Genomic DNA, 230686 nt, shown 5'->3' with positions numbered 1-230686 from the left:
CGGCTCCCCGCGTGCTTCGCAGGGCACAGCGCCCCTGCCTCCCGACAGCGACCACTCCACCGCGGTCGGTGCGCATTCCCACACCAGCCCGCACGATTCTGTTGCTCAGCCCAACGGGCCCGCGAGGGGCGTCCCCCCGAAGGTGGCCCAGCCAGAGCCCACCGCTGCGCCGGCGTCGCCGGTCCCCCCAGGCGCCCACGCCTACCCCGAGACCGAGCGTGAGGCCGTCTACCGCGCCATCCGGGAACGCCGCGACGTGCGGGTGGGCTTCAAACCCGATCCCATCCCCCACGAAGTGCTCACCCGCGTCCTTCACGCTGCCCACCAGGCCCCCTCGGTGGGCTTCTCTCAACCGTGGGATTTCGTCGTCGTCGACGACCTTGAGACGCGCCGACGGGTCAAGCGCCTCGCCGAGCAACAGCGCGACGAGTACGCCAACTCCCTGCCCGGGGCGCGGGCCCGGGCGTTCTCGGGACTCAAAGTCGAGGCCATTCTCGACACGCCGCTCAACATCGCCATCACGGTCGACCCCACGCGGGGTGGCCGCCATACGCTGGGCCGCCACGCTCAGCCGCAGACAGCGGGCTACTCCACCTCCCTGGCGGTGCAAAACCTGTGGCTGGCGGCGCGTGCCGAAGGGCTCGGTGTGGGATGGGTGAGTTTCTTCACCGAACGTTCCCTGGCGCGGGAATTGGACCTGCCCGCCCATCTTGAGGTGGTGGCCTACCTGTGCGTGGGCTATGTCGAGGAGTTCCCACCCGAACCTGAGTTGGCGTTGGGGGGATGGGCGCAGCGTCGCCCGCTCTCGTGGGCCGTGCACCATGACCAGTACGGTCACCGTGGCCTGCCCGGAGAGGAGCCCACGAGTCTGCTCAACGAAACCATCGCCGTTATCGGACCGCCCGACGAACAGGCACTGGGCCAGGCCCGGGACCGGCAGCGCCGCATGACCAAGCCCGAGGGAGCGCTGGGGGTGCTGGAAGACATCTCCGTCCAGCTCGCCGGGTTGGCCGGACAGTGTCCACCCCCGCTGCCAGAACCCGCCGCCGTCGCGATCTTCGCCGGTGACCACGGTGTGCACGCCCAAGGGGTCTCCCCCTGGCCCCAGGAGGTCACCGCACAGATGGTGACGAACTTCCTCAATGGTGGGGCCGTCGTCAATGCGTTCGCCAGCCAGGTCGGAGCCGAGGTCAGCGTTGTCGACGTCGGGGTGAGCGCCGATCTGCCGTCGGTGCCCGGGTTGCTGCCCCGCAAGATCGCGCGCGGAACGGCCGACTCCACCCAAGGGGCGGCCATGACCCGCGCCCAGGCCGGGCACGCGCTGGAGGTCGGCATTGAGGTCGCCCGTGACCTCGTCTCCGCGGGCAACCGTTGCCTGGTCACCGGGGATATGGGCATCTCCAACACCACACCCTCGGCCGCGCTCATCGCCGCCTTCACCGGCCGCGACCCCGCTGAGGTCACCGGTCGCGGCACCGGGGTCGACGACGCGGCGCACCAGCACAAGGTCGAAGTGGTGCGCCGGGCGTTGACCGTGAACCGGGTCGACCGTGGCGACCCCGTGGGGGTTCTGGCCGCAGTGGGCGGTCTGGAGCACGCCGCACTGGCCGGTTTCATCTTGGGAGCCGCGGCACTGCGGATTCCGGTCGTGCTCGACGGAGTGATCGCGGGAGCTTCCTGCCTTGCCGCCTTGGCGATCGCTCCCAACGCCCTGCACGCCTGCGTGGCCGGTCACCGTTCCAGCGAGCCCGGCCACAGCGCCGTGCTGGAGCACGTGGGGCTGCGGCCACTGGTGGACCTGGAGCTGCGCCTGGGGGAGGGCTCCGGGGCGCTGCTGGGGTTGCCCCTGCTGCAAGGGTCGGTGCGTGCACTGCGCGATGTCGCCACCTTCGATGACGCCGGCGTGACCGAACGCGACTGAGGCTCCTCTCGTCCAGTTGAGCGGGACCTCGGAGGGTGCGCTGCGCTCGCGCGCTCTTGGAGGGTCCCGCTCCGCCGGCCGGTGACCCGCGTGCAAGCAGTGTGCCAACTTCGCGGTGGCCTCTCCTTCCGCGGGAAGGCTCGGGTGCCGGCCGCGTGGGCCATGTGGAATGGCCCACGACAACGAGACCCGGCTAAGCCTTGGCTGAGTTTGGGGAGCAACGCTCTCGGCGGGCAGGGCGCCCTTGTCGTGTCCTTCCACTGTGCCCGAACGGTCGTCGCTCGACGGGGTGTCGTGACCTGCCCCACTGGGGACGTTGCGGGCACGCTGTATCACCGTGGGGCACGGGATTCCTAACATTGACCAAACGAAAACAGAAATCTTTCGCCTCGTTTTGCCGGCTCCACGTCCTGGTCAGCGGCTTGTGCGCTGCCGCGTCCGCCACGTGGCGCGTCGGCGAGGCCCAACAGGCCGAGCAACAGGGCACACCTTTGACGAGGGGGCGGACTCCACTCCAGGTGAGCCGGTTTTCGGGTTAGCACGGTATTTTGCTTAAAGATGAAGACACTTACCGCCCGCCATTGATCACGCGGTCCCCAACGGGCAGTGTGGATGCGCCCCCTGCGGGCGTCCCGGGTCGAGTCCACGACCGGCAACACCGGCGCGGCGGGGTACCACGGCCCACAGGAATGGGTCACAATCGGGATTCTGGAGGGCTACCTCGGTGACGTATCTTCTCGGTTTGCGCCTGGACGGACGCGATGTGCTGGTAGTGGGGGGTGGTCGTGTCGCCCAGCGGCGGATTCCCGTCCTGCTCGACGCTGGTGCCCGCGTTACCCTCGTCGCTCCCGAGGCCACCGCGTCGCTGGAGGACCTGGCCACCAACGGGCGCATCACGTGGCACCGGCGCTCCTACCGGCCCGGCGACGTGAGTGAGGGTGATCTCGGTCACTTTTGGTTGGTTCATGCGGCCACCGACGTTCCAGACGTTAACGCCGCGGTGGCCGAAGAGGCCGAAGCCATCCGGGTGTGGTGCGTGCGCGCCGACGATCGCCACGCCTCAAGCGCGTGGACCCCGGCCAGCGGCAGCTCTGGCGGTGTCACCGTCGGGGTGGTCGCCGACGGTGATCCACGACGCGCCGCGGGGCTGCGCGACGCCATCACCGACGGACTTGCCGAGGGCACCCTCGACGCCCGTCGCGGCCGGCAGCCGCTCCAGGGTGTGGCCCTTGTCGGCGGTGGTCCCGGCGATCCTGGACTGCTCACCGTGCGGGGCCGCCAACTGCTTTCCCAAGCCGACGTCGTCGTGGTGGACCGCCTTGCCCCCACCTCCCTGCTGGACGAACTGCCCAGCGACGTCGAGATCGTTGACGCCGCGAAGATCCCCTACGGCCGCTCGATGGCCCAAGAGGCCATCAACCGTCTGCTCATCGAGCGGGCCCACGCAGGCAAGTTCGTGGTTCGCCTCAAAGGCGGCGACCCCTTCCTCTTCGGTCGAGGCGCAGAAGAGCTCGCCGCATGCGCCCAAGCCGATGTCCCGGTGACCGTGGTTCCCGGCGTCACTAGCGCCCTGGCTGGCCCCGCAGCGGCCGGTATCCCCACCACACACCGCGGCGTCGCCCAGGACCTGCACGTCGTCTCCGCTCACGTCACCCCCGACGACGAACGCTCCAGCATCGACTGGCCTGGCCTAGCGCGCGCCAACGGCACGATCGTGGCTCTCATGGCCGTCGAGCGCATCGGCCCCATCGCCGACACACTCATGCGCGAGGGCCGAGCCGGTGACACGCCCGTCGCTGTTGTGCAGGACGCCACACTGCCCACGCAACACACCGTCGTCGCCACGCTGGCGACGGTGCAGACAGCCGCGGCCGAGGCCGGGGTCCGACCGCCGGCCATCGTGGTCATCGGAGAAGTGGTGAATGTAGCTCGTGACCTTGACATACTGCACAGGGGCCACCACGCCGCGGCCTCAGCGCCCCTCCACGGCGAGTCGGCCGACGCGGGAGACCACACGACAACGAGCTCGGTCCCCCAGGGGGACCGGGCTATTTGACCATCACAAACACCGATGAGAAGGGCGGAACCGCCATGACCCGGCCGCCTGCTGTGCCGGAAGCGACAGGGCCAGGCGAATCGCAGCCGACCCCGGCTGCCCACGCCGAGCCTGCCTCGGCGACGCACCGGCACGGACATGGCTCGGCCGCGCCCTCAGCGGCCGAAGGAGCATCGCAGGGGCGCGAGCGGGGGCGCCACGGCGCACCTCGGCATCGCGGAGCCGTGGCCGACAACGCCCATCTGGAGCGGCTACTCGAAACGTTGCGCGTGCGCATCCGCGACCTTGAGTTCGCCGAGGGCCTCCCCGGTGCCGAAAAGGGCACCACCGTGCGCGCTGACGTGCTCCACCAGCTCAGCGACTACGTACTGCCACGTGTGCGCAGTTCCGACACCCCGCTGCTCATCGCCATCGCCGGCTCGACCGGGGCCGGCAAGTCCACCCTCGTCAACAGTCTCGTGGGCGAGCAGGTCACCACCACCGGGGTGCGCCGTCCCACCACCAACAGCCCGGTCCTGGCCTGCCACCCCGACGATGTCGGTTGGTTCAGCGAGGCATCCTTCCTGCCCTCCCTACCGCGGGTGCGCCAGCAAGGACTGGCCATGCCCGGTAAAGACGGCATGCTCGTGCTGGCAGCCAGTGAATGCATGCCCCAAGGCGTGGCTCTCCTCGACACACCCGACGTCGACTCGGCGGTGGCCGCCCACCACGAGTTCGCCGCCAAGTTCCTCGACGCCGCCGACCTGTGGGTCTTCGTCACCACCAGTCGTCGCTACGCCGACGCCCGCGTGTGGGAGTTCCTCCAGGTCGCCCGCGATCGCGACACCTCGCTGGCGGTCGTGCTGTCGCGCGTACCCAGGCGGGGCCGCCAGCAACTCCTTGACCACTTCGGCGCGATGCTCGACGCCAACGGGTTGCAGCACGCCGCCCAGTTCACGATCTCTGAGACCGACCAGATCGCCGACGGCCGATTCACCGCCAACACCGTCGACCCGATCCGTTCCTACCTCGCTGACGTCGCCGGGGACCTCGCCCAGCGCGACACCGTGTCCCGGCGGACCTTCATCGGGGTTCTCGACAGTTTCCGCACCCGCGTTCCGGAGTTGGCCAAGCAGGTCGAGACCCAGGTCGAGGCCGGCGCTAAACTCGCAGCCGGGGCCGAGACCGCCTTTTCCACCGCTCTGACCGACATCGAGGAGGACACCCGCGACGGTTCGCTGCTGCGAGGCAACGTCCTCGCCCGCTGGCAAGACGTCACAGCCAGCGGAGAACTCGTGCGGTCCCTACGGCTGCGCTCCAAGCGCAAAGCCAAAGGGGGGACCGAGACCCCGGCGCGGGTACAGGCACTGGAGCAGGCTGTCTGCGATGCGGTCGCCGCCCTCATCGTCTCAGGGGTCGAAAGCGCCGTGGAAGACGCGCTGCACCGCTGGAGCGCGGTCCCCGGCGGGGCCATGCTCGCCGAACGCCACGGCATCAGCGGCGCTTCCGAAGATATCGCGCGCCGCGCTCGCGCCACCGTGGCCGAGTGGCAACAGGAGGTAACCCGTCTCATCGCCTCCGACGGTGTCGCCAAACGCTCCGTGGCCAGGTTCGTCACCTACGACGGAGAGGCTTTCGGGCTCGTCCTCATCCTCGGTCTGCTGGGGTTTCCCACGTCCGGATCGGCGGCCCCGCGCGGCACGCCGCCGCAACGCTTGCTGAAAGCCCTGTTCGGAGCCGAGTCCCTGCGTAACATTGAGGCCAGCGCGCGTCAGGAACTACATGAGCGCATCAGTGCCGTCCTCGCTGCCGAACAGCAGCGCTTCACCGACGCGCTCACCGCCGCCGCTCTGCCCGACGAGGACCACGCCGTCCAGCTCTACCAGGCCACGTACGACCTTGAGATCACGCGATGACGATTCACCGGAATTCCGCTCACGCCGAGGACGACACGGAGGTGACGCGGGCGCCCGACGATGACGCGGCCCCCGGCGGCGACACCCGCGCCACCCCCGGCTCATCGGCGGATGCCGCCATTTGGGCCTGGCCGCCCGAGGAAGGCCCACCGCCCGCAGAAGGCTCGTCACGCCCTGCGGGAGGCGGTGGCTCGGCGGCGGACTCCCGCCCCAGCCCTGACCATTCCGGTGGCACCGCCCCCAACCAGCGCCACTCCGACACCGGAGCCGCAACATCGGGCTCTGGCACCGCTCCCGCCTGGCGCTACCGGATTCCCGGCGTGTCCGAAGACGCCCCGGCCACCAGTGCGCCGCAGCGGCGCCGCGACGACCCGACGCCCGCGCCACGCTTCACCGGGGCGCCCGAACCCGCCCCCGACACCTCCACGGCACAAACCGGGCCGCTGGAGCTGCCCGAGGACAAGGCCGGCCCCACCGCAGCCGAGGAGGCCCCGGGGGCGGCGTCGGCCCACGACCCCAGCGCCGCGGCTGCTCCGGTCAAACCCAGTCATGGCCGCCACGCTGCGCCGCCCGCAGCGAAGACCGGCATCGCCGTGCCGCCTGCCGGTTCCGCCGGCTCCGCGCCTCCCGACGCCTCGGAGGACTCCGAGGGCCACGGCACCGAAACGGCAGATCCGCACCAGTCGCGCCACTCCGGTGGCACCGAGGCTCCCGCCCGTCCCCGCGACCCCAACGACCCCGACGATCCCGACAATCTGGCCGGCTGGGTCACCAATCTGGTTGGTGCCGTAGACGACGGGGACGCTATCGCCGGTCGCCGTACGGGGGCCCAACCCAAGCTCACCGACGCCACCATTGCCGAGGCCGAGGCGCAGCGCAGCGGCGACATCCTCGACGACGCCGCTCCCGCCCCCTCAGGAGCCACCAACCCCGAGGACGACCCGCTGCCCACGCCGGTATGGTTCGGCTCCGACTTCGACGACGACTACGAACCCACCTCACAGGAAGCCTGGAACCCCGCTCCGGCGATCAGTCGAGACGAGTTGGTCGCGCGCCTGGAAGCCCTGGCCACACTCGTCGAGATCGGCCGCGACGACTTCGACTCGGAACTGATCAGCCGGGCACGGCACGTACTCACCCACGCCGGGGCACGGTTGCGGCTGTCCGACCAGCACAGTGTGGTGGCGCTGGCTGGAGGCACCGGCAGCGGCAAGTCCTCGTTGTTCAACGCGCTGTGCGGACTGGAGTTCTCCCGCGTGGGCATCACTCGTCCCACCACCTCCGCGGCCTACGCATGCGTCTGGGGCACCCAAGGAGCCGGCTCACTGTTGGACTGGCTCAGTGTTCCGCCTCGTCACCGTCACTCCCGCGCCAGCGAACTCGACAAGGACGACTCCGACCTGTCCGGGTTGATTCTGCTGGACCTGCCCGACCACGACTCGGTGCAGGAAGGCCACGCGCTGGAGGCCCAACGCCTCATCGGAGCCGTTGACCTGCTGGTGTGGGTCCTCGACCCGCAAAAGTACGCCGACGCAGCCGTGCACCACCGCTACTTCGCGGAGATGGCCGGGCACGGGGCGGTGATGGTGGCCGTGCTCAACCAGGTCGACCGTGTCGATTCCGCCGAAGTCGAGGAGCTCCTCACCGATCTGCGGCGGCTGCTGGAGACCGAATCCGGTGTCCATCCGCGAGTGCTCACCACCTCGGCGTTGACCGGCCAGGGTATCCGTGAGCTGCGCCAACTGCTCAAGGACACGGTCGCGGAGCGGCGGGTCTCGATTGACCGGCTCGTCGCCGACCTCAACCAGGTCGCCCACGACTTCCAGGTCTACCGGGGCTCGGGGGAAGCCGAGACCCACCTTCCCGAGAATGTGCGTGAAGGGTTGGTGGCCGATCTCGCCGAGGCAGCCGGCGTCACCGCGATCGCCGACGCTGTGGAGACCTCCTACGACCTGCGTGGCGGAGACCTCGTCGGCTGGCCCGTGGCCCGCTGGATTCGCAGGCTGCGCCGCGATCCGCTCCGGTCGATCCAGTTGGACTTCTTGCGTGAGGGGTTCCGCAACGGCCCCAGCGGCTCGATCGGCGTGCAGCCGGCCGAGATCAACACGGCTCTCCTCACCGGCGCGGACCGGGTGGGCCAGGAGTTGCCCGAACCCTGGCCCCAGCGCATCCGCTCGGCTGCTCGCAGCGACATCGCGAACCTGCCCAACCGTCTGGGCCAAGCGATCGCCTCGACCGTGCCGGCCGACGACGATCCCCCCTCGTGGTGGAAGTTCATCCGCGCCGCGCAGTTCGCGCTGGTCACCATCTCCGGGGTTGGGCTCGCATGGTTTGTCGCCCTCGCGGTGAGCTGGTTGGGGGGCGGTATGGCCGGGATGTCGCTGCTCGACAACCCCGTGTTCGCCGCCTTCGCCGCGGTGCTGTCCCTGTCGACGCTGCTCGTGGGGTGGCTCATGGGGGTGGGGTGCCGCAATCTGGTCTCGGTGGCGGCTGCACGGCGACGTGAGGAAGTCGAGGAGAAGGCCACAGCCAGTGTGCGATCGATCACGGCCGAGCGCGTCGTGGCTCCACTCGAAGAGGCGCTGGGGCGGTACCACGCCTTCAGCCGATCCGTTGTGAGGGCCTGCGGCGAGGGGGAGTGAGCTCGCTCGCGGCGTTCGCGCCGCTGAGGGCAGGAGTGCCGGCGGTTGTGCCGGGCGTTTCGTGGTCGGGTGCGGTAGCGCTCAGGAAGCGGGCCGCACCACCTCCTCAAAGCCCACGATGCCGCCCCGCCCCGGCGGGCACGGTTGAACGCGATCGGGGTGTGGACCGGGGCCAGCCCGGCCCGCCTGGGCGGTAGCCACGGATGGGAGCGGCCTGCGTCGCCGCTCGGTCGGGCATCGAATGCGGGGGCGGTACGGCTATCGGCGCACGAACACGGCCAGAGCCGTACCGCGAGCCGACAGCCGCCCTTTAATCGTCGAACATGGCGGTCGGTCTAGATCCAGTGGATGCCAGAGGCCATGATCCCTCCCCAATCTCATCATCAGTTGGCGCGGCCCATGGCGATCGCCGGTTTCGGCGTCGACGATGGGGCGTGCGCCTGTCTGCCCCCTCTTTGAAGCTTCCGTCTCGCGGTGGTCTCCTCGCCGGCAGTCGGCGTGGTCCCCCTGCTGTGCCATCCCGAGACGCGGAAGCCTCCCTTTCTGCCGACCCGGTCTGACGGCCTTGAGGCCCTCCCGAGCGCTCAGGCTCTTCCTCACGCTCGTTGGACGCGCGATCCGCGTCCGACGACGGCCGCTGTGCCGGTGTCGACGAGATGCAGCACAACCAAATGTAGCGGTTTTCGCCATCGATTGCACGGTTGGCAATTACTATATTACTGAATGTAATTTACTTCCTGGGGTGGCATATCGCCGTCGACGGAGCGAGAACCTCCGTTGGAGTGGTCATGCCTCCCCGGGGACCGCCAGCGACAGGCGAAATCTTGGAGGGCGGCATGGCGGTAGCGGAGTATTCCGTTACGGATAGTGAAGGATCATGGACTCGCCAGATTTGCCAGATTCGTCACTGGCCGCTATTTACTCAGTCCTCATGTCTGATCGTCTTCATCGCGACCGTCGTCACCTGCGATCTCATCCTATTAGCGATCGCCGTACCCCTTACCCCCATCCTGGTCAGGGACCTGTGGACATTCGCCGCCTTCCTGGGCGGCGCCGCGGTCTGCGTCGAGGCCATGCGGCGACTCGGCTCCCCGGCCGGGGTCTCGCGTGACCTCCTCGGTGCGTGGTGGCTGCCGGCTCTGCTGCTTCTGCCGCCGGTCTATTCCCTGCTCTTTCCGATCCCGATCTACATCCTGCTCCAATTTCGTATCCGCAGAGCCGTCACGTTTCGTCGTGTCTTCAACGCGGCATCGGTCGCTCTCTCGGGATTCGCCTCTTCGTCGGTCTTCCACGCGGTCATGGACAGCGGCCTGCCCTTCGTGGCCAAACACGGCGACGGCTCGACGATTTCGGAAGAGACTGTCCTCACCAGCGGCTCGGGGGTAGCCGTCGCCGTCGTGTGCTGCGCATTGTTCACCTGTATCCACACGGCGGTGATGTCGATCGGTGTGCGGTTGAGCGCGCCAGAGACACCGTGGCGGGGACTGTTGTGGGACGGTGAGGCGGCTCTGACCGATGGGGCCGAACTGTGCGTCGGCATCATGGTGGCCATCCTGTGCGGGCTGTCGCTTCTCCTGCTCGCCGTCGCGCTGCCGCCGGTGCTGCTCCTCCAGCGGGGACTGTTGTTCCAGCAGTTGCAGACCGCAGCCCGGACCGACCCCAAAACCGGACTGCTCAACGCCGCCACATGGGAGGGCGAGGCCGACGCCGAACTATCACGGGCCTTGCAGTCGGGGCGCCCTATGGCGGTGCTCATCATCGACATCGACCATTTCAAAAAGGTCAACGACACCCACGGCCACCTTTTCGGAGACCAGGTGTTGCTCGGCGTCGCCAACACCCTCACCCACCAACTCGACGAGTCCGACATCATCGGCCGTTTCGGTGGTGAGGAGTTTGTCGTCCTGCTGCCCGGAGCCGACACGGCCAAAGCCCATCAGGTGGCCGAACGGCTACGCGCGCGCGTAGGGCGTATGGCGCTGCCCACCGAGGACGCCACTGTGACCATCACGATCTCCATCGGGGTGGCGCTGCTGCTCGTGCATGGGCGGGACCTGCTCGAACTGCTCACCGCGGCCGATCTCGCGCTTTACCACGCCAAGGACACCGGCCGCGACCGTGTCTGTCTCCCCAATTCCCCCGGTGACGGCGACGCGCCCCTCTCCGAGGACCCCTCGTCGTGACTCTGGTCAACTCTTGCCGGGGATGGTCACCGCTCGACTCGCCGGGGGGCGGTGAAGCCGTGCACCGCAACGGTTTTTCCACAACCATGCGACTGTAATTGTTCGACCGCGGGTTCGTGGCGCATGGTGATCGTATGGTCACTAACGGCGAATTCGATTCGGTCCCTTCCCTCTCCCTACAGAACCCGGTGGATGTCATCGCCGCCATCCCCTACCTGGTCGGCTTCCACCCCAGCGACAGCCTCGTTGTCCTCGGCATCGTGCGCGACTCCACGCGGGTAGGGTTCGCCGCCCAGTGTGAGCTGCCGGAGCCCAGCGACGACCCTGACCCGACCGCCGGGCCCTCAGCCGACGATGTCGGTTCCGACACTGCCGCCACAGTGGCCCGACAGGGGTGCGATCGTGCACTCCTGGTGGCCTACGGCTCAGCGGATCGTGTCACCCCCCGCCTTGAGGCGGCGGAGCGAGCCCTAACTGCGGCCGGCGTCGAGGTCTGCGAGATGCTGCGCGTCGCCGAGGGCCGCTACTGGTCCTACCTGTGCTCGCAGGAGTGCTGTCCCTCCGAAGGCCGACCCTACGACGTCGGCTCCTCCACGATCCCCGCGACAGCGGTAGTGGCGGGGATGTCAGCGTTGCCCGGGCGGGAGGATGTCGCGGCCTCGATCGCCCCTGTCAACGGCGAGCGCCGCGAGCTGATGCACCGCGCCACACTCGCGGCCGAGGCCCGCTGCGCCCGCATGTGGGGCAGCACCGATTCAGGCGGCCACACGGATTTCGCTACGGCATTGCGCATCGAGGGCGTGCGCACGGTGCGTGCGGTCGTGGCTGATGCGCTGGCGGGCCGGATGCCCGAGGACCCCGATCACCTCGCCTGGCTGGGCGTCGTCTTGGTAGCCCCCCGCGTCCGAGATGAGGCATGGGCCCATATCCGGGCCGACCAGGCGGCCACCCATGTCGCACTGTGGCGCTACGTACTGCGCCACGTCGACGAGGGGCCCTACGCCGCCGCACCGGGCGGTCTGCTCGCGTTCAGCGCCTGGCTGGCCAACGAGCCCGCCCTCGCCGACGCCGCGCTCGACCGCGTCCACGCCGTCGATCCCGGCTATTCCATGGCGGCGTTGATCCGCTATGCGCTGCGGCAGGGCGTCTCGCCCCGGCAGTGGCGCCATTTGACCCCCGAATGGTTGGAGGAGCACGCCCCGATCATCCGACCAAGACCGGAGCGATGATCATCTGGATGTGGCTGGCCTGTGCACCGGTGCCGACGTCCTAGTCTTGGAGACATGCCGGAGTACATCTACACGATGCGCAACGTGCGCAAAGCGCACGGAGACAAAGTCGTCTTGGACAACGTCTCGGGTTCCTTCCTGCCCGGGGCCAAGATCGGTGTCGTGGGACCCAACGGCGCGGGTAAGTCAACGCTGTTGAAACTGATGGCCGGCGTTGAGCAGCCATCCAACGGCGAGGCTCGACTCATGCCAGGTTTCTCGGTGGGCCTCCTGGCTCAGGAGCCTCACCTTGACCCCGACAAGACCGTGCAGCAAAACGTCGAGGACGGGGTGGCCGAGACCAAGGCGATGCTCGACCGCTTCAACGAGGTCGCCGAGAAGATGGCAACCGACTACTCCGACGAGCTGATGGAGGAGATGGGCAAACTCCAAGAGCAGCTCGACCATCGCGACGCTTGGAACCTCGACAGCCAGCTCGCCCAAGCCATGGATGCCCTGCGTTGCCCGCCACCCGACGCCGAAATTTCGGTCCTCTCCGGCGGGGAGAAGCGCCGTGTCGCGCTGTGCAGGCTGTTGCTGGAGCAGCCCGATCTGCTGCTGCTCGACGAGCCCACCAACCACCTCGACGCCGAGAGTGTGCAGTGGCTTGAGCAGCACTTGGAGAAATACCCAGGCACCATCGTGGCCATCACCCACGATCGCTACTTCCTCGACAACGTGGCCACCTGGATTCTGGAACTCGACCGCGGCAGCCTCTACCCCTACGAAGGTAACTACACGACCTACCTCGACACCAAGGCCACCCGCCTCAAAGTCGAGGGCCAAAAAGACGTCAAGCGCCAGAAGCGCATCCAAGATGAACTGGAGTGGGTGCGTTCCAACGCCAAGGCTCGCCAGACCAAGAGCAAGGCGCGGCTGCAACGCTATGAGGAGATGGCAGCCGAGGCGGCCAAGACCCGCAAGCTCGACTTCGAGGAGATCCAGATCCCGCCGGGGCCGCGCCTAGGCAACAGCGTGGTCGAGGTCAAGGACCTTACCAAGGGCTTCGACGACCGGCTCCTCATTGAGAACCTCAGTTTCTCGCTGCCTCCCAACGGCATCGTCGGTGTCATCGGCCCCAACGGCGTCGGTAAGACCACGCTGTTCAAGATGCTTGTCGGCCAGGAGCAGCCCGACGCCGGCTCGATCTCGGTCGGCAACACGGTCGAGATCTCCTACGTCGACCAGACGCGCAGCCGTATCGCCAGCGAGAAGAACGTCTGGGAGGCCATCTCCGACGGTGAGGCCTTCATCCAGGTCGGTAACGTCGAAATCCCCAGCCGCGCCTATGTCGCCGCGTTCGGTTTCAAAGGCTCCGACCAGCAGAAGCCGGCCGGCGTCCTCTCCGGCGGCGAGCGCAACCGCGTCAACCTCGCGCTCACCCTCAAGCAGGGCGGCAACCTGCTGCTGCTCGACGAGCCCACCAACGACCTCGACGTCGACACCCTCGGCTCGTTGGAGAACGCGCTGCTGGAGTTTCCCGGCTGTGCCGTCATCACCAGTCACGACCGCTGGTTCCTCGACCGGGTCGCCACCCACATCCTCGCGTGGGAGGGCGACGCCGACTGGTTCTGGTTCGAGGGCAACTACGAATCCTACGAGCAGAACAAGATCGAGCGGCTCGGCGCCGAGGCGGCCCGGCCGCACGCTGTCACCCACCGCAAGCTCACCCGCGACTAGTTCAACGGCTCGTCCCGCCGCCGCGTCTTGCGGTCGTGCTCCTCATCCTCCTCATCGCTCGGATGCACGACCGCGGGATTCGGTCGTCCTTGACCATGTTTGCACCACGTAAGCTGGCAGGCAGCTATGAGTTCTACTTCTTCTGCCCGCGACGACAGCGCGGCACCCACGAGCTTCTACGAGGCCGTCGGTGGTGAGGAGACGTTTGTCCGCCTCGTTCGCCGCTTCTACGAGGGGGTCGCCGCCGATCCGCTGTTGCGTCCGCTCTACCCCGAGGAGGATCTCGGTCCCGCCGAGGAGCGGTTGCGCCTGTTCCTCATGCAGTACTGGGGCGGGCCACGAACCTACAGTGAGAACCGCGGCCATCCTCGACTGCGGATGCGCCACTTCCCGTTCCGGATCGGCACCGCCGAGCGTGACCGGTGGCTGGCACACATGCGGGCCGCTGTCGATGAACTGGAGTTGGCACCCCATCTCGACCAACAGTTGTGGCAGTACCTCGTCTACGCGGCCCACAGTATGGTCAACACGGCTGACGAGGCGCCGTCGAGTGAGGCGGCGACGACACTGCCGGTTGCCGAGGAGCGCTCCCGCCCCGGCCGCGACGACGACGGAGGGGGCGAGACGATCCACGTTTCGCTCTAGTTCTGCGCCGCCCTGTGCCGCAGCGGAACGACAGCGGCTGCCAGGCCGCAAAACGCCGCCGCGGTACCAAAAGCAATGGCGAACCCCGCTACCTGGATCACGACCCCCATCAACATCGGCGTCAGCGTCGAACTGACCGCCTGTAGTGAGTTCTGTATGGCCATGGCGCGTCCCGCCCAGACCATCCCGGCCGTTTCGGCTACAGCGGTGAACATGAGTCCGTTGTGGGCCATTCCCAGTACCAGACAGCTCAGCAACAGCACCACCGCGGCCACGGGAAAGACCAGCGCGGCGATCGTCAGCGCCAGCAGGGCGCTACCGGAGGTCACGGCGATCAGGCGCACCGGCCCCAGCCGGCTGCCCGCCCGATCCGACCACGCGCCCGCTCCCATCCGCGCCAGCGCTCCCACCACCTGGCCCACGGCGATGAGCGCTCCCGCCGCCGGTTCCGCCCACCCGTGCTCTTCGACCAGGTAGACGAGAGAGTAGGTCGTGACCGTGAACTGCGGTACGGCCAGTAGCATGCTGACGCTGTGCACCCGCCAGATCCGCAACCGTCGGTACGGGGAACCCTGACTGTCTCGGGACCGCAGAGGCTGCTGTTCCGGGGCCTCGTCTGGCGTCGGCGCCTTGGCCAGCACCACCACCAACGGTAGAACCACGAGAGCCAGTGCCGCCGGGACTGTCATGGCTGCGACGAACCCGTGATCTTGGGCTACCGCGGGCAGCACGGCCGCCGCCATCCCCAGCCCTAAAGGGAGCGCCGCCTGCCGTAGCCCCATCGCCAGCCCGCGTTCCTGCCATGCGAACAAGCCGAGTACCAGACGTCCGCTCGCGGCGTTGACCGGCCCGCCGGCGGCCCCCACCAGAGCCAGGACCACCCCCACCCCCACCGGACCGTCGACCAGGTGCAGCGACAGCAGCAGCGAAGCGGTCAGGAACAGGCTCAGACTCATCGTGACCCGCTCACCGTAGCGGTCGATGATCACTCCCCACCCCACCAGGGTGGACAGCAGGCCAAGCCCTGGCAGGCCCGCCAACGTTCCCGCCTGGGCGATGTTCAACCCGTAGGTGTCGCGCAGCGCGGGGAGCACGAACGGTACGCCGAACATCGCGCTGGCCGTCGCGATCTGCGCGATGATCGCGATACATAGGATGATCCACCGATTGGCTGTGGGCACCGTCTCAGCGTATTTCCTAGCGCCGGCAGCACCAGCGCAGGCAGATGTGGGAGCCCTCACGTGCGCTGCCCGCCGCTGTCTTAAAGGGACCTCCCGGGGGTGTTTCTATGGGGTTGTCACGTCGGGAGTGGGGGGTGTCCGGGGCGGGAGTGTTCTCCGTCCGCTGGTGCCTCGATCGCTGCGCGATCTCGGCCGCCTCAACGGGGGCGCTGTGTCCCCGAACATCGTCCCCGAACATCGCTGTTGTGCAGGGTGCTGCTGGTCTGGGGATACGCCGGTGGGGTGGTGGCTGAGGGCGCGCCGGAAGGCGTCGAGCCGCCCCACCCCCGTCCACCCGGTCACGGCATTCGCCCCACGCCGGCCCCAAGCCCCGTCGTGGCACCCGTTCCACCTCAGGCACAGCCCGCCCCGGGCTGCTGAGATCGCGCAGCGCTCGAGGCACGAGCGACGGGAAACCCCGCACGCTCTCCGCAAACCAAAACCACACCCCACCGCACCCCCAGGGGCGGATCGTGCTTCTATCAGCGGTCTGGCGGTGCCTTCGGTCCCGGTGACACCACCCCCCAGGTCATGTCTTCGACAGGGGGACACAGTCATGCCGGCACCGGAGGCCGGCGGCCCCATTGCAGGACCATAAAAAACATAACGGGGGCGGGGAGCCCTCTCGGTGAGGCCGAGGGGGACTATGACGACGCGACCCTGCCGGTGGTATTGGTACTCGCCGTTTTGTCCTCCCGACGGCCTCGCCGCCGTTCGTTATCGCTGTCACCTCCGGCACAGCACCGACTTTTCAGAGGACTGCCTGGGCGCGGTGGCTGGGGCACGAGGGAGGTGCCTGGCCGGAGGAGGCCGGAAGCCGTTTCCCTTCGCTCGTGCCTCGACCGTTGCGCGATCTCGGCAGCTCCAGGGGGAGCCGTTGCTCCCGGGCGGCTGCGCCGACCTGTCGCCACGCCCAGGGAGGCCGCCCTCTGTCACGGTGCTCTGATCCATGGGCGATCTAGGTGGCGAGGAACCGCGCAAGGTATTTGCGCTCGCCTTCGTTCAATCGCCGCACCCCTTGGGTCGTGGGGTCGAATCCGACCATGACCGAGGACGCTCGCAGGTAGACGTGGGTGTCGTCGACGATCTCGTAGGCCAGCGTGAAGCTGGCGTTGCGCACCTGGCGCACCCATGTCTCCACGCGCACCGGCTCGGGCCGCAACAGCAGTTGGTGCACGTAGTCGACTTCATGGCGGGCCACGACCAGCGCTCCCATCCCTTCCCCCTCGATGTCGCTGTCCCAACGCAGGAAGGCGATGCGCGCATCCTCCAGGTAAGTCAACATCTGCACGTTGTTGACGTGGTTAAGCGGGTCGAGATCAGCGAATCGAATGTGGGCGAGATGGACATGCCGGGGACCGGCTCCGTCCCGCGCCATGCATGCCGCACCTTCTCGCACAGACGTCTCCCCGCCGACCTCCGGCACCCTGCCACCTCTCTTAACGGCTCGCCAGTTGACTTTTCGTCGATTCTGTCAAGGCTGTGTCGTGGCTGTGCACACGGGCCGGCACTGTCCCCATGAGACGGTTGGCCTGGTGCCGACTGCTCAGGTCGGTACACGCAGCCCCGTGTGATGGGCGACGAAGGCGAGCTGGTCGGCGGCTAGCGCCACACTGCGGCTCACCGAACGGGAACTGTGGCCCACCGCGTCCTCGCGCCGCAAGAGGATCGGGCGCTTCTCCGGTGCGGCCGATGTCGCGTGCTGCAACGCCGCGCACATCTTGCGGGCGTGCATCGGGTCCACCCGGGTGTCATTGCCAAACACCGTGAACAGTGTGGCGGGATACTCGGTGCCTGCGACCACATTGTGGTACGGGGAGTACGCCAGGAGCCAGGCCAGAGCCTCGGGATCGTCGGCGCTCCCGTACTCCACACTCCACAGTTGGCCCAGACCGAACGACTCGTAGCGCACCATGTCCAGCAGCGGTGCTGAGGACACCGCAGCCGCGTACAGCTCCGGGCGTTGCGTGATGGCGGCCCCCACCAGCAGGCCACCGTTACTGCCTCCCATAACAGCCAATCGGTCGGCCGTGGTGACGCCGGTGGCGATGAGGTGCTCGGCCGCAGCGTGGCAGTCGTCGAACACGTTCTGCTTGTTTTGCAACATGCCCGCGCGGTGCCACACCTCGCCCTCCTCCAGGCCGCCACGCAGGTTCGCGACCGCGTAGACGCCGCCGGCGCGCACCCACGCCAGCGTTGATGCCGAGTAGCTCGGGGCGAGTGAGATCGCGAAGCCGCCGTAGCCGTAGAGGATCGTGGGCCGCGGCCCGGCGGGCGCGTCGGCAGGCGAGACCACCAGCATCCGCACCTGAGTGCCGTCGCGCGACGGATAGCTCACCTGTTCCACACGCACCTGTGGCGGATGCGCAGCGCCGGGAGCGCTCTCCCACAGCTCCATCGTGCCGCTGCGGCCGTCATAGCGGTAGACCGTCACGGGACGGGTGTGGTCGGTGTAGGCCACCCACGCCTCGGCGCCTCCTTCGGGGCGCTCCACGATCCCGCCCACTGACCCCAGGCCGGGCAGGGGCAACTGGTCACGCCGTTCGCCTGTGGCCAGGTCGTGCACACTGATCTCGCTGACGGCGTGCCGGCGCCAACTCGCCAGAAGCAGTGGCGTTTCCAGTTCCGGCCCGTCGAGAATGGCGTAGTCGGTGAGCACCGCGTCGGGATCGGTGGCGATGAGGGTGCGCCACGTCTCGTACTCGGGTTTGCTGGGGTCGGTGACGCACAGTCTGCCCCGGGCGGCGTCGCGATCGGTGAACAGGTAGAGCCGGCCGTCGCGCCCGACCTCGGGCGAGACTTCGGCGTCGACGTTTTCCTGAATGGGACGCAGCCGAGGCTGCTGTGGTCCGTGCTCGGCGAGGTCGGCGATCCAGGCGTCGTTGCGCGCGGCGGTCCCTCGGGTGGCGGTCAGCGACAGCCATCTGCCGTCGCGGCTGACCGCGAGACCGTAGTACTCCGTCATGTCCCGGCCAGCGCCGAAGATCAGCACATCGTCGTCGGTGGGAGTACCGACGCGGTGGAGATACACCCGACGGTGGTACTGCTCCTCACCATCGGGCACGTGCTCGGGCGGTAGCCGTCGCACGTAGTAGAAGGCCTCACCCCCGGGCAGCCAAGCGATGGGACTGTAGCGGCAACGGTCGATCGGGCCGTCCACCAGGGAACCGGTGGCGATATCCATGACGCGCAGCAGCGACTCTTCATCGCCGCCCGCGGAGAGCTGGTAGGCCAGCAGCCGCCCCTCCCGATCGGGGGACCACGAGTCGAGGGTGGTCGTGCCTTCGGGATCGATCGCCATCGGGTCGATGAGGACCCGCTCGCCGGAGTCGTCGGCGGTGTAGAGCACCCCGTGTTCCTGATCGGGGCCCCGGCGTACGAAGAACCTGCACTGCCCCCGCCATCTCGGTGGACCCACGAACCCCGCCCCTAGCAGCGCCTCGACTTCGCCGGCGAACCAGGCGCGGCCGGTCAGGGCCGTGGCTGTTTCCGTGAACAGCCCATCTTGGGCCGCCGTCCATTCGCGCGTCGCGGGCGCCTCGGCGTCTTCGAGCCAGCGGTACGGATCGGCCACGCGCATGCCGTGGCGGTCTTCGGTGAGATCGAGCCGATGGGCCGCGGGGTAGTGGGGTGTGGACATGTCCCGCACTTTATTCGACCGCTGATCCCTCGCCGCTGTGGGGCCTTCCCCGGCCACAATGATCATTCGTTTGCTTGTCGTTTTCCTGACACCCGAGATAAATGGGGTGGCGACAACCTGGTTCGACCAAGCAAACTGAAGGCGGGACGTGACTCGGCGGGAACCACCACGGGAGGTCCGTGTGGCAACGCGAATACTGCTGGCCATTCGGCCAGTCCACAGGGAGGTCCCCTGGCTGACCAGCGCGTCGGCCGGGGCTGATAAACGTTTGCCCGACGCTTCGACTCCACAGGAGCTGGTATGAGCGCCGGGCGCAGTGCGGAGGGTGGCACAGTCAGCCGTCACGTACTGCTGCTCAATGCCAGCTATGAACCACTGACAACTCTTCCCATGCGCCGTGCGGTGCTGCTGGTGCTGCGCGAGAAGGCCGAGATCGTGCATGGCGATTCGACCGGGCGCATGCTCCACTCAGCCACCACGGCCCTCTCGGTGCCTTCTGTCATCCGGTTGCGACGCTACATCCGGGTCCCCTACCGGCGTCGCGTTCCGTTGACACGGGTGGCGCTCATGCGCAGGGACGGCTACCACTGCGCCTACTGCGGCAAGCGCGCCGAGACCATCGACCACGTGATCCCGCGCAGCCGAGGCGGCGCGCACGTATGGGAGAACGTCGTGGCCTCCTGCAAAATGTGCAACCATCGTAAAGCCGACCGACTGCTCGACGAGCTGGGTTGGAAACTCAACGTTACCCCTATGGTCCCGCGTGGGCTGCACTGGCGGCTCATCAACGGCGAACAGCACGGTGATCCGCTGTGGGCACCGTATATGAGGAATTCGGTGAGAGCCGCCTGACCAGCGTTCCGGGGCCGGGCCCGAGTCCCACCCGGCTCCGGGGGATGCTCCCTCGCAGCCCTCACCCCAGTCGTCGGTCCGGTGGTGACCGAGTCGGCGTTCGTCGGCAGAGGCGACGAACGCCGGCCAAGTGGCGCTTTGACCGGACCGCTGCGCTTGCTCCGCGGGGCCGCAGCCCGCCGGCTGCGCCTCTCACGTCCCCCGCTTCGGGGGTGTCGGCGTTGTGTCGCCCGCCACTCCCATCGACTCGCACTACCACCCCCTCACACGGGGGACCATAGTGCTATGCCTCGTTACGAATTCCGCTGCAAAGCTTGCGGCGACACCTTTGAACTCTCCCGCCCCATGGATCGTGCCAACGACCCCGCCCGCTGTCCGCATGGCCACGATGACACCGTCAAGCTACTCTCCACGGTGGCCGTGGGCGGCACTGCCGCCGACCCGGCCCCGGGAGGCGGCTGCTGCGGCGGCGGCTGCTGCGCTGGAGGTTGAGGCGCGCTGGCGGCACCGCGTGTGCGGCGCCGCCAGTGCCTGCCGGCTAGGTTGTTGTTTTTGGACGGGCGGCGAGGGCGGGCGGTGGGCGCGAGCGGGTGAGCGCCTCCGCGGGCTGGTGAGTGAGATCGCGCAGCGATCGATGCACGAGCGGACGAGGAACACCCTAGGCCCCCGCACCCCAGCCGTCCGAAAAACAGAACCTCATGCACCAGCCCACAGTCAGGTGAGCCGCTCCACTTGGGTGACGTCACGGGCGGCGCCGGTGGACGCCGAGGTGGCCATAGCGGCGTAGGCGCGCAAGGCCGCGGTCACCGGCCGCTCCCGATCCCGCGGCCGGTAGGAGCCGAGGTCGCTGAGCAGGGCCTCGCGGCGCCGCTCCAGCTCATCGGGGGCGACCTCCAGATGCAGCGAGCGGTTGGGGATGTCGATGCTGATGGTGTCGCCGTCGCGCACCAGCGCGATGTCGCCGCCTGCCGCGGCTTCGGGGGAGGCGTGTCCGATCGACAGACCAGAGGTGCCGCCGGAAAACCGGCCATCGGTGATCAGCGCGCACGCCTTGCCCAAGCCGCGCCCCTTGAGGAAGCTCGTGGGGTACAGCATTTCCTGCATGCCGGGGCCGCCCTTGGGGCCCTCGTAGCGGATGACGACCACGTCGCCGGGTTCGATCCTCTTGTTGAGGATGCCGTCGACGGCTTCTTCCTGGCTCTCGAAGACCTTGGCCGGGCCGCTGAACGTCCACAGTTCCTCTTCGACACCGGCGGTCTTGACGACCGCCCCGTCGGCGGCGAGGTTGCCGTAGAGCACGGATAGGCCACCGTCAACGGTGTAGGCGTGCTCGTAGTCGCGGATACAGCCGGTCTCGCGGTCGGTGTCCAGGCTCTCCCAACGGGTGTCCTGGGAGTAGGCGCGGGTGGTGCGCCGGCCTCCCGGAGCGGCGTGGAACAGTTCGCGCGCCTCGTCGGTGACGCTCTCCGAACACAGGTCCCAGTCGGCCAGGTACTCTCCGACGTTCTTGCCGTGCACTGTGGGCAGGGACGTGTCGATGAGCCCCGCGCGCGCCAGCTCGCCCATGATGGCGGGGATACCACCGGCTCGGTGCACGTCCTCGATGTGGTATTTCTCCGAGTTCGGCGCGACCTTGCACAGGCACGGGACGTTACGCGAGACTTCGTCGATCTCGGGCAGCCCGAACTTGACGCCTGCCTCGGTGGCCGCTGCCAGCAGATGCAGGATCGTGTTCGTCGAGCCGCCCATGGCCACGTCCAGCGCCATAGCGTTGCCGAATGCCGCGGGCGAGGCGATCGACAGCGGCAGCACCGACTCGTCGTCATCCTGGTAGTAGCGGCGGGCCACGTCGACCACGAGGCGTCCGGCGTCCTCGTAGAGCTGCTTGCGGGCCACGTGGGTGGCCAGCACTGTGCCGTTGCCGGGCAGGGCCAGACCGATGGCTTCGGTGAGGCAGTTCATCGAGTTGGCCGTGAACATGCCCGAGCACGAACCGCAGGTGGGGCAGGCCGACTCCTCCAGCTCGTTGAGTTCGCTGTCGGAGACGCTCTCATCGGCCGAGGCGATCATCGGGTTGATGAGGTCGAGTTTGCGTTCCCTGGTGGCGGTGCCGTCGACCACGGTGACCTTGCCGGCCTCCATCGGCCCGCCCGAGACGAAGACCGTGGGGACGTTGAGCCGCATGGCCGCCAGCAGCATGCCCGGGGTGATCTTGTCGCAGTTGGAGACACACACCAGCGCGTCGGCACAGTGAGCGTTGACCATGTATTCCACCGCGTCGGCGATGACCTCGCGGCTGGGCAGCGAGTAGAGCATCCCGCCGTGGCCCATGGCGATGCCGTCGTCCACGGCGATGGTGTTGAACTCGCGAGGGATGCCGCCGGCCTCGCGCACGGCTCCCGAAACCACGTCAGCCACCTCACGCAGGTGTACGTGACCGGGCACAAACTGAGTGAAGCTGTTGGCCACGGCGACGATCGGCTTGCCGAAATCCTCGCGTTCCACGCCGGTGGCGCGCATGAGTGCGCGCGCGCCGGCCATGTTCCTGCCATGGGTGACCGTGCGTGAGCGAAGCGCGGGCATGGGGTTGGCTCCCGTCGGTGCGAACTGTTGTCTGATGCCCGGACCAGGGCAGAGTGCGCGACCGTTGCGCCCGCACCACAGCGGGGGCGGCCGGCCGGCGCCTTCTCGCCTTGGGCCGGGTGGTATAGGTCTTTCACCGATGGTAGCCCCGCCCGGCAACCCGTTGCGTCTCGGACACGAAGATCCCACGTCCGTATCGTGAGAAAAGCCGGTGAAAACGGGTTGGCCCGGGGCTTTGATGGTGTCGAGCCACACCGGGCGCGGCTGGCCGCGACCGGTGTGCGCCGGTGGGCGCCTCTACCAGCCGCTAGACGCTTTGCACGCGCTCCAACAAGTGCCGGACCAGCCTAGGCCACGTCCTCCCCGACGGGAGCCTTCCCTCACCACCCAGCTTTCAGCCCGCAGGAGCGGACACAGCCCGGCCGGGGATGACCATGCGCCAGCGCATCGAGGGAGGGAGCACCTTTCCAGATGCGCGCGGGGCAGTGCGCTTGTCGGTGCCGTGGTTGGCCAGTCGGCGGATGCCTTTCAGGTGCGCGGGGGCAGCGCCCGTTGGGCGGCCTGGAAGATCTCCTCGATCTCTTCCTCGCTGAGCCGCGCGTTGACCTGACGCAGCCATTTGCGCACCCGGGTACCGGTGAGGATGTGGACCCCACGCAGGATGTGGTGGTCCCATTGCAGCTTGGGTCCGTAAAGGGCGAGGGCAGGATGCACGGTGATCTCGCGCCCCAACTCCTCGCTGACCGCTTCTTGGGCCGCTTTCGCTTCCTCCAGCGCCTCGTCGATGCGCTCGTTCTTGGAGTAGCGGCCGTGGAAGAGGTTTTCGAGCTTGTTGCGTACGGGCAGGCGTTTGTCCCACGCTTCGGAGTCGATGGCGAACGCGCCGCGGCGGCCGACGACGAAGTGGTCGATCTGGCCGTTGCCGCCCTTGACGCTGCGGGCGTGCAGCGTGCGGTACCCCATCCGTTTCATAAGGCGGAGTTGCGCCTCGGTGCGGCGTTGGGCCGCAGAGGGGCGGCGCCAGTGCGGAACCTCGGAGTAACGTCGCGCGGAGCGTACAACCAGTAGGATCACCGCCGCCACGCCAAACGTGGCACCGATACGCCAGTTCCCGGTGAGCAGGCCGGCGGCCAGACCGACTCCAAGCCCCGTGGCGCCTCTGATAGCCCATGCGCGCGTCAGGCCGCGCTTGAGCAGGGCCTGGTAGGTCTGCCGAGCGGTCTCGCCGACACCGCCGCGCCCGCGTGGGCCCCCCTCGCTTTGGGCTGCGGCGGCCTGGTCCTGTGCCACGGGCCGCTCGCTCTCATGCTCAGCACGAGCGGGAGCGCTGGCATCGGTGTGCTGCGAGGACGCTTCCTCGTGGCTGTTTACGGTGTCGGTGCTGGAGCTAGTCGCCGAATCCACGGTGGAAAGGTTAGCCTTAGTTCCTCCGTGGTCCTATCCCGAGAAAACTCACACTTTTATTCCCTGGCGTATGGCGAGTATTACGTGTTCGTAGGGCGCTCGCTGGGAATGATGATATTTCTTGTTTCGGCAACCGCGGAGCTGCGCGGTGTTCTAACCTCGCGAGAGTGACGCACATCCACGAGTTGAGCGCAGAACGCCAGCTAGCAGCGGTCCGCCGGCGTGAGCTCTCTCCTGGCGAGATCACCAGCCATTACCTCGACCGTATCAGCAGGCTTGACAATCACGTGGGAGCTTTCATTACGGTCACTGCTGAATTGGCCGAAAGGCAGGCCCAAAAGGCGGAGGAACGGCTCGTTTCCGACACGCCAGCGGAACTTCCGCCGCTGCTTGGACTCCCCCTTCCCGTCAAAGATCTCGACATGGTCGCAGGCGTCCGCTGCACCTCGGGGTCGTCGGCCTGCGCCGAACAGTTCGCCTCCACCGACTCTGCCTTCGTCGCCGAACTGCGTCACGCCGGCGCCGTTTTCCTCGGTAAGACCAACACCCCCGAATTCGGGCTGTCCTGCTACACCGAGAACGACATCGCCCCAGCGGCGCGCACCCCTTGGGATCTCACCCGCTCGGCCGGCGGCTCCAGCGGCGGGGCAGCCGCGGCTGTGGCCGCGGGGCTGGCGCCGGTGGCCCAAGGTAGCGACGGCGGCGGCTCCATCCGGATTCCCGCCAGCGTCTGCGGACTGGTCGGCCTGAAACCGACCCGCGGCCGGGTCACCGCCGCCCCCGACGGCTTCGACCTGCTCGGCCTGGCGGTCGCGGGGCCCATCGCCCGAACTGTGGCCGACGCCGCGCTCGTGCTCGACACCATGGCCGGCAACCGTCCCGGCGACTACTACGTCCCGCCGCCGCTGCCGGCGGGGGAGACGTTTCGTTCCTACGCCGCCCGCGAGCCGGGGCAACTGCGTGTGGCCCGGTTCTGCCGGACGCACGTGCCTGGGGTCGAGCTCCACCCCGATGTGGTGGCCGCCTACGATGACGCCACCGGGGCGTTGACCGCATTGGGCCACCACGTCGAGGAGATCACTCTCCCCTTCGATCCCTCCCTGGCCGAACGGTTCACCGTGGTCTGGGCGGCGATGGCTGCCACTGCCCCCGTTCCTGAGCAAGGGGAGGACCTGCTGCGTCCCCTCACCCGCTGGTTGCGCGAGCGCGCCACGCGCACCTCGGCCGCCGACTACGTTCACGCCGCTATGGGAGTGCAGCAGGCGGTCCGCTCGGCGATGTCGGTACTACAGGACTACGACGCTGTGCTCACGCCGACGCTGGCCGCCCCACCGGTACCGGTGGGCTACTTCACCGCGGGCGGCGACGTGGCCGAGGAGTTCCAGCGGATGATGGCGTTCACCCCGTTCACCGCTATGTACAACCTCACGGGTCAGCCCGCCGTGAGCCTCCCGCTGTACTGGAACGCTGCCGGGTTGCCGATCGGGGTGATGCTCGCCTGCCGCCCCAACGACGAGGCCACCCTGCTCTCGTTGTCGGCCCAGCTTGAAGCGGCACGGCCGTGGAGTGGGCGGATCCCGCCCCTGTGGTCGGTCTAGCCCGCGGGCGAGGCGAGCCCAGCAGCCAGCCCTCAGCGGTGGCGCCGCGGTACCGCACGTGCGCACTAATCGCGATTGTCGGGTATGGCGGACTGCCCAGAGGGTGAGCTGGTAAGGCATCATCGGTGCTGTGAGTGATGCCGAGCTGACGCGCCTCGCCGAAGAGCACGGCGTGGCCACGACCTATGTGGATTGGAGGGGCGACCGAGTCACGGTCCCCACCGACACATTGCGCCACGTCCTGGCATCACTCGGGGTCGACGCGAGCGACCCGCGTGCGGCGTTGGAAGCCCACTGGAACCGTCAGGCCGCCCGGTTACTGCCGCCGGCGGTCGTGGCCCGCTCGGGCCGGACACCACGGACCCCGCTGCCCGAGGACGCCCGAGCGTGGGTGGAGCTTGCCGACGGCTCACCGGCACGGCTGTCGCCGACCCTGCCGCTGGGGGTGCACCTCGTCCACGCCCAGCGCGGTGATGTCCACCAGAGCGCCCCGTTGCTGGTGGTCCCCGAACGCATCGCCGTTCCCGGCACGCCCCCCGAGGCGCGGCTATGGGGACTGATGGCCCAGCTCTACTCCGTTCGCTCCCGCGTCTCCTGGGGCATGGGCGACCTGCGTGACCTGGCTGAGCTCTGCGACTGGAGCGCGCGCGACCTCGGAGCCTCCTTCGCTCTCGTCAACCCCATCCACGCCACCGAACCCTCCCCACCCATCGAGCCCTCGCCCTACCTGCCTACGAGCCGCCGCTACGTCAGCCCTCTCTACATCCGGATCGAGGACATCCCCGAGTACGCCAACCTCGACCCGTTACAGCGCGAGGAGATCCAACGGCTCGCCCGTCCGCTGCGCGAGCGCGGGCGCACCGCCGACCTCTTGGACCGCGACGCCATATGGCTGGCTAAGCGCGAAGCGCTGTCGAAGCTGTACCACGTTCCCCGCGGCCCCTCCCGAGAGAGGGCGTTCCAGTCCTACCTGGCCCGTGAGGGCTCGGCGCTCGTGGAGTACGCCACCTGGTGCGCCATAGCCGAGGAGCGCGGCGCGGACTTTCGCGCGTGGCCCCGGCGACTGCACGGTGTCGCCGAGCTCGACGTCGCCAAGGAGGCGATGCGACTCTGGTCGCACGTGGAGTTCCACCGGTGGATGCAGTGGATCATCGACGAGCAGCTCGCCGCGGCCCAGGCCAGTGCCCGCGCTGCCGGCATGGGCGTGGGCATCGTGCACGATCTCGCCGTTGGATTCCAAGCTGGTGGCGCTGATGCCTGGATGTACGCCGACGTTTTGGCGCCCGGTGTCAGCGTGGGCGCGCCGCCCGATGAATTCAACCAACAGGGGCAGGACTGGTCCCAGCCGCCGTGGCACCCCTGTCGTCTCGCCGAGCAGGGCTACCGTCCCTTCCTACAGCAGATGCGGCAAGCGATGCGCCACGCCGGCGGTATCCGGGTCGATCACATCATGGGACTGTTCCGGCTGTGGTGGATTCCCGAAGGGGCCTCTCCCGCCGAGGGCACGTACGTGCGCTATGACCACGAGGGGATGGTGGGGGCGCTCCTGCTGGCCGCTCACGAGTTCAGTACCACGGTCGTGGGAGAGGACTTGGGAACGGTGGAGCCGTGGGTGCGTGACCATCTCGCCACGCGAGGGATATTGGGCACGTCGGTGTTGTGGTTCGAGCGCGAGCCCGACGGCAGCCCGCGCCGCCCCGAGCGCTGGCGCGCCAACTGTTTGGCCACTGTGGCCACCCACGACCTGCCGCCGGTCGCCTCGTTTCTGTCGGGGGAGCACGTCGAGTTGCGCGACCGTCTTGGTCTGTTGACGCGCCCGGTTCAGCGTGAGCGTGCCGATGCCGAGGCGCAGGTAGCCGCATGGCGCGATCTGCTTGTCGAACTCCGGTTGCTCGATCCCGCCGTCGACCCGATGTCCGAGCCCGCAGTGGTGACCGCTGCCCTGCACACCTACTTGGCGCGCACCCCGGCCCGCATGCTCGGCATCGCACTGGCCGATCTCGTGGGGGACCGGCGCATGCAAAACCAGCCCGGTACCAACGACGAGTACCCCAACTGGCGCATCCCCCTCACTGATGGCCAAGGCGAGCCCGTGCTGCTCGACGAGCTTATGGCCGACCCCCGTAGGGTCGAGGTCGTCGTGCGCGCGCTGGGTCCGCTCCCCAGGGGTTCCCTGCCGAACAGGAGCAAAGACTCCTCGCAGAATTCCCGCTGAGGGGTCTTCGCACCGCGGCCTCTCCGGCCGCACCCGGCGGATGCCGCCGCGGTCAACCGCATGCGTGGCTCGCGCACCTGCGGGCGCATCCGGCCGGTGGGGCCGGACGGCTGTCCCGTCCTCGCCCCACCACCGTGAGCCATGACGCTGGTATCCCCGGGCGCGTGAGTGTGGCGGCGCTCGCCTGGGCTGGGTCTCTGTTTTTTGGGTAGGGCGGCGAGAGCGGGCGGTGGGCGCAAGCGGGCGCGCGCGTCCGCTCTCACCTCGCGGGGGGCCGAGATCGCGCAGCGATCGAAGCACGAGCCAACGAAGAACGTCCCATGGCCCCCCATCCCAGCCGTCCGAAAAACAGAACCTAACCGGTTGCCTTGGCCGCGTCTTTCTCTTGGGCACGTAGCGCCCGTTCGACGTCGGCGCGGCCTTCCAGCAGCAGCCGCCGCAGCGCCGGCGCCGGCTGCTCAGCCTCGATGTAGGCGTCGGTGCGCCGCACCGTGGCCTCCTCTGTGAGGTAGCGCGGGTAGGCGAGCTCGGCGAAGCCTTGCGCGAACTCGCTGGTCCACTTGTTCCACGCTTCGCCCAACAGCCCGAAGTACTTGTCCACGTAGGGGCGCAGCAGTTCGCTGTGGGCGGGCTCGGTGAACCCCAGCAGGGTCGCGCGGAACTCGGCGTTGGCCATGTCCGCCGAGGCGAGCCGGTCCCAGGTGCGCGCCTTGGCCTCAGGCGTGGGCAGGGCCGCCCGGCACCCTGCCGCGAAGCGCTCCCCGGTCGCCGTGGGGTCTGCTTCCAGTTCCGCGGTGATCTCGGCTTCGCCGGCTTCGCCGTGCACCACCAGCCGCCGCAGCAGCCGCCAGCGCAGGTCAGTGTCGATCGTCAGCCCCTCCACGGCCAGCGCGCCGTCGAGGAGGCCGCGTAGCAGCGACAGATGCTCCGTTGAGACGGCGGCGTCGGCGAAGCCCTGGGCATAGGCGAGTTGGAGGTCGCTGCCGGGCTCGGCGCTGGTGAGCAGCTCGCGCAGCCGGCTGGCCAGCAGGTCGTAGCCGACCGGGCGCCACTGCGGGTCGGCGTACTTGTCCAGCGTGGTCACCGCTTGCCGCAGCAGCATCTGTACCACCGAGACGTCGCTGACGCCCCCGATACCGGAGAGCAGCAACTGGATGTAGTCGCGTGCGGCCATCTCGGCGTCGCGTGTCATGTCCCAGGCTGCGGAGAAGCACAGCGCCCGCGGCAGCGACGCGCGGATCTCACCGATGCCCTCGATCAGGGTGTGCAGCGACCGGTCGTCCAGCCGAATCTTGGTGAAGGTGAGGTCGTCGTCGTTGAGCAGCACCAGGTCGGGGCGGCGCTCGCCCACCAGGTCCGCAACCTCGGTGCGGTCGCCGGAAACGTCGAGTTCGAGGCGCCGCCGTCGCACGATCCCGGTCTCGGTGCGGTCGTAGAGGCCGATGGCCAGCCGGTGCGACCGCAGCGTGGGGTAGTCCGGGGCGGCCTCCTGTAGCACGGCGAAGGAGGTGAAGGCTCCCTGCTCGTTCACCTCGAACTCGGGGCGCATCGTGTTCACCCCCGCGGTTTCCAGCCATTCCCGCGACCACAGCGACAGGTCGCGCCCCGAGGCGCGCTCTAGCTCGCGCAGCAGGTCGGCCAGTTCGGTGTTGCCCCAGGCGTGTTTGGCGAAGTAGGCACGCACTCCGGCGAAGAAGGCGTCGACCCCTACGTAGGCGACCAGTTGCTTGAGCACCGAGGCGCCCTTGGCGTAGGTAATGCCGTCGAAGTTCACCTCGACCGCCTGCATGTCGGGGATGTCGGCGGCGATGGGGTGCGTGGAGGGCAGTTGGTCCTGGCGCAGCGCCCACGCCTTCTCCACGTTGGCGAAGGTGGTCCAGGCATCCTGCCAGCGAGTCGCCTCGGCCTGGCAGTACACACTGGCGAAGGTCGCGAAGGACTCGTTCAGCCACAGGTCGTCCCACCAGCGCATGGTGACCAAGTCACCGAACCACATGTGGGCCATTTCGTGCAGGATCGTCTCGGCCCGGCGCTCGTAGCGGGCGTCGGTGACCCGAGAACGGAAGATGTAGTCCTCCAGGAAGGTCACGGCGCCGGCGTTTTCCATCGCTCCCGCGTTGAACTCGGGGACGAACAACTGGTCGTACTTGTCGAACGGGTACCGCAGCTCGAACACGCGGTGGTAGAAGTCAAACCCCCGCTTGGTGACGTCGAGGATGGCGTCGGCGTCGAGGTGCTCCGCCAACGAGGCGCGACAGTACACCCCTAGCGGGATGCCGTCGTGGCTGTCGCGCACTACGTGGTAGGGCCCGGCGATGAGGGCGGTGATGTAGGTCGAGATCGGCTTGGTGGCGGGGAAATGCCATCGGACCTTCGCCGCGCCCTCCTGCGGCTCCACCGGCTCGCGTTCGACGTCGGGAGCGCTGTTGGACACCACCTCGTAGTCGGCTGGGGCCAGCACACTCAGCTCGAAGCTCGCCTTGAGGTCGGGCTGGTCGAAGCAGGCGTACATCCGCTGAGCGTCGGAGGTTTCGAACTGGGAGTACAGATAAGTTTTGCCGTCGACGGGGTCCACGAAACGGTGCAGCCCTTCGCCGGTGCGCATGAACGCGGCGTCGGCCACCACCCGCAGTTCGTTGTCCGCGCTCAGCTCGGCGAGCCGAATCCGTTCCCCGTCGAAGACCTTGGCTGTGTCAAGCCCGCGCCCGTTGAGCTCGACACTATGCACCTTCGGGGCCACAAAGTCGATGAATGTGGCCGCTCCCGGCTCTGAGCAGCTAAACCGGACCACGGTGGTCGACGCGAAGGTCTGGTCGCTGCGGGTGAGATCGAGTTCGACCTCGTATGAGGCGACGCTGAGGATTCGCGCCCGCTCCCTCGCCTCGTCGCGTGTTAGGTTGCCCGCCACGGTCGCTCCCTTCACGGCCGCCGTCTCGCCGGCCCTCGTTTATGGGTCACTACCGCGCCGCCGCACGTGGAGCGCGGTGACCCCCCGTGATGTCATTTGTCGAGTTCGATACTGCCACGCATCCTCCAGGAATGCGGAACCTAGCGCGGCGGTTAGCTCCAGCGGGATTCCCCCGCCCCGGCTGTTAGCTGTTGCTCTACCCCCGGGGACACGAGACATCGGGATTCCCCAGCCCCGAATCTGAGGATGAGGAGATCAGCGTGAGCGAGCAGCCCGCCAATGTCGACTTCTGGTTTGATCCCCTGTGCCCGTGGGCCTGGCTGACCTCCCGGTGGATGCTGGAGGTCGAGAAGGTGCGCCCGGTTCGTACCCGTTGGCACGTCATGAGCTTGGCGGTGCTCAACGAGGACAAGGACGTCTCCGAGGAGTATCGCACCTTGCTGCGGGAGGCGTGGGGACCGGCGCGGGTGGCCATCGCCGCTGAGCAGCGCCTGGGCAACGATGTCCTCGGCCCTCTCTACACGGCCCTCGGCAACCGGTACCACCTCGCCAAGGAGCCGCGCACCGCCGAGACGCTCACCGCAGCGCTGACCGAGGCCGGGCTACCGGCCGACCTGGCCGAAGCCGCTGACGTCACCGACTACGATGATGCCTTGCGCAGGTCGCACCACGATGGCATGGACCGGGTCGGGTACGAGGTCGGTACCCCCGTGATTTCGGTCAACGGCGTCTCGTTCTTCGGACCCGTCGTCTCTCCGACCCCCAGGGCGGACGAAGCTGCCAAACTGTGGGACGGCGTCCTGCTCGTGGCGGGTACCGACGGCTTTTTTGAACTCAAGCGCAGCCGGACCCGCGACCCCATCTTCGACTGACAACGTGTACTCGCGATCCCGGGGGAAGGCATGAGCGCACCTGACGACGAGCGGCCGGTCGAGCTGTTCGACGACGACATCGAGATCCTGCCCGACACCGCCGTTGAGGAACGGGCGGCAGGGTGGGGCGACACGTTCGCTGACGGCGACGACGTCGCCCGTTTGCTAGAGGAACGCCCTCCCCACTGGGACTGAGAGCTTTTCCACCTGGCGGGCGCTTCCGGTTCGTCACCGGCGGCCGAAGCGCCCGTCGCGCTAGAGGGGTGGCGGGGGCACATAACAGAATTCGGTTCTGGGAAAGTGGGGTCTATGCGATCCCTTTACCTCAATGGAGCCTGGGCCGATTCCGCTTCGGCCGAGACGCTGGATGTGGTCAACCCCGCCACCGAGGAGACCATCGACCAGGTGCCAGCCGGCGATCCCAAGGACGTCGAGCGCGCCGTCGCCGCTGCCAGGGCCGCGTTTCCCACCTGGTCAGCTCTTTCGGTGAGTGAGCGCCACGCCCACCTGGCCCGGGTCCACGAACTCTTCTCCCAGCGCGCCGACGAGGTCGCGCGCACCATCGCCACCGACATCGGGGCTCCCCTGACCTTCGCCTCCCAGGTGCAGACGGGACTGCCGCTGACTATGTGGTCAACCAACCTCGACCTGATCAACGGTGAGGTGGGTGAGCGGTTCTTCAACGGGGAGCGGGTGGGCAGCTCGCTTGTCTTCCGCGAGCCCTACGGTGTCGTGGGCGCCATCACGCCGTGGAACTACCCGTTGCACCAGATCGTGCTCAAAGTGATCCCCGCTATGGCCGCGGGGAACACGGTCGTACTCAAGCCCACCGAGATCGCTCCGCTGGGCGCTTACGCGCTCGCCCAGGCCTGCCATGACGCCGGCCTGCCCGCGGGCGTGTTCAATCTCGTCTCGGGGACGGGGCCGGTGGTGGGAGAAGCCATCGCGGCCCACCCCGACATCGACATGGTGTCGTTCACCGGCTCGGTGCGCGCCGGCCAGCGGGTGGCCGAGGTAGGTGCCGCCACTGTCAAGAAGGTCGCTCTCGAACTCGGCGGGAAGTCGCCCAACGTGATCCTGCCCGACGCGGATCTGACCCGCGCCGTCAAGCGTGGGGTGGCCGACGTCATGCGCAACACCGGCCAGAGCTGTAACGCCCTCACCCGCATGCTGGTGCACCGCGACTCCTACGAGGAGGCCGTCGAACTCGCCGCGGCGGCAGCGGCCAAGGTCACCGTGGGCGACCCGTTCGACTCCACCGTTCGAATGGGACCGCTGATCTCAGCGGAGCAGCGCGAGCGAGTCCGCGGCTACATCGAGCTGGGCATCTCCGAGGGCGCGCGGCTGGTAACCGGTGGCACCGAGCCCCCTGAGGGAGTCGGCCGGGGCTACTTCGTGCGGCCCACCGTCTTCGCCGACGTGCGCAACGACATGCGCATCGCCCAAGAGGAGATCTTCGGGCCGGTCTTGGCGATCATCAGCTACGACACCGAGGAGGAGGCCGTGTCGATCGCCAACGACACCGTCTATGGCCTCAACGCCGCTGTCTGGGCCGGCAGCCAGGAGCGCGCCCTGCCGGTGGCTCGGCGACTGCGGGCCGGTCAGGTCGACATCAACGGAGCCAACTTCAACCCGCTCGCCCCCTTCGGTGGATATCGCCAATCCGGTGTTGGCCGCGAATGGGGTGCCTTTGGCCTGGAGGAGTTCTGCGAGGTCAAGTCCGTCCAGCTCTGAAGCCCTGTCCCGGCTCGCCGGCAGTGCTGTCGGTGAGCCGGGCGGGCGCGCCCCAGCGCGGCGGCCCCGCAGAGACGACGATCACATCAGCGTGGGGAATCGCTCGGGGGGCTTGCCCGTCTTGTCAACTGAGGCAGAATTTGAGGCCGCCGCTATCGGCGGTTCTGTGTGTCCGCCCCTATCGACCGACGACGAACCGAGGTGTGCGTTGCGCAAGGCTCCCGTCTCCAAGGCCGCTCCCCTGGGCAGCGACCTGAAAGCCATCGTGCTGGTCAATCTCCTGGCGCTGGCCTCCCTCGCCCTCTTCGCCCTTCTGGGGATGGGGATCGCCACAGCGGCCACCGGCCTGCCGCTAGGCTAGTGCCCGTCTTCGGCAGATGCCGCCGTTGGCGGGCGCGCGTGTCGCGCCCGCCGGCGCCCCTGCCAAACTAGGCGTGTGCGTGTTTACCTTGGATCCGATCATGCGGGCTACGAGCTCAAAGAACACCTCATCTCCTGGTTGAAGGAGCAGGGCCACGAGGCCATCGACGCCGGACCCTTCCACTACGATCCGGCCGACCACTATCCGCCGTTCGTCTTGCGCGCTGCCGAGGGCGTCGCGGGGGAGCCCGGCTCCCTGGGGGTGGTGATCGGTGGCTCCGGCAACGGAGAGCAGATCGCCGCCAACAAGGTCGCCGGCGTGCGCGCCGCGCTGGCCTGGAGCACCGAGACCGCCGCGCTGGCACGCCAGCACAACGACGCCAACGTCGTCGCCATAGGTGCGCGGATGCACACCACGGCCGAGGCCGTCGGCTTTGTCGAGACTTTCCTCACCACCGCTTACAGCGGTGAGGAGCGTCACACGTGCCGTATCGACATGCTTGACCGCTATGAGCGCAGTGGGGAGTTGCCGCCGCTGCCATAGCGGCCTGGGCCACGCCCTGTGACCGACTCACCTGCGGCGCCGCCCGCCGCGGCGCCGCCCTCGCCCGCGTCCCTTGGGCACCGGCGCAGGGGGCACCACCAACGGCTCGGGACTTTCGGTGGACGGCTGCGCCGGTGGCGAGCCGGCGCTGCCACGCTCGTCTCGGCTCGCCGGAGCCGTGGTGCCGTCTGCTCGCGTCTCCGTGGTGACCGGGGCGCTCTCGGCCGGTTCCTCAGTGGCGCTTGGGGCGGGAGCGTCGTCGGTGCCGCGCGGCCGTGAGACATCCCGTGCCCGCATGGCCGCCGACAGTGTGATGTGGGTGCGGGCCATGTCGTGTTCACCCCTCTCCCGCGATCGTGTGCGCTTTGCCGTGACGCTAGTACCGCGCTGGTGGCCCTGCAACGCCCCGCACTCGTGGCGCGGACAGTCGGTAGGCGCGTCGTTGACCTGCCTGCGCTGGCCATTCCCGCTTTGGCCACGGGACTCGCCGGCGTGGGGCATGCCCTGCCGATCCCCCGCCGATGATGGGGACATGTCGGATCGGCCTATCAGCCGTGTCCGTTGCGGGCACCGATCCGTCGCGCGGCCTGCTGGAGTGGTGGCTCACCTGTCTCGCGAGGGGCCTCACACCCCGCGCCCGCAATGATGAATGTCCCAAACTCGGGTTTCATGATTGTCCGGCTGGGGGTTTCTCGTGGATTACCTCACCGGAGACGGCTGGACGCCTGACGGCCGGGGCTCTCTCTGCTCATACTGGACTATGGGTAGTTGTGCGGAGTTTTCGGCGTGCACGCTGGAGAGGTATTGGCCGGTTCTTTACAGCGGGGCCGGGGCGCGCCGCTGCGATACATACCCGCCGTCTGATACCTCCAGATTTCGGGTGATCCGTGCCGTTGTGGTCGTTCAAAGCGTGCTTGGGATGGTTTTGCACGCTACAGTGCGGCAACGATGATCGGCTCGCGTGCTCCGAAACTCGTTCGCCAGGTGAGGCACCTGTGGCAACGAGCGGTCGCGCTACTCCGCCGCAAGGTGCTCTTCCGCTACCGCCTGGTCCTCATCACGCTGGTGATGCTGGCGCTTGGCATCGGTATCGGCGCGGTCTGGGGGCCGCACGGCTGGTTCCCGCCGAGTGCCGTCATCCTCACGGTCCTGGCCGGCGGTCTGCTGCTCAAACGCAAGAGCTTGGCATTCCTGCTCGTGGTCGTGGCCGTGGTGCTGCTGTTCACCGCCTTCGCCCTCGACTTCGGGCAAGTGGGTCCCGGCCTGCTCGTCACCATTGGTGTCACCGCCGTACTGGCCTATCTGCTCTCGGGCGTGCGCGAACGGTTGGGTGTGCAGGGCCTCAGCGGGGAGAAGATGCTGCTGGAGCTGCGCGACCGGCTGCGCGCTCAAGGGCAGTTGCCCAACCTCGGCTCAGGGTGGGGAACCAAGGCGGTCCTGCGCCAAGCCGGTGGCTCCTCCTTCGGCGGTGACTTCGTCGTCTCCATCCGCCGCGGCAACCGGCTCGAGGTGGCCGTCGTGGACGTCTCCGGCAAAGGCGTCGACGCCGGTACCCGCGCTCTGCTGCTGTCGGGGGCCTTTGGTGGGCTGATCAGCGCCGTCCCCAGCACCGAATTCCTCTCTCACTGCAACGACTACCTCATGCGCACCGCTGTCGGAGAGGGGTTTGTCACCGCGGTCCACCTCAGTATCGATCTCACCACCGGCGACTACCTCATCGCCTCAGCCGGCCACCCACCCGCCGTGCAGTTCGACAGCGGCAAGGGCTGCTGGGGCACCACCGACGCCAAAGGCGTCGTTCTCGGTGTCATCCCCGAGATGAGCTACACCCCCGTCAAAGGGCGGCTGCGCCCCGGCGACGCCATCATGCTCTACACCGACGGCCTCATCGAAACGCCCGGCGAGGACCTCGATTCCGGGGTCGACCGGCTGCTCTCCGTCTCCGAGCACCTGGTGACCAGGGGGTTCTCCCAAGGTGCCGTCGGGGTCGTCGATACCCTCAGCCGCGACAAGAACGATGACTGCGCGCTCGTGATCGTCTGGCGCTCCTGACGGTGCTCCGACAAGGGGAGTGACGGCGGGCCAACGTCGGGCTGAACGCCGCCCACCGCGTGACCGACAGTCTGCCCCCTGTGGTCGGGGACATGCCGTCGAGCGCCACGACACGGGTAAAGTCGAGGTGTTCCTTGGGTGGGGGAGTGACGCATCGCCCCGCATCCCCTGCGCCCCATCCGCGGTCCTGGACTCCGGGACGGACGAGGCCGCGGCGCCGGTACGCCGACCCGCGCAGCGGAGCACGTGTCACACCCGACAGCCCAACACCGGCCGGTTCGCGGATATCCCGGCATCGCACGTTCCCACGTGGGCTCAGCGTCCATCACGGCATGCACCGGCTACACCCGCGCGTGACGACAAGGGGGTGCTCAGCATGGCTGACGGCGAGCGACAGCTCGAACCCAGCGGCTTGGCCGACCTGGTGGAGAGCAACGATCTCACCGACATGCGGCTGTGGCTGGCTGAACATCCCCCTTACGAGATCGCCGACGAACTCGCGCGCATGGACAGCCACCTGGCCATCATCCCGTTCCGGCTGTTGGACAAGGACCGCGAACTTGAGGTGTTCGAGGAGCTGGACCCGGTCCACCAGCAGGAGATCCTCATGGGGCTGCGCGATGGCGCCTTTCGCGAACTCCTGGAGGAGATGGACCCCGATGACCGTGCCCGCCTGATCGGGGAGGCTCCGGCCAAGATCGCCACCCGTGCCCTGGCCGGTCTCAGCCCGGCCGAACGCAAGATGACCGCGGCGCTGCTGGGCTACCCGGAGGGCTCTGTCGGCCGCTACATGACCCCCGAGACGGTCATCTTGCACCGTGACCTCACGATCGCGCGGGCGCTGGAGGTCGTGCGCGCCAAAGGCGCCGACGCCGAGAACATCTACACATTGCCGGTCGTCGACGACGGGCGGCGCCTCGCCGGCACCGTCCAACTCGGTGACCTCGTCGTCAGCGAGCCTGACACGCTGATCAAAGACGTGGTCGACGTTTTCGTGCCCCGGGTGCAAGCCAGCGAGCCCGCCGAGGACGCCGCCCGACTCATGCAGCAGGCCAACTTGGTCGCGTTGCCGGTCGTCGACTCCGAAGAGCGCTTCGTTGGCATCCTCACCTTCGATGACGCCATCGAACTGATCGAGGCAGCCGACTCCGAGGACATCGCCCGCCAGTCCGGCGCCAGCCCGGTGGCCGGCCACTATGTTGCGGCCTCGGTGCTACGGCTGGCCCGCGCGCGCTCGGTGTGGCTGCTGCTGCTCATCGTGGCCTCAACCCTCACGGTCAACGTCATGCAGGGCTTCGAGGCCACCTTGGAGGAAGTCACCGCCCTCGCCCTCTTCGTGCCCATGCTGACCGGGACCGGGGGCAATGTGGGCTCCCAGTCGGCGACCGCGATCGTGCGTGCCCTGGCTGTGGGCGAGGTGCGCCTGCGCGACCTGCCCAAAGTCGCGTGGAAAGAGTCGCGGGTGGGCGTCGTTTTGGGGATAATGCTCGCCGCGATCGCGCTGCTCATCGGGTCGTTTCTCGTCGGCGTCGATATCGCGGTCGCGGTGGCGATGTCAGTCATCGCGATCTGCATCTGGGCCGCGGTCATCGGCAGTACCATGCCGCTGCTGGCACGGCGGGTCGGCGTCGATCCCGCCGTGGTTTCCGCCCCCTTGGTGTCGACTCTGGTCGACGCCACAGGCCTGCTCATCTACTTCACGATCGCTCGCGCGGTTTTGGGGATCTGACCGCGTTAGCGCCGACACGCTCGCATGACCGCGCGGCCGGTGGGTAGCGGCGCGGCGAAAGACCACCGCCGTCAGTACAACTGTGAGGGGATCGTCATGGCCGGGCTCGGCGAGGCTTTCGACAAGGCCAAGAAGACCGCCAGTGAGCACAGCGAGCAGGTCTCCCAAGGCGCCGAAAAGGTGGGGGAGTTCGTCAAAGAGAAGACGGGCGGCAAGTACGACGAGCAGATCGACAAGGCCACGGAGAAAGCCACCGACTACCTCACCGATGACCAGCAAGACCAACAGGACGAGTCCGACGAGCCGCGCGAGCAGCAGGGAGAGGCCGCTGAGCGCGAGCAGAACAAGTAACCCCGCCGCAACACCGCCGTCAGCGTTCTTTACGTCGGAACTACGCGCAGGGCCGTATCGTCGTATCTGTGACGGCCGGTTAGCCCCGGCCGGGAGGGGAGATGATGATGGCCAGTATGAAGCGCCTCTTGTGGCAAGTGCTGAAGTACGCGCGGAAAAATCCTGACCAGGTCAACCGCAGCGTCCGCTCGGCGAGCGACTACGTCAAGCGGCGCACCGGCGGTAAGTACAACCGCCACCTCGATAAGGTCACCCGCACGGCTGAGCAGTACCTCGGCCATAGCAACCGGCATTCGGGCCATGACACCCGGATGGACCGCCGACGCCGCCCCTACTGACCGCTCGCCCTGCCCTTAGGTGCCCAAAGGCAACCGCGTCGCGGTTGCCCCGGGGCCTTCTCACCACCCGTGGTGGGGTATCGCCTACCCACGCGGCCGGCCCTGTTCTCTTGTCGCTGGCCGGTTGCACTGGCAGCATCAGTGCATGCAACGACCTCCCGCGACGCTCGAATCCGCGGATATCCGGCTGCGCCGCTGGCGCCAGGACGAGGCCGAGGTTGTCTACCGGTTGGTGCGGGAGTCCTACGACCACCTACTGCCCTGGATGGCGTGGGTGCGCGACTACACCCGCAACGACGCCCGCTCGTTCATCGCTGCCACCGTTGTGAAGTGGCAAACGGGCGAGGAGTTCGATTTCGCGGTCTGCGTCGGAGCCGGGCCGGTGGGTTCGATCGGGGTGATGATGAAGGGGCCCGACGCTGACCACTGTCCCCCACCGGGGGGACCTCGCTCCGGGGCCGAGATCGGCTACTGGCTCCACCCGGCCCATACCGGCCACGGCATCATGACTCATGCTGTGGCCATGCTGCTGGAACCGACCTTTGCCCTGCCCGGGGTCGAATGGGTACAGATCATCCACGATCGGGCCAATGCCGCCAGCGAGGGTGTGCCGCGACGGCTCGGCTTCACCCAGCTCACTCGCCACGCTCCTCCGCAAAGCCCGGTGACCTCGGGGGAGGTGGGGGAGGACGTGGTGTGGCGGATAACACCGGCCGAACTCAGGGCCGGTTCGCCGCCCGGTACGTCCACCGGAGGCTAAGAGCCGAGTGCCGTGGCGCTCCAGTGGCCTCCCGTCCCCGGGGCCGTGCCCGCCCACGACCTGCCTGAACTGGGTCGATACCGTTGAGTACGGTGCGCTCCTCAGGTGTGCTCAGGTATGGAAGGTGAAGGCGGAGTTGAGTGAAAGACCGTGTCGGCTCGTGGTGTGCCGTGGCTGCTGCTGTGGCACCAAAAAGAAACGTCCCGGGGTTGACCACAAGGGGCAGTGGCGCCGGCTGAAATCGTTGCGCGACGACGAGGGGCGAGACGTGCCGGCGCGGACCAGCGACTGCCTCGGGATTTGTTTTCAGGCCAACGTCGTGGTGGTCCACCCTTCGTCTCGCGGACGGGAAGCGGGGGCGCGGCCGGTCTGGCTCGGCGATGTGACCTCCGACAGTCTCGTCGACGCCATCGACGGCTGGGTGGCAGCCGGTGGCCCCGGCGTGTCCGAGGTGCCGACTGCGCTCACCGATCATGTCACCTCCAAGGACGCCAAGAAGCCTAAAAAGGACAAGAAGTCCAAAAAGGGCAAAAAAGAAAAAAAGGGTAAGGGTAAGAAGTAGTCTCCGCTGTGCTCGGCGTGACATGCCCGTTGTGACTGGTGTCACGGAATGCAGGGCGATCGGTTGTGGTTTTGCATGTTGTGCAAATTTGCTCGACATGTAACGATGTTGTCATGGGGGAAGGACGGGAACTCGGCCTGCGCGAGCGCAAAAAGATCGCCACCCGCCGAGCGTTGCAGCAGCATACGATCCGGCTCGTGATCGAACGCGGTCTCGACAACGTCACCGTTGAAGAGATCACCGCTGCTGCCGAGGTCTCGCCGCGGACCTTCTTCAACTACTTTCCGTCCAAGGAAGAGGCACTCGTCGGTCACCACCCCAGCGTTCCCGACGAGGACGCGCGCCAGCTCTTCGTCTCGGGCGGCCCCACAGGGAAGCTCGTCGATGACCTCAAGCACTACCTCTCCCAGCAGGCAGAGGAGGGCACCCCCTCACCAGAGGATCTGCGCCTACGCCACCGCCTGCTCGAACAGGAGCCGCAGCTCACACCACTGTTCCTGTCGCGCTTCGCCAAGGTGGAGCAAGCAGTGGCCGAAGCCGTCGCCGAACGCATCGGTGACGCTCCTGGAAACGTGCGTCCACAGTTGATCGCGGCCGTGGGGGCCGCGGCGCTGCGCTTGGCCATCCGGCGATGGAAAGGCGAAGACAGCGCCGGCAGCCTCAGCGACGCCATCGACGAATCCTTCGGCGCTCTCAACGAAGTTTTCTGAAACTTCCGAGGTCGGGCCACCACCCCGCGCCGCCCGCGTCCCATCTCCACCCCCACCAGTTCACCATTGCGGAACCACACGGGTCTCCCGCTTCGATCACTCTGGTCGCGCTCGCTCGCGGCCGTGCAGCACACCAGAAGTTTCGAGGGCAGATGACAACCGCAAGAGCGCAAGAACCGCCTCCGCCACCGGAGACCGGTGCACCACTGAACCAGCGTCAGATCATCTGGGTCTTCATCGGCGTGATGTTGACGATGCTCTTAGCCGCCCTAGACCAAACCATCGTCTCCACAGCGCTTCCCACCATCGTCGGTGAGCTCAACGGGCTGGAACACCTGTCATGGGTGGTGACCGCCTACATTCTGGCCGCCACGATCGGCATGCCCATCTACGGCAAGGCCGGCGACCTCTTCGGTCGCAAGAAGGTCTTCCAATTCGCCATCGTCGTCTTCCTCATCGGCTCGATCCTGTGCGGAATCGCCCAGGACATGACCCAACTCATCCTCTTCCGGGCGTTGCAGGGGATCGGCGGCGGTGGGCTGATGATCGGCGCGCAGTCCATCATCGCCGAAGTCGTCGCCCCCCGCGAGCGCGGCAAGTACATGGGCTTCATGGGGGGAGTCTTCGGCATCGCCTCGGTGGCCGGCCCGCTGCTGGGCGGCGTATTCACCGACCACCTCGACTGGCGCTGGATCTTCTACATCAACCTGCCGCTGGGCGCCGTCGCCCTCATCGTCACCGCGATCGTGCTCAAGCTGCCCAGGAAGTCCGGCCCCAAGCCCAAGCTCGACTACCTCGGCACTTTGCTGCTGGCCATCGCCAGCGCCTCCATCGTGCTCTTCACGAGCTGGGGCGGCAGCCAGTACGAGTGGGATGACCCCATCATCATCGCCCTCGCTGTAGCCGCTGTTGTGGCGGCTGTACTGTTCGTCGTCGCCGAGCGCTTCGCCGACGAGCCGATCATTCCGCTACGGCTGTTCCGCGACCGCAACTTCAACCTCACCGCCCTCGTCGGTGTGACCGTCGGGGTAGCGATGTTTTCCACCATCGCCTATCTGCCCACCTTCATGCAGATGGTCAAGGGCGCCTCGGCGACCGCATCGGGGCTGCTCATGCTGCCCGTGGTCGTCGGAATGCTCGGGGCCACCATCACCACCGGCCGGATCATTTCCGCTACCGGCAGATACAAGGCCTGGCCGATAGCGGGCACGGCGACGATCATGCTCGGGTTGACGCTGCTGTCACAGATGAACGCCGACACTCCCTACTTCTACAACGCCACTGCTATGTTCACGTTGGGCCTGGGAGTGGGCATGGTCATGCAAAACCTGGTGCTGATCGTGCAGAACACCGCCGAGCGGCGCGACCTGGGCGCGGCGACTTCGGCCAACAACTACTTCCGCCAGATCGGCGCCTCGTTTGGTATCTCGGTGTTCGGGGCGATCTTCGTCACCCGGCTACAGGACCAGATGGCCGCAGCGCCCCAGCGTGTCGCTGAGGGGCTGCGGGTGCAAGGCGGCGAAGCCGGCCTCAGCTCACTGACCCCGGACATGTTGGCGGCTTTCCCCGCCCCGGTCCGCGAGATCATCGTCAACGCTTTCGCCGAGGCGCTGCCGCCGATCTTCCTCTACGCGGTGCCCATCGCCTTCGTCGGTTTCGTGCTCAGCTTCTTCATCATTGAAAAGCCGCTGTCGAAGACCGTGGGAACCTCCCCGTCCAGCCAGTCGCGCCCCGAACCGGAGTCGACACCTTAAGGGCAGAGCCACTCATGACCCCACGGGCTCACTCGGGCTTGGGCGCCCCTGACCGGCGTCCTTGCCCGGGATCGCCCTCACATCCACGCCTTGCCTTCTGGCCCGGCTGGCCCAGTCGTGGCTACAACTGTTGGGAGAGTTGGTTCAGCACCGTGGTCGTGGAGCGTCCCTGCGTCAGGGGGAGTTCCCACGACTGCGCCCCGAGCGCCTCGGCGCCGCGCCGTTTGGCGTCGGTGTGCGGGTCGCCTTGGGTGTGGGCCAGCGCCGCCGGGCGTAGCGGTCGCAGCAATTCAGCGTAGTCCTGCCAGGAGACGCGCGTGGGCGGCCCGGAGATGATGAAGACGCCGTCGACACACCTCAGCGCTGCCAGCATCTCGGCGCGCTCGTTCTCGGGGGTGATGGGCCGCTCAGGCCCTTTCCAGGCGCGTACACGCTCGTCGCCCTCCACGCCTACCACCAGCGGCAGGCCGCGCTCGCGCAGTGCCGTCAGAAAGCGCACGTGACCGACGTGCAACACGTCGAATGCCCCGGTCACGATCACCGGCGCGGTAGCCGGCGGAGCGGCGAACCACGCCAGCGACAGCGGGGAAGTGCCGTTTGGTGAGCGATCCATACTCCCCATCATTCACCCAGCTCTGATGCGATGTCCCGGCCTTGGTGGCGCCTCTCGCGGCGCCAACGACCGAGAGGGTGACACCCCCGGCGCACAAGATACCCCGCCAGCCGTTCCCGCTCGCACGCCGGGGCACGCGAGTTCCCCGGTCTTTCACGATCGTTAACCAAGAGCCGTTAAGGCAAGGCCGACACACGACCATGCGAGCAGCCGCAAGGGGAGGCACGTAACGGCGGGGTGATCCCCGCACGTACCTGGTACCGGCTCTATGCGGAGCATTACGGGACCTGCAAGGTCGACGGCGCGTCGGCAGGGGAGCTTTCCCGCGTGGGTGGTGTCCGGCACCTAACCGGCGTACCTGCGGTACAGAAGGTCGCCGAGTGAGGCATACCGGCGCGGAATAGCCAACTTAGACCATTTCACCGGCACCACGGGGGAGGAAACACGGCGGGGGAGCGGGCCGCGCGCGAAACTCGACGAGGCTCGGCGTAACAAGAACGTGACCAACGCCACCGATGACGGGGATGACGACGATCCGCCGCTTGCCGGGGCTCGGGTCTGAGCATCGGGCACGTAGCGGGCACGCGGGATTCTCCGGTGCCCGACACGGATAGGGGCCAGGTGACCGGGATTTCCGTGGCTACCTGGCCCTTCGTCGTCAAGAGCGGGCGACGGGAATCGAACCCGCACGACCAGCTTGGAAGGTCGGTGCGCCGTTTCCCGCGCTGCCGCACCTCGTTCGTGACCTGCCCCCAAGCGGCACGCTGCCCGCTGAGTCCCCGTCGTTTACCGCCGTTGTCCGCCCTGTGTGGCACATGCGTGGCACGTGCCGGGGGAAGTCGCGGCCTGTTCTCCGGCAAGCCTGAGGGCTGCTGAGAGCGGTGTGTGCGGCTCTCCGGCCAGGACTGCCTCCACCGTCATGGGCTCGCTGGGGCCTGGGGCTCTCATGTGGTGCCCGATGTTCGGCTTCCCAGAGGTTCCAACAGGCAGGTGAAGGAAGCTCCAGCACTGGGAGCGGGAGAGTAGCGTCGTAATTTCCCCTACTCGGCGCCGCTCGGCCGTGGCACGATGGAGTGTGTTTGGTGCTGTGTACAGCCTCGCGCGGTCGGGGGCGAGAACCCATGATCGCGTGCAGCGGGTTTTCGCAGCTCAGATACGGCGACCGGTCGGTTTGTGAGGTGGGTCTCCGCCATTTTGGTGGGTGCGGGGATGATCGCGTGCAATCGGACATCGTCCGTGCAGGTCAGACCACCTAAAAAACCGGAAGGGTTCCGAAGGACGTCCAAGCCCGAAGGGCATAGAAACTCCAGTGATTCTGTGCTTCCTTCAGTGTCGATGACGACAGTCTTGTTCCGAAGGGCGTCCAAGCCCGAAGGGCGTGAACGTTTTACGTTTTCGGATGGGGCGTTTCTTCAGCAACCCCAGCGGTGAGTAACCGCGGTTTCCGGTCCGTGGTGCTCGATCGCGCCGGGGCCAGTGCCATAGACAGGCAGGGTCGCGCGATCGTGTGCCACGGGTCTCAGAACGTCAGCAACCATGGGGCCTGTAGCCGAGCGAACGGGCGTGGCGCTTCCGGGACCTATCCGCCGCTGTGGCGCGTCTCTGCGTCCTGGGGGCGGCGCTGGTGACTGGGGCCGTGGGGTTGGTCTGCTCTGTCCGTTGCTCGGCCGACGGGGCGCGGTCGGGACCGGGCGGCAGCCCGCAGCCCGGGCGCGCCCCGTCGGGCGGGTGCGTCGGCGCGAAGCGCCGGCGCCTTGATCCCACATAGCCCAATTCGGCAATGCTGTGGCTAGAGGTTGTGTGGTGCTGGACTGTGGCAGTGGAGGGTGGCCCAGGTTTTGCGGCCGGTGGTGTCGGTGTGGGTGCCCCAGTGGTCGGCGATGGTGTCGACGAGGTAGAGGCCGCGGCCGTGTTCGGTGTCGGGGCCGGGTTGGGTCAGGTGGGGGGTGTTGTTCCAGCTTCCGGCGTCGTGGACGGTGACGCGGGCGTGCTGGGTTGGGGTGTGTTCGATGGTGACGTGGAACCCGGTGGTCCAGTTGCTCGAGAGGGTGTGGTGGAGGGCGTTGGTGGCCAGTTCGCTGGCGAGTAGGGCGGCGGCGTCGCTGCGGGGGCAGCCGTTGAGGTGGGTGGTGATGAAGCGGCGGACGTCGCGGATGGAGGTGGCATCTCCGGGGAACCATCGGCACGCGGCGATCTCGGGGTGGTGTGCTTGGTCGTGGGAGATGGGCATTGCGGTCTCACCTCGCGTTTTGGGCAACTCGGGAGACAATGAGCTGCATAGCTAGTACTATTAGTACGGCTACCGTACTTCAAGTTCCTGTTACTTGCACTACGTTTGGCGCACTATTAGTACGGTCAGCAAAGTGTCGATGCGAGATGAGGAGTCCTCATGTTCGGACTGGTAGTCAGGTTCACGCTTGCCGATGAGCAGAGCGCGGCGGGCTTTGACGCCCTGGTGGGCGAGACGTTGCCCAAGATCCGCGAGAGTGAGCCGGGCACGCTGATCTATGCCGTGCACCATGTGGAGGGCAAGCCGCTGGAACGCATCTTCTATGAGCTTTACCGCGACCGGGACGCCTTCCAAGCCCATGAGGAACAGCCCCATGTGAAGCGCTTCCTCGAGGAGCGGGGGGCGTTTTTGGCCTCCACCGAGGTGGACTTCCTCGACGTGGCAGACCAGAAGGGCGTCTCGGGGTGACCTCGGAGTATCAGAAGGCGCTGGGGCGCAAGATCGCCCAGTATCGACGGCGCCGGGGGCTGTCGCAGCGCGACTTCGCCGGTCTGATCGAACGTTCCGAAGCCTGGGTGTCCCAGGTGGAACGCGGGGTGCGCAAGGTCGATCGCATGTCGGTGCTGGAAAAGGTCGCCGATGTGCTCGAAGTCCCGATTGCGGACTTGGCCGCTGAGTCGCCGATCGTGGCGGCGGCCAGTGAGGAGACGCCGGGCAGTACCCGACTGCGGCTGGTGCTCAGCGCCGCGCATGCGCTCAACGCGGTGTTGGGCGAACACGCCCCCGCCGACGTCGACACTTTGGCGCGGCGTGCTGATCAGGCGTGGGAGTTGACCCATGAAGGTCGGTATCTGGAGCTGACCGAAGCGCTTGAAGCCCTGGTGCCCGAACTGGAGGCCGCCGCGCGTGCGGTGGACAACGGGCAGCGGGCACCGTTCTTTCGGGTGCTGGCGGTGACCTATCAGGCGTGCTCGGCGGCGTTGACCAAGCTGGGCGAGTTCGAAGCGGCCTGGATCGCGGCCGATCGGGCGATCGTGGCGGCCGAACGCGCCGGGGATGCGTTGCTGATGGCCGCTGGTGAGTTCCGGCTGTGTCTGACGTTTCTGGGTGCGGGCCACCTCGATCAGGTCGAGACGACCGGGCGCACGGCGGGTGAGGCGCTGGCGCCGTTGGTCGATCAGGGCCGAATCGAGGCGATGTCGCTGGTGGGGGCGTTGACGCTGCAACGGGCGGTGGCCGCTGCGCGGGGCAACGATGCCACGGCGGCCTATCGCCACATCGCGGCCGCGCGCTCGATCGCCGACGAGATCGGGGGTGAGCGCAACGACTACAACACCGAGTTCGGTGTGACCAATGTCGGGCTGCATGAGGTGGCGGTGGCCGTCGACCTCGGCGATGCCGGGGTGGCGTTGCGGGCCGCTGAGGCGGTGGATGCCTCCCAACTCTCGGCTGAGCGGCGGGGGCGCTTCCTCATCGACGTGGCGCGTGCCCAGTTACAGCGGCGCAACGCTGAGGCGGCCGTGGCCGCGCTGCTGGAAGCCGAGACCATCACCCCTGAGCAGGTCCGTAGCCATCCCCTGGTGCGCCAAGCCCTGGGGGATCTGTTGACCATCCAAGACCCTCCCGGTGAAGAGTTGCGCGGGCTCGCCCGGCGTGCGGGCGCACTCTAAGTATCAACTAGTACTTCAACTACTAGACAAAATAAAAAGTACGGGTTAGCGTGTGGGGTATTGCCGCTGACCTTCCGTGTTCGGAAGGGGCGATATCCCACACGCTTTCGTATGCCATCCCTGGCATTAGGCCAGGGCAAGGAGGTCCAACCATGGCAATCCAGGGCGCGCTACCCGTCGCCTTCGCCACCGTCTTCCCCCACGGCGCCTACGCGCTGGGTGTGGAGGCGATCACCGATTTCGAGACCAAGCGGCCCCAGACGGATAAGGAGTCGGGCCTGCCGCTGTGGGCGGTCGATGTCATCGACGCTGACCCGAATGCGCGGGGCAAAGCCAAGTCGGTCAAGGTCAAGGTGGCCGCTGAGCATTGCCCGACGTTGCCCGATGAGGTCTCGGGCCTGCCGTTTCGGCCCGTCGAATTCGACGGCATGGCGGTCATGCCCTACGTCGACGAAACCGGGCGTCGTCCCCGGGTGGCCTACTCGCTGCGCGCCAGCGGGGTGAAAACCCCCGGCGCGGGGCGCAAGAACGCTACGGCGGCCTCGGCGGCCAAGGATGCCGCCTGACTCGATCCCTGCGGGGCGGCCGTGAGGTGTTGGCGCACCTGGGCCGCCCCTGACTCTCCCGCTCGTCTGCGAAAACTCGTGGAAGAGGTGTATCTAACCCTATGTCGACCTCGGATCGTTCTTCGACGATCGCCGACATCAGCGCATTGTCGGAACTACTCAGCGAACGCGCACGCCAACCCGTGGGCACGGTCGATCCCGGCGAGGATGCCGCCCTGTTCGACATCAAAGCCGAGGTGATGGAAGCCCTCGCTGATCAGCGGGGCGATGCCGAGTCCCGCGAAGTGGCCGACAACGCCCGCGCCGTGGCCAACGCTAAGCGGGCTCGGATCGGGGGTAAGCGCTGATGCTACGCAACCCCCGTCCCGGTGAGCAGCAACCCCAACCCACCGCCCCGGTTCCCGCCCACGCGGTGCGGTTTGCGACCCCGGTGGTCACCACGCCGGGGATTGTCATCATCGCGGCCTGGCTGGGCCGCCTGCTGGCCACGCTCGCCTTGCTGCCCATCCGGTTCCCGGTCGCCTCCGTGGCCGTGGTGGCCTCGGTGGCCATCTGGTGGGCCTTGGGCTGGCCAGCCGTGGCCGTGGCCGTCTCGGTGGTCGATGTCGCCCTGTTGGTGTGGTGGCGGCGTTGGCCGGACTCGTTTCGCCGCTTCGTCGCGCTTAGGGCGTTGGCGGCGTGGCGCTGGGTGTGGGTGTATCGGCGCCACTGGCAGCCGGTGTTGGTGGTGGCCGGGCTGGCCGAGTCCTACCAGGAACGCCGCTACCTCCCGCGTATTCGCCGTGTCACCTGTACGGCGTGGTCGGATCGGGTGCGCGTCACGCTGGTGGCCGGAACCGCCCCGGCCGATGTGGAACAGCGGGTGGCCGAGCTGGCCCACGGCTTCGGCGCCCCCTCCTGTCGGGTCACCGTGCGCGGGCCGCGCGATGTGGTGTTGGAGTTTCCGCGCCGTGACCTGTTGGCCACACCCCTGGCCGCCCTGGATGTGGCTGAGTCGGCCGGTGAGGTGGATCTGTCGGCGCTGCCGGTAGGCCAACAGGAAGACGGCCAACCCTGGCACCTGCGCTTGCACGGCACCCACGTGCTGACCATCGGGGTGACCGGCTCCGGCAAGGGGGCGGTGATCTGGTCGGCCATCCGCGCCATGCTCCCGGCCCTCACCGACGGCACCGCACAAGTCTGGGCCATCGACCCCAAACGCATGGAACTGTCCTACGGACGGCCGCTGTTCGCGGCCTACGCCGACACCGGCGAAACCGCGTTGGAGCTGCTCGAATCCGCGGTGGCCGTGATGCATGAGCGGGCCGCGCGCTACGCCGGCACCCGGCGGGGCCACACCCCCAGCGTCGATGACCCCTTCATCGTGGTCGTCGTCGACGAGGTCGCCTTCCTGACCGCCTACCACCCCGACCGCGACGTGCGCCGCCGCGCCGAAAACGCCCTGGCCACGCTGACCAGCCAGGGCCGGTCGGTTGGCCTGGCCGTGCTGGCGGCCTTGCAGGACCCGCGTAAGGAGGTGTTGAACCTGCGCAACCTGTTCCCCGACAAGATCGCCCTCCGGTTGGATGAGGCCTCCCAAGTCGACATGGTCTTGGGCGAGGGCGCACGCGACCGCGGCGCCAACGCCCACCTGATCGACCCCGACCTACCCGGGGTGGCCTTCGTCCGCATGGAAGGCACCCCCGCCCCCGTACGGGTGCGTGCGGCCTATGTCTCCGATGGCGACATCGACCACATGACGGCCACCCACACCTCGGCCATCTCGGCCACGCCGGATGGTTCGGCCACCGACTCGGCCACGCCGGGCGGCTCGGCGGATGCGGGGGATGCGTGATGCCGACTCCGACGGGCAAGTCCACGCGGGTTGAGCGGATGGCCCAGCCGTTGGCACGCGAGGTGGCCGAACAGGTCGCCGCCGACAAGGGGGTCTGTATCCGGCCGGTGAGCCTGCGGCGCACCAACCTCGACACCGGCGCCTCGGAAATCGTCGACGTGCCCTGTGGGGCCACGCTGGAATCGCGGTGTCCGGCCTGTGCCAAGCGCAAGCGCTCGATCCGGCGCAGCCAGTGTGAAGAGGGCTGGCACCTCACCGAAGAACCGACCATTACCCCGGATGAGCCCAGCGAGCATCAGCGGGCCTGGGTCGAACAACGCGCACGTGTGACGGCTGAGCGCGACCACTTGGCGGCCTCCGGCGCGGTCGATCCCGACCACCTGGCCGAGCTGGACGGGGCCATCGCCGAGCTGGACAGCCAGATCGCGGCCTCGGGGCTGCGGGGCTCACTCACCCCATCCTCCTCGGCGGGTTCGTCGGGGCGGTCGCGGCGGGTGCGCTCCACCCGGCGGCGCCAGGACGCCCCCGAGTTGCCCAAGCGGCCGATGAACCGGCGCACCCTCGGGCGCACCTTCGAAGACCCCGCCTCGGGCGCGACGTTTCGGCCCTCGCTGTTCGTCACGCTGACCTGTGACTCCTACGGGCGGGTGCGCTCCGATGGCACCCCGGTCGATCCGGGCTCCTATGACTATCGGCGTGCGGCCCGGGATGCGCTGCACTTCTCCAAGCTCATCGACCGGTTCGTGCAGAACCTGCGGCGGGTGGCCGGCTTCGATGTGCAGTACTTCGCCACCGTCGAACCCCAAAAACGCCTGGCGCCGCATCTGCACATGGCCATCCGCGGCACCCTGCCCCGCGCCGAGCTGCGCCAGATCGCCGCGGCCACCTATCACCAGGTGTGGTGGCCCAAGGCTGATGAGGTCATCTACAGCGGGGATCATCTGCCCCTCTTCGATGAGGCCACCGGGCACTATGTCGACCCGGTCACGGGGGAGGTGCTGCCCACCTGGGATGAGGCGCTGGACGCCTTGGATGCCGACCCGCAGGCCGAACCGATGCACGTGTGCCGTTTGGGCCGCCAGGTCGATGCTAAAGGCGTGGTGGCCGGTTCCCCGGATGCTGACCGGTGTGTGCGCTACCTGGCCAAATACCTCACCAAAGACGTCGCCGACTGCCACACCGTCGACACCGAAGCACAGGAACGCCATGTGGATCGGTTGGTTGAGGCGCTGCGCTTCGAACCCTGCTCGCCCACGTGTGCGAACTGGCTGCGCTACGGGATTCAGCCGGCCAACGCCAAAGCCGGCATGCGCCCCGGGTTCTGCCGCTCCAAGGCTCACAAGCGCGAACACCTGGGCTATGCGGGGCGGCGGGTGCTGGTCTCGCGCAAATGGTCCAACAAGACCCTCGCGGATCATCGGGCCGACCGGCTGGCCTGGGTCCTCCGACAGCTCGGCGTCAACCCCACCGAAGAACCCGACGACTCGGACTCGGCCTCGGGGCCGTCCTCGGCGTCCTCCGGGGCCTCGGGCGGTGCTGGGGTGCCGCTGCACCTGTCCGGCAACCGCGAGGTGTGGGAACTCGCCCGCCCCACCGATCCCGACGTCCCTCCGCGCGAACACCGGCTCTTACGCGCCGTGGGCGACACCCTCAACCGGCGCGCCCAACTGGAAGCGGCACGACAGAGCAGAGAGAGCGAACTTTCGGCAACCGGGAAGGCGGCATAGATGGCGGCTACGAGTAGGCGGGCCTCGGGGCGGCTGTTGACCGTCGATGAGGCGGCCGACCGGCTCAACACCTCGGTGCGCTATCCGCGTCGGCTTATCGAGGAACGGCGCATCACCTTCGTCAAGCTGGGGCGGCATGTGCGTATCCCCGAAACCGCGCTGGATGAGTTCATCGCCTCTGGCGTGGTCGAACCGGTCACCCTGCGCATGAGGAGGGCCGCCTGATGCCGGGCAAGAAGAACCGCAGTTTCGGCAACGTCCGCCAACTGGCCTCCGGTCGCTTCCAAGCGCGCTACCGGGGGCCGGACGGGCGGCTGCGCGGTGCGCCGACCACCTTCGACACCAAGAAAGCCGCTGAACGCTGGCTGACGCTCAAGGAAGCCGAGATCGCCCAAGGCGACTGGTTTGACCCGGACGCCGGCAAGGCCCTGTTCAGCGACTACGCTCGGCAGTGGATCGATGATCGGGTGCTCAAGCCGCGAACCGAAGAGCTGTACCTCGGGCTGCTCCGGCGGCACCTGGCACCGACGTTCGGCGAGTACGCGCTCGCGGACATCACTCAAGCCGACGTTCGGCGCTGGCGTAAGGCGCTGCTCACCTCTGGCGTGGGATCAGTCACGGTGGCCAAGGCGTACCGGCTGCTGCGGGCCATCATGAACACGGCTCTGCGGGAGAAGCGCGTTCGCGAGAACCCGTGCCAGATCGAGGGGGCGGGCAAGGAGGACTCGCCCGAACGCGAGGTGGTTTCGGTCGCCAAGGTCGTCGAGCTGGTCACGCTGATGCATGATCGCTACCGGGCGCTGGTGTTGCTGGCCACCTTCGCGGGGCTGCGGTGGGGTGAACTGGTGGGGCTGCGGCGCTGTGATGTCGATCTCGACGCCTGCACGGTGCGCGTTCACCGTCCCACGGGACAGCTCGACAACGGCCGACTGAGCGAGGACGACCCCAAGTCGCGGGCGGGGCGTCGGCTCGTCGCCTTCCCCGTTGAGATCGTGCCCCGGCTGCGGTGGCACATGGACACCTACGCCCAAGCCGGGCCGAACGGCCGGGTGTTCATCGGTCCAAAGGGCGGGCGTCCGCGACGGGGCAACTTCCATCGCATCTGGAAGCGTACGCGCGAGAAGGCGGGGGTGCCCGAGTTGCACCTGCACGACCTGCGCCATACCGGCAACACGATGGCGGCTGCCACGGGGGCGAGTCTGCGGGAACTGATGGCGCGCATGGGCCACTCCAGCACGCGGGCAGCGATGATCTACCAGCACGCCACGCCCGACCGGGATCGGGCCATCGCCGCCGCGCTGGGGCGGTCGCTCGGGTCGGTCTCCGGGCTCGGCGGCGCGCCAACGGCGGAGAAAAAAGACGGACAGTCGGCCGACTGAGTCCTTGTGGCACGTGTGTGGCACGCGCCATGCCACGATCAAGGCCCGGGCCACCTGGATTTTGTCCATGGCCTGGGCCTCGTTCGTGAGAGCGGGCGACGGGAATCGAACCCGCACGACCAGCTTGGAAGGCTGGGGTTCTACCATTGAACTACGCCCGCGTGGCTCCAGAAGACCAGAGTTTCCTCTAGACTCGTGGCGCCGACGGAGACCAGACTACAGTCTCCACAGCGTTGGTCTGTACATATTTGATGTGCGACCGTCGTCATCTGAACGGGGAGTAGCGCAGCTTGGTTAGCGCGCATGCTTTGGGAGCATGAGGCCGCGGGTTCGAATCCCGCCTCCCCGACGCAACGGCTCGTCGGCCGTAGCCGCTCGGTATGGGCAGCGGCCACGGGCCTAAGCCCGCTTGTCCTGGACGTGGTGCGATCGGTTCTCTGGCGGTGCAAAGCCCCGGCTTCGGTCGTGGATTAGCCGCTCCCGACTAGAACGCGCGTGCGATCCGCCGTAGACCCGGTAGAGTAGCCGTGAGGTTGTCTTCATTTGTGTGTCCTCAGCGCCGCAGGGCATGTGGTGCCAGCCTGTGGAGACCTCGCCGTTGGGCGGTCTGTGAAGCAGGAACCACCGGGAACCCGCGAGGTAGTACCGGATAATCAGCGATTTCGCTGGTTAGAATCCCCTTGGCTCCAGCCATGGGGAGGAAGCCAAAGCAAGAATCCGTCAGTCACGCCGGAGATGCCCATATCTCCCATGACGCCCCACAGTCGGCGCGCCGCTGGTCGTCGTCCAGTGTCGCGTTCGTGTTCCCTGTGCCGGGTTGCGCCGGAAAAAGCCGGAGATCCTAGGAGTACCGCCCCGTGAAGACCGATGTCGAGGAGCTCAGCCCGACCCGGGTGAAGCTGACCGTCGAGGTTCCCTTCCAGGAACTCGATCACGCCTTCGACGTGACCTACAAGTCGCTTGCTAAGCAGGTCCGCATCAAGGGCTTCCGCCCGGGTAAGGCGCCGGCTAAGCTGATCGATCGCTATGTGGGCCGTGGCGCGGTCATCTCCGAAGCCGTGAACCACGCGGTTCCCGAGCTCTACAACGAGGCAGTCCAGCAGCAGGATGTGCTCGCTCTCGGCCAGCCCGACGTCGAGATCACCAAGCTCGAAGACGGTGAAGAGCTCGCGTTCACCGCAGAGGTCGACGTCCGTCCCAAGTTCGAGGTGACCGACTACGAGGGCATCGAGGTCACGGTCGACGACGTCGAGGTCACCGACGAGCAGGTCACCGACCAGTTGAACAACCTGCGCGAGCGCTTCTCCGCTCTCACGGGTGTCGACCGTCCGGCGACCAGTGGTGACCACGTCTCCATCGACCTCTCTGCCGCTGTCGACGGCGAGAAGCTCGACGACGTCCAGGCCAGCGGCGTCTCCTACGAGATCGGCACCAACACCATGCTTGAGGGGCTCGACGACACCCTCGAAGGCATGTCGGCCGGAGAGTCGGCGACCTTTGCCACCAAGCTCGTCGGTGGCGAGCACGAAGGTCAAGACGCCGACGTCACCGTCACGCTGCACAGCGTCAAGGTCAAGGAGCTGCCCGAGCTTGACGACGAGTTCGCCCAGCTCGCCAGCGAGTTCGACACCATCGAGGAGCTGCGCTCCGACATCGCTTCGCGCATGGAGCAGTCGCGCCGCTACCAGCAGCTTTCCCAGGCCCGTGACCGCGCGATGGAGAAGCTGGTCGACTCCTACGACATTCCGCTGCCCGACAGCGTCGTCGACGAGGAGATCAACCGTCGCCGGCAAAGCCTGGAACAGCAGCTTTCCCAGAGTGGCCTGACCAAGGAGTCCTACCTGGAGTCCCAGGGCCAAAGCGAGGAGGAGTTCGAGGCCGAGCTGTCCTCGGGCGCCCGCTCCGCAGTCAAGGCCGGCTTCATCCTCGACCAGCTCGCCATCCAGGAGGAGGTCTCGGCGGGCAACGAGGAGCTGACCCAGTACGTCGTGGAGCAGGCCCAGCGCATGGGGGTCTCGCCCGACCAGCTCGCTAACCACCTCGTCGAGTCCAACCAGATCCAGGTGGCCTACACCGAGGTGGTCCGCTCCAAGGCGATGGACCTCGTCATGGAGAAGGCCCACATCACCGACGAGTCAGGCAACGTCATCGAGCAAGACCGGGCTGAGGACACCACTGGGACCGTCGAGGCCGCCGAAGAGACGGCCGAGGACGCGGCAGAGGACACAGCCGAGACCGAAAGCGGCTCGGACGCCGAAACCAAGTAGCGCGCCTCGCACGGCGCGCCCCAGGATCGCTGATAGGCCCCGTGCCCGGCCCGAACCGGCCGGGAGCGGGGCCTACGCGTTCGCCTGTCGCTGAACGCCGGGATGCGTCGCTCTAGACCTGCGCTCAAAGCGAACAGCGGCGTCATCGGTGCGAGCAGGGCTCCTGAGGGCGTTAGTGTCGCAAGCGTCGCAACCGTTTCGATTCCGGAGCAGGTGACGAGAGTGCCGCCGACCTTTGATGAGTCCATGCGAACCGACGCCCGTACGAGTGAGCCACAGATGCCCTCGTTTTACGAGCAGACGTCCCACCGCCTGCTGCGCGAACGCATCGTTTTCCTCGGCCAGCAGGTCGATGACGATATCGCTAACCGCATCGTCGGTGAGCTGTTGCTGCTGTCCGCTGAGGACAGGAGCCGTGACATCACGCTTTACATCAACTCGCCGGGGGGTTCGGTCACGGCGGGTATGGCCATCTACGACGTCATGCAGTACATCCCCAACGACGTTCGTACGGTGGGCATCGGCCTCGCCGCCTCGATGGGCCAGCTCCTACTGTGCGCAGGGGCGGCCGGTAAGCGCTACGCCCTGCCCCACACCCGCATCATGATGCACCAGCCCTCCGGTGGCATCGGGGGCACCGCCTCCGACATCCGCATCCTGGCCGACCAGCTCATGTACGTGAAGCGGATGTTCTTCGACCGCGTGTCGATCCACACAGGCCAGGACACCGACCAGCTTGAGCGCGACGCCGACCGGGACCGCTGGTTTACAGCCCAGGAGGCCAAGGACTACGGCTTCATCGACGAGGTGCTGTCCGACACCCTCGACGTGACGACCACCGCTTGACCCGGCTGGCCAGCAACGAGCCAGCGTGGACAGCCGCAGTGTGGAAGGCCAGAACATGACCGAGTACAACCCCAACAGCCCGATCGCCCTCAGCCCGTACGGTGGCGGAATGGCACCGTCGACTCCGCAGAGCCGCTACATCCTGCCCTCCTACGTCGAGCGCACCACATACGGCGTTAAGGAGATGAACCCCTACAACAAGCTCTTTGAAGAGCGCATTGTCTTTGTCGGGGTGCAGATCGACGACGTCTCCGCCAACGACATCATGGCCCAGCTCATCACGCTGGAGCACCTTGACGGCGACCGCGATATCACGATGTACATCAACTCCCCTGGCGGATCGTTCACAGCGCTGATGGCGATCTACGACACCATGCAGTTCGTCCGCCCTGACATTTCGACGGTGTGCATCGGTCAGGCCGCCTCAGCCGCCGCTGTGCTGCTCGCCGGCGGGGCACCGGGCAAGCGCGCCTGCCTGCCCAACGCGCGAGTGCTGATCCACCAGCCGGCCACCGAGGGCAGCTATGGTCAGGCCAGCGACATCGAAATCCAGGCCAACGAGATCACGCGAATCCGCAGGCAACTGGAGGAGACGCTGGCGCGCCACACCGATAAGACCGCCGAAGAGATCTCGCAAGACATCGAACGTGACAAGATCCTCACCGCTGAGGAAGCCAAGGAGTACGGGATGGTCGACGACGTCCTCCCCTACCGCAAGGGATCTGTCAAGTAGGGTCTTTTTGGGCACGGGACCACGGATATGGAGGTGGGCCGGTCATTCCCGCACAGGCTCGGGCGCGTGTGCTGAAGCCGGTCCTTCTCTTCCCGTAGTCTCGTGGCAACGACGCACAGTTCATCCTGTTAGCCGCCACGCGGAGAGCGCATATTCTGAGAATCGGTGACGGGGCTGTACTGGCCGCGCGCCGGCTCCGAATCGGGGGCTTTGGCCATGGGTGGCCGTGGCTGTCCCCGGCCGCACTTGGTGGCCCGCTGGCGGGTGGCCTACGTTCTAAGGAGTAGCTGGGTGGCACGCATCGGCGACGGCGGAGACCTGCTGAAGTGCTCGTTTTGCGGCAAGAGCCAAAAGCAGGTGAAGAAGCTCATTGCGGGCCCCGGCGTGTACATCTGCGACGAGTGCATCGACCTGTGTAACGAGATCATAGAGGAAGAGCTCGCCGACTCCACTGAGCTGAAATGGGACAGTCTCCCCAAGCCGCGTGAGATCTACGAGTTCCTTGACTCTTATGTCATCGGTCAGGAACAGGCCAAGAAGGCGCTGTCAGTCGCGGTCTACAACCATTACAAGCGCGTCCAGTCCGAAGGCGACCGCCCGCGCGACGAGGACGTCGAGATCGCCAAGTCCAACATCTTGCTGCTCGGCCCCACCGGTTCGGGAAAGACGCTGCTGGCCCAGACGTTGGCGAAGATCCTTAACGTGCCGTTCGCCATCGCCGACGCCACAGCGCTCACGGAAGCCGGCTATGTGGGGGAGGATGTCGAGAACATCCTGTTGAAGCTCATCCAGGCCGCCGACTACGACGTCAAGAAGGCCGAGACGGGCATCATCTACATCGACGAGGTCGACAAGGTCGCTCGCAAGAGCGAGAACCCCTCCATCACGCGGGACGTCTCCGGCGAAGGGGTGCAGCAGGCCCTGCTGAAGATACTGGAGGGCACCACGGCCAGCGTGCCACCTCAGGGGGGGCGTAAGCACCCGCATCAGGAGTTCATCCAGATCGACACCACCAACGTGCTGTTCATCTGCGGCGGCGCGTTCGCCGGGCTGGACAAGATCATCGAGGCGCGCGTGGGCAAGCAGGGCATGGGATTCAACGCCGTGCTGCGCACTAACGACGGTATCGACGCCACCGACCAGTTCGCCGACGTTATGCCTGAGGACATGCTCAAATTCGGGATGATCCCGGAGTTCGTGGGGCGGTTGCCGGTCATGACCAGTGTCCACAACCTCAACCGTGCCGCTCTCATCCGCATCCTCACCGAGCCGCGCAACGCGTTGGTCAAGCAGTACCAGCGGCTGTTCGAGCTCGACAACGTCGAGTTGGAGTTTAGCGACGACGCCCTGGATGCCATAGCGGAACAGGCCATCATCCGCGGCACTGGAGCTCGGGGACTGCGCGCCATCATCGAAGAGGTGCTGCTGTCGGTGATGTATGAGGTCCCCAGCCGTGAGGATGTCGGGCAGGTGATCATCACGCGGGAAGCGGTCCTGGAACACGTCAACCCTACGATCGTGCCCCGAGCCAAGATCGCTACCGAGCGCCAGGAGAAGAGCGCCTGACCTAGACCGGCAGGGAGTTTTTGGGCCCACGAGAAGCCAGTGGGCCCACCATTGGACAGCCATGGGTAGCCAGGGGCGCGTGTGACGGTGCGTCTAGACTCGGAAACGCACCCGCAGCCAACTCTGACCTCGTGAAGAGACCGTGACCTCAAACTTCACCTACCGTGACGCTGAAGCCGCCATCCTCGGCCGCCTCGGCGAATCCTCCATCGACCCCACGCTGGAGCGCATCCGCGCGCTCATGGATCTGCTCGGTGAGCCGCAGCGTAATTTCCGCGTCGTCCACATCACCGGCACCAACGGCAAGACCTCAACGGCGCGCATGATCGACAGTCTGCTGCGGGAGCGGCATCTGCGGGTCGGCCGCTACACCAGCCCGCACCTGACCACCATGCGCGAGCGCATCGTCATCGACGGGGAGCCCATCTCCGAGCGTGCCTTCGCCGAGACCTACGCCGACATCGCCCCCTATCTTGAGATGGTCGACTCCCAAGCCGGGGACGAGCCACTGTCGTTCTTCGAGGTGATGACGGCTATGGCTTATGCGGCCTTCGCCGACGCCCCCGTCGACGTGGCGGTGATCGAGGTCGGCATGGGGGGGTTCTGGGACGCCACGAACGTCGCGGACGCCGATGTGGCCGTCGTCACCCCCATCTCCATCGACCACACCCGCTACCTTCCGCCCAACGTCGAAGGCGTCGCTGAGGAGAAGGCCGGCATCATCAAGCCGGGCTCTGTGGCCGTGATCGCCCAGCAGCGGGTCGCTGCCGCTGAGGTGCTGCTGCGCCGGGCCGCCGAAGTGGGGGCGCGCGTGGCCCGCGAGGGGCTGGAGTTCGGTGTCGCCCACCGCGATATCGCGGTCGGGGGGCAGCAGCTTGCGCTCAAGGGGCTGCGCGGTGGCTACGAAGGCATCTTCCTGCCCTTGTTCGGGGCCCACCAGGCGGGCAACGCCGCGGTCGCGGTCGCTGCCACCGAGGCGTTCGCATCCCCCGTCGAAGGCGACGAGCAACTCGACCCCGAGTTGGTGCGCGGCGGCCTGGCCAACGCCACCTCTCCGGGGCGCATGGAGGTGGTGCGCCGCAGCCCCACGGTCATCGTCGACGCCGCGCACAATCCCACGGCCATGCAGGTCACGGTTGAGACCGTGCGTGAGGCGTTCACGTTCACCCGGCTGGTGGGGGTCGTGGCCATGCTCGCCGACAAGGACGTTCACGGCATGCTCGAACAGCTCGAACCGCTGCTCAGCGAGGTCGTGGTGACCCGCAACTCCTCCACCCGCAGCCTCGACGCCGACGGGATGTACGAGGCCGCCGAGGGCATGTTCGGTGCCGAGCGGGTCCACCTGGCCCCCCGTATGGATGACGCCATCGACCAGGCGGTCACGCTGGCTGAGGACACCGGTGAGTTCGGCGGTTCCGGTGTGCTGATCACCGGTTCGGTCATTACGGCCGGGGACGCCAGTTACCTGCTCAAGGGGGAGTGAGCGTGCGTACGCTCTGCGCCGTGGTGCTGGTCTTTGAGGCCATAGTGATCGGCTTGGCCGTGCCGGTGGCGATCCAGGTCAGTGGTTACTCGCCGGCTCTGGCGGGGGGCCTGTGGGGTGGCCAAGCGGTCGCCGCCTTCGTGTTGTCGTTGCTACAGCGTTTCCGGTGGGCCTACTACGCCGGATGGGCGCTGCAATTCGTCTTCCTGGTCAGTTCCGCACTTATGCCTAGCCTGCTCGCGCTGGCCGTCGTGTTCGCGGCCTTGTGGGTGACCGGGATCATCCTGGCGCACCGTAGCCAGGCGGCGCGGCCGGCTGAGGAAGGGCGGCACGACCACGGCGACAGCGGCGCCGCCGCGGACGGCTCCGGCGGTAGCGCGGAAGCCTAGCACGCCCGCTAGCCGGCGGTGACCGGGCTGGCCTGGGGCGGATTCGCGTGTGGGTTCGGTGCGCACGCGGGCACGGTATGGTTGCGCATGCCCGGACGGTAGGCCGTCCCCGCGAGTGGCCGCACCGAAACCACCGGATTCAACCAACGATTCCCATGCGCGAGGGGAGAACTGTCGTGGAGCGCACCCTGGTTCTGATTAAGCCCGATGGCGTGCGGCGCAGCATCATCGGTGAGGTGATCTCTCGGATCGAGCGCAAGGGCCTGCGTATTGCCGCCATGGATATGCGCACGCTCAGCACCGAGGTCGCCGAGGCCCACTATGAGGAGCACGCCAACCGGCCGTTCTTCGCGTCGCTGGTGGAGTTCATCACCGGTGGCCCGCTCGTGGCCATGGTCGTTGAGGGAGAGCGGGCTATCGAGGCGTTCCGTTCGCTGGCCGGCGCCACCGACCCGGTCTCTGCCGTCCCCGGCACGATCCGCGGCGACTTCGCGCTAGAGGTCCAGGAAAACATCGTGCACGGTTCCGACTCCACCTATTCGGCCGATCGGGAGATCAAGCTCTTCTTCCCCGAACTCGCCTGATATGGCCTGATCTGGCCACCCTATATACGCGGTCCGAAATCGACTGTATGCCAGGTGCTCGGGTGCTCCCGGGCACCTGTCGCGTCTTCTGTGGGCGAGACCAGGACCGGTGTGTTTTCGTAGTTGGCGAGATGCACAGCGTTACGATACGAGTAGCTCGGTCCGCATCCATGGCGTAACGCCTGAGTATCACCCCACCCTGCGAATCACATCCAATCGGTGTCGTTGAGGACGCTTCATGACCAATAATCTCGCTTTTCTCGGTCGCGATATGGCAGTCGACCTCGGAACCGCCAACACGCTCGTCTACGTGCGTGGCCGGGGAATCGTCCTCAATGAGCCGTCCGTCGTCGCGCTGAACACCTCCACCAGCAAAATCGTGTCGGTTGGGATCGAGGCCAAGCAGATGATCGGTCGCACTCCCGGCAACATCACCGCGGTCCGTCCTCTCAAAGACGGCGTCATCGCCGATTTCGACATCACCGAGCGCATGCTGCGCTACTTCATCCAGAAGGTGCACCGGCGCCGCCACTTCGCTAAACCCCGGATCATCATCGCCGTGCCCAGCGGTATCACGTCCGTGGAGCACCGCGCGGTCAGAGAGGCCGGTTACCAGGCGGGGGCTCGTAGGGTCTTCATCATCGAGGAACCCATGGCTGCGGCGCTTGGCGCCGGCCTGCCGGTGCACGAACCCACCGGCAACATGATCGTCGACATCGGCGGCGGTACCACCGAGGTCGCCGTGATCTCCATGGGCGGGGTTGTCACCTCCCAGTCCATCCGTATCGGTGGCGACAAGCTCGACCAAGCTCTCACGATCTTCATCAAAAAGGAGTACTCCCTGATGGTTGGGGAGCGCACCTCCGAGGAGATCAAGCTTTCCATCGGCTCGGCGTGTCCCACCGGCACTGAGGAGTTGCAGGCCGAGGTCCGTGGGCGCGACCTCGTCACCGGGCTGCCGAAGACGATCGTCATGTCGGCCGCCGACGTTCGCTTGGCGATCGAGGAGCCGGTCAACGCGATTATCGACGCGGTCCGTACCACGCTCGACAAGTGCCCGCCAGAGCTGTCCGGCGACATCATGGATCGCGGGATCGCGCTCACCGGTGGCGGTGCACTGTTGCAGGGGATCGACGAGCGGTTGCGCTATGAGACGGGCATGCCCGTTCACGTCGCCGAGAACGCACTGGACTCGGTCGTCGTGGGCTCGGGAACGTGCGCGGAGAACTACGATCGGCTCAACCTGGTCCTCGTTTCGGAGCCGCGGCGATGAGCGCGGCGACAAAACCCACAGGAGGCTCGCGACGAGGGGGCGGCGCCCGGAATGCTGCGTGACACCTCCCGTTCGCGCCTGCTACTGGGCGTACTGATCGTGCTTTCCATCGCGCTGATCGTTTTGGATTCGCGCGAGGGCGGCCACCCCGTGACCGCGGCTGCCCGCTCGGCGGGAAGCGCTGTGTTCATGCCCGCGGCGAAGAGCGTCTCGACTGTGGCCGAGCCCGTCACCGGTTTCTACGAAACGCTCGCCGCCGCTCCTGACGCCCGTAGGCGCATCGCCGAGCTGCGGGAACGCAACACCGAGCTTTCCCGCCAATTGGCGGCCCGTGACAACGACGAGGGCCGGATGCGTCAACTGCGCACGCTGCTGAACCTTTCGGGCCGCGGGGGCTACACCATCGTGCCGGCCCACGCTGTCACTCGGCTTACGGTGCAGGGCTACGGCGATACCGTCACCCTCGACGTCGGCCACGCCGACGGGGTGCGTTCCAACATGACGGTGGTCAACGGCCAGGGGTTGGTGGGCCGTGTCGTCAAGGTCAGCCAGCACACCTCCACGCTGCTGCTCATCACCGACACGGGCTCGTCGGTGGGAGCGCGGTTGGAGGGCTCAAAGGAGATCGGGATGATCACCGGCCGGTCGCACACGGTCGGTAAGGAATCGATGCTGGGCTTTGAACTGATGGACGCCACGGCCAGCGTCAGCAAGGGAGAGCGGATCGTCACGCTCGGCTCGTATCGGCAGGTGCCCTTCGTGCCGGGGGTGCCGGTGGGCACGGTCGACCACGTCGAGGACACGCCCGGCGCGTTGACCCGCACCGCCAAGGTCATCCCGGCGGTCGACTTCAGCCGCCTCGACATTGTCGGGGTCGTCGTGGAAGGGCCCGCGACCGATCCGCGTGACTCCCTGCTGCCACCCAAGCCCGAAGAGCCCACCCGCCCCACCTCCGAGCCTAGTGCTGAGCCCGGTGTCCAGGCGAGCGCGAGCCCAGAAGCCGACTCTGCGGAGCGTTCGCCCCGCCAGACCGAATCAGAGCAGGACCCCAGCGCGTCACCGTCCGAACCCGCCAGGAGGCAAGACTGATGGGGCGTACCGCCAGTGCCGTCATCGCCATCGTGTTCGCTGTCCTCCTCCAGTCGGCCCTTGTCAACCGATTGCCCCTTCCCTGGGGGGTGGGCCCCGACCTCGTCGTGCTCGTCGTTACGGCTCTGGCACTGCGCGCCACGCCCAGTGCCGGCGCACTCGCCGGGTTCACCGCGGGGCTGGCCATGGATGTCATGCCGCCCGCCGAGCATGAGATCGGTCGCTACGCCCTCGTGCTGGGCGTGGCCGGCTACATGGTGGGCTCGCTGCGCGACACCTCATGGCGCTCGGGCCTGTGGCCCTATGGCGTGGCCGCGATGGCTGTTTTCGGCGTCGCGCTGGGGTATGCCTTTGTCGGCGCGATCCTGGCCGATCCGCGCGTCTCACTGAGTTCGACCCTGACCCTTGGCGGGCTCAGCGTGGTCATGACGATGCTGGTCAGTCCCCTTGTGCTCACCCCGATGCTCAAGGTGATGCGCCGGCTCAACCGTGATCGGTTCGGCCCGATCGGTGAGGCCCCCTGGATCGAGGGGGTCCTACGTTGATGAGACTGAAGGTGAGGTTTCCCGAGGCCACACATCCGCGCCACAAGCGTCCCAGTCAGACGGGACCGCTCGTGGCGCAGATCTTGGTTGTGCTGCTGTTGGCGGTGCTGGTCGCACGGCTGGGCTACCTCCAGGGGCCAAGGAGCGAGCACTACGCCCAACTAGCCGCGGCCAACCACACCCAAGGGCTGGTCGTCCCCGCCACGCGAGGGTTGATCCTCGACGGGGTGGGGCGTCCCCTGGTGCGCAACCACACTCAACTGGTGGTCTCGGCCAACTACCACAAGCTGGCCGACCAGCCCGACGGCGGCGCTGCACTGCTGGAGCGCGTGGCCGAAGTGATCGATGAGCCCGCCGAAGAGCTGCGCAAGCGCGCGCGGCTGTGCGGCCCCGAGGTCAGCCGCCCCTGCTGGCCCGGCTCGCCCTACCAGCCCATCACCCTCGCTGAGGACGTCGATCCGCGGGCAGCGTTGCAGATCATGGAGCGCAAGGAAGACTTCCCCGGGATCTCTGCCCAGCAGCGCGCCGTGCGCGAGTACCCCTACGGTGACAACGCCGCGCAGTTGTTGGGGTACCTGCAACCGGCCACCCAGCAGGAGCTGGAGGAGCGCGAGGACTTGCACACCAGCTTCAGCGGGGTGGAACTGGTGGGCCGCGACGGGCTTGAGGCCGTCTACGACGACCGGTTGCGCGGCTCTTCAGGGGCGCGCAGGTTCACCGTCGACAGCCGGGGCAACGTCAACGACGTGCTCACCCACGAGCCGCCCGAACCCGGACAACACCTTGTGACCAGCATCGACGCTAGGGTGCAGCAGGCTACGCAGGACGCGCTCAAGGCGGGGATCGCCAGGAGCCGTGACGCCGGCTACCCGGCCGACTCCGGCGCCGCCGTCGTCATGGACGTGCGCACTGGCCGGGTCGTGGCCGTGGCTAGCCTTCCCACCTACGACCCCACGATCTGGCACGGCGGTATCGATCAGCGCACCTATGACGAACTGCTTTCGGAAGAGGCCGGAGACCCGCTCGTCTCCCGCGTGGTCCAGGCCCAGTACCCGGCGGCCTCCACGTTTAAAGTGGCCTCGGCCGCTGCCGCGCTGGAAAACGGCACCGACATGGACGGCTCCTACAAGTGCCCGAGTTCGGTCACGATCGGGGATCGGGAATTCCACAACTACGAGAGCAGCGCCCACGGCAGCATCAGCCTGCACAAGGCCATCGTGGTTTCCTGCAATACCGTCTTCTACCAGTTCGGCTACGACATGTGGAAGGCCGACGGCGGCACCGACCCCGTCGCCAACCCCAAGAACCCGATGCAGACCATGGCCCGCGGTTTCGGCTTCGGTGAGCCCACCGGAGTGGATTTGCCCTATGAGGCCGACGGGCGCGTGCCCGGACGGGAGTGGAAGCGCCAGTACTGGGAGGAGACCAAAGAGGGGGCGTGTAAGCGTGCGGATACGGGCTACCCCGAGATCGCCGAGGAGGACCCTGAACGCGCCGAGTACCTTGAGCAGGTCGCTGAGGAGCACTGTTCCGAGGGGTATGTGTGGCGCGCCGGTGACGCTGCGAACTTCTCCATCGGCCAGGGGGATGTCCTGGTCACGCCGATGCAGATGGTGCGCGCCTACGCCGCTGTGGCCAACGGCGGCACCCTGTGGGAGCCCCGTGTGGGCAAGGCGTTCCTCTCCGCCGACGGTCTCCAGGTCGAACGGATCGAGCCCGTCAAGGTCGGTGAGTTGCCCGTCAGCGACGAGCACCTTGACTACATCCGCGCCGCGCTGACCGACGTTCCCAAGAAGGGCACCGCCGCGAGAGCATTCCGCGGCTTCCCCCAGGACGAGATCTCGGTGGCCGGCAAGACCGGGTCAGCCACCATCGTGGGCAAACGCGAGTCGGCGTGGTTCGCCTCGTATGCGCCCGCCGACGATCCCCGTTTCGCTGTGGCCGTGTTCATCTCCCAAGGCGGCACGGGAGGCGCCGCCGCGGCGCCCGTGGCTCGCCGTGTCTACGAGGCCATCTACGGTTTCGGAGCAGCCGGGGACCGAGACGAGGACGACGCCCAAGCAAAGCCCGCCCTGCCGGGGGGCAAGCCGCCCGAGGAACTGCCCAACGTGCGCCCCGACGGCACCATCGTGGCTCCCGAGGGATACGAGAAGTAGGCCGGAGCCGGCTCGCGGACCCCGCGCACCAGCCCCGGCAGCGACGTCAAGGATGGACCCATGCCGCTGTTCACGAATACGCAGGTCGACAGTGGTGCGCCGTGGGTCGTGCGGACCGCGCTGCTGATCGCCGGGACGGTGCCACGGCGGCTCGACTGGGCCCTCGTGGCAGCAGTGGCCGTGCTTTCGATCGTGAGCACCCTCTTGGTGTGGTCCGCCACGGCGGGGGGCGCCGATCCGAGCACGGCCACGGAGTTTCTCCGCCGCCACCTGCTCCACCTGTGTATCGGCGCCGTGGCGTGTCTGACGGTGGCCGCCATCGACTACCGCGCGCCGCGTGCCTACGCCCCGATCCTCTACACCGCGGGGATGGTCGGGTTGGCGCTGGTGCTGACCCCGTTGGGATCGGTCGTCAACGGCTCCCGCTCCTGGCTGGAGATCGGGGTCTTCCAAGCCCAGCCCGGCGAGGTCGCCAAGATCGCCCTCATCTTGGCTGTGGCCATGCTGCTGGGGGAGCCCAACGACGGCGAGCACGCGCCCACGAGCCGCGATGTGCTGTTCAGCTTGGCCGCACTCGCGGTACCCATGGGGCTCATCCTCGCCCAGCCCGATCTGGGGACGGCGATGGTCTTCGCCGTCGTCTACCTCGGCATGCTCACCCTCTCGGGCGCGCCGCTGCGCTGGGGTGTGGGGGTGGTGCTGTCGGGAGTGGCCGCGATCGCCGCAGTGCTTTGGCTCGGCCTGCTGGAGGACTACCAGATCCAGCGCTTCACCTCTTTCGCCGACCCTTCGGCCGACCCGCGCGGCGCCGGCTACAACGCCAACCAGGCGCTCATCGCGATCGGGTCGGGTGGTTTCAACGGCACGGGGCTCTTCCAAGGGGAACAGACCAGCGGTGAGTTCGTCCCCGAGCAGCACACCGACTTCATCTTCACCGTTGCCGGCGAGGAGTTGGGGTTCCTCGGCAGCGCCGCCATCATCGCGCTCATCGGTTTCGTGATCTGGCGCATCCTGCGGGTGGCCGCCTCATGCCCGCACCCCTATGGCCGGCTGGTTTGCGCCGGGGTGGCCGCCTGGTTCGCTTTCCAATCCTTTGTCAACATCGGGATGACGCTTGGACTGATGCCCATCACGGGCCTGCCGTTACCCTTGTTGTCCTATGGCGGGACCGCCACGATCGCCCAGCTCACGGCGATCGGTCTGGTACTGGCCATCCAGGGCCGCGCGCACAGCTTCGACTAGATTTTGTTTTGGGAAGGTCGGAGAGGGTAAGCGGTGGGCGAAAAGCGGGTGGGCGCGCCCGCTGTCGCCCCGTGGGCTGCCGAGATAGCGAAGTGATCGAGGCACGAGCGAACGAAGAACGCCCTCACGGCTGCGCACCTCAGCCGTTCGAAAAGAACCCAGTGCGCGTTCCCGGCGGCGACCCAGCGGTTAGCCTGGAAGTTTCAAGGAGCCCATCTAGCCATCTTCGCGAAAGGCCCGTTGCCATGCCCGTCGAATCCGTCTTCCCGCGCCTTGAGGAGCTGCTGCCCAGCGTGCAGAAGCCGATTCAGTACGTGGGGGGCGAGCTCAACTCCGTCGTCAAGGACTGGGACGAAGCCGAGGTGCGCTGGGCCCTGATGTATCCCGATGCCTACGAGGTCGGCGTGCCCAACCAGGGAGTCCAGATCCTCTACGAGGTCCTCAACGAGCGGCAGGGCGTGCTCGCCGAACGTAGCTACGCGGTGTGGTCCGACATGGAGCAGCTCATGCGTGAGCACCACATCCCGCAGTTCACCGTCGACGCGCACCGCCCCGTGGCCGCCTTCGACGTCTTCGGCCTCAGCTTCGCCAGCGAGATGGGCTACACTAATCTGCTCACCGCCTTGGATCTGGCGGGGATTCCGCTCCACGCGGCCGAACGTGGCGATGATCACCCCATTGTGCTGGCCGGTGGGCACGCCATGTTCAACCCCGAACCCGTCGCCGACTTCCTCGACGCCGTGGTCCTGGGCGACGGCGAGCAGATCGCCCTGGCCATCACTGAGGTCATCCGCGAGTGGAAGCGCGAGGGGCGGCCCGGCGGGCGCGACGAATTGCTGCTGCGGCTGGCCGGCAGTGGTGGGGTTTACGTTCCCCGCTTCTACGACGTCACCTACCTGCCCGACGGTCGCATCGAGCGCTACGCGCCCAACCGGCCGGGCGTGCCATGGCAGGTGCAAAAGCATACCGTCATGGACCTCGACGACTGGCCCTACCCGAAGAACCCCATCGTGCCTATGGCCGAGTCGGTGCACGAGCGCTACAGCGTGGAGATCTTCCGGGGCTGTACGCGCGGCTGCCGCTTCTGCCAGGCCGGCATGATCACCCGTCCGGTGCGTGAGCGCAGCAAGGAGACCGTTACCCAGATGGTCGACAACGGGGTTCGCTCCTCGGGTTTCCAGGAGGTGGGCCTGCTGTCGCTGTCCAGCGCCGACCACAGCGAGATCGGTGACATGGCCAAGGGGTTGGCCGACCGCTATGAGGGCACCAACACCGGACTCTCGCTGCCCTCCACCCGTGTCGACGCCTTCAACATCGATCTGGCCAACGAACTCACCCGCAACGGCCGCCGCTCCGGGCTGACCTTCGCCCCCGAGGGCGGCAGTGAGCGGATGCGCCGCGTCATCAACAAGATGGTCACCGAGGCCGACCTCATCCGCACGGTCACCGCGGCCTATGCCGCCGGCTGGCGGCAGGTCAAGCTCTACTTCATGTGCGGGTTGCCCACCGAGACCGACGAGGACGTGCTCGCCATCGCTGATCTCGCCCGTGAGGTCATCAAGACCGGACGCGAGGTCACCGGGCGCAAGGACATCCGCTGCACGGTCTCCATCGGCGGTTTCGTGCCCAAGCCCCAAACCCCGTTCCAGTGGAACGGCCAGACCTCGTTCGAGACCGTCGACGCTCGGCTGCACAAGCTCAAGGACGCGCTGCGCTCTGACCGTCGTTATGGCAAGTCGGTGGGGCTGCGCTACCACGACGGCCAGCCTTCCATCATCGAGGGCCTGCTCTCGCGCGGCGACCGTCGGGTGGGCCGCGTCATCGAGGAAGTCTGGCGCGAGGGCGGCCGGTTCGACGGCTGGAGCGAGCACTTCTCCTTCAAGCGCTGGGTCGCCTGTGCCGAGCGGGCGCTGGCTGAGGAGCCCGTGGATCTCGACTGGTACACCGTGCGCGAGCGTGAACGCGACGAGGTGCTGCCCTGGGATCACCTCGACGCCGGGCTTGACCGCGACTGGCTATGGCAGGACTGGCAGGACGCGTTGCACGGTTCAGATTCGATGGAGGTCGACGACTGCCGCTGGAGCCCCTGCTACGACTGCGGAGTGTGCCCGAGCATGGGCACTGACATCCAGATCGGCCCCTCCGATCCCAGCAAGCTGTTGCCCGTGACACCGGTGTGACGGCTGCGCCCGCCGCTCACGCCGCACGTGTCTGGCCGCTGCGCACGTGTATGGCCCGGCGCCCCGCTCGCGCCGGGCCATACGTCTAGTAAGACGGGTAGGTGCGTCAGGGGGTTGGCATGTCGGGAAGGATTTCTGAAGATTTTTTTCCTCGTTCGTGTCTTGGCAGGTCAGTGCGTTACATGGTGGCAGGGGGAGAGAGTGACGGAAGTTGGCCAGAGTGCCACGGATGAGGATTTGTGGTGGAGTCAATCCTGGAACGGGCTTTTCAACCTCCGCGGCGCGGGGAACAGCACATATGTGTGTGATCCGTCACGGAATGCCGCCTCGCCCAAGGGCTGCTCCCTTCCGCCCCTGTTTCGGCGGCATCGAGCCAATCATCCTCGGGTGATGGCGCAAGGTTCCCGAGACGCACCGTAGGCTGAAAAGGACGTGCTCTCCCGACCGGGTGCGCACCGCGCCGCGCGCAGGAGCCCCAGCGCCGGGAGGAACCAAGGGAAAGGAGTAGCACTGCCCCCCGCAGCAGAGGGCATCACCTCGCCCTCCACCGGCAGCCAGGGACGGCGATTGCGCATGCGCTACGCCAAGCGCGACCGCATGCGTTTCGCCAGCCACCGCGACATCGCCCGCGCGTTGGAACGGGCGGTGCGCAGGGCGCAGGTTCCCATCGCTTTCTCTGGGGGGTTTTCGCCTCACCCCAAGATTTCCTACACGGGGGCGGCCCCTACGGGGGTCGCCAGTGAAGCCGAGTACATGGAACTCACCCTGGCTGAGCCATGTGACGCTGAGCAGGTGCGTACCCGGCTCAACGATGCGATGCCCACCGGCGTCGACATCGTCGAGGTGGTACCGGCTGCTCAGGACGGCCTCGCCGACCGTCTAGAAGCGTCGGAGTGGGAGGTACGGCTGTCCGGCGTCGCCCCTGCTGACGCCGAGGCGGCAGTAGCCGCGTTTTACGCGGCAGATTTCGTCGAAGTGGAGCGTTCCACTAAGAAGGGCCGCCGCCGCTTCGACACGCGCGCGGCCGTTGTACACCTAAAAGTGGACGGACGTGCTAAAACGGAACGACATGAGGGACATGTCATACTCCGCATGGTCGTTCGGCACACCACACCCGCCGTGCGACCTGACGACGTGGTAACCGGTCTGCGCCATGTGGCCGGCTTCGCGCCGCCGTCACCGCCACTGGTGACGCGGCTGGCGCAAGGGCCGCTCGACGAGACCACCGGCGAAATTGCCGATCCGTTCGCCGCGGAGACCGCGGCTCCCCGGCGTGCGGAAAACGGCCGGGCCGAGTCTACGGCACCGGCGGAACCCACCGCCCCTGCCGAGCCCGCGGAGCGGCCACCACGATCGTCGGCGCCCACACGGAGTACACCAGATGTGTGATCTCAACCGGGGAACGTGGGCGACTCTTAAGGACTTTCACCCGGTAGCGCTCACCGCGCTGCCGGCGCCGACATAGTGACGACGGTTCTCGCGTGCAGCGGCACGGCCCACCGGCCGGCGCCGCGCCAGAGAACTTTTGACGGGAGACCGCCCGGATGCTCGAAAACGAGCCCAACAGCGGTGCCGATGGCACCTTGGGGCATACAACAGAAACCACCCACCCCGAAACGTCGCGGACCGAGTCCGCGGAAGGAGGAAGTACGGCCGAGACCGCCGAGACCACCGCGCGCCGTGGCCGCAGCCCGGTCACTCGACCGGCCGGCCCACCGCCTGAGCCCACGGAACAGCCCACGGCGGGGGTGAGCACGCCGTCTGCGGCGGCCACTACCGTCGCCGCCGATACTCCGGTCGAATCGGTGCCCGACGAGACCACGCCGGACACCGCCGCCGCAGCCGAGAGCTCCGCCGAAGCCGCTGCCGAGAGTCCCGCCGAGGCCCCCGACGCCACCCAGCGCCGCTCCAGCCGCACTACGCGCACGCGCACCCGCCGCAGCAGGGCTACCGCCGAGCCCGCGGCGCAGGAGGCCGCTGCCGCGGACACCGCTACCGCCCCGTCCGACAGCGCGGCACGCGCCGAGCAGGACGCCGGCCCCAGCGACGAGTCGGAGGACGCGGCAGGATCGCCCCCTGAGACCACCGTCACGACCGATGCCGAGACCGCCGAGGACGATCAGCCGCAACCGGTGGTGGGCGAGATCTCGGGCGCCTCCGGTGTGACATTCCAGCCGCCGATGGTGGTGTTCCAGCCGCCGGTGGCCCCGGTGTTCAACGGCGCGCCCGTGAGCGAACCGATCACCACCGAGAGCCAGCAGCAGGACACCGAGGCCCCCGACACCGACTCCTCGTCCTCGGCCGCCGAAGTCACCGAGGAGGACCAAGATCGCCCCTCGCGCCGCCGCCGTCGCCGCGGTGGGCGCGGCCGTGGCAAGTCCCGTAGTGGCGAGGAGGCCGCCGAGCAGGACGACGAGGCTGCCGCGACGACCCCCCAGGACCCGGCTGCCCAGCAAGCCGAACCCCAGCCTTCCGCCGCCGGTGAAACCGAGCAAAGCGGCGACGAGGAGACGGAGACCCAGAGCAGCCGCCGGCGTCGCCGCCGGCGCCGGCGTGCCGGAGCCGAGAGCGCTGAGGAGGCCGCGCACACCGACGATCCGCCGAACACGGTCGTGCGGGTGCGCGAACCACGCGACTCCGAGCCCTCGCGGGGCTCCGAGAGCGCGGAGGAATCCAACGGCCAACCCGCCGAGGAGGAAGTGCGCGCCGTCAAGGGCTCCACACGGTTGGAGGCCAAGAAGCAGCGCCGCCGTGAGGGACGCGAGCATGGCCGCCGCCGCGCCCCGATCGTCACCGAGTCGGAGTTCCTGGCCCGGCGCGAGTCGGTCAAGCGCGACCTCATCATCCGCCGCACCGGCGAGCGCACCCAGATCGCCGTGCTTGAAGACGATGTGCTCGTCGAGCACTACGTCGACCGGGTGACCCACAAGTCCTACGTCGGCAACGTCTACCTCGGCCGGGTGCAGAACGTGTTGCCCTCGATGGAGGCGGCCTTTGTCGACATCGGTAAGGGGCGCAACGCCGTGCTCTACGCCGGTGAGGTCAACTGGGACGCCACGGGGCTGGAGGGCCAACCCAAGCGCATCGAGTCGGCGCTGAAGTCGGGCCAGTCGGTGCTCGTGCAGGTCACCAAGGACCCTCTCGGGCACAAGGGTGCGCGGTTGACCAGCCAGATCAGCCTGCCTGGCCGCTACCTGGTCTACGTGCCCGACGGCTCCATGACCGGCATCAGCCGCAAGCTGCCCGACAAGGAGCGCGCGCGGTTGAAGCAGATTCTCAAGCGGGTCATGCCCGAAGACGCCGGTGTGATCGTGCGCACCGCGGCCGAGGGCGCCAGCGAGGAGGAGTTGGAGCGCGACATCCAGCGGTTGGCCGCACAGTGGGCCTCCATCAAGCGCAAGGCCAAGTCGGCCACGGCCCCCTCCCTGCTCTACAGCGAGCCCGACCTGACGATCCGCGTCGTGCGCGACGTGTTCAACGAGGATTTCGCCAGCATGGTGGTCTCGGGGGACGAGGCGTGGGGCACGGTTGAAGAGTACGTCGACTACGTCGCCCCACACCTGGCTGAGCGGTTGACCCGCTGGTCGCAGGAGCGCGACGTCTTCGAGGCTTACCGGGTCGACGAGCAGATCGCCAAGGCGCTGGAGCGCAAGGTGTGGCTGCCCAGCGGCGGTTCGCTCATCGTCGACCGCACCGAAGCGATGACCGTCATCGACGTCAACACCGGCAAGTTCACCGGCCAGGGGGGCAACCTGGAGGAGACGGTCACCAAGAACAACCTGGAGGCGGCCGAGGAGATCGTCCGACAACTACGGTTGCGCGACATCGGCGGCATCATCGTCATCGACTTCATCGACATGGTGTTGGAGAGCAACCGTGACCTGGTGCTGCGGCGCATGCTGGAGTGCCTGGCCCGCGACCGCACCAAGCACCAGGTCGCCGAGGTCACCTCCCTGGGGCTGGTGCAGATGACCCGCAAGCGGGTCGGGCAGGGGCTGCTGGAGGCCTTCTCCACGACCTGCGAGCACTGCAACGGCCGCGGGCTGCACCTGGCAACCGAGCCGATCGAGACCAAGAGCGGCGGCGGTGGCGGCAGCGCCGGCAACGGCCGCAAGAAAAAGGGCAAGGGCGGATCGGGCGCCGAGGACAAGGCGGCCAAGGCCGACACCAAGTCCGACAAGACCGACCGGGGCGAGGCGCAGCGCCAGGAGGACTCCGCCGAGGAGGAGACCGTGGCGCCGGCCGCTGCCGAGGCCGCTGGCGCCGACCAGTCGGAGGAGCCGGCTACCGGTTCGGGTAAGTCCCGCAGTACCGCCAAGAGCAAGCGCTCCGGCAAGACCGCCAAGAGCGGTAAGGCTGCCAAGTCCGAGGACTCCGAGCAGCCCCAGCAGGCCGAGGCGCCGCAGACCGCGGAGTCCGCCGACACCGCCGAGGCGGCTGAGGAGACCGAGAAGGCGGAGAAGAAGTCCTCACGGCGCAGGTCCACCCGCGCCAAGACGGAAGCCGCGGCCCAAGCGCAGCCCCCGGGGGCGGTGGGCACTGCCGCCGACATGGCGGCCACCACCGCTATGTCGACCGATGCCGAGGCCGCGGGCGAGGAAGCCACCGCCGAAACGGCCGAAGCCGGAGAGGAGACCCCGGAGGCTACCGAGACCACGACCGAGCGTCCCCGCCGGCGCCGTACCAGGCGAAGCAGAACCACCTCTACCTCCACCTCCACTGAGTCGGCGGTGGCCGAGGCCGGATGACCGCGCGTGCGGCGGCTCAGGCCGCCGCACGCGGCGTGCTCGCCGGTCGCGGGCAGATGGTAATCTGAATGTCGGTGCGTCGGCGCGCCCCAATCGTTCGCGCGCCCGAGACCTCCGTTCGGAACCCACGCCCGCGCCTGGAGACGCGCGTGGGACGAGACCGCGGTCGATGAAGAGCGCATTTTTCAAGCGAGCAGGAAGAGAGTTTCCCGGTGTACGCGATCGTGCGAGCGGGCGGCCGACAGGAGAAAGTGTCCGTCGATGACGTTTTGAACATCGACCGCATCTCCGAGGAGGCCGGTTCAACGGTGACATGGCAACCGCTGCTTGTCGTCGACAACGGCAAGGTCATCAGCGAGGCCGACCAGCTTGGTGGCTACACCGTCACCGCCGAGGTCCTCGGTGAGGCCAAGGGCCCCAAGATTGACATCATGAAGTACAAGAACAAGACCGGTTACAAGCGGCGTATGGGGCACCGGCAGAAGTACACCCGCGTCCGCGTCACCGGCATCGCCGCGAAGTAGCACGAGGAGTTCGACATGGCACACAAGAAGGGCGCATCGTCCACTCGTAACGGTCGTGACTCCAACGCTAAGCGGCTCGGTGTCAAGCGTTTCGGTGGCCAGCAGGTCAAGGCCGGCGAGATCCTGATCCGCCAGCGCGGTACCCGTTTCCACCCCGGCGACAATGTCGGCCGTGGCGGCGACGACACCCTGTTCGCGCTCGTCGCCGGTGAGGTCGAGTTCGGCCGGTACCGCGGCCGGAAGGCCGTCAACATCGTTCCGGCCCCCGCTGAGTAGGGCCGCGACGCGCACCACACGGATTTACCAAGCGTAGGGCGGGCCAGCCGGACTGGCCCGCCCTACGCGCGTTCGGCCCGCGCAGCGACACCCCCGGGGCGGCCACGCCACCGCTGGCCCCGACAGCACAGAGGAGGTTCCATGCCCGACTTCGTCGACGAAGCGGTCTTGCACATCAAGGCCGGGGACGGCGGGCACGGCTGTGCCTCCGTGCACCGCGAGAAGTTCAAACCCCTGGGTGGGCCCGACGGCGCCAACGGCGGTGACGGCGGCGACGTGATCTTGGAAGTCGACCCGGGCACCGTCACCCTGCTGGAGTACCAGCGCCGCCCGCACCGCAAGGCCAGTAACGGCCGGCCCGGCCAGGGCGGGCACCGTTCCGGCGCCGCCGGCGAGGACCTGGTTCTTGCCGTGCCCGACGGCACGGTGGTCACCACCGCTGATGGGGAGCCCATCGCCGACCTCGTGGGAAACGGCACCCGGCTGGTCATCGCCCGCGGCGGCAAGGGGGGGCTGGGCAACGCCGCCCTGGCCTCGCCCAAGCGCAAGGCCCCCGGGTTCGCGCTCAAGGGCGAGCCGGGCGAACAGCTCGATGTCCGCCTGGAGATCAAGACCATCGCCGACGTCGGCCTGGTGGGTTTTCCCAGCGCCGGCAAGTCGTCGCTGATCGCGGCGCTGTCGGCGGCCCGGCCCAAGATCGCCGACTACCCCTTTACCACGCTCATCCCCAACCTGGGGGTGGTCGAGGCTGAGGCCACCCACTTCGTCGTCGCCGATGTGCCCGGCCTCATCCCCGGCGCCAGCGAGGGCAAGGGGCTCGGTTTGGCTTTCCTACGCCACGTGGAGCGGTGCTCCACTCTCGTGCACGTCCTCGACTGCGCCACCTACGAGCCGGGCCGCGACCCCATCACCGACCTCGACGTTCTTGAGGACGAGCTGGCGACCTACGCCGAGCAGACCGAGATCGATCTCTCCGACCGTCCCCGCATCGCCGTCCTCAACAAGGTCGACGTGCCCGAGGCGCGCGAACTCGCCGACCTCGTCGCCCCCATGCTGCGCGAGCGCGGCATGCGCGTCCTCTCGGTGTCGGCGGCCAGCCGCGAGGGCCTGCGCGAGCTGGCCTTCGCCATGGGCGAGCAGGTCGCGGCGGCCCGCGCCGCCCGCCCCACCCCCGAGCCCACGCGCGTGGTCCTGCACCCCCGCGAGTTGGGGGAGACGCCCTTCCACGTGGTCGCGCTGGGCGACAACACCTTCCGTATCCGCGGCGACAAACCCGAACGGTGGGTGCGCCAGACCGACTTCTCCAACGACGAGGCCGTGGGCTTCCTCGCCGACCGGCTCAACCGGTTGGGGGTCGAGACCGAACTGGCCAAGGCGGGCGCCACCGAGGGGGCGGAGGTCCACATCGGCAGCGACGACGACGCCGTTGTCTTCGACTGGGACAACACCATAGACGCGGACGAGGCCCCGCTCGGCCCGCGCGGCAGCGACTCCCGGCTGGGGTGACGCCGCGCGGGAGGGTTCTCGCAGCCAGCCACCCGGAAACCGGTGCAGCAACCCGACGAGGATGGGGACGTGGACGCGCGCAGCGCACACTCTGACGGGGAAATCGACGACACCAGCAGCGACGAAGCCGCCGCTCAGCCGCCGCGCGTCGAGATGATCGACGCCCAGCGCGTGGTCGTCAAAGTCGGCTCGTCGTCGTTGACCACACCTGACGGCCATATCGACCGGCAGCGCATCCGGGAACTGGTCGACGTGCTCTCCGCCCGCCGGTCGGCCGGCGTGGAGGTCGTGCTGGTGTCCTCCGGCGCGGTCGCCGCCGGCCTGACCCCGCTCGGCCTGGCCACCCGCCCCCGCGACCTGGCGACCCAGCAGGCCGCGGCCAGCGTCGGGCAGGGCCAGCTCGTCGCTCACTACACCGCCGGTTTCGCCCACCACGGGCTCACCGCCGCCCAGGTGCTGCTCACCGTAGAGGACCTGATGCGGCGGGTACAGTACCGTAACGCCCAGCGCACCCTCACGCGGCTGTTGGAGATCGGGGCGGTGCCCATCGTCAACGAGAACGACACGGTCGCTACCCACGAGATCCGTTTCGGCGACAACGACCGGCTGGCCGCGCTCGTGGCTCACCTGCTGCGCGCCGACGCGCTGCTGTTGCTCTCCGACGTTGACGCGCTCTACGACGGCAACCCGAGCCGTCCGGGGACCCGCCGCATCGCCCGCGTCGACGACCCCGCCGACCTCGCCGAGGTCGACATCGGCGGCGCCGGGAAACGCCGCGTGGGCACCGGCGGCATGGTCACCAAGGTCGAGTCGGCGCGCATCGCCACCGAGGCGGGGGTGCCCACGATCCTGACCTCGGCGGCCAACGCCCGCGCGGCGCTGGAAGGCGAGCCGGTGGGCACCTTCTTCACCCCGTCACGGCGCCGCCGGCCCTCGACACGGCAACTGTGGCTGGCCCACGCCACCGCCGGGCGCGGCAGCATCGTGCTCGACCCGGGCGCGGTGCGCGCCGTGGTCGACAAGGGCGCCTCGCTGCTGCCGGCCGGCATCAGCAAGGTCGAGGGCGAGTTCTCCGCCGGCGATCCGGTCGATCTGCGCGACGAGAACGACACCACCGTGGCGCGGGGCCTGGTCACCTACGACTCCGCCGAGATCCCCGACCTGATGGGCCGCTCCACCCGCTGGCTGGCCCGCGAACTCGGCCCCGCCTACGAACGCGAGATCGTCCACCGCGACGACCTGGTGATCCTGGCCCGCAACCGCCGCCGGTAGATGCGGGGTCCGCGCCCGTCACCGCCATGATCACGACGAGTGTTGCCGCTCGGCAACATTGGACCGCCAGAACGACGAGCCACAACACTCGCGATGATCGAACTTCTAGCCGCGCAGGCCCCTGACTTCGGTCGTGGGGTTAGCCGCTTCCGAGATTTTTTCGAACCTGTGTTCGCTGGACTCGGAGCGTCGCGATAACCAAGCGGCATACGCGGCAGGGCATGCCGTGTCAGCCGGACCCCCGCTGCGCGCCCCTGGCGAAGCCCGCGCAGTAGGGGCGGGAGACTTCGCCGTCGGGCGGCCTGGGAAGCAGGAACCGGCGCACCCGCGAGGGCGAGCGCACCAACCAACCTTGCCGTCGGTTGGAATCCCCCGGCTTTAGCCGTGGGGAGGAAGTCAACATGCCCCGATCACCGATGCCCGAAAGCTGCGGGAGAGCAGGCGGGGTGCATGTAATTCGGCGGTCTACCGGCGCAGGGGGGAGTCACGCCCGTCGGTGCTCCCGGGCGCGCTCCGCCGGGGGAGTGAGCAGGGAGAGGTCGACCGCTTCGGCGATGGCGCGGGTGCCGGCGTCGTTGGGGTGGAGGTGGTCGCCGCAGTCGTAGGCAGGGGCCAGCCGCAGCGGATCGTCTTCGGCGGCGGTGGCCGCCGCGAAGTCGATCACCCCGTCGAAGCCGTCGCCGGCGCGCAGCCAGGCGTTGACCTCTTCCCAGATCCGCCGTCGCCGCCCGTCCCACAGAGCCGAACCCTTGAACGGCAGGACCGTGCCGCCCAGCACCCGCAGGCCCGCAGCGTGGCAGCGGCCGGCGATCTCGCGGTAGCCGGCGATGAGGTCGGCGGCGGAGGCGCCGTAGCCGATGTCGTTGACGCCTTCCAGCACGATCACCGTGCGCACACCCGGTTGGGCGAGCACGTCGCGCTCCAGCCGCGCACGTGCGGCGATTCCGTGCTGGTGGCGGCCTTCGCGCGGCTGGAGCAGCCGGTTGCCGCTCAGGCCCGCGTTGGCTACCGACAGGGCGGGCTCGCCGGTCGCGTTCAGCCGCCGGGCCAGGTGGTCGGGCCAGCGGCGGTTGGCATCGCCGCTGCTCATCCCGGTGTCGGTGATGGAATCCCCGAGTGTGACCACCGTGCCGCGCACGTGGGGTGGTGCGAGGACGTCCACGCCGCTGAGCAGCATCCAGCACCAGATCACCGCGTAGCCCGTCCCCGAGACACTGAGCGCCCGATCACCTTGGCTCAGGTAGTTGGTCTGGGCAGTGAAGGGGTGGTTGGTCACCGGTCCGGCCGTGTCGACCACGTGCACGCTCACCAGCAGCTCTGTCAGCGCTTCGGTCGTCAGCGGCGCGGGGTCGCTGCACACGTCCGCGCCCGGCGGGATGGTCGCACCGGGGCGGCCGTCGAAGGTGAGACGGCGCATGCTCTCGGCCACGGTGTTCGCCCCTGAGGCGCGCAGGGCCACCGAGGCGGCGCCGACCTGCACCGCTTCGCTGCCGAAGGCGTTGCTTAGCCGTATCCGCACTTCGGTGCCGCCGACGCTGAGGAAGACGGGGTTGCGCACCGTCTGGTCGCCCAGCCCGTCACCGGCGGGGCACTTCGACTCGGGAATCGTGCAGCCGGCCGTGGGGCTGGCGGCCCAGCTCGCCACCCAGCGCCGCTGGTGCGCCTCCTCCGGGGCGGTGGCGGGATGCTCAGTCGTTACGGGCGTGACCTGCGCCGTTGTCGTGGCTGCCACAGACGTTACGCTGTTCGTCGCATATCGGACTCAATGGGTGACACGATCCCTACTCTAGGGAATCTTCGCCGTTCAGGGGGTGTTTTGTAGTGACTGGGTTGTGCGGGGGGAGTGGGGTGGAAGCGGTGAAGCCCGCCCGCGTGTCCTCCCGCGGCACGTCCCCCGATTTCGAGCCGCGGGAGGGGCGGGGACGGCCGATTGCGGTGCCGGTGTGGCCGTAGAGGGCTTTTCCGGGGGTGTTCGGCCGTGCCGTGAACCGCGTGCCGCTCGCCGTGGCCGGCCATTGGCTTAACTGGTTCAGTGGCGGCTACCCTACATCGCTTTCTCCCTGGTTAGAAGGGTGAGGCCGGTGGTCGTTGCGGGAACTTCACCGACCAAAGTGAACCGGTTCACTCGTTCTGTTTCGGTTGTGTTGTTTCCGCAGGTCGCGGCGAGTGGGACGGTGCGCCTGCGATGAGTCGTGGTGAGTGAGAGCACACGCCGGGATTCCGGCGGGGGCTCCCGCGCACGTCGTGGCGGCCCCGGCCTGCGTCGACGGGGCCGCCACGAAGGGCGCGGAGAGCGGTGAAGCTATGTGATCGCCAGTGTCACGGTGCGCCGGTTGACCACACGCGCGCCGGGCGGCAGCGGCTCGTCCTCGTCCGGCGCGAGGGTGCGCAGCCAGATGGTGGTGTCGCGGGAGTACAGGTCGTGCTTTTCGAGGTGCTCCCACAGTTCGTAGAAGATACCGAGACTGGCACAGGGGCACTGCGGGCCACAGTACGACAGCCGGTGCGGCGGCCTCATGCCGCTCAGCGAGACCCCGTACTCGTCGGGCTCACCGCCCTCGATGACCTCGACCACCGTCGTCGTGAACGCGCTCGGAGGGGGGTGGGTAACGGAAGGAGGCATAGGAAGCTCCAAGGATTAGCAGTGGACACTACGTAGAGTGTCTGTCTAGCTTCACAATATAATTTGAGTCGACTCCCTCTGCAAGACTTACTATTGAGTTGACTTAAATTTCTTGGGGGTGGGGTCTCAGACTACGATCGAACCACTCGCGAGAGACAGAGGAAGAGAGGAACCCGTGGCAGACAGGCACTCGCCAGGGGTACGTCGACGCCGCCTCTCAGCGGCGTTACGACGGCTGCGTGCGGATTCCGGGCTGACTGCCGCTGAAGCGGCCAAGCGACTGGGGTGGGCGTCACCCGCGAAGGTCACCCGCATCGAACGCAACGAGTGGAAGCTGCCCAGACGGAGAGAAGTAGAGGCGATGCTCGACCTCTACGAAGTCACCGGCGAGGAGCGCGAGCACCTGCTCAGTCTCGTAGAGGAGTCCCGCGAGCGCAGCGAATGGCAGAAGTACCAGGACCTCTTCGTGGGGCCGCTGCCCGAGTTCGAGGCGGAAGCGGTGAGGATCAGGACATACGAAGCACTGCTGATTCCCGGCTTGCTACAGACTCCCGACTACGCGGCGGCTGTCTTCCGTGGTGGGCAGGTTGTTGCTTCCAGTGAAATCGACCGTAAGGTCGAAGCTCGTATGGCGCGGCGTCAAGTGTTGGACGCGCCTAAGGGGCCACATCTCACAGCCGTTATCGACGAGGCTGCCCTACGTAAGGTGGCAGGCTCTCGGGTGGTCATGCAGGAACAACTTCAGTTCCTGGCCGGAATGGCCTCACATTACAAAGTTACGGTTATCGTCATCCCTAATCAAGCAGGTACACATGCGGCAATCGATGGCCCCTTCTCACTGATCGATTTCCCTCGCCCCGAGCCAAGCGTTGTCTGTCTCTCCACAGCAGTCGAACCGCTCTACGTTGAAGAGCAGACATATGTCGATCGCTATAGCCTGGTATTCGACCACGCACAGGGGACAGCGCTCAGCGCTGAGCAATCTTTAGAACTGATCAATACCATCGCTGACGAGTTGATCGGGTGAATCCCCATGACCCTGCACTTTTATAAGTCGTCCTACTCGAACTCCTTCGACAACTGTGTGGAGGTCGCCGACATCCTCCCTGCCTTCCGTAAGTCTTCCTACTCCACCTCGCACGACAACTGTGTCGAGGTCGCCGATCTGTCGGCCGGGGCGGCGGTGCGTGACTCCAAGAACCCGGAGTTCGGGCATCTGGCGTTCGCGGCCGAGGAGTGGGCGGCGTTCGTGCGCGCGCTCCGGCGCGACGCCTTCGGCACCTGGTAAACCTGGATGTAATACCCGCACCCTGAGAGCGAAGAGACCACCATGACCGACACCGAGCGGGAGTTCCGCGAGGTCGCGGGGTTGGCGCGGGAGGCTGCGGCCGAACTCGCGCCGCTCAGCCGCGCCGCCAAGGACACCGCGCTGATCGCCATCGCCGAGGCCCTGGTCAAGAACACCGAGGCTATCGTCGAGGCCAACGCCGAGGACGTCACCCGCGCCCGCGAGGCCGGCCAGCCCGAGGCGATGATCGACCGGCTGACCCTCACCCCGCAGCGCATCGAATCCATCGCCGACGCCGTCCGCGAGATCGCCGAACTGCCCGACCCGGTGGGCGAGGTCGTGCGCGGCAGCAGCCTGCCCAACGGTCTGGAGCTGCGCCAGGTCCGGGTCCCGCTCGGTGTCATCGGCATCATCTACGAGGGCCGCCCCAACGTCACGGTCGACGCCGCCGCACTGTGCCTCAAGAGTGGCAACGCGGCGCTGTTGCGCGGCTCCTCCTCGGCCTACTCCTCCAACACCTGCCTGGTGGGGGTCATGGGCAAAGCCCTGGCTCAGGTCTGGGAGGACACGCACGTGCCCGCCGACGCGATCCAGCTCGTGCCCGGCACCGGCCGCGAGTCGGCGCAGCAGTTGATGCGGGCGCGCGACTTCGTCGACGTGCTGATCCCGCGCGGTGGTGCTTCGCTCATCCAGACCGTGGTGCGCGAGTCCACCGTTCCGGTGATCGAGACCGGCGAGGGCAACTGCCACGTCTATGTCGACGCCGCCGCCGATGTGGACAAGGCCGTGGCCATCACGGTCAACTCCAAGGCCCAGCGGGTGTCGGTGTGCAACGCCGCCGAGACGCTGCTAGTCCACTCCGCCGTCGCGCAGCGCTTCCTGCCGCGGGTGCTGCGCGAACTGCGCGACCTCGGCGTCACCCTGCACGGCGACGACCGGGTGCACGCCATCGACGACACCGTCGTCCCGGCCACCGAGGCCGACTGGGCCACCGAGTACCTGTCGATGGACCTCGCGGTGCGCGTCGTCGACTCCCTGGATGAGGCGGTCAACCACATCCGGCAGTACTCCACCTCCCACACCGAGGCCATCGTCACCGACTCCCAGTCGGCGGCGCGGCGCTTCGTGTCGCTGGTGGACTCCGCCGCGGTGATGGTCAACGCCTCCACCCGCTTCACCGACGGCGGCCAGTTCGGCTTCGGTGCCGAGATCGGCATCTCCAACCAGAAGCTGCACGCCCGCGGCCCGATGGGGCTGCCGGAGATGACCTCCACCAAGTATGTCGTCACCGGCGACGGCCACGTGCGCGACTAGGTTGTTGTTTTTCGCACGGCTGGGGTGTGGGGCTGTGGGGGTGTTCTTCGTTCGCTCGTGCCTCGATCGCTGCGCGATCTCGGCAGCCTGGAGGCGACAGCGGACGCGCTCACCCGCGTGCGCCCACCGCAGGCCCTCGCCGCTCTTTTCAAAAACAGAACCTAGCCCGGCCGTTCCGCCGCCCCCCGGCGGCCACCCCGCCGCCAAGGGCGGCGCCCGCGAGCCTCGACGGTGGTGAAAACCGTCGAGGCTCGCGGGCGAAAACCGACGAAACCGTGCTCTCGTCCCGACGCGCCCGGCCATCTACCGGCACCTCGCCCGGCTGCCCCGAGGTCTGCCACGTCGTGCGGCCCGGTGGCTCCGCCGAGGCGGTGCCGCCGTGACCGAAGCCGTACGGCCGGTCGCGCCACGGAATCCTTATCGTCACCGCCGGGCGCGACACTGGTGAAGAAGACACTGTCCTCCCGAGCGAAAGGCGGTCCTGTTTCATGACCACATCGGCCTCCTCCGACAGCACCGCCGAGGAGATCCTGCGCACCGGCGGGGAACTGCGCGGCGCCGACTTCACCGGGTGTGACCTGCGGACACTGCTGCGCGACGAGCCCGCGCTGCCGCCGCGCGTCCTGCGCGAGTGCGTGTTCGCCGGGGCCGACCTCTCCCGCACCCACCTCGCCGGCGTGGTCTTCGCCGATTGCGACCTCAGCGAGGCCCGCTTCGACGGCGCCCTGCTCGACGGCGCCTCGATCGAACGGGGGAGGGCCGCCAATGCCCGCTTCCTCGAGGCCGAGTGCGCCGACGCGGTCTTCTCCGGTGTGGATCTGGCCGGAACCCGGTGGACGGGGGCGCTGCTCGCCGACGCTTCCTTCACCGGCTGCCGGCTCACCGGCGCCGATCTTCGCTCCTGTCGGGGCGTGGGCTACCGTTTCGCCGACTCCAACCTCACGCTCGCCCGCCTCGACGGCATCGACCTGCACGGCCAGACGCTCACCGGGCTGCGCATGGACGAGGCGGTGCTGGCCGAGGCCAACCTCAGCGCCACGGTGTGGGTGCGTTCCCGCCTCCGCGGCGCGTTGTTACAAGACACCGACCTCACCGGCGCCGACCTGCGCGATGCTGACCTGGGGGAGATCGCCCTGGAACGCGCCCACGAGCTGCGCGGCGCCACGATCTCGCCGGATCAGGCGACCACCCTGCTGGCCGCTATCGGGGTCCGGGTGAGCGCCTAGCTTCTGTTTTGGCAAGGACGGCGAGAGCGGGCGGTGGGCGCAAGCGGGAAAGCATCTCCGCTGCCGCCTTCAGGCTGCCGAGATCGCGCAGCGATCGAGGCACGAGCGGACGACGAACACCCCACGGCCCTAGACCCCAGCCGTCCGAAAACCAGAACCCAGCGCCCCGGAGCCGATGGCTCCCCTGCTGTCCGCTGGTACGGCGGTGCCAAGGGTGGCCGCATGTGGCCGCCCGGCGGCCCTCGTCTCGCCGCGGGCCGCATGCGGCCACTCCCACCGCCTAGGAGCGACGCTAGCGGTCGCCGTTGCCGTTGCGGCGGCCGGCGTTCTTCCAGCGTTCGGCCACGCTGTCGAAGAGCTTGCCGCCGGTGTCGGCCGCGCTGCCGGCCACGTCGCGCAGCGTTCCCAGGAACGGGTCCTCGGTGCGGTTCCAGGACTCCTTGTAGGAGTTGGCGGCGTTGCGGGCCTCCTCGCCGATGGAGGCGCCGGCGTCGCTGTCGCGGCGCGGGTAATCGCCGTCGAGGATGCGCTGGTAGGAGCCGTCCTTGACCCAGTGGTCGAGTTCGGAGAGCCGGATCACCGCGAACGGGTGGCTCTGCCCCACGAGGTTAAGCAGCTTGAGGACACCGTCGCGAGCGTCGCCGCCGCGGTCGTACTCTTGAGCCTGCTCCAGGAAAGCGTCGGAGTTCATCTCGGCCAGCCGCGAGCCGCCGGCCAGCTTCATCAGGGCCCGTTTGGCGGCGTCGGTGTCCTGTGAGGCCAGCAGCCCGGCCCGGTCGCAGGACAGTTCGGACTTGCGGAACCACTCCTCCAGAGCGGCCACGATCGCGCGCAGGCCGATGTAGCCCAGCGGAATCCAGGCCACGCGCAGCGCGAGCCGCAGCAGCGCCAGCAGCATCGTGCGGTAGACGGCGTGGCCCGACAGGATGTGGCCCACCTCGTGGCCGACGACGAAGCGCTGTTCCTGCGGGTCGAGCAGGTCGAACAGCCCGGTGGTCATAACGATGAACGGCCGGCTGCTGCCGATGGCCATCGCGTTGGGCTTGGAGTTTTGCTGGATGTAGAGTTCGGGCACCTCGTCCAGGTCGAGGACGTAGGCGGCGTCGCGGACGTAGTCGTAGACGTCGGGAAACTGGCGTTCGCTCACCCTCACCGAGCTGGCCAGGAACATCAGCCGCAGTGCCCGTTCGTTGAACAGCCCCGAGAGGCGTTTGAAGACCTCGTCGAAGCCGCGCAGCGACCGCAGGGCGACCAGCGCGCCACGATCAGCCGGGTGCTCGTAGGCTCGGGATGAGATGTTCTCCAGTCGGACGCGGGTGCGGTCGGGAATTGTGGCCATATCGGCATGCTATGCCTCCCTGGTGTCACGCGCCACGATCCACCACGACGAGATATGACGTGGCTTTCCGCGGGAAGCTGGCCGGCAGGGGCTGGTGAGCCGTAGGGGGCGCCTGGTGGGTAAGTGAGGGAATAGCCATACGGTGGAAGAAGGTTGATTCGGGCATTAGGCCCAATATCCACCAGTCCCGACACCGTGCCTGAAATGGAGCTTTAAGGGTGCCGAACGCAGCGAGGAGTGCCGCCGAGAATCCCGGGGAAGGCCGGCCACGCCCGCGCAGAGTGGGCATCATGGGCGGTACCTTCGACCCTATTCACCACGGGCACCTCGTAGCCGGTAGTGAGGTCGCACACCTCTTCCACCTGGACGAGGTGGTATTCGTCCCCACCGGCCAACCCTGGCAAAAGGACACCAGCGCCGTCACCTCGGCCGAGCACCGCTACCTCATGACCGTCATCGCCACCGCCGAGAATCCCCAGTTTCGGGTCAGCCGCATGGAGATCGACCGTCCCGGCCCCACCTACACCATTGACACGCTTCGGGAAATGCGGGAGTTTCACGGGTCCGACGTAGAGCTGTTCTTCATCACCGGAGCCGACGCACTGGGCGCTATTCTGAGCTGGCGCAACGTGGACGAGCTGTTCGAGCTCGCCCACTTCGTCGGCTGCAATCGCACTGGGCACCGCCTTACCGACACCGGGCTCCCTGACGGCAAGGTCAGTCTCGTCGAGATTCCGGCGCTGGCGATCTCCTCGACCGAGTGCCGGGAACGGGTCCGCAAGGGCGAACCCATCTGGTATCTGGTGCCTGACGGCATCGTTCGCTACATCAACAAGACCGGGCTTTACCGTGACGATCCGATGACCGAAGACTTCGCCGAGGCGTCGGCACAGCGGCCCGAAGCCGGGTGAGAGAAAAGGGGAGGAATCCGCAAAACCGTGACCGCTACTGACAGGACCGTCGAGCTGGTGAACATCGCCGCGGAGGCGGCGGCCGAAAAACTCGCACAGCAGATCGTCGCCTACGATGTCAGCGACCAGCTCATCATCACCGATGCGTTCGTCCTATGCTCAGCCCCCAACGACCGGCAGGTGCGTTCCATCGTCGACGAAGTCCAGGACCGCTTGCGCGACGCTGGCGCCAAGCCGGTACGCCGCGAGGGAGAACGCGACGGTCGCTGGGTCCTGCTCGATTACGCCGAGATCGTCGTTCACATCCAGCATGAGGAGGAGCGCGGCTACTACAGCCTGGAACGGCTGTGGAAGGACTGCCCCGAGATTGAGCTGCCTGTCACAGGGCTGGCCCGAACCGGCGACGGCACCGCAGACCAGTGAACGGGTAACCTTCGAGCTGTAGCAGCGGCCCACCGCTGCGTCTTCGGGGCCTGCCGCGGATGCCTCCGGCGCGCCCGGGCCAGGCCCCGAGGACACCGGAGCGGCTCCCGCTCGGACTCACCCGCCCCACGGCGTCCCCGCCGATGAACCGCCCTGGTCAGGAGGCCACCTGTGATCGAGACGCGCCGTGTTGTCTGTTGGCGTCATGGCCGGACGGCCTGGAATCTGGAGAACCGTTTCCAGGGCCAGACCGACATCCCCCTGGACGCTACGGGCGTGGCTCAGGCCGAACGTGCCGCGCACCTGCTCGCGGCCCTGCACCCCAGCGCCATCATCGCCTCCGACCTCAGCCGGGCCGCCGAGACGGCGGGCATGCTGGCCCGCCAGACGGGGTTGAGCCCCCACTACGACAAGGGGCTGCGGGAACGCCACGGCGGCGAGTGGGAGGGGCTGACCTCCACCGAGATCCGGCAGCGCTGGCCCGACGAGGACACCCGGATGGAGATCCCCGGCGGGGAGGAACTCGCTTCAGTGGGCGAGCGCGTGGTCGAGGCGATCGACCGCGGTCTGGCCACCGTGCCCGAGAACGGCATCCTCGTGGTCGTCAGCCACGGAGCCGCGCTGCGCTCGGGTATCACCCGCATGCTGGGGCTGTCCCCCGAGAAGCGCGGGATTCTGGGACCGCTGGACAACTGCTCGTGGTCGGTGCTGGGCCCCGTCACTCTCGGAGAAGGGTGGCGGCTGCTGGAGCACAACGCCGGCACCCTGCCTGGCGAGCGCGTCCTCAGCGACGACCGCTGACGGCCGGCCCCGCGGCAGGGCGTCTCGGGAGCAAACCGCGACGCCGAGCGCTCCCGGCTTCGCCACGCGCCGCCCCGCCGGCGCCCACTTCGACGAACGGCGCAGACTCCGCTATCGTACGGGGAGTCGGCGGGCACACCACCCGCCCGATCTCCACCAGGGGCTATAGCTCAGTCGGTAGAGCGCTTGCATGGCATGCAAGAGGTCTGGGGTTCGAATCCCCATAGCTCCACTCGCCTCCGAGACGACCCTGCTCGCGCGTGACCGCGCTCACCGGGTCGTCTCGTCGTTTCTTCTGGGGCGCCCCACCCCCCCCGAGACGGGATGTCGCCACCTAGGGGTGGGCGCAACTGCCGTCCTCCCAGACCCACCGTTAAGCACCATCAAGACCGCGTTACCCGAAGACGGTCGAGTGACGTCCCGTCATCCTCGATCCGGGGCGTTGTCGCCTCTCGGTGCGGCTCGTAGCCCGGCGTACAGTTCGGGTCTTGTACTTTCGGCCGATACTGAACAGGCCGGCCCTTCGTACCATGAGTGCGTGCACGCCCCTTTTCGCTCCGTGTGGGACGAGCCCCGCCCTTCCGACCCGCCGCCGCGGAGTTGGCGGGACTGGGCGCTCGTGGGCACACTCGTGCCGCTCGCGATGCTCGAAGGGGTGCTCCGCTCCGACCTGGCGTGGCCCCTGCTGTCGGTGGCCGTCACCGTCGGGCTGACGGCCACGCTGTTGTGGCGTCGCACCAAGCCGCTGCTGATGGTGGCGATCGCCTTCGCCACCACGGCCGCCCTTGCCCTGCTCAGCGACGGTGCCCTCACCGAGACGCACACGATCGCCTACCTGCTACTCCTGCCGTACTCGTTGTTTCGGTGGGGCTCGGGCCCCGAGATCGTGGCCGGAGCGGCGATCCTGCTCGCCAATATCGGATTCTCGGTGCTCTCGGGCTACAACAGTCTGGCCGACGGGCTCGGTGGGGTCGCCGTCGTGTTCCTGGCCGGCGCCCTGGGCGGGGCGTTCCGGTTCCGGGCGGGGGCAAGGACACGCGAACTGGACCAGGTCAAGCTGCTCGAACGTGAACGGCTCGCCCGCGATCTGCACGACACCGTCGCCCACCACGTCTCAGCCATGGCGATCCGCGCCCAGGCAGGACTGGCGATATCGGCCTCGCAGCCCGACGCCGCGGCCGAGGCATTGCGCGTGATCGAGGCCGAGGCGTCGCGTACCCTCACCGAGATGCGCACCATGGTCCGCGTCCTGCGCCGCAACCAACCGGCCGACCTGGCGCCCGGCCGTGGTGTCGCCGATCTCCACGACCTTGCCAGACCCGCCAGCGGCGGCCCGGCCGTCGACGTGGCGGTCGTCGGCGAACTCGACGACCTCACCCCACCCGTGGGGGCCGCCGTCTACCGCCTCGCCCAGGAGGCGGTCACCAATGCTCGACGCCACGCCCGACACGCCACCCGTGTCGAAGTTCGCGCCGTCGTGGACGACACCTCGGTCCACCTGCACGTCAGCGACGACGGCGACACCAGCGCCATGCGTTCGACCGTGGCGCCGGGCTACGGGCTGCTCGGCATGGTTGAACGCGCCCACCTGCTCGGCGGCACCTGCCAAGTCGGCCCCAACCCCGACCGGGGCTGGACCGTGACCGCCGTACTGCCTCGAAGCGCAGAGCCGGGGGTGACGACATGAGTATTCGGGTGATCGTCGCCGACGATCAGGAGATCGTGCGTACCGGCCTGGCGATGATTCTCGACGCTCAACCCGACATCGAGGTCATCGGCCAAGCCGCCGACGGCCGGCGCGCCGTCGAGCTAGCGCGGCACCTCCGCCCGGACGTGTGCCTGTTCGACATCCGCATGCCCGACCTCGACGGTATCGAAGCCACCCGCCGCCTTGCCGGGCCCACCCTCGACGACCCGCTCGCCGTCGTTGTCATCACCACCTTCGACCTCGACGACTACGTCTACACCGCCCTCAGGGCCGGCGCCCGCGGCTTTTTGCTCAAAGACGCCGGCCCCGAGCTGCTCGCCCAGGCCGTGCACGCCGCAGCCGACGGGGACGCGCTCATCGCCCCCAGCATCACCGCCCGCCTGCTCGCCGCCTTCGCCAAGACCGGACCGGCCACACCGCCGGCCCAACCCGTCGAGGCGCTCACCGAGCGCGAGGAGCAGATCCTCGTCACAGTGGCACGGGGACGCACCAACAGCGAGATCGCCGACGAGCTCTACATCTCCCTGAGCACGGTCAAGGCCCACATCACCAACCTGATGACCAAACTGGGCGCCCGCAACCGCGTCGAGATCGCCATGTGGGCCTACGAGACCAACCGCGTCGGAAGCTGACCCGGCCCCGATCGCCGCTGTTTCGCCCGCCGCGCCGCAGTGAGGAGAATCGGCGCTCGCGGGGCGCTCAGGTTCGCTGCCCGCCGAGGCCCGCGGGGCCCGACCTCTCCCGGCCCACCGAACCGGGTCGACAAGCCCGCACGGCGGCTTCTCGGCCAAAAGTACACCCCGCTCATCGGAGGATCGGCCAGGGCAGGTCGCGCTCTTTGACCGATGATCCGCAGCCACCGCGGTCGGCATGCTCGTCTTGTGACCGAAGAGAACATGACCACGGGACCCTCCCCATCCCCGCAGCCGCCGCACCACCACCAGCCAGGAAAACGTCGCAACGACAACCGATCCCGCGCCTTCGCCACTCGGGCGGACTGGCTCATACCCGCCGCGCTGATCCTGCTCACCGTCGTACCGGTGGCCGCCGGCGCCTTCCGGCTCACCGAACTGGCCGGAGGCGCCGAGGTCACCCCGGAAAACGCCCGGTTTTTCGCCTCCCCCCTGCCCGTCGTGCTGCACATCCTCAGCGTCACCCCGTACTGCATTCTGGGGGCCTTCCAGTTCGCCCCCGGGCTGCGCCGCCGAAGGCCCGGCTGGCACCGTGCCGCCGGGCGGCTCCTGGTCCCCTGCGGGCTCGTCGCCGCGCTTTCGGGGTTGTGGATGACCGTGTTCTACGACCTTCCCGCCACCGACGGCGAACTGCTCGCCGCTTTCCGGCTCGTGTTCGGCACGGTCATGGTCGTGGCTATCGTCGTGGCCTTCCTCGCGGTTCGGCGCCGCGACATCTCCACGCACAGCGCCTGGATGGTTCGGGGGTATGCGATCGGTCAGGGGGCGGGCACGCAGGTGTTCACCCACCTGCCCTGGATACTGTTCGTCGGTCCACCGGGCGAACTCAGCAGAGCGCTGCTCATGGCCGCCGGCTGGGTGATCAACCTCGTCGTGGCCGAATGGGTCATCCGCACCTACCTGGCCCGCCCGGCGCGCGGCTCTAAACGGTTGTCGCCAAGCCGCAGATGAAGGCCACCGTCGCCGGTCGCGGCCGTGCGTGACGACGAATCCGCACCGCAACAGGGACCGTAGCGAATGAGGAGAATGTGATGAAGGCGTTTGTTCTGGGGTCCTATGGCCCACCTGACCTGTTGCGACTCACTGACATCGCCACACCCACGCCTGGACACGACGAGGTGCTGGTTCGGATGCGCGCCACCTCCGTCAACCCCTACGACTGGCACCTCATGCGAGGCGAGCCCCGCGTCGCGCGCCTGATGGGGGGAATGGGACTGCGCAGGCCCAAGCTCAGCGTCCTGGGCGCCGACCTGGCGGGGGAGGTCGAGGCGGTCGGTCGGGGCGTCACGCGGTTTCGCCCCGGTGACGAGGTGGTCGCGATGCTTCAACAGGGCGGCTTCGCCGAGTACGTGTGCGTGCGCGAGAGCGAACTGGTGCCTAAACCCCAGAACCTGTCGGCCGAGCAGGCGGCGGCGGTACCGTTGGCGGCCAACACCGCGTTGCTGGCCCTACGCGACAAGGGCGGGGTCCAGCCGGGCCACCGGGTCCTCATCAACGGGGCCTCAGGCGGGGTGGGTACGTTCGCCGTGCAGCTCGCCCGAGCATTCGGCGCGCGGGTCACCGGTGTCTGTAGTACGCGCAACGTGGAGCTGGTCCGCTCACTCGGCGCCGACGAGGTCATCGACTACACCACAACGGATTTCACCCGCCCTGGCCGGCGCTACGACGTGCTGATTGACATCGCGGGCAGCCGCTCGGTGCTGGCGTGTCGGCGGGTGATGGCTCGCGGGGGGACCCACGTTGGGGTCGGCGGACCGGCGGGGCGGTGGCTGCAACCGGTGAGGCACGTGTTTTCCGCGTTGGCGGTCGCGCCGTTGCTCTCGCAGCGGGTGGTGCTGGCGGAGGTGACGCGCTGCACGGAGAACCCGCAGAACCTGATGACGGTGACCGAGTTCATCGAGGCTGGCAAGGTCGCCCCCGTCATTGACCGCAGCTACCCCTTCCCGGAGATCCCGGCGGCCGTCAGCTACCACGAGAAGGGGCACGTGCGCGGCAAGGTCGTCGTCGTGGCTTGAATCTCCAAAGCCATGGGCCGGCGCGCTCGGCAGGCCAAGATGAGAAACGCAGAGCCGGCTCTGCGGTGTTTTCCGCACGGCACGTCGCCGGGGCCGGGGTGCGGTGCGCTTGCGCTGGATCGTCGCAGAGGCGAGACGAAGCGGCGCTTTATATACGACGAGGGCGGGACCGCTCGTCGGACTCGCCCTCGCCCGGGACGTGCCCGGCCCAGCGCTGGCTCAGGACTGGCTCAGGCGCTGACCGGCCGCTCGTCCTTGAGCTCTGTGCGGATCTGTTCGCGCAGCTCGGCAGTGTCCTCGTGACCGTGCACCGAGGCCATGTGCTCTGCGGCGGCCCGCACGACCTCGTCCGCCTCTCCGGCGATCGTCAGCGTGCAGTTCATTTCACTGGGGTGATCCCGGCAGTCCACGACTTTGCGCATGGCGGCCTCCCTCTATTTCCCGCTCTGGGGCTCTGCTGCCCGCGCGGGCGACTAATGGTTCGACGGAGCCTGCTTCAACCGCTCCGTGCCACCCCGCAGCGCGCCGAACGCCGCAGCCAGCAGCGCTACATCCCGTGATCGTGTCGATACTTTTGGGTGTCGCATCGGCTGGGGCGTGCTCCGCCTTTGTAGTCATCGTGCGTAAGGCGAGCGTGCAGAGGCAACACCTGACCAGGCAAAACCGGGCTTTGCTTCCTCGGCGGGTGGCCGCGGCCCCTCTCAGCCGGCCGCCGCGCCGCCCCGCAGCAGCGCCCCACCATGGTCAGAGCACCCCTCACTTTCCGGTAGAGTTGGATGCGTCTTCAGGGGCTATAGCTCAGTCGGTAGAGCGCTTGCATGGCATGCAAGAGGTCTGGGGTTCGAATCCCCATAGCTCCACTCGACTCTGGGCGGCCCGGGGAACAACGGTGTTTGTTTCCCGGGCCGCCTTGTTACTTTTCAAGTCCCTTCCCGCCCCGACGGTGGCCCTTCCTGCGACCGGGCGGAGTACGATCCTTTGGCGGGGGCACCCATGCGGCTCACTGGAGTCGGTGGCCGAACCGGGCCGGTGCCGGCACGTATGCCGCGATTGGGGTTAGCCGCGCGCGTTGCCCGGTCCGACCACTGTCCCTTCCGAGTGCCCGCCCGGATGTTAGCGGTTGGCGGCAGAAGCGGTCGGTGTCTGCTCCCGGTAGAAGATGTCGACGTCGACCTCTTCGCCGCCCATCGTCAACGTGTCCCAGGGACCGCTTGCCACTAGGGTCCGCAGTGTCTCGTCTCCCAAGGTGTCCAAATGGTCCTTGAGGGCCGCGTCGTCGGGCATGTCGGGGATACGCGCGGCCAGGCGGTCCCGGATACGCGCCAGTTGTTCCATGAGCGCCTCGATGTCGCTCTCCCGGTCCGACTCACCCGAGGCCGCCGCTTCGATACTCCGGGCGATCCTGTCCTTGATCGAGCAGACGGCCCCCTGTTCGTCGGTGGTAACCATCGCCTTCCACGCCCGGCTCTTGTGCCGGTACTGCAACATCGACATCGCCGCCTCGTGGCGGGTGAAGTCGGCGTCACGGAAGCCCCTGCCGTTCCAGGCGCTGTCGAGGGACCTGGCCAGCGAGAGAGCCGACGCCAGTCCGCTGTTGAGTCCGCGGCCCGGCCAGAAGTGGATCGAGTTGGCGGCGTCTCCGAGTAGGAATCCGTAGGTTCCCGGCGTGGTCGCCGTGGCTGGATAAAGCTGTGCGGTGAACCGTGGCCGCTGCACCATGTCCAGCCGGAAAGCAGTGACGGCGCGCAGGTTCTCCTCGGTGACGCCAAACAGCGCCAGCCCCTCCCGTGCCCGTTTCCACAGTGCCGAGCTCTTGATCAGGGCGGGCAGAAACAGTGTGCTGTGGGTCGAGCAGTGGAAGTCTCCCTGGGTGTCGCGTTCCATCACGCATGGGCGCGAGGCGATGCACTGCTCGAACACCTGCCGGACGGGGTCGAGCCCGATGACCTCCTTGGCCTCATCCTCGGTGAGGCGCATGTTCAAAAACCCCTCGCCGCGCAGCGAGTTCAACAGGAAACGGTTCTGGGCCACGGTCAGCAGGACAATCATCGGGTCCGGGAGGTCGGACTTCACCCGCAGCCCCAACACGACATCTTGGACGTGTTCCCCGTTCAGGGAATAGATCGTCTTGTCGGCGGTACCGAACATGGCGGTGAAGTGTTCGCGCGTGCGCGATCGCGCGCCCTCGCAGATGGCGAGGACGTGGTCTTCGGCCGCGCTCGCCTCATGCTCGACCGGGTCGAACCTCTCGGGCACCAGCCGGATACTGCCGGGCTTGGCATTGGCCATTTCGAGCAGCTTGTCCTCGATGTAGGCGATCCGGATGTTGCGTGGAGCGTAACCGCGAACCGAGTCGGGACCGGGCGGCCACATCTCGCTGTACAGCCCCTCGCCGAACAACTGCTCCTGGACCTCCTCCGGCAGGCTGAGGTACTGGCGGCTCTGGACGGTCACGACCTGCTGGCGCCGGACATTGCCGTGCCCTTCGCCCTTCCACACGATTCGCGAACCGTCCTGGGTCCAGCGCTCGTCGTAGATCGTGACGGCCACTCGCCGGCCCATGGAGTGTTCCAGCAGGAGAGCGAACGCCAGTCCGACGGGACCGCCGCCCGAAATCGTGACCCGCATGATCGGCCCGCGGGGCACCGTGGAGTCGACGAAGGTCTGGGTCACGGCGAGGTCAGTGGTCGTCGCTATCGAATCGGCACTTTCAAAACAGAACGTCTCATCGCCGATCGTGATCACATCGCCGGCGTGGAGCACACGCGATGTCACGGGTTCCTCGTTGACGAGTGTCCCGTTGCTGCTTCCTCGGTCACGCAGCACATAGTCGCCGGCTTCGTAGAGCACCTCCGCGTGAAAACGCGAGGCCTGCCTGCTGGCGACCACCACGATATTGTCGCTGTTGCGACCGAACGTGATCGGCGCGTCGCTGACCGGAAAGCGCCGTCCGGCGAGGGGGCCTTCGCGTCCAACGATTTCAAATGGCACAGGTCGCTTCTTTCCATGAGGGGGATCGTGGGGGACTACCGCCCGATCGTTCGCTAAAGCCCGCTCATCTGCGGAAACGCGGGACCGAGTCGCCGGATCTGGCTGTTTCGGGGGTCGTTGTCGCGGAGTGTGTCAGGGCTGTCGCAGCGCTCGTCCGCGCCTCGTTTGCGGAATCGATCGCCGTCGCGCCGCCGACGCCCGCACACCGAGATATCTTCCACCCGATATGGAATGGTTTGACGGAATCGATGTTTCGGAGTGTTTCTTCAGTGCCGGCGCGTTGCTCTTCTCCGGCTCTCATGGGCGCAGTATAACCAAAGCTCGTCCTGCTATGCCACACTATCTCTTGCTGTGTCAGCTATTCCGCTAATTTATAAAAAAGCAGTGAACCAAGGTGGCCGTAGATCCGTTTCTATATCTGCGGACTCTTGTGATCGATGCCATCCGATGATCCCACGAAAAGGTTTCCGGCGGGTGGTTCGATGTTTCTGGAAAGTATCGAAGTCACACCGGTGCGGCGTGTGTGGAAAGTGACAGCCGCTCACATGCCCGTCGGGGGGCGACGACCGGTTCGAGGAGCCGACGAGGTTCCTGCACACAGTGTGTCGAAAGCGGGGCGATGTGCGAGTACCGCTGTCTGGCCGGCCGAGGGTGGTGAGGGCGGGCGCCCCCGTGGCGCGGGATGCGGTGGAGCGGAGCGGGGCCCGTTTTCGGTGGAACGGGTTTTTCGTTTCCAGGTAATTATGGAGAGAGAAACAGCTATTCTGTGTTGGTGCTGTGCTTGCCGCTCCAAGGTTCGATATTCATCGTCTTGTGAGTATCTACGGCAACCCGTTGCGCCATATTATTCGTGGTGGATTCCGGAAGGTGCGATTGGGTGCTGATATGTGGCTCAGGGGGCTGTGGGAAGTAGGTTGAAAGAGTAGCGGCCAACACCGTGCGGAAACAGGAAAAATTCTGCTTGGTGGCCAACGCCCCTATGCCGGTAGCTCCACACTGACTGGTTTTCACCCGGCTGACGTCATGGTCGTCCGTGACGGGCTACCTCTCCGCCCCTCTCGCTCCAAGCTACGTCCGCATCGCCATCGAGCCAGTTCCGATCTTCTTGCCGCTTCCAGCCAGTGGTCCTCTCCAGGGAAAAGCACCGGGCGCGTATATGTGCGGCACAATCCCCGACGATCGCGGGGCCGCTGCATTCTTAGGGCGGCGCGCTTTTCGCCGCCCTCGCCCGATCGGGAGACCGTGGCCCGCCTCGGCGCTCGGTATGGCCGGCCCGTCGTGATCTCCGGCGAGGCAGCGGCGACGTACGACGGGGGCCAAACGCCCTCCCGCGGCGCCACCGGCGTCTGACCGCGGACGCCGGTGGCGCCGCGCTCGCCGCACGTGCCGTCCCGACACGACAACGGGCGGGGCACCCCCTGTGGAGGTCCCCCGCCCGAGGCCGCCTGAGCGCGGAGGTGGCCGTTACTGGCTGACCAGCCGGTAGATGTAGTCGGAGCCGTTGGGCGAGCAGCTATATGAGCTGTTGACGTGGTCGTAGGTGTAGCCGGAGGGGATCTCGCAGGCCCACAGCCCGTCCGCGGGCTCCCGCAGGCGGTAGACGTGGTCGGAGCCGTTGGGCGAGCAGGCGCTGGAGTCGTTGACGTGGTCGTAGGTGAAGCCGGAGGGGATCTCGCAGGCCCACAGCCCGTCTTCGGGCACCTGTAGCCGGTAGAGGGAGGCGGAACCGGTCGGCGAGCAGGCGCTGGAGTCGTTGACGTGGTCGTAGGTGAAGTCAGATCCGTACGGGACATCGCAAGCCCACAGGCCGTCCGTGGGCTTGACCACGTGGTACTCATAACCCCAACCGTTGGGGTTGCAGTCGTACAGAACCCGGTTGACGTGGTCGTAGGTGTAGCCGGCGGGGACATCGCAGGCCCACCCGGGCGTGGGGTTCTTCAGGGACGGGTTGGACAGAGAGGGGAAGGGGTTGTCGCCGGGTTGTGGCTGTGACAGCGCTTGGGCGCTACCGGTGGCGACTGTGAGGCTGAGGAGCAGGCCCAGCACGCTCACCAGAGCTGCCCGGCCTGCCGTGAAATGGGATCTAACCATCCTTGCGTGCACTCCTTCAGTAAGGAAGTGAAGTACGGAAACTGGTGGTATATCCCTTACAGCGCGCACGTGCGGCACGCGCCACGTGGGGGACGGGCTAATTGTCACAACACGGTGCATTTCCGCCAATTTTGGTAGTGTCAACCGTGACAATCGATAACTCAGCGTGGTGGTGGAGTCCACTCCCCTAACCCCCCAGCGTGCCCTCCGCATCGGGGATACCGAGGTCACGGCCCGCAGGCCGCCTGTGCGCATCGGCGACGTCGGGCCTTTGCGGGCTGTGGGCGACAGCGCTCACCGGGGTGTGAAGGCCAGGCGAGCCGCGAGCCCCGACAGCACCGTCCCGGTGATCGCTTCGAGCCGGCGCCGGCTCACGGGGCGTTGGAACCACGCTTTGGCCCGAGCAACACCGGCCGCCAGACCGAAGTGCGCAGGCGCTCACCCCCGTGCACCCACCGCCGACCCTCGCCGCCCTTCCAAAAACAGAACTAGGCAGCCACGGCCTCCTCGGCCGGGGCGCCGATTCTCCGGGGAAAGTTCGCTGGTCTTGGTGGGCTCCCGCTGCGAAAGCGAGACGGCTCGTCGTGGCGAGTGCCGCCGGGGCGGGAACTGCGGCCTAACCTGCCCTTGGTCCCGTTTCGGGCAACGGGCGCCGCAGGCTTTCCAGGTAGTCCCGCCACTGCTGGGCCTGTGGAGCGGGGCCCGGCCTGACCTCCGAGCCCCTCCACTCGCTCACCACCCGGATACCGGCCAGCGCGTTGACCAGCCACGTCTCACGACCATCGAGGTGGTCAAGCGGGTAGTAGCACGTGTTGACGCGCACTCCGCGCTCCCGCGCCTGTTCGGTGAGCAGCCCCGCTGTGACACTGGGCAGGACATCCAGGTGCGGGGAGGGCACGCACAACTCGCCGTTGTCCCACCACAGCAGCGCGCTCGCCGTTGAGTCGGTGACGAGCCCAGAAGGACTCAACAGCAGTGCCTCCTCGGCGCCGACCCGGGAGGCCTGCTCGCGCACCTCGGCCAATGCCGCAAGGTCCGGCCCTTTGACCCGGGGGCGACGGCGCGGGTCGGCGCCGCGCCAGGGGTGGACGCGCACCAGCGGGCCGCGCTGCGGAGCCGGCCGGATGAGCAGGCTCAGCGGGAACCGCTCGCCGTCGAGCAGTTCGACGCGCGGAAACCACGCGCCACTGCGGGGCAGGGCCCCCACTGCGGCTTCCCAGAAAGCGCAGACGGTGTCCTCGTCGGCTCCGGCGTCGGCGCAGGAGCGGCTGAACCGGTCGCGGTGCCGCTCCAGGGCCCTGACCTTGCCCTCGCTCACCAGCCAGGAGTCGGCGACGAGGATGGGGGAGCGGGGGTGGGCGCCAGTGCGCAGCCCCGCTCCCGGTACCCAGTAGAGACGCCGAGCGGCAGCGGACTCCACCCGCGGTGTTTCCGACGACACGGCTAGTACCGCCCGTTCGGGTTGGCGCCGGAGCCGGTGCGCGGCCCGTAGGGCGCGTGCTCCAGCCAGGAACCGCAGGCGGGGATCAGGGGAGACAGCCGTGCCGCTGCTGCCTGGGTGAGGCGCAGTCGGCGGCTCTTGGGGCGCAGGTGGGCCAGTGCGGTTCCGGCGGCCCGGCTGTTGAAGACCGCGGCCTCGCGGCGCCGGTGCGCAAAGTCGTCGATGGCCCGCACACGCTCCTCGTGGGGGTGGTGGCGTGCCCGCGCGATCGCCGCCGCGGCGGTGGCCGCGTCGGCGATCCCGCTGTTGAGCCCGCGGGCGCCAAAGGGCGGGAACAGGTGGCAGGCTTCACCGACCAGCAGCGCACGCCGGTTCTCGTCGGTGAAGTCGGTAGCCACCACTTGCAGGAATCGGTACCGCGACACCCACAGCAGGCGGTCGGTGTACTTCTCTGGAACGACGCGGCGCACCCAGGAGCGGGCGGCCTCTTCCGTGGCGTAGGCGTCCGGGTCGTCGCCGTCCTTGCACTGGAGGTCGAGTTGGAAGCCGCCAGCGAAGGGTACGCGCATCACGCTGCGTCCCCCCAGCGCCGGGTGCTCGTAGTGGAAGACCCGTTCCAGCGGAAGCGGGTCCGTTTCGTCCTCGCTGACGTCGACCACCACGTGGAAAGCCTCCGAGCGTTCCCCTTCCAAGGCGATGTCGAGCGCATTGCGCACCCCTGAGCGCGCCCCGTCGGCGGCCACCACGTAGTCGGCCGCCCACTCGTGGCCCGCCGCGGTGCGCAGCCGGACCTCCGCAGGCGAGGTCGTCACCTGGGTGACCTCGGCGTTCCAGGCGAACTCGACTCCTGCGTCCACGCACGCGCCCATGAGATGGCGCTCCGTTTCCACTTGGCGCAGGCTGGTGAACGGGGGCGTGTCTCCGGCCGCCGGCGGCGGGTATTCGCGGTGGAAGACTTGCCGCCCCCGGTACAGGGTGCGTTTGGTCGACCAGACCACTCCGTGTTTGGTGAGCTGGTCGGCCAGTCCCGGACGGATGCGCTCCAGCGTTCGTAGCGACTCACGGTGCAGGAACAGTGCTCTGCTGCCGGGACGCACCCGATCCTGCGGCTCTGCCTCCAGCACGGTGACCGGGAGCCCGCTGTCGCGCAGCGCCAGCGCCGCGGCCAGCCCTACCGGCCCCGCTCCCACGACGAGGACCGGATGGCGCTCCTCGCCCTCGGACCTACTGTCCATCTTCACCCCTTCTCGCGCTGTCGGCCAGTGTCGACGGGAGCCGGGAAGGGCGCACCACCCTTCCCGGCTCCCGGAACCTCATCTGGCCGCCGATTCCGTGTTGAGTGTGCGGAGGGTGTTCTCCTGGAGCATCCTGCGGATCTGGACCCGCTGGACCTTCCAGGTCGAGGTGCGCGGCAAATCGGCGAACGCGATGTGCAGCGGTTCGGTCAAGCTGGGCATGTCCCGCGTCGCCTCGCTCCACCGTTCGGTGTCCAGCGGCGCGTCCCCGCGGGTCGACACCAGGGGGACCGCAGCCCCCGAGGAGTCGGGAACGATCACGACCTCCAGGAGTTCGTCCAAGCGCGACATCAAGACGTCCTCAAGTTCGAGGTTGCTGTCGACGCTGTCGATCTGGTCGATGTCGCGGTCGATTAGGAACAGCAACCCCCACCGGTTCAGATATCCCATGTCCCCCAGCCGCCACCACGAGCCGTTGAGCTGGGCCCGGTAGCGTTCGTCTTCACCGAGGTAGGTGAGAACCCGCCCGCGGCTGCGCACTTCCAGGTGCCCGTGCTGGCCGCGAGGCACGGGCCGGCCGTCCTCCCCGACAGCCCGCACCTTGATGAAGCCCGGTAGCGGGAGCCCCACGCAGCGGCCGTCGGTCTTGTGGGCACTCTTGGGCGTGTACCACCAACCCGAGATCGGCCCGGTCTCGCTTTGGCCGTACAGTTGCACCATCAGCGGCCGTTTGCGGCGAGAGGCGCCCAGCAGCCGCTGGATCGTGCGCGGGTGGATCGCGTCGAAGGTCGTGCTGTAGTAGCGCACGCTGGCCAGCGGCGATCCCGGCGCGTCGACCAGGTCCTCCCACTGGATGAAGTTGTTGGGGTGGGTCTCCACCAGGCCAGGGCGGGTGCGCTGGAAGATCGGTCCGACAACCTCGGGGTCGGGGTCAACCAGGATGTCCAACGGGTTGCCGTAATTGAGGAAAACCCCCAGAGAGTGGAAGAAACGCGAGTGCACGAAGGACATGCACAGCGCGACCCGCTCTCGTCCCCGCACCGGCCAGGCGATCGCCTGCTGCGGCAGCAGCCGGTGGAACAGGGCCTGCGCGGTGTGCACCATGAGCTTGGAGATACCGGTGGTACCTGAGGTGTGGGTGATGAGGGCCGGCTGAGTCGGGTGCAGTCGTACCGCGGAGCGTCGAGGCGCACCGGACAGATCGGCCAGAGTCGGGCCGGCCGGATGCGGCTGCGTCCCCGCGACGATCACCTTTCTGGTCAGCTCGGGAAGTTCCACGTCCTTGAGGTCGATGTCGAGCTTGGCGCCGTCGGTGAGCAGCCACGGCTGCTCCAGCCGTTGCAGGAGCTCCGCGATGATCCCACCGTTCAACGCCGGCGACAGCGGCACCGGAACCGCCCCGATGCGGGCAGCGGCGCACGCCAGCAGCGCGATATCGAAGTTCGCGCTCTTGTAGAGGGCGATGCGCTCCGTGGGGCGCACCCCCGCCGCCCACAGCCGTGCCGCGAAATCGTCGACGATGTCAGCGAGCTCGCTGTAGGTCAGGTCCACCCCGCGTTCGGGCGCGCTGTCGAGTGGTTGGTCCAGATTCACCGGGGTCGTGCCATGGCGCGCCGCGGCCTTTTCAAACAGCAGGCCAAGGTAGAACGCCCGCTCGGGAAGAAGCTGCTGAAGCATGTGTGTCCTTAGGTCTTGTCCGGCAGTCTCGTCTGGCGCGGGAAAGGGTCACCACTTGCCTTGGCGGACCAGGAAGCGCTGGATCTTCCCGGTCGTGGTGCGGGGAAGCGCGCTCACCGTCTCGACACTGCGCGGCACCTTGAAGGCGGCGAGTCGGCTGCGGGCCGCGGCGATCAACTCCGTCTCCAGCGCCGCGGCGTCGGCCATCCCCGGAGAGGGGACGACGAAAGCGCGCAATTGGCTCGCCCCACGGCTGTTGGACACGCAAGCGACCGCGATGTCGCTGACGCCGGGGTGTTCCCGAAGGACGCGCTCGATCTCCAAGGGCGAGACCGTGATCCCGCCCACCATCTCCAGGTCGTCGGTGCGCCCCAGATGGACGTAGGTCCCATCGGGGTTGCGCATCGCCCGATCCCGAGTGGCCAGCCACCCGTCGATCAGGGTTTGCCCGGTCTCCTCGGGACGGTTCAGATACCCGGTCATCACGCTGGGGCCGCGCGCCCACAGCTCTCCCTCGCTGCCGTCGTGGATCTCCGCCCCGCTCTCATCGCGGATCTGGAGTTCAAAACCCGGCACGGGGGTACCGATCGTCCCCGGTGTGTTGGCTCCCACCCCGTTGGTGCACATCGCGTGGCCGGCCTCGGTCGATCCAAGTTGGTCGAGCACAGGCGCGCCGAGGAAGTCGGCGCACCGCTCACCGAGGTCAGGGCTGAGCTTCTCCCCGGCCGAAACGGCGGCCCGCAGGGTGGTGAAGGCCGCCGGGTCGCTTTCGGCGCACAGGTTGGCGTAGGCCGATGGCACCGCGTACAGCAGCGAGACCCGGTGGCGCTGCGCCAGCTCAGCGATCCGGGCCGGCCCGGGACGCTCGCTGGTCAGCACCGCGGCTCCCCCGGAGAACAGGGGGAGAACCAGGCTGTTGCCGAACCCGTAAGCGAAGAAGAGCTTGGACACCGACAGCGTGACGTCCGCAGGCCCCAAGCCCAGCCGTGCCTGCCCGACGGCGGCGTGGTAGAAGGACGGGTCATTGTGACGGTGCACCGCCCCCTTGGGGCGGCCTGTGGTCCCCGACGTGTACTGGATGTAGAGCGGCCAGTCCCCGTCGACGCGCCGCGCCGGACTGGGGCTGCTGCGCAGCGCTTCCTCGACCAGTTCGCTGCCCAACAGCCGAGTGACGTCGGTCAGGTGCTCGACGGTGCCCTCTTCGGCGACCGCGCAGTGCACCCGAGCGTCTTCCGCGATGAAGGCGTGGTCGCTCTCGGGCAGCGCCGGGTTGGTCAACACCGCGGTCGCCCCGAGCCGGGCAACGGCCAGGAATGTCGCGACCCAGGCGATACCGTCAGTCAACGCCACCAGCACCCGGGACTCGGTGGTCACACCCCGAGCCGCGAGTACGGTGGCCGCCCGCGCGGCGAGCTCGTGGACCTCCCCGTGACTCCAGACGCGCTCACCCTCGTAGAAGGCCGGGCGGGAGGCCCACTGGCGCGCTCGGGCCGCAAGATCGGCGGAGATGTTCATGTGTGTGTGCCCTCCGGTTTGGTCCCGGCGGGGGCTACGGCCGGGACGGGAGTACTGAGCTGATGGGGGAGCGCACGGCGACCCCGGCGCCGCAAGGCCCGTGTCCTCATTGCGCCCCCTCGACGGCGAGGTAGGCCCGCAGGGGCGCGGCTGCCTTCAGCAGCATCTCGTCGTACTCCGCGACAGGATCGGAGTCCAAGACGATGGCTCCGCCCGCGCCGATCCGCCAGTGCTGACCCATGCGCACGGCGGTACGGATGACAATGTTGAGGTCGGCGGCGCCATCGCAGGAGAGGAACCCCACCGAGCCCGAATACACACCTCGGGCCTCGGGTTCGAGGTCGTCGATGATCTCCATGGTCCGCAGCTTGGGCGCCCCCGTCATCGATCCACCCGGGAAGCAGGCGCGCACGCAGTCCACGGCGTCCAGGTCGGAACGGAGTTGGCCGCGGATCGTCGACACGAGCTGGTGCACCGTCGCGTAGGTCTCGGTGGCCATGAGCCGCGGGACGTGCACGCTGCCCACCTCGCACACGCGCCCCAAGTCGTTGCGCAGCAGGTCCACGATCATCAGGTTCTCCGCCCGCGTCTTGGCGCTGGCGGTCAGCGAGTCCCGCAGGTGGGCGTCCTCCTCCGGCGTGGCGCCCCTGGGGGTGGTCCCCTTGATGGGTTTGGTCTCTACCCCGCCGTCACGGGTGATGGAGAGGAAACGCTCCGGTGAGGAGCCCGCGATCTCCAGTTCCCCGCCCAACCGCAGGTAGGCCCCGTAGGGGGCCGGGTTCGCGCGGCGCAGCCGGGTGTAGAACCGATAGCCGTCCTCAGTGACGGGGCGCCACACCGAGTTGGTCAGGCAGATCTCGTAGCTTTCCCCCTCCAGCAACTTGCGCCGGCAGGCGTCGATGCTGGCCAGGTAGTGTTCCCGGTCGGTGGTCAGTTCGGGTTCGAGCTGCGAGGGTTTGTCGGGGAGGAGGCCAAGCGGCGCCCTGTCGGAGCTCACCCCCAGCAGGGACTGCACCATGGCGGCCGTTGTCTCCAGCCATGCGGCAGCCTGGCTGACGCTTTCGGCCGAGCCGTCGCTCATGGCGACCAGGTAGGTCATGTCCTCCTGGTGGTCGACCGCGACGAACCGATCCGCGAAGATCCACGTGGCGTCTGGGGCCGGCGAGCGGTGTCTGTTGGGCGAACCGCAGTCCGCCTTTACCTCATAGCCGAAATATCCGACGTATCCGCAGGTGAAGCTGAACGGCAAGCCGGGGTTGTCCACCCGGCGTCGCGCTAGCTCGCGCTTGAGGTAGTCGAAAACGGTGCCGGTGACCGTACGGGAGTCCCCGGCCGCTGTGGTGACCTCTACCGCTGCCTCCTCGACGCGGTAGCGGGCCGTCTCTGCCAGCGGCCCCGAGGCGTCACCGAGGAAGGAGAACCGGGACAGGCCGGGTTCGACGTGGGCACTGTCCAGCCAGAAGGCCGGTTCCTCCGAATCGGCGAACGCTTCGTCGAACAGCGCCTGCGTGTCCACGGCCGACTCGACCACCCGTAGGTGCAACTGGTACTGCTGCCGCTGCGCGGTCGCGGCGGCGCCGTGAGCGCGCGAGTCATGCCCGGTGCCGCGCTCACCTACGTCGGCGTGGTGGGCGAGCGTGAGGGCGCGGAAGTTTTCCAGCAGTTCGCGGCCGTGGGAGGTCTCGATGGACTCCGGGTGGAACTGCACGCCCCACAGCGGCCGGCTGCGGTGGCGGATGGCCATGAGCGTGCCGTCCTCAGCCCAGGCGATGGCCTCCAGTGACTCCGGCAACGACGGGTGGACCGCGAGCGAGTGGTAGCGCACCGCCGTGAAAACCTGCGGAATCCCTTGGAACAAGCCCTCGCCAGTGTGGGTGACCTTGGCGAGGTAGCCGTGTTGGGCCGTGGCCGCGGGCCCCACCTCGGCGCCTTCGCCGAGCGCGATGCCCTGATGCCCCAGACACACCCCCAACACTGGGACCGTGGACTCCGCCAGGACCTGCGAGGACAGACCGAAGTCACGGAAGCGCCCCGGGTGGCCCGGTCCCGGTGAGATGACGATGTTGTCGAAGGCCTCCAGGTCCCAGCGGTCGGCGGTCGGCTCGTCGTTGGTGATGACCAGCGGCTCCACGCCGTTGACCTCGGCGATGAGCTGGAAGAGGTTGTAGGTGTAGGAGTCGTAGTTATCGATCAGCAGGGTTCTCATCACGAACCTCCTGGGATGTAGCGGCGGGGCGCCGGAGCGTCTCCGGCGCGCCCCGTGCCGGCCGCTGGCTCAACCCTTGGCGACCAGGCGGCTCACGGCGTCGGCGAGCAGCATCGACTGCTCCTCGTTCAGCCGTGGGTCGCATAGGGTCTGGTAGTTGCGCTCCAGCGCGATCGCGTTGTCCGGGCCGCCCGTTCCGATGCACTCGGTTATGGCGCCCTCCGCCGCCTCCAGGTGCAGCCCGCCGGGCCATTCCCCGGCTGCGCGCAGTGTCTCGAAGAAGCCCTCGATCTCGGCCATAATCTGCTCTGTCCTGCGGGTCTTGCGCCCGCCGGGCAACACTTCGGTGTTGCCGTGCATCGGGTCACAGACCCACACGGGGTGGTGGCCGGCGTTGCGGACCGCACGCACCAGTTCGGGCATCCGGTCGCGTACCGTGTCGGCCCCCATGCGGCAGATCAAGGTGAGTCGTCCCGCTCGCCGGTTGGGATCGAGGAGCCGGCATAGTTCGACGACCTCGGCTGGGTTCGTCTCTGGCCCGATCTTGCAGGCCACGGGGTTGGCGATGCTGGCGTGGAAGGCCACGTGCGCACCGTTGGGCTGTGCGGTGCGTTTGCCGATCCAGGGCAGGTGAGTGGAGAGCAGGAACCATTCCCCCGTCTGGCGGTCGCGGCGTACCAGCGCTTCCTCATAGTCGAGGATGAGACTCTCGTGGCTGGTCCACAGCCCCGTACGGCTCCACCCGCCCGCCTCGTCCCGGCGGGTCTCGCCATAGCCCTCCAGGACCGAGCGCAGCGAACCGTCCCAGGGACGGGCCAGCCCGGAAACCTCACCCCCGGCTTCGCCCAGGACAGTCAGATCCGAAGCAGGTAGCCCCCGCGTCGCCGTCTCGTGGGCGATGATGTGCAGCTCGCTCAGGACAGCCTTAGCTGCCCGGTAGGCCGCGAGCAGCCGGTGGGGATCGGGAACGCGCAGCCGCGGGTCCGGACGGTGGTCGTTGACGATGGGGCCGCGAAAGACTGTTACCTCACGGCCGGCCACGGTCTCGGTCGGCTGTGATCGGGGTTTGGCGAACTGGCCGCCAAGGCGGCCTATGGTCACCGTGGGTGCATCGATACGGTCGCTGAACGTCTCGGCCATCGAGCCGATCAGCTCGTGTTTGCAGCGCAGCGCGGGTATCGCCGAAGCGTCCATAGGCTCGACACAGTCCCCGGCTTGCAGCAGGAAGGACTGGCCGGCCGCGACTTTGGCCAGCGATGCCTCCAACCGGCGGATATCGGCGATCGCTGTCAGCGGCGGTACGACCGTGAGCCGGTCCCGCACGCTGCTGAGGGCTGCCAGGTCGCGCCATGGGGGTTGTTGGGCGATCGGGCGCCGGCGCCAGTCGCCATTGCGCCAGACAGAGCCGGCCAAGGCACGCGCAGAGAGCGGCTGGCCGGGCTGCGGTACTGCCGTATGCATGGGTCGGTGCTCCTATCAGGAGGGTGAGTCGTTGGCTCCCTGTCGCGCCCTTTTGGGGCGGAAAAGCCATGTCTGCGTCCCCGGCCCGCGCGCTGTCCGCTGTGCTCGGCCGGGGTGGCATGACAGCCGATTAGGCGGAAACCTCGCTCACCACAGCCTTGGGCTCCATCAAAAAGCCCGCGAGGCTGCCGTCGTGGGGCAGTTCGGGGCGCGAGGCCCAGGGCAGGAGTTGACCGGAGACGACCTTGCGCACGCTTGGCTCCCGAACCAGCCGCTCGACAAGGTCATCCCGGGATGTGAGGACGTTGACCACCAGCGAACCGCCGAGGGGAGCGCTACCGTGCTCCTCACGCCACGGCGCCACCATCACGAACGGGAACGGCAGTTCAGTTCCCAGTCGTTGATCTGTGGGGTCGTCGGTGGAGAGCACGAGTGGACGCAGCACGGTGGTGCCGCTCGCTGTCTGGCTCACGACCCCGTCGGGGTAGCGGGGGCTTGAGTGGTCAACGGCACCCTCGCTCAATGTCGCCAGGTAGGCGCGCATCGCCTCGGCGTCCTCGGTGCGGATCGCCGGCAGCACGGCCGTAGGGTCGGTGGCGGCAGTCGTTGGCAGTGCGGCCAGGCGCTCTGCCAGCCGGTCGGCCAGCTCCCGGTGGTCTTGGCTCGTCAGCACTGCCGAAATGTTGTTGCACCGCACACCGCCGTCGCCGGCGACCCAGGACGCCAGATCGCCGATGAGCTCCTCGGTTACGGGCACGTCGATCAGGGCCTTGCTATGGCCGGGGCCGCGCACCAGGATCTCGTTGTTGGTGCGCCAGCGCTTCACCGCGTCGGGGCCGCCGTAGAACAGGCTGAGGTCAGCTTGGGCGAGGAGGTGCTCGCCGATCTCGTGGCCCCCCGGCAGCAAGCTCACCTTCTCGGGGGGCAAGCCGGCGTCGAGGAGCGAGCGGATCAGGCGCCGCGGCGTGAACGGATCACGGCTTCCCGGTTTGACCGCGACGCTGTAGCCCAAGGACAGCGAGCGCACCCACGAAACGTTGGGTTCGGGGTGGTTGTTGGGCACGATCGCGGCCAGGAGGGCGCCCCGTGGAACCCAGCGTGTCTCGAAACCGGGGACCGCGAAGGGAGCGGGCAACTCCGAGCTGTTCAGCAGGTCAGTTTGCCCCAGTTCCGTGGCGATCCCCGCGCTCGCCCGGTCGATAACGCCGATGGGAGCCCCGGTAGCGGCGCTGACCCGCTGCCGGTACTCCTGGGGGCTCTCCCCGCCGACCTCGGCGGTGGCGAAGAGTTGGCCGGCCGTTGCGAAAATCTCGGCGCTGGGCACGCTTGGGTCCAAGGCGCTGCGCATTTTGGTGACGGCGGCTTGGGCCAAGAGTCGGGGAGCGGTGCCGATATCGGCCAGTGGCTGCCCGTCGACCCCGTCCAGTTGCACCCGGTCCCTGCTGGGAGCCGTCTCACCGCAAATGATGGGCTGGATCTGGGTGAGCGTCAGGGTGTCGCTCATCAGTACACTCCCTCGATGATCTTCGGTCCGGACCCGTCGTGGAAGGGGGCGATATCGGCGAGGCCGTCAACGGTGCCGCCTTGGGGTGGTGCCATGCGGATGGCCGTGTCGCGTTCGAGGACGTTGGGCAAGAACATGTCGCGGCTGAGCAGGTGCATCAGCACCCGTCCGCGCTCTCCGTAGTCGACCTGCTGCCCGTGCTCAGGGTCGATGACCTCGACGACCGACTGTGGGAAGAACGGGTCGAACACGCAGGAGTCCTGGTCACCAGCGGCACGGGGGCGCTGGGGTGCGATTCCCATGAGGGTGTTGCCGTAGATGGCCGCGACAGCGGCGTTGGGGAAGAAGACGTTCTCGATCTGCCAGAGCGTTTCGGCGCTGACGCTCGTGCCCGCCCACAGCAAGCCACGCAGCCGCTCCGCGAGGAGGTCGTACAGGGTGCTGCGGGAGCACAGCGCTTCCAATACGGGAGGCGTGATGAACAGGGTTCGGATGTCTTGGGAGCGCGCTATCAGTTCAACCTGATCGAGGAGGTACTCGCGGTACTCGTTGGCGAGTTCGGTGCGTCCTTGGGAGAGCAGCTTCTTGACCCAACGGGGGTCGAAGTCGACGGTGAAGCACAGGGAGCCGCGTTTGGCCGCCAGATGCTTGATCGTGCGTCCGACCACGTGGGGACCGCTAGGGCCGATGTGTAGCCAGTGCCCGCTGTCGGGAAAACCGTGCTCACCTAGCACATCGCTGACCCACTCGACGTTTCTGCCGCGCGATGCGCTGTCGACGACGCGCTTGGGAGCCCCCGTGCTGCCGCCCGATTCGAACACCTCGAAGGGCTCACCCTGCGCACCGGCGGGGATGAGTTCCTCGGCCGGGACGGTGCACAGTTCGTCGCTGAGATCGGCGAAGCGACGCAGGTCGCTCAACTGTTTGATGTCGTCGATCGGGTCGAAATCCAGTTCGGCCGCCCGTTTGACCCAGAAAGGGGAACCGGTCTCGGGGGAGAAGTGCCATCGCAGGACCTCACGCATATAACTGTCTGGATCTTGCGTGGCCTGCTCTGCCGAAATGTCGTGCAAGATGTCTGTCATACATGCCTCTGGGGTCAACAGGGCGTTATGCCCTCATGGGTGGGTGAGGATGGGGGTGATTGATATGGGCTGCCAAGAGAGGGGGAGGTGGATTCTCGGGATTCCCTTGCGCGCCCGAATTTTTCGGCGCTCGACTCTCTGGCACCGCGGCCTACTTTTTTCAAGTAATTTGGTGTGGCGGAAGAATCTGGGGCCGCCCGCCGCGTCTCAGCCGAGCAGGAGGAACGGTTCAGCGATCTGAACAGGTTCGTACGTCCAGCGAGCACCGTCGGGGGCTTCGGGGAGCCTGAGTTGGAATCGAGGGGTGGCCTCGTTTCTTGACTCTCTGGAAGCTTTTTCTGCTGCGCTGGGCAGGTAGCGTTTGGGGGAGTTGCGCGAGCTGAGGTGAGTTGGAGGTGCGCTTTTGTGGCGGAATTTACTTTTTGATGGATAGGGGTGTTGCTTCATCCTGTTCCATTTGCAGGTGTCCCTTGTTTCTGCGGCAAAGTGCACCTTCCCGCGTTGTTCTCCTTTGAGAACAAAACACCAAAATCGTATGTCGATCTACATCGACGGGAAATAGCAATCCTATGACCAGTCATTGCCATAGGGAGGTTTTGCTATAAATTGCTAGCTGGGGGCTGTGAGGTTGCTACGCGCCGCTGCGGTAGCAGCCGCCTCGAGGGTCACACTGGTGCGACGTGGTCCAAGCCGCTGGTGCCGACCCGCACGATTGTCGTGGTGTGTGTCGTGGTGTGGCGGCGGACGCGCGTTCTTGCGGCGGGGGACCCATCTGACAGTTAATTGCTATAGCCGCGCTTCGCACACAGGGGCTAAGGTCTCTTTCTCGGGCCTCTCTGTGATGAGGCCCGAGGTTTTGATGCGGAGGATCTCCTTTTATGAGCCACAACCGGGTTCAAGCCGGCAGGCAGCTTCCCGAGGCGTACCAAAAGCTCGCCGAACTCGGCGAGATTGTTGACTCAGTCATTGACCGTGAGGTTCACGAGCTCGTCAAGCTTCGCGCGTCCTACCTGAACGGCTGCGCGTTCTGCGTCGACATGCACTCTAATGACGCTCTCAAGGGCGGGGAGTCCCAGCAGCGGCTCTTCCTCGTCGCGACATGGCGGGAGGCCGGCGACCACTTCACCGAGTCTGAACGTGCGGTCCTGGCTCTCGTCGACGAGGTGACCAAGCTCGGTGAGCACGGGGTCGCTGACGCGACTTACGACGAGGTGGCCCGCCACTTCTCTGAGCGCGAGATCGCCACGCTGCTTATGGCGATCGGGCTGATCAACGTCTACAACCGGCTCGCTGTCAGCACCAGGATGACGCCCCCCAAACGCTGAGGGTCCCGGCTGTTGGCCGGTGGGCGTTACGCGGGCCAGGTGACAGTCGTCGCTCGGGGCTCACTGCGACCGCAGGGGGCCGGCCTCTTTCGGCCCGCTTTTGTGGTTGCGCGGCTCGGCGCCCCTTCGGTGCAACCGACCTTGCCCCGTCGGTACCGAAGGGGCGTTCTCATGAGGCCATGAGCGCTCCCGGTTTACAGGGCCGTCGTTTCCGGGCTCTCCCGTTTTCCCGAGACCCAGTTGGCGATTTGGACCCGAGACGAGAGTTGTAACTTGCGCATGACCTCGCGCACATGGTTGACCGCCGTCCACTCGGCGATCCCGAGTCTTTTGGAAATCTCCCGGTTCGTCATCCCGTTGGCCACGAGCCCCGCGACCTGACGCTGTCGCGGGGTCAGCACCGATTTGTCGGTGTCTTCGACGTGTTGCGGTGGGGGATAGGAGCGCATGCCCGCGCCGGCGGGGATTTCCCCGGTCTTTTCCTGCACAAAGGTCCGCACGAGGTTGAGGTGGGTGATGAGCGGCTGGACCATGTTCTTGTTGGTCACCCGTAGCAGGTGCTCCTCGATCAAGAGGCGAAGGGTTTGGTCCACGCTCTCGGGGGGATCGGACAGTAAACTGTGTACGCTGTCGAAGGTGAACTCGTCATAGCGGCTGAGCTGCACGAGCATATCTTGCGCCGAAGGTGGCAGCACGCGGAAATGTCGTTCCAACGCCTCGCGCATACTGTCATGGCGCAGCGACACGGCTCCCCAATTGACGCTGAGAATCCCGATCCCTTCCGCGAGGCGTCTTCGAAGGGACAGCGGGTCCAGGACTCTCAGCCATGGCGCCGCGAGCTCGATGGCCAGCGGGAGACCGTCGAGATCGTTGACGAGCCCTAGCAGGGCTAGCTTGTGCTCCTCGGTGAGAGACGTGTAGGCAGGCAGGTAACCGGAGCGGCGTATGAGCAGTTTCGTCGCCGCGGCCGACAGGACGTCTTCAAGGGAGGTCTCCGGGGAGGCCGGAGGGACGGGGAGCGGGTCGAGTTCAAATATCTGGCCGCCGTATATGCGCACGGACTCGTTGCTCGTCACCAGCACACTGAGGTTGGCAGAGCGCGACACGAGCGTGAGCACCCCCCAAGCCACCCCTTCATGGCCGGGGGCGTAGTTATCGACGATAATGAGCTGGCCCCCATGGTTTTCCGGGCCGTCCCCAATCTCGCCACTGTACTCCACCAGTTCCCGCGTAAGTTGTTCAAGACTTTCGGCGGCGGAGCAATCCAGAATGTGAATTCCTCTCGGAAACAGATGTCTCAAGGCGTTGGCGACTTCCAGAGCGAGCCGGCTCTTGCCCGAGCCGATCGGGCCCGCGATGACCACCGGCCCGGTCGTGGACCGCAGCATCCGAGAGAGCGTCTCCACCTCTTTTTCGCGGCCGACGAGCTCAGGCAGGGACGCTATCTGTTTCTGATGCACCTCTGACATCCGTGATTGCAGCATGGTGTCATTCCGCTCTATCGACGGGTTCCGATCGCGACTGGTCAGCTCGTTGGTCTCCCATCGGTTCCGCCGCGCAAGCGGGGACGGTCGCCGATCACTCTGTCGACCTGGCTCGCCCCGATCGCGGCCTCCTAGGACCGCAAAGGTGGTCTCCGCCGCCCCGCGTCTCTCGCCGCAACGCGCATCGCCAGAGGACCGCCGTGGCCGCGCTCCGCTTGAGAGGGCACCGGCAGGGCGCGGTCCGCGTCGATGAGGCAGCACTTAGTAGCGCCCTGGGTGTCTCCAGCCCCCATGTGTTCTTGTGGTACGTAAGCGAGGGGAGACCTGTCACTTATCCCGGGTCGGCCGCACCCCGAACGTGTGTACGCGTGTACGCATGTACCCACGAGACATGGACATGGCACCTGGTCCCAGGCATGATGATTCCTCGAATCGGTGGAGGCACGGGGGGAGATACGCACATAATGACTAATTGCGTAATCCCTATGCAATAAAACTATACACTTTCCCTGGCTGGGGTGATTCCAGTCGTCTCCTGGGTGAAGTGCGAAATCGTCATCATATATACCTGTGGCCGTATGTGGCCATCCAAGCCCTGGCTGGTCCTGGATTTTCTTGGGTCCTCATACTAGAATATGTCCTCTTCGTGAGGCCCTGTTGTGGATCATGGTATCCAATAACAGGGATTCCCGAATGGGAATAGGGATTCCCAGGTGATGTTAGGGAATCCCGAGCGAGGGGGCGTGTCACCGGCCACTACGGGTGCGACCAGGCCCCTCTCCCGCCCACATGCTCCTCGCGTCGGTTTGCCTCACGGCCCGTCGGAGGGCGGCTCGGCCACCCGTGTGGCCACGAAACCGGTCAGGGCGGCGATGGACTCCAGCGCGTCCAGGTTGAGGTCTTCAGCAGCCACATCCACGCCGAAGCGCCGGTGCACCGCCGCCAGCAGCCGCATGCCCGACAGGGACTCCAAACCGATCTCGGGAGCAAACAGCGAGGTCTCGGCGGGCAGGTGGTCGAGCTCGCCCGGCTCGGTCAGGACCGCCTCGGCCAGGAGTTCCCGGATCGTCTGCTCGACGTATGGATAGGTCTCCGTTGCCGCGTTCACGCGCGCCCCTCCTCGTCTCGACTCAGCCAGGGCGAATAGGCCGGCAGCGGTTCGACCAACTCTCGCCGCAGGACCGCGCGCCCCTCCTCGTCCCACGCGCCGCCGGCCTGCAAGCCACACTGGCGCAGCAGGATACGTAGTTCGGTATTGGTGTCGGTGGGCCGCAGCACCAACCGCACCCTGGCCGCCCCCGCCTGGCGCGCCGTGTCCATGATCCAGCGCACAAAGTCTCGGGCGACCCCGCGCCCTGCCACCCGACACGACAGGGCGAGCAGTCGAATCTCCCAGGCGTCGGGCTCCGCAGCCACCTCCCGTTGCACCAAGGCCGCGCCGATCAGACCGTAGGCGCCGAAACGGTCGCTCAACTCGGCCACCGGTACGTGCCACCGCTGCGGCTGCGCCAGTGCCGCCGCGACCTCCTCGGCTTCGGGGGCGAGTTGGCTGGAGTTGAGCCGATGCGTGCGCGCCGCAAGCTCGGCCACCCGGGCCACGTCGCCGGCCTCGGCTGTGCGCAGCCGCAGCCGCATCCGGCACCACGCCAGGAACTCCTCGCGGGAACCGGTGAAGGCCGACTCCGCCTGCTTGCGCTGTTCCTCCTCGCGGTAGCGCCGCACACGGGCGCGAGCCTCAGGGGTCAGCGTGTCGGGGTCGGCGGGCAGCGAGTCGAGAAGACCGGCGACCTGCTCGGGAGCTAACACCAGCGCCTCAGGCAGCGCAGCGCGCACCTCGGCGCGCTCGTAGGCATCGTCATCGACCAGCGCCAGTGCGTCGGTGCCGATCCCCAGTTCCTCGCTGATCCGGCGTAGCGAAACGCTCTTGTCCTGCCAGGCCAACTGGGGGGCGACGAAACGCGACGCCAGGTCGTCTCGCTGCTGTAGCGCTGTCAGCAGCGTCGGGTCGGTACGGCTGGCCACGCTGCTGACCACACCGCGTTCGGCCAGTCGGTCGATTGCCCGCAGCACCTCGGCGGTGGGTTGGGGCAGCGCGCTATCGGTTCGCTCGATCGCCACCTCATCCCACAGCGTGCCGTCGAGATCCCAGGCCACGCATTTGATCGTGGAGCCGCTCGCCATTTACTCGGCTCGTTCCCGCCGGTCGAGTTTCATGGTCAGGTGTGTCGCGGTGAAACCGAACTTGCGGTACAGCGTGCGCATCGCTGTGTTACTGGCGTGCACCTTGCCCACGACCTCGGTTACCCCGTGCAAATCGACGAAGTCCAGGCCAGTGGCCAACAGCAACTCGCCCACCTCCGAACGTTCAGGGATGGGCGCTACGGCCAAAGAGCGGAAGTTGGCGTAGCGCTGCCCCGACATCGGGTTGGTGTTCACGGTAATCCACAGCCACCCGCTGGCGGGCTCCCCACCTCGACAGGCCACGAACATGCCATCGGGGGATTTGGCCATCGCCTTAGCCAGCTTCTTCTGCTGGACCTCAAGGTCGTCGATGGCGTCCTCGGCGAAGGAGATCCGCGCGATCTCCGCCTCGAACTCGGCTAGCCGCGGCAGGTCGTGCTCTTCGGCCGGCCGTACGGTGAAGTCCGCAGCCTCGTTGTGTGTATCCACCTTCGTCACAATCAATCGTGTTGCCGGGCGTCGCGGTCAGCACCGGCGTCCTCACTGCCGCTCGCGGCCGGCTCGACCAGCCGGCCCGGTCGAAACGGCCCCTTCCCGCAGTTAGGGCAACCGGCCTGCTGTAGCTCGGCGACCGCGTTCCAGCGCGCTCCCGCCCCGACGGGGATCAGCGCCTCGCACGACACGCAGATGTACTGGCGCTGCCGGCCACGCTTGTCCCTCGTGTAGAGCGGGCCCTGGTAGCCCTCGAAAAACAGCGGCGCCGTCGCGTCGGTAGTGAGGAGGTGCTGTAGGAAACCGGTCCCGCCCAGGATGCCGCTGCCCTCGTACTCGTTGAAATTGCGGATCAGGCCGTGAGTCACCAGCCCCAGGTCGGTGATAGCGCGCTGCACGTCGAGCATCTCCGTGGGCGCTTTGGCGCCAAAGGAGAGGAAGACGTTGTGGGCGGGGCCGGGGCGCAGCCCTTCGATCACCCGCGACAGGAACAGCTTGGCCCCTTCGGCCGTGTAGGGCGGATCGGTCATGGCTGCGTCAAAGCTGTGGCGCAGTCGGACCGGCAACGGCTCGCGCAGGTCGTGCTCAGCCACCTCTACTGGTACCCCCAGGGAGGTGGCGCGCTCGGAGATGAACTCCAGGATCTCCGGGGAGATGTCGGCGACCGCGAGCCGCTCGGTAAGCCGAACCCCCAGTACCTCGCCCACGACCCCTACCGCCAGCGAGATCAGGTCGTCGTCGCCGACCAGCAGCAGCGAATTTCCCGGCAGCACGCCCGCCCGCAGCAGCGCCAGGACCCGCCGCACCTTTGTCTCAGGGGTGCAGTGGGACTGATCGAGCGCGAGATCGGCTCCGGGGCCCTCGGCTGCGATATCCGCCAGCCGGCTGACCGCCTCCCGCAGCTTCGCGGGGATCGTGATCTCTGTGCCCGCACAGGCCGCGCAGGCCACCTCAACCTTGGGCGGCGCTCCCCGTTCCCCCAGCAGCGCTGTGCCGGCCTCGGTCAGCCGCGAAGGACGCTCCCGCCCTAGCAGGCCACGCCGGCGCAACTCGTTGCCGATCGCGGCGGCGATCGGCACCGGCAGGCCAGTACGCCGGCTCACCTCGCGGGTAGAGGCCGCTCCGACCTGGTGAAACGCCCAAACCACAGCACGAACTCCCGCCGCGCCTTCCTGAAGGCCGATGGCCTCGGAGATCTCGGCGAGTACGGCCGCCGGCTGCTGCGGCAGGTTTTCCTGCGCAGTGCTCACAGCAGGACTTCACTCAGGCTGATCCACATGATGCAAGGAAGTATACAGAGACCCCCGGTGGGGCTTTGGCGCCGACGATTCCGGCTCCGGTAGCGGCCCGTGGGCTCTCGGTGGAGCAGATCCGGCCGGTCGGTGCTGCCCTGCCCGGCAACCGTCAGGGGGCGGCGCGCGACAGCCGGGTGATGCTCACGCGCGCCGGCGACAGGCAGCGCCGGATCTCGGCCAGCATCGCCTCGGCGCTGCGCCGGCCATAGGTCAAGAAGTCGATGTTGGCCAGGGAGAACTCCGGCCACGTGTGGATGCTCAGGTGCGACTTGGACAGCACCAGCGCGATCGTCACCGCGCCGTTGGCGAAGATGTGCGACGACTCGCCGAGGATTCTCGCCTCTCCCGCGCGGGCAGCGCGGCGCAGCGCATCCCGCAGACTCGCCTCGTCGGTGAGCACGCCCCTGTTGGTCACGGAGATGTCGACCGCATAGGAGCACAGTTCGTCCACCCCGATGACGTTGCCCGCCGCAGTTGTCTCTGTCTCGGTCACCACGTCTCCCGGTTCTCCTCGCGGCAGCGCCCCCACGACAGCGTCTCGGGTCGGCCCATCCTCTGCCGACGGTGCCCAGCCTCGCCCGGTCCAGATGCCCCTACCCCACCCCGCCCCCACGTTTTCAGCCTATTGCCCGGCCGCGCCCGTCGGCCGGGCGCGTACTGGTCCGGACCCAACCGGCCGCGATCGACGGGCACGAAATCGTCGCCAGCGGGAAGGGAAAGGACAAGGGCTCACACGCGCCCCACCGACACCACCCACCACCTCGGAGAGGAGATCGGGCCATGTCCCTGACACGTGGCGGCGGCCCCCTGGCCCCTGACGCGTCCACGAGGGTCAATTACCACATTGACTCCCCCGAACGCTGCCTCTACCTACACCAGTTCCCCCGCCGGGTCCGCGCGGAGTTCGGCGGCCGGACCGTCGTGGACTCCCGGCAGGGGTTCTTGCTGCACGAGTCGAACCTGCTCCCCGTGTTCTACTTCCCGTGGGACGACATCGCGGAATCGCTGCTCGTGGCCACCGAGCACACCACCCACTGTCCCTTCAAAGGCGAGGCGTCCTACTGGACGCTGCGCGTGGGGGACGCCGTGGCCCACAACGCGGTCTGGAGCTACCTGGACCCGGTCCCGGCCGCGCGGTGGTTGCGCGGGCTGGCGGCCATGTACTGGAGCGCCGCCCATGCCTGGTACGACGAGGAGGAGAAGGTGCACGCGCACCTGCGCGACCCCTTCCACCGGGTCGACGTCCGGCAATCCAGCGACATCGTACGAGTCTCACTGGGAGAGGAGGTCGTCGCCGTCAGCAGTTACCCGAAGGTGCTCTCGGAGACGGGGCTGCCCAACCGCTACTACTTGCCGCCGGAGGGAATCCACAGCGACCTGCTCGTCCCCAGCCGCACCCGCACCCGGTGTCCTTACAAGGGTGAGGCATCTTATTGGAACGTGCGCGTGGGGGAGCGCGAGCTGGCCGACGCCGCGTGGTCCTACAACCACCCGCTCAAAGACGCCCACGACGTCCGCGAGTACGTCTGCTTCAACCATGACGAACTCACCATCGCTCGGGAAGAGCAACCCTGACCGTTTGACCAGGGGTGCCGCCTCGCGTCGGGAGACGGCTTGTGCGTATCCGCACCGGGCGTCACCGCGGACCGGTACTGTCTCCCTCGTGGCTGCTGATCTCCCCGACGTCGACGAACTCCTCACCGCCGCGGTCGATTCACTGGGCGGGCAACGCCGCGAGGGCCAGGTGACGATGGCCGAAGCCGTGGCCCAGGCCATCGAAGCCGAGGAGCACCTTGTCGTTCAAGCCGGAACCGGAACCGGAAAGTCGCTGGCCTATCTGGTGCCGGCACTGCGCCACGCCCTGGCCTCCGGTTCGCCGGTCGTCGTCTCCACGGCCACCATCGCGCTCCAGCGCCAACTCATCGAACGCGACCTGCCCCGCCTGGCCGGCGCACTCACCCCGATGCTGGGGCGCGAACCCACTTTCGCCATCCTCAAAGGGCGGCGCAACTACCTGTGTCGCCACCGCCTGCAAACCGCCTCCGAAACCGATCCCGACGAGGCGGAACTGTTCGACCCGCGCGCCCTGTCTTCGCTGGGCCGCCAGATCAAACGGCTGCACGAGTGGTCCGAGGAGACCATCAGCGGCGACCGCGACGAACTGGTCCCCGGGGTCAGCGACCTCGCCTGGCGGCAGGTCTCGGTCACCGCCAACGAGTGCCTGGGCGCCGGCGCCTGCCCGTTCGGCCAGGAGTGCTTCGCCGAGCAGGCACGGGCCGAGGCCGGGGAGGTCGACGTCGTCGTCACCAACCACGCGCTGCTGGCCATCGACGCCACCCAGAACCACAACATCTTGCCCGAGCACCACGTGCTGGTGATCGACGAGGCCCACGAGCTCGTCGACCGCGTCACCTCCATGGCCACCGGCCTGCTCACCGAGAAGGCTGTGGCCACGGCCGCCAAGCGCGCCTCGCGGCTGTGCGAGCCCGAGCTCACCGAGCGGCTGACCGAGTCCGGCGACGGGCTGGCCATGGTCTTCACCGACGCCGAGCCGGGACGCATCGACCACCTGCCCGAGGCTTTGGCCGGGGCCGTGGCCGGTGTGCGCGACGCCGCCCACGGCTGTGTCTCTGCCATCGGCACCGATAACAACGGCGGCACCACGACCGAGGACCCGGAAGTCAACTCGGCGCGCAAGCTCGCGCTGTCGGCGCTGGAAGAGGTCCACGACACTGCCGTACGCGTCCTGGAGTCCTTCGAGCCGCCGCTGCGCGACCGCACCGACATCGTGTGGTTGACGAAGAGCGGCGCACGCTCCCCGAGCCTGCACGTGGCTCCCCTGAGTGTTGGTGGACTGCTGCGCGAGAAGCTGTTCGGCGAGCGCACCACCGTCCTCACCTCCGCCACGCTCGCTTTGGGGGGATCGTTCACCGCGCTGGCCAGCCAATGGGGGCTGGGGGCTGAGGGCGCTGACGCCCAGCCGAGTACCGGCGAGGCCGAGGAAGCGCACGCCGGGGGCGCGGCGGCCACCGGTGAGGAGGACGTCGCCTCCGACGATACGGCCGAGGCCCGCCCCCTCCCGCGCTGGCGCGGTATCGACGTGGGCTCTCCCTTCGACCACGCCCGCAGCGGCATCCTCTACGTCGCCACCCACCTGCCCCCGCCTGGACGCGACGGCCTCGACTCCCGCTACCTTGACGAGATCGCCGAGCTCATCGGGGCCGCCGGCGGGCGCACCCTGGGGCTGTTCTCCTCGATGCGCGCGGCCACCCAGGCCACCGAGGAGCTACGGGAACGGCTCGATCATCCGATCCTGTGTCAAGGCGAGGACTCCACAGGCCAGTTGGTGCGCGAGTTCGCCGAGGATGAGCGCGCTTGCCTGTTCGGCACGCTCTCGCTGTGGCAGGGGGTCGACGTTCCCGGGCCCGCTCTGCAACTGGTGATCGTCGACCGGTTGCCCTTTCCGCGTCCCGACGATCCGCTGGCCTCGGCGCGCCAGCGCGCTGTGGGGGCGCGCGGGGGCAACGGATTCATGGCGGTGGCCGCCACCCACGCGGCGCTGCTGCTGGCGCAGGGAACGGGGCGGCTACTGCGGTCGGTCACCGACAAGGGAGTGGTCGCGGTGCTCGATCCTCGCCTAGCGACCGCACGCTACAGCGGATTCCTGCGTTCCTCGCTCCCCCCGTACTGGGCCACTACTGACGCCCAGGTGGCCCGAGCCGCCCTGAAACGCCTCGATGAGGCGGCAGCCGCCGCCGCGCGCCACTGACGGGCCTCGACAGCGCTTCCCGCTCCGGCGGGAGGCGGCGGGGCGGGCGTGGCGCGCCGGTGGCCCGGTCGGCGGTGGGAATGGGGAAGTGGCCCCCGCGGTGGGCGGGGGGCCGTGGTGGCCCGTGGAGTGGGGCCGCAGGGCGGGGTGGGGCGGCTCAGTCGCGACCGCGGTAGCCGAACAGCCGCACGGCGTAGCCGGGGGAGTCGTCGTCGGAGGGCTGGATGTACCAACGATCCGCGTGCCCCCCGATCGAGAGCTCGTTCCACATCATGTCGATGAGCTTGAGCCGGGCCACCACTGAGGCCCCCGGGTCGAGCACGATGGCATACGACCGGTCGGTGAGCCGCTGGGTCACCATACCTACCGGCTGCCCGTCGACGATGGCGGGCACGGGGGCGTGACCGATCTCCACCCCGCACAGCCGCAGTTGTTCGATCTCTTCTTCAAGCGCTTCGGTCGCCAGCGCGTCGTCGAGTTTCAACGCATCCTCAAGTTCGTCGCGCTCGGCGTCGTCGCGCAGGTAGGCGTGGTAGGTATAGCGCTCACAGGGGCGACACTTGCGCCACACCACGCACCGGGCCAACCCGTAGGCCGATTGCGCCTCACCGATGCCTCGATATGAGCTGACCTTGCGGATGGCTCCGCACTCGCAGCAAAGAGCGGTGAGCTCCTGTCTCATAGTCGACGTCCCCCCTCCCTCCGCGAGTATGCGTGCCCGACCCCTCGTGAGGGAACCGGTTCGTGCAAGGAGTTCATACAAACTGTTGTCATCAAAACCAAAACCCGACCGATCTCCGGCGGCTTCCCGTCGTGTGTCCGAAAGCACGTTACCCCCGCGGGGTTCGCTTTCTGTCGCGGGTGAGCCGGGCGATCCGGTTCCTCTCTCGGGCGAGCCAGGCCGTCCAGATGGCTTTACCATTTTTGGTAATGGCCGAAACGGGGCTGCGGTGCCCGTCCTGCTCCTCGGCCGGCTCGTCGGGCTCCTCGGCGGTGTCGCCTCCCCCCGGCGCTTCGGGCGTGTCGGCGGCTGCGCCGCCTGCGCCGCCTGCGCCGGTGTCGGCCGAGGCTGCCGCCGACCGGGGCTCGGTTGTGCGCTCGGCAGCTTCCGCAGCATCCTCGCCCTCGGCGGGCGCGTCGAGCAGCGGGTGCTCCTCGACCTTGTAGCGCCGGATGTAGATGCTCAAGAACGCCTGCATACTGGCTCCGGCCGGCAGTGCCAGCAGCGCTCCCGGCGCGCCGAGGATGGCCGCGCCCGCGATCACCGACGCGAAGGCCACGGCCGGGTGCATATCCAAGGTCTTGGCGGTGATGCGCGGCTGGAGCAGGTAGTTCTCGAACTGTTGGTAAAGGGTGATGAACGCCAGGACCCACACTGCTTGCCATGGTCCTTCCAGCAGGGCGACCAGCACCGGAACCGCCCCGCCGATGTAGGTCCCCACAGTCGGGATGAACTGCGAGAACACCCCGACCCACAGTGCCAGCGCGAACGCGAACTCCACCCCGAGCACAACGAACACGAAATAGTGAGCGACGCCACACACCAAGGCCAGCAGTGCGCGCGAGTAGATGTAGCCGCCGGTCTTGCTGATGGCGATCTCCCACGCGCGCAGCACCTCGCGCTGCGTACGCGGTGGCAGCACCGAGCAGATGGTGCGCCGGAAGCGCGGCCCGTCAGCGCACAGGTAGAAGGTGAACAGCGCGATCGTCAGCCCGTTGAACAACAGGGTCAAAACGGTGGTCCCCGCGCCCAACACGTTGCCGGCCACCCCTGAGGCGTACTGCTCCACCAGCCCGGTGGCGCTGGAGATCTCACTGAGCAGGGTGGTGGGGGAGAAGTCGGTCTGAAACGTCGCGTTGACCCAGCGCAGCACGGCCCGCGTCATAGCGGGGACTTCGTCGACGAAGGCCAGCACCTGCCCAAGCAGCATCGAGCTGAGCACGGTCAGGAACGCCCCCACCAGCAAGACGCCGATCGTCATCACCACGCCGGTGGCCAGGCCGCGTGGCCACCGGTGCCGGTGCAGCCAGTTCACCGCGGGCTCCAGCGCCAAGGCGAGGAAAAGCGAGATCAACAGCAGGATGAGCAGGCCCTTGAGCCGGGTGAATAGCCACCACGCGGCTCCGAAGACGGCGATAGTGCCCACCGCGAGGATCAAGGCTCGCGGCAGCCAGGGCGGCATACCGTTCCCGTTCTTCAGCGGCGGCTGGTCGACCGCCCGCGCGTTCTTAGGGGCGCTCATAGGGCGCTAAGACTTCTTTCCATGGTTTCGCGTCAGTTGGCGCGGACGGTCGCTGTGGGCACGGCGGCCCGCCGCTACTCCTCCAGCGACAGGCCGCGCTTGTTGCGCGCCGTCCACTCCCGCATCCGCCGGGGGTAGCCAACGATTTGCACATCGTATGCCGGGGCGGCCAGCGAGCGGGCAACCTTGCGGATAACGTCAGGTGACCCCACCCGCCGGCGAATCCACTCGCCATCGGTGGCCACGGCCACCGCTGTGGTGTTGGTCGCGAACGTTTCGGGCTCGACGTAGAACTCCACGCCGGTGCGGCTCTTGGCGAACTCGATCAATGCGGAGACGTCGGCATCGTCGGCCGAGCGGTCGAACCGGGTCCCGCTGCGCTTGCGTGCCCTGCGCAGCCCGAAGCGGTCTCGCCATCCCATATATCGCAGCGCTCCCATCCTGGTGTGTCGGCGCGGTTGTGCGGGCCACCGCCGGGGCCGACGCGCCACGGTCACGCGAGAGGGCGAGAGGCTCCAGAGGCGGCCGGGCAGGGACGACGGTGTCCCAGGCATTTCCGTTATCCCCCGGTTGCCGTCAGTCTATCGAGGGCCGTAAACCGGCGCCGGGTGCGCGCGCGGGGTCTGCGCGAGAAACGCGCCGGCGGGATAGGTCAGGGCGGGCGCGGGCAGTTCACCGGGGTGGCCGCTGCTGAGCACGGTGAGCCGTCCCGTGGGGGAGGCGTCGGGGCGGCGCTGGACCTGGAGGCGTCGGAGCGTCTGCGCGGCCACGGCAGTGGCGGCGGTGAACAGTTCGACCCCTTCGCCCAACGCGGCGGTAATCGGCTCGCTCACCAAGTCGTAGTGGGTGCACCCCAAAACGACCGCGGCCACATCGGGCGGGGTGCGTTCGGCCGCGGTCGCGATCGCCGCAGCCACCGCCGCCGTATCGCCGCTTTCCACCGCGCCGGCCAGCCCCTCGCAGGCTACCGGTGCCACCTGGGCGCCGCGCGCGAAACGGGCGATCAGGTCACGCTGGTAGGGGCTGTCAGTGGTGGCCGGGGTCGCCCAGATCGCCACGGGTCCGCCACCGTCGGCGGCGGGTTTGATGGCAGGTACGGTTCCGACGACCGGCACGGTCGGTTCCAGGTGCGCGCGCAGCGTCGGCAGCGCGTGGACCGAGGCGGAGTTACAGGCCACGACGAGTGCGTCCACGCCGTGGCTGCCCTGCTCCGTCGCTAAAGCGGCCCGCGCCCCGGCCAGCGCGCGCCGGGTGATCTCCTCGGGGCTGCGCGGCCCCCACGGCATGTGCTGGGGGTCCATCGACAGGATCAGATCGGCGTCGGGCCGGGCAGCCCGCAGCGCGGCGGCGGTGGAGAGCAGGCCAAGGCCGGAATCGATGAGAGCGATGCGCACGCCAGTCGAGCATATTCTCTTGTACCGCGCTGGTGGGCGCGCACCGGTACGGCGGTCCGGGCGGGCCTTTCTCCCGTCTGCCGGCCACGTGGGAATAGGGTGGTTCGCGCCGGATCGGCCCGGGCATGGCGCCGGTGCGGTCGACACGATCGCGGATGAACGACGAAGCGGAGAACAGTGAGCCGGCAACCCGATCAGCGAACCCCCCACGACCTGGCGGACCACGCCGCGGCCACAAGTCGGCTGCGCGAGGAGTTCGCGCTGCTTCCCCCCGACGCGCCGGTGCGGCTGGCCAAACCCACCTCCAACCTGTTCCGGTTCCGGGAACCCGCGCGTACGCCCCGGCTCGATGTGAGCGGCTTCACCTCGGTACTGCGGGTCGACCCCACCGAGCGCGTCGCCGAGGTGGGGGGGATGACCACCTACGAGGACCTTGTCGCGGCGACGCTGCCGCATGGGCTCATGCCCACCGTGGTGCCGCAGTTGCGCACCATCACCGTCGGGGGAGCCGTCACCGGACTGGGGATCGAGTCGTCCTCGTTTCGCAATGGTCTGCCGCACGAGGCTGTCGAGGAGATCGAGATCCTCACCGGCAGCGGCGACATCGTGGTGGCGCGCCGCGACAACGAGCACCGCGACCTGTTCTACGGTTTCCCCAACTCGTACGGCACGCTGGGCTACAGCCTGCGGCTACGGATGCGTTTGGAGCCGGTCAAGCCCTATGTCCACCTGCGTCACCTGCGTTTCTCCAGCGCGACGGCAGCCATGGACGCCTTTGCCCGCATCTGCGCCGACGCCGAGCACAACGGTCAGCGCGTCGATTTCATCGACGGTGTGGTCTTCTCCGCCGACGAGCTGTACATCACTTTGGCGACCTTCGTCGACCGGGCGCCCTGGACCAGCGACTACACCGGCTCCCAGGTCTACTACCAATCGATTCCACGCTATGCGGGCCCTGGGCCGGGCGACTATCTGACCGTCCACGACTACCTGTGGCGTTGGGATACCGACTGGTTCTGGTGCTCCCGGGCCTTCGGTCTGGGCAACCCGGTGGTACGGCGGATGTGGCCGCGCGCGCTCAAGCGTTCCGACGTCTATCGCAAACTCGTAGCGCTGGACCGGCGCACCGACTTCAGTCGGCTGCTGGCCTACTACCGGGGGCAGCCCCAGTCGGAGCCGGTCATCCAAGACGTCGAGATCCCGGTCGACCGTGGGGCGGATTTCCTCGACTTCTTCCACGACGAGATCGGCATGTCGCCGATCTGGATGTGTCCGCTGCGATTGAGCGAGAACCCTCCCGCGAGGGACGAGGACGGGCACGTGTGGCCGTTGTACCCCCTCGAACGGGAACGACTTTATGTGAACTTCGGATTTTGGGGCATGGTTGCCATGCGTCCCGGACAGCGCAGGGCCCACCACAACCGGCGCGTCGAGGAGGAGGTGACGAACCTGGGAGGACACAAGTCGCTGTACTCCGACGCCTACTACTCCGAAGAGCAGTTCTGGCGGCTCTACAACGGGACGGCTTACCGGCGGCTCAAGCACGCCTACGACCCCGGTGACCGGCTCCTTGACCTCTACGCCAAGTGTGTGGGCAACAGGTGACACGCCGGACCGGCACGGCCGGCGTGCGGTGAGAAGGGAAGGCTATGCGCCTGGCGGAGATATTTGAACGTGTCGTTGGCCCTGAGGCGCCGATCCGGTTCCGGGCCTACGACGGTAGCGCGGCCGGTGACCCGAACAGCGACATCACGCTGGTCATTCGGACCCCGGTCGCGTTGAACTACCTGGCCCAGTCGCCGGGAGCCCTCGGGTTGACCCGGGCCTACGTCTCGGGGCACCTCGACCTTGAGGGCGATATGTACACTGCGCTGCGGCGCATGTCGGATTTCGTGTTCAGTGAGGGGATTCGGCTCTCCCCCCTCCAGCTTGCCGGGATCGCCAAGGACATTGGCTGGGTCAAGTTCGTCAACCGGGTGTCCCCGCCGCCGCAGGAGATGCGCGGCTCTCGGCTGCTCGGGCGGGGGACGCGCCACTCCAAGAAGCGCGACGCCGAGGTCATCCAGCACCACTACGACGTCTCCAACGCTTTCTACGAGCTGGTGCTGGGTCCGTCCATGGCCTACACCTGCGCCGTCTACCCCACCGCGGAGGCGACGCTGGAGCAGGCACAGTTCCACAAGCACGACCTCGTGGCGCGCAAACTGGGGCTGAGTGAGGGCATGCACCTGCTGGACGTGGGGTGCGGATGGGGCGGTATGGTGCTGCACGCCGCCCGCGAGTACGGCGTCAAGGCCCTGGGGGTCACCCTCTCCAAGGAGCAGGCCGAATGGGCGCGCAAGCGTATCGCCGAGGAGGGGATGGGTGACCTTGCCGAGGTGCGCCATATGGACTATCGCGACGTGCCCGACGGCAGCTACGACCGCGTCAGCTCCATCGGCCTGACCGAGCACATCGGCAAGAAGAACGTGCCCGCTTACTTCGCCTCGCTCTACCACAAGCTCAAGCCGGGCGGTCGGCTACTCAACCACTGCATCACTCGCCCACGCAACGATCTGCCGCCGTTTAAGTCCAACGGGGTGATCAACCGCTACGTCTTCCCCGACGGGGAGCTTGAGGGGCCGGGGTTCTTGCAGACGGTCATGAACGACACCGGTTTCGAGATCCGCCATCAGGAGAACCTGCGCGAGCACTATGCGCTGACGCTCCGTGACTGGTGCGCCAACCTCGACCGTAACTGGGACGCGGCGGTGGCCGAAGTCGGCCAGGCGACCGCGCGGGTGTGGCGACTCTACATGGCCGGCTGTGTGCTCGGCTTTGAAAACGATGTCGTCCAACTCCACCAAATCCTGGGCGTCAAACCCGACGGCACCGATTCAGGGATGCCGCTGCGTCCGGCTTTCGAACCTCCCGTGGCCTAGCCTTTCCCGGAAATCACGGTGACGCCGCGGTTGTTGTACCACGGCAGCGTTTCCGGCCAGACGTATCAGCACGATTGACCCAAGGAAGGGCCGGCATGTCCACTCCAGGTGGCACCGACGACGCCAAGCGGATCGCCATCGACCTCATCGATGCCTATGCGGGCCGAGAACGGCAGTCCCTTGACACGGCTATCGCTGTCATCGTCGAGGGCGGCCACACCGAGGCGGTGACTTCGGAGCTGAAGGTTTTCGCTTCCTTCCTCACTCGCCGCGTGCAGGAAACCGGCGTGGTGTGGAAACCAGCGGACTCGCGCGAGGCGGTCGCTCGGGCCGTCGCCGATCTGTTGGAGCCCGAGGTGGAGTTCGCGGTGGTCACCGCGTGGGAAGCCTACTCGCTGGGCGAGCACGAGATCGCCGAGCGCTTCTCCCAGGGCGACCCGCTGATCTTCGTCCACATGCTCGCCGCGTTCGCGGCAGCTATCGGCCGCGCCATCTACAGTCGGGCCGAACTCGTCTCGACTCTGCGCATCGCCTCGGGCATCTCCGAATAGAGCACCATGGGTGGGCGCTTCGCCGCAGCGAGGCGCCCACCCATGGGCCGGTCTTTCGCCCGCTACGCCGGCGAAAATATGGTGGATACGCTGCAAACTCTTCCGTTTTGTAGTTTTCTGGTTACTATAGGTGTGTCCGGGATATTTACCCGTTGTCATGGTGTACTCACGCAATGGTGATGGTTGTTGCCGTATTCCTGACATAAACCGCATCGCCCGTGCCGCCCATCGCAGGGGGAGCCGGCAGGCTTGGCACACCAAAAGGGACGGGGGAGAGCATGAGCCCAGCACGTGTCCTGTCCGCGGCCGCGGTGAGCACAGCCCTCACCGTGAGCGCGAGCGCCTGCGCCACCGGGGATTTCTCCGAGGCCACCGCCCTCGACGTGTGGATCATGGAGGGCACCAGCCCCGGTGCCGAAGCCTTCTTCTCCGAAGTCTCCGCCGAGTTCGAGCAGCAGACCGGTGCCACGGTCAACGTCCAGTTCGTTCCCTGGGCCGACGCGCACAACAAGTTCGTCACCGCTATCGCCGGGGGCACCATGCCCGACGTGGCCGAAGTGGGCACCACGTGGACGCCGGAGTTCGCTCAGGCCGGGGCCCTCGCCGACCTCACTGACCGCGTCGGCGACACCAGCGGCTACGTTCCCGGACTGCTGGAGGCCGGCACCTTCGAAGACCGCCGTTACGGAGTGCCGTGGTACGTCGGCGTCCGCGCGATCCTCTACCGCACCGACGTGTTCGCCGACCTCGGCCTCGACCAGCCCCGCGACTGGGACGAACTGCGCGAGACCGCCACCACCATCGCCGAGGAGACCGACGATATGGTCGCCTTCCCCGTCCCCGGCAACGCCGAGTACAGTCTGCTGCCGTTCGTTTGGGGAGCCGGGGGCCACATCGCCAGCCAAAGCGACCGCGGCGTGTGGACATCGGGGATCGACAGTTCGGAGTCGCGCGCGGGCATCACCTACTTCACCGACCTGGCCCTTGCGGACAAGGTTTCCACCACTGGCGCCACCACCTGGCAAGAGACCGACATCCAAGACAACTTCGCAGACGGCAACGTGGCTATGGCCATCATGGGAAGTTGGAGCCCCAAAGCGATCCTGGCCGACAACCCCGACCTCGAAGGCAAACTCGGCTCCTTTGCCATTCCCGGTCCCGAAGGCGGCTACAGCCCCTCCTTCCTCGGCGGCGCCCATCTATCGGTGTTCAACGACAGCGACGCCCCCGATCTGTCCTGGCAGTTCGTGGAGCTGCTCACCCGCGACGACTACGCCCTGCGCTGGGCGGAAGAGACCACCTACTTTCCCGGCAAACAGCAGCAGATCGACACCTTCACCGAAACGGCCGACCCGGTGCTGCGCCCCTTCGCCACGCAGATGACCGAGGCGGGGCGCGGCGTTCCCGTCACCCCGGCCTACGGCAAGCTGCAAGGCGAGAAGGTGCTCCAGACCATGGTGCAGTCGATCCTGGCCGGCGATGCGTCGGTCGAAGCCGCCGCCATCGCCGCGGCCGACGACATCGAACAGACCCTCAACGAGGACCCCTGAGCATGAGCCGGCGCCTACTCACCCGGCCGGTCGCCACGGCACCCGACCGGCGCCGCCCCGTGCTCGTGTTGCCCGCTCGGCTTCGGCAGCGAGCGCGGCCATGGCTGCTCCTGGCGCCCGCACTCGCTGTCATCGGCGGGCTGCTGTGCTATCCCTTGGGGCGCGTGGTCTGGCTGTCCTTCCAGGACTACGGGTTGGACAACATCGTTTCCGGCCGGCCCGACTACAACGGCGGCGCCAACTACCTCCGGCTGCTCTCCGACCCCTACCTGTGGTCGGTGGCGTTGCCCAACACCATCGTGTTCGCCGTGGTCGCCGTATGCGCAACGGTCGCCTTCGGCACGCTGGTCGCCCTGCTGTTGCGCAGCCTGCGGCCACTCTGGCGCACCTGGGTCATCGGCTGTGTGATGGTGGCTTGGGCGATGCCGGCCGTCACCGGCACCTACGTCTGGATCTGGATCTTCGACGTCGATCGCGGCATCGTGCGCCAACTGCTCCACGCGCTGGGCCTCATCGGTCCCGAAGGCGTTAACTGGTTCACCGAACGGCTGAGCTTCTACGCGATCGTCACCCTCAACATCATCCACCACGGTTTCCCGTTCGTGGCGGTGACCGTACTGGCCGGGCTCCTCACCATCCCCCGGGAGTTGGGCGAGGCCGCGCTCCTCGACGGCGCCACCGCCTGGCAGCGCTTCTGGCACGTCACGGTGCCCACCATCCGCCCCGTGTTCGCCGTGGTGACCATCCTGTCGACGATCTGGGACTTCAAGGTGTTCGCCCAGGTCTATCTGATGCCGGGCGGCTCCGGTTCCAACGCCGAGGTCCTCAACTTCGGAGTGTGGTCCTACGTGCGTTCCTTCGCCCAACAGAACTATGGGATGGGCTCGGCGATCGCCGTGCTCCTCACCCTCATGCTGCTCGCCATCACCGTCGTCTACCTGCGCGCGCTGTTCCGCGAGGAGGAGTTGCGATGATCTCGACGGCCCACAGGAAGGTGCGTGGCGCCACCTGGGCCACTCCCTCGCGCGCCCGACGCCGAGTGGCCAGGGCTCTCGGCAAGGGCGTGGCGGTGGCCGCGGTCGTGGCGTTCACGCTGTTTCCCGCCTACTTTATGGTGACCAGCGCCTTCGCCGGCCGAGTCACCTCTGGGGTCGACGCCTTAGCACCCGATTCGATCACGCTGGCACATTTCAGTTACGTGCTGGCTGAAGGCGGTTTCCTGGGCTATCTGCGCAACTCTCTCGTTGTCGCGCTCGTGACCGTCGTGGGCTCCGGCCTGCTGGCACTGCTGGCGGCCGTGGCCGTGGCACGCTTCCGGTTCCGACTGCGCACCTCGATTCTGGTTATGGTGCTCATCATCCAGATGGTGCCGCTGGAGGCCCTGGTCATCTCGCTGTTTTTGCTGGTCCGCGATGTGGGGATGCTCAACTCCCTGTTGGGCCTGGCCACCGTCTACGTGGCTCTGTCGTTGCCCTTCGCGATCTGGATGCTGCGTGGCTTCGTCGCCGCCGTGCCCGTCGAGGTGGAGGAGGCCGCCTACATCGACGGCGCCTCATGGGGCCGGATGTTTCGCTCGGTGCTGTTCCCCCTGGTGGCCCCCGGGCTCGTAGCCACCGCGGTCTTTTCCTTCATCACGGCTTGGAACGAGTTCATCCTCGCGCTGACCTTCATGAACCGTGGCGACAAATACACCGTCGCCGTGGGGCTGCGCCAGTTCTTCGGCCAGCACACCACCGACTGGGGCGCGATGATGGCCGCATCGACCGTCATCACCGTGCCGGTCATGGTGTTCTTCCTGTGTGTGCAGCGCGGCTTGGCCTCCGGCCTCGTCGCGGGGGCGGTGAAAGGGTGAGCGTGCCGCACGCCGAGCGCGATTCCGCGCTGCGCCGAATGACCCACACCGTGCTCATGCCCGGCTTCGTCGGCACGCGCGTCCCCGAATGGCTGGCGCGGGCCGCACGTCTGGGCTTGGGCGCGGCCACCTGCTTCGCCGCCAACCTCACCGTCGACGCCGCCGCGCTGACCACCTCGCTGCGCCAGCGCCACAGCGGGCTCATCGTGGCCGCCGACGAGGAGGGCGGAGCGGTGACCCGGTTGGACGCGGCTACCGGCTCGCCCTACCCTAGCCACCGCGAACTCGGCCTGATCGACGATCCCGCGCGCACCCGCGCGGTGGCCCACGCTATAGGCCAACGGCTGCGTGCGGCCGGTATCGACACTGGGCTGGCGCCGGTGGCCGACATCGACTCCGCGGCCCACAACCCCGTGATCGGTACCCGCTCGTTCGGCGCAGACCCGCAGGTGGTGGCCCGCCACGTTACGGCGTTCATCGCCGGCTGCCGCTCTTCAGGAGTGGCAGCCGCGGTGAAGCACTTCCCCGGACACGGCGCCACGAGCACCGACTCCCACCTGGCGCTACCGGTGATCGATATCGACACCCAGACGCTGCACCGTCGAGAGTTGGTGCCCTTTGCCGCGGCTGTCGACGCCGACGTGGAGATGGTCATGGTGGGCCATATCCTCATCCCCGCGCTCGATCCCGCGGCCCCCGCCAGCGTCTGCCCACGCGCCTACACCCTGCTGCGCGAAGAGCTCTCCTTCAATGGGGTGGCCGTGACCGATGCGTTGGACATGCAGGGACTCACGCTGCATATGGGGGGCGCCACATTGGCTGAGAGCGTTGCCAGAGGTGCCGTGGCCGCGCTGCGCGCCGGAGCTGACCTGGTGTGTCTGGGGAACCCCCACGATGCGCCGGGACAGGACGAGACGATCTTTCGCGCCACCTTGCGGGCGGTGCTGGGTGCGGTCGCCGACGGCACGCTCCCGGTCGAGCGGCTGGCCGGCGCAGCCGGACGAGTGCACACTCTGGCTGCGTCGTTACCCCTGGACAGCCAAGCCGAAAACAGGACACGTGGGGCACTTTCTTGACCGAAAGGCCGCGACTCGTAGATGGTTAGCGGTGATGAGGCGCCGCGTCAAGGACATTATGGCCGTCTCAGCCAGATCCGCTCGCACGGAGGCGACAGGGGGAAGACGTGCGTGTCGAACTCGATGATCACCCGATCGAACCTGACTATCCTTGGCCCAAAAGCCCCACCACCGTCCTCATCCGCTGCAACGTTTGCAGGGGGCTGCGCTACTTTGCCGACCGTCACGCCGAGCACCTCGGTGACTACAGCCCCGGCCCGCACTGCAAAACCTGCGGCGAGCGCATCGAGTTCCGCTGCACCGAGTGTGACTCTGCCTGGAGCCCCCTGTCTTAGGAGCACTGATGGCCACGTGCAGAACCTGCAACGGCACAGGTGAGATCGACATTCTCACCACCGACGACGACGGTGAGCGCGTGACCCGGCACCAGCCGTGCCACACCTGCGGCGGCTCCGGGGAGCGCGACGACTGGCCGCCGCCGGGCAGCCGGTGAGGGCGAGGCACCGGGGAGCCGGGACACGCGCCATAGTCATTTCAGCGCAGCTCGCGCTTGAGGATCTTGCCGGTAGCGGTCATCGGTAGCTCCTCGCGGAACTCCACGAGCCGCGGGTACTTGTAGGCGGCTAGACGTTCCTTGGACCAGGCGATGAGCTCCTCCTCGGTGAGCTGGGCGCCCTCCTCGCGCACGATGAACGCCTTGATCTCCTCGCCGTGGGTCTCGTGGGCGACCCCCACGACGGCCACGAGGCTCACAGCGGGGTGCTCCAGCAGCACCTCCTCCAGCTCACGCGGGTAGACGTTGTAGCCACCGCGGATGATCATGTCCTTGGAACGGTCGACGATGAAGTAGAAGCCATCCTCGTCGCGGCGCGCGATGTCGCCGGTGCGGAACCATCCGTTCTTGAAGACCTGCTCGTTGACCTCTGGCCGGTTGTGGTAGCCCTTCATCACGCAGTGGCCGCGCACCGCGATCTCGCCGGGACCCTCGCCCTCCACGTCGTCGAAGTTCTCGTCGACGAGCTTCATCTCCACGCCCCAGATGGGCTTGCCGATCGATCCGGGCTTGGCGCCGCTGCGCGGGTCGTTGAAGGAGACCACCGGGGAGGTCTCCGAGAGGCCGTAGCCTTCGGCGACCCCGAGGTCGAACTTGTCCTTGACCCGACGGCTCAAGTCGGCGGGCAGGGCCGAGCCACCGGAGACCACGCTCTTGAGCCGTGCGGCGATGGCCTCGATGTCGTGGCCGCCCTTGGCCCCCACCAGACCCCAATACATCGTGGGTACACCGGCGAACACCGTGACCTTTTCCCGCTCCATCAGCGACAGGGACTCCTCGGCGTCGAAACGCGACTGTAGCACCAGCGTGGCGTGCCGGTAGAAGGCCACGTTCATCATCGCCGTCTGTCCGAAGATGTGGAACAGCGGCAGCACCGCCAGGTAGACGTCGGGGTCGTCAGGGTCGCGTTCAAACAGCCCGTCGGAGGCCACGACGTTGAACGCCAGGTTGTTGTGGGTCAACTCGGCACCCTTGGGCCGGCCCGTCGTGCCGCTGGTGTAGATGAGGACTGCGGTGTCGTCGGCCTCGGTGCGCACCGTCTCGAAGGTGGTGGGCATGCCCTCCAGCGCCGCCCACAGGGTCTGCGCGCCGTCGATGGTCGACTCGGTGGCGCCGGGAGTGGCGGGGAGGTCGATGTAGGTCTCACAGGCAGCGACCTCGTTGAAAGCCTTCCACGCGCGCTCGCCCAGCGGAAGGTCAGGCGTACCGGCGAAGGCGAACAGTGCTTTGGCGCCGGAGTCTTCCAGGTGGTAGGCGATCTCTGGAGCGGTCAGTAGCACGTTGAGGGGCACGACGACCGCGCCGGCTTTGAGCGCTCCGAAGTAGACGAAGGGGAAGTAGGGCGTGTTGGGGGAAACCAGCGCGACCCGGTCCCCAGGCTCCACCCCGCGAGCCACCAGCAGCGCAGCGACCTGGTTGGCGATCGCGTCGACGAACCCGTAGTTCAGCCGAAGATCACCGAAGACCACTGCGTCCCGCTCCGGAACCTTCCTGGCCCCGTCCTCCAGAAGTGCAGATAGGTTGAGCATCCCGCCTCCTTGGTGTCAGTGGTGTCGATCACCCCTTTCTACCGCAGAGTAACTTCATTAGTGGCGGGTGCCACCCGCTTTTTACGGTCTTTCTGCTATGCCGGCTTCGTTCGCTTCTGACCGGGGCATCCGTGCGCTTTCCCCTACCGCTCAAGTTTTGCGAGTTAACCCGGGAACCGCCGGCGCGCTAACCTTGGTCTTCAGTAACGTTGAGACCCGGCAGAGGACAGTAGTAGGCGATGACAGCGGTTGACGCAGACCAGGTCGCGGGCGACACCTACGACGCCCGCGCGCTGCAAGACAAGTGGCAGGCGCGATGGGCCAAGGACACCCCCTTCGTAGCCAGCGAAGATCCGGCCGACGACCGTCCGCGCCGCTACGTGCTCGACATGTTCCCCTACCCGTCGGGCGACCTCCACATGGGCCACGCAGAGGCGTTTGCCATCGGCGACGTCATCGCCCGTTACCGGTTCCAGCTCGGCGAGAACGTGCTCCACCCCATCGGTTGGGACTCCTTTGGCCTACCCGCCGAGAACGCCGCCATCAAGCACGACTCCCACCCGGCGGAGTGGACCTACGCCAACATCGAGACCCAGGTCCAGTCGTTCCAGCGCTACGGCATCTCCTTTGACTGGTCGCGCCGGCTGCACACCTCCGACCCGGAGTACTACCGCTGGAACCAGTGGCTGTTCCTGCGCTTCTTCGAGCGCGGCCTCGCCTACCGCCGCGACGGCCTGGTCAACTGGTGCCCCCAGGACCAGACGGTGCTCGCCAACGAGCAGGTCGTTCAGGGGCACTGTGAACGCTGCGGTACCGAGGTGGTGCGCCGCAGCCTAAACCAGTGGTACTTCAAGATCACTGAATACGCCGACCGGCTGCTCGACGACATGAGCCAGTTGGAGGGCCACTGGCCTGAGCGCGTACTGCTGATGCAGCGCAACTGGATCGGTCGCTCCCACGGCGCCGACGTGCGCTTCGTGATCGAGGGACGCGACGAGCCCGTCACCGTCTTCACCACCCGTCCTGACACCCTCTACGGCGCCACGTTCTTCGTCGTCGCCGCCGACGCCGAATTGGCCGACGAGCTGTGCGCTCCCGAGCAGCGCGCCGAATTCGAGGCTTACCGCGAGCAGGTGAGCAAGCTCAGCGACATCGAGCGCCAGGCCACCGAGCGCGAGAAGACCGGCGTTTTCCTGGGCCGCTACGCCGTCAACCCGGTCAACGGTGAGCGTATCCCCGTCTGGGCCGCCGACTACGTCCTGGCCGACTACGGCCATGGCGCCATCATGGCGGTCCCCGCCCACGACCAGCGCGACCTCGACTTCGCACGCACCTTCGACCTACCGGTGCGGGTGGTTGTCGAGACCGGAGAAGCCGATCCGGCCGAGACCGGCATCGCCGCCCCTGGTGAGGGCACCCTGATCAACTCCGGGCCGATCGACGGACTCGACAAGACCGAGGCCATCGCGCGCATCACCGAGATCCTGGCCGAGCGCGGCACCGGCCAAGCGGCGGTCAACTACCGGCTGCGCGACTGGCTGCTGTCGCGGCAGCGCTTCTGGGGCACCCCCATCCCGATCATCCACTGCCCCGCCTGTGGCGAGGTTCCGGTGCCCGACGACCAGTTGCCGGTGCGTCTGCCCGACAACATGCGCGGCGCCGATCTGGCCCCCAAGGGGATCTCCCCCCTGGCCGCCGCCACCGACTGGGTCAACGTCGACTGTCCCTCCTGCGGCGGTGCCGCCAAGCGCGACACCGACACCATGGACACCTTCGTCGACTCCTCGTGGTACTACCTGCGCTACTGCTCGCCCCAGAACGAACAGCTCCCCTTCGAGACCGACAAAGTCAACAAGTGGGGGCCGATCGACCAGTACGTAGGGGGAGTGGAACACGCCATTCTCCACCTGCTCTACAGCCGGTTCGTCACCAAGGTCCTCTACGACATGGGCATGGTCGGCTTTACCGAGCCCTTCACGCGGCTGCTCAACCAGGGCCAGGTCATCAACCAGGGCAAGGCCATGTCGAAGTCCCTGGGCAACGGGGTCGATCTGGGGGCGGAGATCGACACCTACGGGGTCGACGCCGTACGGTTGACCGTGGTCTTCGCCGGCCCGCCTGAGGACGACATCGACTGGGCCGATGTTTCTCCCGCGGCCTCGCTGCGGTTCCTCAACCGCGCCCTGAAGGTCATGACCCAAGTGGGGGCCGCCTCGGCACCGGGAACCGACCCCACCGACGGGGACCGGGCGCTGCGCAAGGTGACCCACCAGACCTTGGACAAGATCACCGCGGCCATCGAGGCGCAGCGTTTCAACGTCGCCATCGCCCGTGTCATGGAATTGGTCACCGCCGCGCGCAAGGCCATCGACTCCGGTCCCGGCGCCGGCGACCCCGCCACCCGCGAGGCAGCCGAGGTCATCGCGACGACGCTGTCGCTCGTCGCACCCTACGTGGCTGAGGAAGGCTGGGAACGCCTCGGGTACACCGGCTCGGTCGCCATCGGCAACTGGCGCACTCCCGATCCCGAACTGCTGGTTCAGGACTCGGTCACCTGTGTGGTCCAGGTGTCGAGCAAGGTGCGTGACAAGCTGGAGGTTTCCCCCGATATTGACGAGGATGAGTTGGAACGCCTCGCGCTGGCGTCCGAGCGGGTGCAAAGCTTCATCGGGGAGCGTCAGATCCGCAAGGTCGTGGTGCGGGCGCCTAAGCTCGTCAACATCGTGGTGGGCTGAAAGTCCCGTCGCAACGCACGCCAACGGGCGGTTGGCCGCCCGTTGGCCAGGGGGCCTACGACAGCGAGGAGCCCATGGCCGACACCAGCCGGCGCACGTCACGCCTGCCCATACGACCGATCGTGGCGACGGTGGGCGTCGTGGTCGTCAGCGCCGTCACCATCGTCGGCGGGCAGATGTTGGCCCGACAGGCCCCGGCCGTGCAGGCCGCTCCCGCCGACACCTTCGCCAGCCCGCCCGGCTGTGCGGTGATCAGCGCGGAACTCGTGGAGTCCGTGGCGCCCGCGGCCACCCCGCGCCCCTCTCAGCCGGGGCCGCTGCACGAGGGGGGCGGCAACACGTGCGTATGGAGTTCGGTGGGGACCGGTGAGGCTCCTCCGCGCTCGCTGCGGGCCAGTTTCCGGGTCCACTTCACCGACAAATCGGGGGAGACCAGCGGGGCTCGCGCGGCCACGAACCGGCTCCGCGCCGTCACCCCCGCCGAGTGGGGCAGTGGCGTCGCATCGGTGCCGCAGGTGGGTGAAGACGCGCTGGTGTGGCCCGGCGCTGGCGGCGAGGGTGCTGCCGAACTCGCCTTCCGCAGGGACAACCTCGTGGTGCGGCTTTGGTTCGGCGGTGCCGCCGACAGCGGGGGTGCCGCCCTCTCCTATGGGCAGGCCAGGGACAGTGTGGTCGGGGTGGCCCGACAGCTCGCCGAAGCGTTGTAGGCAGCAGTGCCGCCCACAGCACCTGGGCTCTCCTCCCCTTTGTTAAGGTGCCGGCCGCATGGTCGCATGGCCGTGAGATTGGACGCTGGATGCCCCCTTCCCAGGCACGGTCCACTCGCCGCACCAGCGAGTTCGGATACGGGTGTACCTGCTGCCTGCTGTTTCTGGTGATCGGGCTCGTCTTCTTCGCCGCGGCCGGATACATCCTCCTTTTCCACTCGGTGGAGGTGGGTCGGCTCCTGGGGGAGCTGTTCGGTCGAGGGTGAGGCTCGTCCGTGGCCACGGTGTCGGTGGCCGCTTTTAGGTTGGACGCGAGCCACCCCCACATGCCAACGAGAGAAAGGTGCTGATGGCCCAGCCACCCCCCGCCGGACCGCCAGCGGACCCTCCCGGGCAACCACCCCCGCCTCCCGGGGACACGCCTGCCGGTGGCCCGCCCCCCTCATTTCCTCCTCCTGCCTCCCAGGGAGCTGCCTTCCCCATCCCCGCGGCCACCCCCTCCATTGGTTCGGCACCCAAGAAGAGCAACCGTGGTTGCACGATCGTGATGATCGTGGCCGTTGCTGTAGCGGGAGTGATCCTGATCGCCTTCGTCGTGGGCGTGGGGTTGCTGATCGAGAGCGGACGCAGTTCCGGTCACGTCTACAGCGCGCTGCCGGAGTGCTCAGTTGTCGAGGGCGAGGCCCTGGGCCGACTGGTTCCCCGGCACGACCGGGTGATCGATGAGAAACTGACGGCCTCGACCGACCCGCAGGCCCCGCAGTCGTGGGAGGCGCGCCAGTGCCAGTGGAGCACCCCCAAGGACAGCCGCCGGGTCCCCTCCGACGCCCTCGTCCTGCTCTCCCGCTACGAGGATCAGTTCGGGATCTCGGGGCAAGATGCCGCTTCCCAAGATCTAGCGCAGCGATCCGAGCAGTTCGACACTTCGGCGCTGGATGACCTGGGAGATGAAGCTCTCACCTGGTATGACTCGCAAAACGAGGCTGGGTGTGTGGGCACACGGCTATCCAACCTGGTGTTCTCGATCTGCTACACCTCGGCTACCAACTACTACTACACCGAGACTCTGCCCCCCGATGAGGCCATCGCTGAGGCGGAGAAGCTGACCCGCGAGGTCGTTGCCACGGTGCGCGACAGCGGCTCTTGAGCGCCGATGTGACCCGGCCTCTCGCGCGCCGGGTCACATCACAGGCTCTCGTTGAGGAACCGCCTGACCGCGGGGGCGACGTCGGGGGAGAAGGGACGGTCCTCATCGAGCACAGCGGCGCCGGGGGAGTCGTCGTACATGCGCAGGATGTGGTCGGCGCCTTCGAGATCGACTCGCCGCGCGTTGGACAACCCTGTCATGAGCCGGTCAACTTCGGATTCGGTGACCTGGGAGTCGGCTGTTCCCCACAGCACGAGAGAGTTCACCTCCGAGGGCACCTGCTGCGCTAGGCGTACGGGGTCCATGGCGTCGATCTGGCGCAGGAACGGTGCGACGCTGGGGTTGAACAGCGGCTCGATCTGCGGAGGAAGGTCCTCGGGCAGCGACTCTCCGGCGCGGAGGCGCGCAACCGAGTACCGGGTGTCAGAGAGCCACTTCGTCGCCGTGGGGGCGTCCAGTGCTCCCTGGCTTTCGGCGGTGCGGATTCGTTCGGTCAGTTGGCGATCGATGAGGTCGAGGTAGCGGTCGCCGACCGGTGCGACGAGGATGAGCCCGGTGGGCGGGTGCTCGTCGATGACGTGGGTAGAGCGCAGCGCGAAGATGCTGCCCTCGCTGTGTCCGACCACCAGCAGCCGGGAGGTGTCGATTTCGGGTTGGGAGGCGAGGCGGGCGTAGGCGTGGATCATCTCGCTCTCGAACACGTCGTAGCCGACCGGCTCGTCGGGGGAGCGAGAGGCGTGGCCGGTTTCGCCGGAGCCGAGTTTGTCGTAGCGCAGTGAGGCCACGCCCGCCTGCGCCAGGACCCGCGCGAGGTTGGCGTTGGTGTCGGCGTTGGGGCGGGCCTCGCTGTTGCCGTCGCGGTCGGTGGGGCCACTGCCGGAGATGATCAGCGCGCCGGGAAGCGGGCCGTCGGCGTTGTCGGGAACGGCGAAGGTTCCGTGCAGCGTGTCCGGGCCGCTGGTGAAAGTGATGTCGTGTTCGGTTACCGCGGGCGCCGGAGCGGGGGAGGTGGTCTGGGACGGCGGGTCTCCCTGTGGCGCGCAGCCGGTCACGAACAGAGCGAGACAGCCCAGAGCCAGGACGAGGCAGCGGCGTATTACGGCCAGAGAGCGCGACATGTCCCCTACCGTAGTCCGCGCTGGAGCCACCCGTTGCGGCGCCACTGTCTCGGGCTGATTCGCCCTGAGGTCACGGGAGTGTGCCGAATTGAAGCGAAGGCGTTACACCTTGCGCAGTACCGCGACGACCTTGCCGAGAATGGTCGCCTGGTCGCCGCTGATGGGCTGGTACTCCTCGTTGCGTGGCAGCAGCCAGACATGGTCGCCGTCGCGTTTGAACGCCTTGACCGTGGCCTCGTCATCGATGAGGGCGGCCACGATGTCGCCGTTGTTGGCCTCGGGCTGTTGACGGACAACGACCAGGTCACCGTCGTTGATGGCGGCTTCGACCATGGAGTCGCCGACCACGTTGAGCATGAACAGCCGGCCCTCGCCCACAAGCTGCTTGGGCAGCGTGAAGACGTCCTCGACGGACTCCTCGGCCAGCACCGGCCCGCCGGCGGCGATGCGCCCCAGCACGGGAACGTCGGTCGAGCGCTCGGCATCGGCGGCGTGATCGAAGTGCAACTCGTCCCATGAGCGCACGGGGGGCTGGCCCGGAATGCGAATTTCCACCGCACGTGGGCGGTTCTGATCGCGGTGCAGGTAGCCCTTACGTTGCAACACCTTCAATTGGTGCGCGACACTAGAAGGGCTCGACAGCCCCACCGCGTCACCGATCTCCCGGATGGACGGCGGGTAGCCACGTTGCTGCACGTAACGATGGATGACGTTCAGGACACTCTGCTGACGATCCGTGAGTTTCGGAGTGGCGTCCGACTGTGTCGTTGAGGTCTGCTCGGCGTCGGTCCCCCCCGCGCCGATATCAGTGGCAGTGGGCCGGAGTGCGGTGACGGCCTTTCCACCCGTGTGAGGTTCCTGCGTCACGTGGTTCTCCTCCGGCACGTCCGGCCTCCTCGGCGGGTCGGTGTGGGGTGTCAGGCGTCCACCGCCATCGGCGGTGTGACAGCGGTATCTCGATGCGATGTCGTGCGCGCGACGAGGTCGGTGTATCGCAAGTACAGCGTGTCCAAGGTTAGTGCCCTAACAGAGCGATATCAAACAAACGTTCGAGATGGTGCTGAAAAATTCGTCAGGATACGGTAGTAATCGAACGTCAGTTCTATTGGGTTCGCGTTCAAAGGTGAAGACAGTGTGTACAGTCGGATCTGCGTCCGCGGCTGCCGCCGTGCCCGAGGCACCGTTGCCCCCAAAAAACCTAGGCCCCGGTCATGATCCCGCTGGGGCGGATCGTCGCTCGCCGTCACACGCCCAGCGTTCCGTGCTGCGGGTGGTTCACTCCGCGCCCGAGACCGAGGTTTACGACTGGTCCGTTGACGTCCCCGAGTGGGCGGGAGGAGCCGTGAGCACCCCCAGCGGCGGTTCGTCCGCCACAATCCTGCCCTCCGTCGAAGGGCTGCCCGATCTCTCCGCGCCTCCTTCCCCTCCCCGCGGTCCGCGGTTGACCCGTCGCGGTCGTCTCGTGCTCGTCAGCGCGCTGGCTACCGCGCTCACGGCGGGCTTCGCGCTCACGGTGGTGCTGACCATGGCGCTTGGGACCTCCGCGGCCGGAGCCTCCACCGAGTCAGATGAGCTCGACACCTCATCGTCGACGATCGTGGTCGAAGACGGTGACACGTTGTGGGAGATCGCGCAGCGAATACGCCCCAACCACGACCCCCGCAGCACGGTTTACGAGCTCGTCGAGATCAACGACCTCAGCGACACCAGAATCGACCCGGGCCAAGTGCTGCTACTGCCCTCCTCCTGACCTCAGCCCCGGCGGCATCGCATCGGTGTGGCGCCGCGCGATGGCCGGCACCCATGCGACATGGGACAGCAGAGGTTGCCCTCCCACCCCCCTCGCGCTCGTGGGAAGTTTCACCTGGGCGGCCTAAGCCGACACGCTCAGGCGCGCCGCCTCGCCAAACCTGCCTGACTCCGCCATGATGACCTGCACTTCAACCGCGACGACCGGTGGTTTCCGGCGGCCGACGGCTCGACAGTGAAGGTAATTTCCCCACAATATCTAGTGGGCTACTGGAACAACCCACCCAGAAATTGTGCTTTAGTGGGTGGCAGATCAAACGTTCGCCATTGCCGCCACGGCGGAGGGCCGGCGCGCCCGCCGGCCGCCTCCGCCGTTGGGGCCAGCGACGGGGAAGCCAGCCATGCGCACACGGGGGGAGGCGTGCCAGCGTGCACTGTCCGTTCTGCCGCCACCCTGACACGCGGGTGATCGACAGCCGCTCCACCGACGACGGCGCGGCCATCCGGCGCCGACGCTCCTGTGCGGAGTGCGGGCGGCGTTTCACCACCCAAGAGACTGTGCTGCTTATGGTCGCCAAACGGTCTGGCGTGACCGAGCCGTTCTCGCGCGCCAAGATCATCGCCGGCGTGCGCCGCGCCTGTCAGGGACGTCCCGTCTCTGAGGATGCGCTCGCTCTCTTGGGCCAGCGGGTCGAAGAGTCGATTCGAGGCCGGGGGAGCGCCGAGGTACCCGCCCACGAGGTCGGACTGGCCATCCTCGGGCCGCTGCGCGACCTCGACGAGGTGGCCTACCTGCGCTTCGCCTCGGTGTATCGCAACTTCGCGTCGCTGGAGGACTTCGAACGCGAGATCGCCGGCCTGCGGGCCGAGCGTGACGGGCCGGCCTAGCCGGTCTCCATCGGCGCATGGTGCCGCCGTGGGCGCCGGGCTGGCGAGCGCCCGAACAGCACCACCGCGCGAACGCGCGTATGGGGCACTCACAAAGTGCCTTGTGAGATGGCGTTAACCGGGTATGGGCAAACCACAAGGGGAACGAGATGACCGAGACGACCAGCGGAGCATCGGCGCGCAAAGGCAAGCAGTCCCAGCGCAAAGGCTTGAAGATGCAGCGTATTTTCACCACACCCGGCGTCCATCCCTACGACGAGATCGAGTGGGAACGCCGCGACGTCGTGATGACCAACTGGCGTGACGGTTCGGTCAACTTTGAACAGCACGGCGTGGAGTTTCCCGCTGCCTGGTCCATGAACGCCACACAGATCGTCGCGAGCAAGTACTTCCGCGGCGCGCTGGGCACTCCCGAGCGGGAGTGGAGCCTCAAACAGCTCGTCGACCGGGTCGCCGGCACCTACACCCAGACCGGCCTCCGTTACGGCTACTTCGCGACCGATGACGACGCCGAGGTCTTCGACCACGAGCTGAAGTACGCCCTGGTACACCAGCTTTTCAGCTTCAACTCCCCGGTGTGGTTCAACGTCGGCACCGCTTCCCAACAGCAGGTCTCGGCCTGCTTCATCCTGTCGGTCGACGACACCATGGAGTCGATCCTCGACTGGTACAAGGAAGAGGGCATCATTTTCAAGGGCGGCTCCGGCGCCGGAGTCAACCTGTCGCGCATCCGCTCCAGCAGCGAGCTGCTGTCCTCGGGCGGCACCGCCTCGGGTCCGGTCTCCTTCATGCGCGGCGCCGACGCCTCGGCGGGCACCATCAAGTCCGGCGGCGCCACCCGCCGCGCGGCCAAGATGGTCGTCCTCGACGTCGACCACCCCGACGTCGAGGAATTCATCGAGACCAAGGCACGCGAGGAACACAAGATCCGTGCCCTGCGCGACGCCGGGTTCGACGTTGACCTCGGAGGCTCCGACATCGTCAGCGTCCAGTACCAAAACGCCAACAACTCGGTGCGGGTCTCCGACGCCTTCATGCGCGCCGTGGAATCGGGGTCGGAGTTCCACCTCACCTCGCGCACCACCGGCGAGTCCGTCGTTACCGTCGACGCCCCCACCCTGTTCCGCAAGATGGCCACCGCCGCCTGGGAGTGTGCCGACCCCGGGCTGCAATACGACGACACGATCAACGACTGGCACACCGCCCCCGAGAGTGGCCGCATCTCCGCCAGCAACCCCTGCTCGGAGTATGTCCACCTGGACAACTCCTCGTGCAACCTGGCATCGATCAACCTGCTGAAGTTCCTACGCCCCGACGACACCTTCGACGTCGAGCGGTTCGTCAAGCTCACCGAGTTGGTCATCACGGCGATGGACATCTCCATCACCTTCGCCGACTTCCCCACCGACAAGATCGCCGAGACCACCCGCGCCTTCCGCCAGCTCGGCATCGGCTACGCCAACCTCGGCGCACTGCTCATGGCTACCGGTCACGCCTACGACTCCGACGGGGGCCGGGCCCTCGCGGCGGCCATCACCTCCCTGATGACCGGTACCGCCTACAAGCGCAGCGCCGAACTGGCCGGCATCGTCGGCCCCTACGAGGGCTACGCCAAGAACGCCGAGCCGCACAAGCGGGTCATGCGCAAGCACGCCGCGGCCAACGACGACCTGCGCACGATCCACGAGATGGACCGCGACATCGTGGCCGCGGCCACCCGCGAGTGGGAGGGCTGCCTCAAGACCGGCGAGCGCAACGGGTGGCGCAACGCCCAGGCCAGCCTGCTCGCCCCCACCGGCACCATCGGCTTCATGATGGACTGCGACACCACCGGTATCGAGCCCGACTTCTCGCTGGTCAAATACAAGAAGCTGGTCGGCGGCGGTTCCATGCAGATCGTCAACCAGGCCATCCCGCGGGCATTGAAGAACCTGGGCTACCCCCAGGAGCAGATCGAGGCGATCGTCGAGTACATCTCCGAGAACGGTCATGTGGTCGACGCCCCCGGCCTGCGTCCCGAGCACTACGAGGTCTTCGACTGCGCCATGGGTACGCGCTACATCGAGCCCATGGGTCACGTGAAGATGATGGCCGCCGTGCAGCCGTTCCTGTCCGGTGCCATATCCAAGACGGTCAACGTGCCCGAGGAAGCCACCGTCGAGGATTTCGAGCGCATCTACTTCGAGGGCTGGAAGCTCGGCCTCAAAGCGCTGGCCGTCTACCGCGACAACTGCAAGGTGGGCCAGCCGTTGTCCACCGCCAAGTCCGAGGAAGCCGAGCAGACCAAGCCCGAGCCCCAAGTTGTCGAGGTGCATCGGCCGATCCGGCGCCGGCTGCCCAAGAAGCGCCCCAGCGAGACCATCTCCTTCTCGGTGGGTGGCGCTGAAGGCTACATCACCGCAGGCTCCTACCCCGACGACGGGCTCGGCGAGGTATTCATGAAGCTCGGCAAGCAGGGGTCGACCCTGGCCGGTGTCATGGACGCCTTCTCCATCGCGATCTCCATCGCGTTGCAGTACGGCGTCCCGCTGGAGACCTACGTCGAGAAGTTCACCAACATGCGCTTCGACCCGGCGGGTATGACCGACGACCCCGACATCCGCATGGCGCAGTCGGTCGTCGACTACATCTTCCGCCGGCTGGCCTTGGACTACCTGTCCTACGAGGAGCGCGCCGCCCTGGGGGTGCTCTCGGCTGAGGAGCGCGCCGCCCAAGCCGCCGGCGAGGACCCCGCCCAGGTGGCGGCCCAAGTCGAGTCCTACGCCCAGTCGGCCCCGCTGGCCGGCCGTGACGACACCGAGCACGAGCCCGACGAGCCGGCTCTCGAGGACGTGGGCGCCCACGACACTACCGAGCTGGCCGAGACCAAGGGCGGCTTCACTGCCGACGCCCCGCTGTGCGTCACCTGCGGTACCAAGATGCGCCCCTCCGGCAGTTGCTACGTCTGCGAGGGCTGCGGCTCCACCAGCGGTTGCAGCTAGCACTGGCCGCTTTCCGTTAGGAGCGCTGGTGGCGGTCGGGGGAGTCGGGCAGGTGCCGGCTCCCCCGTGCCTTATCTGGCCGATCGGTTCTCGGCCAGCAGCGTGAGCGATCTGAGGACCCCCTGGGAGCCCTGTGCGTGGTGCTTGACGTAGTGCTTGGCCTGCTCGCCGGTCAGAGCTGGACCTGCTGGCTGACCCCGCAGTACTGCTTGAGCACGAGCACGGCCCGGTCTCTGAAGAACTCCTGGCGGAAGCGGAGGCCGCATGGACCGGGGAACGTCGACACCCCTAAGTCAGCCTTGCCGGTCGACCTCGTTCACCTGCTGGGCACCGAAGTCGGCGGCTTTGATGAGGCTGAGGTCAAGATGATGAGCAAGGAGGCGGCAGTCGCCAGGGTGCAGCGGTATTGGATCGACGGCGACTGATCGAGGTTTTGCGGCCGGGTGGCTCCGGGATGGGACGTTCTGCCGGTTCCAGGGATCACTTTGTGAGCTGGGATATTGTGCGGCGAATCTGGCGATTATGGATCTTGGCGGCAGGGTAACCCATGGGCACCGATCGAAAGGTGGCCGCCATGTTGATCGCTGAGATTCTGCGGACCAAAGGTGCCGCCGTGGTGACCGTCGACACCGACACGACCGTCGCCCAACTCCTGACCGAACTGTCCCGACACAACATCGGCGCGGTGGTGGTGACCCACAACGGCACGCTCGCCGGGATCGCCTCCGAGCGCGATGTCGTCCGCCGCTTGGACGAGTACGGCGCTGACCTGCTCAGCGCCCCAGTCGCTGACATCATGACCGCCGTCGTGATCACCTGTGCTCCCAGCGACACCGTCGACACGCTGACCATGCTCATGACCGAGAACCGTGTCCGCCACGTGCCCGTCCTCTCTGAGGGCAACCTCATGGGCATCGTCAGCATCGGCGACGTGGTCAAGAGCCATATCAGCCAACTCGAGCAGCATCGCCGCCAGCTTGAGGCCTATATTACGCAGGGCTAGGTTGTTGTTTTTGAACGGCCGGGGGTGTGGGCCGTAGGCAGTGTTCTCCGTTCGCTCGTGCCTCGATCGCTGCGCGATCTCGGCAGCCTGCGGGGTGCCCGTTCTCGCCGCCCTTTCCAAAAAACAGAACCTAGCCCGACGATCGCTCCACCAGCGTCGTAGGGGCGAGCGGCGGGGGTGCCAGAGCCGCCACCCACCCGCCGTGCCCACGTTGCTCGCCGCGCTACGCATCCGCTTAAGGCGGGCGTTTCCGACATGCCTTTTCCGTCGCTGTTTCTTCGTATATGCCGAGGTATCCGTTAGGGTCCGCTTATACCCGATCCACCACCGTAGGGTCGGCCCCTGGCGAGCGGCTCCCTTTTTTCTACGGTGACCACTGCCGCCCTGCCACCTCCACAGCGGCTCATCAGCCACGACGGAACCGGATCGCGCACGATCGCGTCTGAGTCATGTCCCTCATATGCAAGGAGCAACACCAATGTCCTTCGCGCAGACGGTGCGCGGGGCCGCCGACCAGCTCGCCCAAGGGGGCGATCCGCGAGAGGCGGCTTCCGACGCGCTGGGCCAGGCGGCGGAGGGGGTCGGGCTTGATCCGGGCGACTTCCTCGCCGCCCGTGAGCAGGGTGCCTCCACCGGCACCCGCATCGAACAGAAGACCACCTCTTTGGGCAACGCCGGCGAGGCCCTCAACAGCAGTAGCTACGAGTCCGGACCCGAAGGCCCGGTCCACGTCATCACTCCCATGGTGATCCCACGCGGACGCACCCTGACCGCCATGCTCCCGGTGATCCTGCTCGCCGTGGTCGGCCTGTTGGGCACGGCGGTCACCGTTCCCATCCCCGGCGCGACGCTGCTCTTCTTCGGCTTGCACTTCTGGCTGATCGTCGTGGCTATCGCCGCGTTCATGTGGTGGCGCCAGGGCATGGTCATGGTGCCTGACGGCTGCCATGCTCTCATCACCAAGTTCGGCAAGCTCGAAAACATCGCGCCGCCGGGCAAGGTCACGCTGCTCAACCCGTGGAAGCGGGTCTCCTACCTCGTCAACACCACGCGGGAGTACCCGTTCAACGCCCCCATCCGCGAGGCGCCCACCAAGAGCGGGGTCAAGGCTTCGGTCGACCTGTTCCTACAGTTCCGCATCGAGGACCCTGAGCAGTTCATCTACACGCTCGGCGCGGTCCAGGGGTTCCAGGACAAGCTGACCAACGCCACCAGCGAGACCACCCGCAGCCTCATCTACGACCAAGAGGCATCGGCGATCTACGACCTGGTCGGTGAGAGCACCGCAGGGCTGCTGGAACAGCTCAACCAGCAGTTCCTGCCGGCAGTGCGCTTGACCAACGCCAATATCACCCACGCCGAGCCCTCCAGCCAGGAGTATCGGATGGACTTGGCCGCCACCGAGATGGTGCGCGTGGCCAAGGAGGCCTACACCTACGAATACGAGCTCCAGTTGCGCAAGGAGCAAAACGAGGGGGACCTCAACAAGGAGTTGGCCTCGCTAAACGAAACGCTGTCGGCCATTCAGGCCGAGATCGCGCAGTACCAGGCCCAGATGGACACCGCCCTGGAACGCGAGACCAACCGGGCGCGCTCCCTGGCCCGCCAGCGCTTCGTCGAGGCTGAGAGCACCGCCCAAGCCAACGCGGCGCTTCTGGAAGCCCAGGCACTCGACATCCGGGCGGTCAGCGCCGCTGAGGCTCCCGAGATCCTCAACTACACCTACCAGCAAGACTTGCTCGACAAGCTGGAGTCGGTGGCCGACAGCCTCCCGCAGATAGTGCGCATCGGCGCCGTCGACTCCGCCGCCGTCAACTTCTTGCAGGTGGCTCAGGAGATCGTCGGCGGGGCCGACAGCGAGCTGTTCTCCGATTCCGACATGGCCGCCATCCGCGCCCGCGTCGAGGAGATCTCCGAACGCATCGCCTCCCGCGAGGCCGAGATCAACGAGCTGTTGGAGCACGAAGAGCGCACCGTCGACACGCCCGACCCTGCGGACACCGAGGACGTGCCCGGCGCCGACCGGGTGGAACAGATCCGCGAGTCCGTCTCCGACGGCGCGATCGACGACCGGCTCGACTCCATCGTCGACGGTGACGCCGGTTCCACGGCCGCCGAGCCCGGCCGGCAAGGAGGTGACGTCTGATGAGTCAGGCGGCAACAACGATGGGGCGCGGCTCCTCCAGTATCAAGGAGTCGCTGGCTTCTTGGAGTGACATCGCCGGCCTGCTGCGTGGCGGTGACCAGGGTGCGTTGGTGCCCGTGGTCATTCCCCGCGACAGCCGCGGGCTGAAGTGGATGGTGCTCGTCTGGATTGGCCTCTACCTGCTGTGTTTGGGCGGCGTCGCGCTGCTCGCCCAACCTCTGCTGCTGGGGTGGCTGGCCATTCCCGCGTTCGTGCTCGGTGTGGCGTCGCTGCTGCTGGCCCTGCTGTGGTGGTGGCGTTCCTCCATCGTCGAAATCGAGCAGGGCACGGTCGGTATTCTCACCAAGTTCGGCAAGATCGAACCCGAGGGCAGGCTCGCCCCCGGGCGGCACTACCTGTGGAATCCCTGGTCACGGGTTGACTTTGTCGTCGACATCACCACGGAGATCCCCTACACCGCCCCTGTTTTGGCGTGCCCCACCCACGAGAACGTGCCGCTGAAGTCCATCGAGTTCTTCTTGAAGTTCCGCATCAACGACGCGGTGGCTTTCGTGCGCACCATCGGGGCCAGCAACTTCGACCTGGTGCTGTCCAACGCCGTACAGGACGCCATTCGCCAGCGCAGTCGGCGGGTGCAGACCGAAAGCGCTTATGACCTGCGCGGTTCCGACGTGGCTGACATGCAAGATCTGCTCAACCGCCAGCTCAGTCGCTACGGGGTGCAGATCATGGGGTGCAACATCCCCGACGTGCAGCTTCCCAACCAGTATCAGCAGAACCTGGCCACCCGCGAGCGGGTCGCCAAGGAGTTGGTGGCCTACGAGCAGGAGTGGGAACTCACGCGCAAGCGCCGCATCGACACGTTGCTGATGGACATCGAACGCTCCAAGAAGACCCGCGACGCCAAGATCGTCGAGGTCAACGCTGCCCTCAACCAGGCACGCAAGGACGTCGCCCAGATGCTGGAGGAGCAGGAGACCGAGGCACAGCGGGTCCGCTACGAGATCGAGACCCGGGGGCGCGGCGACCTCGTCGCGGCCCAGAACGAGGCCAAGGCCAAGCGACGGTTGGCCACCTCCTACCGGGACAATCGGGCGTTCCTGGAGTACGAGTTGGCGCGGCGCCGCCTCGACGTTGGCGCCACGCTCGCCGAGCGCGCCCCACAGCCGGTGATCGTGCACACCGAGTCGGGCTCGGGGGACACCTCGGCACTGTCAACTCTGCTCATGGCGCAGTTGCTGCCGCAGATGGGCCAGCAGCGCCCCGACCGGCAGGCGGACAGCCACGCCTCCGCCGCCCAGTCGGCCGAGGCCACCGCTGACGCTCTACAGCAGGCCCAGGGCTCCCTGGCTGCGGCGGCCCAGCACCATCACCAGCCCCAAGAGCAGCAGGGCACGCAACAGCGCGGCCAGCGCGAAGGGCGCTCCAACCGTCGCTAGCTGGGCCTTGCACCGCCATACACCACCGCCGCCCCACGAAAACGCGGGACGGCGGTGTTTTTGTTTTCCTGATGCTGGCAGACCGTTGTATGCACGATTACCTAAACTTGGATTTTTCTCCAGTTATATTTTTTGTTCTCGGGGTAATAGCTACTGCTTCCCCGGCGTGACGGCCCCAATTTTCTCGCGGAAGATCTGGCCGCGGGGCCGCGGCCGGCCCGCTGCGTTGCGGTGACCGGCGGGCGGGACGTGCCCGGCCTGCCGCTCAGGCCGCATCGGCCAGCTCACGGTAGGCGCAGGAGAGATCCACTCCATGCCGTCCTGCGATCTCCACGAGGTCCTCGATCTCGCCGGCTTGGGTGACCGCGAGATCCTCGTCCCCTCGCGCGCGGGCCCGGCGCAACGACTCCAGCGCGTCGTGGATACGCAGATGGAGTGTTGTCATGAATTCCGTCATCGCCTCTCCCCATGGTTGGCCTGACGCCGTTTCGCGCTGCTCTTAAATGTGTACCCGCTCTAGGTTAAGAACAAAGTGAAAGGCACACTACAACCCTTCCGGGAAACAGTGATTCGTGGAACACCACCGGCTCGATCCGCCATTACCGGGCCGGTCGAGCCGACCGGCTCTCGCGCAAGACGGCCCCGTGGCGCCCCCCCTGAGCGGACTCGCTCGCGCGATACTAGGGAGAGCCACCGGTCAACGGAAGAGACGGAAGAGGACACGCGGGGGCGGGGCCTCGTTGGGGCGAGCCCGGCGTCCGGCCGCGGAGCGCCCGCCGAGCTATGGCCGTCCGGGCAGGCAAGCTCCGCGCACCAGAGGCGGACCCGCCGTTGGGCAGGCGGTGCACCACCACTCACCCGGCGGGCTGGGAGCCACCCCGGTCAGCGGTCCCGAGGAAGCGCGGCGACGCGCCGTTGTCCACGCGCGACACCGCCCTCACCTCATCCCCGAGCCCGAGGCGAGCCAAGGAGACCAGCGCTTCAGTACTCGGTCCAGGAGTACCAGGGGCCGCTGATGTGCTCGTAGACGACGCTGCCATGGCCGGGCAGGAAGATCTCGGTGGCCAGCGGTTCCCGGCTGTAGGCCAGACCTGAAGTGTGCAACAGTCCCGCCCCCTCGACCGTGAAGCGCGTGACCCCCTCCTCGGCTTCGGCGGCTCGTAGCGGGTACAGCCCGAACCAGGCGCCGTTCAGCGGGACCGTGGTGGAGGAGCTTACGGTCTCGCGAACCCCGGCCAGGTCACTCGTTGAGGCCTCCACCCGTGCTTTGAGAGCGACGTCGCTCAGCGATAGCGCGATCGCCACGGCCGCGATGAGTGGCGCGGTGATCCAGCGCAGCCAGTAGAAGCGGATCATCGGGCGCGCCACCGTCAGGGCGATCCCCAGCCGCAACGCGCCCATCGCCGCCAGCAGCGCTCCGCCGCCCAGCCCGATCAGTGCGCTGGGCAGGTGTCCTCCGGGCATGCTGTCCTCGTACAGCAGGACCACAGCGGCCAGCGCACAAGCGGGAAGGTAGAGCCGCCCGGGAGGTCGCGAAGCCCAAGAGATGATCCGCTGACCAAAGGTGGGACGGCGCGCGATCTCGATGAGCTTGGCCACGGAGGCGTCGCTCATCCCCGATTCCTCTCCACGGGATTGCGATCCACCTGTTGGTTCAGTGGCGGCGGACATACCGGTGGCCCCCAAGACGGTTCCGTACGGGCTGGATGCGGGCGAATGCCGGAGGCCGACAGCGTGCGACTCGCCGTGCCCCCGGGCAGCACAAACTGGGCCGTCTCCTCCTCAATAGCGGCCCAGGACCTTCAGCATAGAGGAGAAACCCGCTGTGCTCAGGAATTGTGCGAAAGCCTTCTCCGGCCAGCGACCCGCCCACAGGGCGGCTTCCGGCCCCGGGCGTCCGGTTCGATGCCCGCGGCCCCTACCGCTACGCTTGGCCCCGTGTCAGCCCACTCCACAACCGACGCCGACGCGCCCGGCTACGCCCTGGAACGTGAACTCGCCGCCGACGGCGCCACACTCGTCGCTGGTGTTGACGAAGTGGGGCGCGGGGCCTGGGCCGGTCCGGTCGTCGTGTGTGCGACTGTCACCGACGGAACGGAGCCGCCCCCCGGGTTGACCGATTCCAAGAAGCTCACGCCGGCGCGCCGCGAGGCCATGAGCGAACTCCTGCGCGACTGGGTACGCGATCACGCGTTCGGTCGGGCCGAACCGGAGGAAATCGACGAGGTCGGCATGACCGCCGCGCTGCGGCTGGCCGCCTCGCGGGCGCTGGCGCACCTGCGCCCGGGCCCCGACGCCGTCATCCTCGACGGCAAGCACGACTATCTCGGCCGGCCCTGGCGGGTGCGCACCCAGGTCAAGGGCGACCTGTCGTGCGTGTCGGTCGCCGCGGCCTCAATCCTGGCGAAGGTGCACCGTGACGCCTACATGGTCGGACTCGACGCCGAGTACCCTGCTTACGGCTTCGCCACTGGAGTCGGCTACCCCACGCCCGCCCATCGGGCCGCGTTGGCCGAGTTCGGCCCCACCCCGCACCATCGGATGAGCTGGGCCTACCTCGATGACTTGCCGCAGTGGAAGCACCTGCGCAAACCGCCGCCCGCAGCCGGTCGCCAGACCTCACTCCTTTGACGGCGCCTCGCGTGACCGTGACGCGGTTTCGCTGCGACACGCCGAGTCTTTCCGGGCGTGAACTTCTTCTGACTCAGGCCGATCGCGGGCAGTATGGAACCGCCAGCGACCGGTGGCCGTTGCACGGGGCCGCAGGCGCCGTGCGCGCATGGGCACGCACTGGAGGTGGCACAACGGCACGCTCGGGCAGCGGCAGCGGGCACGCTGGACGACGACGGTTAGGCGGGCGTGCGGGCGGCACGCGGCGAAGGGGGCAACGACATGCCACGCGGTGAGCGACCCCAGTCGAGGCGGCAATCTGGGGCGGCGTCACTGGTGGCGCGGCTGCGGGATCTCTACTATCGCCGACCGCCGCGCGTGCGCCTCTTCGCCGGTCTTGCCGTGGTGACCGCTGTGGCGCTGCTCGCCTTCGTGTTGAGTCTGCCGGTGCTGCCCGCGGTGGTCATCGCCGCCATGGCCCTAGCGGTGTTCGCGGCCCTCATGCGTTCCACGGAGGCGGTGGCGACGACCGCCGTTTGCCTGGGGTGGATCGTGCTCGCCTACCCCCTCTTTCAGGTGCCGCTGGCCGGCGCTTCGATCGTGCTCGCCCTGGCGTTGCTGCCACCGCTGGTGGCCTTGGCGGCCTCACGCATCCGCGCCTTCCCGGTGTGGCACACCACCCTGATCGCGCTGCTCGTCGGTCTCATCGTGGGCATGGGCGTGTCACTGACGAGCATGCTCACCGACGCCGTCCCGCCGGCCGTTGGCGTGGCCGCCACCGCCGCGGCGGCAGGGCTGGCGCTGCTATGGCGGCTCGCCGCCGGCTACCGGATGGAACGCGACGTGCGTACGCGCGTCGCCGACGCCGCCGCGCCCTCCACTGGCGCGCCTCCGGCCGCAAGCCACCAGCGCCATCGCGCTCGCGACAGCGCCTCGCGCGGCGCCGCTCCCGCCACAAGCGTCGCCGAGACGGCACCCGCCCCCGTGCCGGTCGACGAGGCCCTGGCGGAGTTGGAGAACATGATCGGTTTGGAACCGGTCAAGCAGCAAGTGCGCTCGATCGCGGCCTCTATCGAGGCGGCGCGGCTGCGCGCCGACGCCGGCTACACCGTGGACAAGCCGCTGCGCCACCTGGTCTTCTCCGGCCCTCCCGGGACCGGAAAGACCAGTGTCGCGCGCACGCTGGCGACGATCTTCCACTCTTTTGGCCTGCTGTCCTCGCCCACCGTCATCGAGGCGCAGCGCGCCGATCTCGTCGGCGAGTATCTCGGCGCCACGGCGATCAAGACCAACGAGCTCGTCGACCGTGCCCTGGGGGGCGTTCTCTTCATTGACGAGGCATATGCCCTGGTCAATGAAGGTGACGGCCAACCCGACCGGTTCGGTAATGAGGCCGTGCAGACGCTGCTCAAGCGCGCCGAGGACGACCGTGACCACCTTGTCATCATCCTGGCCGGCTACGAGCGCGAGATGGAGCGCTTCCTCACCTCCAACCCCGGTCTGGCATCCCGGTTCGCCACGCGGATCACCTTCCCCCGCTACACCCCCGAGGAGCTCCAGCACATCGCCGAGTCGCTGTTCGCCCAGCGCGGCGACATCCTCGACGAGGGGGCGGCACCGGCGCTGCGCACCCGCTTCGAGCAGGCCGAGCAGCGCGACGTGGTCGACGAGTTGGGGAACGGCCGGTTCGCGCGCTCCCTGGTGGAAAAGGCGGGCCAAGCCCGCGATGTTCGCGTGGTCACCAGCGGCGACGGCGCGCACCAGCCCGAACCTCAAGAGTTGGTCACCGTTCGCTCTGTGGACATCGCTACGGCCTACGACCAGCTCACGGAGCGCCTCCCCGGTTTCACCCCTATCCCCGACGTCTCTGAGACCCTGGCGGAGTTGGACGCCATGATCGGCCTCGACCCGGTCAAACGCCAGGTGCGTTCCATCGCGGCCCAGCTCCAGGTCGGCAAGTTGCGTCAGGGACAAGGGCTGCGCACCCAGCCGCCGATGCGCCACTTCGTTTTCGTCGGACCTCCGGGAACGGGCAAGACCACCGTGGCCCGCATACTCGGGCGGGTCTTCGCCGCGCTCGGGCTGCTCAACCGGCCCGACGTCATCGAGGCCAGCCGGGCCGACCTGGTCGGCGAGCACTTGGGTGCCACCGCGGTGAAGACCAACAAGCTCATCGACCGCGCTCTGGGTGGGGTGCTCTTCATCGACGAGGCCTATGCGCTGGCTAACCCGGGCTACAGTGGCGGCGACGCCTTCGGGGCCGAGGCCATCCAGACCCTGCTCAAGCGCGCTGAGGACGACCGGTCGCGTCTGGTCATCGTTCTCGCCGGCTACCCCGCCGAAATGGAGCGGTTCCTGGCGAGCAACTCCGGGCTGTCCTCGCGTTTCAACGTCCAGGTGGCCTTCCCCAGCTACACGCCTACCGAGTTGACCGAGATCGCTGAGAGCGTCGCCGCCCACACGGGCGACACCTTCGACGAGCAGGCCCGCGCGGATCTTCACACGATCTTCGCCCACGTGTGCCAGACCGGCTGGATCGACGAACTGGGCAACGGGCGCTTTGCCCGCTCCCTGTTTGAGAAAGCCTGTTCCTGCCGTGACCTGCGTGTCAACGACCACCTGGGCGAGGCGGCCACCGCCGCTGACCTCACCTTGTTGACCAGTGCCGATCTTCGTGAAGCCTACGGTGAGCTCACCCAGCGCTGACCGACTGTTCCTGCGCAGCCCCCGTGGCGACTCCGGAGGGTCCGTTATGCAACATGTGCTGTGTCCGAAGTGGGCTGACCTGGCGTGCCCGGTCCCCTTAGGGGAGACGCCAGGGTGAATGGCGATGGAAACCCACGATCGAACCCCCCAATACGGGACACCGCACTGCTAGTGTCCGCCCCATGAGTCCTTCCACAGCCCGTATTACCCAGGCTGTCATTCTGGCGGGCGGGCAGGCTACGCGCCTGCGCCCCTATACCGACACCCGCCCGAAGGCAATGGTGGAGATCGCCGATCGGCCCATCATCGATTACCAGCTCGAATGGCTCGCGAGTCATGGTGTCGAGCACGTCGTCGTCTCGTGCGGTTACAAGGCCGACGTGTTGCGCCAGCACCTCGCCGCGCGCACGGAGGGGCCCGAGATCACCCTCAGGGTGGAGGAGGAGCCCCTGGGCCGGGGCGGAGCACTGCGGTTCGCCGCCACTGGCCTGACCGACCAGAGCGCCCCCTATTTCGCCCTCAACGGCGATGTCCTCACCTGGTTTCCCCTGGACGAGTTCACCCAATTCCACCGCGATCACGGCGGGCTGGTGACGTTGGCTCTGGCGCAATACCGCACGAACTGGGGCATTGTCGAGGTCACGGAAGACGGCAGCATCGAGGGTTTCACGCAGAGCCCGCTACTGCCGTTTTGGATCAATGCCGGCGTCTACGTGTTCGAGGCCGAGGCCACGCCGCTGTTGCCGGAGAAGGGTGACCACGAGTCCACCACCTTCCCTGAGCTGGCCGCGCAGTCACGGCTCTTCGGCTACCGCATCAACGGCTTCTGGCGCGGTGTCGACACCGTCAAGGACGTCAAAGAGGCCGGTGAGCAAGTTCCCGAGCTGCTGCGCAGCTTCCGAGAGTCCGGTAGCGCCCACCCTGCGCTCACCCACTGAGACGCCTGCCGGGCCGGTGTCCCGCCGGCAGGTGGGCCATCGCCACCCACCGTGGCGCGGGCGGGGTCACAGTTCGTCCAGCCGCTTAGCCAACACGTCGTCGTTTTCGGCTTCCTCCAGCACGTCCAGTAGTGTCTCGACAACGGCCGGGCGGGTGTGCCCGCGGTCGAGCAGCCGTTGCGCCGCCGCCCACAGGCTGGGCGGGTTGCCGTCCCACAACCGTTCGGCGAGCCGTTCGTGTGCGTCAAGGGCGTCGTCGATGTCGGGGGCGGAGGCCTCCCGGCGCTCCTCGGCCGGTGTCTCGGTGGAGGCTGCGCAGTGGCGGCCACGGCTTTGGGGATCGACGTCGTATTCGCCGAAGTGGTCGAGTTTCAGCAGCGCGCGCCGGCCCGCGGAGGTCGTGGGGTCGAACTCTCCGACATCGTCGGAGAGAAGGTCGCTGGCGAGCAGCGGGAAGGCGAACATGCGGCGCGGCAGCGCGGAGAGGTCGCCATCGGGCAGCAGTCGGCGGATCACCTCGCGGCGCAACCCGAACGAGGCGGTGGGGTCACGGTAGGAGGTCATGAACGCCGCGGTTGACTCCCAAACGGCGTCGAGCGTGGCCAGCATCGCTTCTTCGGGGAGCCCGGCGCGGGGGCCCGCCCAGCGCACCCACGCTGCCAGCACGTGCGGCATCGCCTCTTGCTCTTCGGGCAGCAGCACCACCCGCCGCGGCAGCCAACTGAGCAAGAACGTCTCGACCTTGCGGGGGCTGACCCGCAGTGGGCGCCCGAAGTCGACGTCGCAGCCGTAGTCGATGATGTGGTCGACACAGCGGCTGGCGGCGTAGCTGTCGGACAGGTCAGCGGCGGCCTCCGACGACAGAAACCGTGCGGCCAGGAATGACCGCCGGTCGCGCCGCCACACAGGCGTACGCCCAGAACGGGGCTCGTCGGCCAGCGCTCTGGCTCGGGCACGCACGAGCACGTGGTGCTTGGGTAGCGGCTCGCTGCCGGCGCCGTTACTGCTACGGCCGGTAACCTCACCCGCACCCCCGGCTGTGGCGGCGGAATCCAGGTGCGCCTCGGAGCGCTGGAGTGCGCTTTCGAGGAGCGAGCGCGCACGTTCGGGGCTCAGTTCGGAGAACGTGGCCATGGTGTCGACCTCGGCCTGCTTACGGCAGCGGGCGAGCAGCTCGGTGACCTTGGTCGTCACCCAGGCGTCGCGGAGTACACCCCCTGAGTTGTGGTCGATGACTGCGATCACCGCGTGTTCGCTGGCCGTACTCGCTCCTGTTCCCGCCGAGGGCTCACTCGGGTCGTCGCCGTCCTCGCCCTCCTCATAGCGGAAGACACAGACGATGTCGTCGGCGTCGCCGAATCGGGAGCCGGACATGTAGGCGGCTACGGGGCGCACCGCGCCGATGCGGCCTGCCCATTGCGGGCGGCGGGTGCCCTGCCGGACCATGCCCAGCACCGCCTTCTTGGCGAGGATTCGTTGCCGTTGGGAGGGACCGAGCGAGGCCACGCCGGCTAGCAGCGCCAGTGCGGCGGGGCTGCCGTCGGCGGTGGCATAGGACACGAGCTCCTCGCCCAGGAGCCGTTCGAGATCGAGACCGGGGATGTTTTGTGCCCACCATGCGCCGAGCAGTTCACTGATGACCACCTCGGCGTCGAGTGGATCGCGTAGCGCCAGGAGGGTACGCGCGACTCGCAGCATTTCGGCGAAGACGTCGTCAGGCGGAGGCACAGAGTGGGTTTTGCGGGAAGGGGGCGGTGAGGACACTTTTCGAGCCTAGGGCACGGAAACAGTGAGCGAAGAGATGACGGACAGTGTTTTCGGTAGGCGTCCCGACGCTGCGGGGAAGCCCGGCGCCGCGGTGACCAGCTTTCCCATCTCTTGGGTTCGGGATTCTCATGAAATTGTGGCTGCGCCGGTGAGTGAGCAGTCTCAACCCACCTCACCACTACTGGCCCGCGGGTCTTCACTGGCATGGGTTGGGCCCGGCTCGACCGAGCCGGGCCCAACCGGCGGGGCGGGCACACGGCAAAGTGGTGTCCAAAGAGGCGCCGGACACTTGGAGTGGCGCGTGAGGCCCGCGAGAATCAACTGAGCCGGTCGTGGCCGGCCGTACGGGGGTGCAGCGCCGAGCCGAGGCCCGAGGGTGGCTCAGACTTGACCATAGCTTGCAAATGCTCTCTGGCGACCCGTTCAACAAGTCCAGGGGTGGCCTCGAACCCGAGGTGCTCGGCACATCTCCACGTGTCGGACACACATCTCTCGACGCGGCTGTGCGAAACGGCGCTGAATTCGCTGACTAGCCGCGCGGTGACCTGCTGTAGGCCACCCGCGTGGTACGTCTTGAGCATCCTCGCTCACGCCCCCCTTTGCCACGGTGGTCTAGACGGTGACCACACTCCATTTCACAACGCGCTTTTCGCCTGTCAAGCCCTGTCAGGGCCACCCTTACCCACCCTTTGTGCGACCCTTGAGCTATGACGGTCCCGCTCCACCTGGCCCAGGACGCCGAAGCCGATGAACTACTCGCGCGTAGTCCACTGGCACTGCTGACGGGGATGCTCCTTGACCAACAGATACCCATGGAACGGGCGTTCGCCGGCCCACTACTGATCGCGCGCCGACTCGGTCGTGACGACCTCGACGCTCACGAGATCGCCGATCAAGATCCCGCGGTATTCGCGGAGTTGCTATCGAGAAAGCCCGCTGTCCATCGCTACCCTGGCGCTATGGCGAAGCGCATCCAGACGCTATGTGCCTATATCGTCCGATATTACGGCGGTGACCCCGGGGCCGTCTGGCGCGACGCACCGTCTGGCCAGGAATTGTTCCGTCGCCTGCGGGCGCTTCCCGGATTTGGCAACCAGAAGAGTCAGATCTTTGTAGCGCTTTTGGGAAAGCAACTCGACGTACGGCCGCAGGGGTGGCGCGCGGCGGCCGGCGACTACGGAGCCGAAGACTCGCTACGCTCTGTCGCTGACGTGCGTGACCCACAAACCCTGGCACAGGTGCGCGCGTTCAAGCAGGGGCAGAAGGCCAAGACCAAAGCGAGCCTGGCAGACTCCCCAGGGTTGGCCGACACAGGGGCGAGTGGCTGAGCCCGCGCTGTGGCTCTCGTCGTTGGCCGTGGTGCCACAGATACCGTTGATTTCGGTAGGTGTAAAACTAGTAACTCTGGGTAGCAAGACGATGTGGCGGTGAGTGGGGCATGATCCACGGATTAGGGAAGTCCAGAAACGAATCGATCGCGGCGCCATGGCCGATCGCCTCGTATTATTTACTTTCCGCTATGTCCGATAACTTTCCGATGGGCTGAGGTTCAGGCTGCCTTGGGCGCGTGTCTTATGCTGAGGCGATGTCGGCACCTCGACTTCGGCCCCAACCGCCTCTTTCGCTGGTAACCGACCGCGTCGCCCGGAGTCATTGGGTGAGGGAAACGATTCCGGAGGGCGCGGGCGGCAGCCCGCGAAAGACACAGGGCCGTGACGGCTCCGTGGAGTGAAGCGATATTCGTTATGCTGCTGACGCTCGCGTGAGTGGCCCCGCGCACAGGGATCAAGGACCCCGGAGGTGTGAACGGTGAGCACCGAGACGTCCATTTCGTTCCCGCGCGTGTCCAGACTCGACCCCACTGACACCGCTCTGCTGGAGACACTGTTCAAAGAGGCTCCCATCGGGTTGGCGTTCTTCAGCACCGATGGTCGGTTCCGGCGGGTCAACAGCACCTTGCAGGCGATCTACGCCAAGACGGAGGAGGAGTGTGCGGGGCGAACACCCGGAGATATCCTGCCGGCTGACGACGCGGCGGCACACGACAGCGCGATCTCTGCGGTCCTGGCCGGCCGTCCGGTGGTCACCAGCGACCGCCAACTCGTCGGTGGCCCCTCAGCCGAGGGGCACAGCCAAGCGCAGTGGTCCATGTCGTGGTTTCCCACCTATGGTCCCGAGGACGAGATCGCGGGAGTCGCGTTGATTGCGGTCGACCTCAGCGACCAGCACAAGGTCGAAACTGCGCTGCGGCGCAGCGAGGAGCGCTACCGTTCACTGTTGCGCGCCAGCAACCAGGTGGTCTGGGCCGCCGGACCCGATGGCCTCCTCTACGAGGACTGTGCCGAGTGGCGGGCGATCACCGGCCAGTCGCTCGAGGAGTACCTGGGAACTGGCTGGCTCGACGCACTCCACCCCGACGACCGCGAGCGCGTGGAACGTGACTGGAACGAATCAGTCACCGAATGTGTTCCCTTCGACACCACATTCCGTATCCGTACTCGCTCGGGAGACTTCCGCTACTACCAGTCACGTGCCGTGCCGATCAAACGCGGCAGCGAATTGGTGGAGTGGGTCGGCACCAACACCGATGTCACCACCCAGCGTGAAGCCGACGAGATGCGCCACCGTCTCACCCAGCAATTGGGAGAGGCGGCGCTACGCACCGTGCGGTTACAGAAAGCCACCTCCGACCTCGCCGAAGCCCTGACCGTCGACGAGGTCGTGCGCGCCATGGCTGAGATCGGCCGCTCGGCGGTAGGAGTCGACCGCACGGGTGTGGCCATGCTGGACCGCGAACGGTTGCGGCTGCGGCTGGTCAACGCCGACGACTCCTTGGGCACGGTCTCGACCGGCGAACCCGAGACCAGCTTGGACCAACCAACCCCTATGACGATGGCCGTGCGGGATCGCACGACTTTCATCGCCGGTAGTCCGCCCGAACTACGGGCCCTGCTCGACGACGATCCTCAGGTCGTGTCCTTCCTGCGCGACACCGATGAACGCGCCTGGGTGGCACTGCCGCTGCTCAGCGCCGGCCTTCCCATCGGCGCGCTACGGTTCGCCTTCAACGAGCCGCGCAACATTTCCGACGAGGAGAAGGTCTTCCTCGAAGCCCTCGCCGGGCAGTGCGCGCTCGCCTTGGAGCGAGCCACGCTCTTCGAGCGCGAACACGGCGTGGCCGAGTCGCTGCAAAACAGTTTCCTCCCTGAGGACCTGCCCGAGGTCAAGGGCATCCGCATGAAGGCGTTCTACCGTTCCGGCTCACAGCACGTGCAGGTCGGCGGTGACTGGTACGACGCCTTCCCGCTGCCTGATGGCCGGGTGGCCGGTGTGCTCGGGGATGTCATGGGCAAGGGCATCAAGGCGGCCACCGGCATGAGCCGTGTCCGTAACGCCCTGCGCGCGTTGGCTTTCAGCATGCCTGAGCCGGCCGACGTGCTCACCGGGTTGGATCGCATGTTCGACGCCACCGAGAGCGCCGACCAGATCACCACCCTGGCCTATTTCGTTCTCGACCCGGCCACCGGGCACGGTCGACTCGCCAACGCTGGTCATCTCCCGCCCCTGCTCGTCTCGCCGCAGAGCGGGCCGGTGCTCGTCGAGACGGAGCCAGCGACCCCGCTGGGTGTGTCGTCGGAGCGAGTCGACCACAAATTTTTCGTCCCACCCGGTAACACCGTCGTCCTCTACTCCGATGGACTTGTAGAGAACCGGAGACGAGCCGTCGCCTCCGGCATCGAGGAACTTGTCACCGTCGCGTCGAAAGCACCTGCGGAGGTGGTGGGGGACCCAGAAAAGATACTCGGATACCTTGTGGAGGGCATGCTCGCAGGGTATGAGCAAGACGACGACGTCACATTGCTCGCCGTCCACATCCCGGCCGTCGAGAGCCGAGACGACAACTAGACCGTACGAAGAACTCTCGCGCCTTACCTAAGGTGGAGAGGAAGCACAGTGGTGTTCCCGTTAACGCGGGAATGTATCTGATGAGGACCCGACGATGGGGTCTCGGTCGCCTAACCGCGGGCAAGATCCTACTGGGCGCACGTGTCAGAACGCTAGAGATGGCACGTACGCTCTAGTGAAAACGATGCCCCGTTCACGCGGGGACGACCCCGGGCTTGAGCGAGGAATGAGTGACACTCTCCCTCCTGACTCTTCGGGCCGCCGGGTCCAGCAATCTCGCCACACGTCCGTTCGAGAGGTGTTTGTGTCACCTGCCAGTTCGACCCGCTCGAAGCAGTCGGAGTCGCTGCACGAGCCCGTCATCCAGCAGTTGATCGAGCGTGGGCGGTCCCAGGGGTACCTTGAGCCCGAGGACGTGCGCCGTGCCTTTGAAGAGGCCGACATTCCGATGTCGCGGGCCCAGGCCGTGCTCCGCAGCTTGACCAAAGAAGGCGTCACTCTGGTTGTGGGGGCCGAAGAGTCCGCACCGGCGCGCCGCAAGTCCACGCGCCGCAAGACGGCCGCCGCAAAGAACGGTGGGGCCCAGGCCAAGCGGGCGGCGGCTGCCCAAGAGCAGTCTGACACCGTGACCGCCGTGGTCGACACGGCCGATGCGGCGACCACCACCGCTTCGAAGAAGCACGAGGCCACGTCTTCGGACAGTGGCGAGGGGACCACCAAACGTTCGACTAGTTCGGCCAAGACCAAGAGGTCGTCGAAGTCGACGAAGAAGTCCTCGGCCAAGAGCAACTCCTCGAAGAGCTCGGCCGCCACCAAGGAGTCCTCCGCTACAACGACGTCCGAGACGGCCGAGACTGAGACCGAGGAATCGGCCAAGGCGACCACCGACGAGGCCGTCACCGCTGACGCGCCCGCCGCCGAGGCCAACGACGGCGCGACCAAGGCCAAGGACACCAAGGACGAGGTCGTCCTCGAATCCACGGAGGACGAGGAGACCCTTGAGCTGGAGGCCACCGACGACCTTGAGGACGCCGGTGCTGAACTGGAGCTCGTCGACGACAGCGACGACAGCCCCGAGAGCGTTGATGGTCCTGTCGCGGGCTCCGGACTCAAACCCGAAACCGCCGGTATCCCGGAGAAGGCCGCCGCCAACACCTCCGATGACGAGTCGTTTGTCCTTTACGAGGATGACGACGACGCGCCCGCCGCTCAGGTCATCGCCGCCGGTGCCACCGCCGACCCTGTCAAGGACTATCTGAAACAGATAGGGAAGGTGCCGCTGCTCAATGCCGAGCAGGAGGTGGAACTGGCCAAACGTATCGAGGCGGGGCTGTTCGCCGAGGAGAAGCTCGCCGAGGACGGCCACGAACTCAGCAGGGACTTCCGCGACGAGCTCGAATGGATCGCCGACGACGGCGGCCGGGCGAAGAAGCACCTGCTGGAGGCCAACCTTCGGCTGGTGGTCTCGCTCGCCAAGCGCTACACCGGGCGCGGCATGCTCTTCCTCGATCTCATCCAGGAGGGCAACCTCGGGCTGATCCGTGCGGTGGAGAAGTTCGACTACACCAAGGGCTACAAGTTCTCCACCTACGCCACGTGGTGGATTCGCCAGGCCATCACCCGCGCCATGGCCGACCAGGCGCGCACCATCCGCATCCCGGTGCACATGGTCGAGGTCATCAACAAGCTGGCCCGGGTACAGCGCCAGATGCTGCAAGACCTCGGGCGCGAGCCCACTCCGGAAGAGTTGGCCAAGGAACTCGACATGACTCCGGAGAAGGTCGTCGAGGTGCAGAAGTACGGGCGCGAGCCCATCTCGCTGCACACTCCGTTGGGTGAGGACGGCGACAGCGAGTTCGGTGACCTCATCGAGGACTCCGAGGCGATCCAGCCCGGCGAGGCGGTCAGCTTCACCCTCCTCCAGGAACAGCTCCACTCCGTACTCGACACGCTGTCTGAGCGCGAAGCCGGCGTGGTCTCCATGCGCTTCGGGCTTACTGACGGCCAACCCAAGACCCTCGACGAGATAGGGAAGGTCTACGGGGTCACTCGGGAACGAATCCGCCAGATAGAGAGTAAGACGATGTCGAAGCTGCGCCATCCGTCTCGCTCTCAGGTGCTCCGCGACTACCTGGATTGAGGTACGAGATAGTCGCTTGGCCATGACTACCGTGTGTGGCTGGCTCGCCTGCTCTGTCCGGTGTGCCGGGCCGGTCGCACCGGCCGGCCCGGCATGCCCGGCGTCTTCCGCCGCCGGGGCGCCCGTGGTGTGGCGAAGCCCGGACGCTCCTGCGGCGGAAACGCGGTGATCCCCGTCATCCGACACTCACGATGCTGCCTTACAGCGTGTATGGACGGGATAAAGCACCGAGATCTATTCGTTACGCTGCACAAACGCTCCGCCGCTCGGTGCTGTGGCGGTGGCGCTGCGGTCTGGCCGGAGCCGGTGCGCTTGGCGTGGCGGGGGAGGCGCCCGAATCTCTCCCGCCCGCCACGGCCCATCACGTGAAGCCGGGCCGCCGGCCGGCGTGACTACGGCCCCTTCTTGTGACCGCCACCCGAGGTCTCGGCCACGATCACGTCCATGGTGCGGGTCGTGCCGTGGCGCGGCGGTGGGCCGAGTTCGACCCGGTAGCCCAGGTCGTGCAGTGCCGCGCTCAGTTCCTGCGGCGTCTCCGCGTCGACACGGGCAGCCAGAAGATCGTGGGCGACCGCGCCGCGCGTGGCCTTGGCCATGTGGCTCACCACCGACCGGTGGGTCTCGCCGTTGACCACTCGCTCGCTGCACACGCGCACGCTCACCGAGTGGCCGGCCGTGTCGGGGTCGGGCTTGAACGCGGCGGCGTAGGCCGCGGAGCGGCAGTCGACGATCAGTTGTCCCGTGGCCTGCTTTGTCAGCGGCTCGCTCAGGTGGCCGCGCCAGAACGCGCCCAGCCCTCCCAGTCGGGGCAGTTTCACGCCCATCGAGAGGCGGTAGGGCGGTAAGTGGTCCTCCGGGGTAACCACACCCCACAACCCCGAGAAGATCACCACCGAGGCGCGGGTTACAGCGGCGGAGTCTCCCGCCAAGAGTTCGGGGAGGCGCAGCGCGTCGTAGAGCACGCCCGTGTACAGCCGGCAGGCCGGCAGCGTGGCCGCTGTGCGCACTGAGCGGTCGCGCTCCACCTCGCCCATCTGGCGTGCGGAGAGCCCCAGGACTGTGCGGGCCCGCTCAGCGGGGCCGGCGCACAGTTCTTCCAGCTCCTCCAGGACCTGCGCGCGTGCCCCGTTGATTTCCGGAAGACTCAGCGTCGCCAGGTCCAGCGGCGGGCCGTCTCCAGCGGCGGCCTTGCCCTCCGAAGGCGGTAGCAGGATGAGCATGGGCTGGCTTTTTGGTCTTTCTTGGTCGGTGGGCTCGCTGTTTCCCGGCCCAGGCAGGCGAGGCTGTGGGCCGCCCGTCGAGTCTAGGTATGCGTGACGGGCGCGTACGGCAGAAACCGGCGGGTGCTTGTAGGGCCACGACCGGGCCGTCACGGGCACAGCGGCGGTTTCGGGAGCATGGTGAGCCTGCGGCGCCTTAGGGCACGACGGGGCGCGACCATGGCGCGTGGGGCGCTGGTGCGTAGCCCCGGTGTTAGCAATGCGATCGCCCGAGGTGGTGCTACGGCGACGGTGCGCGGCTATCGGTGGGCCGCCTCGGGAGCACGGCGTGGGAAACCTCTCCGGCGGCCAGAGCTTTGCACAGTCGGCGAGGGCTGGGCGGGAAGGTCACGGCATACGAATCAGCGGCGGCCCCGTTCTCACAGGGCCACCGCTGCAAGTCTTTTTTCGAGCCCTAACGCTCTTCATCGGGGGCAACGGCTGGCGTCGAGGCGTGCAGCCGGTCGGTCTCGTCCTGGATCTCCGAGGCCATCTTGCGGATCGAGTCGTCGTGCTGGCGCATGTGGTGAGCGCAGAACAGCAGTTCGCCACCAGAGTTGAGAACCACTCGGACATACGCTTGCGCGTTGCAACGATCGCAGCGGTCGGCTGCCGTCAACTGTTGCGTGGGGGCAAGGGTTCCAGTCACTTCGCCTTCCTCAATACTCGGCGTTAGTCACTCGGGACAACATCTAACCGGATCAAGAACTTCCCAACCAGGCCTTCTGTACGCCGACAGCGGAATCGGCCAGGTTTGTGATGTAGCTCTCTAAGCCGTTCTGGGTCGTTGAGATCGTTGCTCCTCCTCCTACCCGGTACTGTGCCGCACTACGCGGATGGTCGTATGTGCCGCTACCCTGCAATTCGAACTACTGTGCCTATGGCGTATTCAAGTAAGCGCGCACGCTCGACCGACAACGAGTGGGAAGCGCTCGCTGTGTGCCCGATCAGCCCCCGATAAGCAGGAGAGTCCACGTGACCGCCCTCCCAGCAGCCCTCCACGACCCCGAGGATTACTCCGCGCGACACCTTTCGGTCCTGGAAGGCCTTGAGGCGGTTCGCAAGCGGCCAGGTATGTATATCGGGTCCACCGACAGCCGTGGTCTTACTCACTGTATGTGGGAGATCATCGACAATGCGGTCGACGAAGCGCTCGGTGGCCACTGCACCCGCATCGACGTCGTGTTGCACCGTGACGGCTCCGTTGAGGTCCGTGACAACGGTCGGGGCATCCCCGTCGACGTCGAACCCAAGTCTGGGCTGTCGGGTGTGGAACTTGTCATGACCAAGCTGCACGCTGGAGGCAAGTTCGGTTCTGGCTCCTACATGGCCTCAGGTGGCCTGCACGGGGTGGGCGCCTCGGTCGTCAACGCGCTCTCGGGGCGGTTGGACGTCGAGGTGGACCGGCAGGGCCACACCCACGCCATCAGCTTCCGGCGCGGCATCCCCGGCCAGTTCGCCGACGCCGGCCCCGACGCCGACTTCACCCCCGGCACCGGCTTGAGGGAGGTGCGCCGCGTCGCCAAGAAGGTCACCGGAACGCGGGTCCGTTTCTGGGCCGACCGGCAGATCTTCCTCAAGGAAGCCGAGATCTCCCGCGACTCGCTGCTCGACCGGGCCCGCCAGACCGCTTTCCTCATCCCGGGACTGACGATCGCGGTTCGAGACGAGCGCGTCGAAGAGGAGACTCCCTACGAGGAGGAGTTCCGTTTCGAGGGTGGCATCGGCGAGTTCTGCACCTATCTCGCCCCTGACGAGGGGATCTGCGACGTGCTGCGCATCCAGGGCAGCGGGCAGTTCACCGAGACGGTCCCGGTGCTCGACGACGAGGGCCACATGACCCCGACCGAGGTCGAACGCAGACTTGAAGTCGACATCGCGCTGCGGTGGGGCACCGGCTACGACACAACGGTTCGCTCCTTCGTCAACATCATCGCCACCCCCAAGGGGGGCACCCACCTCGCCGGTTTTGAGCGTGCCCTGGTGCGGGTGATCAACGACCAACTGCGCAGCAGCAAACTCCTCAAGACCAACGACGACCCGGTGGTCAAGGAGGACGTGCTCGAAGGGCTGACCGCCGTGGTGACGGTGCGACTGCCCGAGCCGCAGTTCGAGGGCCAGACCAAGGAGATTTTGGGCACGTCAGCGGCGAGCCGGATCGTCTCCCAAGTGGTGGGCAAGGATCTGCGGCACTTCCTCACCTCAACCAAGCGCACCGAGAAGCAGCAGGCGCGTGCGGTGCTGGACAAGGTCGTCAACGCCGCCAAGGCGCGCATGGCTGCCCGGCAGCAGCGGGAGAACCAGCGGCGCAAGAACGCACTGGAAAACTCGGCGCTGCCGGCCAAGCTGGTCGACTGCCGCAGCGAGGGTCTTGACCGCAGCGAACTGTTCATCGTGGAGGGCGACTCCGCGCTCGGCACGGCCAAGCTGGCCCGCGACTCCGAGTTCCAGGCGCTGCTGCCGATCCGGGGCAAGATCCTCAACGTGCAGAAGTCGTCAGTAGCCGACATGCTCAAAAACGCCGAATGCGCGGCCATTCTCCAGGTCATCGGGGCCGGTTCCGGCCGCACCTTCGACGTCGACGCCGCTCGCTACGGTCGCGTCATCCTTATGGCCGACGCCGATGTCGACGGCGCGCACATTCGCTGTCTGCTGCTGACGCTGGTCTACCGCTACATGCGCCCCATGCTGGAAAGCGGGCGCGTCTACGCGGCCGTGCCGCCGCTGCACCGGGTTGAGCTCACCAACATCGGCAAGAAGAAGCGCGGCGCCAAGCAGCGCGACAAGTACATCTACACCTACTCCGACGCCGAGCTGCACGCCAAGCTGTTGGAGCTGGAGCAGAAGGGCTTCACCTGGAAGGAGCCGGTGCAGCGCTACAAGGGGCTGGGGGAGATGGACGCCGACCAGCTCGCCGAGACCACGATGGACCCGCGTTACCGCACGTTGCGCCGTATCCGTGTGGAGGACGCCGAGGAGGCCACGCGGGTCTTCAGCCTGCTCATGGGCAACGAGGTCGCTCCCCGGCGGGAGTTTCTGGCCAAGAGCGCCCAGGATCTGGACCTGTCGCGCATCGACGCATGAGCCACGGCGCCGTAGCGCCGCACGGGTGCTACCGGAGCGGCCGAGGCGCTCGTGGCATTGCGGTGCTCAGGCAAGGGCCTTCTCTGCACAGCGGCCGGTCGCGCGCAGCCGAGGGCACCTTCGGCGCAGTGGGTGCGCCCCTATAGTGGCGGCGCGCTGCCGCCGGTTCGCTGGCCGGCCCCGCCCCGCGCACGGCACGGGGGCCGTCTTCATGGCACCTCAGGAGCCTTGAGCGTCACGCCAGGCTTTGGAACGCAGCAGCCGCAGCCCGTTGAGGGCCACGAGCACGGTAGAGCCCTCGTGGCCGGCCACGCCGAGCGGGAGCGGCAGCGTCCCCACGAGATCCCATGTCACCAGCCCCACGATCACCGTTCCCGCGATCACCAGGTTGGCGATGACGAGCCGGCGGGCGCGTCGCGCGAGCGCGATGACGGTCGGGATCGCGTGCAGCTCGTCACGCACCACGACGGCGTCGGCGGTCTCCAAAGCGACGTCGGTGCCCGCTTGCCCCATGGCGATACCGGTGTGGGCGGTGGCCATCGCCGGCGCGTCGTTCACCCCGTCGCCCACCAGCGCGACCCGTTCACCGCGCTGGCTCAGTTCGTTCACTGCGGCTACCTTGTCCTCGGGGAGCAGCCCAGCCCGCACATCAGTGATCCCCACCGACGCGGCCACCCGCGCCGCTGCGGCGGCGTTGTCGCCGGTGAGCAGCAGCGGCGGGGTGCGGGTGAGGGTGGTGCAGCGGTGCAGTGCGTCGGCAGCCTCGGGGCGCGCCACGTCGCGCACGCCAAGGACGGCGACGGGAACCCCGTCGCGCGCCACCACCACGGCAGTGTGTCCGGCGTCGGTCATGGTGTGCGCGACCGTCCTTGCCCGCTGTGCCGCCGGGCCGCTGATCGCGAGCCGGTCGGCGGTGCCGACCTCGACTCGGTGTCCGTCCACGGTGGCCGTGACCCCGCGCCCGGGCAGGGAGACGAAGTCGCTCGCGCCGGTCACGGTCACTTTCGCCTGCCGGCTGGCGGTGACGATGGCAGTGGCTAGGGGATGCTCGCTGGGGTACTCGGCCGCGCCAGCCAGCCGCAGCACCTGTTCGTGTTCCAGGGGAGCCTCGCCGAGGAGGCGGACCTCCTCCAACACCGGCCGGCCCGCTGTGACGGTCCCGGTCTTGTCCAGGGCCACCACGCTGGTGTCGGCGAGGCGTTCCAGCACCACGGCGTTTTTGACGAGCACGCCGTGACGTCCGGCGGTGGACATGGCCGCCAACAGTGGCGGCATGGTGGCCAGCACGATCGCGCAGGGTGAGGCGACGATCATGAAGGTCATGGCGCGCAGCAGTGCCGACTCCACGTCGGAGCCCAGCAAGAGGGGGACGCAGAACAGCGCCACGGTGGCGACGACCACGCCGACGGAGTAGCGCTGCTCGAAGCGTTCGATGAACAGTTGCACGCGCGCCTTGGTGGCCGAAGCCTGGCGCACCATCGCCACGATGCGCGCCACGACCGTGTCGTGGGCCGGCCGGATGACCCGTGCCCGCAGCGTGCCGGTGCCGTTGATCGTTCCGGCGAAGATCTCGCGCCCGGCTTCCTTGGCCGCGGGCAGCGCCTCGCCGGTGATGCCGGCCTGGTCGACCTCGCTGGCGCCCTCGATCACCACCGCGTCGGCGGCGATCCGTTCACCGGGGCGCACGAGGATTTCCTCACCCACAGCCAGGTCTTCGGCTGCTACGAGTTCCTCGCTGCCGTCGGAGCGCAGCCGGGAACCACGGGGAGGGGCGAGGTCCAGCAGGCCGCGGACGGAGTCCTCAGTGCGGCGGGTGGCCAGGGCCTCCAGCGCGCCGGAGGTGGCGAAGACCACGATCAGCAGGGCGCCGTCGAAGACTTGGCCGATCGCGGCGGCGCCGGCTGCCGCGATCACCATCAGCAAATCCACGTCCAGGGTCTTGTCCCGCAGCGCGCGTAGTCCCGCCCAGGCCGGCTCCCAGCCTCCGGCGAGGTAGCAGCCGGCGTACAGCGGCAGGTGCAGCCATGGCGGTGCGCCGAGGAAATCGGCAGTGGCGGCCAGTGCGAACAGGGCAAGGGCTACAGTCGCCCAGCGCGCCTCGGCCACGGCGAATATCGGGGTGCGGGACGTGGCCGGCGCGCCGCGTGGGCAGGAGTGGGGCTGGTGCTCCTGTGCGGTGGCGACGGTCGGGGGCATCGGTGGCCCTTCCGGATCGGCGGTACGACCCGACCAACCATACACGTACATATGAAGACGTCTTCATTTGATGATTGGTTTGGGGGTGGCGGTGATGTGGCCCCTGCGTGGGATGTGGTGCCGTGGCGTGCCCCGTACCATTGCGGACATGGGGCACAAGGCGAGTGATATGTCCGCGACGGTTTCGGCGGGCCCGGCGCGGTTGGACGCCGCTGGAGCCGCGGCGGTCGCCGAGACGCTACAGGCGCTCGCTACGCCCAGCCGACTGCTGATCCTGACCGCGCTGCGCGCCGAGCCGCAAACGGTGGGCCAACTCGTCGAGACGGTTGGCATGACCCAGTCGGCGGTCTCACACCAGTTGCGGCTGCTGCGCAACCTCGGTCTGGTCATCGGAACGCGCGATGGCCGCAGCATCAGCTACGCGCTCTACGACCACCATGTCGCCGAACTGCTCGACCAGGCGGTCTACCACATCGAGCACCTGCGGCTAGGGGTCTCGGACCGCTGAGGCCACCCGCGGCCCACTTTGCCCGCAGTTCTCGGCGGCCCAAGCGTGGGCGGTTCCCAGCCGGCCGGCAACAGTACCCCGCTGCGGCAGCGGTCGGGGCGGTTCCTGGGGTGGGGTGGGTGGCGTCGTTAGCTTGAGGGGGATGGTGGCTGAGGTGGCCGCAAACGAGGTGGGGACCATCGGGGTGAGAGGTTGCCATTACCGCCCCGGGACGCGACAGGCGAGTGCCCCGGGAATGGCGTCAGGGCGTGGTGTCCGCCCCCAGGAAGACCCGCCCCATTGGGCTGCCGAGATCGCGGAGCGATCGAGGCACGAGCGGTGGGAGACGCCCTGCGCCCTCCTCCGTACCGCTCCACACCACGCCCCAGGTCCCGCGTGGGCTTGAGTTCCAGAGGTCGTTGCAACACCCTCGCCTCTAGAGGGGTGTGACGGACGGCTTCGAGATCCGCAAGAGCCGGAACCACAGCGGCGCTCTCCCGCCCGCCCCGCGGCACTGCGAGGCGAGTTCGGTAGGGATCGACGACGGTCTGAGTACAACCGCCGAAAACCGGAGGAGAGCGCGGGTGAGTTCGCCGCTCTCGTGGGCCTCGATACTTCGATTGTGTGCGAATGGATTCACGTCGGTAGGCTCCTCGATCGAGATCGCTGGCGGGTAGAGATCTGTTTCGAGGAAACTGTTGAGGCCGTCCTGATGGGATAGATACCGCATGTGGCGATAAGCCATGATCGAATTCGCTGGTGAGGTCGGTGGGCGTAGATCCCTCCTCTCGCGTCCCCCGTATGGTGCCGCGTGGCCGTGCTTGTCATGACCGTGGCGGGCGGGATATATGTGGCCTTTGACCTGCGACTTCCGGTTGGTTAAACCGTTTCCTCGGTGGATATTTTTTCTAGAAAACCTTTTTTGTCGGTCTGTATATTTTTCACTGTATTTCTAATAGGAATTTTGTGGGGCGAAATGTGGTGGGTGTTGCTTGGGGGTGGCGAGAGGGTGCGTTAAGTGTGAAGAGTTCATATTTGCCCGCGTTGTGCAGTGTCCATAATTTTGTTTATGGAAGGCGGGGGGCTTGTTTCTGTTGTTTTTCTTTGGTCATCTTGGTTCAAGGAATCGAATTCTCGATGGATTGGAGGAACACTATGGCAGCGAACACGTCCCTGCCGGGCCTCGACGGCGAGGTGACAGCTATGGACCGCGCCGCGGTGGCCGAGCTGGTGAGCAGCACCGAGACGGCCCAGATGCCGGCCCACGCGGCCCCCCGCGGGGCCGCCCTGCTCGCTCTGGCCGCCGCCGCATTGCTGTCGGCCGATCCCGACGACGGCGAGCCGATCGAGGACGCCTACGAGGGCATTATCCAGAACCTCGCCTGCGCGCAGGTCTTCTAACGACCGATGTCTATGTCGACCTCAGCGTCACCGACCAGGTTCGAGGCCGCCACCCGGGCGCTGGCCGCCGACGTGACCCGTGCGCTGCGGGATCACGAGCACCCCTTCCCGCTGGAGCGGCGGGTTGCCGCGCTCGACGAGCAGGGCAGCGGCCCGGGAGCGGTCCGTGTCCTCGGCACGGATGTGCTGGCCCCCTTCGTTCTCTCAGGCCGGCTCCCTGATCCCGGCGACGTCGCTGTGGTGAGAGCGGCGGTGCGGGCCTTCCCCGCACCGCCGGCCACACCGGCGCCCGATCCGCTGTGGGCGGCGCGGGACTGGGCGCTGTACCGCGTCCTGCGCCGATTCGGGGTAGACGCCTCCGAATGGGAGGGCCTATGCCTCACCGCCGTCGGCGGCTCCGACACCGGTCCCGGCCTGTCCGAGGTCGCCAAGAGCCAGCGATGGCCTGCGTGGTGCGCGAGCCTGGCACAGCTCACCGCACTGGCGCTTCCCGGCCTCGACAGCGCCGTCCGCGCCGAAACCCTGGCCGCTCGGGTGGACCTCACCCGCGGCCTGGCCCGCTCGATGCTGCGCCGCGACCACCTCACCGCCGCTCGCCTGGCGCGTTGGCTCGCCCTCGACACCCACGCCGCAGCCGAGCCGCTGCTCGATCCCGCGCTGAAGCACCTGGAACTGCTCAGCGCCGACCAGCCACGCGTGCTGCTGGAGCTGGCGTTGGCCCGCCGCATCACGGAAACGGAGCACTGATGGAGACCGTCGCCATCGGACTGGCCCACCGGGTAGGCGACCGGGCGCTGGACTGGCTCGGAGCCGTCCGCTCCTGTTTCGCGCTGCCGTCCGAGACCCCCGCCCACGAGATCGACGGCGACGCGCTGAAGTCGCTGAGCGAACTGGCGCTGGCCATGTGGATCGTCAGACGGGAGGCCGTGTCGGGGCCGCGCACCGCGGCCACCGCCGAAGCCCTGCTGGAGTTCGCCTGGCGGGAGTTGCACAACGGGGACCTGCTGCACCAGCTCCAGCAGCACACCCCGGCCGCCACCCACCCGCTGGAGATCTACTCCTTCTTCGCCGCCACCGGCTACCGTCATCCGGCCTTGGAAGAGCTCACCACCCACCTTGCGGGGCTGCGCGCCTCGCGGGTGCCCGAGCAGGTGCCGAACCGCCGTCTGGCGGTCCTGGCCGCCGCCCGCCGGATCGGCATTCCGATCCACGACGACCCCGCCACGCTCACCGCCCTCACCTGGCTGGGCGGTACACCGGAGCCGTGGATGCTCGACGCCAACAACGCCTATGGCCTCACCCACACCGTCTTCCACCTCACCGACTGGGGCGCCACCCCGGAAGGGCTGCCGTGGGAGTTGGAGGACTACCTGCACCACTGGCTGCCGGTGTGGGTCGAGACGTTCGACGAGGCCGGGTTCTGGGACCTGCTCGCCGAACTCCTCATCGTCGGTGTTTGCCTGCGCCGTCCCCATTTCTATCCGCACGTGTGGGAGCACATCGCCCAGGCCCAGCGCGACGACGGGATGGTGCCCAACGGGGTCACCCGACCCCATGAAGAGCCCGAGCGGGCGTTTCGCAACCACCATCACCCCACCGTGGTCGCCGTCGTGGCCACCACCCTGACCGTGTCGCGTGCCCTCAGTCCCCTCGCGCCCGCGCAGCGGGAGCCGGGGTGAGCGCCAGCTTTGCTCTGGCCGGCAAGCACCTGTGTGCCCTGCTCACCGAGGCAGGCGTGCCCGGCGTGGCCGCGGCGGCCATCCACGGCCCCGGTGCGGCCGACGAGACCCTGTTCACCGCCGGCCACCTCAAGCGTGGCTCGCCCGAGTCCGTCGATACCCGCACCGCCTTTGAGACGGGGTCGGTCACCAAGCCCCTCACGGCCCTGCTGCTCGCCGAGATGGCCGTCCGCGGCGAGGTCAACCTCACCGACCCGGTCACCCGCCACCTGCCACCCCACGCCCGGCCGCGCCGCGACGATCCGCCCATCACCTTGGGCGAGCTGGCCACCCACACCGGCGGCACGCCTCGCCTGCCCCGCGAGATCTACTGCCGCATGGCCATGCGCCGGTCCGCCGGTCCCTACGCCGGCTACACCCGCGCCGACCTCTACCGGGCCACGGCCAGAATCCGGCGTCGCCGCGCCGCCGGCCCGCCGCGCTACTCCACGTTCGGGTTCGCCCTGCTCGGCGAGGTCCTCGCCGAGGTCGCGGGCACCGGTTACCCGCAGCTCCTCGCCGAGCGGGTCCTGCGCCCGCTGGGCATGGCCGACTCCGGTGTGCCCCCGGCAGGGGACCCCGCCACGCGAGCGGCCACCGGCCACCGGCGGGGCCGACCCGTGCCCCCATGGCGCTTCGACGCGATCGCCGGCGCCGGTGGCCTCCGCGCCAGCGCCGCCGACCTGCTGAGCTACCTGCGCGCCCAGGTGCGCCCCGAGGAGGCCGGCTGGCCGCTGGCCGAGGCCGTACTCGCAACACACGTGCCGCGCTATTCGATGGCCGCCTCCGCCGAAGGACCAGCTATGGCCCTGGCATGGGGGCACCGCGTCACACGCGGGCACACGCTGCTGTGGCACACCGGCGGCACCGGGGGGTTCACCGCCTTCGTCGGGTTCAGCCCCACGGCCCAAGCGGGGGTGGCCGTGCTCGCCAACGTCACCCCCACTCGGGGGCAGCCCGTGCTGCGCGCGGCCCGCCGGCTACTGCGCGAGGTGGTGGGGTGAGCACCGGCGTGTGGGGGTGGCGCTTCAGCCGTCGTGGGTGGGGGAGTGGGGCGGCTTCCAGGCGCCGGTGGCCAGGAAGTGCTCGATCGCGCTGGTGTAGGGGGCCAGGTCCAGGCCACGCCGGGCCACCCAGTCGTCGTTGTAGTAGCTGTGGCCGTAGCGTTCGCCGCTGTCGCAGATCAGCGTGACGACGCTGCCGCGGATGTCCGACTCCAGCATGCGCGCGACGAGGTGCCACACCCCCCATAGGTTCGTGCCGGTGGAGCCGCCGCCCGACAGTCCGGTGACCCGATGCAGGTGGCGCATGGCCGCGATGCTGGCGGCGTCGGGAACGGGGACCATCAGGTCGATGATCGAGGGGATGAAGCTGGGCTCGACCCGGGGTCGGCCGATGCCCTCGATCCGGGAGGGCGTCCCGGTGCTGTAGTCGGGCGTGTTGTGGACCCAACTGGGAAAGAACGCCGAGTTCTCCGGGTCGACCACCGCCAGCCGGGTGTGGTGGCGCCGGTAGCGCAGGTAGCGGCCGATGGTGGCCGACGTGCCGCCGGTGCCTGCCCCCACCACGATCCACTCCGGCACCGGGTGGCGCTCCAGGGCCATCTGCTCGAATATCGACATCGCGATGTTGTTGTTGCCGCGCCAGTCGGTGGCCCGCTCGGCGTAGGTGAACTGGTCCATGTAGTGGCCGTGGGTCTCAGCGGCCAGCCGCTCGGCCTCGGGGTACATCTCGGCGGGGATGTCGACGAAGTGACACCGGCCGCCGTAGCGTTCGATCAGTTCGATCTTTTCCGGGCTGGTCTTGCGAGGGACGACGGTGACGAAGTCCAGCCCGAGCAGTTGCGCGAAGTAGGCTTCCGAGACCGCCGTCGAGCCGGAGCTGGCCTCGACGATGGTGGTGTCACCGTCGATCCAGCCGTTGGCCAGCCCGTAGAGGAACAGCGACCGGGCCAGCCGGTGCTTGAGGCTGCCGGTGGGGTGCACCGACTCGTCTTTGAGGTAGAGGTCGATGCCCCACTCCGGCGGCAGAGGGAACACGTGCAGGTGGGTGTCGGCCGAACGGTTGGCGTCAGCGATCACCTTGCGGATCGCCTCGTCCACCCACGCACGTGTGTGCGCCTGCGAGTGCTCCACCCAGTCGGGGCCGGGGAGGTCAGCGGGTGAGGACATGGGGAACAGGCTATCCGGCGGACGGGCCGCACCCCGGTGGGATGCGGCCCCGAGGTCCGCGTGGCCGCCCAGAGCGTCTTTTCCGATACCGCCGGTGAAGCTCCTCCCAAATTAATAACATCAGCGTTATGATGTGGGGAGAAGTGGAACTCGAACCCGAGGTGGAGCAGTGGTTCGACACGCTCGACCAATCCAGTCAGGAGACCGCGGCGTTCTATATCGACCTGTTGGCTGAGCGTGGCGCACTGCTCGGTGAGCCTTACACGAAACAGCTTCACGGCAAGCTAAGAGAGTTGCGCTTCCATCTTGAACGGCAACAGGTACGTGTCACCTACTGGATCGCGCCAGGGAGACGAATCATCTTGCTGACCGTGTTCCGCAAGCAGCGGAGGCGCGAGTCGGTTGAGATCGAACGCGCCTGGCGTGCCATGCGACGCTGTATGGTCGAGGCGCACACCGCCGATGAGGAGTGAGCGGATGCCGGAGCGCAAGAGTTGGGCTGACAAACGCGCTGAGATTATGAGCCGTCCGGGAGCGGGCGCGGCCTATGAAGCCGCGCGGCTCCGTTTTGAGCTGGGAGAGGCGGTGCGAAACCAGCGTGAGGAGCTCGGGATCACCCAGCAAGAGCTCGCGCGGCGCAGCGGCCTCAAACAGCCCGCTGTGGCCCGCCTAGAGGCGGGGGGAACGATGCCTACCATCCCGGTGCTGGAACGTGTGGCTGTGGCACTGGGTATGCGGCTCAACGTTTGGCTCGAACAGGTGCGCCAAGCGAGCTGAGCGGTCCGTGGCCACCCCCGTTTCTGGGGCCACGGACCAGAAACGCCCACTTTCGTGTCGTGCGCCTGCGAGTGCTCCACCCAGTCGGGGCCGGGGAGGTCAGCGGGTGAGGACATGGGGAACAGGCTATCCGGCGGACGGGCCGCACCCCGGTGGGATGCGGCCCCGAGGTCCGCGTGGCCGCTCGGGGTGGTCCTGGCGGCCAATAGGTGTCGGCCATGGGCTCAGTCGCGGGAACCGCCGGCCATAGCCGAGTGCATGCGCCGGTACGGTCCGGCTTCCGCCTCGCGATTCTGCCGCTCCAGGGAACGGGCCAGCGCAAGGTGGGCCCATGCGTCACCGGGGTCGAGTTCGATGATCTTGCGGAATGTTGCCTCAGCCTTGGCTAGCTGGGCCGAATGGAAGTAGGAGCGACCCAACAGTTCCAGGACCGAACGGTTACCGGGTTCGGCCTCGGCAAGTGGGGCCAGGATGCGGGCCGCACTGATGGGGTCACCAAGGTCGAAGCGCTGACGGCCACGGGCGAAAGTCTCGTATGTCGTCTCCGCCATGCGGTCTCCCTTCTTCGGGCATGACAACAGACTGACCGAAAACGGCATTCCCCGTCATCCCCTCGCGGAAGCTCCGAACACTCGTGACCCCTTCTGGTCAGTCGTCGGTCAGCGTGACCTGGCCGGTTTCGACGTCGTAGATGGCGCCGGCCACCGCCAGGTCGGCCGGCAGCATCGGGTGGTGCCGGATACGTTCCAGGTCGTGGCGGAGTGCGGCCCGCTGGTCGGCGATGGTGTTGAACTCCAGACTGCGGGTGTCGACCCCGCTCGCCTGCCTGATCGCTTCGTGCACCTCGTCGTCGCTGGAGACGGACGCCATCTTGCACCGGGTGTGCGGCATAACCAGCACCCGGTCCACCTCCAGCAGGTAGGCGGCCAGCACCAGCGCGGTCAGCGTGTCGTCGGTGACGCGCCCTCCGGCGTTGCGCAGGATCTTGGCGTCGCCGGTGGTCAGCCCAAGCGCGCCCAGCGGGTCGATCCGCGAATCCATGCACGTCACCAAGGCGAGTCCGCGCGCGGCCTTGGCCTGCAACCCCGAAAGGTCGAACTTCTCGGCGTAGGCGGCGTTAGCGGTCACCACATCGTCGAAGGGGGTGCTCACAGGTAACTCCATTGTCGGTGTCGAAGGGCCTGAAGGTCAGCTTCCCGTGGCCAGCGCTGCCATCCCGGTGTCGGTCTTTGCGGTGCCCACCGCCGCGATCGCGCGGGGCAGCGCCTCTCCGGAGCCGTCGCGGCGCTCGTCGGTCTCGGGCAGTCGCACCGGCCCGCCGTCAGCGCGCGACGCGCGCGCCGGAGTCCGACCGACCCAGGCGAACAGCAGCGTGTCCTCGCCTTTGAGGAACCGGTGGCAGCGTATCCCGCCGGTGGCCCGGCCCTTGACGGGGAAGGCGTCGACCGGGGTCACCTTGGCCGAACCGGCCTGGGTGCCCGGTAGTGCTTCGGAGTTGCCGGCGATCGTCACCACAACGGAGTCCTCGGGCATAGGGACGGCGCCGAACCACACGGCGTGGGCGTTCTCGCCCAGCCGGACCCCGCTCACGCCGCCCGCCGCGCGGCCCTGCGCGCGCACGGCGGTGCTGGAGAAGCGCAGCAGTTGGGCTTCGGAGGTGACGAAGATGAGGTCTTCCTCGCCGGTGACCAATTGTGTGGCCCCCACGAGCCGGTCGTCGTCGCGTAGCGCGATGATCTCGAACTCGTCTTTGTTTTGCGGGTAGTCGGCGCTGAGCCGTTTGACCACACCGGCACGGGTGCCCACGACGATTCCGGGGGTGTCGCTGGCCAGCGACACCAGCGAGATGACGTGTTCGTCCTCGCCCAGATCCACAAAGTCCGAGACTGGTAACCCCGAACTGATCGGGGGCGCGTCATCGTTGGCGTCGGGGATCTCGGGCACCTCTAAGGTCGGTAGCCGGATCAGTCGCCCGTGGTCGGTGACGAGCGCGACCTCGCCGCGCGTCGTCGTCGGCAGCGAGACCGCGATCGCGTCGTGGCGGGTACGCAGCCCCTCGTACATGCGCGGCACCTCGGCCCCCTTGCTGCGGCCCAGCAGGCCGCTGCTGCTGAGCAGCACGTGACAGGGGTCGTCGCCCATCTCCAACGGCACGGCGGCGCTGCGGGTGACCCCGGAGTCCTCCATGAGCACGGTGCGCCGCGGCGTCGCGTACTCCTTGGCGACAGCGGCCAGTTCCTTGGAGACGACCTTGCGCAGCTTGCTGTCGGACTCCAGGATCGCGGTCAGCTCGGCGATCTCCTTGTTGAGCCGATCGCGTTCGGTTTCCAACTCCAGGCGGTCGTATTTGGTGAGCCGGCGCAGCGGGGTGTCGAGGATGTAGCGTGCCTGGGTGTCGGACAGTTCAAAGGTGTCCATCAGTCGCTGGCGCGCTTGGGCGGAGTCCTCGGACTCGCGGATCAGCGCGATGACCTCGTCGATGTTGAGCAGTGCGATGAGCAAGCCCGCGACCAGGTGCAGCCGTTCCTCGCGTTTGCCGCGCCGGTAGTGGCAGCGCCGACGCACCACGTCGAGCCGGTGGTCGACATAGACCTGGAGCAGATCACGCAGTCCCAGGGTCTGGGGCTGGCCGTCGACGAGCGCGACGTTGTTGATGCCGAACGTCTCCTCCATGGGCGTGAGCCGGTACAGCTCCTCCAGCACGGCCTCGGGGTTGAAGCCGTTCTTGAGTTCGATGACCAGCCGCAGCCCTTGGGAGCGGTCGGTGAGGTCCTTCAGGTCGGAGATGCCTTGAAGCTTCTTGGCCTGCACCAGTTCCTTGATGCGGCTGACGACCTTCTCGGGGCCGACGTTGTAGGGCAGTTCGGTGACCACCAACCCGGTGCGCCGCGGCGACACCTTCTCGATGGAGACCGTGGCGCGGGTCCGGAACGTGCCGCGGCCACGCGCGTAGGCGTCGCGGATGCCGTCGAGGCCGACGATGGTGCCCCCGGTGGGAAGGTCGGGGCCGGGCACGTACTCCATCAGCTCTTCCAGGCTGGCGCCCGGATGGGTGATGAGGTGGCGTGCGGCGGCGATCACCTCGCCCAGGTTGTGCGGCGCCATGTTGGTGGCCATGCCCACGGCGATACCGGAGGCTCCGTTGACCAGCAGATTGGGGAAAGCCGCCGGCAGCACGCCGGGCTCGGTTTCCTGGCCGTCGTAGTTGGGCTGGAAGTCGACGACGTCCTCGTCGATGGAGGCGGCCATGAGTTGGGCCGCCGAGGTCAGTCGCGACTCGGTGTAGCGCATGGCCGCGGGCGCGTCGTCGCCACCCAGGGACCCGAAGTTGCCGTGCCCGTCGATCAGCGGCACCCGCATGGCAAAGGACTGGCTCATCCGCACCAGCGCATCGTAGATGGCGCTGTCGCCGTGGGGGTGCAGCTTACCCATGACCTCGCCGACCACCCGGGCGCACTTGACGTGCGCCCGGTCGGGGCGGAGCGCCATCTCGCTCATCTGGTAGATGATGCGCCGCTGGACGGGCTTGAGCCCATCGCGCGCGTCGGGAAGCGCACGCTGATAGATCACGGAATAGGCGTACTCCAGGAAGCTGCCGCGCATCTCCTCGGAGACGTCGATGTCGACGATCTTCTCAGCGAGTTCCTCGGGAGGTTGGGACGTCGTAGGGGCCATGCCGTCATTATGTCCGCTCATACGACACGCCCGGCACAGCACGCCGGGATGAATCGTTCGACCACCCCGCCGATGCGCCGTCGGTGAGGCGGCGAAACGCCCGTTCACGGCCGAACTGAACGCCGGTGGGCGCGGGTCGCTCCCGGCGCACAACGGCAAAGACGGCCCCGCCATACCACCGCTGTCCCCGAGGGGATCAGCCCGGGCGGGCACTGTAACCGGGATCACGTGTTTCAGTTTCAGGTGGCTGGGTGGCAGGACCGAGGGCTCGCCCGCTACCGGCGGGAAAAGACACGCCCACCGGCGCCCTCGTCCCCGGCAGCGCTGACATTGTGGCGAGCACCTGCGCCGATCCTGGGGGCTCCTATGCGGGTCTGGCGGCCCAAGAGCATCATGCGGCGTCAGCGGGAGGCCCGCACTGATTTTCACGCCCGCAAGGCGTCACTGGCAGGTCAACGATGGAGTTCTATGGGGCTATCAAGCCGGGGGCGGGTTGTGCATGGAGGGTTTGCCGTTCGATCGCTTCGCGATCTCGGCAGCCCGCCGGTGGCCACGCTGAGAGGAGTTGCCGCCCGCCCGCACCGAGGAAGCTTGCTGTTTGCTCGTGCCTCGATCGCTTCGCGATCTCGGCAGCCTGTGCGGGTGCTTTGGCTGGAGGCGGTCGGAAACGAGGCGGGCAGCCACCGGCTTGAGGCAGCGCCGCTCCAGCGCGGGGGTGTCACTTGTCGCGCGGGATGCTGCTGTACCCCAAGACATCGCTGTCGTGCGGAGTGTCGCTGTCGTGGGGATACCTTTGGCGGGGCGGTGGTAGCGGGCGCCTCAGGAGGCGTTGAGTAGCGGCACCCGACCCAGCCTCAGTCCGCCCGTTGTGGTGCTCGTCCCACCTTGGCCCAAGCCCACCCCAGGCTGCCAAGGTCGCGAAGCGATTGAGGCACGAGCGGCGGGAAACCCCACATACTTTCCTCAGGCCAGAGCCACACCCCGCCGTACCGCCGTACGCCCACCCGGGGCGCTCCTGCCGCGACGTTGGGTGACGCACCGTAGGCACATCCGGCCAAGCCGGGCGCCACGACAACCTTTCGGAAACCGCGGCGCGAGCGGTCACGTGGGGCGCAGCGGGGCAGCGTTGCCGCTCGTTCGCCGGTGTCCCCGACACCAGCCAGGAGATGAGCCACGCCGGATGCGGGAATATGATGTGCGGATATACGTCCTGCGCCCCGTTGCCTCCGCGCTCAACAGGGGAAACACAAAACGTTACCGGGTGATCCGTCCGACAGTGGCGCGGCGAATAGTACACCTGATGCGGGTCAGCGCAAATCGAGAAATGTGACTGCGGCTAACCTTTGGGGTGTTCGGTTCGTTCATCCGTTCTGGTCCCGTCCTTGGCCGGTAAGCACCTGAACCGCCGGTCCAACCGCCGATAGCCTCGCTCATGCTGCTGCCTTACCTGATCGTGTCCCACGCTGTCGTGGCCGTGCTCGTTCCGTGGCTGGTTCGAGCCATCGGAGCGCGCGCGTTCCTCGTCGCGAGTCTTCCCTTGGCAGCCTCGGCTGTGTGGGCGCTCACCCAGTCGTCCGATCTGCTGGCCGGTAACGAGGTGACCGCCTCGGTGGCGTGGATTCCCGCTTTGGGGATCACGCTGGACTTTCGCCTCGACGCCCTGGCACTGACCATGGTGCTGCTGGTGTCGGGAGTCGGCACGGTCATCTTCTGTTACGGCGCCGCCTACTTCCCCGCGCGCGAACGCGCCCTGGGGCGGTTGGTCGCCTCGATGGCCGTTTTCGCCGGTGCCATGCTCGGTGTGGTCACCACCGACAACCTCTTCGCGCTGTATGTGTTCTGGGAACTGACGTCGGTCTCGTCGTTCCTGCTGATCGCCCACAACGACCGCAAGGAGCACGCCCGCCGCTCCGCCATCCAGGCGCTCATCGTCACCGCGGGCTTTGGCCTGCTCATGCTCATCGGGTTCGTGCTGCTCGGCCACATCGGCGGCACCTACCGCATCTCCGCACTGCTCGCCGCCCCGCCCGTGGACAGCCCATGGTTGCCGGTGGCGCTGGTGCTCGTGCTGGCCGGGGCCTTCGCCAAGTCCGCCCAGGCGCCGCTGCATTTTTGGCTGCCCGCGGCGATGGTGGCCCCCACGCCGGTCAGCGCCTATCTGCACGCCGCGGCGATGGTCAAAGGCGGTGTCTACCTCGTCGCGCGCCTGGCCCCCGGCTTCGCCGACGTCGACCCCTGGCGCGCGCTCGTGCTCACCGCCGGGCTGGCCACCATGGTCATCGGCGGCTGGCGCGCCCTGCGCCAAGACGACCTGAAACTGCTGCTGGCCTACGGCACGGTCAGCCAACTCGGGTTCCTGACGCTGCTGGCCGGAACCGGAACCCACGTGGCAGCCCTCGCCACCGAGGGTGTGCTGCTGGCCCACGGCCTGTTCAAGTCCACCCTGTTCCTCGTCGTCGGCATCATCGACCACAAGGCGGGCACCCGCAGTATCAGCGGCCTCTCCGGGCTGTGGCGGCGCACACCGGTGCTGGCGCTCGCCTCGCTCGCGGCTGCGGCGTCGATGGCCGGCCTGCCACCGCTGTTGGGGTTCGTGGCCAAGGAGGCGGCGCTAGCGGCCTACCTGCCCGGCCACCTCGGCTCGTTGCCGCGGTCGGCGGCCACGCTCGTGCTGATCGGGGTGGTTGTGGCCTCGATCCTGACCTTCGCCTACAGCGCCCGGTTCCTGTGGGGCGCCTTCGCCGACAAGGAGACCGTCGCCGAGCGCCGCTTCCCCGCCCCCAGCGCCGCCTTCCTGGCCGCGCCGGTGGTGCTCTCAGCGGCAGGGCTGCTGTTGGGCGTACTGCCGTTCCTGGTCGATCCGATCGCCCAGCGCTACGCCGACGCCTACACCGGCGCGTCCTACCACTTGGAGTTGTGGCACGGCCTCACTCCGGCGTTGGGGGTCTCGACGCTCATCGTGGCCGCCGGCGTGGTCATGTTCATCCAGCGTGACCGGGTGGCGCGCGCGCAGAAGGCGCTGCCGCGCTGGCCCGAGGCCGAAGCGGTCTACAACCTGGCCATCCACGGCATCTTCACCGTGGGGCTGCGGGTGACCCGGCGCGCCCAGAGCGGGTCGCTGCCGGTCTATCTGGGCATCATCCTGGCGACGATGCTCGCCCTGCCCGGCGTGCGCCTGCTCATGGCCATCATCGGCCAAGAGGTGGACTATCCCCAGCCCAGCGAGGGGCTACGGCTGTGGGATAACCCGCTGGAGCTGGTGGTGGCGCTCATCCTCATCGTGACCGCCGTGGCCACGGTTCGCGAGCACCGCCGTTTCCCGGCCCTCATCCTCATCAGCGCCATGGGCTTTGGCATCGCCGGCCTGTTCGTCCTCCACGGCGCCCCCGACCTCGCCCTGACCGTGGTCCTGGTGGAGACGCTGGCCACGATCATCCTCGTCTTCGTGCTGCGTCGCCTGCCCGCGGTGTTTCCCACCCGCCCCGACGGGTGGGGCAAGCGGTTGACCGCGCTACTGTGCGCGGCTGCCGGCACCTTCGTCGCCGTCTCGCTGTGGCTGATGACCCACGCCCGCACCGACGCCCCCGTCTCCCGGGGCTTCGCCGAGCGCGCCGAAGAGGCCGGCGGCCAAAACCTGGTCAACATGATCCTGGCCGACTTCCGTGCCCTCGACACTTTTGGCGAGATCGTCGTGCTCGTCACCGCGGCTATCGCGGTCGCCTCGCTGGTGCTGCTCAACCGCCGTGACCGTGTCGTCGAGGCTCCCGACGCCGATCTCGACACCACCGAGGAGGAAGCCGCCCCGCCCGGCGCCCCAGCGGCCGGTGCCGCGACCGCCTCCTCAACTACCCAGGAGGCGAGTGCGGCCGGCAGCGGCTCCGCCGACACCGCCCCACCCGACCAGGAAAGCAGGTGAGTGCCGTGCTCGGAAAGCCCGTGGACCCCGGCTCGCCCCGCTCCGAGGACACCGCCGGCCCCCCGGAAGGCTGGGAGGCGCCCCGCGAGCAGTGGCTAAGCACCGCCGCCCGTCCCGCCTTCGGCCCCCGGTCGGTGCTCCTGGAAGTCGTCGTGCGGCTGCTGGTCCCGGCGATCCTGCTGCTATCGATCTTCATGCTGGTCGCCGGACACGACCGTCCCGGCGGCGGCTTCGCCGGCGGGCTCGTGGCCAGCATGGCCTACGTGCTGCGCTACGTCGCCGGCGGCCGCCGCGAGCTCGCCGCCGGCATACCGATGCCTCCCAACGCGCTGCTGGCGCTGGGACTGCTGGTGGCGTGCTGCACCGCCGGGCTCCCGCTCGTCTTCGACCACCCCATCCTGGACACCACCAAAGTCACACTCACCCTGCCGCTTTTCGGCGAGGTCAAGATCCTCAGCGCGCTGGCGTTTGAAGCCGGCGTCTACCTGATCGTGGTGGGGCTGGTGCTGTCGGTGGTGGCCGCCCTGGGAGCCCGCATGGAAGCCGAGGAAGAAGAGGCGCGAGCCGAGCGGCGACGCCGCGAACGGCGCCGGCGCCGTAACACGGGAGGGCAGCTTTGATAACGACTCCCAGCCTGCTGCTGATCATCGCCGTGGCCGTGCTGTACTCGTCAGGCTTCTACCTGCTGTTGCAGCGCTCGCTCATGCGAGTCGTGCTGGGCATCGTCATACTCGGCCACGCCGCCAACCTGTCCCTGATGCTCACCGACCACTCCATCACGCTGCCGCCGCTCCTCGACGGCCCCGCCGGCGAAATCTCCGATCCGCTGCCGCAAGCCCTGGTGTTGACGGCCATCGTCATCACCTTCGGGGTGACGACGTTCCTGCTGGCGCTGGCCTACCGGGTGTGGCTGGGCGACAACACCGACGAGGTCCCCGATGACCTGGAGGACCGCCGTATCCGCCGGCTGCGCGAACCGGAGGACTCCTCGTGAACGTCCTCCTCGCCGTCCCCCTGGTCGTCCCGCTGCTGGGGGCTGCGCTCACGCTGCTGCTGCGCCGCCTGCCCACGGCCCAGCAGATCGCCAGTTCCCTCGTACTGCTCGTCGTCGTGGCAGACGCCGCCGTGCTGCTCGCCCACACCGCCGACGGCACCGTGGTGGTCAGCCAAGCCGGCGGCTGGCCCGCCCCGCTGGGGATCACCCTCGTGGCCGACCCGCTGGCGGCGCTGCTGGTGCTGGTCTCCTCGGTCGTGCTGCTGATCGTCTTGCTGTATGCGATCGGGCAAGACATCGGCGGGCTCAGCCGCGCCACCCCGCAGGTGTTCCACCCGATCTATTTGGTGCTGACCGCGGGGGTGTGCCTCAGCTTCGTCTCCGGCGACCTGTTCAACCTCTTCGTCGGCTTCGAGATGATGCTGACCGCCAGCTACGCGCTCATCACCCAGGCGCCCACCCGCTCGCGGGTACGCGCCAGCATGATCTACACGCTCGTCAGCCTCACCTCCTCCATCCTCTTCCTGACCGGCATCGCGCTGGTCTACGCGCTGACCGGTACGATCAACCTCGCCGACATCGCGGGCAAGCTCGGCGCCGCCACGCCGGCGCTGCGCATGGTGCTGGCGTTGCTCTTCCTCGTCGTCTTCGGCATCAAGGCGGCGATCGTGCCCATGCACTTCTGGCTGCCCGACAGCTACCCTGTGGCGCTGACCCGCATCTCGGCCATCTTCGCGGCCCTGCTCACCAAGGTCGCCGTGTACGCGGTCATCCGCACCCAAACCCTGCTCTTCGCCCGCGACGACATCTCCACCGTGCTGCTGTGGGTGGCCGTGGCGACCATGATCGTGGGCATCCTCGGCGCGCTGGTCCAAGACGACGTCAACCGGGTCGCCTCCTTCGCCTTGGTGAGCCACATCGGGTTCATGATCTTCGGGCTGGCGTTGGGGACCGTGGCGGCGCTGGCCGGTGTGCTCCTCTACCTCGTCCACCACATCGTCGCCCAGGCCAGCCTGTTCCTCGTCAACGGGCTCATACGCCAGTTCGTCGGCCACACCTCACTGCGGGCGATCCGCGGACTGACCACTGTGTCGCCGGTGCTGGCGGCACTGTTCTTTGTGCCGGCCATGAGCCTGGCCGGCTTGCCCCCCACCTCGGGGTTTGTCGCCAAGGTCGCCCTTTTTCAGGCCGGGGTCGCCCTCGGCACCTGGCAGGCCTACGTCGGCATCGCGGCCGGCGTGCTCACCAGCGCCCTCACCCTGATCGCGCTGTTTCGGATCTGGACCCGCGCGTTCTGGGGGACGCCGCTGCCCGACATGGTCGAGGCCAAACAGCGGCTCCGCAACGCCAGCAACCGGGGCGGGCTGCGCATGATGACCGCCATGACCGCCGTGATGGTGACCGCCGGGCTCGTCGTGGCCCTCGTCGCCGGGCCGCTCAGCGAACTCGGCTTCACCGCCGCCCACGATCTCGTCGACGGCGAAGCCTACATCCACGCCGTCCTCGGGGAGGAGGCGCCGACACCGTGAGCCAGTCCCACGCCGAGCCCGGCGACCCTCGCAGCACCAGCGCCGTGCCCGCCGACCGCTCCCGGCTGCGGCGGATCTTGACCCGGCTGCCCACAATCGTCCTGCTCACCACCATGTGGGTCATCCTGTGGGGCAAGCCCGAGCCGGGTACGATCGTCGCCGGCGCCATCGTCGCCACGCTGTGCTACTGGGCGGCCAAGCTGCCGCACATCCCCGTGCGTCTCAGCTTCCGCCCGCTCGCGGCGCTGCGGCTGGTCGCCTACATCGGCTACGACCTCGTCGCCTCCAGCGTGCGCGTGGCCATCCACTCGCTGTGGCGGCCCAACCGCACCAGCGGCGCCATCGTCGCCGAACCGTTACGCACCGACTCCGACTTCCTGCTCGCCATGATCACCGGCGGGCTGTCACTGGTCACCGGAAGCCTGGTGATCGAACTCAACCGCGAGGAGGGGGTCGTCTACATGCACGGCATCCCCATGAACTCGCCCCGGTCGGTGGAACAGTTGCGCCGCCAGATCCGCCGCACCGAGGAACTATTCGTGCGGGCGTTCGGCACCAACCACGATCTGGCCGAGTTCCAACGCCGCGCCAACGGTGGGAGTACGAATTGACCATCCTGGACTACGTCTACATCGCGACCTTCGTCATGTTGGGCCTCGGCGCGCTGTGCGCCCTGCTGCGCCTGGTGCGCGGCCCCTCCGTCCTCGACCGGCTCGTCTGCCTCAACGCCCTGTCGGTGCTGCTGGTCAGCTCCATCGCGGTCGAGGCCGCCGTGCGCGCCGACACCGCCTATGTGGGGCTGATGGTCACCGTCGCACTCATCGGCTTCGTCGCCACCCTCACCGCCGCCCGATTCGCCGAAAGGCGCGCCCATGACCGCGGCTGACTGGATCACCGCCGTCCTCATCCCGCTGGGAGCCCTGTTCTCCCTTATCGGTATGATCGGATTGGTGCGCTTCCCCACGCTCCTGGGCCGCATGCACGCCGCCGCCAAGCCTGACACGGTAGGGCTCATCCTTATCCTGCTGGGCACGGCGTTTCAGTTGCCCGGTCTCGGCGCCGCGCTCCCACTGGTACTCGTGGCGCTGTTCCAGTGCGTCACCATCCCCGTGCTCGCCCAGACGTTGGGGCGGGTGGCCTACAGCCGTGGCCAGATCGACGCCGAACGCTTGGTCGTCGACGAACTCGCCGATGCGCTGCCCGAGGCCAAGGCCCGCCAAAGCGAGTGAGTGAGGCCAGCCGGCGCGCCCCGCCTGTGGACAACCGGCCGCATGTGCGCGCCGGCTCTGGTAGCAAGGACAGCATGGTCGCACCAGGGCGTGACACCGAATCCCCCGAGATGCGCGAAGAGGCCGAAGGGTGGCTGCGTGCCCTCGCCGGCCGGCAGGCTCGGCTGCGCGAGGATCAGTGGCGGGCCATACACGCCCTGGTGGCCCAGCGGCGCCGCGCGCTGGTCGTGCAGCGCACCGGCTGGGGCAAGTCCGCGGTGTACTTTGTGGCCACCGCCCTGTGCCGCGCGCGAAAAGCCGGCCCCACCGTCATCATCTCGCCGCTGCTGGCCCTGATGCGCAACCAGATCGAGGCCGCCCAGCGCGCCGGCATCCGCGCCCACACCGTCAACAGCGCCAACATCGACGCCTGGGAGCGCGTCTACGCCGAGGTCGAAGCCGGCGACGTCGACGTGCTGCTGATCAGCCCGGAACGCCTCAACAACCCCGAGTTCCGCGACCGTGTCCTACCCGAGCTGGCCGCCGGCGCCGGGCTCGTCGTCATCGACGAAGCGCACTGCGTCTCCGACTGGGGCCACGACTTCCGCCCCGACTACCGCCGTATCCGCACCCTTCTGGCCGGGCTCGGCCACGACGTGCCCGTGCTGGCCACCACCGCCACCGCCAACGAGCGCGTCACCCGCGACGTCGCCGAGCAACTGGCCGGAGCCGACGCCGCCGACGCCGCCGCGCCCCTGGTGCTGCGCGGCGAACTCGACCGCGAAAGCCTGCGCCTGGCCGTCGTCTCGCTATCCGACAGCACAGCCCGGCTGAGCTGGCTCGCCCAACACCTCGACGAACTGCCCGGCTCCGGCATCATCTATGCGCTCACCGTGGCCGCCGCTACCGAGACCGCGGCCTTCCTCAGCGAACGCGGCCACACGGTCGCCTCCTACACCGGCCAGACCGACCCCGAGGAACGCACCCGCGTCGAGCGCGACCTGCTCGACAACCGTGTCAAGGCGGTCGTGGCCACCAGCGCCCTGGGGATGGGTTTCGACAAACCCGACCTGGGATTCGTGATCCACCTGGGTGCCCCACCGTCGCCGATCGCCTACTACCAGCAGATCGGCCGGGCCGGGCGCGGCGTGGCGCGCGCCGAGGCGATCCTGCTGCCCGGGCGCGAAGACCGCGAGATCTGGGCCTACTTCGCGAGCATGGCCTTCCCCGACGAGGAGACCGTGCGCCACACGCTCGACGTCCTCGCTGAGGCGGGCGGCCCCATGTCGCTGCCGCGGCTGGAGACGCGCGTCGACCTCGGCCGCGCCCGGCTGGAGCAGATGCTCAAGGTGCTCGACGTCGACGGCGCCGTGCGCCGGGTGCGCGGCGGCTGGGAGGCCACCGGCCAGCCGTGGCACTACGACGCCCAGCGTTACGCGGCCGTGGCTGCGGCGCGCGAGGCTGAGCGCACGGCGATGCTCGACTACATCGCCACCACCGAATGCCGCATGCTTTTCTTGCGCCGGCAACTCGACGACCCCGCCGCGCGGCCCTGCGGGCGCTGCGACACCTGCGCCGGCACGGTCTGGAGCGACGAGGTCGCCCCCGAGCAGCGCCGCGCCGCGGCCCAGCACATCGACCGGCCGGGCGTGGTGGTCGCCCCGCGCAAGCAGTGGCCCTCGGGCATGGCCGAACTCGGCGTTGACTTCTCCGGCACCATCCGCCCCGAGCGCCGCGCCGCCGAGGGGCGGGCGCTGGCCCGCCTCACCGACATCGGCTGGGGGACGGTGCTGCGCCGCCTCCTGGCTGAGGAGAGTCCGGACGAGGCGATCCCGGATCAGATGTTCGACCGCGTCGTCACCGTGCTCGCCGCCTGGCCGTGGCAGCGGCGCCCTGCCGGCGTGGTCACGATGCCCTCCCGCACCCGGCCCCACATGATCACCGACCTCGCCGCGCGCGTGGCACGCACCGGCCGACTGGACCATCTGGGTGGGCTCGCCTACACCGGCCCCGACGGCGCCGGAGTCCGGCGCCACAACAGCGCGCAGCGGCTCGCCGCCCTGCACCAGGCTCTCGCCGTGCCCGACGAACTCCGCGCCGGCCTCGCCGGGTGCACGGGTCCCGTGCTGTTGGTCGACGACTACACCGACACCGGCTGGACCCTCACCCTCGCCGCCCACCTACTGCGCGAGGCCGGAGCCGAAGAGGTCCTGCCGTTGGTTCTGGCTACCCGAGCCTGAGGCTGGCTGCCTCTGCCCCCATCCCTGAGGGTGGGGTGGTCCGGTCATCGGTGCTGCTTGTTGGGGCGGGGGTGGCGACGGGAGGCGGCAAGGGGAGTGGTGGGTGGGGAGGTGGTGGTCATCGGTGGTGTGGGTTGGGGTTGCTGGTGGTGAGGGTGGTCGGGTTGGGGTGGGGTTCGCTCGTGCCTCGATCGCTTCGCGATCTCGGCAGCCTGAGGGGTGTGGTGGGTGGGGTGGTTTTAAACGATGAGGGCGACTCCTGGGCGTGGGAGATGAGGGGGGCGATGTTGCTATAGCTCGATTCTTGGCATGGGGGTGGTTCTTTCCTGGGGTGGTGTCGGTCTGTGGCGGCTGTCTTAGGTAGGGCCCGTCCTGCGAGGTGAAAAGGGGCGGTTTTTTGGGGCTGGGGGGTTGTCTTAGGTAGGGCCCGTCGTTGGGGTGGTGGAGACGGGGGTTTGGGGTGGTGCCGGCCCTTGGGCACAGCGCCTCCTTAGGCTGCTGAGATCGCGAAGCGATCGAGGCACGAGCGGGGGTGAAACACTATGTGCCTCCCTCGGATTCGGGCGCACATCGCGCCTCAAGCCCCGGGGCGGGCGGGGGACGTGAGGCGGTCTCCGGTGTTGGTGGTGCCGGGGGGCCGGGGTGGCTTCGGCGGTCTGAGTGCGGCGAGTCGGGGCCGCTGGGCGGTGGGAGGGCGTGGGGGTCGCCGTGCGGTATCACTTGTCGGGTGGGGGCGACACTGGGCGCAGGCACCGCCCCCTTCTGTGTCCGGTTTAGCCGGTTATGCCGCTTTCCTGATGGGGGAGAATGTTGATTCTCGAACAAGTGTCTCGCATGCTGGGCGCTCGGGCTGCGGCCGCGGGGGGCCATGGGGGCTTTGTCGCTTTTGCGGGCGCGGTTCTCGCGACTTCCCGCGTTCAGTGTTGCGCTCCCCCCCGACACTGGACGCATTCCCCGACTCCGCCGTCTCACCAAGCGAGACCCCCGGGGGCTCCTATGCTCCTTGCGTACCGGCGCCGCCACCGCCCGCGCTAGCGGCACTCACCCCTGCGACCGGCCACTCAACCGGCGCCTCCCCGCCCCTGCCGGCCCTCGCTGCCCGACGTCACGGACCCTCGCCCCTAGCGTGGCCGAACCGGCCCGGTGCCCACCCCGCCCACCGCTCGTCCTCGCCGCCCGCTCGCGGCCGACGCCTGACTCAGCACAAAAAGGGAGGGTGCGACCAGGGCCGCACCGGCCAGGCGAGGGGGTGAGGGGGAGCGGCAGCCCTGGGAAGTAGGAGGGAGGTTAGAGGGCGTCGTGTTCGATGCCGCGTAGGAAGGCTGACCATTCGGTGGTGCTGAAGGAGAGAAAGCCGAGGTCGCGTTGGGTGGAGTCACGAACAGCGAACCGCGCGGAGCCGTCCAGGAGGGGGCCGGCTTCCACACACTTCGCATTGCCGTTGGCGCTGTAGCTGCTGATGTGCCAGCCGACCTCGACGCACTTCGGGTTGCCGTTGACGCTGTAGCTGCTGGTGCGCCACCCCACTACGGAAGCCGCATCCAGGTTCATGACAACTCCTTCTCGACAGCAGCGATGAACGCGATCGATTCTTCGATGCTCAGACTGTTCTCCTGCAAGCGATCGTACACATCAGCCAACCGATCGACGTCCTCCCGTTCGAGATAGAGCGCCCCTCCCGGGCTTTCTGCGTGAGCAACTTCAGAGAACGGCTCTTCCAGGTCAATGAGGGTGAAGCTTCCCCCGGGGCTGGCGTGAGCTTCGCTGGCGAAGGGGATCACATGAACATCTACGTGTGGGCTTTTCGCCGCCTCGCGCAGATGGCGTAGTTGTTCCGCCATGACCTTCGCGCCACCAACCGGCCGTCGTAACGCCGCCTCATCGAGGATCACAGCCAGAGCTGCCGGATTTTCACGTGTCAGGATGCGTTGCCGTTGGATGCGCAGCTCCACTCCGCGTTCAATCTGGCGCTGGGGGATCTCTGGACTCGTGGCTTGGAAGAGACTGAGGGCGTAGTTGCGAGTCTGAAGAAGCCCTGGAAGTACGAGGCCCGCGAAGCTTCGGATCTTAAGTGCCCGGTTCTCCAGCCATGCCATATCGATGGTGGAACTCCAGGCGTCTTTGGAGTAACTCTCCCACCAGCCGGTTTGCCAGAGTTCCCCGGCTAGTTGGAGCAATGTGTCTCGGCGACCGGCATCCTCGACCCCGTAAAGATCCAGGAGCGCTGCGGTGTCGACACGACGGATCGGATAGAGCCCCGTCTCGAAACGGCTGATCGTCGCGCCGGTGCGTTGTAGGTACTCGCCTGCCTCTCTGAGTGTGAGTCCTCTGTCCTCGCGTAGGTCACGCAAGATCTGGCCAAGCCATTGCGCGCGTAGAGTGACCCCTCGGACGTTGCCCACGGCACCCCCAAGCCTCTTGTGTAAATTTACATTTTCTCTTGCTTTCGTCTTCTGTGAATGTCACTCTAGCAGCATGTGACCTGTTGCTCACTCAGAGAAGTCAAAACAGGTGGCTTTTGCCGTACAGACCACCGCCCGGGGCGCGGACGAACTGACCCTCCGACACGTCCCGGGCGGTGCCCTACAGGAGAGGGGAACTATCGATGCCCGATGTCCACGCACTCCCGGACTCGATTGTCCACCACGGGTGGGACGAGATCGACACCTCCATCGACGACGAGCACCCCCGCCTGCTCTCTGACGAGCAGTTCGACCGCTACACCCAGACCGTGACCGCGCTACTGACCGCCCTGGGCCTGGACGTCCACGTTCCCCACTCCGGCGACCCGGGCTCACTGGAGATCCGCAACCCCCGCACCGGGCAAACCCTCGAACTCGACATGCGCGACGACCGCAGCGCCGAATGGAACCTCGAAGCCGGCGACGAAATCCCCGAAGGCACCAGCGCCACCGGAATCGCCACCCAGATCTCACGCATCCTCGGCGCCACACCACCCGGCGACAACTGAACGGAATCGCCCCAAGCGGCCCCTGCCGATTCCGACCCGATCGCGGGCAGGGGTCCCCGCCCTCACTTCCGCACGTGGCGGCAAGCGGGCGCTTACAAGGCTCTACAGGCCCTACAGGTCGGGGCGGGCGCCGGGTTGGTGCAGGGCGCGGGCGGCCAACTGGTGGCCCGCTGCGAGCGCGTCCTTGGGTGTCTTGCCGTCGAGCCAGGGCGGCAGGAAACCGGCGATGAAGGCGTCACCCGCGCCGATCGATCCGGGGGAGGGTTCGACGGGTTCAGCCGGGAGCGTCACCGTGTCGTCGCGGGACTTGGCGGCCCACATCGCCCCCTCGTCGCCCAGCTTGAGCACCACGTTGGGGTACCAGGCGCACAGCACCTTCGCCGCCGCCTCGGCCTCCTCGCGCCCAGTCAGGACCTTGGCCTGCTCCTTGTTGGCGAACAGCAGGCTAGCGCCGTTGGTCCACTCCAGGAAGTTCTCGGCGCCCGCGCGCTCCAGGGGCGCGTGCGAGCCGCCGTCGACCGAGATCGACATCCGGGCCTCGCGCGCCATGCGCAGCGCCACCCGGCCGGCGCGGCGCGAGCCTTCGTTGATCAACGTGAACCCCGAGACGTGCAGGTGGGCGCCGGGGGTGAACGCTTCGCGCGGCAGGTCCTCGGGTTGCAGTGCGGCGTTGGCACCCGGGTCGCTGAGCATGGTGCGGTCGCCGCGGTGGGTAATCATCACCACGCAGGTTCCCGTGGGCCGCTCGGGGTCCATCACCATGCGGGCGTCCACCCCGTAGCCCATCAACTCCATCTCGCGGGTGCGGCCCGTGATGTCGGAGCCGCGTCGGCCCACAAGGGTGGTGTCGGTGCCCTCAAGAGCCAGCCACGACGCCACGTTGGCTCCTGAACCGCCCCCGTAGGTGGTCACTGAGGCAGGGGTGTCGCTGCCGCGAGCCAGTGCGTAGAAAGCTCGTGCGACAGCGTCGGTCATGAGGTCCCCGATCACGACCACGCGCGTCATTTCGTCACCACCTTGCCAGCCACTGCGGCGCGCCTATCCGCTGTGCATCCCGTAAGCGTTCCCTGACGTTAACAGGTTCAAGGGTGAACGCGGGTAACGAACTGAATGCGGTGCGACTGCCGGAAGGTTAGATCGCTCTGGCCTCGTGCGCCACGCCCGGCCACGATTAACGATCTTTTCCTCCCTAAAGCGATCATCTCGTCTACCCTCAAAAACGTGCAGTCATACCCGAACCACTGGGAAGCCGACGTTGTTCTCACCGATGGCGGTACCGCACACTTGCGCCCCATCGTCCCCGACGACGGCCAACTGTTGCAGGAGTTCCACGCGAAGCTGTCGGCCGAGACGATCTACTACCGTTTCTTCGCTCCCTACCCGCGACTGTCCCAACGCGACGTCAAACGATTCACCCACGTCGACTACGAGGATCGGGTCGCGCTCATCGCCACCATCAGCGGAGTCATGGTCGCGGTCGTGCGTTACGACAAGGTCAGCGAAGACGAGGCCGAGGTCGCCTTCGTGGTCGCTGACGAGCACCAGGGCCGCGGGCTCGCCTCGGTGCTGCTGGAACACATCGGTGCCGCGGCCCGCGAACGCGGGGTGCGGCGTTTCATCGCCGACGTGTTGCCAGAGAACCGGCGCATGATCAACGTGTTCCGGGAAGCCGGCTATACCGCCGAGCAGACCTTCGACGAAGGAGTCATCCGGCTCACGCTCGACCTTGAGCCCACCGACTACTCCCAGGAGGTCATGCGCGCACGCGAGCAGCGCGCGGAGGCCCGCTCGATCTCCCGGCTGCTGTTCCCGGAGTCGGTGGCGGTCATCGGCGCCAGCCGCACCGCCCACACCATCGGCCAGACAGCGCTGCGCAACCTGCTCGCCGGTGACTTCCAAGGGCCGGTGTTTCCCGTTCACCCCGAGGCCAAAGCCGTCGCCGGGGTGCGCGCCTACCCCAGTGTCCTCGACATCCCCGACCCTGTTGATCTGGCTGTGGTGGCGGTACGCGCCGACATGGTGGCCGACGTCGTCGCCCAGTGCGCCCAGAAAGGGGTGCACGGGCTGGTCGTGGTCAGCTCCGGATTCGGCGAGGTAGGCCCGGAAGGGCGCGCCCGCCAAGACCAGCTCGTTCTCACCGCCCGCGCTGAGGGGCTGCGCGTGATCGGCCCCAACTGTCTCGGCATCGCCAACACCGACCCGAAGGTCTCCCTCAACGCCACCCTGGCACCGGAGATCCCCGCGCGGGGCACCATCGGTTTCTTCTCCCAGTCCGGCGCGCTCGGCCGCGCGATCCTACAGCGTGTCGCCCAGCGCGGAATAGGGCTGTCCACCTTCGTCTCCGCCGGCAACCGCGCCGACGTCTCCGGCAACGACCTGATGCAGTACTGGGAGGAGGACCCCGCCACCGAGGTTGTCCTCCAATACCTGGAGTCGTTGGGGAACCCCCGCAAGTTCTCCCGCCTGTCGCGCCGTCTCGCCCAGCACAAGCCGGTGGTGGCGGTGCGCACCGGCGGCTCCTCGCAGGGAGTGCCCACGGGGCACGCCGCCAACGCCTTGGAACTGCCCGACTATGCGGTGACGTCGCTGTTCCAGCAGGCCGGGGTGGTGCGGGTGGAAGACATCACCCAGATGTTCGACGTGGCCCAACTCCTGGCCTACCAGCCGCTGCCCGCCGGGCCGCGCGTGGGCATCATCGGCAACTCCGATTCTCTGGGGCTCATGGTCAAAGACGCCTGCACCCGCATGGGACTCAAACCCCACGACCCCGTCGACCTGGGACCCAACGCCACCGCGGCCGACTTCGAGCAGGCGCTCAGCGCGGCCTTGGACGACGACGAGGTGCACTCTCTCGTCGTCGTCTTCATCCCCGCCCTCACGCCGATCTCCGGGGACGTCGCCGAGGTCATGCGCCGCACAGCAGCCACCTCCGCCAAACCGATCATCACCACCTACCTGGGCTACCAGGGGCTCCCCGAGGAGCTGCGCCGTCTCGGCCCCAACGGCGAGACCGTGCGCGGCTCGGTACCCTCCTACCCCGCCCCCGAGGACGCTGTGCGCGCGCTCTCCCACGCCACCCGCTACGCGGTCTGGCGTGGCCGCGACCCCGGGCGTCACCCCGAGTTGGCCGACATCGACCGGGCCGGCGCCCGCGCCATCATCGACGCCACGCTGAGCGACCCCCAAGCCCGTGGCAGCTCCCCCCACTCGGTGTGGTTCACCAGTGAGCCGCTGCACGCCGAAGAGGAAGAGTCCGCGGTCGCCCCAGAGGAAGCGCGCCAGCTCTTGGCCTGCTACGGGGTGCCGGTCTGGCGCGACATCCCCGTCTCCTCCGCTGACGAGGCCGTCGCGGCGGCCGAAGAGATCGGCTATCCGGTCGTCATCAAAGCCAACGCTCCCGACCTGCGGCTGCGCGCCGGCGGCAGCGGAATCCGCTCCGACCTGCGCGGAACCGACGCGGTCCGGGGCGCATTCGAGGCTCTCCACGGCAGGTTGGGCGATGACGCCATGCTCGTCGTGCAGGCCATGGCCGTGCCCGGGGTGCCCGCGGTGATCCGCGCGGGGGAGAACCCCTCCTTCGGCTCCGTTGTGGCCTTCGGGCTCGCCGACGTCACCGCCGAGCTGCTGGACGACCGGGCCTACCGCCTCGCGCCCCTCACCGACACCGACGCCGCCGATCTCGTGCGGGCCGTGCGCTCCTCGCCCCTGCTGTTCGGGCTGCCCGCCGGAGCGTCGTCGCTGGCCGACCAGCCTGACGTCGACGCGCTGGAGGAACTGCTGGTGCGCGTGTCCCGGCTGGTCGACGCGCTGCCCGAAGTGGCCCACGTCGACTTGGACCCGATCATCGTCAACGCCACCGGTGCTCACGTGCTCGGCGCCCGCGTGTGGCTACGCGAAACCCCCGATGTGCGGTTGGACTACGGGCCGCGCCGGCTGCGGGTACCGTTCTGAGGGCCGGCATCTGGCCATGCCGTGAGAGGACTCTGCCGTGAGAGGCGCGGGTCGCGCCGGCCAGTCCGACCCCGCCCTCGGCCGGGGCGGGGCGCCGACAGCAGCGGGGCAAGCTCGGCTGCGGTTCCTGTCTGCCCCGGCTGGTGCCTGTCGTCTCCGGCTTTCGTAGCCGGTGTTCGGCCGCGGCAACGGAAGCCGCACTGCTGCCCGCAACCTGCCCGCGCTACTGGCGCGTGGTCACGGGTGCCGGAGATGGCGCCGCCTCCCCGGCACCCGAACGTTCGCTTTACGCGCAGCCCCGACTTAGGTTCTGTTGTGCGAACGGCTGGGGGTGTGGGCCGTGGAGTGTGCCTCGTTCGCTACGCGATCTCGCCAACCCGTGGGGCGGCAGCCGGACACGCTCACCCGCGTGTGCCCACCGCCGCTCCCCGCCGCCCTTTTCAAAAACAGACTCTAGGCAGGCTCGGGCTGCGGCTCAGGCTCTGGAGGCATCGGCCCGGGCCCGGGCACCGGGGGCTCGGGTTCCGGCTCGGGTGGTACCGGCTCCGGTTCTGGCATCGGGCCGGGGGGTTCCGGCGGTGTTGGCGGTACGGTCGCATACATATCGGGCCACTACCCGTGTCGAGTGAGCTTATCCATCACGTCGGGAGCAGCCGACTCTCAGGTGCGCGCGGGTGTCCGGAGAAGGCAGGATGGGACTATGAGGAAAACGCGGGCTGTGTCCACCGACTGGCGCTTGGAGATCGAGCGCAGCGGCTATTATCCGGTGCTTGTGGCCGACGCCGTCGCCGCCGCGCTCGGCGACGAGAACGCGGAAGCGTTCGTGGTCCACCACGAGGCGACCTTCGACCCAGCTATGGAAGTGCGCCGCCACATCACCGTTCTACTGCTCACAGCAACCCGGCTGCTGGTCTGCCACACCGACGAGCACCCACCGGCCGGCCCCGGCGAGCGTCCCCACGCCTCCACAACCACAGATTCGATCAAACTGTCCAGTGTGCAGTCCGTCGCTTTGACGCGGCTGGTCCCTGACCCTGAGCAGTACGCGCCTGACACGCTTCCCAGCGAAGTCGTGCTCAGCATCAGTCTGGCCGTGAACTGGGGATCACTCGCCCAGGTCGATCTTGAGCCGGCCACCTGCACCGACGAGTCCTGCGAAGCCGATCACGGCTATACGGGCTCCATCACCGCAGAGCCATTGACCCTGCGGGTCAGCCAGGCCGCTGACGGCGCCGACGCCGTCGCCAACATGCTCGACTTCACTCAGGCGTTGTCGGAAGCCACCGCCAAATGAGCTGACCCGCGCACCGCTCCACACCACCCCACGGTCACCACGCGGGCAGGCCCCGCCCAGGAGGCATAGCCCCGCCTAGGTGCTAAGAAGCAGCCTATGAGTACCGACGTCACCGACTTCGAGCAACCACGCTACGGCTCAGCCTCCGTGGCGGACCTGGCCCCCTCGGCGCTTGCCGCGCTGGGAGTGCCCGGAGAGCCCAACACCCTCGCACTCCCTCCAGCGCGCCACATCTGCGTGCTGCTGGTGGACGGCATGGGGTGGGAACTGCTGCACGCCAACCGCGACCGGGCACCGTTCCTGGCCAGCCTGATCGACACCGGTGGCCCCGAACAAGCCATCACCACCGGGTTTCCCACCACGACCGCGACCAGCCTCACCTCCCTGGGGACCGGTCTGGCACCCGGCCATCACGGCATCCTCGGCTACCAAGTGGCGGTACCCGGCGCGGACCGCATCATGAATTCCCTGCGCTGGGACCACGACATCGACCCGGAGCAGTGGCAGCCACACTCCACCGTCTACCAGCGCGCGCAGGCCGCCGGGGTCAGCACGGCCTACGTCGCCGCCGCCGCATTCGAGGGCAGCGGGTTCTCCCGTGCCTCGGCGCGGGGGAGCCGTTACCTCGCCGCCAACGGCGCCACCGAACTCGTGGTGCAAGCCGAAACGGCGCTGCGTTCGCCGACCCCCTCCTACGTCTTCGTCTACCACTCCGACCTCGATACCTACGGTCACATGTTCGGAGCGGACTCCGCCCACTGGCGCCACCACCTCGGCCACGTCGACCGGCTCGCCGAACAGCTCGCCGCGATCCTGCCCGCCGGCGGTGCGCTCTACATCACCGCTGACCACGGCATGGTCGACACCACGCCGGCCAGCCGGATCGACGTGGGCTCCGAGCCCGCGCTGGCCGACGGTGTTCGGCTGCTCGGCGGTGAGGCGCGCGTCCGCCACGTCTACACCGAACCAGGTGCCGCCGCCGACGTGCTAGCCGCATGGCGGGAGCGGTTGGGCGAACGAGCGGTTGTCCTCAGCCGAGAGCAAGCCATCGACGAGGGCTGGTTCGGCGCGGTCGCGGCCGAGTTCCTGCCCCGCCTCGGTGACGTGCTCGCGCTCGCTCGCGGCGACACCGCCTTGATCGCACCCCACCAGGAGGAGGTCGAATCCCAGCTCGTGGGCCACCACGGCTCCCTGACCTCCCAAGAGTTGCGTGTACCCCTGCTGCGGGCCACCTCCGAGTCGTAGCCGGCAGGCGGCCCGACATCCCCCACCGCCCCCTCAGCGGTCAGGCGTCCCGCAGCGGCGCGTACCCCAGGCGGTTGATCCCACCCCGCCCCGCTCGTCGAGCACCCACAGCATAGGCTTTCCTCACGAAGCGTTCGCACCACAGCACCTTCGGCGGCCCCGGCCGTTTCGGGGCATCTTCCCGCTCGGGGCGGCGCGGCCACCGCCGTCTCCATACTCCGCCGTCCCGTCAGGTCCCAGCGCCAACACGCCAGGAGAAGCCGCATGAAGACCGGTGACCAGGTTCCCGATTTCGAACTCGACGACCAGGACGGGGTGAAGCGTAAGTTGAGCGACCTGCTGGCCGAAGGGCCGGTGGTGCTGTTCTTCTACCCCGCGGCCATGACGAAGGGGTGCACGGCTGAGAGTTGCCATTTCCGTGACCTCGCCGCCGAGTTCGCCGAACTCGGCGCCACCCGCGTGGGCATCAGCGCCGACCCCGTCAGCAAACAGCGCGAGTTCGCCACCGCCAACAACTTCGACTATCCACTCCTGTCCGACCCCGACGGCTCAGTGGCTGACATGTTCGGAGTCCGCCGCGGCGGTCTGATGTCGGGACTATCGCCCACCCGCCGCCGCACGTTCGTGATCGACACCGACCGGCGCGTACTCGACGTCATCTCCGACGAAGTCCGCATGCAGGTCCACGCCGACAAAGCACTGAGCGCTCTGCGCAACCGGTAAACACCGTCCAAGGTCTCGCCCCGCTGCTTTCGCCGCCCCTCCCGCCCCAGTCTCCAGGCGCGGGGCGGCAGCGGCCAAGGGCAGAGACGGGAAAGCTCGCGCCCAAGCGCTCCTGCTGTCGCCGCAGCCGATGCCGTCCTGCCCACGCGCACAAACGCCGCTGCGGCGACGAGCCGACCAGCAGCCAATCGGGCGCTCCCGCCACGCCCAACCCTTGCAGGTCGCCGCAGCGCGACCCCCGTCCCAACCGGGTTTTTGCTTCTAAGGCGCGTGGCGCGGCCTGAGCCTCACGCAGCACAATAGGAAACGTGAGTTACTCCGGAGATACCAGGGTCGGCGGACCCGCCGACCTACGTGACCTGTCCGAGCTGACCATCAGCAAACTTGCAGTGGGTCCGATGGACAACAACGCTTACCTGCTGCGCTGCAAACGCACAGGCGAAGCCGTCCTCATCGACGCCGCGAACGAGGCTGACCGGCTGCTGGAACTCATCGATGGGAACGGACTGGATCGCGTCATCACCACCCATCAGCACCAAGACCACTGGCAAGCCCTCGCCGAGGTCGTCGGCGCCACGAGCGCCCGCACCGTGGCCCACCCCATCGACGGCGAAGTCCTCCCCGTGTCGGTCGACGAGCCAGTCGAGCACGGCGACCGCATCCCCGTAGGTGCATGCGAGTTGCAGGTCATCCACCTGCGCGGCCACACCCCCGGATCTATCGCCCTGCGCTACGACGACCCCGAGGGCCGGACCCACCTGTTCACCGGCGACAGCCTCTTCCCCGGCGGGGTCGGCAAAACCTGGGGCGACGCCGACTTCCGACAGTTGCTCTCCGACGTGGAAGAGCGGATCTTCGCCGAGATGGACGACGACACCTGGGTCTACCCGGGACACGGCAAGGACACCACCCTCGGAGCCGAGCGCGGCCAGTTGCCGCAGTGGCGGGAACGCGGCTGGTAACCCCCGGACTGTCGGGCTGTGGCAGTTCGGCTGCCGGCCACGGCCCACTCCCAAAAACGGTGGGTTGTCGACCGATGATAGGCAGCAGCGGCCCACCTAACGCTCACCCCCTCCCCGCGGCCACCCCTGGGCCGCGGGGACACCTCCCGTGGGCGCCTCCGGTGACCCCGTTATCGGGACAGGAGCCGGAATATCCCCGCACGCGCGGGGAGCATCATTCGGTCGGTCCCACCACGTGGGGTGTGGTGGGGCCATCCCTGCGGGCGGGGGAGCGTTTCGGCGAGCTGGCCGCGTTGGTGTGACAGTGGGGAGCAGCCTTACTCCAGTGGGGTCTTCGGCGCTGTGTGGGTTTGGGTTGGGGGAGACGTGTGGTGTTTCCCGTCGCTCGTGCCTCGATCGCTTCGCGATCTCAGCAGCCAGGGGTGGGGTGTGTTTGGGGTGGGTGTTCTAGTGCCGCGTCTTCATAGGGATCCGCCGGGCTGTTGAGGGTGGGGTGTGTTTGGGGTGGGTGTTCTAGTGCCGCGTCTTCATAGGGATCCGCCGGGCTGCTGAGGGTGGGGTGTGTTTGGGGTGGGTGTTCTAGCGCCGCGTCTCCATAGGAATCCGCCGGGCTGCTGAGGGTGGGGTGTGTTTGGGGTGGGTGTTCTAGCGCCGCGTCTCCATAGGAATCCGCCGGGCTGCTGAGGGTGGGGTGTGCTTGGGGTGGGTGTTCTAGCGCCGCGTCTCCACAGGAATCCGCCGGGCTGCTGAGGGTGGGGTGTGCTTGGGGTGGGTGTTCTAGCGCCGCGTCTCCACAGGAATCCGCCCGGTTGCTGAGGGTGGGGTGTGCTTGGGGCGGGTGCCCTAGCGCCACGTCTCCACAGGAATCCGCCCGGTTGCTGAGGGTGGGGTGTGCTTGGGGCGGGTGCCCTAGCGCCACGTCCCCACAGGAATCCGCCCGGTTGCTGAGGGTGGGGTGTGCCTGGGGTGGGTGCCTTAGCCTTGCGTCGTCCTTCGGGGTATCTGCCGCAGGGGTTGTGCCTGGGGCCTAGCTTGGTGTCGCTTCTCGGAGTGTCGGGCGCAGGGGGGTATGCCGAGGGGCTCGCCTGCCACTTTTCGGGGGTGCCGCCTGCCCTTGGGCGGGTGTGCTCGCGCCTTGGCCACCGGGTGGGCCATGGCGCGGTCATGGCGCCGCCTGCCCTTGGGCGGCTGCGCTCACCGGGCCCCGTATCCGGGGAGGTTGTCGCCTGCTTGTTGTGTGTCGACCTAGCGCAGTGTTCCTTCGCCCGGGCGGCCACCGGCCTCGTTTCATGCCCCTTCGACTCCGGGGTGCCCGTATCGTCTCGCGCCACCTCAACCACCGCCCCCCTTCAGGGCGCCTCAACTACCGCGCCCCCACACTCACACTTCTCGTGTCACCCCAGCCACCGTGCCCCCACACTTCTCATGTCACCTCAACCACCGCGCCTCCTTCAGGCTGCTGAGATCGCGCAGCGATCGAGGCACGAGCGGACGACGCACTCTCCCACCCCGCCGAACACAACCACCCCTCGCGCGGGGAGCACGTCGCGGTGCCGTGTCCCTGGGGCGAGCCCGAAGGTCCATCCCCGCGTGCGCGGGGCTCACTGCGCGAACTCAGCGCGCAGGTGCGCGACGCGCGGTCCATCCCCGCGTGCGCGGGGCTCACTGCGCGAACTCAGCGCGCAGGTGCGCGACGCGCGGTCCATCCCCGCGTGCGCGGGGCTCACAGGAAATGACCTGGGGATTTGTTGCGGGTTATCTTTTTGTTATTTATGGGGCGGAGTCTAGAGGCGGCCGGGCCGGGGTGGTTGTGCTGGCCGCCGGGGTGGCTCGCTTGGGCGGCTGGGCTTTCCGCTGAATACTCGCCCGCTAGTGTCCCACGGCAACGGTTCGGCGTGGTCGCCTCAGATGCTTTCGGGCTCTTCTTCGGTGTGGACGGCTTCTTCCTCGGCGCTCATCGCTGCCTGGTCGGTGCCGGCTTCCTCGGCCACCAGGCTGGCCTCTCGGTCCTCGCGGGCGCCCTCGTCCTCCTCCACCAGCCGTAGTCCGGGCTCCGTTACGGTCTCGCCCTCTTCCTCGCTCTCCTGGAAGGCAGCGGTGACGTCGGGAACTTCCCGCGACACCGCTGTGTCGAGAGATTCTCCGGCCTCGTCATCGGTGCCGGTGGGGCCGAACTCGCTCATCGCCACCGGTTCGTCCCCAGGCAGTATCTGGTCTTCGGTGTCGTCCTCTTGGGCGGGCAGCCCAGCCGCTTCCCAGTCTGTGGCTTCGGCGTTGATCGGGTCGGAGCCGCGTTCAGGGTCGTGCTCAGGGTCGTAGGCAGTCATATTCGCCGCCTACCACAGTGGGACACCTTCATGCAGGACGGTGGGCTGCCCAGTCGTGCTGCTTCAGCTCGGTCAGCTCAATCGTGGGCCGCGGCCGTCGGCGGCAGCCGACGCCTGGCGATGAATCCGAGGTCGGTGCGGTGGTACCAGCCAAGTTCGTGCTCGCCCTCCAGCCAGCACAGCCGTACCGATACTCCGCTCAGGACGGCGGGAAAGTCCAGCAGCACCGGCGCCAGCCCTTTGACCTCGATGCCCTGTTCGGGGAACCACGCCTGCAATTCGCTCAGCCGTGCCTCCAATGCTTTGAGTTCGGGCATGCCTCCCAGCGACGAACCGTCGGTGGCGCGCAAATCAGCCGCGAGTTCGGCCAGATCGGCCCGTACCTCCACCAGTTCGGCCACCTGGGCGCGTACTTGGGGCATCAGCGCGTGGGCCTCCTCGATCTCGAAGGTTCGCCGCTCGTCCTCTGCCGCGCTGCCCCACGGGTCCGGCATGTTATAGGTCTCGCCCATGTACCGTACGTTACCGGCCTCGGTTCAGGCGGCTACGGCCGGCTCGGCTCGTCTGCGCCTGAGGCCGTTCCTCGTGTCCGTGGGCTTACCCGGCGCCCAAGCACACGAACCCCGCGTGGGCCAGATGCCTGGCCACGACCTTCGCCGGGGAAACACCCCTGCTCAAATCGGTGTGGGCTCGGGTCATGGCGTCGGTTATCGCGTCGTCGCGCACCGGCAGTATCCCGGCGACGACCGTGGTTGCGCCCATCGCCAGCAGCGTTGCGGCCAGCCCCAGCGGCACCCCTGTGGGGGAGGCCACCGAGCGTCCCACCGCGCAGGAGGACAGCACCGTCACTCGCGGTACACGGTGGGCGCGTTCGAGATCGTAGGCCAGCAGCGGCCCATCGGCCAACAGCAGCCCCGACAGCATCGGGCTCCGGGGTGGGAACACCCCGTGCGCGCTCAGGTGAGCGAGGTCAGCTCGTCCCAGCTCAGCCAGTACCCGCGCCGTGGTGGGGCGGGCCGCCCCCTCGCCGGCCAGCAGCGTAGCGCCGGGATAGATCCGGCGCAGCCGGCGGGTTTCCCCGCCCGCCCCGGGCAGGTCGGGGCCGGCAACCAGCACGGTTCGTTCGGCCGCGAGCTGGTGGCGTACGCGCCGCCGGCGGCAAAGCCACGCGCGGGCCGAGGAAGCTACCACGAGCGGGCGCCCGGTCAGGCCGGGGAGTAGCCCCCATGGCAGGCCGGGAAGCCCCGGTTCGGGGGCGAGAACGACGGGACGCTCCGCCAGGAGGTCGGCCACGGGCGCGACGAGCAGGTCGGCCAGGTGTGATGCACGGTCGGCGGTGACCGCGTCCTGTCCCACCTCGGGCGCGACGGCGTTGAGCCGCGCGGCGTGCAGCAGCTTCGCCGCCGCGTCGGCGATCGCGCCCGCCTCGCCCAACGGGCGGAGGGTGACCTCGCCGTCGACCATCACCACGGCGTTGACCTGCCCGGCCAGTTCGACATAGCGCAGGAACACGCGGCGTCCCAAGGCGCTGGCCAACGTCGGCCCCGCCGCGCCCGTCGCCGGGACCTCCGGGGCGCAGCGGCGCACGCATCCTGCGTGCCACTGGGCCAGGCCGAGTTCGGTCTCGATCCGCTCCACCTCGTCGAGAGGGGTGTGACCGTGCGCCCACGGCTCGTCTTGGTCGCCGTGGGTCCACGCGCGGGCGCACGCGGCGCGGTAGCGGTCAAGGAGGCGCCGCCAACTCGTGTCGCGGCAACGCCGCTTGGGGCGCGGGGCGGTGGGGACCCGCTCGATCCATTCCAGCGCCGGCCACGCCTGTCCGGCCTCCAGCGCCAGGTGCGCGCCCGCCCGCGCGATCGTGGTGGCCGCGGTGGGCACGTGCGCCAGGGGTTCGAGGTGTCCCGCCACGGTCAGGCGCCCCGGCCGCGCCGTATCGTCGGGGCGTTCCAGGTGGGCGCGGGCGGCGGTGTGGTCTCCCTGAGCAAGGGCGCGCAACGCCCGCAGCCGCGAAGGTGGGGGAGCCGCGAGGGCGGGCGCGCCCAGGGGAGCGGTGGCGACGCTGGAGGCTAGGGTCGCTGCCGCCGCCGTCGCGCTGACCCCAGCGTGCCTACTCGCCGCTTCCCGCGGCGCCCGCGCAAGCGGGGCGCAGGTGCGCCGGGGCTGTGCCTGCCCGAGTTTGGTGGTCGGGGCCGGGGGCACGTGGCGCGCCGCCCATTCGATCTGGCGCGCCAGCCGGCTCCACACCGAGGCCGGGCCGAAGGCGGTGTTTACGCGCCGGGCGAGGGTCGCCGCGCCGTCCCGGTCGCCGATGCCCAGCAGCAGTTTGGCCCGCAGCAGCAGGTGGGTGGCGTAGCCCGCGCCGGCGTCTGTGGCCATGGCTGGTGCCACCGAGCGCAGCAGGGTTTCCGCGTCCCGGAACTGTCCGGCTGCCAGCAGCGCGCCGGCGCGATCCATGAGGAGCGTCTCGCGAGGCCCGGGGGGCAGGAATCCGGCGGCGGTGGCGAACAGCAGCATGGCCCGGGCGATGTCTCCCTGCCCCGCCGCCGCGCATCCCAGGTTCTGTAGCGCCAGTCCGCGCAGGTGGTGCAGATGGTGGCGTTGGGCCAGTTCCGCCGCCCGTTCCAGGACCGCTGTCGATTCGTGGGGGTTGCCGGTGTAGAGCAGGGCGAGCCCGCGGTTGCTGAGCAGCCCTGGCAGTAGGAGCCTGTCGTCTCCACCGCCGCGCAGGCGCTGCTCGGCTGCGTCGAAGTCGCTGAGTGCGGCGTCGAACCGTCCTTGCTGGGAGGCTGCGACTCCCCGGTTGAGCAGGGCCAGCGCGCGTGTGGCGGGCTCGCGACGCACCGCGTGCTCCAGTAGCGCTGCCGCGCCTGCGCCGCGGCGTGCCAGCAGGCCCAGGCGGGAGGCTCGGGCCTGGGCGGCCAGGTGGGGGAGGTGCGCGCGCTGGGCCACCTCGGCGGCACGGGCCAGGGAGTGGTGGGCTGCTGCCGTGTCGCCGAGCTCGTGGAGCGCCAGCCCGCGGGCCCGCAGCGCCACTGACCGCGTCGCGGGGTCGCGCGCTTCGGCGAGGACACGTTCGGCGTGGTGGCGCGCGTGTCCAGGGTCACGTCCTACCAAGGCCACGGGGTGAGGGGCACGCTCGTCGGTCCCGGGTCGCTGACTCGTCATATCTTTTGTCGCCTTCGGTCGGTGACGATCGTGCGCCAGACATGGGAGCCATCGGTCCGGGCGTTGGCGAGGCCGGCGGTGGCCGGTGTCGTCTGGCACACCTCGCCGTGGGGAACCTGTGGCTGGGGGAGTGGGCTTAGACGGTCACCCAGCGGGTGGCGAGGGGGCTTTGACCGGTGCGGTGGAACACGATGCTCATGGGGCCGGGCGGGATGTTGTGGACGACGAAGGCCCCCGCCGTGTCCACGGTTGCTGTCGTGGCCCCGTCATCCCAGCGCACTTCGACCGTGCCGGCCCCGCCCGGGGTGAGCTGCCCCACGATGTCGCACAACCGGTCCCGTGAGGTGATCTCCAGTCGCACGTGGACATCGGGGGTTGCGAAGGTCAGCAGACGTGTGCCTTCGCCGAACGCCGAGAGCTCGCGTACGCCCCGCGGTGGGTCCGTGGCCGAGTCGTCGACCAGGTCCGCGACGTCGGCTTCTGGGCGGCGCGCCCGGTAGCCGACGCGGGCCTTGGCGGGAAGCTCTGCGGGCATCGGATCCACCGGCGCGGAGCCCCCCAGAGCGCGGATCACGAACCACTCGTCGTCAGTGGGGTCGTCGAGGGGCATGTAGGTGTCCTTCCCAGCGTTACGGCCCGACCGGGGCGGTTGGCGGGCCCGGGGCGGCAGCCACGGTGTGGTTGATCTCGTGTCTTTCGATGATGCATGGTCACGGAGTTCTCTAGCCGGCCAGACCGGCCGCTGTCGCGGTGGGGGCGCTTCAGGTGTCCGGGGAGCCTTCCGTGAGCCGAGGCTCCAGGTGGCTGCGTAGTTTGCGAAACGCGCGTCGGCGGATGTTGCGCACCTCATGGGCCGGCACGCCGGCGATCTCGGCGATGTCGGCAACGGTCAGTTCCGGGGCGTCCATACGCAGCACGGCCACGATCCGTTCGGTCACCGGAAGCAGCCGCAGCGCTTCGCGGACCAGTCGTGCGCGTTCGCCGGCCACGTGCTGTTGGGCAGGGTCGTGGTCGGTGGGGATGTCGAGGAGGTCGGTGGGGTCGCATGGCCGGGCACGGTGTCGCGCGCGCAGGTGCCGAAACGACTCGCGTTGGGCGGTGACGGCCAGCCAGGTGCGTAAGCTCTCGGGGTGCCGGAGCCGGGGGAGGTGTTCGGCCAGGGTGCGCCATACGGTTTGCGCGACGTCCTGGGCATCATGGGTGGAGAGGCCGTAAGATCGGGCAACGGCCCACAGCAGCTTCGAGTAGCGTGATACCAGAAGTTCCCACGCTTCGGCGCTGTCCTGCGCGGCGCGCCACACGAGTTCCGCGTCCGGGATATCGCCATCGGGTTGGTCTGGCACCCGTTCCCCCCAAGTGGGTTCATATATCTGTCACATACGGAGAAGAACGGTAACTGTTCGTGGCGGTGAATGTTGTGGGTTCCGTCGCATTCGGTCCCTGGGGGCTCCGGCTGTCAAAGAGCCCTGGTGTCGCTGGGGCGCATGGGGCACAATAGTTCGCGGAGAGAACTCATCACGGACATCTTCATCTTCGCTGCGGGTTCGAGGGCGTCGGGGAAGCGCACTCGTTCGTATCAGGAGGTTCGGTGTCCGCACGTGGCGTCCTGTACGTCCACTCCGCGCCCGCGGCGCTGTGCCCACACGTCGAGTGGGCGGTCGCGGGTGTGGTTGGCGTGCCTGTGAAACTCGACTGGCAGCCCCAGCCGGCGGCTCCCGGTACTTACCGCGCTGAGCTCAACTGGCAGGGAGCCCCCGGCACATCCGGCGGTATCGCGTCGGCTCTGAACAATTGGCAGCGCCTCCGCTTTGAGATCACCGAAGATGCCTCACCCGGATGTGACGGCGTGCGCTACAGCTATACCCCCACGCTGGGCGTCTACACCGCTGTGACGGGGGCCAGCGGCGAGGTTCTCGTCCCCGAGGCGCGGATTCGTGCCGCTATGGACCGCGCAGCCGGCGATGACGGTGAACTCGTCGGACAGCTCGAACGTCTTATGGGCCGCGCCTGGGACGAGGAGTTGGAGCCGTTCCGCTACGCCGGTGACGGTGCCCCGGTGCGCTGGCTGCACGCCGCCGGCTAGATTCTGGTTTTCTAACGGGTGGGGCCGTGGGGGCGTTCTTCGTCGGCTCGTGCCTTGATCGCCGCGCGATCTCGACAGCCCGCGGGGCGCCGGCGGACGCGCTCGCCCGTTTCCACCCACCGCTCGCTCTCGCCGCCCTTCCAAACAACAGGACCTAAGCCAGGGCGCCACCGGCGGCATGGCGCGGGGATCTATGGGTTTGTCAAGCCGGGAGTGGGTAGATGGTGTCGTTTGTTCGTGTCTCGATCACTGCGCGGTCGCGGCAGCTTGAGAGGGCACGGCCACCTGGGAACTGGGGTGGCTGCGGTCGCTTCTCTCCAACGATTCGCGGTCTCGGCGGGCTGGGAGGGTGCGACAGCTTGGGGCGGGATCGCTGGGGCGATTTTTCTCGATCGTTTCGGAGGATCGGTGCTCTGAGAGGGCATGGTGGCTTGAGGGCTGGGCGCAGCGACGTGGGTGGTCCTGGGGTGGGGGAAGGCCGCTAGAGGCCGGGAGGCGACGACGGGGACCCCTCTCTCTGGAGAGGAGGCCCCGGGGTGGCGTGACTGTTCGCGGAACAGCGAAACAGGCGCCTTGTTGTGGCACAGGGGAGGTGGTGACACCCGCCCTGGATACCGTCCCCCTCTGGCTGCCCGAGATCGCGCAGCGGTCGAGGCGCGAGCTGGGAGCCCCCTGTCGGTGTTGTCGGCCGGGGGGCTGGTGCCGCCGTGGCGACGGGCGTGCCCCACGCCCGGTCGAGGCCGGTCAGATCGGCAAGATCGGCGATGCCGTGGTGTTAGCGTTTTCTGTTTCCGCTGACCTGCGAAGCGATGGTGAAGATGAGCATGAAGCCCAGGGGCCACACGGGCCAGAATGCCAGCATCTGCCCGGCGACCACGCTCGTGACGACCCAGATCCCCACCAGGATCACTGCCAAGCCGCCCAGGCCTCGCCATTGGTCGATGTGGTCGTGCCAGCGTCGCTGGGGTGTGTTGGCCTCGCCGACAGCGGCGAGGTCCAGTGGCTCGGAGCTGTCGTGGCTCGTAGTGGTCTCCGACAGCGACACGGGCAGGTCCTTGGTCAGTGGGGCAAGGTCTGCGAAGGTCTTGGCGGCCATGGCCGTTTCCAACCGCTCGTTGTACTCGGCGAGGTCCAGTCTGCCTTCCGACAGTGCGGTGCCCAGCCGTTCCGCGACGGCGTCGCGGTCGGCGTCGGACACGCGCAACTGTTCTTGACCTTCTTCGTCCATACCGACTCCTGGGTAAGCCGGGCGTCTGGCTCCCGGAAAATCCGTGTCATCCCCTTTACAGTCTATGTTCCGCTGTCGTCAAGGCGCCAAGATCAATCACGGCGATTGGTGCTGTCATCGGGCCAGATCGCCGCGGCGATAAGGATCGCCGCCCAGATCCCGAGTGGGACGAGTGGCCAAAATGGCAGGAGCGCCCCGCCAACAATGCTGGTCACTCCCCAGATGCCGGTCATGATGACGGCGCCGCCCAGCCACCAACGCCATTCGTCGACCCATTCCCGCCATCCAGAGGCCGTGGGAAACCCGGGGGCCTCCGAGGTGACGAGGCCCTTCCCTTCGTCGCTTTCCGCGGGCTGAGTTTCGACGGGCGTTGGGAGATCGGCCGTCAGCGGCGTCAGATCTCCCATGACCACAGCGTTCATCGCCAGGTCCAGGCGTCGCTCGTACTCGTTGAGATCAAGTCGTCCTTCGGACAGGGCGATGGCGAGACGTTCGGCGACAGCGTCCCGGTCGGCGTCCGAGGCCCGCATCCGGCTCTCGGGGACACGTTCGTCATCCACCGCACACCCCCTCCGCGCGATGATGGGTTGATTTACGATACGTCGACTACCCCGGAGTGGAAACCTGACCCCATGGTGAAACTTCGCAAATCTCCCCGAAACGTACTTCCCTCGCAGTCAATTCCCTGCTAAGGGAAGAATCCGCGGTAGGACTGGCGCGCGAGTGTCACCGTGCGGGGCTCGCGGCGGGCTCACCCCCGCTGTACCAAGCGGCAACGGCCGCGCATGTGGCCGCGTCCGCGGCGGCGATGAGGCCGGTGTGTGCGAAGTCACCGCGATAACTGAAGCGGGTGCCGTCCAGCCGTCGTAGCCACCCGCCCACCTCGGCCAGGATCAACCCCGGAGCCGCTACGTCCCAGTCGCGTACGGTGACATCCTTCACGAACAGGTGGGCCGCCCCTTCGGCGATCCGGCACAGTTTCAGCGCGATACTGCCGCACTCCAGGTAGCCGGTGTAGCCGAGGTAATCCCGCACCGCCCGGGCGATCCCCCGCGGTTCGGGAGTGTTGTCGGTGACGATCCCACCTTCTAGCGGGGCCGCCACAGCGGGCAGTGCCACTCCGTTGGCGGTGGCGCCGCCCCGGTGCATGGCCGCGTAGACGATGTCGAACTCCGGCGCGTAGATCGCGGCTACCACCGCAGTGTCGTCGACGATTAGCGCGGCTTGGGTGACATAGCCCGCGAACCCGTGGGCATAGCTGGCCGTGCCGTCGATCGGGTCGATCAGCCAGTAACCGGCCGGACGGGGGCCGTACAGCGACTCGGGATCTTCCTCGCTGATCACGGGCAGTCCCGGCGTGATCGCGTGCAATCGCAGGGTCAGCGCCTCATGGGCCATTCCATCGGCGTGGGCCTTGAACTGCTGTCCCTGCCACCCCCCGTCGGTGGCCGCTGGATCGGCGCGCCATTCGCGCAGCAGCGCCCCCACCTGCCGCACCGCCGTACTCAGCGGATCGATCAGATCGGCGGGTGGGGGCACAACGCTGTCATCAGTGCCGTAGTCGCTCATTCAGCAACGTCTGCCACAGGGCCGGCGTTGTCCGTGGGAGTTGTGTGGCTGGCCAGCAGACCGTGAGCAGCGAACCGCTCCTCGTCCAGGAACTCGTCGGCGCAGCGACGAACCATCGCCAGGCCGGTGCGCCACTCGTCTTGGAGCCGCGAGCCGCCCCGCAGTTCCTGGTCGAGGAGACCGGCGACCTCGTCGACCCCGGCCGCCGAGGTCAGTGCGGTCGTTGACGAGAAACGTGGGTTGATCTCGAAGATATAGGGCTCCCCGGCGTCGTCCAGCGCCAGTTGGACGTTGAACGGGCCGTCGGCGCGCAGCCGCTGCTGCACCTGGCGGCACATGCGCGTGATGCGTTCGTTGCGGCGGGTCACCGCGAACTGCGTGACTCCCCGTTTGAGGATGACCTCCTTCGGTACGACCGCCTGCACCACCCCGTCGCGCCAGACCACCACCGAGACCGTGAATTCGGTACCGGGAACCCTCGTTTGGCAGATCAACTCGTCGGCCGCGTAAGGGCTGTCCTTGAGCAACTGCCGCAACTCAGTGGGCGAGGTGCAGGTGGAGACCCCACGGCTGCCCCGGCCGCGCCGCGGCTTGACCACGAGGGGAAACTCCACATCGCCCGACCATTCCGTGGCCAGGCGTGTCCGCGGCACCGGTAGCCCCATCGCCTCCAGACGCCGCATCAACACGTACTTGTCCAGACACAGTGAGACGAACTCGCGGCGAGGCAGCAGGACGACGACCCCGGCATCCTCCAGTTCCGTGGCGGCGACGAGTTCCTCGTCGACCAGTGGGACGAGCGCTTGTGCCTCCTCTTTGACGCAAATGGCACGGATATCGGCGAGGAAGTCGTCGGTATCGCCGGGCGCCACGATGTAGCTGCGATCGGCTAGGTACAGCCCGGGCGCAGTGGCGTCGATATCGGTGGCGACGACGCGATAGCCGTTGCGGCGCAGCCGCAGGATCGTTCCTGCCGTTGGGGCCGAGCCGGCGGTGGTCACTACGATGGTCTGCGGCTCGAAGGGTTGCTCAGCGGACACCGATCATCCTTTCCACTCGATGTGAACGTTTGGATCGGGATCGGTACGGGGCGCAAACAGGCCCGGATCAAGATCGGCGATCTTGTGTACGAGAGTAGGCCGACAATCGCCGCCATCGTCTCTTTTGACCACTTCCGGTTGTTATGTCAACCGATTGGCTCTTATGCGCGTGCTGTTGCCCCTGTAGCCGGTTTGATCATACCCCGGCCCGCCCCCAATACCCCCTTCGTACCGCCGCTGCTCAGCTCGTTTTCACAGGAAACGCCGGTTCACCGTCAACCGAGGCGGTCACTCAGAAACGACTCCAGCTCCGCTGCGTCCGTGTAGTGGTGGGCGTCGATGCCCAGTTCCTTGGCGGTCACGATGTTGTCCTCCCGGTCGTCGACGAAGATCGTCTCGCTGGGAGAGCTCGCCAGTTCGCTAAGCACATGGCGGTAGATCGCGGGATCGGGCTTGGACAGCCCGATGTCGCAGCTAAAGAACAGCGCGCTGAAGGGACGCACTATGGGGGAACGGCGCAGTGCACCAGCGATGTCGGCGGGCGCGTTCGACAGCAGCGCCAGCTCGACACCGCGCGTGGCAAGCCGGTCGATGAGGGCCACACTCGTCGGGGCGACATGGAGCCAGGAGGCCACGTCGGCAGCCCAGATCTCCTGGAGTTGGGTGGTGCTCCACGTGGTCTGGCACCGCTGGGCCACACGTCGCCAGTACTCCGGTGCGGCCAGGCCGCGGTCGTAGTCGCCTCGTTCTGCCCAGTAGGCCGGCCACAAGACCTCGGCCGGCACGCCACTGATGCGTTCTATCGCCGCGCGAGCAGTGGAATCCGGCGCGAGCGAGATGACCTCGCCATAGTCGAAGATCACCGTCGCCTGGCGGTCAACCCCCATAGGAAGAACCCCTTAAAAACTTTTTACCTGACTTCCCGGAGGATGCTCCGGCCTTCAGGCCGGGAGGAATCCGGGGCGGCGTTCCTGCGTTTTTCGCGTTGTGCTCACTCACAGTCTCTTGGTGCATACTGTGTTGTGTGCGCACAGCGTACAAGGTTCGGGTCTCCTTGGGCTCCGAGCGGGCGACCCAGTGGGGCCCACGTTCGGGGTGTGCGGCTGGTGGAGTCGCAGCCCGCCATGCGAGCGAGGCCTGTGGAGCCGATGTCAGACGGCACGGGCCCCGTCCGCAATCGGCGACGAAGCAGGAAACCCACCTCGCGAGGGGCAGACCCCCTCCCAGTAAGGGAGCGGAGGAAGTCAAATGTTTTTCGCGTCCACTCTAGGTTCGCTCGCACATGCGGCAGGAGCCGCCCTCACCCGTGAAGACGGCTCCTGCGCAGTGATGCCCTACAGCTCGTAGACGGGCGTGACCATCGCTCGCCCAAGCGTGTGGAAGAACAGGTTGAACCCGAGGAAGGCAGGGGAGGCGCTGTCGTCGATGCCCAGGGACGGCACGTCCACCGCGTGCACGACGAAGAAGTAACGGTGCGGCCCGTGCCCCTCCGGCGGGGCCGCCCCGATGTAGCGCTTACTTCCGGCGTCGTTGCGGATCGTCACAGCCCCGGCCGGCAGCCCCGACCCGCTCTCGTCACCGGCGCCGGAAGCGAGTTCGGTGACGTCGGCCGGGATGTCGAAAACCCCCCAGTGCCAAAAGCCGCTCGCCGTGGGCGCGTCGGGGTCAAAGCAGGTGACCGCGAAACTCTGCGTGCCCGCTGGGAAGCCACTCCAGCTCAGGTGCGGCGAGACGTCCTCGCCTCCCGCTCCCAGGATTCCGCTGACCTGGGCCTTGGGCAGGGTCTGCCCGTCGGTGACGTCGTCGCTGACCACGGTGAAGCTCGCGACCTCGGGCAGGAAGTCGTACGGAGATGGCGGCTGAGCCACGGGTACCTCCTGTTAGCGGTGCCAATGTGTTCGCTCCCGGTCTACCGCACCCCGCCGCCGCGATTCTCCAGCCTCGCCGGCGTTTCCGCTTCCTCGGTCCCAGTCGCGCCCCGCTGCGCGGCGGTTGCCCGACGGTAGCCCCACCGAGTTCGCCGTTGCGCCGGCAATTCGGTCCGAAAAAGTTGGCGTCGAGACGTCGATCCGGCTGTTAGCCGTTCGACGTGGAGGCAGCGAGGAGGTATCGCCTGGCGCTGCCGTTGCCCTACAGCACACGCAGGAAAGGACAACGACGATGCGGTTCATGGCGTTGATGAAAGCCGACGAGAACAGCGAGGCCGGCGTGATGCCCAGTGAAGAGATCATCACCGCGATGACCAGCTACAACGAGGAGCTGGTCAAGGCCGGTGTGCTTCTGGCCGGCGAAGGGCTCCACCCAGTTCCAAGGGGGCTCGGGCCAAGTTCTCCGGCAAGCAGCGCACCGTGATCGACGGCGTCTTCACCGAGGCCAAGGAGTTGATCGCCGGGTGCTGGCTGCTCCAGGCCGCCTCGTGGGACGAGGTGTTGGAGTGGATCAAGTGCTGCCCCGCCGAGGGCGCCGAGATCGAGGGTCGGCAGGTGTTCGAAGCGGAGGGTTTCGGAGCGGAGTTCACCCCCGAGCTAAGGGAGCCGGGAAGACCGCGTCGCTGGCCTCCAATGAACGGGAACGTACCCTGCTGCGCGAGCGCGCTGCCGCCTGCGTGCGCGGGGCGAGTGCTTCGTGATCGCTTCCCCTCCGAAACACGTTCAGTCCATCACCCAAAGTGTCCGGTGTGCGAGACCGTGCCGTTGACTGTCGGTGCAGGAGCGTTTCCCCGCAGTTCTGCATTGCCAACGCCGATCGTTTGTTCGGCGGTTCCTTTGGGGAGCTCACAGCCGCCCTAAGGCCACTGTGATGTGCAGTGAGTCTTGTAGCGTATGCCATGGGTGATCGGTTTCGCTTCGTCATCACAGCCAAACACATGGCATCAACAGGGGGTACGGACAAAAAAATCAATGCATTTTTATTTTGTGATCATGCCAGCGCAAAACATGTGATGACTCGGGTGGAAGTATCGAGCATGCGTTAGAGAATTCTTATTCCTCTGCCGTCTCCGGTTGCCGTCCTTTGCGTTTTCCGTGTCATTGGATTGGCTGCGGATTTTAGGCAGCCGCCATCGCCTTAGCGTTATCAAAAAATGTGTGGACTCGCCAAGGCGATAGCGGCAGGGGCGTGCGCGTGGCGGGAACTATAGGGGAGGGGCGTCATTTTGCCGCCGGCGGAGCGCCCTCGCACCGCGCTGCCGTAGGCCGGTCTCGCCCCTAGCCGGGCAGACCCGAGCCGGCCGCGGTGGCGATCTGATGGGCCAGCTTCCGTGTAGGGGCGGTAGCGCGCTTGTACAGCAGTTCACCGTAGGTCACGCGGGTCGCCCCCAGCTCGCCCAGTCGGCTCGGCGTCGGGCCTTCGGGCAGGTAGAGGGCGTTGAGCGCCACGTCGACCGCCTGCGCGATCTCTGGCAGCGACTCCGGCGGCGCCAGGATCGGGTAGACGCAGTCCACTCCGGCGCGGGCGTAGTGGCGGCCCCGCTCAGCGGCCGAGGCCGGGGTGCGGTCCCCGAAGAGGAAGCTGTCGATGCGGGCATTGATCACCAGCTCGCTCCCGGACGCCGCGCGTACCTCGGCCAGTCGATCCCCCTGCTCGGCGGGCTCGCGGAGCTCTCGCGGACGCGGACCGGGCACCGAGTCCTCCAGGTTGCACCCGGCCGCTCCGGCTTCCAGCAGCCGCTCGGCGATCTCCTTGGGGGCCAGCCGGTATCCGGCCTCGATATCGGCGGTGACGGGGATATCGACGGCGCGGACGATCCGGGCGATGGCGGCGAACATCTCGTCGGCCGGAGTGTGCTCGCCGTCGGCATAGCCCAATGTGGCGGCGACCGCTCCGCTGGAGGTCGCCAGGGCGGGAAAGCCCGCGTCGGCGAAGACCCGGGCACTGTCGGCGTCCCAGATGTTGGGCAAGACCAGCGGGTCGCCTGAGGGTCGGCCATGGTGCAGGGCGCGCAGGGTGGCGCAACGTGTGGTCACCGGCGACTGTCCTTCCGTTGCTGTGGCAGTGCGGGGGCGGTTTCCGATCGGCGGTCGCGTCACCGTTGCTCGGTGGCCGCAGCCGCGGGGTGCCCGTTCTAGGCGTGGCCGCGCCGGCGGTTGAGCGCCTCGGCAGCCGGCACGGCCGGCCCAAGCTTACGGTTACTCGACCGGGGTGCGGTTCCAGCCCACGTCTCGGTAGCCGCTTTTGTTGCCCTCGGCGCAGCTCAATGCTGCGGTATGGCGGTTCGGGCGGGCACGGGTGTGTCGGGCCCGCGCCCCGCCACTCGTTCCTTTATTCATGAGTTTTCACTCTCTGCGACATTCCTGGTGAGATCAGTTAACTGTCGGGTGAGTAAAGGGTTTATGGCCTTGTCCCTGGCTGGCGTGAATTTTCTACAAAGGCAGGAACGGGAAATTTTGCCACTTTTCCCCCGGGGAGTACTCTGCCCGTTTGGGGGATGCCGATAAAGCTTTTCGATGGTTCAGGTAAGCGCACTGCTACGAAGCGAGGGGTAACTAAACAATGACCGTCAACCACGGCGAGGCGGGCATGCCCGGATCTGGTGCGGCCGTCGTGCATCAACCATTTACGTTGCAGGAGCTGTCCCGCTCGGCCCCGTTGCACTCCCCAGAGACCCGTGACCTACTCCAGAACATGGCCTCCAGGCTCGAAGCGCTCTCGCGGCGCGTTGACGAGCACCTGACCTGTGACGCGGCGCCCGCCGAGCTCAGCGAGAGTCGTGCTCCGGGGGGCGCCGCCGGTATCCGCTACCTACATGGATTGACCGCCACCAATGAGGCCATCGCCAGCGAACTCGACAGGGCCAGAGAGGAGATCCTCACCGCCCAGCCCGACGGCCCACGCCCCAAAGCCGTGCTTGAACAGGCACTGGCCTCGGTGCAGGACAAGCTCGCTCACGGTGTCAGAATGCGCACGCTTTATCAACACACCACGAGGTTCCATGAACCCACCAAACAGTATGTAAGAAGTGTGGCACGTTATGGAGTCGAGATACGCACCCTCGACGAGTTCTTCAACCGACTCATCATCGTCGATCGCTGCGTTGCCTTCGTTCCAGCCAACGCCGACAAAACATCGGCGGTGCGGGTGTCAGACGCCGCCCTGGTCAGGTTCTTGACCGACATCTTCGAGCGGGCATGGGATCGTGCCGAGACCTACCCCTTCGTGCCCACCCGTGCCGCCAACGCCGCCTCGCAGGTCATCCCCTCCATCCGTGATTCCATCCGCCGCTTGCTCGTGCAGGGACGCTCAGATAGGCAGATCGCCCGCCGGATGGGGATCAGCCAGCGTTCGCTGCAAAGCCATGTGGCCTGCCTCAAGGAGGAGTTCGGCGCTCAGCACCGTCTCCAGTTGGGCTACCTGATCGGGCTCAGCGAGGCCGGCGCCACACCCGCCAACCAGTCCTCCACCCCCAGCGAACCCCAGGCTGACCTGGACAGCCCGGCCTGACTGGCCGCGTCGGCGGCGGTAGTTCGGTTAGCCCTACACCGTGGAACCAAAATCCGCCGCCGCGCGTAGCAGCGCGTCGTTGGCCGGAGGGTCACCGACCGTGATCCGCACTCCCTCGCCGTCGAAGGCGCGCACCGCCACACCGGCTTCCCGGCAGGCTTGGGCGAACGCCCGACTCCGTTCGCCCAAGCGCAGCCAGTAGAAGTTCGCCTCAGCCGGCGGCACCGTCCACCCCATGGCCCGCAGTTCCCCGACGACCCGGTCCCGCTCCTTGGCCAAGCGGGCGACCCGTTCGCGCAGCTCGGGCTCGGCGCGCAGCGACGCCAACGCTGCCTGCTGAGCCAGATCGGTCACGCCGAAGGCGATCGCGCAGTCGCGCACCGCCGTCGCCAGTGGCTCCCGGGCTACGGCGTAGCCCACCCGGAGCCCCGCCAGCCCGTAGGCCTTGGAGAACGTGCGCAGCACCACCACGTTGGGGCGGTCCAGGTGAAGGGCGAGGCCGTCGGGTACGTCGTCGTCGGAGACGAATTCCCGGTAGGCCTCGTCGAGGACCACCGGCACCTGCGGCGGTATCCGGTCCAGGAACCGCTCCAGTGCGGCACGGCGCACCACGGTGCTGGTGGGGTTGTTCGGGTTGCACACGATCACCAGCCGAGTGCGTTCCCCCACGGCAGCCGCCATCGCGTCGAGGTCGTGCGTCTCCTCGTGCAGCGGGACCGGGACCGACTGCGCGCCGTTGACCCGGACCAGGTGAGGATAGGCCTCGAACGACTGCCAGGCGTAGACGACCTCGTCGCCGCGGTCGGCGGTGGCCTGCACCAGTTGCTGGGTCAGTGCCACGGAGCCCACGCCCACCGCGACGTGTTCAAAGGGCACCCCCAACCGCTGGGCCAGCGCCGCCCGCAGGTCGTCGCAGAACCAGTCCGGGTAGCGGTTCACCCGCTGCGCGGCCTCGCCGCGCAGCGTCTCCACCACCGAGGGAAGCGGCGGGTAGGGGTTCTCGTTGGCCGCCAGCCGGTAGGGCGGTTGAGTGCTCGTCATCGTCGGCACCTTTCTCCTGTCCAGTTCAGCGCTACTAGGTTCTGTTTTTTGGACGGGCGGCGAGGGCCGGCGGTGGGCGCAAGCGGGTGAGCGCCTCCGCTGTCACCCCGGAGGCTGCCGAGGTCGCAGCGATCGAAGAACACTCTCACAGCCCCCACCTCCAGCCGTTCGCAAAACCTAGAGCTGCTCGACGGTCACACGCAGCCGCTGCCGGACGAACGCCACCGCCTCTTCGCGTTCCTCGGCCGAAGCCGCGTTGACCAGCACATGTCCGAGTCGTTCGTCTGAGGAGGTCAGTGCACCGGCGACGTGCCCGGGGCCGTAGCGCAGTCGGATACGCGCCACATCGGGGTGGGCGGCGACCTCCTCCTCACCCGAGATCTGCGTGACCCTTCCGGGATCGCAGGTGAGGAACACGGTGGCCGCATACGACCGGGGACGGTGCGCCATCTCCGGTACCGGCATCCCCAGCGCCAGCCGCACGACGGCCTCGTACAGGTCGGTCCCGTAGGCCAGGTTGACGGCGTCGACGAGGTAGTCGCCAGGGGTGCGCACCGCCACCTCCATCAGCACCGGCCCCTGCGGCCCCACCCGGAATTCCAGGTGCATCAGGCCGGTGCGCATCCCGATTGCCCGCAGCACTGACCGGGTCAGGTGGTTGACCTGCTCGGCCAGAGGCGACTCGAAGGCGTGGCCGGTGCGGTGGCACAGCTCCACGAAGTAGGGCGGCGGCGTGGTCTCCTTGGCGGTGATGTTCTCGAACAGCACCTCGCCGTCGCCGACCAGCGCCTCCCAGCTATATTCCGGCCCCTGCACCGCCGTCTCGACCAGCAGCTTGCCCTCGCCGCCGCGGCGGGCCACGACCTCGTCCACCGCGTCCTTGTCGGCGATCAACTCGACGCCGTGACTGCCCGAGCCGTCCAGCGGCTTGACGACCACCGGTAGCCGCTCCAGCAGCCACGGCCGGGCCTGCTCCAGCTCCTCGGTGACCAGGTACTCCGGCTGGGCGACCCCGCAGGCTCCGAACTGGGAGCGCTGCATCGCCTTGTTGCGTGAGATGGTTGCGGCGTGCAGCGACGGCCCGGGCAGCTCCAGCCGCTCCTGAGCCAGCGCAGCCGCGACCACGTGGGGTTCGGCGAAGGCGACGATCCCGCCGGGCGGGCCCGCGGCCAGCGCCCGCGTCACCCCGCCCACCCACGACTCCTCCACACTGTTGTCGACCGGATGGTGCTCGACCCCGTCGCGTTCGGGGTCGCTGACATCGACGGCTCGCACCCGCAGCCCCAGCCGCGCGGCGGCGTCGAGGTAGGGCCGGCCCATCACGCCGACCCCGACAAGCAGCAGATCCTTCAAGACGACACTTCCTCCGATGAGTCCGGTGCGGGCGACTCCTCCGCTTTCCCCCGCGTCGAGAGCTGCATGCGCGCCACCGGGGTGACCAGCGCCGCCACGAGGACGAAACCCACGGCCAGCACCACCCAGCCGGCCGAGCCGGCCGCGATCACCGCGCTGGTGAGCAACACCGGTCCCACGATGCGCTGGCCGGTGTTGCCCAGGCTGAACACCGACAGGTAGACGGCCCTGCGCTCCGCGGGAGCCAAGGTGTAGGACAGTTCCCACGCGCCCACGGCGTGCCACAGCTCTCCCAGTGTCAGCAGCACGCACCCGACGACGAGCACCCCGCCCGCCACGAGCGTGGGCATCGGGGCGGCAGCAACGGCCAGCGCTATCGCGCAGCCGGCCAACGCGACGCCGCTCAGCCGCAGCGCGCGTTGCGCGCGCCCGGCCTGCTCCACCCCGCGCGACAGCGGTACCTGTAGCAGGACCGCCAGGACGGTGTTGACCAGCACCAGCAGCGACACGAAGCTGGGAGACAGGTCGGTGGCCTGCAACGCCCACAGCGGGAGTCCCACGGTCAGGATCGTCTGGTGCAGGTCCAACGCTCCGCCCAGTCCGCCCAGCAGCGCATAGCGCCAGTCCCGGAAGCCCTTGACGGCTTGCAGCGGCCCCATCTTGCGCTCCACGGTGCTGGGTTGGACCAGCGTGAGCCGAACCAACAGCAGCGCCGACACCAGGAAGGCTACGGCGGTGCCCAAGATGAGCCCCCGGTAGGCCCATGGGCTGTCCGCGGCCAGCAGCGGCGCCGCGGCCAGCGCCCCCAGCGAGAAGCCGATGTTGCGCACCGTGCGCAGGATCGCCATCGTGCGGGTGCGGTCAGCGGGGGCAGCGGTGGCGGCTGCCACCGCGTGCGTCATCGGCATGGTCGCGGCCTCGGCCACAGCCAGGCAGCAGGCCACCACCACGAAACTCGCCATCCCCGTCGTGAAGGCCAGGGCCACGAACCACACGCCCCGCCACAGCAGCAGCCCCACCAGGGTGGGTTTGGCGCCGTACCGGTCGCCGATCCCCCCGATGGGCACGGTGGCCAGGAACCCCACCGCACTGGCCACGGCCAGGCCCAGCCCGACCTGACCGGAGCTGAGCCCGACTTGGCGCACGAAGAAGATCGTGGAGCCGGTCAGGAACAGCCCCGTGCCGATGGCGTTCAGCAGCGAGATCAGTACGAAGGTACGGCCGGCCGCGGTGGCGGGCACGTAGTCCCGTACCGAGATCCCCTTCACCGCTCACCCCCGCTGTCGTGCTCGCGGGTGGTCACGGTGATGGCGGTGGCGGCCCGGTCAGCGTTGCGCGCCGCCTCCTCGGCGTCGGCACCGGCGGCGATCACGAATCCGGCGCGCTCCCAACTGCTGGTGGCGGCGTGGACCTCACCACCGGGCTCGACGTTGAGATGCACCTCGTGCACGCCGTCACGGTCGCGCGCCGTATCGGCACCTTCCACCGCTGTCACAGTGCCCGGAGTGGCGATGAGGAAGCGGACGGCGGCGCCGCGCACCGCCTCGGCGCGCACGTCCGGCGCCCGACCTTCCAGCACCCCCAACAGTTGGTGCAAGACGTCGGTGTCGTAGGCGAGGTCGACCAGCACGGTGATCCCGTCCCCAGGCAGCCGCCCCGCGCACTCCACCAACTGCGGGCGGCCCTCGTCCAGCATCCATTCGGCGTGCAACACCCCGTAGTCGAAACCGGTGGCCGCCACCAGGGTGGCCATCGCCTCGCGCAGCGCCGCGGCCGTGCCCTCGTCCACGTCGGCCGGCAGCGCGTGGCCGGTCTCCACTGGGTGGCGTGACTCCAGCACGCTCTTGGCGGTGATGGTGCTGAACGCGACGGCGCCGTTGTGAACCAGCGCCTCAACGCTGACCTCGCGGCCCGCCATCCGTTGCTCCACCAGCACCCGCTCGGTGGTGGCGTAACGGGCACGGAGCCAGGGCTCGTCGGCCGCAGTGGTGACCTGCCATGCCTGCGTGGTGTCGTCGTCGGCCGTCAAGAGTTGCACGCCCAGGCTGGCTTGGCGGTTGGTCGGCTTGAGTACGCACGCGCCGCCGTGGCGGGAGCGAAACCGCGCCACATCCTCGGGGCCGTGCGCCACCGTCCACTGCGGCTGGGCGATGTCGGTGTGGTCGATGGTCTCGCGCAGCAGTGCCTTGTCGCGCAAGATCCGGGCCGCCTTCGGCCCGGCGCCGGGCAGCCCCCACGCTTCGGCCAGCGTGGCCGCGGTTACGACGCCGTACTCCACGACCGGCACCACGACCCGCGCCTGGGGCGGGCGGGGGACCGTATCGGTGATCCGCTCCGGGTGTTTTTCGTCCTGGCTGGGCCCGGGAAGCAGCGCGGCGACACAGGCGTGGCGCTGGGCCAGGTCAGCGAGGCCCCGCGCCTCGATCACGTCGGGCTCCTCCACGACCAGCACCGCACCCTCGGGCAGGTGGGAGTCGAGCTTGCCCAACATCACCGGGCTGTAGCCCACCAGAACGTGGGTGACGCTTTCCAGGGGGGGGTCGGTGGGAGCGGGGTCGGTGTGCACGGCCACGGCCTCCCGGACCCGCCGCTCCAGCGCGTCCACCTGCGCAACAGTGGGGGCGTCGATGAACACCGAGGCCACGCGGTCGTCGGAGGAGCGCAGCGCCCCCAGTTCCGTACCGTGCTCCCGGTGCACCAGCACGGCCCGCAGGCTAGCGGGGTCCTCCGGGGCGGCGGGGCCGATGCGGGGCCACAGGTCGCCCGAGCCGACCCACTGGGGTTGCACGCCTTCCCAGTCCACGGTGACGTCGCGCAGCAGCCCCGGCTGGTGCTCCAGGTAGATCTGGCGTGCCTGCCGCGAGAAGCGCGGCGCCGCCACCGGCTCTCCCAGGGCCACCCGGATGATTTCGGGCTCCAGCGAACGCCCCGTCGCCAGCCGGAACAACTCGCAGATCCCGTCGCCCGGCGGTCGGGCGGCCACCTCCATGAGCACGGGGCGGCCCTCGGGGTCGATGCGCCACTCCGCGTGGCTGACACCGTCCTCGAAGGCCAGCGCCCGCAGCATCCGCCGGTTCGCGTCGAGCAGCGTGGCGTCCAGCGCCGTGTGGTCGTTGGGCACGGTGTGTGACAGTTCCACGAAGGTCGTGGCGGTCCCGGTGTCGGTGGTCTCCTTACGGGTGACTGAGGCGAAGACCACTTCGCCGCCCTGAACCAGGCTTTCCACCGAGAACTCCTGGCCGCGGACCCTCTCCTCGACCAGCACTGTCTCGTGGTCGGGGTACTCGGCCAGCCGTGCCCGCAACTCGTCGGCGTCGTTCACCGTCTGCACGCCCGAACTGGAGTGGCCCCCGGAGGGTTTGATCACGGCCGGCAGGCCGGCGTGGGTCAGGTCGACCCGCTCGCGTTCACCGGGCGGGATGACCAGCGCGGCCGGGCTGAATTCGGGCAGATACCAGCGCTGTAGGTACTTGCTGCGGCAGGCGCGGGTGGCTCGCAGGCCCGGCGATGGCAGGCCGAGGCCGTCGGCGAGCAGCCCGGTGGGCTCGACTTGGGTCTCCCCGACCGCGCAGGCGCCGACGATGCGGTACCGCTCCCGCCACCGGCGCGCGGCGGCGACCGCGTCGGCCACGTAAGAGCTCTCGCGCCCGGCCTCGCCTTCGACGAAGGCGACCTCGTGCACGGCCGCCGCCGGGTGTTCGGTGTCGTGCATGGCCGTCAACGCCGCGTCCCGCCAACGGGAAGGGGTGATGAGCAGGACCCGCAGGCCCCGTCGGGTCAGCTCTTCCAGGTAGAGCGGCGCTCGGGCCACGGCCAGGAACGAGCCGCTGAGAATGAAGGCATCCGGACGCGAGGACGGTGCCCCGGAGGGAGCGTCCTGCCTACCGGCGAGCTGTGGCATGTTCGTTTCCTCACAAAGAGCAGGGGTGGAGCGCCACCCGGCAGGGGGCAGCGCTCCACCGGTGGCCATGACGGGGGCTCAGTCGAACCTCAGCTTCCCGGTCCGGGCACGCTTCATCTCGAAGAAGTCCGGGTAGCCGGCGAGGGCCCGGGCACCGTCGAAGATGCGGACCGCTTCCTCGCCGCGGGGGATCGAGTTCAGCACCGGCCCGAAGAACGCCACCCCGTCGATGTGGACGGCGGGGGTTCCCAGGTCCTCACCGACCGGGGCCAGTCCCTCGTGATGGCTTTTGCGCAGGGCCTCGTCGTAGTCCTCGCTCTCGCCCGCCGCCAGCAGCGCCGCGGGCAGCCCTGTCTCGGCCAGCGCGTCGCGCGCGACGGCGTGGAAATCTTTCTCGCCGCCGTTGTGGATGCGGGTGCCCATAGCCGTGTAGAGGCCGTCCAGCACCTCCTCGCCGTGCTGCTGCGCGGCAGCGGTGGCGATGCGCACCAGCGCCAGTGACTTGTCGACGAGCTCGCGGTACCAGTCCGGCAGCTCGCGCTCCTCGTTGAGCACGTAGAGGCTCATCACGCGGAAGTGCAGCTCCAGTTCCCGGTACCGGCTCACCTCCAGCATCCAGCGGGAGGTGATCCAGGCGAACGGGCAGGCGGGATCGAAGTAGAAGTCGACTCGGGGCAACGGGGTCCCCTCCCGGCCGGTGTCCCGACGGTCGTCGACGGTGGCGCCAGGGGAGTCGTGGGGGGTCATGGAAGTGCCTCCGTGGGGCTCAGAATGTGACTGCCAGCGACTTACCGTCACCATTGTGGAGGTAGGAATCCACAGCGTCGTACTTCTCCCGAAGCTGACGCTTGAGGACTTTTCCGGTCACGCCGACCGGGAAGTCCGCCTCGGTGTGGGCGATCTCCAGCAGTGCCAGCCGGGGCTGGTTCGCCCCCTGGAGGACCTCGTTGGCTTTGGCGAGCAGCTTCTCCGGCTCCGCGCGAGCGTCGCCGGTGGTCACCACCGCCACCGGAACCTGCTGTCCCTGCCGGTGGCCGGCGACCACGGCGGCGTCGACGATCTCGGGGACCTCGTTGAGCAGCAGCTCCTCCATCAGCACCGAGTACCCGGGACCTTCGGCGGTCTCGAGGGTGTCGACGGCACGGTCCACCAGATAGTGGTCGTCGTTGTCGTCTCGGTAGGCCATGTCACCGGTGAGCCAGTAGCCGGCCAGCCGGTGCCGGTAGGTCAGGTCGGAGGCGTTCCAGTAGCCGGCCGTGATCGCGGGGCCCCTCGCACCCAGCAGACCGACCTCGCCCGGCTGAGTGGGTGTGCCGTCCTTGCGTAGCACGGCGACGTCGGCGACCCCCACCGGCTTGCCGGCGCAACGGTCGTTGCGCTCGGTCTCCAAAGTGCGGATCTTCAGCAGCACCCCCCAGCCCAGCTCGGTGGTGCCGAGCCGGTCGAAGAACGCCGCCGGCGCCCGCTGCGGGTCGCGTTGGGAGAGGATTCGGGTCATGTGGGACTGGTGCACGGCGTCGCCGATGGAGACCCACACGTCCACCGAGTCCAGCGTTCCCGGCTCCAGGTCCAGCGCCGCCAATTCGGCATAGCCGTGCGCGAACGACATCACCGAGGTCGGCCGGTGCCGCCGCACGGCCTCGGCCAGCTCGGCGCCGGGGCAGTCCCGCAACGCCACGATGGGGGTTCCGCCCAGCACGGCGTAGACGGTGTAGGCGATGCAGCCCAGGTGCGACTGCGGCAGCGCCGTCATCATCAGCGCGCCCGGGCTCTCCTTGTGATCCACCAGCCGAAACGCCGGGCCGGAGACGATCGAGCGGTGGGTGTGGATGGTCGGCTTGGGGCGGCCGGTGGTCCCCGAGGAGTGCAGGATGACCACCGGGTCCTCCGCGACGTGGCCGAAGCGGGCGCTGTCGGGCAGTTGCGCCGGAGCGGGAGCGGGAAGCTCCTCTTCCGTCTGGACCCAGCTCAGCTCCTCGGGAGTGCCCGCCCCCTCCCGCAGGATCGCCGCGCGGGCCCGGTCGGTGTACAGCCCCACCGGCCCGGTCTGTTCGATCAGCGAGCGCGCGATGGCTTCCGGCGCCTTGCTGTTGATCAGCACCGCGATGGCGCCGATCTGGGCCAGCGCGTAGAAGTGCAGCGAGTAGGCGAAGGAGTCTTCCAGCCACACCGCGACGCGGTCGCGCGGAGCCACGCCCTGCTCCAGGTACCAGGCCGACCAGCTTTGGGTTAGCTGATCCAGTTGCAGCAGGCTGAAGTCGTGCTTGCGCTCGCCGTCGGTTGTGGTCAGCGGACGGGCACTGTGGATGAAGGGGGTGGCGGGAGCGGGGTTGGTAGCGATAGCCGAGGCCAGCAGGTTGCCACCCCCCACTGTGGTGTCCTCCGACATTTTCTCGCGCTGCCCTGGCGAGAGGACAGTTGCCGCGAACTCGGACATGAATCCACCTTCCTTAGGAGAATGGATCGACAGGGATTCGGGGCGGTCGCAGGGGTGATCGGCTCGACCGCGCCCGAGGGGGGTTAGATCAGGGCGAACAGCCGCGCGCAGCGTTCGCCGTGGGCGGGCAGGTCATCGCCGAGGAAGGACCGCACAGCGGCTAAGGCGTTGGTGAAGTCGGCTTCGCCGCCGTCTTGCACGGCTGTGTCGATCCGGCGCGCGCCCTCGGCCAGCGCCTCGCGCGCCCGTGCTGCCTCCGGGTTGGCCGACTGCACGTCCCAGTACACTTCCGGAGCCCCGGAGACGATCCGAGCCAGCAGCGCCAGCAGAGTGGCGTGCGGGGGCGGGGCGACCGCGCGCAGCTCCTCGGCATCGACGCCCAACTCGGTCAGAGCGGTGCCAAACGCCAGCACCGTCGCGTGCGTCAACGCTTGGGTTGCGCTGCTCAGCCGGTCGTGCTGCTCGGCGCTCATCCGCACCACGCCTCCGCCCCACGACTCGATCAGCCCCAGCATCTCCTGGGACCGTGGCCCTTCCCGTAGGGCCACTGCCGCCACCGGCCGGTTCTCGAACCCCAGCGCCGGGGCGAACATCGGGTTCACACTCACCACCTCGACGTCCTTCGCGCCGGGGGCGGCCGACTCCACGGCGGCGGCGATGGGTTGCTTCACCGAGAGCGTGTCCACCAGTAGCGAGCCGGCGGGCAGCGCGGCCAACAGCCCGGGAACCGCGGCTATGGCCACCGGCTCCGGCACCGCCAGCACCACCAGATCGGCCTGACCGAGCTCGGCTGCCATGGCGGGGTCGATGGCGGTGACGTCACCGTGCTCCTGGGGCACGCCCGTACCCGCGGACCGCTCCTGGGCAGCCCGGTCGAAGACGCGGACCCGCGCTCCCGTGTTGTGGAGCCGCTCGGCGAACAGTTTGCCCACAGCGCCGCCGCCGATCACCACGCAGCGCCCGATCATGTCGAGCCCCCCGCCGGTGTCAGTCGGGACGCCGCGCTCCCCGACGGCGAGGGCGCCTCTCCGGACGTCACCTCGGGGCGAGCCGGCGTCGGTGGGGTAGCGGTGGCCAGCACGGCCGAGACCATGGCCCGCGACTTCACCGTGGTCTCCTCGAACTCCTCTTCAGGGTCCGAGAGCGCGACGATGGCGCCCCCCACCCCGAAGCTGACCCGGTCACCGTGAGCCACCAGGGTTCGGATGACGATGCTCAGGTCCATGGCCCCGCTCAGCGAGAACCACCCCAAAGCACCGGAGTACACTCCGCGCGGTCCCTCTTCGAGTTGGTCGATGATCTCCATAGTGCGGATCTTGGGCGCCCCGGTCATCGACCCGCCGGGGAAGGCGGCCCGCACGCACCCCACCGCCGACTCCTCCGCGCGCAGCGTGCCGCGGATCGTCGACACTAACTGGTGCACCGTCGCGTAGGTCTCCACGTGGAACAGTCGCGGCACGTGCACCGACCCGACCTCCCCCACCCGGTTGAGGTCGTTGCGCAGCAGGTCCACGATCATCAGGTTCTCGGAGCGGTCCTTCTCCCGAGTGAGCAGATCCTGGCGCAGCTCCTCGTCCTCTTCGGGGGTGGCGCCGCGGGGGCGCGTCCCCTTGATGGGTTTGGACTCGAACACCCGGTCGGTCCCCATGGTGAGGAAGCGCTCGGGGGAGGCGCTGAGCACGGCGACCTCGGGAAAGTCCAGCAGCGCCCCGTAGGGGACGGGGCTGATGCGTCGCAGCAGCGCGTAGGTGTCCAGCGCCACGATAGGGGTTCGTACCGTGACCGCGTTGGTCAGGCAGATCTCGTAGCTCTCCCCTTGGCGGATCAGCTCCAGACTCTCGGCGATGCGGTTGAGGTAGCCCTGCCGGTCATGGCGCAGCTCGACGAGTTCTGCGCTGGCGGGATCGGTCATCCCTGTGCCGGTGAAGGTCGTGTGCTCCGGCGGCGCCGGCGTCGGTTCGGTCACGTGTGCCAGCCGCGCCCTGGCCTGCTCCAGCCAGGCCAGCGGCTCGGTCGCGTCGCCGCGCGACAGTGTCAGCAGGTAGCAGGTGCCCTCGACGTGGTCGACGGCCAGCATCCGGTCGGTGAACAGCAGCGCCGCGTCGGGGGTCTCGGCCTTGTGCACGGCCTGACCGCCGCTTTCGGCCTTGAGCTCATAGCCCAGATAGCCCACATAGCCCAGATTGAAGTCGAACGGTAGCCCTTCGGGTTTGGGGACCGCGCGCTGCTGGAGTTGATCCTCCAGGTAGCTGAAGAACCCCTGCTCGACTCGCTCCTCTGCGGGCTCCTGCTCAACAGCCTCACCGGCGGTCTCGTCGCGGCCGGGCCGATGCACGGTGACCACGCCCTCTGGCACCCGGTAGGTGACGTACTCGCCCAGCGGACCGCAGCCACCCATGAACGAGAAGCGGGAGAACCCCTCGATCACGCTGCTGCTGTCCAGCCAGAAACTGTGCTGCTGTCCGGCGAACAGTGCGCGGTAGGCCGCCTCGGTGTCGGGGCAGTCGGCCAGTTTTCGCACGTGCACCCGGTAAGGCGAGCGCCGCTGTTGGAGCGCCAGATCACGGAAATTGGCCACCAGATCGTGACCGTAGGTGCTGCTGATCGACTCCGGATGGAACTGCACACCCCAGATGGGCTCGCTCCGGTGGCGCACCCCCATCACGACCCCGTCGTCGGTCCAGGCGATCGCCTCTAGCTCCTCGGGCAGGTCGGCCGCTGCCAACGAGTGGTAGCGCACCGTGTCGAACGGGGAGGGCAGGCCGGCGAAGATGTCGACACCGCTGTGATGCACCGCCGAGACCCGGCCGTGCATCGGCTCGGGAGCGGAGACGATCCCGCCGCCGAAGAGATGGCACACCCCTTGATGGCCCAGGCAGACCCCCAGTACCGGAAGCCCGCTCTCGACGATGACACGCGAGCTCACCCCGAAGTCGCGTTGCCGCTCCGGTCGACCAGGGCCAGGAGAGATCACCACGGCGTCGAACTCGCTGAGCCGCAGTTCCCGCCAGTCGGCGTCGTTGCGTACCACGACCGGCGGCTGCTCGGTCACCTCGCTGATGAGTTGGTAGAGGTTGTAGGTGAAGGAGTCATAGTTGTCGATGAGCAGAGATCTCACTCTGATCTCCCGATCACGACGTCCTCCACTCGGCAGGTCTCGCTGATGACGAGATCGTAGAGCTGCCGCAGGAAGTCGGTGTTGATCCCGTGCCGTTGCCCGTACTCGGCGGCCCGCTGCTGCGCGACGCCGATCCGGTGGGGCTGCATCATCGGTATGTTGTTCTCGCGCTTGTGATGGGCGATCTCCACCCCGCATTCGATGCGTTCGCGCAGGGTGTCGAGCAGACGCTCGTCGATCTGGCTCATCCTCTCGCGCAGCTTTTCAAGATCGCTGACGGCCACCGGCTCTTCGGCCATGGAACGGTTCCTCCTCGAACTCTTCTGGCGTGGCTGACTCTGCCGTGCCAGGTGGGCTCCGTCAGCCCCTCCGAATGGTTCGGGTCGGCGTAGTGCCAAGAACGGAAGGGAGCGGCGGGCGGCTCGTGCCCGGCGCGGGTGGACCGCCGCGCCCAGTGGCACTGCCGCCAGCGCCGCACATCCGCGCCGACCCGAGGCCGCTGCCAGCGGCCATACGGAAAGCCGGGCCGGCAGGGCGGCACCGATGCGGCCATGGGCGACGCTGGCGCCGCACCGCCCGTGACCACCGTGCCGGCGGCCCGCTCACGGCCCGATGGGGGGCGGCCCCGGAGCATCGACAGTCTCCGGTCCCCGTACTCGCGGATGGGCGCTTGGGCGCCGTGCCGGTGTCGCTGGTCCAGAGCGGCGAAGTAGCCGGCGGCGATGCGCCGCGCGGTCCCCACGGTGTCGCTTGGGTCGATCGTGGCCGGTGTCGTCTCGCTGCGGGGCTCGGACTTGTGGTGAGACGATCAGCCTTCGTTACCGCCGAACCCGACGTGCCCCCTAGAGAAACACCCGGCTGTGACGTCGGTCGGGTCTATGTCTCGTGGATGTGGGGATGGCTGTTGCTGGTGAGGGCGTGGGGGCCTGCGGCTTGTGCCTCGATTGTTGCGCGGTCTCGACGGTCCAAGGGGGCGGCATCTAGGGCGGGCGCCATCCCCACCCTGTGCCACGAGGTGGCGGTTTCGCGAACAGGCACGCGAGCCTGGCCTTGTGTTTGGATGGCCAGGGCCCTAGGTGTCGGGGAGACAAGGGGGCTCCGTCGTCGCTTTCCGGCCTCTAGCGGCCTCCCGCACCCCCGGGGGGGTGCTTCTATGGGTTTGTCAAGCCGCGAGAGCGGTGGGTGGTTGGTAGAACGTGCCGTCACGCAGCATCGCGAACAACACGTCGCAGCGTCTGCGTGCCAGGCAGAGTAGGGCCTGGTTGTGGC

190 protein-coding genes and 4 tRNA genes (1 of these 194 cut by a window edge) are annotated in these 230686 nt (G+C 67.9%); 122 read left to right on the top strand and 72 right to left on the bottom strand.

From position 1 onward, the window contains the following. The 8 genes from cobT to ABD848_RS00930 all read left to right on the top strand — a co-directional run. Nucleotides 1-1921, top strand: the 3' portion of a protein-coding gene (gene cobT, locus ABD848_RS00965) for a nicotinate-nucleotide--dimethylbenzimidazole phosphoribosyltransferase (RefSeq protein WP_344966315.1). The gene continues 656 nt to the left of window position 1, outside the view; only the last 1921 of its 2577 coding nucleotides appear in the window; the start codon falls outside the window, past its left edge; its stop codon occupies nucleotides 1919-1921. A 724-nt stretch (nucleotides 1922-2645) separates the two neighbouring features. Beyond that, nucleotides 2646-3977: a uroporphyrinogen-III C-methyltransferase gene (cobA, locus tag ABD848_RS00960; RefSeq protein ID WP_344966314.1), complete on the top strand. Its 1332-nt coding sequence runs from the start codon at nucleotides 2646-2648 to the stop codon at nucleotides 3975-3977. A 35-nt stretch (nucleotides 3978-4012) separates the two neighbouring features. After that, on the top strand, nucleotides 4013-5872 hold the full coding sequence (locus tag ABD848_RS00955; RefSeq protein WP_344966713.1) for a GTPase: 1860 nt from the start codon (nucleotides 4013-4015) through the stop codon (nucleotides 5870-5872). Further along, nucleotides 5869-8514 carry a GTPase gene (locus tag ABD848_RS00950; RefSeq protein WP_344966313.1) on the top strand — a complete coding sequence of 882 codons (2646 nt, stop codon included), beginning with the start codon at nucleotides 5869-5871 and terminating at the stop codon, nucleotides 8512-8514. The genes ABD848_RS00955 and ABD848_RS00950 overlap by 4 nt, the downstream gene beginning before the upstream one ends. Nucleotides 8515-9350: 836 nt before the next feature. After that, nucleotides 9351-10697, top strand: a complete 1347-nt coding sequence (locus ABD848_RS00945) for a sensor domain-containing diguanylate cyclase (RefSeq protein ID WP_344966312.1) — start codon at nucleotides 9351-9353, stop codon at nucleotides 10695-10697. A gap of 134 nt (nucleotides 10698-10831) precedes the next feature. Continuing rightward, nucleotides 10832-11926: a DUF4192 domain-containing protein gene (locus ABD848_RS00940; protein WP_344966311.1), complete on the top strand. Its 1095-nt coding sequence runs from the start codon at nucleotides 10832-10834 to the stop codon at nucleotides 11924-11926. A 54-nt stretch (nucleotides 11927-11980) separates the two neighbouring features. Further along, a complete protein-coding gene (gene ettA / locus ABD848_RS00935; RefSeq protein WP_344966310.1) occupies nucleotides 11981-13645 on the top strand; it encodes an energy-dependent translational throttle protein EttA in 1665 nt (554 codons plus the stop codon). A 126-nt stretch (nucleotides 13646-13771) separates the two neighbouring features. After that, nucleotides 13772-14290 carry a globin gene (locus ABD848_RS00930; protein WP_344966309.1) on the top strand — a complete coding sequence of 173 codons (519 nt, stop codon included), beginning with the start codon at nucleotides 13772-13774 and terminating at the stop codon, nucleotides 14288-14290. Here ABD848_RS00930 and ABD848_RS00925 read toward each other — a convergent pair. From ABD848_RS00925 to ABD848_RS00915, 3 genes are all read right to left on the bottom strand, one after another. Next, complete coding sequence (locus ABD848_RS00925; RefSeq protein ID WP_344966308.1) at nucleotides 14287-15471, bottom strand: MFS transporter; 1185 nt, start codon at nucleotides 15469-15471, stop codon at nucleotides 14287-14289. The two genes, ABD848_RS00930 and ABD848_RS00925, sit on opposite strands and share 4 nt — an antisense overlap. Before the next feature lie 997 nt (nucleotides 15472-16468). Next, on the bottom strand, nucleotides 16469-16888 hold the full coding sequence (locus tag ABD848_RS00920) for an acyl-CoA thioesterase (RefSeq protein ID WP_344966307.1): 420 nt from the start codon (nucleotides 16886-16888) through the stop codon (nucleotides 16469-16471). Between the two features lie 168 nt (nucleotides 16889-17056). Then, entirely contained in the window at nucleotides 17057-19150 is a 2094-nt protein-coding gene (locus ABD848_RS00915; RefSeq protein WP_344966306.1) for a prolyl oligopeptidase family serine peptidase, read from the bottom strand. Between the two features lie 300 nt (nucleotides 19151-19450). Here ABD848_RS00915 and ABD848_RS00910 point away from each other — a divergent pair, with 300 nt between their 5' ends. Together ABD848_RS00910 and ABD848_RS00905 are read left to right on the top strand one after the other, a co-directional pair. Next, a complete protein-coding gene (locus tag ABD848_RS00910) occupies nucleotides 19451-20002 on the top strand; it encodes an HNH endonuclease (RefSeq protein WP_344966305.1) in 552 nt (183 codons plus the stop codon). A gap of 285 nt (nucleotides 20003-20287) precedes the next feature. After that, a complete protein-coding gene (locus tag ABD848_RS00905) occupies nucleotides 20288-20494 on the top strand; it encodes an FmdB family zinc ribbon protein (RefSeq protein WP_344966304.1) in 207 nt (68 codons plus the stop codon). A gap of 222 nt (nucleotides 20495-20716) precedes the next feature. On the opposite strand, the gene ilvD is transcribed toward ABD848_RS00905, so the two are convergent. After that, complete coding sequence (gene ilvD, locus ABD848_RS00900; protein ID WP_344966303.1) at nucleotides 20717-22585, bottom strand: dihydroxy-acid dehydratase; 1869 nt, start codon at nucleotides 22583-22585, stop codon at nucleotides 20717-20719. Between the two features lie 528 nt (nucleotides 22586-23113). Further along, on the bottom strand, nucleotides 23114-23875 hold the full coding sequence (locus ABD848_RS00895; protein WP_425567383.1) for a nuclease-related domain-containing protein: 762 nt from the start codon (nucleotides 23873-23875) through the stop codon (nucleotides 23114-23116). 281 nt (nucleotides 23876-24156) lie between these two features. On the opposite strand from ABD848_RS00895, the gene ABD848_RS00890 reads away from it, so the two are divergent. Next, the gene (locus tag ABD848_RS00890) at nucleotides 24157-25587 is read left to right on the top strand and encodes an amidase (RefSeq protein WP_344966301.1); all 1431 of its coding nucleotides are present in this window, start codon (nucleotides 24157-24159) and stop codon (nucleotides 25585-25587) included. A 130-nt stretch (nucleotides 25588-25717) separates the two neighbouring features. Further along, complete coding sequence (gene malQ / locus ABD848_RS00885) at nucleotides 25718-27802, top strand: 4-alpha-glucanotransferase (protein ID WP_344966300.1); 2085 nt, start codon at nucleotides 25718-25720, stop codon at nucleotides 27800-27802. A gap of 355 nt (nucleotides 27803-28157) precedes the next feature. On the opposite strand, the gene pepN is transcribed toward malQ, so the two are convergent. Further along, nucleotides 28158-30710: an aminopeptidase N gene (gene pepN / locus ABD848_RS00880; RefSeq protein ID WP_344966299.1), complete on the bottom strand. Its 2553-nt coding sequence runs from the start codon at nucleotides 30708-30710 to the stop codon at nucleotides 28158-28160. Nucleotides 30711-30970: 260 nt separating this feature from the next. On the opposite strand from pepN, the gene ABD848_RS00875 reads away from it, so the two are divergent. The 5 genes from ABD848_RS00875 to ABD848_RS00855 all read left to right on the top strand — a co-directional run bounded on the left by ABD848_RS00875 (nucleotide 30971) and on the right by ABD848_RS00855 (nucleotide 34220). Further along, a complete protein-coding gene (locus ABD848_RS00875) occupies nucleotides 30971-31582 on the top strand; it encodes a mycothiol-dependent nitroreductase Rv2466c family protein (protein WP_344966298.1) in 612 nt (203 codons plus the stop codon). A gap of 30 nt (nucleotides 31583-31612) precedes the next feature. After that, the gene (locus ABD848_RS00870) at nucleotides 31613-31777 is read left to right on the top strand and encodes a hypothetical protein (protein ID WP_344966297.1); all 165 of its coding nucleotides are present in this window, start codon (nucleotides 31613-31615) and stop codon (nucleotides 31775-31777) included. A gap of 114 nt (nucleotides 31778-31891) precedes the next feature. Further along, nucleotides 31892-33316 (top strand): aldehyde dehydrogenase family protein, encoded by a 1425-nt coding sequence (locus ABD848_RS00865; protein WP_344966296.1) that lies wholly within the window; start codon nucleotides 31892-31894, stop codon nucleotides 33314-33316. Between the two features lie 208 nt (nucleotides 33317-33524). Next, on the top strand, nucleotides 33525-33677 hold the full coding sequence (locus ABD848_RS00860) for a hypothetical protein (RefSeq protein WP_344966295.1): 153 nt from the start codon (nucleotides 33525-33527) through the stop codon (nucleotides 33675-33677). Nucleotides 33678-33752: 75 nt separating this feature from the next. Continuing rightward, nucleotides 33753-34220: a ribose-5-phosphate isomerase gene (locus ABD848_RS00855; protein ID WP_344966294.1), complete on the top strand. Its 468-nt coding sequence runs from the start codon at nucleotides 33753-33755 to the stop codon at nucleotides 34218-34220. A 27-nt stretch (nucleotides 34221-34247) separates the two neighbouring features. On the opposite strand, the gene ABD848_RS00850 is transcribed toward ABD848_RS00855, so the two are convergent. Next, a complete protein-coding gene (locus ABD848_RS00850; protein ID WP_344966293.1) occupies nucleotides 34248-34550 on the bottom strand; it encodes a hypothetical protein in 303 nt (100 codons plus the stop codon). Between the two features lie 60 nt (nucleotides 34551-34610). On the opposite strand from ABD848_RS00850, the gene ABD848_RS00845 reads away from it, so the two are divergent. The 9 genes from ABD848_RS00845 (at nucleotide 34611) to ABD848_RS00805 (ending at nucleotide 42476) form a co-directional block, all read left to right on the top strand. Further along, nucleotides 34611-34745, top strand: a complete 135-nt coding sequence (locus tag ABD848_RS00845; RefSeq protein WP_344966292.1) for a hypothetical protein — start codon at nucleotides 34611-34613, stop codon at nucleotides 34743-34745. Nucleotides 34746-35168: 423 nt separating this feature from the next. Then, the gene (locus ABD848_RS00840; RefSeq protein WP_344966291.1) at nucleotides 35169-36272 is read left to right on the top strand and encodes a PP2C family protein-serine/threonine phosphatase; all 1104 of its coding nucleotides are present in this window, start codon (nucleotides 35169-35171) and stop codon (nucleotides 36270-36272) included. Between the two features lie 376 nt (nucleotides 36273-36648). Next, on the top strand, nucleotides 36649-38001 hold the full coding sequence (mgtE, locus tag ABD848_RS00835; RefSeq protein WP_344966290.1) for a magnesium transporter: 1353 nt from the start codon (nucleotides 36649-36651) through the stop codon (nucleotides 37999-38001). A 24-nt stretch (nucleotides 38002-38025) separates the two neighbouring features. Next, nucleotides 38026-38352, top strand: coding sequence for an antitoxin (locus ABD848_RS00830; protein WP_344966289.1), 327 nt, complete (start codon nucleotides 38026-38028; stop codon nucleotides 38350-38352). Between the two features lie 116 nt (nucleotides 38353-38468). Beyond that, nucleotides 38469-38690, top strand: coding sequence for an antitoxin (locus ABD848_RS00825; RefSeq protein ID WP_344966288.1), 222 nt, complete (start codon nucleotides 38469-38471; stop codon nucleotides 38688-38690). Between the two features lie 145 nt (nucleotides 38691-38835). After that, complete coding sequence (locus tag ABD848_RS00820) at nucleotides 38836-39450, top strand: GNAT family N-acetyltransferase (protein ID WP_344966287.1); 615 nt, start codon at nucleotides 38836-38838, stop codon at nucleotides 39448-39450. Between the two features lie 124 nt (nucleotides 39451-39574). Further along, on the top strand, nucleotides 39575-40012 hold the full coding sequence (locus tag ABD848_RS00815) for a (2Fe-2S) ferredoxin domain-containing protein (protein WP_344966286.1): 438 nt from the start codon (nucleotides 39575-39577) through the stop codon (nucleotides 40010-40012). Nucleotides 40013-40125: 113 nt separating this feature from the next. Then, nucleotides 40126-40722 carry an acyl-CoA-like ligand-binding transcription factor gene (locus ABD848_RS00810; RefSeq protein WP_344966285.1) on the top strand — a complete coding sequence of 199 codons (597 nt, stop codon included), beginning with the start codon at nucleotides 40126-40128 and terminating at the stop codon, nucleotides 40720-40722. 152 nt (nucleotides 40723-40874) lie between these two features. Continuing rightward, nucleotides 40875-42476 (top strand): MDR family MFS transporter, encoded by a 1602-nt coding sequence (locus tag ABD848_RS00805; protein WP_344966284.1) that lies wholly within the window; start codon nucleotides 40875-40877, stop codon nucleotides 42474-42476. A gap of 121 nt (nucleotides 42477-42597) precedes the next feature. Here the strand turns inward: ABD848_RS00805 and ABD848_RS00800 are convergent, their stop codons facing one another. Together ABD848_RS00800 and ABD848_RS00795 are read right to left on the bottom strand one after the other, a co-directional pair. After that, nucleotides 42598-43098 carry an adenylyltransferase/cytidyltransferase family protein gene (locus tag ABD848_RS00800; RefSeq protein ID WP_425567374.1) on the bottom strand — a complete coding sequence of 167 codons (501 nt, stop codon included), beginning with the start codon at nucleotides 43096-43098 and terminating at the stop codon, nucleotides 42598-42600. 1780 nt (nucleotides 43099-44878) lie between these two features. Next, entirely contained in the window at nucleotides 44879-45319 is a 441-nt protein-coding gene (locus tag ABD848_RS00795; RefSeq protein WP_344966282.1) for an ATP-binding protein, read from the bottom strand. Nucleotides 45320-45478: 159 nt separating this feature from the next. Here ABD848_RS00795 and ABD848_RS00790 point away from each other — a divergent pair, with 159 nt between their 5' ends. From ABD848_RS00790 to ABD848_RS00755, 8 genes are all read left to right on the top strand, one after another. After that, nucleotides 45479-45787: a putative quinol monooxygenase gene (locus tag ABD848_RS00790; RefSeq protein WP_344966281.1), complete on the top strand. Its 309-nt coding sequence runs from the start codon at nucleotides 45479-45481 to the stop codon at nucleotides 45785-45787. Continuing rightward, nucleotides 45784-46989, top strand: a complete 1206-nt coding sequence (locus tag ABD848_RS00785) for a helix-turn-helix domain-containing protein (RefSeq protein WP_344966280.1) — start codon at nucleotides 45784-45786, stop codon at nucleotides 46987-46989. Before ABD848_RS00790 ends, ABD848_RS00785 begins: the two co-directional genes overlap by 4 nt. Before the next feature lie 152 nt (nucleotides 46990-47141). Next, a complete protein-coding gene (locus ABD848_RS00780; protein ID WP_344966279.1) occupies nucleotides 47142-47555 on the top strand; it encodes a plasmid replication, integration and excision activator in 414 nt (137 codons plus the stop codon). 101 nt (nucleotides 47556-47656) lie between these two features. Beyond that, nucleotides 47657-47902 carry a hypothetical protein gene (locus tag ABD848_RS00775; RefSeq protein WP_344966278.1) on the top strand — a complete coding sequence of 82 codons (246 nt, stop codon included), beginning with the start codon at nucleotides 47657-47659 and terminating at the stop codon, nucleotides 47900-47902. Next, entirely contained in the window at nucleotides 47902-49389 is a 1488-nt protein-coding gene (locus ABD848_RS00770) for a cell division protein FtsK (RefSeq protein WP_344966277.1), read from the top strand. The genes ABD848_RS00775 and ABD848_RS00770 overlap by 1 nt, the downstream gene beginning before the upstream one ends. Then, nucleotides 49389-51116: a replication initiator gene (locus ABD848_RS00765; protein ID WP_344966276.1), complete on the top strand. Its 1728-nt coding sequence runs from the start codon at nucleotides 49389-49391 to the stop codon at nucleotides 51114-51116. Before ABD848_RS00770 ends, ABD848_RS00765 begins: the two co-directional genes overlap by 1 nt. Continuing rightward, nucleotides 51117-51341, top strand: coding sequence for a helix-turn-helix domain-containing protein (locus ABD848_RS00760; RefSeq protein WP_344966275.1), 225 nt, complete (start codon nucleotides 51117-51119; stop codon nucleotides 51339-51341). It abuts the gene before it with no gap. Next, nucleotides 51341-52495 (top strand): tyrosine-type recombinase/integrase, encoded by a 1155-nt coding sequence (locus ABD848_RS00755; RefSeq protein ID WP_344966274.1) that lies wholly within the window; start codon nucleotides 51341-51343, stop codon nucleotides 52493-52495. Before ABD848_RS00760 ends, ABD848_RS00755 begins: the two co-directional genes overlap by 1 nt. Nucleotides 52496-52585: 90 nt before the next feature. On the opposite strand, the gene ABD848_RS00750 is transcribed toward ABD848_RS00755, so the two are convergent. After that, a tRNA-Gly gene (locus tag ABD848_RS00750) sits at nucleotides 52586-52656 on the bottom strand. A gap of 113 nt (nucleotides 52657-52769) precedes the next feature. On the opposite strand from ABD848_RS00750, the gene ABD848_RS00745 reads away from it, so the two are divergent. The 20 genes from ABD848_RS00745 to proB all read left to right on the top strand — a co-directional run bounded on the left by ABD848_RS00745 (nucleotide 52770) and on the right by proB (nucleotide 77174). Beyond that, nucleotides 52770-52844 (top strand) — tRNA-Pro (locus ABD848_RS00745). Nucleotides 52845-53352: 508 nt separating this feature from the next. Continuing rightward, nucleotides 53353-54762: a trigger factor gene (gene tig / locus ABD848_RS00740; protein WP_344966273.1), complete on the top strand. Its 1410-nt coding sequence runs from the start codon at nucleotides 53353-53355 to the stop codon at nucleotides 54760-54762. A gap of 279 nt (nucleotides 54763-55041) precedes the next feature. Next, nucleotides 55042-55608 carry an ATP-dependent Clp protease proteolytic subunit gene (locus ABD848_RS00735; RefSeq protein ID WP_344966272.1) on the top strand — a complete coding sequence of 189 codons (567 nt, stop codon included), beginning with the start codon at nucleotides 55042-55044 and terminating at the stop codon, nucleotides 55606-55608. Between the two features lie 55 nt (nucleotides 55609-55663). Next, entirely contained in the window at nucleotides 55664-56341 is a 678-nt protein-coding gene (locus ABD848_RS00730) for an ATP-dependent Clp protease proteolytic subunit (RefSeq protein ID WP_344966711.1), read from the top strand. A 291-nt stretch (nucleotides 56342-56632) separates the two neighbouring features. After that, complete coding sequence (gene clpX / locus ABD848_RS00725) at nucleotides 56633-57907, top strand: ATP-dependent Clp protease ATP-binding subunit ClpX (RefSeq protein WP_344966271.1); 1275 nt, start codon at nucleotides 56633-56635, stop codon at nucleotides 57905-57907. 142 nt (nucleotides 57908-58049) lie between these two features. Continuing rightward, nucleotides 58050-59390: a bifunctional folylpolyglutamate synthase/dihydrofolate synthase gene (locus ABD848_RS00720; RefSeq protein WP_344966270.1), complete on the top strand. Its 1341-nt coding sequence runs from the start codon at nucleotides 58050-58052 to the stop codon at nucleotides 59388-59390. 2 nt (nucleotides 59391-59392) lie between these two features. Continuing rightward, nucleotides 59393-59779, top strand: coding sequence for a DUF4233 domain-containing protein (locus ABD848_RS00715; protein WP_344966269.1), 387 nt, complete (start codon nucleotides 59393-59395; stop codon nucleotides 59777-59779). A gap of 176 nt (nucleotides 59780-59955) precedes the next feature. Next, entirely contained in the window at nucleotides 59956-60363 is a 408-nt protein-coding gene (ndk, locus tag ABD848_RS00710) for a nucleoside-diphosphate kinase (protein ID WP_344966268.1), read from the top strand. A gap of 238 nt (nucleotides 60364-60601) precedes the next feature. After that, nucleotides 60602-61636 (top strand): rod shape-determining protein, encoded by a 1035-nt coding sequence (locus ABD848_RS00705; RefSeq protein WP_344966267.1) that lies wholly within the window; start codon nucleotides 60602-60604, stop codon nucleotides 61634-61636. 51 nt (nucleotides 61637-61687) lie between these two features. Continuing rightward, nucleotides 61688-62725: a rod shape-determining protein MreC gene (gene mreC / locus ABD848_RS00700; protein ID WP_344966266.1), complete on the top strand. Its 1038-nt coding sequence runs from the start codon at nucleotides 61688-61690 to the stop codon at nucleotides 62723-62725. Then, a complete protein-coding gene (mreD, locus tag ABD848_RS00695) occupies nucleotides 62725-63270 on the top strand; it encodes a rod shape-determining protein MreD (protein WP_344966265.1) in 546 nt (181 codons plus the stop codon). Before mreC ends, mreD begins: the two co-directional genes overlap by 1 nt. Then, nucleotides 63270-65426 (top strand): penicillin-binding protein 2, encoded by a 2157-nt coding sequence (gene mrdA, locus ABD848_RS00690; RefSeq protein WP_344966264.1) that lies wholly within the window; start codon nucleotides 63270-63272, stop codon nucleotides 65424-65426. Before mreD ends, mrdA begins: the two co-directional genes overlap by 1 nt. Nucleotides 65427-65486: 60 nt before the next feature. Further along, nucleotides 65487-66668 carry a rod shape-determining protein RodA gene (gene rodA, locus ABD848_RS00685; protein WP_344966263.1) on the top strand — a complete coding sequence of 394 codons (1182 nt, stop codon included), beginning with the start codon at nucleotides 65487-65489 and terminating at the stop codon, nucleotides 66666-66668. A 245-nt stretch (nucleotides 66669-66913) separates the two neighbouring features. Further along, nucleotides 66914-68848 (top strand): TIGR03960 family B12-binding radical SAM protein, encoded by a 1935-nt coding sequence (locus ABD848_RS00680; protein ID WP_344966262.1) that lies wholly within the window; start codon nucleotides 66914-66916, stop codon nucleotides 68846-68848. Nucleotides 68849-69445: 597 nt separating this feature from the next. Then, nucleotides 69446-70237, top strand: a complete 792-nt coding sequence (locus tag ABD848_RS00675) for a TIGR03936 family radical SAM-associated protein (protein ID WP_425567382.1) — start codon at nucleotides 69446-69448, stop codon at nucleotides 70235-70237. Between the two features lie 155 nt (nucleotides 70238-70392). After that, complete coding sequence (locus ABD848_RS00670) at nucleotides 70393-73596, top strand: Rne/Rng family ribonuclease (protein WP_344966261.1); 3204 nt, start codon at nucleotides 70393-70395, stop codon at nucleotides 73594-73596. A 212-nt stretch (nucleotides 73597-73808) separates the two neighbouring features. Then, the gene (gene rplU, locus ABD848_RS00665) at nucleotides 73809-74120 is read left to right on the top strand and encodes a 50S ribosomal protein L21 (RefSeq protein WP_344966260.1); all 312 of its coding nucleotides are present in this window, start codon (nucleotides 73809-73811) and stop codon (nucleotides 74118-74120) included. A gap of 15 nt (nucleotides 74121-74135) precedes the next feature. After that, complete coding sequence (gene rpmA / locus ABD848_RS00660) at nucleotides 74136-74396, top strand: 50S ribosomal protein L27 (RefSeq protein ID WP_344966259.1); 261 nt, start codon at nucleotides 74136-74138, stop codon at nucleotides 74394-74396. Between the two features lie 141 nt (nucleotides 74397-74537). After that, a complete protein-coding gene (obgE, locus tag ABD848_RS00655; protein ID WP_344966258.1) occupies nucleotides 74538-75902 on the top strand; it encodes a GTPase ObgE in 1365 nt (454 codons plus the stop codon). A 153-nt stretch (nucleotides 75903-76055) separates the two neighbouring features. Further along, nucleotides 76056-77174: a glutamate 5-kinase gene (proB, locus tag ABD848_RS00650; RefSeq protein ID WP_344966707.1), complete on the top strand. Its 1119-nt coding sequence runs from the start codon at nucleotides 76056-76058 to the stop codon at nucleotides 77172-77174. A 484-nt stretch (nucleotides 77175-77658) separates the two neighbouring features. Here the strand turns inward: proB and ABD848_RS00645 are convergent, their stop codons facing one another. Further along, a complete protein-coding gene (locus tag ABD848_RS00645; RefSeq protein ID WP_344966257.1) occupies nucleotides 77659-78906 on the bottom strand; it encodes an SGNH/GDSL hydrolase family protein in 1248 nt (415 codons plus the stop codon). A 570-nt stretch (nucleotides 78907-79476) separates the two neighbouring features. Next, nucleotides 79477-79797, bottom strand: coding sequence for a hypothetical protein (locus ABD848_RS00640; RefSeq protein WP_344966256.1), 321 nt, complete (start codon nucleotides 79795-79797; stop codon nucleotides 79477-79479). Nucleotides 79798-80032: 235 nt separating this feature from the next. Here ABD848_RS00640 and ABD848_RS00635 point away from each other — a divergent pair, with 235 nt between their 5' ends. The 4 genes from ABD848_RS00635 to ABD848_RS00620 all read left to right on the top strand — a co-directional run bounded on the left by ABD848_RS00635 (nucleotide 80033) and on the right by ABD848_RS00620 (nucleotide 83625). Further along, nucleotides 80033-80824: a helix-turn-helix domain-containing protein gene (locus ABD848_RS00635; RefSeq protein ID WP_425567381.1), complete on the top strand. Its 792-nt coding sequence runs from the start codon at nucleotides 80033-80035 to the stop codon at nucleotides 80822-80824. A gap of 6 nt (nucleotides 80825-80830) precedes the next feature. After that, complete coding sequence (locus ABD848_RS00630) at nucleotides 80831-81085, top strand: DUF397 domain-containing protein (protein WP_344966254.1); 255 nt, start codon at nucleotides 80831-80833, stop codon at nucleotides 81083-81085. Between the two features lie 42 nt (nucleotides 81086-81127). Continuing rightward, nucleotides 81128-82399, top strand: a complete 1272-nt coding sequence (locus ABD848_RS00625; protein WP_344966253.1) for a glutamate-5-semialdehyde dehydrogenase — start codon at nucleotides 81128-81130, stop codon at nucleotides 82397-82399. A 488-nt stretch (nucleotides 82400-82887) separates the two neighbouring features. Next, the gene (locus tag ABD848_RS00620; RefSeq protein WP_344966252.1) at nucleotides 82888-83625 is read left to right on the top strand and encodes a pentapeptide repeat-containing protein; all 738 of its coding nucleotides are present in this window, start codon (nucleotides 82888-82890) and stop codon (nucleotides 83623-83625) included. Nucleotides 83626-83917: 292 nt separating this feature from the next. On the opposite strand, the gene ABD848_RS00615 is transcribed toward ABD848_RS00620, so the two are convergent. Beyond that, nucleotides 83918-84964 carry a M48 family metallopeptidase gene (locus tag ABD848_RS00615; protein ID WP_344966251.1) on the bottom strand — a complete coding sequence of 349 codons (1047 nt, stop codon included), beginning with the start codon at nucleotides 84962-84964 and terminating at the stop codon, nucleotides 83918-83920. Nucleotides 84965-85182: 218 nt separating this feature from the next. Here ABD848_RS00615 and nadD point away from each other — a divergent pair, with 218 nt between their 5' ends. From nadD to ABD848_RS00575, 8 genes are all read left to right on the top strand, one after another. Beyond that, a complete protein-coding gene (nadD, locus tag ABD848_RS00610; RefSeq protein ID WP_344966250.1) occupies nucleotides 85183-85875 on the top strand; it encodes a nicotinate-nucleotide adenylyltransferase in 693 nt (230 codons plus the stop codon). A 27-nt stretch (nucleotides 85876-85902) separates the two neighbouring features. After that, the gene (gene rsfS, locus ABD848_RS00605) at nucleotides 85903-86298 is read left to right on the top strand and encodes a ribosome silencing factor (RefSeq protein ID WP_344966249.1); all 396 of its coding nucleotides are present in this window, start codon (nucleotides 85903-85905) and stop codon (nucleotides 86296-86298) included. 171 nt (nucleotides 86299-86469) lie between these two features. Next, nucleotides 86470-87099, top strand: coding sequence for a histidine phosphatase family protein (locus ABD848_RS00600; protein WP_344966248.1), 630 nt, complete (start codon nucleotides 86470-86472; stop codon nucleotides 87097-87099). A 159-nt stretch (nucleotides 87100-87258) separates the two neighbouring features. Next, a tRNA-Ala gene (locus tag ABD848_RS00595) sits at nucleotides 87259-87331 on the top strand. Between the two features lie 306 nt (nucleotides 87332-87637). Further along, nucleotides 87638-88786: a sensor histidine kinase gene (locus ABD848_RS00590; protein WP_344966247.1), complete on the top strand. Its 1149-nt coding sequence runs from the start codon at nucleotides 87638-87640 to the stop codon at nucleotides 88784-88786. Continuing rightward, nucleotides 88783-89439, top strand: coding sequence for a response regulator transcription factor (locus ABD848_RS00585; RefSeq protein WP_344966246.1), 657 nt, complete (start codon nucleotides 88783-88785; stop codon nucleotides 89437-89439). Before ABD848_RS00590 ends, ABD848_RS00585 begins: the two co-directional genes overlap by 4 nt. A gap of 249 nt (nucleotides 89440-89688) precedes the next feature. Beyond that, nucleotides 89689-90450, top strand: a complete 762-nt coding sequence (locus ABD848_RS00580; RefSeq protein ID WP_344966245.1) for a DUF2306 domain-containing protein — start codon at nucleotides 89689-89691, stop codon at nucleotides 90448-90450. Between the two features lie 80 nt (nucleotides 90451-90530). Then, nucleotides 90531-91514, top strand: a complete 984-nt coding sequence (locus ABD848_RS00575) for an NAD(P)-dependent alcohol dehydrogenase (RefSeq protein WP_344966244.1) — start codon at nucleotides 90531-90533, stop codon at nucleotides 91512-91514. A gap of 230 nt (nucleotides 91515-91744) precedes the next feature. Here ABD848_RS00575 and ABD848_RS00570 read toward each other — a convergent pair whose 3' ends face one another. After that, nucleotides 91745-91936 (bottom strand): DUF1059 domain-containing protein, encoded by a 192-nt coding sequence (locus ABD848_RS00570; RefSeq protein WP_344966243.1) that lies wholly within the window; start codon nucleotides 91934-91936, stop codon nucleotides 91745-91747. A gap of 365 nt (nucleotides 91937-92301) precedes the next feature. Here ABD848_RS00570 and ABD848_RS00565 point away from each other — a divergent pair. Next, nucleotides 92302-92374, top strand: a tRNA-Ala gene (locus ABD848_RS00565). A gap of 253 nt (nucleotides 92375-92627) precedes the next feature. Here the strand turns inward: ABD848_RS00565 and ABD848_RS00560 are convergent. The 10 genes from ABD848_RS00560 to ABD848_RS00515 form a co-directional block, all read right to left on the bottom strand. After that, nucleotides 92628-94505, bottom strand: a complete 1878-nt coding sequence (locus ABD848_RS00560; protein ID WP_344966242.1) for an FHA domain-containing protein — start codon at nucleotides 94503-94505, stop codon at nucleotides 92628-92630. Nucleotides 94506-95969: 1464 nt separating this feature from the next. Continuing rightward, nucleotides 95970-96596: a hypothetical protein gene (locus ABD848_RS00555; RefSeq protein WP_344966241.1), complete on the bottom strand. Its 627-nt coding sequence runs from the start codon at nucleotides 96594-96596 to the stop codon at nucleotides 95970-95972. A gap of 616 nt (nucleotides 96597-97212) precedes the next feature. Further along, nucleotides 97213-98016, bottom strand: coding sequence for an aminotransferase class IV (locus tag ABD848_RS00550; protein ID WP_344966240.1), 804 nt, complete (start codon nucleotides 98014-98016; stop codon nucleotides 97213-97215). Nucleotides 98017-98039: 23 nt separating this feature from the next. After that, nucleotides 98040-99272, bottom strand: coding sequence for an FAD-dependent monooxygenase (locus tag ABD848_RS00545; protein ID WP_344966239.1), 1233 nt, complete (start codon nucleotides 99270-99272; stop codon nucleotides 98040-98042). 78 nt (nucleotides 99273-99350) lie between these two features. Then, the gene (locus ABD848_RS00540; RefSeq protein WP_344966238.1) at nucleotides 99351-100949 is read right to left on the bottom strand and encodes a class I adenylate-forming enzyme family protein; all 1599 of its coding nucleotides are present in this window, start codon (nucleotides 100947-100949) and stop codon (nucleotides 99351-99353) included. A gap of 48 nt (nucleotides 100950-100997) precedes the next feature. Beyond that, nucleotides 100998-102464 (bottom strand): AMP-binding protein, encoded by a 1467-nt coding sequence (locus tag ABD848_RS00535; RefSeq protein WP_344966237.1) that lies wholly within the window; start codon nucleotides 102462-102464, stop codon nucleotides 100998-101000. A 106-nt stretch (nucleotides 102465-102570) separates the two neighbouring features. After that, nucleotides 102571-104670: an aminodeoxychorismate synthase component I gene (gene pabB, locus ABD848_RS00530; RefSeq protein WP_344966236.1), complete on the bottom strand. Its 2100-nt coding sequence runs from the start codon at nucleotides 104668-104670 to the stop codon at nucleotides 102571-102573. Nucleotides 104671-104739: 69 nt separating this feature from the next. After that, nucleotides 104740-106131 (bottom strand): 3-deoxy-7-phosphoheptulonate synthase, encoded by a 1392-nt coding sequence (locus ABD848_RS00525; RefSeq protein ID WP_344966235.1) that lies wholly within the window; start codon nucleotides 106129-106131, stop codon nucleotides 104740-104742. Nucleotides 106132-106261: 130 nt separating this feature from the next. Further along, nucleotides 106262-107635, bottom strand: coding sequence for an aldehyde dehydrogenase family protein (locus ABD848_RS00520; protein WP_344966234.1), 1374 nt, complete (start codon nucleotides 107633-107635; stop codon nucleotides 106262-106264). Beyond that, nucleotides 107635-108660, bottom strand: coding sequence for a phenylacetate--CoA ligase family protein (locus ABD848_RS00515; protein ID WP_344966233.1), 1026 nt, complete (start codon nucleotides 108658-108660; stop codon nucleotides 107635-107637). The genes ABD848_RS00520 and ABD848_RS00515 overlap by 1 nt, the downstream gene beginning before the upstream one ends. Nucleotides 108661-109598: 938 nt before the next feature. On the opposite strand from ABD848_RS00515, the gene ABD848_RS00510 reads away from it, so the two are divergent. Then, nucleotides 109599-110045, top strand: a complete 447-nt coding sequence (locus ABD848_RS00510) for a carboxymuconolactone decarboxylase family protein (protein WP_344966232.1) — start codon at nucleotides 109599-109601, stop codon at nucleotides 110043-110045. Between the two features lie 194 nt (nucleotides 110046-110239). Here ABD848_RS00510 and ABD848_RS00505 read toward each other — a convergent pair whose 3' ends face one another. The 6 genes from ABD848_RS00505 to ABD848_RS00480 form a co-directional block, all read right to left on the bottom strand. Further along, complete coding sequence (locus tag ABD848_RS00505; RefSeq protein WP_344966231.1) at nucleotides 110240-111514, bottom strand: helix-turn-helix transcriptional regulator; 1275 nt, start codon at nucleotides 111512-111514, stop codon at nucleotides 110240-110242. An 826-nt stretch (nucleotides 111515-112340) separates the two neighbouring features. Beyond that, nucleotides 112341-112637 (bottom strand): acyl carrier protein, encoded by a 297-nt coding sequence (locus ABD848_RS00500; protein ID WP_344966230.1) that lies wholly within the window; start codon nucleotides 112635-112637, stop codon nucleotides 112341-112343. Further along, on the bottom strand, nucleotides 112634-113710 hold the full coding sequence (locus ABD848_RS00495; protein WP_344966229.1) for an HAD-IIIC family phosphatase: 1077 nt from the start codon (nucleotides 113708-113710) through the stop codon (nucleotides 112634-112636). The genes ABD848_RS00500 and ABD848_RS00495 overlap by 4 nt, the downstream gene beginning before the upstream one ends. Continuing rightward, the gene (locus ABD848_RS00490; protein ID WP_344966228.1) at nucleotides 113711-114199 is read right to left on the bottom strand and encodes a GNAT family N-acetyltransferase; all 489 of its coding nucleotides are present in this window, start codon (nucleotides 114197-114199) and stop codon (nucleotides 113711-113713) included. A gap of 11 nt (nucleotides 114200-114210) precedes the next feature. Further along, nucleotides 114211-115452 carry a bis-aminopropyl spermidine synthase family protein gene (locus tag ABD848_RS00485; RefSeq protein ID WP_344966227.1) on the bottom strand — a complete coding sequence of 414 codons (1242 nt, stop codon included), beginning with the start codon at nucleotides 115450-115452 and terminating at the stop codon, nucleotides 114211-114213. Between the two features lie 154 nt (nucleotides 115453-115606). Then, nucleotides 115607-115993 (bottom strand): S-adenosylmethionine decarboxylase family protein, encoded by a 387-nt coding sequence (locus tag ABD848_RS00480; protein WP_344966226.1) that lies wholly within the window; start codon nucleotides 115991-115993, stop codon nucleotides 115607-115609. Nucleotides 115994-116277: 284 nt separating this feature from the next. Between ABD848_RS00480 and ABD848_RS00475 the strand changes: the two genes are divergently transcribed. Beyond that, complete coding sequence (locus ABD848_RS00475; RefSeq protein WP_344966225.1) at nucleotides 116278-117072, top strand: DUF427 domain-containing protein; 795 nt, start codon at nucleotides 116278-116280, stop codon at nucleotides 117070-117072. A gap of 88 nt (nucleotides 117073-117160) precedes the next feature. After that, entirely contained in the window at nucleotides 117161-119266 is a 2106-nt protein-coding gene (locus ABD848_RS00470; protein ID WP_344966224.1) for an ATP-dependent DNA helicase, read from the top strand. A 157-nt stretch (nucleotides 119267-119423) separates the two neighbouring features. Here the strand turns inward: ABD848_RS00470 and ABD848_RS00465 are convergent, their stop codons facing one another. The 4 genes from ABD848_RS00465 to ABD848_RS00450 all read right to left on the bottom strand — a co-directional run bounded on the left by ABD848_RS00465 (nucleotide 119424) and on the right by ABD848_RS00450 (nucleotide 122903). After that, on the bottom strand, nucleotides 119424-119948 hold the full coding sequence (locus ABD848_RS00465) for a DUF6315 family protein (RefSeq protein WP_344966223.1): 525 nt from the start codon (nucleotides 119946-119948) through the stop codon (nucleotides 119424-119426). Nucleotides 119949-120096: 148 nt separating this feature from the next. After that, a complete protein-coding gene (locus ABD848_RS00460; protein WP_344966222.1) occupies nucleotides 120097-121509 on the bottom strand; it encodes an AI-2E family transporter in 1413 nt (470 codons plus the stop codon). A gap of 74 nt (nucleotides 121510-121583) precedes the next feature. Beyond that, the gene (locus ABD848_RS00455; RefSeq protein ID WP_344966221.1) at nucleotides 121584-121931 is read right to left on the bottom strand and encodes a hypothetical protein; all 348 of its coding nucleotides are present in this window, start codon (nucleotides 121929-121931) and stop codon (nucleotides 121584-121586) included. Nucleotides 121932-122090: 159 nt separating this feature from the next. Then, nucleotides 122091-122903, bottom strand: coding sequence for a glutamate racemase (locus ABD848_RS00450; protein ID WP_344966220.1), 813 nt, complete (start codon nucleotides 122901-122903; stop codon nucleotides 122091-122093). A gap of 177 nt (nucleotides 122904-123080) precedes the next feature. On the opposite strand from ABD848_RS00450, the gene ABD848_RS00445 reads away from it, so the two are divergent. The 9 genes from ABD848_RS00445 to ABD848_RS00405 all read left to right on the top strand — a co-directional run bounded on the left by ABD848_RS00445 (nucleotide 123081) and on the right by ABD848_RS00405 (nucleotide 131346). Next, nucleotides 123081-124508: an FAD-binding oxidoreductase gene (locus ABD848_RS00445; RefSeq protein ID WP_344966219.1), complete on the top strand. Its 1428-nt coding sequence runs from the start codon at nucleotides 123081-123083 to the stop codon at nucleotides 124506-124508. 44 nt (nucleotides 124509-124552) lie between these two features. After that, complete coding sequence (locus ABD848_RS00440; protein ID WP_344966218.1) at nucleotides 124553-125824, top strand: cyclopropane-fatty-acyl-phospholipid synthase family protein; 1272 nt, start codon at nucleotides 124553-124555, stop codon at nucleotides 125822-125824. 95 nt (nucleotides 125825-125919) lie between these two features. After that, nucleotides 125920-126375 (top strand): hypothetical protein, encoded by a 456-nt coding sequence (locus ABD848_RS00435; protein ID WP_344966217.1) that lies wholly within the window; start codon nucleotides 125920-125922, stop codon nucleotides 126373-126375. A gap of 278 nt (nucleotides 126376-126653) precedes the next feature. Continuing rightward, nucleotides 126654-127925: a sugar ABC transporter substrate-binding protein gene (locus ABD848_RS00430; protein WP_344966216.1), complete on the top strand. Its 1272-nt coding sequence runs from the start codon at nucleotides 126654-126656 to the stop codon at nucleotides 127923-127925. Between the two features lie 2 nt (nucleotides 127926-127927). Continuing rightward, entirely contained in the window at nucleotides 127928-128899 is a 972-nt protein-coding gene (locus ABD848_RS00425; protein ID WP_344966215.1) for a carbohydrate ABC transporter permease, read from the top strand. Next, the gene (locus ABD848_RS00420) at nucleotides 128896-129777 is read left to right on the top strand and encodes a carbohydrate ABC transporter permease (protein ID WP_344966214.1); all 882 of its coding nucleotides are present in this window, start codon (nucleotides 128896-128898) and stop codon (nucleotides 129775-129777) included. The genes ABD848_RS00425 and ABD848_RS00420 overlap by 4 nt, the downstream gene beginning before the upstream one ends. Next, a complete protein-coding gene (locus ABD848_RS00415) occupies nucleotides 129774-130853 on the top strand; it encodes a glycoside hydrolase family 3 N-terminal domain-containing protein (RefSeq protein WP_344966213.1) in 1080 nt (359 codons plus the stop codon). Before ABD848_RS00420 ends, ABD848_RS00415 begins: the two co-directional genes overlap by 4 nt. A 107-nt stretch (nucleotides 130854-130960) precedes the next feature. Then, nucleotides 130961-131188 (top strand): hypothetical protein, encoded by a 228-nt coding sequence (locus tag ABD848_RS00410; protein WP_344966212.1) that lies wholly within the window; start codon nucleotides 130961-130963, stop codon nucleotides 131186-131188. An 8-nt stretch (nucleotides 131189-131196) separates the two neighbouring features. Further along, nucleotides 131197-131346, top strand: coding sequence for a hypothetical protein (locus tag ABD848_RS00405; RefSeq protein ID WP_344966211.1), 150 nt, complete (start codon nucleotides 131197-131199; stop codon nucleotides 131344-131346). Between the two features lie 41 nt (nucleotides 131347-131387). Here ABD848_RS00405 and ABD848_RS00400 read toward each other — a convergent pair whose 3' ends face one another. Next, nucleotides 131388-132935, bottom strand: coding sequence for a long-chain-fatty-acid--CoA ligase (locus tag ABD848_RS00400; protein ID WP_344966210.1), 1548 nt, complete (start codon nucleotides 132933-132935; stop codon nucleotides 131388-131390). A gap of 239 nt (nucleotides 132936-133174) precedes the next feature. Between ABD848_RS00400 and leuS the strand changes: the two genes are divergently transcribed. The 4 genes from leuS (at nucleotide 133175) to ABD848_RS00380 (ending at nucleotide 137524) form a co-directional block, all read left to right on the top strand. Next, complete coding sequence (gene leuS, locus ABD848_RS00395) at nucleotides 133175-135670, top strand: leucine--tRNA ligase (RefSeq protein ID WP_344966209.1); 2496 nt, start codon at nucleotides 133175-133177, stop codon at nucleotides 135668-135670. A gap of 74 nt (nucleotides 135671-135744) precedes the next feature. Next, nucleotides 135745-136377 (top strand): hypothetical protein, encoded by a 633-nt coding sequence (locus tag ABD848_RS00390; protein WP_344966208.1) that lies wholly within the window; start codon nucleotides 135745-135747, stop codon nucleotides 136375-136377. An 89-nt stretch (nucleotides 136378-136466) separates the two neighbouring features. Continuing rightward, nucleotides 136467-136643 carry a hypothetical protein gene (locus tag ABD848_RS00385; protein WP_344966207.1) on the top strand — a complete coding sequence of 59 codons (177 nt, stop codon included), beginning with the start codon at nucleotides 136467-136469 and terminating at the stop codon, nucleotides 136641-136643. A 287-nt stretch (nucleotides 136644-136930) separates the two neighbouring features. After that, nucleotides 136931-137524, top strand: coding sequence for a hypothetical protein (locus tag ABD848_RS00380; RefSeq protein ID WP_344966206.1), 594 nt, complete (start codon nucleotides 136931-136933; stop codon nucleotides 137522-137524). A gap of 38 nt (nucleotides 137525-137562) precedes the next feature. Here ABD848_RS00380 and ABD848_RS00375 read toward each other — a convergent pair whose 3' ends face one another. Both ABD848_RS00375 and lexA read right to left on the bottom strand, forming a co-directional pair. Beyond that, a complete protein-coding gene (locus tag ABD848_RS00375; RefSeq protein ID WP_344966205.1) occupies nucleotides 137563-138642 on the bottom strand; it encodes an alpha/beta hydrolase in 1080 nt (359 codons plus the stop codon). Between the two features lie 102 nt (nucleotides 138643-138744). Beyond that, nucleotides 138745-139527, bottom strand: coding sequence for a transcriptional repressor LexA (gene lexA / locus ABD848_RS00370; RefSeq protein WP_344966204.1), 783 nt, complete (start codon nucleotides 139525-139527; stop codon nucleotides 138745-138747). 457 nt (nucleotides 139528-139984) lie between these two features. On the opposite strand from lexA, the gene ABD848_RS00365 reads away from it, so the two are divergent. From ABD848_RS00365 to ABD848_RS00335, 7 genes are all read left to right on the top strand, one after another. Further along, nucleotides 139985-140392 (top strand): LysM peptidoglycan-binding domain-containing protein, encoded by a 408-nt coding sequence (locus ABD848_RS00365; protein ID WP_344966203.1) that lies wholly within the window; start codon nucleotides 139985-139987, stop codon nucleotides 140390-140392. 428 nt (nucleotides 140393-140820) lie between these two features. Continuing rightward, nucleotides 140821-141279: a transcriptional regulator NrdR gene (gene nrdR, locus ABD848_RS00360; RefSeq protein WP_344966202.1), complete on the top strand. Its 459-nt coding sequence runs from the start codon at nucleotides 140821-140823 to the stop codon at nucleotides 141277-141279. A 149-nt stretch (nucleotides 141280-141428) separates the two neighbouring features. Next, on the top strand, nucleotides 141429-144260 hold the full coding sequence (locus ABD848_RS00355) for a vitamin B12-dependent ribonucleotide reductase (protein ID WP_344966201.1): 2832 nt from the start codon (nucleotides 141429-141431) through the stop codon (nucleotides 144258-144260). 137 nt (nucleotides 144261-144397) lie between these two features. Further along, entirely contained in the window at nucleotides 144398-144685 is a 288-nt protein-coding gene (locus tag ABD848_RS00350; protein ID WP_344966200.1) for a hypothetical protein, read from the top strand. Between the two features lie 149 nt (nucleotides 144686-144834). Further along, nucleotides 144835-145263, top strand: a complete 429-nt coding sequence (locus ABD848_RS00345) for a CBS domain-containing protein (protein WP_344966706.1) — start codon at nucleotides 144835-144837, stop codon at nucleotides 145261-145263. Nucleotides 145264-145741: 478 nt separating this feature from the next. Further along, nucleotides 145742-147409, top strand: a complete 1668-nt coding sequence (locus ABD848_RS00340; protein ID WP_344966199.1) for an SPFH domain-containing protein — start codon at nucleotides 145742-145744, stop codon at nucleotides 147407-147409. Then, a complete protein-coding gene (locus ABD848_RS00335) occupies nucleotides 147409-148848 on the top strand; it encodes an SPFH domain-containing protein (protein ID WP_344966198.1) in 1440 nt (479 codons plus the stop codon). The genes ABD848_RS00340 and ABD848_RS00335 overlap by 1 nt, the downstream gene beginning before the upstream one ends. A 265-nt stretch (nucleotides 148849-149113) precedes the next feature. Here ABD848_RS00335 and ABD848_RS00330 read toward each other — a convergent pair whose 3' ends face one another. Both ABD848_RS00330 and ABD848_RS00325 read right to left on the bottom strand, forming a co-directional pair. After that, on the bottom strand, nucleotides 149114-149305 hold the full coding sequence (locus ABD848_RS00330) for a hypothetical protein (protein ID WP_344966197.1): 192 nt from the start codon (nucleotides 149303-149305) through the stop codon (nucleotides 149114-149116). Between the two features lie 524 nt (nucleotides 149306-149829). Further along, nucleotides 149830-150462: a hypothetical protein gene (locus tag ABD848_RS00325; protein ID WP_344966196.1), complete on the bottom strand. Its 633-nt coding sequence runs from the start codon at nucleotides 150460-150462 to the stop codon at nucleotides 149830-149832. 291 nt (nucleotides 150463-150753) lie between these two features. Between ABD848_RS00325 and ABD848_RS00320 the strand changes: the two genes are divergently transcribed. The 3 genes from ABD848_RS00320 (at nucleotide 150754) to ABD848_RS00310 (ending at nucleotide 155102) form a co-directional block, all read left to right on the top strand. After that, nucleotides 150754-151479, top strand: a complete 726-nt coding sequence (locus tag ABD848_RS00320; RefSeq protein ID WP_425567373.1) for a ribonuclease HII — start codon at nucleotides 150754-150756, stop codon at nucleotides 151477-151479. A gap of 261 nt (nucleotides 151480-151740) precedes the next feature. Continuing rightward, a complete protein-coding gene (locus tag ABD848_RS00315; RefSeq protein WP_344966194.1) occupies nucleotides 151741-154164 on the top strand; it encodes an AAA family ATPase in 2424 nt (807 codons plus the stop codon). Between the two features lie 182 nt (nucleotides 154165-154346). Then, nucleotides 154347-155102 carry a nucleotidyltransferase family protein gene (locus ABD848_RS00310; protein ID WP_344966193.1) on the top strand — a complete coding sequence of 252 codons (756 nt, stop codon included), beginning with the start codon at nucleotides 154347-154349 and terminating at the stop codon, nucleotides 155100-155102. Between the two features lie 66 nt (nucleotides 155103-155168). On the opposite strand, the gene ABD848_RS00305 is transcribed toward ABD848_RS00310, so the two are convergent. Together ABD848_RS00305 and ABD848_RS00300 are read right to left on the bottom strand one after the other, a co-directional pair. Further along, the gene (locus ABD848_RS00305; RefSeq protein WP_344966705.1) at nucleotides 155169-156800 is read right to left on the bottom strand and encodes a hypothetical protein; all 1632 of its coding nucleotides are present in this window, start codon (nucleotides 156798-156800) and stop codon (nucleotides 155169-155171) included. Between the two features lie 386 nt (nucleotides 156801-157186). Then, nucleotides 157187-157450, bottom strand: coding sequence for a hypothetical protein (locus ABD848_RS00300; RefSeq protein ID WP_344966192.1), 264 nt, complete (start codon nucleotides 157448-157450; stop codon nucleotides 157187-157189). A 126-nt stretch (nucleotides 157451-157576) separates the two neighbouring features. On the opposite strand from ABD848_RS00300, the gene ABD848_RS00295 reads away from it, so the two are divergent. The 3 genes from ABD848_RS00295 to ABD848_RS00285 all read left to right on the top strand — a co-directional run bounded on the left by ABD848_RS00295 (nucleotide 157577) and on the right by ABD848_RS00285 (nucleotide 162915). Continuing rightward, entirely contained in the window at nucleotides 157577-158197 is a 621-nt protein-coding gene (locus ABD848_RS00295) for an HhH-GPD-type base excision DNA repair protein (protein WP_344966191.1), read from the top strand. Nucleotides 158198-158678: 481 nt separating this feature from the next. Continuing rightward, on the top strand, nucleotides 158679-160775 hold the full coding sequence (locus tag ABD848_RS00290) for a SpoIIE family protein phosphatase (RefSeq protein WP_344966190.1): 2097 nt from the start codon (nucleotides 158679-158681) through the stop codon (nucleotides 160773-160775). A gap of 415 nt (nucleotides 160776-161190) precedes the next feature. Beyond that, complete coding sequence (locus ABD848_RS00285; protein WP_344966704.1) at nucleotides 161191-162915, top strand: RNA polymerase sigma factor; 1725 nt, start codon at nucleotides 161191-161193, stop codon at nucleotides 162913-162915. A 392-nt stretch (nucleotides 162916-163307) separates the two neighbouring features. On the opposite strand, the gene yaaA is transcribed toward ABD848_RS00285, so the two are convergent. Continuing rightward, nucleotides 163308-164135: a peroxide stress protein YaaA gene (yaaA, locus tag ABD848_RS00280; protein ID WP_344966189.1), complete on the bottom strand. Its 828-nt coding sequence runs from the start codon at nucleotides 164133-164135 to the stop codon at nucleotides 163308-163310. A gap of 454 nt (nucleotides 164136-164589) precedes the next feature. Then, nucleotides 164590-164823 carry a DUF7455 domain-containing protein gene (locus ABD848_RS00275; RefSeq protein WP_344966188.1) on the bottom strand — a complete coding sequence of 78 codons (234 nt, stop codon included), beginning with the start codon at nucleotides 164821-164823 and terminating at the stop codon, nucleotides 164590-164592. 326 nt (nucleotides 164824-165149) lie between these two features. Here ABD848_RS00275 and ABD848_RS00270 point away from each other — a divergent pair, with 326 nt between their 5' ends. After that, complete coding sequence (locus ABD848_RS00270; protein WP_344966187.1) at nucleotides 165150-167258, top strand: DNA gyrase/topoisomerase IV subunit B; 2109 nt, start codon at nucleotides 165150-165152, stop codon at nucleotides 167256-167258. 219 nt (nucleotides 167259-167477) lie between these two features. Here the strand turns inward: ABD848_RS00270 and ABD848_RS00265 are convergent, their stop codons facing one another. Further along, complete coding sequence (locus ABD848_RS00265) at nucleotides 167478-169454, bottom strand: heavy metal translocating P-type ATPase (protein ID WP_344966186.1); 1977 nt, start codon at nucleotides 169452-169454, stop codon at nucleotides 167478-167480. A gap of 169 nt (nucleotides 169455-169623) precedes the next feature. Here ABD848_RS00265 and ABD848_RS00260 point away from each other — a divergent pair, with 169 nt between their 5' ends. The 5 genes from ABD848_RS00260 (at nucleotide 169624) to ABD848_RS00240 (ending at nucleotide 174064) form a co-directional block, all read left to right on the top strand. Beyond that, a complete protein-coding gene (locus ABD848_RS00260) occupies nucleotides 169624-169962 on the top strand; it encodes an ArsR/SmtB family transcription factor (RefSeq protein WP_344966185.1) in 339 nt (112 codons plus the stop codon). A gap of 1134 nt (nucleotides 169963-171096) precedes the next feature. Next, nucleotides 171097-171342 carry a hypothetical protein gene (locus tag ABD848_RS00255; RefSeq protein WP_344966184.1) on the top strand — a complete coding sequence of 82 codons (246 nt, stop codon included), beginning with the start codon at nucleotides 171097-171099 and terminating at the stop codon, nucleotides 171340-171342. Nucleotides 171343-171354: 12 nt separating this feature from the next. Beyond that, entirely contained in the window at nucleotides 171355-172089 is a 735-nt protein-coding gene (locus ABD848_RS00250; protein ID WP_344966183.1) for a hypothetical protein, read from the top strand. Then, nucleotides 172089-173021, top strand: coding sequence for a DUF6895 family protein (locus ABD848_RS00245; protein WP_344966182.1), 933 nt, complete (start codon nucleotides 172089-172091; stop codon nucleotides 173019-173021). The genes ABD848_RS00250 and ABD848_RS00245 overlap by 1 nt, the downstream gene beginning before the upstream one ends. Further along, a complete protein-coding gene (locus tag ABD848_RS00240) occupies nucleotides 173018-174064 on the top strand; it encodes a serine hydrolase domain-containing protein (protein WP_344966181.1) in 1047 nt (348 codons plus the stop codon). Before ABD848_RS00245 ends, ABD848_RS00240 begins: the two co-directional genes overlap by 4 nt. 24 nt (nucleotides 174065-174088) lie before the next feature. Here ABD848_RS00240 and cds1 read toward each other — a convergent pair whose 3' ends face one another. Next, entirely contained in the window at nucleotides 174089-175231 is a 1143-nt protein-coding gene (gene cds1 / locus ABD848_RS00235; protein ID WP_344966180.1) for an L-cysteine desulfhydrase Cds1, read from the bottom strand. 128 nt (nucleotides 175232-175359) lie between these two features. Between cds1 and ABD848_RS00230 the strand changes: the two genes are divergently transcribed. Both ABD848_RS00230 and ABD848_RS00225 read left to right on the top strand, forming a co-directional pair. Then, entirely contained in the window at nucleotides 175360-175704 is a 345-nt protein-coding gene (locus ABD848_RS00230; RefSeq protein ID WP_344966179.1) for a type II toxin-antitoxin system RelE/ParE family toxin, read from the top strand. 4 nt (nucleotides 175705-175708) lie between these two features. Next, nucleotides 175709-176008: a helix-turn-helix domain-containing protein gene (locus tag ABD848_RS00225; RefSeq protein ID WP_344966178.1), complete on the top strand. Its 300-nt coding sequence runs from the start codon at nucleotides 175709-175711 to the stop codon at nucleotides 176006-176008. A 224-nt stretch (nucleotides 176009-176232) separates the two neighbouring features. Here ABD848_RS00225 and ABD848_RS00220 read toward each other — a convergent pair whose 3' ends face one another. The 3 genes from ABD848_RS00220 to ABD848_RS00210 all read right to left on the bottom strand — a co-directional run bounded on the left by ABD848_RS00220 (nucleotide 176233) and on the right by ABD848_RS00210 (nucleotide 179683). Then, nucleotides 176233-176559 carry a tetratricopeptide repeat protein gene (locus ABD848_RS00220; protein WP_344966177.1) on the bottom strand — a complete coding sequence of 109 codons (327 nt, stop codon included), beginning with the start codon at nucleotides 176557-176559 and terminating at the stop codon, nucleotides 176233-176235. A gap of 97 nt (nucleotides 176560-176656) precedes the next feature. Continuing rightward, the gene (locus ABD848_RS00215; RefSeq protein WP_344966176.1) at nucleotides 176657-177172 is read right to left on the bottom strand and encodes a beta-class carbonic anhydrase; all 516 of its coding nucleotides are present in this window, start codon (nucleotides 177170-177172) and stop codon (nucleotides 176657-176659) included. Nucleotides 177173-177196: 24 nt separating this feature from the next. Then, nucleotides 177197-179683 carry a DNA gyrase/topoisomerase IV subunit A gene (locus tag ABD848_RS00210; protein WP_344966175.1) on the bottom strand — a complete coding sequence of 829 codons (2487 nt, stop codon included), beginning with the start codon at nucleotides 179681-179683 and terminating at the stop codon, nucleotides 177197-177199. 1432 nt (nucleotides 179684-181115) lie between these two features. Between ABD848_RS00210 and mbhE the strand changes: the two genes are divergently transcribed. The 8 genes from mbhE to ABD848_RS00170 all read left to right on the top strand — a co-directional run bounded on the left by mbhE (nucleotide 181116) and on the right by ABD848_RS00170 (nucleotide 189570). Then, nucleotides 181116-183599: a hydrogen gas-evolving membrane-bound hydrogenase subunit E gene (gene mbhE, locus ABD848_RS00205; protein WP_344966174.1), complete on the top strand. Its 2484-nt coding sequence runs from the start codon at nucleotides 181116-181118 to the stop codon at nucleotides 183597-183599. Continuing rightward, on the top strand, nucleotides 183596-184219 hold the full coding sequence (locus tag ABD848_RS00200; protein ID WP_344966173.1) for an MnhB domain-containing protein: 624 nt from the start codon (nucleotides 183596-183598) through the stop codon (nucleotides 184217-184219). The genes mbhE and ABD848_RS00200 overlap by 4 nt, the downstream gene beginning before the upstream one ends. After that, entirely contained in the window at nucleotides 184216-184593 is a 378-nt protein-coding gene (locus ABD848_RS00195; RefSeq protein ID WP_344966172.1) for a sodium:proton antiporter, read from the top strand. Before ABD848_RS00200 ends, ABD848_RS00195 begins: the two co-directional genes overlap by 4 nt. Beyond that, nucleotides 184590-186122, top strand: a complete 1533-nt coding sequence (locus ABD848_RS00190) for a Na+/H+ antiporter subunit D (protein ID WP_344966171.1) — start codon at nucleotides 184590-184592, stop codon at nucleotides 186120-186122. The genes ABD848_RS00195 and ABD848_RS00190 overlap by 4 nt, the downstream gene beginning before the upstream one ends. Continuing rightward, nucleotides 186119-186733, top strand: a complete 615-nt coding sequence (locus tag ABD848_RS00185) for a Na+/H+ antiporter subunit E (RefSeq protein WP_344966170.1) — start codon at nucleotides 186119-186121, stop codon at nucleotides 186731-186733. The genes ABD848_RS00190 and ABD848_RS00185 overlap by 4 nt, the downstream gene beginning before the upstream one ends. Next, nucleotides 186730-187008, top strand: coding sequence for a monovalent cation/H+ antiporter complex subunit F (locus tag ABD848_RS00180; RefSeq protein WP_344966169.1), 279 nt, complete (start codon nucleotides 186730-186732; stop codon nucleotides 187006-187008). The genes ABD848_RS00185 and ABD848_RS00180 overlap by 4 nt, the downstream gene beginning before the upstream one ends. Further along, a complete protein-coding gene (gene mnhG, locus ABD848_RS00175; protein WP_344966168.1) occupies nucleotides 186995-187351 on the top strand; it encodes a monovalent cation/H(+) antiporter subunit G in 357 nt (118 codons plus the stop codon). Before ABD848_RS00180 ends, mnhG begins: the two co-directional genes overlap by 14 nt. A gap of 74 nt (nucleotides 187352-187425) precedes the next feature. Beyond that, nucleotides 187426-189570 (top strand): RecQ family ATP-dependent DNA helicase, encoded by a 2145-nt coding sequence (locus ABD848_RS00170; RefSeq protein WP_344966167.1) that lies wholly within the window; start codon nucleotides 187426-187428, stop codon nucleotides 189568-189570. Between the two features lie 1287 nt (nucleotides 189571-190857). Here the strand turns inward: ABD848_RS00170 and ABD848_RS00165 are convergent. Both ABD848_RS00165 and ABD848_RS00160 read right to left on the bottom strand, forming a co-directional pair. After that, entirely contained in the window at nucleotides 190858-191121 is a 264-nt protein-coding gene (locus tag ABD848_RS00165; RefSeq protein WP_344966166.1) for a DUF397 domain-containing protein, read from the bottom strand. Then, complete coding sequence (locus ABD848_RS00160; protein WP_344966165.1) at nucleotides 191118-191972, bottom strand: helix-turn-helix domain-containing protein; 855 nt, start codon at nucleotides 191970-191972, stop codon at nucleotides 191118-191120. The genes ABD848_RS00165 and ABD848_RS00160 overlap by 4 nt, the downstream gene beginning before the upstream one ends. Before the next feature lie 203 nt (nucleotides 191973-192175). On the opposite strand from ABD848_RS00160, the gene ABD848_RS00155 reads away from it, so the two are divergent. After that, nucleotides 192176-192541, top strand: a complete 366-nt coding sequence (locus ABD848_RS00155) for a hypothetical protein (RefSeq protein ID WP_344966164.1) — start codon at nucleotides 192176-192178, stop codon at nucleotides 192539-192541. Nucleotides 192542-192652: 111 nt separating this feature from the next. Here ABD848_RS00155 and ABD848_RS00150 read toward each other — a convergent pair whose 3' ends face one another. Further along, entirely contained in the window at nucleotides 192653-193537 is an 885-nt protein-coding gene (locus ABD848_RS00150) for a carbohydrate kinase family protein (RefSeq protein ID WP_344966703.1), read from the bottom strand. 225 nt (nucleotides 193538-193762) lie between these two features. Between ABD848_RS00150 and ABD848_RS00145 the strand changes: the two genes are divergently transcribed. From ABD848_RS00145 to ABD848_RS00125, 5 genes are all read left to right on the top strand, one after another. Further along, nucleotides 193763-196492, top strand: coding sequence for a bifunctional acetate--CoA ligase family protein/GNAT family N-acetyltransferase (locus ABD848_RS00145; RefSeq protein WP_344966163.1), 2730 nt, complete (start codon nucleotides 193763-193765; stop codon nucleotides 196490-196492). Between the two features lie 700 nt (nucleotides 196493-197192). Then, entirely contained in the window at nucleotides 197193-197786 is a 594-nt protein-coding gene (locus tag ABD848_RS00140; protein WP_425567372.1) for a DUF5998 family protein, read from the top strand. Between the two features lie 96 nt (nucleotides 197787-197882). Further along, a complete protein-coding gene (locus ABD848_RS00135; RefSeq protein WP_344966161.1) occupies nucleotides 197883-199031 on the top strand; it encodes an alkaline phosphatase family protein in 1149 nt (382 codons plus the stop codon). Between the two features lie 264 nt (nucleotides 199032-199295). Further along, a complete protein-coding gene (locus tag ABD848_RS00130) occupies nucleotides 199296-199754 on the top strand; it encodes a peroxiredoxin (protein ID WP_344966160.1) in 459 nt (152 codons plus the stop codon). A 308-nt stretch (nucleotides 199755-200062) separates the two neighbouring features. Next, nucleotides 200063-200716, top strand: coding sequence for an MBL fold metallo-hydrolase (locus ABD848_RS00125; protein ID WP_344966159.1), 654 nt, complete (start codon nucleotides 200063-200065; stop codon nucleotides 200714-200716). 1904 nt (nucleotides 200717-202620) lie between these two features. Here ABD848_RS00125 and ABD848_RS00120 read toward each other — a convergent pair. The 5 genes from ABD848_RS00120 to ABD848_RS00100 form a co-directional block, all read right to left on the bottom strand. Continuing rightward, nucleotides 202621-203043, bottom strand: coding sequence for a DUF5709 domain-containing protein (locus tag ABD848_RS00120; RefSeq protein ID WP_344966158.1), 423 nt, complete (start codon nucleotides 203041-203043; stop codon nucleotides 202621-202623). A 77-nt stretch (nucleotides 203044-203120) separates the two neighbouring features. After that, entirely contained in the window at nucleotides 203121-203555 is a 435-nt protein-coding gene (locus ABD848_RS00115) for a DUF2203 domain-containing protein (RefSeq protein ID WP_344966157.1), read from the bottom strand. Nucleotides 203556-203640: 85 nt separating this feature from the next. Then, entirely contained in the window at nucleotides 203641-206208 is a 2568-nt protein-coding gene (locus ABD848_RS00110; RefSeq protein WP_344966156.1) for a CHAT domain-containing protein, read from the bottom strand. Between the two features lie 136 nt (nucleotides 206209-206344). Then, the gene (locus ABD848_RS00105; protein ID WP_344966155.1) at nucleotides 206345-206818 is read right to left on the bottom strand and encodes a hypothetical protein; all 474 of its coding nucleotides are present in this window, start codon (nucleotides 206816-206818) and stop codon (nucleotides 206345-206347) included. Nucleotides 206819-206969: 151 nt separating this feature from the next. Continuing rightward, the gene (locus ABD848_RS00100; RefSeq protein WP_344966154.1) at nucleotides 206970-207551 is read right to left on the bottom strand and encodes an RNA polymerase sigma factor; all 582 of its coding nucleotides are present in this window, start codon (nucleotides 207549-207551) and stop codon (nucleotides 206970-206972) included. 245 nt (nucleotides 207552-207796) lie between these two features. Between ABD848_RS00100 and ABD848_RS00095 the strand changes: the two genes are divergently transcribed. Further along, entirely contained in the window at nucleotides 207797-208291 is a 495-nt protein-coding gene (locus ABD848_RS00095; protein WP_344966153.1) for a DUF3145 domain-containing protein, read from the top strand. Between the two features lie 775 nt (nucleotides 208292-209066). Here ABD848_RS00095 and ABD848_RS00090 read toward each other — a convergent pair. The 6 genes from ABD848_RS00090 to ABD848_RS00065 all read right to left on the bottom strand — a co-directional run bounded on the left by ABD848_RS00090 (nucleotide 209067) and on the right by ABD848_RS00065 (nucleotide 213996). Then, the gene (locus ABD848_RS00090; protein WP_344966152.1) at nucleotides 209067-209519 is read right to left on the bottom strand and encodes a DUF1707 SHOCT-like domain-containing protein; all 453 of its coding nucleotides are present in this window, start codon (nucleotides 209517-209519) and stop codon (nucleotides 209067-209069) included. Between the two features lie 92 nt (nucleotides 209520-209611). Next, nucleotides 209612-210049 carry a DUF1707 SHOCT-like domain-containing protein gene (locus tag ABD848_RS00085; protein WP_344966701.1) on the bottom strand — a complete coding sequence of 146 codons (438 nt, stop codon included), beginning with the start codon at nucleotides 210047-210049 and terminating at the stop codon, nucleotides 209612-209614. Nucleotides 210050-210245: 196 nt separating this feature from the next. Further along, entirely contained in the window at nucleotides 210246-211088 is an 843-nt protein-coding gene (locus ABD848_RS00080) for a 3'(2'),5'-bisphosphate nucleotidase CysQ family protein (protein ID WP_344966151.1), read from the bottom strand. After that, entirely contained in the window at nucleotides 211085-212128 is a 1044-nt protein-coding gene (locus ABD848_RS00075; protein WP_344966150.1) for an ATP-grasp domain-containing protein, read from the bottom strand. Before ABD848_RS00075 ends, ABD848_RS00080 begins: the two co-directional genes overlap by 4 nt. A gap of 275 nt (nucleotides 212129-212403) precedes the next feature. Beyond that, entirely contained in the window at nucleotides 212404-213015 is a 612-nt protein-coding gene (locus ABD848_RS00070; protein WP_344966149.1) for an HAD family hydrolase, read from the bottom strand. 447 nt (nucleotides 213016-213462) lie between these two features. Beyond that, nucleotides 213463-213996, bottom strand: a complete 534-nt coding sequence (locus ABD848_RS00065) for a YbhB/YbcL family Raf kinase inhibitor-like protein (RefSeq protein ID WP_344966148.1) — start codon at nucleotides 213994-213996, stop codon at nucleotides 213463-213465. A gap of 292 nt (nucleotides 213997-214288) precedes the next feature. On the opposite strand from ABD848_RS00065, the gene ABD848_RS00060 reads away from it, so the two are divergent. Both ABD848_RS00060 and ABD848_RS24945 read left to right on the top strand, forming a co-directional pair. Then, nucleotides 214289-214480 carry a YciI family protein gene (locus ABD848_RS00060; RefSeq protein WP_344966147.1) on the top strand — a complete coding sequence of 64 codons (192 nt, stop codon included), beginning with the start codon at nucleotides 214289-214291 and terminating at the stop codon, nucleotides 214478-214480. After that, on the top strand, nucleotides 214477-214917 hold the full coding sequence (locus ABD848_RS24945) for a YciI family protein (protein WP_425567371.1): 441 nt from the start codon (nucleotides 214477-214479) through the stop codon (nucleotides 214915-214917). Before ABD848_RS00060 ends, ABD848_RS24945 begins: the two co-directional genes overlap by 4 nt. 417 nt (nucleotides 214918-215334) lie before the next feature. Here the strand turns inward: ABD848_RS24945 and ABD848_RS00055 are convergent, their stop codons facing one another. Continuing rightward, a complete protein-coding gene (locus ABD848_RS00055; protein ID WP_344966146.1) occupies nucleotides 215335-216093 on the bottom strand; it encodes an isocitrate lyase/PEP mutase family protein in 759 nt (252 codons plus the stop codon). Between the two features lie 526 nt (nucleotides 216094-216619). Here ABD848_RS00055 and ABD848_RS00050 point away from each other — a divergent pair. Then, complete coding sequence (locus ABD848_RS00050; RefSeq protein WP_344966145.1) at nucleotides 216620-217567, top strand: LuxR C-terminal-related transcriptional regulator; 948 nt, start codon at nucleotides 216620-216622, stop codon at nucleotides 217565-217567. A 33-nt stretch (nucleotides 217568-217600) separates the two neighbouring features. Here ABD848_RS00050 and ABD848_RS00045 read toward each other — a convergent pair whose 3' ends face one another. The 9 genes from ABD848_RS00045 to ABD848_RS00005 all read right to left on the bottom strand — a co-directional run bounded on the left by ABD848_RS00045 (nucleotide 217601) and on the right by ABD848_RS00005 (nucleotide 229716). After that, a complete protein-coding gene (locus ABD848_RS00045; protein ID WP_344966144.1) occupies nucleotides 217601-218608 on the bottom strand; it encodes a histidinol-phosphate transaminase in 1008 nt (335 codons plus the stop codon). A gap of 177 nt (nucleotides 218609-218785) precedes the next feature. After that, nucleotides 218786-219961, bottom strand: coding sequence for an ATP-grasp domain-containing protein (locus tag ABD848_RS00040; RefSeq protein WP_344966143.1), 1176 nt, complete (start codon nucleotides 219959-219961; stop codon nucleotides 218786-218788). Continuing rightward, nucleotides 219958-221229, bottom strand: coding sequence for an MFS transporter (locus ABD848_RS00035; protein ID WP_344966142.1), 1272 nt, complete (start codon nucleotides 221227-221229; stop codon nucleotides 219958-219960). The genes ABD848_RS00040 and ABD848_RS00035 overlap by 4 nt, the downstream gene beginning before the upstream one ends. Continuing rightward, a complete protein-coding gene (locus tag ABD848_RS00030) occupies nucleotides 221226-223862 on the bottom strand; it encodes an ATP-grasp domain-containing protein (protein WP_344966141.1) in 2637 nt (878 codons plus the stop codon). The genes ABD848_RS00035 and ABD848_RS00030 overlap by 4 nt, the downstream gene beginning before the upstream one ends. 78 nt (nucleotides 223863-223940) lie before the next feature. Then, complete coding sequence (locus ABD848_RS00025) at nucleotides 223941-224609, bottom strand: mycothiol-dependent nitroreductase Rv2466c family protein (RefSeq protein WP_344966140.1); 669 nt, start codon at nucleotides 224607-224609, stop codon at nucleotides 223941-223943. A 19-nt stretch (nucleotides 224610-224628) separates the two neighbouring features. Next, complete coding sequence (locus ABD848_RS00020; protein WP_344966139.1) at nucleotides 224629-226299, bottom strand: class I adenylate-forming enzyme family protein; 1671 nt, start codon at nucleotides 226297-226299, stop codon at nucleotides 224629-224631. Between the two features lie 83 nt (nucleotides 226300-226382). After that, nucleotides 226383-227267: a prephenate dehydrogenase gene (locus tag ABD848_RS00015; protein ID WP_344966138.1), complete on the bottom strand. Its 885-nt coding sequence runs from the start codon at nucleotides 227265-227267 to the stop codon at nucleotides 226383-226385. Then, on the bottom strand, nucleotides 227264-229417 hold the full coding sequence (pabB, locus tag ABD848_RS00010; RefSeq protein WP_344966137.1) for an aminodeoxychorismate synthase component I: 2154 nt from the start codon (nucleotides 229415-229417) through the stop codon (nucleotides 227264-227266). The genes ABD848_RS00015 and pabB (ABD848_RS00010) overlap by 4 nt, the downstream gene beginning before the upstream one ends. Further along, entirely contained in the window at nucleotides 229414-229716 is a 303-nt protein-coding gene (locus tag ABD848_RS00005) for a chorismate mutase (protein WP_344966136.1), read from the bottom strand. Before ABD848_RS00005 ends, pabB (ABD848_RS00010) begins: the two co-directional genes overlap by 4 nt. Nucleotides 229717-230686 lie beyond the last annotated feature (970 nt).

This window comes from Salinactinospora qingdaonensis (genome assembly GCF_039539445.1).
Taxonomy (GTDB): domain Bacteria; phylum Actinomycetota; class Actinomycetes; order Streptosporangiales; family Streptosporangiaceae; genus Salinactinospora; species Salinactinospora qingdaonensis.
Note: the sequence above shows the minus strand (reverse complement) of the source record. Positions and strands in the feature narration are given on the sequence as shown.

Excerpts from the sequence above, each read along its gene's own strand:
- ABD848_RS00955 (WP_344966713.1), top strand. The coding sequence starts at position 4,013 with ATGACCCGGCCGCCTGCTGTGCCGGAAGCGACAGGGCCAGGCGAATCG.
- ABD848_RS00950 (WP_344966313.1), top strand. The coding sequence starts at position 5,869 with ATGACGATTCACCGGAATTCCGCTCACGCCGAGGACGACACGGAGGTG.
- ABD848_RS00945 (WP_344966312.1), top strand. The coding sequence starts at position 9,351 with ATGGCGGTAGCGGAGTATTCCGTTACGGATAGTGAAGGATCATGGACT.
- ABD848_RS00940 (WP_344966311.1), top strand. The coding sequence starts at position 10,832 with ATGGTCACTAACGGCGAATTCGATTCGGTCCCTTCCCTCTCCCTACAG.
- ettA (WP_344966310.1), top strand. The coding sequence starts at position 11,981 with ATGCCGGAGTACATCTACACGATGCGCAACGTGCGCAAAGCGCACGGA.
- ABD848_RS00930 (WP_344966309.1), top strand. The coding sequence starts at position 13,772 with ATGAGTTCTACTTCTTCTGCCCGCGACGACAGCGCGGCACCCACGAGC.
- ABD848_RS00920 (WP_344966307.1), bottom strand. The coding sequence starts at position 16,888 with ATGGCGCGGGACGGAGCCGGTCCCCGGCATGTCCATCTCGCCCACATT.
- ABD848_RS00915 (WP_344966306.1), bottom strand. The coding sequence starts at position 19,150 with ATGTCCACACCCCACTACCCCGCGGCCCATCGGCTCGATCTCACCGAA.
- ABD848_RS00910 (WP_344966305.1), top strand. The coding sequence starts at position 19,451 with ATGAGCGCCGGGCGCAGTGCGGAGGGTGGCACAGTCAGCCGTCACGTA.
- ABD848_RS00905 (WP_344966304.1), top strand. The coding sequence starts at position 20,288 with ATGCCTCGTTACGAATTCCGCTGCAAAGCTTGCGGCGACACCTTTGAA.
- ilvD (WP_344966303.1), bottom strand. The coding sequence starts at position 22,585 with ATGCCCGCGCTTCGCTCACGCACGGTCACCCATGGCAGGAACATGGCC.
- ABD848_RS00870 (WP_344966297.1), top strand. The coding sequence starts at position 31,613 with ATGAGCGCACCTGACGACGAGCGGCCGGTCGAGCTGTTCGACGACGAC.
- ABD848_RS00865 (WP_344966296.1), top strand. The coding sequence starts at position 31,892 with ATGCGATCCCTTTACCTCAATGGAGCCTGGGCCGATTCCGCTTCGGCC.
- ABD848_RS00850 (WP_344966293.1), bottom strand. The coding sequence starts at position 34,550 with ATGGCCCGCACCCACATCACACTGTCGGCGGCCATGCGGGCACGGGAT.
- ABD848_RS00840 (WP_344966291.1), top strand. The coding sequence starts at position 35,169 with ATGATCGGCTCGCGTGCTCCGAAACTCGTTCGCCAGGTGAGGCACCTG.
- mgtE (WP_344966290.1), top strand. The coding sequence starts at position 36,649 with ATGGCTGACGGCGAGCGACAGCTCGAACCCAGCGGCTTGGCCGACCTG.
- ABD848_RS00830 (WP_344966289.1), top strand. The coding sequence starts at position 38,026 with ATGACCGCGCGGCCGGTGGGTAGCGGCGCGGCGAAAGACCACCGCCGT.
- ABD848_RS00825 (WP_344966288.1), top strand. The coding sequence starts at position 38,469 with ATGAAGCGCCTCTTGTGGCAAGTGCTGAAGTACGCGCGGAAAAATCCT.
- ABD848_RS00820 (WP_344966287.1), top strand. The coding sequence starts at position 38,836 with ATGCAACGACCTCCCGCGACGCTCGAATCCGCGGATATCCGGCTGCGC.
- ABD848_RS00810 (WP_344966285.1), top strand. The coding sequence starts at position 40,126 with ATGGGGGAAGGACGGGAACTCGGCCTGCGCGAGCGCAAAAAGATCGCC.
- ABD848_RS00805 (WP_344966284.1), top strand. The coding sequence starts at position 40,875 with ATGACAACCGCAAGAGCGCAAGAACCGCCTCCGCCACCGGAGACCGGT.
- ABD848_RS00800 (WP_425567374.1), bottom strand. The coding sequence starts at position 43,098 with ATGGGGAGTATGGATCGCTCACCAAACGGCACTTCCCCGCTGTCGCTG.
- ABD848_RS00795 (WP_344966282.1), bottom strand. The coding sequence starts at position 45,319 with ATGCCCATCTCCCACGACCAAGCACACCACCCCGAGATCGCCGCGTGC.
- ABD848_RS00790 (WP_344966281.1), top strand. The coding sequence starts at position 45,479 with ATGTTCGGACTGGTAGTCAGGTTCACGCTTGCCGATGAGCAGAGCGCG.
- ABD848_RS00780 (WP_344966279.1), top strand. The coding sequence starts at position 47,142 with ATGGCAATCCAGGGCGCGCTACCCGTCGCCTTCGCCACCGTCTTCCCC.
- ABD848_RS00775 (WP_344966278.1), top strand. The coding sequence starts at position 47,657 with ATGTCGACCTCGGATCGTTCTTCGACGATCGCCGACATCAGCGCATTG.
- ABD848_RS00770 (WP_344966277.1), top strand. The coding sequence starts at position 47,902 with ATGCTACGCAACCCCCGTCCCGGTGAGCAGCAACCCCAACCCACCGCC.
- ABD848_RS00765 (WP_344966276.1), top strand. The coding sequence starts at position 49,389 with ATGCCGACTCCGACGGGCAAGTCCACGCGGGTTGAGCGGATGGCCCAG.
- ABD848_RS00760 (WP_344966275.1), top strand. The coding sequence starts at position 51,117 with ATGGCGGCTACGAGTAGGCGGGCCTCGGGGCGGCTGTTGACCGTCGAT.
- ABD848_RS00755 (WP_344966274.1), top strand. The coding sequence starts at position 51,341 with ATGCCGGGCAAGAAGAACCGCAGTTTCGGCAACGTCCGCCAACTGGCC.
- ABD848_RS00735 (WP_344966272.1), top strand. The coding sequence starts at position 55,042 with ATGCCCTCGTTTTACGAGCAGACGTCCCACCGCCTGCTGCGCGAACGC.
- ABD848_RS00730 (WP_344966711.1), top strand. The coding sequence starts at position 55,664 with ATGACCGAGTACAACCCCAACAGCCCGATCGCCCTCAGCCCGTACGGT.
- ABD848_RS00705 (WP_344966267.1), top strand. The coding sequence starts at position 60,602 with ATGACCAATAATCTCGCTTTTCTCGGTCGCGATATGGCAGTCGACCTC.
- mreC (WP_344966266.1), top strand. The coding sequence starts at position 61,688 with ATGCTGCGTGACACCTCCCGTTCGCGCCTGCTACTGGGCGTACTGATC.
- mreD (WP_344966265.1), top strand. The coding sequence starts at position 62,725 with ATGGGGCGTACCGCCAGTGCCGTCATCGCCATCGTGTTCGCTGTCCTC.
- mrdA (WP_344966264.1), top strand. The coding sequence starts at position 63,270 with ATGAGACTGAAGGTGAGGTTTCCCGAGGCCACACATCCGCGCCACAAG.
- rodA (WP_344966263.1), top strand. The coding sequence starts at position 65,487 with ATGCCGCTGTTCACGAATACGCAGGTCGACAGTGGTGCGCCGTGGGTC.
- ABD848_RS00680 (WP_344966262.1), top strand. The coding sequence starts at position 66,914 with ATGCCCGTCGAATCCGTCTTCCCGCGCCTTGAGGAGCTGCTGCCCAGC.
- ABD848_RS00675 (WP_425567382.1), top strand. The coding sequence starts at position 69,446 with ATGCGTTTCGCCAGCCACCGCGACATCGCCCGCGCGTTGGAACGGGCG.
- ABD848_RS00670 (WP_344966261.1), top strand. The coding sequence starts at position 70,393 with ATGCTCGAAAACGAGCCCAACAGCGGTGCCGATGGCACCTTGGGGCAT.
- rpmA (WP_344966259.1), top strand. The coding sequence starts at position 74,136 with ATGGCACACAAGAAGGGCGCATCGTCCACTCGTAACGGTCGTGACTCC.
- obgE (WP_344966258.1), top strand. The coding sequence starts at position 74,538 with ATGCCCGACTTCGTCGACGAAGCGGTCTTGCACATCAAGGCCGGGGAC.
- proB (WP_344966707.1), top strand. The coding sequence starts at position 76,056 with ATGATCGACGCCCAGCGCGTGGTCGTCAAAGTCGGCTCGTCGTCGTTG.
- ABD848_RS00640 (WP_344966256.1), bottom strand. The coding sequence starts at position 79,797 with ATGCCTCCTTCCGTTACCCACCCCCCTCCGAGCGCGTTCACGACGACG.
- ABD848_RS00630 (WP_344966254.1), top strand. The coding sequence starts at position 80,831 with ATGACCCTGCACTTTTATAAGTCGTCCTACTCGAACTCCTTCGACAAC.
- ABD848_RS00625 (WP_344966253.1), top strand. The coding sequence starts at position 81,128 with ATGACCGACACCGAGCGGGAGTTCCGCGAGGTCGCGGGGTTGGCGCGG.
- ABD848_RS00620 (WP_344966252.1), top strand. The coding sequence starts at position 82,888 with ATGACCACATCGGCCTCCTCCGACAGCACCGCCGAGGAGATCCTGCGC.
- ABD848_RS00615 (WP_344966251.1), bottom strand. The coding sequence starts at position 84,964 with ATGGCCACAATTCCCGACCGCACCCGCGTCCGACTGGAGAACATCTCA.
- ABD848_RS00585 (WP_344966246.1), top strand. The coding sequence starts at position 88,783 with ATGAGTATTCGGGTGATCGTCGCCGACGATCAGGAGATCGTGCGTACC.
- ABD848_RS00575 (WP_344966244.1), top strand. The coding sequence starts at position 90,531 with ATGAAGGCGTTTGTTCTGGGGTCCTATGGCCCACCTGACCTGTTGCGA.
- ABD848_RS00570 (WP_344966243.1), bottom strand. The coding sequence starts at position 91,936 with ATGCGCAAAGTCGTGGACTGCCGGGATCACCCCAGTGAAATGAACTGC.
- ABD848_RS00555 (WP_344966241.1), bottom strand. The coding sequence starts at position 96,596 with ATGGTTAGATCCCATTTCACGGCAGGCCGGGCAGCTCTGGTGAGCGTG.
- ABD848_RS00545 (WP_344966239.1), bottom strand. The coding sequence starts at position 99,272 with ATGGACAGTAGGTCCGAGGGCGAGGAGCGCCATCCGGTCCTCGTCGTG.
- ABD848_RS00540 (WP_344966238.1), bottom strand. The coding sequence starts at position 100,949 with ATGCTTCAGCAGCTTCTTCCCGAGCGGGCGTTCTACCTTGGCCTGCTG.
- ABD848_RS00535 (WP_344966237.1), bottom strand. The coding sequence starts at position 102,464 with ATGAACATCTCCGCCGATCTTGCGGCCCGAGCGCGCCAGTGGGCCTCC.
- pabB (WP_344966236.1), bottom strand. The coding sequence starts at position 104,670 with ATGAGAACCCTGCTGATCGATAACTACGACTCCTACACCTACAACCTC.
- ABD848_RS00525 (WP_344966235.1), bottom strand. The coding sequence starts at position 106,131 with ATGCATACGGCAGTACCGCAGCCCGGCCAGCCGCTCTCTGCGCGTGCC.
- ABD848_RS00520 (WP_344966234.1), bottom strand. The coding sequence starts at position 107,635 with ATGAGCGACACCCTGACGCTCACCCAGATCCAGCCCATCATTTGCGGT.
- ABD848_RS00515 (WP_344966233.1), bottom strand. The coding sequence starts at position 108,660 with ATGCGTGAGGTCCTGCGATGGCACTTCTCCCCCGAGACCGGTTCCCCT.
- ABD848_RS00510 (WP_344966232.1), top strand. The coding sequence starts at position 109,599 with ATGAGCCACAACCGGGTTCAAGCCGGCAGGCAGCTTCCCGAGGCGTAC.
- ABD848_RS00505 (WP_344966231.1), bottom strand. The coding sequence starts at position 111,514 with ATGTCAGAGGTGCATCAGAAACAGATAGCGTCCCTGCCTGAGCTCGTC.
- ABD848_RS00495 (WP_344966229.1), bottom strand. The coding sequence starts at position 113,710 with ATGGCGAGCGGCTCCACGATCAAATGCGTGGCCTGGGATCTCGACGGC.
- ABD848_RS00475 (WP_344966225.1), top strand. The coding sequence starts at position 116,278 with ATGTCCCTGACACGTGGCGGCGGCCCCCTGGCCCCTGACGCGTCCACG.
- ABD848_RS00465 (WP_344966223.1), bottom strand. The coding sequence starts at position 119,948 with ATGAGACAGGAGCTCACCGCTCTTTGCTGCGAGTGCGGAGCCATCCGC.
- ABD848_RS00460 (WP_344966222.1), bottom strand. The coding sequence starts at position 121,509 with ATGAGCGCCCCTAAGAACGCGCGGGCGGTCGACCAGCCGCCGCTGAAG.
- ABD848_RS00455 (WP_344966221.1), bottom strand. The coding sequence starts at position 121,931 with ATGGGATGGCGAGACCGCTTCGGGCTGCGCAGGGCACGCAAGCGCAGC.
- ABD848_RS00440 (WP_344966218.1), top strand. The coding sequence starts at position 124,553 with ATGCGCCTGGCGGAGATATTTGAACGTGTCGTTGGCCCTGAGGCGCCG.
- ABD848_RS00435 (WP_344966217.1), top strand. The coding sequence starts at position 125,920 with ATGTCCACTCCAGGTGGCACCGACGACGCCAAGCGGATCGCCATCGAC.
- ABD848_RS00430 (WP_344966216.1), top strand. The coding sequence starts at position 126,654 with ATGAGCCCAGCACGTGTCCTGTCCGCGGCCGCGGTGAGCACAGCCCTC.
- ABD848_RS00425 (WP_344966215.1), top strand. The coding sequence starts at position 127,928 with ATGAGCCGGCGCCTACTCACCCGGCCGGTCGCCACGGCACCCGACCGG.
- ABD848_RS00420 (WP_344966214.1), top strand. The coding sequence starts at position 128,896 with ATGATCTCGACGGCCCACAGGAAGGTGCGTGGCGCCACCTGGGCCACT.
- ABD848_RS00405 (WP_344966211.1), top strand. The coding sequence starts at position 131,197 with ATGGCCACGTGCAGAACCTGCAACGGCACAGGTGAGATCGACATTCTC.
- ABD848_RS00400 (WP_344966210.1), bottom strand. The coding sequence starts at position 132,935 with ATGCTCAACCTATCTGCACTTCTGGAGGACGGGGCCAGGAAGGTTCCG.
- leuS (WP_344966209.1), top strand. The coding sequence starts at position 133,175 with ATGACAGCGGTTGACGCAGACCAGGTCGCGGGCGACACCTACGACGCC.
- ABD848_RS00390 (WP_344966208.1), top strand. The coding sequence starts at position 135,745 with ATGGCCGACACCAGCCGGCGCACGTCACGCCTGCCCATACGACCGATC.
- ABD848_RS00385 (WP_344966207.1), top strand. The coding sequence starts at position 136,467 with ATGCCCCCTTCCCAGGCACGGTCCACTCGCCGCACCAGCGAGTTCGGA.
- ABD848_RS00375 (WP_344966205.1), bottom strand. The coding sequence starts at position 138,642 with ATGTCGCGCTCTCTGGCCGTAATACGCCGCTGCCTCGTCCTGGCTCTG.
- ABD848_RS00355 (WP_344966201.1), top strand. The coding sequence starts at position 141,429 with ATGACCGAGACGACCAGCGGAGCATCGGCGCGCAAAGGCAAGCAGTCC.
- ABD848_RS00345 (WP_344966706.1), top strand. The coding sequence starts at position 144,835 with ATGTTGATCGCTGAGATTCTGCGGACCAAAGGTGCCGCCGTGGTGACC.
- ABD848_RS00340 (WP_344966199.1), top strand. The coding sequence starts at position 145,742 with ATGTCCTTCGCGCAGACGGTGCGCGGGGCCGCCGACCAGCTCGCCCAA.
- ABD848_RS00335 (WP_344966198.1), top strand. The coding sequence starts at position 147,409 with ATGAGTCAGGCGGCAACAACGATGGGGCGCGGCTCCTCCAGTATCAAG.
- ABD848_RS00330 (WP_344966197.1), bottom strand. The coding sequence starts at position 149,305 with ATGACGGAATTCATGACAACACTCCATCTGCGTATCCACGACGCGCTG.
- ABD848_RS00325 (WP_344966196.1), bottom strand. The coding sequence starts at position 150,462 with ATGAGCGACGCCTCCGTGGCCAAGCTCATCGAGATCGCGCGCCGTCCC.
- ABD848_RS00320 (WP_425567373.1), top strand. The coding sequence starts at position 150,754 with ATGCCCGCGGCCCCTACCGCTACGCTTGGCCCCGTGTCAGCCCACTCC.
- ABD848_RS00315 (WP_344966194.1), top strand. The coding sequence starts at position 151,741 with ATGCCACGCGGTGAGCGACCCCAGTCGAGGCGGCAATCTGGGGCGGCG.
- ABD848_RS00310 (WP_344966193.1), top strand. The coding sequence starts at position 154,347 with ATGAGTCCTTCCACAGCCCGTATTACCCAGGCTGTCATTCTGGCGGGC.
- ABD848_RS00305 (WP_344966705.1), bottom strand. The coding sequence starts at position 156,800 with ATGCTGCGAGTCGCGCGTACCCTCCTGGCGCTACGCGATCCACTCGAC.
- ABD848_RS00300 (WP_344966192.1), bottom strand. The coding sequence starts at position 157,450 with ATGCTCAAGACGTACCACGCGGGTGGCCTACAGCAGGTCACCGCGCGG.
- ABD848_RS00295 (WP_344966191.1), top strand. The coding sequence starts at position 157,577 with ATGACGGTCCCGCTCCACCTGGCCCAGGACGCCGAAGCCGATGAACTA.
- yaaA (WP_344966189.1), bottom strand. The coding sequence starts at position 164,135 with ATGCTCATCCTGCTACCGCCTTCGGAGGGCAAGGCCGCCGCTGGAGAC.
- ABD848_RS00265 (WP_344966186.1), bottom strand. The coding sequence starts at position 169,454 with ATGCCCCCGACCGTCGCCACCGCACAGGAGCACCAGCCCCACTCCTGC.
- ABD848_RS00260 (WP_344966185.1), top strand. The coding sequence starts at position 169,624 with ATGTCCGCGACGGTTTCGGCGGGCCCGGCGCGGTTGGACGCCGCTGGA.
- ABD848_RS00255 (WP_344966184.1), top strand. The coding sequence starts at position 171,097 with ATGGCAGCGAACACGTCCCTGCCGGGCCTCGACGGCGAGGTGACAGCT.
- ABD848_RS00250 (WP_344966183.1), top strand. The coding sequence starts at position 171,355 with ATGTCGACCTCAGCGTCACCGACCAGGTTCGAGGCCGCCACCCGGGCG.
- ABD848_RS00245 (WP_344966182.1), top strand. The coding sequence starts at position 172,089 with ATGGAGACCGTCGCCATCGGACTGGCCCACCGGGTAGGCGACCGGGCG.
- cds1 (WP_344966180.1), bottom strand. The coding sequence starts at position 175,231 with ATGTCCTCACCCGCTGACCTCCCCGGCCCCGACTGGGTGGAGCACTCG.
- ABD848_RS00230 (WP_344966179.1), top strand. The coding sequence starts at position 175,360 with ATGATGTGGGGAGAAGTGGAACTCGAACCCGAGGTGGAGCAGTGGTTC.
- ABD848_RS00225 (WP_344966178.1), top strand. The coding sequence starts at position 175,709 with ATGCCGGAGCGCAAGAGTTGGGCTGACAAACGCGCTGAGATTATGAGC.
- ABD848_RS00220 (WP_344966177.1), bottom strand. The coding sequence starts at position 176,559 with ATGGCGGAGACGACATACGAGACTTTCGCCCGTGGCCGTCAGCGCTTC.
- ABD848_RS00215 (WP_344966176.1), bottom strand. The coding sequence starts at position 177,172 with ATGGAGTTACCTGTGAGCACCCCCTTCGACGATGTGGTGACCGCTAAC.
- ABD848_RS00210 (WP_344966175.1), bottom strand. The coding sequence starts at position 179,683 with ATGGCCCCTACGACGTCCCAACCTCCCGAGGAACTCGCTGAGAAGATC.
- mbhE (WP_344966174.1), top strand. The coding sequence starts at position 181,116 with ATGCTGCTGCCTTACCTGATCGTGTCCCACGCTGTCGTGGCCGTGCTC.
- mnhG (WP_344966168.1), top strand. The coding sequence starts at position 186,995 with ATGACCGCGGCTGACTGGATCACCGCCGTCCTCATCCCGCTGGGAGCC.
- ABD848_RS00170 (WP_344966167.1), top strand. The coding sequence starts at position 187,426 with ATGGTCGCACCAGGGCGTGACACCGAATCCCCCGAGATGCGCGAAGAG.
- ABD848_RS00165 (WP_344966166.1), bottom strand. The coding sequence starts at position 191,121 with ATGAACCTGGATGCGGCTTCCGTAGTGGGGTGGCGCACCAGCAGCTAC.
- ABD848_RS00155 (WP_344966164.1), top strand. The coding sequence starts at position 192,176 with ATGCCCGATGTCCACGCACTCCCGGACTCGATTGTCCACCACGGGTGG.
- ABD848_RS00140 (WP_425567372.1), top strand. The coding sequence starts at position 197,193 with ATGAGGAAAACGCGGGCTGTGTCCACCGACTGGCGCTTGGAGATCGAG.
- ABD848_RS00135 (WP_344966161.1), top strand. The coding sequence starts at position 197,883 with ATGAGTACCGACGTCACCGACTTCGAGCAACCACGCTACGGCTCAGCC.
- ABD848_RS00130 (WP_344966160.1), top strand. The coding sequence starts at position 199,296 with ATGAAGACCGGTGACCAGGTTCCCGATTTCGAACTCGACGACCAGGAC.
- ABD848_RS00120 (WP_344966158.1), bottom strand. The coding sequence starts at position 203,043 with ATGACTGCCTACGACCCTGAGCACGACCCTGAACGCGGCTCCGACCCG.
- ABD848_RS00115 (WP_344966157.1), bottom strand. The coding sequence starts at position 203,555 with ATGGGCGAGACCTATAACATGCCGGACCCGTGGGGCAGCGCGGCAGAG.
- ABD848_RS00110 (WP_344966156.1), bottom strand. The coding sequence starts at position 206,208 with ATGACGAGTCAGCGACCCGGGACCGACGAGCGTGCCCCTCACCCCGTG.
- ABD848_RS00105 (WP_344966155.1), bottom strand. The coding sequence starts at position 206,818 with ATGCCCCTCGACGACCCCACTGACGACGAGTGGTTCGTGATCCGCGCT.
- ABD848_RS00090 (WP_344966152.1), bottom strand. The coding sequence starts at position 209,519 with ATGGACGAAGAAGGTCAAGAACAGTTGCGCGTGTCCGACGCCGACCGC.
- ABD848_RS00085 (WP_344966701.1), bottom strand. The coding sequence starts at position 210,049 with ATGCGGGCCTCGGACGCCGACCGGGACGCTGTCGCCGAACGTCTCGCC.
- ABD848_RS00080 (WP_344966151.1), bottom strand. The coding sequence starts at position 211,088 with ATGAGCGACTACGGCACTGATGACAGCGTTGTGCCCCCACCCGCCGAT.
- ABD848_RS00070 (WP_344966149.1), bottom strand. The coding sequence starts at position 213,015 with ATGGGGGTTGACCGCCAGGCGACGGTGATCTTCGACTATGGCGAGGTC.
- ABD848_RS00060 (WP_344966147.1), top strand. The coding sequence starts at position 214,289 with ATGCGGTTCATGGCGTTGATGAAAGCCGACGAGAACAGCGAGGCCGGC.
- ABD848_RS00050 (WP_344966145.1), top strand. The coding sequence starts at position 216,620 with ATGACCGTCAACCACGGCGAGGCGGGCATGCCCGGATCTGGTGCGGCC.
- ABD848_RS00045 (WP_344966144.1), bottom strand. The coding sequence starts at position 218,608 with ATGACGAGCACTCAACCGCCCTACCGGCTGGCGGCCAACGAGAACCCC.
- ABD848_RS00030 (WP_344966141.1), bottom strand. The coding sequence starts at position 223,862 with ATGCCACAGCTCGCCGGTAGGCAGGACGCTCCCTCCGGGGCACCGTCC.
- ABD848_RS00025 (WP_344966140.1), bottom strand. The coding sequence starts at position 224,609 with ATGACCCCCCACGACTCCCCTGGCGCCACCGTCGACGACCGTCGGGAC.
- ABD848_RS00020 (WP_344966139.1), bottom strand. The coding sequence starts at position 226,299 with ATGTCCGAGTTCGCGGCAACTGTCCTCTCGCCAGGGCAGCGCGAGAAA.
- ABD848_RS00015 (WP_344966138.1), bottom strand. The coding sequence starts at position 227,267 with ATGATCGGGCGCTGCGTGGTGATCGGCGGCGGCGCTGTGGGCAAACTG.
- ABD848_RS00005 (WP_344966136.1), bottom strand. The coding sequence starts at position 229,716 with ATGGCCGAAGAGCCGGTGGCCGTCAGCGATCTTGAAAAGCTGCGCGAG.